Here is a 225780-nt window from a genome sequence, read left to right as displayed (position 1 = left end):
GGGAGGACTTCTTGGTCAGGCGCGAAGGAGCGATTGACGTGGCGACCGTCCCGAGTGTGTCGTACTCCATCACCGTGCGGCTCGAGGTGCCGGCCGGCGGCAAGGCCGTCAGCCAGCTCACCCATGCCGTAGAGTCGGCCGGCGGGGTGGTCACCGCCCTCGACGTCACCAACGCGGGCCACGAGAAGCTCCGCATCGACGTCACGTGCGCGGCGCGCGACACCGACCACGCCCAGGCGATCGTCGACCAGCTCGAAGCGGTCGAGGGCGTCGTCATCCACAAGGTCTCCGACCGCACGTTCCTCATGCACCTCGGCGGCAAGATCGAGATGAAGTCGAAGGTGCCGCTGCGCAACCGCGACGAGCTCTCCATGGCCTACACGCCGGGCGTGGCCCGGGTGTCGATGGCGATCGCCCGCAACAAGGAGGACGCCCGCCGCCTGACCATCAAGCGCAACACGGTCGCCGTCGTCACCGACGGCTCGGCCGTGCTGGGGCTGGGCAACATCGGGCCGGAGGCCGCGCTGCCCGTGATGGAGGGCAAGGCGGCGCTGTTCAAGCGGTTCGCCGGGATCGACGCCTGGCCGATCTGCCTTGACACCCAGGACGTCGACGAGATCGTCCGCGCGGTGCAGCTCATCGCGCCGGGCTTCGGCGGCATCAACCTCGAGGACATCGGCGCGCCGCGCTGCTTCGAGGTGGAGCGGCGGCTGCGCGAGCTGCTCGACATCCCGGTCTTCCACGACGACCAGCACGGCACCGCGATCTGCGTGCTCGCCGCGCTGACCAACGCGCTGCGCGTGGTCGACAAGCGGATCGAGGACGTGCGCATCACGATGGCGGGCGCGGGCGCGGCGGGCAACGCCGTGCTGCGGCTGCTGCTGGCCTCGGGCGCCCGCAACGTGATCGTCTGCGACTATCTCGGCGCCGTCCACCAGGGCCGCGACGACCTCGACGACTCGCTGCGCTGGATCGCCGACCACACCAACGCCGAGGGCTACTCGGGCGACCTGCGCGGGGCGGTCAAGGGCGCCGACGTGTTCGTGGGGGTGTCCGCGCCGGGCATCCTGACCGGTGACGACATCGCCACGATGGCGCCGGGCGCCGTGGTGTTCGCGCTGGCCAACCCGGAGCCGGAGGTCTCTCCCGACGACGCCCGCGAGCACGCCGCGGTGGTGGCCACGGGGCGCTCCGACTACCCCAACCAGATCAACAACGTGCTGGCCTTCCCGGGCGTCTTCCGGGGGCTGCTCGACGCGCAGGCGACCGAGGTGACCTCGGAGATGCTGCTGGCCGCCGCCGGCGCGCTGGCCGCCGTGGTCACGCCCGAGGAGCTGGGCCCCAACTACATCATCCCGAGCGTCTTCCACCCGGACGTGGCGAGCGCCGTGGCCGCCGCCGTCCGCGAGTCCGCCGGCGGCCGTGCCCGGGGCTTCACCGAGGCGTGACCGCAGCGGCGGCCCTCGCCGCCGACGCGTTCTCCCCGGTACGGAGTCCGTACCGGGGAGATGTCGTGACGAGGGCCGGTCGCGGGGTTGGCGGGCCGCGTCGGAAGCGGGGGAGAGCCCGTGATGGGGATGTCAGCGGGCCACGCGGATGAACGCGCCCGCCAGGGCGAGGGCGGCGTTGACCAGCACGGCGACGATCACGCCCTGGAGCACGCTGCCCATGGCGGCGGTGACCACGGCGCTCATGACCGGGATGCCCATGGTGATGCCGACCTGCTGGGTCATGGTGGCGAGGCCGGTGGCCAGGCCCTGCTCGGAGTCGGGCAGTCCGGAGGTGGCGGTGACCATGAAGGCCACGATCGCCACCATGTTGCCGATCCCGCCGGCGAAGGTGGCGGCCAGCAGCAGCCAGATCCAGCCGGGCGCGGTGCCGAGCAGGGCGAGCGACGCGGTGGCCGCGGCCTGGAGGGCGAAGCCGGTGGCCAGCGCCTTGCGGAGCCCGACGCGGGCCAGCACGCGCGGGGCGAGCACGCCGCCGACGACGGTGCCGAGCCCGAGCACGCCGAACGCCAAGCCGGTGGCCAGCGCCGAGTAGCCGAGCACCTTCTGCAGGTAGAGCGTCATGAGGAAGACGAGCGAGGTCTCGGTGGCGAAGGCGAGCAGGCCGGCCAGGTTGCCCCATTTGATGCTGGGGCGGGCCAGGACGGCGACCGGCACGAGGGGCGCGACGGCGCGCTTCTCGGCGAACCAGAAGGCGACGAGCAGCACCGCTCCGGCGGCCAGCCCGGCGAGCGCGACCGGGTCGGCGAAGCCGTGCTCGCCGGCGCGGGTGAGGCCGTAGACGAGGGCGAGCAGGCCGCCGGTCACCGTGACGGCGCCGAGCACGTCCATGCGGGGGCGGCGGTCGGGCCGGCTCTCGGCCAGCACGACGGGCGCGGCCACCAGGACGGCCAGGGCGACGGGCACGTTGACGTAGAACGCCCAGCGCCAGCTCAGCAGCTCGGTCAGCAGGCCGCCGAGGATCGCGCCGGAGGTGAACCCGGCCGACATCAGCGCGCCGTTCAGCCCGAGCGCCCTGGCGCGCAGCGGCCCTTCGGGGAAGGACGTGGTGAGCAGCGACAGCCCGGCGGGCGTGACCACGGCGGTGGCGAGCCCCTGGGCGACGCGGGCGGCGAGCAGCATGCCGGGCGAGGTGGCGAGCCCGCCGGCCAGCGACGACAGGCCGAGCAGCGCCATCCCGGCCAGGAAGAGGCGGCGGCGTCCGAACAGGTCGGCGATCCGCCCGAACAGCAGCGTGAACCCGGCGGCGGCCAGCGCGAACGTGGTGGCCACCCACTGCAGGTCGGCGAGGCCGAACCCGAGTCCGGCGCCGATCACCGGGAGCGCCACGTTCAGAATGGAGAAGTCAACAGCGAGCATGAACTGGGAGCCCAGCAGCAGCACGAGGACCAAGCGCTGCCGGGAGCTCATCCGATCGGTCACCCGCTCATCGAGCACAGTCACGTCATCCCCCTTAACGGGTAATCTGTTCCATTAGGATGGCGTGACCTTAACACATGAGGAGAATTAATGGAACAAGGGTCCCGTTTGGCGGGAACGGTCCGTCCTGGCGGCCGTACGGCGAAGGTGCGCGCGGCAGTGTTGCAGGCAACCCAGGACGAGCTGGTCGAACGCGGCTTCCACGGCCTCAACATGGAGCAGGTGGCCACCAGGGCAGGCATCGGAAAGACCACTATCTACCGCCGCTGGGGCACCACGGCCGGGCTGGTCACGGAGCTCATGACCGAGCTGGCCGCCCAGTCCTCGCCGCCGCCCGACACGGGCAGCATCCAGGGCGATCTGGAGGCCAACGCGATCAGCGTGATGGAGGCCGTCAACGACCCGCGCCTCGGCGCGACCTTCCAGGCCGTGATCGCGGCCGCCACCTGTGACGAGGGCGCCGCCGCGGCGCTGCGCGCCTTCTACGGCCGCCGCATCGCGGAGTGGGCGACGGTGGCCGACCAGGCGATCGCCCGCGGCGACCTGCCGCCCGGCACCGACGGTCAGGAGCTCATCAAGGCCGTCTCCGCGCCGCTCTACTACCGCCTGGTGGTGACGCGCGAGCCGGTCGACCGCGAGGCCGCGGTGCGCGCCGTGACCGTCGCCCTGATCGCGGCCCGGGCCGGCGCCTTCGTCACCGGCCACGCCGCAGCGGGCGTCGCTGCGGATCCGGCCGTGCCCGGCCTCGGTGCGGATCCCGCCGTGCCCGGCGTCAGTACGGGTCCCGCCGCGACCGGGGCCACAGTGACCCGTACCACCAGATGATCCCGCCGGTGAGCACCATGCCGCCGGCGGTGGCGAGCTTGCCCATCAGGTCCACCGGAGGCCCCGTGAAGGGCAGGTGACGCCGGCCGCCGGGGCAGTCGTTGCGCACCCGCGTGGAGTCGATCAGGGTGTCGGGGTGGCTCTCGCTGACCGAGTACGCCTCGATCTCGACGCTGCCGCCGTGCCGGATCCGCACGTGCCGGGTGATCGCCTTGCGCGCGGGGATGGAGCCCGTCGCCACGGTCGCGGAGTCGGCGCGCAGGTCGAACCGGGCGAGCTGGCGGGTCTGGTTGCGCAGCGTCACGCGTACGGTGCCGGCCCGGCAGCCGATGCGGTCGACGCTCATCGTGAAGGGGTCGCCGGTGTCGGGCTTGGGCCAGGCGGGCGCCGCCGCGGGAGGGAAGAGGATGAGACCCAGGAGCAGTCCCAGACCTGCCAGGGCGAGACGGCGCATGTGACCCTCCCGAGTTCGCGAACTTTGGTACCTACCGTGCCCATATGACTACGAAAGGTAACATCGTCGGTCCGGGGGAGCGGGAAGGCCGGTTGACCCCTCATGATGGAGGTATGGCGGAGGCGATCTACGTCGGCGGTTTGTTGGTGGCGACGCCGCTCCTCGACGACCCCAACTTCCGGCGTAGCGTCGTGCTGATCCTCGAACACGACCTCGACGGCGGCACCCTCGGGGTGGTTCTCAACAGGCCGAGCGAGATCTCGGTGACGCAGGTCCTGCCCGTGTGGGACCCGCTGGTGACCGGCCCGCCGGTGCTGTTCGAGGGCGGCCCGGTGCAGACCGACAGCGCGCTGGCGCTCGCGGCGGTGCCGAGCGGGGAGGAGCCGCTGGGCTGGCGCCGCCTCCACGCGGGCACGCCGGCGGTGTCACGGCTGGGCACGGTCGACCTGGACGCGCCGCCGGAGATCCTCCAGGGCGAGATCGCCCAGATGCGGATCTTCGCCGGTTACGCGGGCTGGACGTCGGGGCAGCTCGAGAGCGAGATCGCCGAGGGCGCCTGGTACGTCGTCGACTCCGAGGCGGGCGACACCTTCCACACCGACCCGGGCTCGCTCTGGCGTCATGTGCTGCGGCGGCAGCCGGGCGAGCTGGCCTTCGTCGCCACGTGCCCGGACGACCCGACGATGAACTAGTCCGATGAACTAGTCCGATGAGCTAGGTGTCCCAGCCGGGCCGCAGCGAGCGTTCCACGACCTGGAGGGTCTGTTCGACGCGGCGCACCATGAGCTTGAGGTCGAGCACGTCCGACGCGCAGCCGTAGTCGACACGCATGGGCGACATCGCGAACGCCACGACCAGCGCCGGGAGCGGGCCGGAGTCGAGGGTGACGCCCATCCGGGCGGCGACCGCCTCGGCCAGGCGGAGCTCGCTCTCCATGCCCCGGGCGATCGTGAAGGCGACGAGGTGCGGGTTGTCGTCGAGGACGCGCCGCAGTTTGAGGAACCTCTCGGTGTCGGCGGTCGTCGACTGCTCCATCTCGCGCAGCACCGCGCGCACGGCGTGGGTCATCGCGGCGAACGGCGGCTCGTCGGGCGGCCTGGCGGCCAGCGTCTCCAGCATCGTCTCCTCGCCCTGGTCGTGATACCAGAGCAGCAGGTGGTCCTTGCTGGTGAAGTAGCGGAAGAAGGTGCGGGAGGAGACGTCGACCGCCCCCGCGATCTGCTCCACGGTGGTCGAGTCGTACCCTTGTTCGAGGAACAGGTCCAACGCGGCGTCGAGCAGCGCGAGCCGCGTCTTCTCCTTCTTGCGTTCCCGCAGACCCACCGGCGTCACTCCCTTGAAACCTTCCTGTCACAGTATGACACAAGTCAGGATGCGACGAATAAAACTCATTTGTCATCTGGCAGACTCTGACGTAGATTACCCGGGCTTATGAGACGTACGCCCCGGTGTGGGGCGGGATGTGTTTAGGGGGACTTCATGGCACAGACGAAGGTGGTAGAGGCGCCACCACCGGGGGAGAAGGCCGCCAATCCGTGGCTGGTGCTGCTCGCGGTCAGCCTCGGCGTCATCATGGTGATGCTCGACGGCACCGTGGTCGGCATCGCCAACCCGGTGATCCAGTCCGATCTGGGCGCCTCGCTCGCCGACCTGCAGTGGGTGACGAGCGGCTACCTGCTCGCGCTGGCGGTCTTCCTGATCACCGCGGGCAAGCTGGGTGACCTGTTCGGCCACAAGCGCGTGTTCCTCATCGGCGTCGCCGGCTTCGCGATCACCTCCGTGGGCATCGGCCTCAGCCAGCAGCTCGCCGACATCGTGCCCGGCGTCACCCCGGTCGGCGCGCTCATCGGGCTGCGCGTGCTGCAGGGCCTGTTCGGCGCGCTGCTGCAGCCGGCCGCGCTGGCGCTGCTGCGCAACGCCTTCCCCGGCGAGAAGCTCAACCAGGCGATGGGCGCGTGGGGCGCGATCATCGGCCTGTCCAGCGCCGCCGGCCCGATCGTGGGCGGCCTGCTGGTCCAGGACCAGGGCTGGGAGTCGGTCTTCTTCATCAACGCCCCGGTGGGCGTCATCGCCCTCGTCATGGGCATCTTCCTGATCAAGGAGAGCCCGGTCAAGGTGCTCAACCGCATCGACTGGGGCGGCGTGGTGCTGCTGTCGGGCGCGATGTTCGCGCTCGTGTGGACCATCATCAAGGCGCCCGAGTGGGGCTGGGGCGACTCCACGACGCTGGGCTTCATGGGCGCGTTCGCGGTGCTGATCGCCGCGTTCATCTTCTGGCAGAGCCGGGCCCGGCAGCCGCTGGTGCCGCTGTCGCTGTTCACCAACGCCTCGATCTCCATCGGCACCGTGCTGATGATGATGGTCGCGTTCGCGATGTTCGGCGCGATGTTCTTCCTGGGCTTCTTCTTCCAGGGCGTGCACGGCCTGAGCCCGCTGGACGCCGGCCTGCGCATGCTGCCGATGAGCGCCGGCATGATCGTCGCCTCGCCGCTGGCCGGCATGATGATCGGCAAGCTCGGACCGAAGATCACGATGGCGTCCGGCCTGGTGGTCACCGCCGGCGCGATGTTCCTGATGTCCCGCCTCAGCATGGACGCCTCGTTCCTGGAGAGCGCGATCCCGTTCGTGGTGCTGGCCTTCGGCCTCTCGCCGGTCTTCGTCGGCGCCACCGAGGTCATCGTGGGCAACGCGCCCGTCGAGCTCAGCGGCGTCGCGGGCGGCCTGCAGCAGTCGGCCATGCAGGTCGGCGGCGCGCTCGGCACCGCGATCCTGGGCGCCGTCATGGCCGGTGAGATCTCCGACAAGCTGCCCGGCTACCTCGGCCCGGCCGCCGCGAGCATCCCACCGGACCAACTGGGGCTGCTGGAGAAGGCTGCCGCGTTCGGCGGCCTGCCGGCGGGCACGCCCGAGCAGCTCGTGCAGGTCGTGGGCCCGGCCGTGAACAGCGCGTTCATGGACGGCATGCACCTGGCCTTCCTGGTCAGCACCGGCATCGCGCTGCTCACCGCGGTCCTGGCCCTGTTCGTCAAGGCCGGCCGCAAGACCGAGGGCGCGCCGGTCCACGTCGGCTGACGCTCTCTCCCGTACGGCTCCCTTCCCCCCGGGGACGGGAGCCGTATCGCTGTTCGCGAGCGGGAGCGGTCGGCGGCGGGAATAGACTCGATGGGGTGAGCACGAAGATCCTTCCAGAGCAGGACACCCGTCCGCAGACCTCGCACGGCGACGGCGACCACGAGCGGTTCGCCCACTACGCCGACAAGCACAAGATCACCGAATCCATGGTGACGGGCACGCCGATCCGCGCGCTGTGCGGCAAGATCTGGGTGCCCAGCCGCGATCCCAAGAAATATCCGGTCTGCCCGGAGTGCAAGGAGATCTACGAGGGCCTGCCGTCCGGTGGCGGCGAGGGTGACGACAAGCAGTGAGTGTTGCTGACCGGTGATCGCCCACGGGAGGGCTACGGTTCGTATCCGGACCGCCCCCTACCGTAACGGGAGATCACATGACCCGGCGCGCCGCCGTCCTGATCGTCTGCGTGCTCGCGGCCGGGTTCACGCCGCCGGTCTCGCCGGCGGCGGCGTCGAGCTGCCTGCGCGCGGCCGGTCATCCGCGCTCGCCCGAGCCGCGCGCGCCCAAACCGGGTGACGTGGCGGCGGTCACCGCCGAGCTCGCCCAGCGCCTGCGCGGCGTCAGGACGCCCGCCCGGATCACGGTGCCGACCTGGGTGCACGTCATCACCGACGGCGCCGCCAAGGCCACCACCAAGGCGGTCAAGGCGCAGATCGCCACGCTCAACGACGCCTACGCGGGCCGGCTCGGCGGGGCCGACACCGGCGTCAGCTTCCGCCTCGACGGCATCGCCGTCACCCGCGACGCCGCCTGGTTCACCGCGCCGATCGCGCACGAGCGCGCCATGAAGACGTCGCTGCGCAAGGGCGGGCCCGAGACGCTCAACCTCTACCTCGCCCAGCCCGGCGACCTGGTGCTCGGCTTCTCCTCCTACCCCTACTGGTACGAGTCCCAGCCCCGGCTCGACGGCGTGGTGATCGACTGGCGCGGCCTGCCCGGCGGCACGCTCGACGGCTACGACCAGGGCTACACCGGCGTGCACGAGATCGGCCACTGGCTGGGCCTGTTCCACACCTTCGAGAACGGCTGCGAGGAGCCCGGCGACGGCGTGGCCGACACCCCCGCGCAGGCCGGGCCGACCGAGGGCTGCCCGGTGGAGCAGGACACCTGCGCGGCGCCGGGCCTCGTCGGCGTGCACAACTTCATGGACTACGCGCAGGACCGGTGCATGCGCGAGTTCACCGCGGGCCAGGGCCTGCGTATGCGCCAGATGTGGGCGGCATACCGGGTGCGCCCTACGATGTCCGGGTGACAGCACCAAACGCACTAGATGCCCCTCACGAGATCCCCCGCATCTTCAGCCATCCGTACCGGGTGGCGACCGTGGGCATCCTCCTCGTCGTCACGTTGATCGCCTTCGAGGGCATGTCGGTCGGTGTGGTCATGCCGCAGGTCGCCGCCGACCTCGACGCGCAGGAGATCTACGGGGTCAGCTTCTCGGCCTTCCTCATCGCCAGCCTGTTCGCCAACGTGGTCGCCGGCCTGTGGTCGGACCGGCGGGGCTACGCGCTGCCGTTCGTCGCGGGCGTGGTGCTGTTCGTGGTCGGCATGGGCATGGCCGGGGCCGCCGTGAACGAGATGCTGTTCCTCGTGTCCCGGGCGGTGCAGGGCCTGGGCGCCGGGGCGTCGATCGTGGCCCTCTACGTGATGATCGCCCGGGTCTATCCCGCCGTGATGCGGCCCCGCGTGTTCGCCGCGCTGTCGGCCGCCTGGGTCGTGCCCGCCATGGTCGGCCCCGCCGTCGCCGGCTTCGTGGGCGACACCTGGGGCTGGCGCTGGGTGTTCTACGGCATCATCCCGCTCGTGCTGCCCGCCCTGGTCATGCTCGTCCCGGCGCTCAAGCGGCGTCCCTCCGACGAGGAGACCTCGCCCGGCGAGGGGCCGCGCTCGCGGCCCGTGGCCATGACCGTCGCCGCCTCCGCCTCCGCCCTGGGCGCCGGCGTGCTCCTGTACGGCGTCGACACGGTGCACAAGGCCGCCCTGATCGGCGGCCTCGCGTGCGCCGGCGGGCTGGCCCTGCTGCTGTACGGGCTCGTCAGGCTGCTGCCGCAGGGCGCGCTGCGGTTCGGTCGCGGGCTGCCGACCACGGTGATGATGCGCGGCCTGTTCTCCGCCGCGTTCTTCGGGGTGAACGGCTTCATCCCGCTGGCCCTGCACGACGTGAAGGGGTTCGAGACCGGCGCCGCCGGCCTCGCGCTCACCACCGGCGCACTCGGCTGGTCGGCGGGCTCGTACCTGCAGAGCAGGCGCGCCGCCGAGCCGCACCGGCGGATCAGGTTCGGCGCGGCCTGCGTGACCGTGGGCATCGCGCTGTCGGTCCTGGCGGTGCTGCCCGGCGTCACCGGCTGGATCGCGGTGCCGGCCTGGGTGGTGGCCGGGTTCGGCATGGGGCTTGGGCTGACCACGGTCAACGTCACCGCGCTCAAGCAGTCGCCGGTCAGCGAGCAGGGCGCCAACAGCGCGGCCCTGTCGGTGACCGACATGCTGGGCTCCGCGCTCACGCTGGGCATCGGCGGCGCGCTGGTGAACCTCATCGGGCACGGCCCCGCCGAGCTCGTGTGGGGGTTCGCGGTGATCTGCGGGCTCATGGCGGCCATCGCGGTCGCCGCCCTGCTGCTGTCCTCACGGGTCGCGGCAAGGTGATTCTGCCCCTCCCGCCACAGCGATCACGGAACGCCTGAAGCCTCGCGCCCTGCGGTGATACGACTGCGGCACGAGGAGGTGCCATGGAGCGTGATCACCGCAGGCGGCCCTACGGCGGCGGGCACGGAGGCGGGCACGGAGGCAGGCACGGAGGCAGGCACGGCGGCAGGCGCGGAGGCGAGCCGGAGGAGCTGTGGGACCCGGCCGCCCGCGCCGCCACGCGCGGCCTCGAACCCGAGGAGCCGGTCGGCCAGGCGTGGGACTCCCTGCCGCCCTCCGCCCGCCTCTACGGCGCTCCGGCCGCCCCCGGCGGCCCCCGGGTCCGGCGCAGCGCCCTGCGCCGCGTGTGGGCCCTCCTGCGGGGCCTGGCGGGAGGCCGGTGGGGCCGCGCCGTGCTGGGCGCGGCCGTGGCCGTGGCGGCGGTGGCCGGGCTGACCGCCGTCGTGCTGCGGATCACCGCGCCGGGCGGCGCGGGGGCGCCGCTCACCGACACCATCGCCGGGGTGCGGCTGGCGCTGCCCGCCGGATGGCAGGAGGGCAAGGTGCCGCCCGTCACCGGGTTCACCTCGGTCGCCAGGGCGCCCGGCGGCGGCGCGCTCGTCATGGCCAGACCGCTCACCGGCGCGCCGGCCGACCCCGCCGGAGCGGTCAAGGAGGCCGCCGAGCGCTACTCCGAACTGCTCCTGAAGGGCGACCGGGTGACCGTCGTCGCCGACGAGCCGCTCGCCCTCGGGCACACCAGGGCGCTGCGGGCCGAGTACGACGACGTGGTGAACCGGCCCGCCTACCTACGCGTGACACTCGTCACCGAGAACGGCAGATCGGCGCTGCTCGTCGGCCTGCTCCAGCCCGAGGACGAGACGGGCAGGCAGGTCGTGGACACCGTGCTCGCCAGCGTGCGATATGCCGCGACCCGCCCATACCACTCCTGGGGCGGCTTGGCCAGGATCGACGATGCACGGCACGTCTTGTCGGTGAGCCCGATTACTCTTGGGTCACTGTGAGAGAGCGAAGCACACGAACCCCAGAGGTGATGCGGTGAGCACGTTCGCCGCATCCCACCTGTCGCCTTCCTATCCGGACCGGGCCGCGTGGGGCACCGCCCCCAAGCTCCGGGCCTGGCAGCAGCAGGCGTTCGACCTGTATTTCAGGCGCGAGCCGCGTGACTTCCTCACCGTGGCCACCCCCGGAGCGGGCAAGACCACCTACGCCCTGCGCATCGCCAGCGAGCTGATCGCCAACGGCGTGATCCGGGCGATCACCATCGTCACGCCCACCGAGCACCTCAAGCGCCAGTGGGCCGACGCCGCCGGCAAGGTCGGCATCAGCATCGACCCCGAGTTCAAGAACAGCCAGGGCGCCACCAGCCGCGACTACCTGGGCGTCGCCGTCACCTACGCCCAGGTCGCCATGCACCCGGCGCTGCACCGGGCGCGCACCGAGGCCCGCAAGACCCTCGTCATCTTCGACGAGATCCACCACGCGGGCGACGCCAAGTCGTGGGGCGACGGCGTGCGCGAGGCGTTCGAGCCCGCCACCCGCAGGCTCCAGCTCACCGGCACCCCGTTCCGCAGCGACGACAGCCCGATCCCGTTCGTCACCTACGAGGAGGACGCCGACGGCGCCAAGCGCAGCGTCTCGGACTACTCCTACGGCTACGGCCCGGCGCTCGACGACGGCGTCGTGCGGCCGGTCATCTTCCTGGCCTACTCCGGCGAGATGAAGTGGCGCACCAGGGCCGGCGACGAGCTGGCAGCCACGCTCGGCACCCCGCTCACCAAGGACCAGCTCTCCCAGGCGTGGCGGGCCGCGCTCGACCCCAAGGGCGACTGGATCCGCCAGGTCATGCAGGCCGCCGACCGGCGCCTGACCGAGGTGCGGCGCGGCGTGCCCGACGCCGGCGGGCTGGTCATCGCCACCGACCACGAGGCAGCCCGCGCCTACGCCCGCCACCTGCGCACGATCAGCGGCGAGGGAGCCACGGTCGTGCTCTCCGACGACCCCGGCGCGTCCAAGAAGATCAAGCAGTTCGCCGCGTCCGGCGACCGCTGGCTGGTCGCGGTCCGCATGGTGTCCGAGGGCGTCGACATCCCCCGCCTGTGCGTGGGCGTCTACGCCACCTCGACCTCGACCCCGCTGTTCTTCGCCCAGGCCGTCGGCCGGTTCGTGCGGGCCCGCAAGCGCGGCGAGACGGCCTCGGTGTTCCTGCCGTCGGTGCCGACGCTCATGGGCCTGGCCAACGAGATGGAGGTCGAGCGCGACCACGTGCTCAACCGCAGGCCGCCCGAGGACGGCCTGGACGACAGCCTCCTGGAGGACGCCAACCGCAAGAAGGACAACCCCGACGTCCTGGGCGACGAGCTGCCGTTCGAGACCATGGAGACGTCGGCGACGTTCGACCGGGTCCTGTTCGACGGCGGCGAGTTCGGCACCGGCGCGGAGATCGGCTCCGCCGAGGAGGAGGACTTCATCGGCCTGCCCGGCCTGCTGGAGCCCGACCAGGTCGCCACGCTGCTGCGCAAGCGCCAGTCCGAGCAGCAGGCCGCCAAGCGCGCCCAGCCCGCCGAGCGGGCCCCCGCGCTGGCCCCGCACGAGCAGATCGCCGAGCTCAGGCGCGAGCTCAACGGCCTCGTCGGCGCCTGGAACCATCGCACCGGCCAGCCCCACGGCGTCATCCACTCCGAGCTGCGCCGCGCCTGCGGCGGCCCGGCCATCGCCCAGGCGACGGCCGAGCAGATCCAGGAGCGCATCGACAAGATCCGCCAGTGGGCCACCCAGCGCCGCTGAGCGCCCGCCAGGTCAGTCGACGGTCACCGGCCCCGGCCGGTGACCGTCACGCTGCGCGACTCTGTTCGTTTGGCGACAGAGTCGTGACCTTCCGTTAGAGCGCGTACGGATGAGGCAACACTGACCTTGGCCGCCTTGGGAGATGAGAAGGACGTTGCCGATGTCGTCTGAGGCCACGGGAAAGTCACTGCTGAGCGTCTCTTCCGGCCTCTCGCGCAACGCCGTCATCGTCCGGCTCGACGGCGAGGTCGACGGCGACGCCGTGCTCATCCTGCGCGACCACCTGGAGCGCGTGTGGGAGATCGCGCCCACCCCATACCTCATCATCGACCTGGCCGGGGTCGGATTCTGCGACTCGATCGGGCTCAACGAGCTCGTCGACATCATGCACCGGTGCGAGGCCCGCGGCACCCGTCTGCTGCTCGGCGGCGTGCAGGGCGTCATGGCCCGCGTCCTCTACATCACCGGGCTGCGCAACGCCTTCGAGGTCTTCGACACCTACGAAGAGGCGCTGCGCCACGCGAACTCGTGAGAACCCATCTTCTTCGTCCGGGTGATAGCAGGTGACGACACCCGACGAAAGGGGGCGAGTTTGATCACGGACACTGCACGCGTGTCCACCGACGCCGAGGTGATCCAACGCTCCAGGCAGGAACCGGCGGCCTTCTCCACCCTGTTCGACCGGCACGCTCCGGCCCTGCACCGCTACGTCACCCGGCGTCTGGGCGACTCGCTCGCCGACGACGTCGTCGCCGACACGTTCCTGGCCGCCTTCCGGCGGCGCGACCGCTACGACCTGAGCCACGCCGACGCGCGGCCCTGGCTGTACGGCATCGCCGCCAACCTCGTCGGCAAGCACCGCCGCGCCGAGGTCCGCGCCTACCAGGCGCTCGCCAGGACCGGCGTCGACGAGGTGGCCGAGAGCTACGCCGAGCGCGTCGAGTCACGGGTGTCGGCCTCCGCCGCGCACCGCGACCTCGCCCGCGCGCTCGCCGCCCTCACCCCGGACGAGCGGGACGTGCTGCTCATGATCGCCTGGGCGGACCTCGGCTACGAGGAGGTGGCCGTGGCGCTCGGCATCCCGGTGGGGACCGTGCGGTCCCGGCTGCACCGGGCCAGGAAGAAGACCCGTGCCGCGCTGGGCGGCACGGACCCGACCCAGATCGCCGAGGAGGCAGACCATGGATGACCTGCGGATGCTCCAGGAGATGCGCGCCGACGCCCCCGAGCCCGCCGCCGACCGCCTGACCCGCATGCGGGCCACGGTGATGAACACGGCAATGCACACGGCAATGGACGGCGCCACCGCGCAGCCGTACGAACCGCTGGCGGCCGGCGCCGACGGCTCGGCACGCGCCACGCTGGCCCGGCGCACGCCGCGCCGCCGCCTGCGCAGGGTGGGCGCCGCGCTGGCGGGGGCCGCGGCGGCCGCCGTCGCGGCCGTCACCCTGTACGGGACGACGGCGACACCGGCGTTCGCGGTGGACAAGCAGGCCGACGGGACCGTCGAGGTGTGGATCAACGAGTTCCGCGACCCCGGCGACCTGGAGGCCGAGCTCGCCGCGGCCGGGGTCAAGGCCGTCGTGGACTACCTGCCCGCCGGCCAGACCTGCAAGGAGCCCCGGGGCGCGCACCCCGCGCCGGGCGGCCGGCTGGAGACGAAGATCGGCAGCGAGCGGGGCGGCATCTCCTTCTCGGTCACCGCCGGCCAGATCAAGGACGGGCAGACGCTCGTGCTCGCGGCCGGCGTCGACCGGGACGACCCGGGCAAGCCGCCCACCTCGATGTCGCTGACCGTCGTGGACGGTGCGGTCGCGCCGTGCGAGCCGGTGGCCATGCCGGAGCCCACCGCCCCGGCCCTGCCGAGCGAGCAGGGGGTCCGCTCCGGCACCGGAGGCGAGGACGACGGTCCGAGCCTGAACAGCGTGACCGAGTGACCCCCCGGACCGGCGGCCCCGCGCGGGCCGCCGGTCCGTCGCTAGGCTGGACCCTCGCTGGAGGTGATCCGCATGTCCCCTGTCGACCACCCGTGGGAGCCGATCCCGGTGTCCGAGGTCGCCCGGCTCTTCGCCGGCCTGGACGCGCCCTGGTGGATCGGCGGCGGCCACGCCGTCGAACTCGCCGTCGGACGCGCCTTCCGCGAGCACGGCGACGTGGACGTCGGCGTGCTGCGGCGCGACCACCTCGCCGTGCGGCGGCTCCTGTCCGGCTGGGACTGCTGGGCGGCCGACCCCGCCGGCTCCCTGCGCCCCTGGCCCGTGGACGAGACGCTGCCCGCCCGGGTGCACGACATCTGGGTACGCGAGGCGACCGGCGGGCCGTGGCGGCTCCAGCTCATGCTGGACGAGTCCGACGGCGACGACTGGGTCTACCGGCGCGCCCCCGGCATCCGGCGGCCCCTCGACACCGTCGTCGTCCGCGACGCCGGGCCGCCCCGGCTGGCGCCCGAGATCCAGCTCCTCTACAAGGCCAAGCACCGCCGCCCCAAGGACGACGCCGACTTCGCCCGCCTGGCGCCCCTGCTCACCGGCGAACAGCGGTCCTGGCTGGCGGCGGCCCTCACCGAGGAGTTGGGGAACCATCCCTGGCTGGAGAAACTGCCACCCCGGTAGAACGATCCTCCTCCCGTATCGGGAGCGCCTTTCGCGTATCTGGAAACTCGCCTGACCAGAGCGTTGCCGGATGCGTACTCTTCGTGATCGGTGACGGCACATGGGTGCCGAGCTAACGTAGAAAGGTGCCAGAGGTGAGCTTGTACCTGCCCGAGGACATGAAGCACCGCGTCGCCGAGGCGGCGCGGGCGCACGGCCTGTCCGAGGAGGACTACATGCGCGACGCGATCGCGCGCGTGCTCAGCGACGAGATCGTCGGTGAGCGTCCCCGGCCACGCCTGCCGCTCTTCGACAGCAACGACCCGGGGATGGCCCGCAGCGTCGACGACGTCCTGGCCGAGGGCTTCGGACGGGACGGTATCGGCTGATGCTGATCGTCGACACCAGCGGCCTGTTCGCCGCCATCGACCGCGCCGCCGCCGAGCACGAGGCGGCCAGGAGCGTCCTGCAGACCGAGCGGGGGCCCATCCTGCTCTCGCCGTTCGTGCTGGGGGAGCTCGACTACATGCTCCTCACCAGGATCGGCCCGCGCGCGGAGCTCGACTACCTGCGCGAGGTGGCCGACGGCGTCTACGACCTCATGCCGATGACGCGGCACGAGGTCATGGAGGCGGCCGACCTCATCGGCCGCTACGCCGACATGGAGATCGGCCTGGCCGACGCCTCCATCGCGGTGCTGGGCGCCCGCCACAGGACGACCCGGGTGCTGACGTTGGATCAGCGGCATTTCCGGGCGATGAAGCCGCTGTGGGGTGACTGCTTCACCGTGTTGCCCGCCGACCTGAACTAGGGCCGGCGCGGTTCGCCGCCAGGGCCGCGCCGCCCTCCGGAGGCCTGTCCCCCCGGGTGTCAGCGGACGATCGGGGCGCCGTGGAGCGTGGCGCCGGCGGCGTCGAGCTCGGCGAGCGCCGCCTGGGTGGTCTGGCGGGCGACCCCGGCCGTTAGGTCGAGCAAAACGCGCACGGCGAGGCCGTGCTTGACGGCGTCGAGGGCGGTGGCGCGGACGCAGTGGTCGGTGGCGATGCCGACCACGTCGACGTCGTGGACGCCGTGCTCGGCCAGCCAGTCGGCGAGCGGGACGCCGTCGCCGCTGGTGCCCTCGAAGCCGCTGTAGGCGGCGGCGTGGGCGCCCTTGCTGAAGACCTCCTCGACGGCCGCGACGTCGAAGGCGGGGTGGAAGTCGGCGCCGGGGGTGCCGGCGACGCAGTGGGCGGGCCAGGAGGCGACGAAGTCGGGCGCGGCCGAGAAGTGGTCACCCGGGTCGACGTGGTAGTCGCGGGTGGCCACGACGTGGTCGTAGCCGTGCTCGGCGACGTGGCGGGTGATGGCGGCGGCCACCTCGGAGCCGCCCGCGACGGGCAGGCTGCCTCCCTCGCAGAAGTCGTTCTGCACGTCCACGATGATCAGCGCGGTTCCCATACGGCTCACGATACGTCAGGCGAACTCGGTGGGGATGGCCGCGTACCCCCTGCCCAGGTGGAGGGCGTCCTGCGGCAGGCGGGCGACGGCGTCGGCGTGCCTGGCGCGGGCCTCGTCGAGCGGTTCGCGGCCGACGACCCGGCCGTCGCGCACCAGCTCGTGCATCAGGGGGATGCCGCCCTCGGGGACGAGGCCGGAGGTGGTGACGAGCTCGGTCTCGTAGTGGCCGGTGTCGTCGAGCAGCCGGTAGGCCTCCTTGCGCCCGCCGCGTGACGGCTTGCCGACCGAGCGTTTGGCCACGGGCTCCAGCTTGCCGGTGGCCGTCTCGCGGGCCACGAGCTTGTAGACCAGGGCAGCGGTGGGCACGCCGGAGCCGGTGACCAGGGAGGTGCCGACGCCGTAGCCGTCGACGGGCGCGGCGGCCAGCGCGGCGATGGCGTACTCGTCCAGGTCGGAGGTGACCAGGATGCGGGTGTCGAAGGCGCCGAGGGCGTCGAGCTGCTCGCGGACCTCCTGGGCGGCGGCGGCCAGGTCGCCGGAGTCGATGCGGACGGCGCCGAGCTTGGGCCCGGCCAGCTCGACGGCGGTGCGGACGGCTTCGGCCACGTCGTAGGTGTCGACGAGCAGCGTGGTCTCGGGCCCGAGTGAGGCGATCTGGGTCTCGAACGCCTGCCGTTCGGAGTCGTGCAGCAGGGTGAAGGCGTGCGCGGCCGTGCCCGCGGTCGGCACCCCGTACACGTGCCCGGCCATGAGGTTGGAGGTTGAGGCGAAGCCGGCCAGGTAGGCGGCGCGGGCGGCGGCGACGGCGGCGCGCTCGTGGGTGCGGCGCGAGCCCATCTCGATGAGCGGCCGTTTGCCGGCGGCGACGCTCATGCGGGAGGCGGCCGAGGCGATGGCGCAGTCGTGGTTCAGAACGGACAGGATCACGGTCTCCAGCAGCACGGCCTCGGCGAACGTGCCCTCGACGACCATGATGGGGGAGGCGGGGAAGTACAGGTCGCCCTCGCGGTAGCCGTAGACGTCGCCGGAGAAACGGTAGTCGGCGAGGAAGTCGAGGGTGGGCTGGTCGACCACGTGGTTGTCGCGCAGGAAGGCGAGCTCCTCCTCGCCGAAGCGGAAGCGTTCGAGCTCGTCGAGGACGCGTCCGGTGCCGGCCACGACGCCGTAGCGACGCCCGCCGGGCAGATGGCGGGCGAACACCTCGAAGACCGCCCGCCGGTGCGCGGCGCCGCTCCGCAAGGCCGCCTGGAGCATCGTCAGCTCATAGTGATCCGTCAGCAACGCGGTGCTCATGCTCATCCTCACGAGTCGAAGACTACGGCTCACATAGGGCAGACTGCTGGATGTGGGTAGCACCTCTCCAACCACCGTCGAGCGCCCGGCAACGGACGTCCGGCCCGATCTGCCATGGGTCACGATCGTCTGGAACGACCCGGTCAACCTGATGTCGTACGTGACGTACGTCTTCCAGACCGTGTTCGGTTACCCCAAGGCCAAGGCCGAGAAGCTGATGATGGACGTCCACCAGAAGGGCAAGGCCGTGGTGTCCAGCGGCACCCGCGAGGAGATGGAACGCGACGTGCAGATCCTGCACTCCTATGGCCTGTGGGCCACCGTCCAGCCGGACTCGGCCACGTGAGCTCCGGGTTCTCCGCCGGCCGGGGCGGCAAGGTGGTCGCCACGTTCGAGGCGGGCGAGGTGGCGCTGCTGCGCTCGCTGGTGTCGATGGTGCTGGGCCTGGTGGCGCCGGGCGAGACGAGCGACGACCCGCTGGAGCGGGCGCTGGGCATCGGCGGGGGAGTGGCGCCGTCCGATCCGGTGCTGGCGCGGCTGTTCCCGTCGGCGTACGAGGACGCGCAGGACGCGTCGGAGTTCCGCCGCTACACCGAGGCGACGTTGCGCGACGGCAAGCGGGCCGACGCGCAGACGCTGCTCGACACGGCCGAGCCGGGGCGCGGCGAGCTGACGCCCGAGCAGGCGCAGGCGTGGCTGCGGGCGCTCAACGACGTGCGGCTGACGCTCGGCACCAAGCTGGGCGTGACGGAGGAGATCCACGAGGAGATCGAGAAGATGTCCGAGGACGATCCCCGCTATCCGGCGTTCGTCACCTACGACTGGCTGACCTACCTCCAGGACAGCCTGGTGCGCGCGCTCTGGTAACTTCCGCAGCATGCTGACGATCTCGCAGGAACTGGTTGACAAGATCGTTGCCCACGCCAGGGCCGACCACCCCGACGAGGCGTGCGGCGTGATCGCGGGGCGCAACGGGGTGCCGGAGCGGTTCATCCCGATGGAGAACGCCGAGCGTTCGCCCACCTTCTACCGGTTCGACTCGATGGAGCAGTTCCGCGTGTGGCGGGAGATGGACGACCGCGACGAGGAGCCCGTCGTCATCTACCACTCCCACACCGCGACGGAGGCCTACCCGTCGCGCACCGACGTCTCCTACGCCTCCGAGCCGAACGCCCACTACGTTCTGGTCTCCACGCGGGACGAGGACCAGGTGGAGTTCCGCTCGTACCGGATCCTCGACGGAGAGATTTCCGAGGAAGAGGTAAGGTTCATCCCATGATGGTCAGGCCGGTGCAGAGTTTCCTCTTCGCGCACACCCCTGCCGTTGTCGTCTACGACTGTCGCTGAGCCGGAATTCGCCAGCCAGCATTCGGCGTTGCCGCCGATGGGACGACCCTGATCCGAGGAGACTGACAGCGATGGCCATCGAGGTTCGCATTCCGACCATCCTGCGTAACTACACCGACGGCGCCAAGGCCGTCGACGCCGAGGGCGCCACCCTCGACGACCTGATCACCAACCTGGAATCCCGCCACCCGGGCATCAAGGACCGGCTGGTGGACGAGTCCGGCCTGCGCCGGTTCGTCAACGTCTACCTCAACGACGAGGACGTGCGCTTCCTCGGCGGTCTCGGCACCCCGCTGTCCGACGGCGACACGGTGACCGTGCTGCCGGCCGTCGCCGGCGGGTGACATGCGCTTCGACTCGCTGATCGACTCGGTGGGCCGCACCCCGCTGGTCGGCCTGCCCCGGCTGTCGCCGAGCGCTGACGTGCGGGTGTGGGCCAAGCTGGAGGACCGCAACCCGACCGGTTCGATCAAGGACCGGCCGGCGCTGTGGATGGTGCAGCAGGCGGAGAAGGACGGCCTGCTCACCCCCGGCTGCACGATCCTGGAGCCCACCAGCGGCAACACCGGCATCTCGCTGGCGATGGCCGCCAAGCTCAAGGGCTACAAGCTGATCTGCGTCATGCCGGAGAACACCTCCGAGGAGCGCCGCCAGCTCCTGCGCATGTGGGGTGCGGAGATCATCTCCTCGCCCGCGGCGGGCGGCTCCAACGAGGCGGTGCGGGTGGCCAAGGGCCTGGCGGCGGAGCATCCCGACTGGGTGATGCTCTACCAGTACGGCAACCCGGCCAACTGGCGCTCCCACTACGAGACGACCGGGCCGGAGATCCTGGCGGACCTGCCGTCCGTCACGCACTTCGTGGCCGGGCTCGGTACGACCGGCACCCTCATGGGCGTCGGCCGCTTCCTGCGCGAGCGGGTGCCGGACGTGCGGATCGTGGCCGCCGAGCCGCGCTACGGCGAGCTCGTCTACGGCCTGCGCAACGTGGACGAGGGCTTCATCCCCGAGCTGTACGACGAGTCCGTGCTGACCACGCGCTTCTCGGTGGGGTCGGCCGACGCGCTGCGCCGCACCCGCGAGCTGCTGGCGTCGGAGGGCATCTTCGCCGGCGTGTCCACCGGGGCCGCCCTGCACGCCGCGCTGGGCATGGCGCGCAAGGCCGTCAAGGAGGGCGCGCGGGCCGACATCGTGTTCGTGGTCGCCGACGGCGGCTGGAAGTACCTGTCCACGGGCGCGTACGAAGGCACGCTGGACGAGGCCGAGCAGCGGCTCGAAGGCCAGCTCTGGGCCTGAGACGAAAAGAGGGAGGGGCGGCCCGGCCGGGCCGCCCCTCCCCCTTTGTCGTGTGACGTCAGTTGAACAGGACCCGCAGCGAGAACGACACGTCGGTGTCGGTCTGCTTGCCGCTGAGCCCCACCGCCCGCAGCACCTGCAGGTTGGCCTTCTCCTCGCCCTGAAGGTTGTTCAGGTAGAGCTTCTCGACCTTGTCCAGGTCGACGAACAGGCCGAACGTGGCCTGGTCCGCCTCCGGGATCGCGGTCTGGAAGGTCTCGCTGTCGCCGAGCGCGCCGTCCTCGGCGAGCTTCTTGGCGTAGGCGTCGTCGGTGGCCACCGTGAGGACGCCGTCACCGGCGACCTTGGCGATCTTCACCTGCTGGCCCTGCGCGGTGAGCGCCCCCTGGACCTTGTCCAGGATGGCCTGCGCCTTGGCGGCGTCGGTGGCGACCCGGACACCGGCCTTGTACTGCTGCGACTCCAGGCCCTCGCCGTCGAGCGCGATGGTGAGGTTCTGGCCCAGCACGGTCGCCAGGTCGCCGGGCAGGTCGAGCCCGAACTGCGACTTGGCCTGCTGGACGAACTGCTGGAACTGGGCGCCGCTGGACGTCTTGGCCGCCGACTTCTCGATCTCGCCCCACTTGTTCGTGATGAGGCTGTCGAGGCCGGACATCGAGAACGCGCCCACGGTGCTGTCGGGCAGCGCGGCCAGGGAGGTGCCGGTCAGGTCCTCGCCGTTGGTGAGGTTCTGTCCGCCGCGCACCGCGCCCGCCAGCTCGACGTAGGAGCCGTCGAAGCGCAGCGCGCCCGCGAACCTGGCGGTCTTGATCTGCTCCATCAGCAGCTTCTGGTCGGGCGTCAGCGTGTCCTTCGACAGCTCGGCCAGCTTGCCCAGGTGTCCCCAGAAGGACAGCACGCCCTGCTCGCCGATCGCGTTCAGGTCGTCGCTGAAGTCCGCGTTGTCGGCCAGGCTGCCGGCCTCGGCGCCGTACTTGTCGGCGAGCTGCTGGTTGGCCGTCAGCAGCGCGTAGTCCTCGCGGAAGGCGATGCCGTACTCGGACTTGCCCATCATCTTGGCGATGCCGGCCCTGGCCGCCTCCTCGTCCTTGACCTGGACGGCCACGGCGAAGTCGGGGTCCTCGCCGCCGGAGGGCAGGATGGCGACGCCGACGCGGCTGCCGAGCCACGGGTCGACGTCCTTGGCCCAGTCGACGTCCTTCAGACCCTCGGGGCTGTCCTTCTTCAGCGCGTCGAACAGCGCCTGGCGCGGGTCCTCGCCCTGGAAGGAGTCCTTGGTGACGGTGAACTTCCTGCCGATCTCGAACAGCGCGAGCTTCTGGTTCGCCGCCGGGTCCAGGTCGAGGCGGACGTAGGCGATCGAGGCCGCGGGCAGCACGTCGTGCGGCTGCGTCCCGCCGCCGCCGATCGCGCCCACGGCCCACACGGCGCCGCCGCCGAGCAGGATCACGGCCAGCGCGGCCGCGATGGCGATGAACAGGTTCTTGCGGCCCTTGGCGGGCGGGTCGGCGGGGGCCTGGCCGAGCATCTCGGGGCCCTGGCCGGACCAGCCGCCGCCACCGCCCTGGCCGGGCTGCTGGCCGTACTGGCCGTAACCCTGCTGCTCGTAGCCCTGCTGGCCGTAACCGGGCTGCTGGCCGCCGTAGCCCTGCTGGGCGTACGGGTCCTGCGGCTGGCCGTAGGACGGCTGCTGGCCATAGCCCTGCTGCGGCTGGCCGTAGCCCTGGGACTGGGGCTGCTGGCCGTAGGGCTGCTGCTGCCCATAGCCGGGCTGCTGACCGTGAGTCCCCTGCTGGCCGTAGCCCTGCTGGGCGTACGGGTCCTGCGGCTGGCCGTACTGCGGCTGCTGCGGCTGCTGGTACGGCTGCTGTGGCGGGTATGGCTGGCCGTGTGCCTGAGGAGGCTCAGGCTGCTGCTCGTTCCAGCGGTACGCCGTGGTCCGGTCAGGATCCTGGCCAGGTGGGGGATTATTCGCAGACATCACTCAACTCACAGTGTGGACTTATGACCACGTAGAAGTTAGCTGATGTTGCTATACAGCCGCTTGCAATGTGCTGAAGTAGGCCGTTATGCCCTGTTCAGTTGGCGGCGCAGCGCGTTGATGTGGACCTCGCCGTCGCCGTACTCCTCGACCTGGGACCAGGGCACGAACGTGCAGCCGGCGTAGACCACGCGGCCCACCGCGCGCGAGAGCCAGGAGGCGCGGCCGTGCCGGTCGCGCGTGAGCCGGAGCAGCACCGGGCCCCGGCGGGCCGAGACCATGAGCCCGTAGACCGTGCTCGCCTGCTGCAACTCTCCCCGGTTGCGCACCACACGGATGTCCACGACGTGACCGACCCACACCCCGTTGGCGTCCCAGACGGACTGACCGATGAGTTCGGTGACATTAGCCATGATCGAACTTTCGCAGCCTTGTCGCGTTTTCGCAGGTAGGCGCGCTGATGGACGGATGCCGTAGAGTATGGCCTACTAGAATATAGTTCCATTTTGAGGGCAGGGGCTGATGACCAAGTTCGACGAGGCCACGCAGGCGATCCGCATCGACGAGACCACCTACGACGTCTGCCTCGACCCGGGTTACTCCATCGGCGGGCCGCTCAACGGCGGCTACCTCATGGCCGTGGTGCTGCGCGCCGTGGTGGACGACTCGCCGTTCGAGCACCCGGTGAGCACCACCTCGCAGTTCCACCGGTCCCCGGCGCCGGGGCCCGCGCAGGTCCGCGTCGAACGGCTCAAGGCCGGCCGGACCGCCGCGTTCACCCGGGCCACGCTCGTCCAGGACGGCGTGCCGCAGATCGAGAGCCTGGTCACCACGGCCACGCTCACCGGCGCCGACCCGCTCTACAGTGACAAACCCGGACACGTCATGCCTCCGCTTGAGGAGTGCGTCAAGCTGCCCAACCCCAAGCCCGAGTCCAACATGACGCTCAACGCCCAGGTGGAGCTGAGCTTCGACCCGCCCACCATCGCCTGGCTGAACGGCGGCCCCACCGGCAGGCCCGAGTCGCGCGCCTACTTCCGCATGGCCGAGCCGCAGGACCCCGACCCGTTCGTGCTCGCGCTGGCCGTCGACGCGCTGCCGCCCGTGGTGTTCAGCGCCGGGCTGCGCGGCTGGGCCCCCACCGTGGACCTCACCTGGCACCTGCGCGCGCTGCCCGCGCCCGGCCTGCTCACGCTGATCGGCGGCGGCCGCCTCATCTCCGACGGCTGGTTCGACGAGGAGGTCGAGGTGTGGGACTCGGCCGGCCGCCTGGTCGCCCAGTCACGCCAGCTCGCCCGCGTCGGCCGAGGATGACACACCCGGTGTGAGCATTCTTACGCGGTGAAGACGCCGCAGGTCGCCTACCCTCGAAGCGTGCCGGACGCGAGTATTGGGATCTTCGACAGCGGGGTCGGCGGCCTGACGGTTGCCCGGGCGATCATCGACCAGCTGCCTCACGAGTCCATCACCTACGTGGCCGACACGGCCCGCCAGCCTTATGGGCCCAAGCCGCTCGCCGAGGTGCGCGCGTACGCCCTGGAGGTGATGGACCACCTCGTCGAGCACGACGTCAAGATGCTCGTCATCGCCTGCAACAGCGCCAGCGCCGCGGTCCTGCGCGACGCCCGCGAACGCTACGACGTGCCCGTGGTCGAGGTGATCCAGCCCGCCACCCGCCGCGCCGTCCGCGCCACCCGCACCGGCAGGGTCGGGGTCATCGCCACCCGCGCCACCATCGACTCGATGGCCTACCACGACGCCTTCACCGCGGCGCCCGACGTGCTGCTCACCGGCGTGGCCGCCCCGCGCCTGGTCGAGTACGTCGAGCGCGGCGAGACCATGAGCCAGGAGCTCATCGACGTGGTCCGCGGCTACCTGGAGCCGATCCAGGCCGCCGGGTGCGACACGCTCATCCTCGGCTGCACCCACTACCCGCTCCTCACCGGCGCGATCTCCTACGTGGCCGGCGACGGCGTCACGCTCGTGTCCAGCGCCGACGAGACGGCCAAGGACGTCTACCGCATCCTGCACGACCGCGGCCTGGCGGCCGGGAGCGAGGCCACCCCCCGGCACCGCTTCCGCGCGACCGGTGACTCGCTGCTCTTCGCCCGGCTCGGGCGCCGCTTCCTGGGCCCGGAGATCGACGCGGTCGAAGTCGCACCAGTGGGGGGTACCACCTACGAGGGAGGCCCACATGAAGGTGACCATAGTCGGCTGCTCGGGAAGCTTTCCCGGCCCTGACAGCCCCGCGTCCTGCTATCTCATCGAGGACGAGGGCTTCAGGCTGCTGCTCGACTTCGGCAGCGGGGCGCTGGGCGCGCTGCAGCGCCACATCGGCCTGTACGACGTCGACGCGATCTGCCTGACCCACCTGCACGCCGACCACTGCCTCGACCTGTGCCCGTACCACGTCGTGCGCACCTACGGCCCGGCCGCGCCCTACCCCCGGGTGCCCGTCCACGCGCCGGCCGACGCGCCGCGCCGGCTGGCCGCCGCCTACGGCATGCCCGAGGAGCCCGGCCTGGAGTCCAGCTACGACTTCTCGCCGCTCGCGCCCGGCAGCTTCGAGGTCGGCCCGTTCCGGGTGACCGCCGCCCGCGTCGCCCACCCCGTCGAGGCGTACGGGTTCCGCGTGGAGAGCGGCGGCGGCAGCGTCGCCTACTCCGGCGACACCGGCGAGTGCGACGAGGTCGTCAAGCTGGCCGCCGACGCCGACCTGATGCTCTGCGAGGCGTCCCTGCTCGACGCCCCCGACCTGCCCGAGGGCCTGCACATGTCCGGCCGCCAGGCCGCCGAGCACGCCGCCAGGGCCGGAGCCGGCCGGCTCGTGCTCACCCACCTGGTGCCCTGGAACGACGAGGCCACCGTGCTCGACGACGCCGCCCGCGGCGGCTTCGGCGGGCCCGTCGAGCTGGCCCGCAGCGGAGCCTGCTACGACCTGAGCTGAAGCTCGGAGAAGTCGCGCATCCGCACCAGCGGGGAGAACACCAGCGGCAGGAACGACACCAGCCTGCCCGCCATGAACACCCACAACGCCTCGCGCACGCCGATCTGCTGCGCCACGATGCCGCCCAGCAGCGCGCCGAGCGGCATCGTGCCCCACACGACGAACCTGACCGTCGCGTTGACCCGGCCCAGCAGATGCTCGGGCGCGACGGTCTGGCGGTAGGTCAGCTCGCCCACGTTGTAGAGGATCGCGCCCAGCGACAGCGCGACCGAGGTGATCGCGAAGAACGAGGCCCGCCAGTCGGCCTCCGTCATCGGCAGCAGCAGGCCGAACGGCGAGGTGACGGCCAGGGCCAGCCACGACACCCGGGCCGTCCCGTACCGCCTGAACAGCGGCCCGCCGATCAGCCCGCCGATCAGCCCGCCCACGGCGCCCGACATGAGCAGCGCGCCGACCAGGCCGGGCGGCAGCAGCACCACGTCCGCCAGGAACAGCACCGACAGGCCGAGCACCGCGCTCAGGCACAGGTTCGTCAGCGCGGTGGTCGTCATGAACGTGCGCAGCAGCCGGTCACGCCAGGCGAACGCGAACCCCTCCCGGATGCCGGACAGCATGCCCCGGTCGGCGGTGTTCGCCGGAGGGTGGTCGGGGGTCCTGATCGTGCCCAGGAAGAGCACCGAGGAGAGCGAGGCCGCCGCCGTGGCGAGCAGCGTGAGCGGCGCGCCGAGCAGCTGCACGAGCACGCCGCCGAGGCCGGGACCGGCCAGCGCGCCGCCGGAGCGGACCACTTCGAGCTTGGCGTTGCCGTCGGCCAGCCGGTCCTTCGTCACCAGCTCCGGCAGGTAGCTCAGGTCGGAGACGTCGTTGAACACCCCGGCCACGCTCACCAGCAGCGCCACCACGCACAGCATCGCCATCGACAGCAGGCCCAGCGCGCTCGCCGCCGGGATGCTCGCCAGCAGCAGGCACCTGGCCAGGTCGGCGGCCATCATCACGCGGCGCTTCCGCATCCGGTCGACCCACACCCCCGCGGGCAGGCCGATCAGCAGGAAGGCCGCGCTCTGTAACGCCGACAGGACTCCCAAGGAGAGAGGGGAGGCGTGCAACGTCAGCACGGCTACCAGAGGGAGCGCCACACGCGAGATGTTGGCGCCCATTTCGTTGGCGACGTGCGAGCTCAAGAAGCGGAGAAAGTCAGGGCTACGCAACACCCCCGTTGTCATTGCGTCAGGATCCCTGTGTCGGACACTGTCGGTCAAGAGCGTGGTGGCGCGGAGATAGGGTGATCTGCATGTCTCGACAGGATGGCCGCAATTCTGACCAGCTCCGTTCCATCAACATCACAAGACGGTGGCTTTCTCACGCCGAGGGTTCGGTGCTGGTGGAGTTCGGCGGCACGCGGGTCCTCTGCGCCGCCTCCGTCCAGGACAGCGTGCCCCGGTGGCGGCGGGGCAGCGGGCAGGGCTGGGTGACCGCCGAGTACGCGATGCTGCCGCGCGCCACCAACACCCGCAACGACCGCGAGTCGGTCCGCGGGAAGATCGGCGGGCGCACCCACGAGATCTCCCGGCTCATCGGCCGCTCGCTGCGCGCGTGCGTCGACTACAAGGCGCTCGGCGAGAACTCCATCGTGCTCGACTGCGACGTGCTCCAGGCCGACGGCGGCACCCGCACCGCCGCCATCACCGGCGCGTACGTGGCGCTCGCCGACGCCGTCGCGTGGATGCGCGAGCGCAAGATGTGCCCCGGCGACCCGCTGATCGGCTCCGTCTCCGCGGTCTCCGTCGGCGTGGTCGGCTCGGTGCCGATGCTCGACCTCTGCTACGTCGAGGACGTCGCCGCCGAGACCGACATGAACGTCGTCATGACCGGCGAGGGCAGCTTCGTCGAGGTGCAGGGCACCGCCGAGGGCGCGCCGTTCGACCGGGCCGTGCTCGACCAGCTCCTCGACCTGGCCGTGGCCGGCTGCGAGGAGCTGACCCTGATCCAGCAGGAGGCGCTGAGCTCATGAAGATCGTTCTCGCCACGCGCAACCCGGGGAAGATCGCCGAGCTGCGCCGCATCCTGGCCGGCTTCGACATCGTCGGGCTGGAGGAGTTCCCCTCGATCGGCGACGTCGCCGAGACCGGCGTCACGTTCGAGGAGAACGCCCTGCTCAAAGCGCACGCCGTGGCCCAGGCCGCCGGGCTGCCCGCCGTCGCCGACGACTCCGGCCTCTGCGTCGACGTGCTCAACGGCATGCCCGGCGTGCTGTCCGCCCGCTGGGCCGGCCGCCACGGCGACGACGAGGCCAACCTGCGGCTGCTGCTCGCCCAGGTGTCCGACGTGCCCGCCGACAAGCTGACCGCGCACTTCGCCTGCGTGGCCGCGCTCGCGCTGCCGTCGGGGGAGTGGCGGGTCGCCGAGGGCACGCTGCCCGGCCGCCTCGTCACCACGCCCCGGGGCACCAACGGGTTCGGCTACGACCCGATCCTCGTGCCCGACGGCGACACGCGCACCACCGCCGAGCTGTCACCCGAGGAGAAGGACGCCATCAGCCACCGGGGCCGCGCCTTCCGCGCCCTCGCGCCGATCGTCCGCGAACTGCTCTCGGCGTAACCACCGCGTAAGAACCCTCGGCCGCCGGGCGGCGTAGCGTCGTTCACGTGCAGAGGAATTCGGTCATCCCGGCCTGGGCGGGCGCGCTGGCGGGCATCGTGGCAGGGGGCGTGGCGCTCGGCGCCGCCCAGCTCGTGGCGGGGGTCGTCGGCGGCGACGCCTCCCCGGTGGTCGCGGTGGGCGACGCCGTCGTGGACCTGTCGCCGGCGGCGCTCAAGGAGTTCGCCGTCGCCGCGTTCGGCGTGTACGACAGGGTCGTCCTGCTCGGCGGGGTGCTCGTCGTGCTCGCCCTGGTCGCGGCCGGGCTCGGCGTGCTCGCCCGGGGCGCCGTCGGGCGGGGGCTGGCCGGGGTGGTGGCGTTCGGCGCCGTGGGGCTGGCGGCGGTCCTCACCCGGCCCGGGGCGGGCGCGGTCGACGCGCTGCCGACCGTGGTGGGCGTCGTGGCGGGCATGTGGACGCTGTCCTGGCTGATCGGCCGCGCCGCGCCCTCTGCAGTGTCCTCTGTCGTGCCCTCTGTCGCGCCTGAGCTGCCCGCCGTGATGCGGGCGGGCGGAGGGGAGCCGTACGCGTTCGACCGGCGGCGGCTGCTGACCGGCGCCGCCGGGGGCGTGGTCGCCGCGGGCGCCGGGACGCTGCTCGGGCACGGGCTCGGCAGCCGCCGGGCCGTGGACGCCGCCCGGGTCGCCCTCGCCCTGCCCGCTCCGGCGACCCCCGCGCCGCCGCTGCCGCCGGGGACCGACTTCAAGCTCAAGGGGCTCACCCCCTTCATCACGAAGAATGCTGACTTCTACAGGGTGGACACGGCGCTGATCGTCCCCCAGGTGGACCCCGCCACCTGGACCTTGCGCGTCCACGGGCTCGTCGACCGGCCCGTCGAGATCACGTACGAGGACCTGCTGAGAAGGCCGCTGACCGAGGCCGACATCACCCTCACCTGCGTCTCCAACGAGGTCGGCGGCCCCTACGCCGGCAACGCCCGCTGGCTCGGCGCCCGCATGGCCGACCTGCTGCGCGAAGCCGGCCTCCGCTCCGGCGCCGACATGCTGCTGTCCACCTCCGCCGACGGGTTCACCTGCGGCACCCCGCTCGACGTCGTCATGGACGGCCGCGACGCCCTGTTCGCCGTCGCCATGAACGGCGAACCGCTGCCCGTCGACCACGGCTTCCCCGTACGCCAGGTGGTGCCCGGCCTGTACGGATACGTGTCGGCCACCAAATGGGTGGTCGACCTCAAGGTGACCCGGTTCGACACGGACGAGGCGTACTGGACACCGCGTGGCTGGGCGGCCAAGGGGCCCATCAAGACCCAGTCGCGCATCGACCTCCCCAAGCCGGGCGCCACGCTGCCCGCCGGCCGCACCACGATCGCGGGCGTCGCCTGGGCCCAGCACACCGGCGTCGACGCCGTCGAGGTCCGCGTCGACGGCGGCGCCTGGCAGCAGGCCCGGCTCGCCGCCGTCCCCGGCCCCGACACCTGGCGGCAGTGGGCCCTCGACTGGGACGCCACCCCGGGCGACCACACCATCGAGGTACGCGCCACCGACGCCGCCGGGCGCACCCAGACCGCCGAACGCCGCCCCATCACCCCCGACGGCGCCACCGGCCGGCACACCGTCACCGTCTACATCGCCTGACGACCCGTCCAGATACGTCCGCGTTTGCGCAGGTCAGATGGGTAGTCATGGCCGACAATCTTCCTGACTTTGGCCCCTCATCCGCGGCGACCAGCCCTACGATCGGTCGTCGAGCATGACAGGAGGCAGGACGTGTTCCGCGACCGCAAGTCCGGCGTCCGGTGGGTCCTTCCCGAGGGGCAGTACAACCCCGTGGTCGCTGACGGTGTCCGATGGCTCGAATACGAGCGCGCCGCCGACCCAGGCCCGCCCGACTCCACCCAGCCAGAGCCCAACTCCCCATCCCCCAACGCCACCCAACCACCCCCAACCCACGCCAACGCCCACCCCGACCGCACCCGAGGCGGCGCTGTCCCGAGCGACGACGCTCAGCGGGACCGTGCCCGGAGCTACGCCGCCCCGGGCGACGACGCTTCGGGTGAGCGCGTGCGAGGTGCCACCGCCTGGGGCGGCCGCACATGGGGCGGTGAAGCACGGCGTGACCGCGCCCGAGGCGACGATGCCCAGGGCGGCGATCCCTGGGGCGGGTTGCGCCCCTTCGGCAGCGAAGCCCGGGACAGCCGCGCCCAGGGCGGCGACGTCCGGGGTGGCCACCTCGGAGACGGCCGCGCTGGAGGCGACCGTTCTGGAAGTGACCGCGCTCGGGGTGGCGTCGCTCCGGGGGACGCGGCCCGTACCGAGGCTCCTCGGCAGGAGGTCGCGTGGGCCGACACCATCTGGTCCGACGCCACCTCCACGGGAGCCGGGGGCGGCACCCGGCCGGACCCGGCCCAGTCGCGCCCGAGCGCGCCCTTCGACCTGCGGAAAGGCTCATCTTCACCAGAGGGCGGGGAACGCGTGCCCGGTGGCAAGCCACCCGCGCCCAACGGCACGGGCCCCGCGCCCGGCGGCACCCCGTACGACGGCCGGTGGCTGACCGGGGAGTCCCGCACCCCAGGTTCGTCGGCCCCGGCCTCCCACCCGAACGGCTCCTTCCCGCAGAGCCGGCCGCCGAGCGCCGGCCAGAGCCCGCCGTCCGAAACCCAGAACGCCCCGCCGTCCGGGGCCCACCACGCCCAGCACACCTGGCCCGGCCCGTCGCTCGGCACCGTCATGCCGGGCTCACCGCACGGGCGCTCGAACGGCACGCCGAACGGCACACTGAACGGCACGGCGGCAGGCGGCGGGATGCCCGGTGCGGCGAACGGCGCTGCTGCGACGGGCGCGATGCCGGGCTGCTCGGCATGGCCAGGCACGCCCACCCCACCACATGGCGCCACCCCGCCACACGGGACCACCGCCCCAGCGAACGGCACTGTCCCATCCTCGAACGGCACCGGCGCCTCGTCGAACGGCGCCGCCTCTCCGCAGGCCGGGAGGGCCGCGCCGAACGGCCCCGGGCCGTCGTCGAAGCGACCCCGCTCCCCACAGGAACTGGGCCAACTGCCCGCCTGGCCGGGCCACCTGCCGTCCGAACCGGTCACGCCCCCCAACGAGCCGCCCACGAGGTCGGCCGCTCGACGCGAGGAGCCGCCGGAGTCCCGCCCGACGACCTGGCCCGGAGAAGCGTCCGCTGCCAGGTGGCCGGACAGGTCCCCCTCGCCCACGTGGCCAGGCGAGCCACCCGCCGTCCGCCCGAGCGACCCGCCCGCGCGGCTGAGCGATGCGTCCGGGCGGCCGGGTGAGCGGCCCGAGGGGGCGGCGCACCGGGCTGGGGGAGCGGCGGCTCCTCCTGCCACGTGGCTGAGCGATGCGTCTCCGCGTTCCGCCGCGCGGCAGGGCGAGCGGCCCGAGTGGTCGCCTCATCCGCCCGACGAGGCGTCGGCGCGATCTGCCGTACGGCCGGTACCGGGGTTTGAGGACCCGGCCCGTCGGTCCGGGGAGGCGGCGGCGGGTACCGGCGCGCGGCCGGGTGAGGCGCAGGCGCGCGCCGGCGTATGGTCCGGCGAGACTGTCGCGCGAATCGGCGGGCAGCCGGGCGAGGCGGCCGCGCGGTCGGTCACGCAGGAGGGTGAGGGGGCGGCGCGGTCGGTTACGCAGGCGGGTGCTCGTCACTCCGGGCCGGGGCGGAGCGCCGGTGAGGGCAGGGGGGCTGCGGTTCTCGCGGGGGAGGGGCGGCGGGGGACGGCGGAGTACGACTGGTTCGACTGGCCGCATCGGCCGCCGAAGCTCGTGGACAGCAGGCCGTACGGGGTGCCGGGCGGGCTGGTGCCGCCGGATCCGCAGGTGGAGCGGGATCTGGCGGCGGCGGTCACGATGGGGACGCGGTTCCCGGATCCGCGCGGCACCTGGGTGCGGCTGATCAACGGCGGCGGCCCGGCGGATGATCCGTTCCGCGTGTCGAATGCCGCCGACTGCGCGCTTGCCGTGCTGTCCACGTGGCATGGGGAGCCGGCGGCGTCGGCGCCGAGGATGCCCGAGTACGACCGGGTGGGGCGGCCGTTGCTGACCGGTGAGGCGGGGAGCACGGCGCGGATGGAGCGCTGGGTCGGTCAGCGGTTCCAGCATGCGGGGCAGGGGCGGCACGCGTACCCGATGGTGGCGCGGCGGCTGCTGGAGGCGGGGCACGGCGCGTCGGCGGTGATCGTGGTGCGCTGGCCGGGCGGCGGGACGCACGCGTGGAACGCGGTGAACTCCCACGGTGAGGTGATCTGGATCGACGCGCAGCGGGGGCACATGGCGGTGGAGCCGCCGTACCTGACGGTGACGGGGGTGTTCTGCGTGATTCTCGACAGGCAGGGGCAGCCGCGGTGAACATGGACCAGGCCAGGGCGCTGGCGGAGGAGTACTTCAACGGGGTGCGCCCGGCGGGGGAGGCGCTGTCGGTGGGCATCCACGCGTTCGCCGAGGGGTACGTGGCGTGGGTGCGGGATCTGGAGCCTGACGATCCGGCGCGGCTGCCCGACGGGGTGGGCGGGGGCTGCGTGGTGATCGACCGGGCCACGGGCGAGGTGGTGGCCCGGCCGCTGCTCGATCCGGAGTCGGTGGCGGAGCTGTGGCCGGGGCATCGGCCCCGGTGACGGCCCAGGGCCTCGGCTGACGGCCCAGGACCCAGGGCCCAGGGCGGCGCGGGACGGGTGAGGCCGGGCGCCGCCCCCATGGACGCCCGACCTACAAGTGCCCTATCCGGATTTAGCGGCTTTTATCCATCTCTATCCGCATTTATCCAATTCCCCGGCGTCAGGTGGCGAGCGACCCGACGATCGACGCCCGCGCGGCGCGCCGCGCCGGCACGACCGCCGCCAGCACCCCGGCCAGCCCCGACACGACCACGAACAGCGCGATCTGCCACGGCGACGCCGAGAAGACGGCCCCCGACAGCATCGCCCGCACCGCGGCCCAGCCGAACGACATGCCCAGCACTACGCCCACCAGCGCCCCGATCAGCCCGAGCACCAACGCCTCCACGGAGAGCATCCGCCGCAACTGCGGCCTGGTGAGCCCGAGCGCCCGCAGCAGCGCCGATTCCCTGGTCCGCTCGTGGACCGACAGGGAGAGCGTGTTGGCGATGCCGAGCAGCGAGATGAGGATCGCCAGCCCGAGCAGCCCCGTAATGATCATGAGCACCATGTCGAGCGTCTGGTCGAACTCGCCGCGGATCTCGGTCGAGCTCATCACCTGGACGGTCGGGTGGCCGGCCGCCGCGGCGTCGACCACGGCGCGGGCCCGTTCCGCGGTCACGCCGTCGGCGATGTTGAGCACGACGGTGCTGTCGGGCACCGCCCCGAACACCTCGTCGAACTGCGGCGCGGACATGGTGATCGTGGGCAGCGGCGAGTCGCTGCCCGGGAAGACGGCGACCACCCGCAGGTCGATCGTGCCGGACCGCTTGGTCTTGACGGGGACGGTGTCGCCGACCTTGACGCCCAGGTCGGTAGCGGCGTGGTCGGCGATGGCGGCCGTGCCGGGCCCGAGCGCGCCGATCGAACCGGACGTCACCTCGGGCTTGAGCGGCCCCTGGAAAGCGCCCACCTGGACCTTGATGTCGCCTGACGCGCTCATCGTGTCGCGGATCTGCACCACGCCCGACAGCTCGGGCGCGGCCCGCAGCTCGTCGGCGATGGAGCGCGGGATGATGGACTCGCGCGACTGGGAGGTGAGCTGGTAGTCGACGGGGAACTGGTCGTCGAGCTTGACCGTCACGGTGGCCCGGGTCGACGCGGTGATCACCGAGATGAGCGTCATCAGCGTCACGCCGATGGTCAGCGCCACGGTCGTGGTGGCCGCCCGCTTGGGGTTGCGCCCGGAGTTGTCCACGGCCAGCTTGCCCGGCACCCCGAACAGCCGCGCCGGGAGCCAGCCGACCAGCGCGCTCAGCGGCCTGACCAGCAGCGGCCCGATGATGAGCACGCCCAGGAAGGTCAGCACGCCGCCGCCCATGACGACGAGCAGCGAGATCTGCTCGCCGGGCGTCATCACCAGCGCGCCGACCGCGGCCAGCCCGACGCCGCCCAGCAGGAACAGCGCGGCGAACGCCACGCGCAGCACCCCGGTGCGGAACGTCTGCTCCTCGGTCTGCGTGCGCAGCGCCGCGATCGGCGCGACGCGGGTGGCGGTACGGGCGGGCAGCACCGCGGCGCCGACCGTGACCACCAGGCCGACGGCCAGGCCGATGCCGATCGTGGCCGGGGTGAGCCGCATCGCCGCCTCGGTGGGCAGCGGCGCGTCCACCGCGCGCAGCACGGCCAGCGTGATCGCGCTCAGGCCGTAGCCGGCGGCCAGCCCGAGCACCGACGCGATCAGCCCGACCACCGCCGACTCGACGAGCACCGAGCCGAACACCTGGCCGCGCGTCGCCCCGATGCACCGCAGCAGCGCCATCTCCCGGGTCCGCTGCGCGACGAGGATGTTGAAGGTGTTGTAGATGACCAGCGTCGCCACCAGCATCGCCACGAACCCGAACATCAGCAGCCCGAGGGTGAGCATCTCGATCTGCAGCCCGGCGGACTTGGCCAGGTCGGAGGCCAGCTCGTCGCCGGTCTTGACGACGAGCCCGGCGCCGGCGGCCGAGGCGACGGCCCGCTTCAGCGCGACGGGGTCGGCCCCCGCGACGTCGATCTCGGCGAACTCCCGCTCGCCGGTCATCCGCTGCGCCGTCGCCGTGGTGAACCCGAGCGCCCCGGTGAAGGCCAGCTCCTGGTCCACGCCCGGGTCGAACAGCCCGACGAGCTTGAACGTGTGCTCGCGCTGCTTGGCGTCGAGCACCGTGATCGTGTCGCCGACCTGGAAGCCCTCGGCCTTGGCGGTGTTCTCGTCGAGCACGGCCGCCTGGTCGTCGCTGCCGGGCCCGGTGCCGCTCACGATGGAGGTGCGGGCCAGCACGCCCGGCACGACGGAGATCGCCGTCGTGGGCAGGCTGCCGACGGCCTTGCCGTCCTTGCCGAGCAGCGGCGCGCTGCCGCGGACCAGCCCGTGCGCCTCCTGGACGCCGGGGACGGCGCGCACCCGTTCCAGCGTCTCCGGCGCGATGCCCTTGTCCGGCTTGCCGGGCAGCACGGCCACCGCGACCTTGCCGGCGTCGGCCGTGACGCGCTCCTCGAACCCGGCCTGGACCGTGTCGTTCAGCACGAACGTGCCGGTGATGAACGCGACCCCCAGCATGATCGCGAGCGAGGTGAGCAGCAGCCGCACCTTGTGCGCGCGCAGCCCCGCCCTGGCGGTCTTCAGCACCTCACGCCTCCAGCTTCATCAGCGTGTCGAGCACCGACTGCGGCGTCGGCGAGGTGATCTCGGTGACCAGCGAGCCGTCCCGCAGGAACACCACCCGGTCGGCGTACGAGGCGGCCATCGGGTCGTGCGTGACCATGACGATCGTCTGGCCCAGCTCGCGCACCGACGTGCGCAGGAACGACAGCACCTCGGCGCCGCTGCGCGAGTCGAGGTTGCCGGTCGGCTCGTCGGCGAAGATCACCTGCGGCTTGCTGATGAGCGCCCTGGCCACGGCCACGCGCTGCTGCTGGCCGCCGGACAGCTCGTTGGGCCGGTGGCGCAGCCGGTCCTTCAGCCCGACGGTCTCGATGACCCGGTCGAACAGCACCTGGTCGGCCTGCCGGTCGGCGATCTCCAGCGGCAGCCGGATGTTCTCCTCGGCGGTCAGCGTCGGCAGCAGGTTGAACGCCTGGAAGATGAAGCCGATCCGCTCCCGGCGCAGCAGCGTGAGCTGCTTGTCGCCGAGCCCGGTCAGCTCCACGTCACCGATGTGCACGGTGCCCGCGGTCGCGCTGTCGAGACCGGCCAGGCAGTGCATCAGCGTGGACTTGCCCGATCCGGACGGGCCCATGATCGCGGTGAAGGCGCCGGTGGCGAAGGCCACGTCCACCTCGCGCAGGGCGTGCACCCGGGCGTCGCCCTGGCCGTACACCTTGGACAGCCCCTTGGCCACCACTGCCGGCGGCGCCTGGCGCGGGGTCTCGGTGAGAGTCACGTTCACTCCTCGTCGTGCGAAAACAACGCGACTCACGCTAGGGGCGCGAAACCCGCCGGACCTGGGCCTTGAGGACGGACTTCGTGTAGGACCGTGGATGACCCGGGTCAGCCGTTCGGCCGATGCGAGGGCACCACGAGCCCGGCCTCGTAGGCGTAGACGACCACCTGCGCCCGGTCGCGCAGCCCCAGCTTGGCCAGCACCCGGCCCAGATGCGTCTTGACCGTCGCCTCCGCCACCTCCAGCTCGGCGGCGATCTCCAGGTTGGAGCGGCCGCGCGCCACCATGAGCAGCACCTCGCGCTCGCGCGGCGTCAGCTCCGTCGCCGCCGCGGGCTCCTCCGTCGGCAGGAACGTGGCGAACCGGTCGAGCATCCGCTTCAGCGTCGTCGGCGCCATCACGGCCTCGCCCGCGTGCACCGACCGGATCGCCGTCACCAGCTCCGCCGTCGGCACGTCCTTCAGCAGGAACCCCGACGCGCCCGCCCTGATCGCCGCGAACGCGTACTCGTCGAGGTCGAACGTGGTCAGCACCAGCACCTTCGGGCCGGTGATGTGCTTGATCGCCTCGACGCCGTCCATGCGCGGCATCCGCACGTCCATCAGGACGACGTCCACCTCGACCGTGCGCAGCACCTCGATCGCCTGCTGGCCGTCGCCCGCCTCGGCCACCACCTCGATGCCGGGCTGCGCGCCCAGCACCATGCGGAACCCGGCCCGCAGCAACTGCTGGTCGTCGACCAGCATGACCCGTATCATCCGCCGCTCTCCTAAGCCGCTTTCGACTCGGCCGTGGGCAGCCGCGCCAGCACTTCGAACCCGCCACCCGCGCGCGGCCCGGCCGTGACCGCGCCGCCGTACATCGTGACCCGCTCCCGCATGCCCACCAGCCCGTGGCCGCCCGTCTCGGTGGCCGGGGCGGCCGCGCCGCGGCCGTCGTCCGTCACCCGCACGACCAGCTCGGGGCCGCTGTAGCGCAGCTCGACCTGCGCGCGGACGCCCGGCCCGCCGTGCTTGAGCGCGTTGGTCAGGGCCTCCTGGACGATCCGGTAGACGGCCAGCTGCTTGCCCTCGGTCAGCTCGGTGCGCCGGCCCGTGACCCGCAGCCGCGCGGGCACGCCCGCAGCCCGCACCAGCTCGTCGAGCTGCGCCAGACCGGGCTGCGGCGTGTAGTCGGTGCCGCCGTCGTCCTGCCGCAGCACGCCGACGAGCCGGCGCATCTCGGCCAGCGCCTCCCGGCCGGTCCTGGAGATCGTCCGTACGGCCTGCCGCGCCTGCTCGGGGTCGCTGTCGATGGCGTAGCCCGCGCCGTCGGCCTGCACGACCATGACGCTCACGTTGTGCGCCACCACGTCGTGCAGCTCCCTGGCGATCCTGGCCCGCTCGGCGGCGGCCGCCATCCGGGCCTGCTGGTCGCGCTCGCGCTCGGCGCGTTCGGCGCGCTCCTCCAGCCCCTCCAGGTAGCGGCGGCGCGTGCTCGCGTACAGGCCGGTCAGCCAGAGCGCCATCACGAAGATCGTGCTGGTGGTGAACATGCCCAGCGTCGGCGTGTCCCACTGCACCAGCGCCAGGAACACGCCCAGCTCGGCCACCATCAGCGCCGCCAGCGCCCACCGGAACGCGCACTGGTAGACCACCGACCACAGCGCCACCAGCACCGCCATGTTGGCCGGCAGCACCTCGATCTGGGCCGCCCACTGCGCGAAACTGACCAGCGACACCACGGCGAACACCGCCAGCGGACGCCGCCGCCACAGCAACGGCAGCAGCAGCGCCAGCGTCAGCACCGCGTAGACGGGCGCGTTGAGCGGCGGCAGCGACCCGTCGGGCGCGTAGGTCAGATAAGGCACGACGGGCAGCAGGCACAGCAGCGCGAGAGGAGCCACCCGCAGGGCGTCCATCAGCTTCACATGGCGCCTCGACCACGCCCGTACCCTGCCGAACACAACCATCACGATACGTAAACCCGGGAGTGGGGCGGCTCAGCCTTGAGAGTGAAGTACGCCTACGACCCTGGTCTTACACGGCTCCGGTCTTACGCGGGTCTTACGGCCCGGCAGGCAAAGTAGTCGTCGGGAGCACCCTCTGGGGTGAGTAAAGGGAGAGATCGTGATGGCGATCATGATCGCGAAGCCGGGTCGCGCGGAGACGAGGAAGCTCCGCGCGACCCGATCCGCTTGCGGGCCGCTGGGCTAGAGTCTCCCCCGGCCGAAAGATCCGAGACCGGGGACCCGCATGTCAGCGCACCACAACCGTCCGCAGGACCTCGTCGTCCTGGTGCCCGAAGAGCGCGGCCGCGCGGCCCTGTCCGCCGTCACCGGCCTGCGGCCCCTCCTGTACGACGTCGGGGCCCCGTTGCCGCCGGGAGCCGCCGAGGCCCGCGCGATGGTCGTGCCCTCGCGCCCGGTCGACCGCGTGCTGGCCCTGATCGGCGAGCTGCCCGGGCTGCGCCTCGTCCAGACGCTCAGCGCCGGCACCGACCAGTGGCAGGGCCGCCTGCCCGCCCACGTCGCCCTGTCCAGCGCCCGGGGCGCCCACGGCGCGGCGGTCGCCGAATGGGCCGTCGCCGCCCTCCTGTCCCTCTACAGGGACCTGCCGGGCTTCGCCGCCGACCAGGCCGCCGCCCGCTGGCGTCCCCGCATGGCCGAGTCGCTGGCGGGCAAGCGCGTGCTCGTGCTCGGCGCCGGTGACCTCGGCACGCAGCTCCGCGTCCGGCTGGAGCCGTTCGGCGCCCGCGTCACGATGGTGGCCCGCCGCGCCCGTGACGGCGTGCGTGCCCTGGACGACCTGCCGGGCCTGCTGCCCGCCCACGACGTGGTGGCGCTCATGCTCCCGCACACCCCGGACACCCACCACCTGGCCGACAAGCGGTTCCTCGGCCGCATGCGCGACGGCGCCGTCCTCGTCAACGCCGCCCGCGGCCCCGTCGTCGACACCGACGCGCTGCTCGGCGAGACCCGCTCCGGGCGGCTGCGCGCCGTCCTCGACGTCACCGACCCCGAGCCGCTGCCCGGCGACCACCCGCTGTGGCACACGCCGGGCGTCATCATCACCCCGCACGTCGCGGGCACGGTGCCGCAGGCGGACGAACGCTCGTGGCAGGTCGCGGCCGACCAGCTCGCCCAATTCGCCCGGGGCGAGCGGCCCGCGAATCTGGTCGGCTGACGCCATTTCGTTCGCGTCCGTATTTCGGGGTGCCGCCGTGCCGAATAACCGGCCGGGTTTCGGCGCATCGCATTTCCGGGCGAACACATATCGGCCAATTGCCGGACGGTGTCATTGATGTGCGGGCGGGGGGACTCGAACCCCCACAGTGTCTCCACCAACAGGACCTAAACCTGCCGCGTATGCCTGATTTCGCCACGCCCGCGCAATCCCGCCAAAGGCGGGCCGTGAATAGTTTAGCGCTCCGGCCACGCACCGGTGCCACGTCACCTACCGGCACGGACAAGGCGCGGTGCGTGTCAATTCGCCCCGAGCGGGCTCCCGGATCGGAGCCCGCGGGGAGTGGTCAGGAGAGGCCGAGCTTCTTCTTCAGGCTCGCCACGTGCCCGGTGGCCTTCACGTTGTAGAGGGCCTGCTCGATCTTGCCGTCGGCGTCGATGACGAACGTGGAGCGGATGACGCCCACGACTTCCTTGCCGTAGAGCTTCTTGGTGCCGTACGCGCCGTACGCCTTGTGGATTTCCAGCCCCGGGTCGGACAGGAGCGGGAAGGTCAGCGCGTCGCGTTCGGCGAACTTGGCGAGCTTCTCCGGCTTGTCCTTCGACACGCCGAGGACGACGAAGCCGTCGGCGGTGAGCTGGGCGAGGCTGTCGCGGAAGTCGCACGCCTGCTTCGTGCACCCGGGAGTCATCGCGGCGGGGTAGAAATAGAGGATCACCCGCTTGCCTCTGTAGGCGTCGAGGGAGATCTCGTCGCCGCCGGCGGCGGGCAGCGCGAACTCGGGGGCGGCGTCGCCGGGGGCGAGCCTGGTCTCGGTCATGGGTCCTCCAGGAGTTTCTCCAGGAAAACCTACCTGGCCGCCCGCCGTGCCGTACGGCGTGCGGACCTGACAGACTGATCAGGACATGTGAGGGCACGGGCAGGAGCGCGGCCGAGAGGAGAGTCATGGCTGACACCGATCCCGATGAGCTGGAGCGGCGCATCGCGCGGACGCGGGCGGAGCTGGCGCAGACGGTCGACGCGATCGCCGACCGGGTGAGCCCGAAGCGTGTGGCCGAGCGCACGGTGGCGGATGTGAAGTCCCGGGCGGGGAGCCTCGCGGCTTCGGTGAGCGACGCGCTGGGGATGTCGCCCCGGCCGGTGGAGTTCGGTGACGACCCCGACCGGCTGTGGGACGACGAGGCGCCGAGCCTGGCGCCGGTGCTGATCGGCGTGGGCGCGGCGCTGGTGATCGGCGCGGCGGTGGTCCTGTGGCGCCGGCGTCGCCGCCGCTGACCCGTTCCTGGGGGCTCCGGCGTCGCCGCCGCTGACCCGTCTTTTTGGGGCCTCTAGAGGAAGGTGCGGCCCTCGCCTCTGTAGGTGGGGACGGTCTCGGTGAGCGTGTCGCCCTCGACGAGGTGGAGGGCGTCGAAGCGTTCGCACAGCTCGCCCGACTTCGCGTGCCGGAACCAGACGCGGTCGCCGGTGCGCAGGTCCTCGGCGGGCGCGCCGATGAGCGGGGTCTGCACCTCGCCCGCGCCCTCGTCGGGCGCGTAGCGCAGGCCGGCGGGCAGGTAGGGCTGCGGCAGGCGGCTGGGGCCGGGGGCGCCGGAGGCGAGATAGCCGCCGCCGAGCACGGTGACGACGTCGCGCGCGGGCCGCCGCACGACGGGGAGCGCGAACAGGGCCGCGGGGTGGCCGCTGAAGCGGCTGTAGAAGTCGAACAGCCGGGGATGGAAGAGCCCGGACCCGGCGGCGACCTCGGTGACGGCCTTCTCGCGTACGGTGCGCTCGATGGAGCCGGTGCCGCCGCCGTTGACGAACTCCAGGTCGGCGACCTGGCGCACGGCGTTGACGATGCGGCCGCGGCGCACGACGAGCTCGCGGGCCGACAGGGTCTGCATGGCCTTGACGAGCCGGGCGTACGCGGCGCGGGCCTGGGGGGCGTCGCCGACGCCGGCGATCTGGGCCTCGTACGCGAGCAGCCCGGTCAGGCGGTAGCCGGGGCGTTTGGCGATGGCGGCGGCCAGGTCGGCAGCCTGGTCGGGCTCGCGGATGGGAGAGCGGAGCGCCCCCGCCCGAAATTTCCCACCAAAGGCCACAAATCCGGCGTCGATGTCCATACATATCCGGATCTCGTGGCGCGGGTGGACCCCCGCCACCGCATGGTCCATGAACGCCAGGTGCTCCGCCGAGTCCACCGTCAGCGTGATCGCCGCCGCGGCCTCCGCCGAGCCCGCCAGCGCGGCCAGCGCCCGCCGGTCGGCCGTCGGATAGGCCACCAGGATGTCGCCGAACCCCTGCTCCGCCAGCCACAGCGCCTCGGGCAGCGTGAAGGCCATCAGCCCGCGGAACCCGTCCAGGGCCAGCACCCGCTCCAGCACCGCCCGCGAGCGCACCGACTTGGTGGCGACGCGGATCGGCTTGCCGGCCGCCCGCCGCACCAGGCTGCGGGCGTTGGCGCGCAGCGCCTCCAGGTCGAGGATCGCGAACGGCGGCTCAAGAGCGGCCGTGGCCCGGTCGTAGCGCTGGCGGTCATCCATACCGGCAGCGTAATCCAGGTAAAACGGACACGGCAGGGGTGCGTGCCCCCGGCGGGCAACCACGGCATATCCGCCCATTGATCGCCGGGCCCGTAATGATCCTGCAAACGGGCGGCGGGGGCGCGGTCGAGCCGGTCGGGGACCCGTGTACCTCTGGTCGTTGTGATGACCACGCTCCAGCAGATCCTGCCCGGTGCGGCCGTCGCCGCGCAGGACACCCCGCTCCGCAGGTCCAACCGGGTGCTCAGACCCGCGCGCACGCCCGCCGCGGTGGCCGTGGCCCTGGTGCTGACGGCCGCGCTCGGGCTGACCTGCGCCGAGGTGGTGGCGTCGCTGATGGGCCGGCCGCTCGGCTGGGTGCCGGTCAACGAGGCCGCCGAGCTGGCGTCCGCCTCCTCCTGGAGCGAGCTGGACGCCGTCGCGGTGGCGCTCGCGGGCACGGGCGCGGTGCTGCTGCTGCTCGCGCTGCTGCCCGGCCGCTCCCGGCTGGTCCCGGTGGAGACCACCGACCCGCTGATCGTCATCGGCATCACCCGCTCGGGCCTGCGCCGTACGCTGCGGGCCGTCGCCCAGGAGGTGGACGGCGTGCGCCGGGCCCAGGTACGGCTGCGCAGGCGGCGCATCGAGGTCACCGTCGTGACCGAGGGGGAGAGCTCGGGCACGATGCTCAGGCAGGTCGGGAACGCGGTGGGCGACCGCCTGGCGGGCGTCGGCACGCTGGCCGCGGGCGAGGTCGTGGTGCGGCTGCGCAGGAGGGGGCTGTGATGCGGCAGTACGCGGGCAACCGGATCGGCCTGGCCGTCGTCGGCGCGGTGCTGCTCGTGGCGGGCGGCTACGCCTGGCTGCGCGGCCACGACAAGCTGGCGGGGCTGCCGCCGAAGGCCAAGGTGCTGCCGGAGCGCACCGCGCGGGCGCTGGCCGAGCAGCCGTGGGCGCTGTGGGTGGTGGCGCTGGTGCTGCTGGTGCTCGCCCTGGTCACGCTGCGCTGGCTGCTGCTGAGCCTGGGCTGGGGGCGCTACGGCTCCCGGTCGGGCACCGGGACGGCGATGCTCTGCGTGGGACTCAAGGACGTGGACGGCCTGGCCAGGGCCGGGGTGCGGGTCGTCGGCGAGGGGGCCAGGCTGCGCATCGGCCTGACCTGCCCGGCGGCCACGGACGTCGGCGCGGTCGTGGCCAAGCTGGACCGCGAGATCGTCAGCCGCATCCGCCGCGAGGTGCGCGACGACGACCTCGGCGCCGTCGTCCGCATCCACGTCCGGCGCTGAAGCTGAACGACCGCGCCGGTCACCACGCCGGTCACCGCGCGTTCAGCACTCGATGACGTTGACCGCGAGGCCGCCGCGCGAGGTCTCCTTGTACTTGTCGAGCATGTCGCGCCCGGTGTCGCGCATGGTCTTGATGGCCTTGTCCAGCGACACGTGGTGGCGTCCGTCGCCGCGCAGCGCGATGCGGGCGGCGGTGATGGCCTTGATGGAGGCCACCGCGTTGCGCTCGATGCACGGGATCTGCACCAGCCCGCCGATGGGGTCGCAGGTCAGGCCCAGGTTGTGCTCGATGCCGATCTCGGCCGCGTTCTCCACCTGCTCCGGGGTGCCGCCCAGCACCTCGGTGAGGCCGGCGGAGGCCATCGAGCAGGCCGAGCCCACCTCGCCCTGGCAGCCGACCTCGGCCCCGGAGATGGAGGCGTTCTCCTTGAACAGCACGCCGATCGCGGCGGCCGTGAGCAGGAAGCGGACCACGCCCTCGTCGTCGGCGTTGGGGGTGAAGCGGGAGTAGTAGGTCAGCACGGCGGGGATGATGCCGGCCGCGCCGTTGGTCGGGGCGGTGACGATGCGGCCGCCGGCCGCGTTCTCCTCGTTGACGGCCAGCGCGAACAGGGAGACCCAGTCCATCGCCTGGAGCGGGTCGCGCTCGGCCGACTCGGTCTGCAGCCGCCGGTGCAGGCGGTTGGCCCGGCGCTTGACCTTCAGGCCGCCGGGCAGCACGCCCTCCTGCGAGATGCCCCGCTGGACGCAGTCGGACATGACCTGCCACAGGTGCAGGATCCCGGCGCGGATCTCGGCCTCGGAGCGGCCGAACGCCTTCTCGTTCTCCAGCATGAGCGCGGAGATCGACAGGCCGGTGTTGGAGCAGTGCTTGAGCAGCTCCTCCGCCGTGGTGAACGGGTAGGGGAGCACGGTGTCGTCGGGCTTGATGCGGTCGGCCCCGGTGGCCTTCTCGTCCACGACGAAGCCGCCGCCGACGGAGAAGTAGACCTTCTCCCGCAGCTTGGCGCCCGACTCGTCGAACGCGGTGAAGCGCATGCCGTTCGGGTGCTCGGGCAGCGAGATCTTCCGCTCGAAGACGAGGTCCTGGCCCACGACGAAGGGGATCTCGCGGACCCCGTACAGCGTGACGGTGCCGGAGCCGCGCATGGCGGCCAGCCGCTCGTCGATGCTGTCGACGTCCACCAGCTCGGGCTTCTCGCCCGACAGGCCGAGCAGGACGGCCTTGTCGCTGCCGTGGCCCTTGCCGGTGAGGCCGAGCGAGCCGTACAGGATGGCCTCGACGCGCGCGGTGCGCTCCAGCAGGCCGTCGTCGTTCAGGCCGCGCGCGAACTTGTGCGCGGCCGCCATCGGGCCGCCCGTGTGGGAGCTGGACGGGCCGATGCCGACCTTGAAGAGGTCGAAGACGCTGATCGCCATTGACGCGCCTTTCGGGAGGGCCGGGGCCCGCTACCGGGCCCCGGCGGTGCTGTCAGGAGTCGCCCGAGGTGAGGGCGGTGTATTCCTCGGGCGTCAGCAGGTCCTTCGGGTCGCCGTCCACGCGCACCCGGAACATCCAGCCGTCGCCGTAGGGGTCGCTGTTGGCCAGCGACGGGTCGTCCACCAGGGCCTGGTTGATCTCGACGACCTCGCCGCCGACCGGGCTGTAGATCTCGCTCACGGACTTGGTCGACTCGACCTCGCCGACCGAGTCGCCCGCCTCGATGACCGACCCGGCGTCGGGGAGCTGCACGAAGACGACGTCACCCAGAGCCTCGGCGGCGAACGCCGTGATGCCGATCGTGACGGTGATCCCGTCGTCGATCCCGGCAACCCACTCGTGCTCCTTGGTGTAGCTCAGGTCGTCAGGGATGTTGCTCACTTGTTCCTCCTGTAGAAGGGCAGCTCAACCAGGTCCACGGGTTCTTGGCTGCCCCGGATGTCCACGGCCAGACCTTCACTGACCCCGGTGTCGACGTACGCCAGCGCGATGCACTTGCCCAGGGTCTGGGAAGGCGCCCCGCTGGTGACCTCGCCGACGACGGCACCGTCCTTGGTGACCGGGTACCCGTGACGGGGCACCCGGCGGCCCCGCGCGACCAGGCCGACGAGCCGGCGCGCGGGAGCGGTGTCCTTGACCGCCTCCAGCGCCGACCTGCCGACGAAGTCGCCCGGCTTGTCGAATTTCACCACCCTGCCCAGCCCCGCGTCGAACGGGGTCAGCTCCGCGCTCAACTCGTTGCCGTACAGGGGCATGCCCGCCTCCAGGCGGAGCGTGTCGCGGCTGGACAGACCGGCGGGCTTGATCCCGTACGGCGCCCCGGCCGACGTCAGGGCGTGCCAGAGCGGCACGGCGTCCTCGTTGGCCACGAACAGCTCGAAGCCGTCCTCGCCGGTGTAGCCGGTGCGGGCGATGAGCGCCTGGCGCCCGTCGACGACGCCGGGCAGACCGGCGTAGTACTTGAGCCCGGCCAGGTCGGCGTCGGTGAGCGTGGCGAGGATCTCCTGCGCGCGCGGGCCCTGCACCGCGATCAGCGCGTACTGCTCGGAGCGGTCCTCGACCACCGCGTCGTACGACTTGGCGCGGTTCTTCAGCTCCGCGTCGACCTTCGGGTAGTTGGAGGCGTTGGCCACGACCATGAACTCCTCGTCCCCGAGCCGGTAGACGATGAGGTCGTCGAGCACGCCGCCGCGCTCGTCCACGATCATGGTGTAGCGGGCCCGGCCCGTCGCCAGCGCCGACAGGTGGCCCACGAGCGCGTAGTCCAGCGCCTCGGCGGCCTGCGGGCCGGTCACGAAGATCTCGCCCATGTGGGAGAGGTCGAACAGCCCGGCCGCCTGGCGGACCGCGTTGTGCTCGGCGGACTCGCTGCCGTAGCGCAGCGGCATCAGCCAGCCGGCGAAGTCGGTGAGCGTGGCGCCGAGAGCCTCGTGGACGTCTCGCAGCGGTGTCGGTCGGGACATGGGTCGCACCTCAGGGCAGAGTCGGATGCCAGCATCCTCCCCCTCTGTCATCGATGCCTGAGAGCTTCGCCCGGGTTTTGCCGGACTTTCACCTTCGGCGAGGCCTACCGGCCTGCTTTCCAGAGGTCACCTCGGCCGTGCGGTCCTTTGCCTTGAGAGGTTCGCGGGGAGGGCTTGCTCCTTCAGGGGCCCTGACCGGCTGTCAGGGCGCTCTCCCGCACGGTTTCGTCGGTGATGTCCGCAAGCCTAGTGGGGTGACGGCGGTGTTGTCGCGCCCTGAACCGGGCGGACGCCGTACCCGTCGTAGAGGTATGAGACGGATGACCGCGTTCCTCGCGCTGGCGGTGGGCCTGGCGGCCTGCGGCGCCCAGGGCGGCGCCGCGCCCGCCGGGCCCACCGGCGCCACCGGGCCCACCGGGCCGCCCCCGCGCTACACGGCGACGGTGACCGTGCTGGAGGACGGGACGCACGGCCCGCAGATGTGCCGCGCGCTGCTGGAGTCGATGCCGCCCCAGTGCGGCGGCCCCGACGTGGTGGGCTGGGACTGGAGCGAGGTCCGCCACGAGTCGGCCGCGAGCACCCGCTGGGGCCTGTACGTGGTCACCGGCACCTGGGACGGCGAGCGGCTCACGCTCACCGAGCCGCCGCGCCCGTCCGAAGGAGGAGCGGACCGGCCGGACCGCATCGGGACGCCGTGCCCCGCCCCCGAGGGTGGCTGGAAGCCGGTCGACCCGGCCAGGACGACGATGGACGCCATGAACGAGGCCATCGCCAGGGCCGGATCGGCCAAGGAGTTCGCCGGCGCGTGGATCGACCGGCTCGACCCGGATGCGCCGGAGGAGGGCGAGGACCACGCCCGCGACGTCGTGCTGAACCTGGCCTTCACCGGCGGCCTGTCAGGCCGGGAGGCGTGGATCCGGGAGGTGTGGGGCGGCGCGCTCTGCGTCACCGGCGCGAAGCGGACGCGGGCCGAGCTCTACGGGATCCAGGAGCGGGTCATGGACGAGAAGGGCGTGCTGGAGGCCGCCACCAGCGAGACGCGCAACCGGGTGGAGGTGACCATGTGGCTGGCCACCCCCGAGCAGCGCGAGCGCCTGGCGGCCGCCTACGGGGACGCCGTCGTGGTGGAGGACGTCCTGAAGCCGGTCGGTTAGGTGGTGGCCGCGTGCGGGCCGGTCATGGCAGAGGCGGCCCGCACGCGGTGTCCAGGAGGGATCAGACGCGCGCCCACAGCGCGGGCACGTTGGTCGGCTCCCAGCCCGGCAGGCTGGTGTGCGCCTGCAGGCATCTGTAGCTGGAGCCCTGGTAGGTGACGACGTCCCCGGCCGCGTACGAGGTGTACGCCGCCCAGGTGCCGCCGCCCGTGTCGCCGGCCACGGTGAGCGAGAACGAGGCCGACCGGTCGGCGCTCGCCCCGTCGCCGTTGACGCTGATCGGGTAGGTGCCCGGCGCGGTGCCGGCGGTGGTGGCGATCGTGACCGTGGACGACTGGCCCGCGGTGATCGTCGCCGGGCTGAACGTGACGCTGACGCCGGCGGGCGCGCCGCTCGCCGAGAGCGTGACGCTCTGCGCCTGCCCGGAGCTGACCTGGGTGCTCACGGTCGTGGTGGCCGTGCCGCCCGGGTCGACCGACGCCGACGCCGGGTTCACCGAGATCGTGTAGTCGTCGGCGGGCGGGTTCTCCGAGCCGACCGCGAGCTTCCACAGCGCGTGCGCGATGGCGTCGGTGTTGCGGTCGAGCGCGGTGGTGTTGACGTTGGCCGGGTAGGTGTCGCACGCCCGGTGGTAGCAGCTGTCGAACGGCGCGTTCGCGGTGCCGCCCCACTTGGCCGCCTGGGCCGCCGTCTTGATCGCGCCCGCTCCGGTGGCCAGGCCGCCGACCCGCACCCCGGCGTTCTTGAACGAGGCGTGGTCGCTGCGCCCGTCACCTTCGCGGTCGGGGTCCGGCTGGACGCCGATCGAGGTGAAGTACTCGGTGAACGCCTGCCGCAGCGTGGCGTCGTCGTCGTAGACGAAGTAGCCGGCGTTCCTGGAGGAGATCATGTCGAAGTTCAGGTACGCCTCGACGCCCTGGGCGCCGCCGTTCTGCACGTAGTAGCGGGAGCCGACGAGGCCCTGCTCCTCCGCGCCCCACCAGCCGAAACGCACGTGCTTGGTGAGCGTCGGGTTCCTGGCGGCCAGCGTGAGCGCGACCTCCAGCAGCGCCCCGGAGCCCGAGGCGTTGTCGTTGATGGCCGCTCCGGCGCTGACGCCGTCGAGGTGCGCGCCGAGCATGAGAACCGGGCCGGCCGGACCGCCTCGCCAATCGGCGATCAGATTGCTGCCGCCGCTGAAGCTCTGCACCCGGGTGGTGTACCCGGCCGCGTCGAGCTTGCCCCTGATGTAATTCAGCGAGGCGGTGAAGCCCGGCCGGCCCGAGGCCCGATTGCCTCCGTTGGCGTTGGCGATCTGCTGGAACTGGGCCAGATGCGCCGTCACGTTGGAGATCGGGATGTCCGGGGCGGTCTCCGCGACGGCGTTGGCCGTCTGCGGCTGTAAGAAGGTCAGCGTCAGCGCGAGCGTCGCGACTGCGCCCATGGTGAGTTTCACGGTGTCCCGCCTGTCTGAGAAAAGGGGGGCGGCCACCCCGGCGTGGCCGCCCGGTCTTGAGGGGTCAGATCCGCTGCCAGAGAGCAGGCACCAGGTTCGGCTCCCAGCCGGGGAGGCTGGTGTGCGCCTGGAGGCATCGGTAGCTGGAACCCTGGTGGGTGACGACGTCCCCGGTCGCGTACGGGGTCCACGGAGCCCAGGCGTCGCCGCCCTGGTCACTGCCCACCGTCAGGGTGAACGTGGCCGTGCGGTCGACGCTTGCGCCGTCGGCGTTCAGCGTGATCGGGTACGTGCCCGGCGTGACGCTCGCCGTGGTGGCGACCGTGACCGTGGACGACTGGCCGGAGTTGATCGTCTGCGGGCTGAAGGTCACGGTGACGCCGGCGGGCGCGCCGCTCGCCGTCAGCGCGACGCTCTGCGCGTCGCCCGAGGTGATCTGGGTGGCCAGCGTGGTCGTGGCGGAGCTGCCCGGCTGCACCGACGCCGAGGACGGGGTCACGGTGACGGAGAAGTCGTCGGCGACCTCGCCGAGCTGCAGGTTGTAGGTCGCGGTCCGGTCCACGTCGGCGCCGTCGGCCGTCACGGTGATCGCGTGGGCGCCCTGCGGGCTGTTGGCGGAGGTGGTCAGCGTGAGCGTGGAGCTCTGGCCGGCCTGGATGGTGGGCGGGCTGAAGGAGGCGTTGACACCCGAGGGCAGCCCGCTCGCCCGCAGCGTGATCGCCTGCGCGGAGCCGCTGGTCACGGTCGTGCTGACGGTCGTGGTGGCCGTGCCGCCCGGCTGCGTGCTGCCGGAGGCGGGGTTCAGCGTCATCGAGAACTCGTTGCCCTGGTTGCAGGGCTGCTCTCCGGCCTGCGGGCGGACGTTGATGCCGTCCCACGCGGCCTTGACCACGTTGTACTCGGCGCAGCCGGTGTAGAGCGTCCTGGCGGCGTTCAGCGTGGCGACGCGGGCCTTGGCGTGCGTCCACGGCTGCGTCTTGGCGTTGAGGCCGGTCATGAAGATCTCGCCGGCCTTGCGGATGCCGATGCCGGTGATCGCGCCGCCGCCGTCACAGCGGGTGCTGGCGGGCTTGCCCGCCGGGTTGGTGCCCTCGGCGACCAGGTAGAACCAGTGGTTCTGGGGCCCGGCCGCGGCGTGCACCTCGGTGTTCGGGATCTGGGCGCTGTAGCAGTTGGGGTGGTTGAGCGCCTGCGGGTTGTACATGTTGCGGATCGGGCCGTTGCCGGCCAGGTTGACCTTCTCGCCGACCAGGTAGTCGGCCGGGTCGCTGGCGTTGTTGGCGTACGCCTCGGTCAGGGCGCCGAAGATGTCGCCGGTCGACTCGTTCAGGCCGCCGGCCTCGTTGCCGCTGCCGGCGCCGCCGCCGCCGGAGAACTGGAAGACGCCGTGCCCGAACTCGTGGGCGACCACGTCGATGGAGGTGAGCTGGGAGCTGCCGGCCTGGTTGCGGCCGAAGTTGGCGTAGGAGCCGTACCAGTAGGCGTTGACCGCCGACAGGCCCACGCGCGCCGGGTAGCCGCCGCCCTGGCCGTTGACGCCGTTGCGGCCGAGCCACTCGCGCATCATGTCCCACTGCTTCTGGGCGCCGTAGAGGGCGTCCACGCAGGCGGTCTCCATGTTGGTGCCGCTGCCGTTGCCCCAGGTGTCGGTGGTCTTGGTGAACGGCTGGCCGTTCTGCCCGCCGCACTGCACGCCGGGACGGTTCGGGTCGCGCATCGTGTAGGACGGCGTGGTGTCGATGGAGACGGTGCCGACGTGGTGGCCGTTGCCGGTGCCCGCCCTGACCTCGTCCCAGGAGTCGACGACCTTGCCGGTGCGCGCGTCCACGAACACGTGGAGGATGCTCGGGCGGTCGGCGGCGGTGACGACGACCTCCCAGGTGAGCTTCGGCGTCGCGGTGGCCGCGTGCACGACGAGCTTCGGCGTGGCGACGCTGGCCGCCTCGGTGCCGAGGTGCTTCCTGGCGGCGACGGCCGCGGCGGCCGCGGTGACGCGGGCCTTGACGCTCACGTCGATGGTGGCGCGCTGGCCGGTGGTGACCGTGTTGACGACCGCGCCGGACTCGTCGGTGCCCACGACGACGTCGCCGCCGTAGACGGGCAGGCCCTGGTGGGTCCGGGAGTAGGTGAGGAACTGCAGGCCGCGCACGCCGGTGACGGCGGACGAGAGCGTGAACTCGTCCTCCGCCGCCGCCTTGAGCGCCGCCGGCTCGGCGAGCATGAGGCTGGTCGCGGTGGTGAGCGCGTTGCGGCGTTCGTCCGGACTGGGGGGATCGGCCACCTGCATCGCCTGGGCGCTGGTGGCGCCCGCGAGCGTGCTGGTGATCAGGGCTAACGCGAGCGTGGCGGCAGCCCCCAACCTGAGTCTGGGGTTCACTCTCTGGCTCCTACGGGGGTGTGGAGTGGAAGAGCCCCGGCCGGCTGGGGTCACTCAAACCATGCCACCGCCAGTACGAAAACTGGTACCCAACATTTTCCTATAACGTCACGCTATGGCCATGATCGAGTGGCCCGTGGCGCTTCAACCAGGTCCGATAGGCGGGCGCCCGCACCGACTCCGCCCAGTACGTCTTCCGCACGGCCTGGACCAGGTCGGCCGCGGTCGCGGCGAGCGGGCCGCGGGCCGACCAGCCCAGCAGGTGCCGGAAGCGCAGCGGGGTCCCGGCCAGCGGGCGCAGCGTGACCCGGCCCCGGGGCGGCGCGGTCGCCTGGAAGAGGCCGACGCACCGGTCCTCGGAGATCAGGTCGAGCGCCACGTCGAGGTTGACGCCGTAGGACATGCGGGGCTCGAAGCCGCGTTCGGCGCAGGCGGCCCAGAAGTGCTCGCGCGGGCCCGCCTCGATCAGCGGCGGCAGCGCCCAGTCGGCGTCCGCCAGGTCGGCCAGCTCCACCTCCTCCTGCGCGGCCAGCGGGTGGTCGTGCGCCAGGCCCACGAACAGCGGCTCGGTGGCGACCACCGCGTAGACCGCGCCCTGCGGCGGCGACAGCTCGTGCCCCGGGTAGTCGTCCAGCGTGGCCAGCTCGATCCGCTCGGCGGCCAGCAGGCCGGGCAGCGGGTCCAGCGACTGCTCGGTGCGCAGACTGACGTCGGCGTCGGGGAGCAGCGTGCGCAGGCTCTTGGCCACGTAGATCGCCAGCCGGGTGGGCGCGCAGCCGACCCGGATGCGGGCGTGCCCGGCGGCCTCGGCGCGGCGCAGGGTGTCGCGTTCCAGTTCCTCGAAGGCGGGCAGCAGCGACCGCGACCTGACCAGCAGCCACGCGCCGAGCGGGGTGGGCGTCGCGCCGTCCGGCCCGCGCTCGAACAGCGTGCCGCCGAGGCGCCGTTCGATCCGCTGGAGCTGGGCGGCCAGGGCGGGCTGGGACATCCCCAGGGCGCCGGCGGCGCGGGAAATGCTGCCGGTGTCGGCGATCGCGCACAGCACCCGGAGGTGGCGCACCTCGAGTTCCACGCCTTCGAGCTTAAAAGTAAAGAAGCTTTCCAGTAAGGCCCAATCAGGGACAGGCCGCGACCAGAGCCTCGAACAGCTCGCAGCCCGCGGCCGCCTCCGGATGCCACTGGACCGCCACGGCGAACGGATGGGAGTCCAGCTCGACGGCCTCGACCGTGCCGTCGTCCGCCGTGGCCGTCACCACCAGCCCGGCCGCCAGGCGGTCCACGGCCTGGTGGTGGTAGTGCGGCACGTCCACCGGGCCGTCGCCGATCGCCTTCGCCACCCGGCTGCCCGCCACCGGCCGGACCGGCGACCACCCGAACGCGCCCGGCGCGGGGGAGTGGCCGGTGTGCCCGACGACGTCCGGCAGGTGCTGGTGGAGCGTGCCGCCGAGCGCCACGTTCAGCACCTGGAGCCCCCGGCACACGCCCAGGAACGGCAGCCCGGCATCCAGCGCCGCCCGCAGCAGCGCGAACTCCGCCTCGTCGCGGAACTCCCGTACGTATCCTGTCCGCTCGTCCCGTGGCGCGCCGTAGCGCGCCGGGGCGATGTCGCCGCCGCCTGCCACGATCAGCCCGTCCAGCCGCGTGACCAGCTCGGCGGGCGCGCCGGCGGGCGGCAGCACGACCGGCTGGCCGCCCGCCCGCACGACCTGCTCCACGTACGCGTACGGCAGCAGCGCCGCCGTCGTCTCCCACACCGTGTAGCGCGCGGGCTCGACGTAGCAGGTGACGCCGATGACCGGACGGCTCACAGCGGCGTCACGTACGCGCCGGAGATGCCGCCGTCGACCAGGAACTGCGACGCGGTGATGAACGAGGCGTCGTCGCTGGCCAGGAACGCCACCGCGGCCGCGATCTCCGACGCCTCGGCGAAGCGCCCGATCGGCACGTGCACCAGGCGGCGCTGGGCGCGCTCCGGGTCCTTGGCGAACAGCTCCTGGAGCAGCGGCGTGTTGACCGGCCCCGGGCACAGCGCGTTGACCCGGATGCCCTCGCGGGCGAACTGGACGCCGAGCTCGCGCGACATCGACAGCACCCCGCCCTTGGAGGCGGTGTAGGAGATCTGCGAGGTGGCCGAGCCCATCACCGCGACGAACGAGGCCGTGTTGATGATCGAGCCCTTGCCCTGGCGGCGCATGTACTCCAGGGCGTGCTTGCAGCACAGGTAGACGCTGGTCAGGTTGACCTCCTGGACCCGCCGCCAGGCGTCGAGGCCGGTCTCCAGGATGGAGTCGTCGTCCGGCGGCGAGATGCCCGCGTTGTTGAACGCGACGTCCACGCTGCCGTAGGTCTCGAACGCCGTGCGGAACAGCCGCTCGACGTCCTCCTCACTGGTCACGTCCGCCTTGACGAACAGGCCGCCGACCTCGGCCGCGGCCTTGACGCCCGCCTCCTCGTCGATGTCGGCGCACACCACGCGGGCGCCCTCCTGGGCGAACCGGCGCGCGGTGGCCAGGCCGATGCCGCTGCCCGCCCCGGTGATGACGGCGACGCGGTCCTGCAAACGCTGCATGCGCTACTCCGTGGATATGAAGACGTTCTTGGTCTCGGTGAAGGCCGTCAAGGCGTCGGGGCCCAGCTCACGGCCCAGCCCCGACTGCTTGAAGCCGCCGAACGGGGTCCAGTGGCGTACGGACGAGTTGGAGTTCACCGACAGTGTGCCCGCCTCGACGGCCCTGGCCACGCGCAGCGCCCGGCCGACGTCGCGGGTCCAGATGGAGCCGCTCAGGCCGTAGCGGGTGTCGTTGGCGATCCGCACCGCCTCGGCCTCGTCGGCGAACGGGACGACCGACACCACCGGGCCGAAGATCTCCTCGGTGAACGCCCGGTCCGTCACCGCCGGCGTCAGCACCGTCGGCGGGAACCAGAAGCCCTTGCCCTGCGGGCAGGAGCCCTGAAGGTACGGCTCGGCCTCGACGAAGCCGCTGACCCTGGCCAGGTGCTCGGCGCTGATGAGCGGGCCCATCTCGGTGGCCGGGTCGAGCGGGTCGCCCACGCGCACGGCGAGCACGGCCCGCGACAGGCGCTCCAGGAACTCGTCGTACACCTCGGCCTGGACCAGGACGCGGGAGCGGGCGCAGCAGTCCTGGCCGGAGTTGTCGAAGACGGCGTACGGCGCGGCGGCGGCGGCCTTCTCCACGTCGGCGTCCGCGAAGATGATGTTCGCGGACTTGCCGCCCAGCTCCAGCGTGAGGCGCTTGACGTGGTGCGCCGCCTTGGCGGCGATCTCCTTGCCCACCTCGGTCGAGCCGGTGAACACGATCTTGGCCACGTCCGGGTGCTCGACCAGCCGGGCGCCCGCGACCTCGCCCGCCCCCGGCAGCACCTGGAGCACGCCCTCGGGCAGCCCCGCCGCCAGCGCCAGCTCGGCCAGCCGCAGCGCCGTCAGCGGCGTCCACTCGGCCGGCTTGACGATCACCGTGTTGCCCGCCGCCAGCGCCGGGGCGACGCCCCAGCTCATGATCAGCATCGGGAAGTTCCACGGCACGATCACGCCCACCACGCCCAGCGGCTCCTGGAACGTCACGTCCACGCCGCCCGCCACCGGGATCTGCTTGCCGTGGTTGCGCTCCGGCGCGGCGGCGTAGAAGTGCAGCACGTCGCGGACGGCCCCCGCCTCCCAGCGGGCGTTGCCGATCGGGTGTCCGGAGTTGGCCACCTCCAGCAGCGCCAGCTCCTCGGCGTGCGCGTCCACCACGTCCGCGAACGCGCGCAGCAGCCGCGCCCGGTCTCCCGGCGCGACCTCGCGCCAGGCCGCCTGCGCCTTCCTGGCACGCTCCACGGCCAGGTCCACCTCGGCGGCCCCGGCGAACTCGACCTCGGCGACGACCTCTTCGGTCGCCGGATTGATGATCCGCATGCTCACATCCGCTCGAAACCTCGGAACAGCTCCCAATCGGTCACCGCCGCGTCGAAGGCGGCCAGCTCCACCCGGGCGTTGTTCGCGTAGTGCGCCACCACGTCCTCGCCGAACGCCTCCCTGGCCGGCTTGGACCCCTCGAACAGCGCCAGCGCGTCCCGCAGCGTGGCGGGCACCGTCTGCGCGCCGGAGGCGTACGCGTTGCCCTCGAACGCCGCCTCCAGCTCCAGCCCGCCGTCGATCCCGTGCAGCCCCGCCGCCACCATCGCCGCCACCGCCAGGTACGGGTTCACGTCGCCGCCCGGCACCCGGTTCTCGATCCGCAGCGACGGCCCGTGGCCCACCAGGCGCAGCGCGCAGGTCCGGTTGTCCACGCCCCACTTGACCGCCGTGGGCGCGAAGCTGCCGGGCACGAAGCGCTTGTAGGAGTTGACGTTGGGCGCGTACATGAGGGTGAGCTCGCGCAGGCAGGCGAGCTGACCGGCGACGAACGCGCGGCCGAGCGGCGACAGCCCGTGCGGGCCCTCGCCCGCCATGACCAGCTCGCCGTCGAGGCCGCGCAGCGACAGGTGGATGTGGCAGGAGTTGCCCTCGCGCTGGTTCGGCTTGGCCATGAACGTGATCGCCCTGCCCTCCTGGGCGGCGATCTCCTTGGCGCCGTTCTTGTAGATGGCGTGGTTGTCGCAGGTGACGAGCGCCTCGGCGTAGCGGAAGGCGATCTCGTGCTGGCCCAGGTTGCACTCGCCCTTGGCCGACTCGACGTACAGGCCGGCGCCCTCCATGCCGAGCCTGATGCGGCGCAGCAGCGGCTCCACGCGGGCGGTGCCGAGCAGGGAGTAGTCGACGTTGTAGAGGTTGGCGGGCGTCAGGTCGCGGTAGGCGCGCCGCCACGCGTCCTCGTAGGTGTCGTCGTAGACGACGAACTCCAGCTCGGTGCCCACCTGGGCGCACAGGCCGCGCTCGGCCAGACGGGCGAGCTGCGCGCGCAGGATCTGGCGCGGCGAGGCCGTCACGTCGGCGCCGCCCTCCCAGGCCAGGTCCGCCATCAGCATGGCGGTGCCCTCCTGCCAGGGGACGCGCCTGAGCGTCGACAGGTCGGGCCTCATCACGAAGTCGCCGTAGCCGCGCTCCCAGGACGACATCGCGTAGCCGGCGACGGTGTTCATGTCGACGTCCACGGCGAGCAGGTAGTTGCAGCCCTCGGAGCCGTGATGGAGCACCTCGTCCAGGAAGTAGCGGGCCGACAGCCGCTTGCCCTGGAGCCTGCCCTGCATGTCGGCGACGGCGAGCAGGACCGTGTCGATCCGCCCCGCGGCCACCTCGTCCCGCAGCTCGCCAACGGCGAGGAACCCGGCCCGCTCGTTCACGCCCATCCCGCTTTCCCGTTGATTGGGCTAGTCTCAGACCATTGATGTGTATAGCGGGATCATCTGTCAAGACCTGAGGACATGTTGGACGAGTCGGCGCGTTTGATGACGGTGCTGCGCCCGGTGCGGGCCGGCAACGCCTTCGAGGAGACCGTGGAACGGCTCCTGCAGGCGATCAAACTCGGCGTGGTCGCCCCGGGCGAGAAACTGCCGCCCGAGCGCGAGCTGGCGGTCCGGCTCGGCATCAGCCGCGTCACGCTGCGCGAGGCCATCCGCGCCCTCCAGGAGGCCGGCTACCTCGACGTGCGGCGCGGCCGTTACGGCGGGGCGTTCGTCACCTACGTGCCGCCCCGGCCCGCCGACGGCGACCTGCGCCGCGTCGTCGCCGACATGGGCACCGCCGACCTGACCGACGCGCTCACCTTCCGCATGGCCGTCGAGTGCGGCGCCGCCCAGGTGCTCGCCGGGACCCCGCTCACCGCCGACCGGCGCGCCGTGCTGGAACGCCGGCTGGCCGATCTGAACGCGGCCTCGCTGGAGGACTACCGGCGCCTCGACACCGCCTTCCACCTGTCGATCGCCGAGCTGACCGGCTCCCCGCTGCTGGCCGCCGCCTGCGCCGACGCCCGGCTGCGCGTCTCCGACCTGCTCAACGCCATCCCGATGCTCCAGGTCAACCTCGACCACGCCGCCACGCAGCACCGCGCCATCGTGGCCGCCATCGTCGCCGGGGACCCGGACGCGGCCCGCCGGGCGGTCGCCGAACACCTGGAGGGCACCGCCGCCCTTCTCCGGGCGTTCCTCTCTTGACGGACACTCCACTCGGGGAGAGCTCGTAGAGTCTCTTTCAAGGTCATGGCGAACTGGTTCGAGCACAGCATCATCGCGACAGGACGGCTTCCGCTGTTCTGCTTCTTCGTCGCGCTCATCGTCACGTTCATCGCCACCCGCATCAACGTCCGGCTCATCCGGGCCAAGATCGGCTGGTTCCGCAACGTCAACGTGGGCGAGATGCACATCCACCACGTGGTCTTCGGCGTCATCCTCATGCTGGTGGGCGGCGTCGCCGGGCTGATCGTCTCCGGCGGCTCCCAGACCGGTTACGCCGTCGCGGCGTCCGTCTTCGGCATGGGCTCGGCGCTCGTGCTCGACGAGTTCGCGCTCATCCTGCACCTGCACGACGTCTACTGGGAGGAGGAGGGCCGCACCTCGGTCGACGCGGTCTTCATCGCCATCGCGATCACCGGCCTGCTCCTGACCGGCCTGCGCCCCCTCGTCTGGGACTACGCCCTGCCGATCAGCCCCGTCCCGCTGATCGCCGCCCACCTGGCCATGGTCGTCATCACCCTGCTCAAGGGCAAGATCTGGACCGGGATGGTGGGCATGTTCGTGCCCATCCTGCTCGCGGTCGGCGTCGTCCGGCTGGCCCGGCCCGGCTCGCCGTGGGCGCACTGGTTCTTCGCCAGACGCTCGCCGCGCAAGCTCGCCAAGGCGATCCGGCGCGAGGAGCGCTGGCGGCGTCCCGTCATCCGGGCCAAGATCGCCTTCCAGGAGTTCCTCTCGGGCCGCCACGACCTCCCGTCCACCCGCCGCGCCCGCCGCCTCCCGTGACCCCCGGCGGCGTGGGGGCCCTGGTGCTGGCGCTGCACGACCGCGGGCTCCCCGCGGACCTGGCCGCCGTCGCCGCGCTCGCCGGGCGCTGGAGCTTCCGCGAGCTCGAGGCGCACGCGCGGGCGCACGACGCCGCGTTCGGCCTGGACGAGCTGATCATGCGGCTGGAGTACGCCGAGTTCATCCCCGACGACGAGTACGCGCCGCACGGCGACGGGCCGGCGGTCCGGCGGTTCGCCGCGGCCTGGGTGGAGGACGTCAAGCTGCGGCGCGCCGACGACGGGGACGCCGACCACGACTGGCCCGACACCCCCGACCTCGACTAGGTCACCGGCCCCGGCCCGCCGCGGCCCCCGCCCCTGCCCCCGCCCCCCGTCCTCCGTCCCCGTCTCTCCTCGGTCCCGGGCGCGTGCGTTCCCGTGGGGTGTTCTCCTCCTCAGGGAGGAGGCGTCAATCAAAGTTGACATACTTTGGTCGTCAATTTAAGTTGACCGGTGCGGATTCCGTTCCATCGTTCGTTGGGGTTTTTCGGGATATGTCGCGAGAGGAGATCGCGTGATCAAGGAGTTGCTCGCTTACCTGCGACCGCACAGGGGCATCCTGGTCGTGGGCGGGGTGCTGGGCCTGATCGGCTCGGCTGCGGGCCTCGCGATGCCGCTGCTGGCCAAGTACGTGGTCGACGCGTTCGGCGAGAACGCCTCCATGGCCGGGCCGCTCATCGGGCTGACCGTCGCGGTGCTCGTCGGAGCCGTCGTGTCGGCCGGTGGCAGCTATCTGATGGAGCGCACCGGCGAGGGCATCGTGCTGGGCGCCCGGCGCAGGCTGGTCGACCGGATGCTGCGCCTGCGGGTCGCCGACGTCGACCGGCTCAAGCCCGGCGACCTGCTGTCGCGGGTGACCGGCGACACGACGCTGCTGCGCGCGGTGCTGACCAACGGCGTGGTCGACTCGGTCAGCTCGGTGTTCATGCTGGTCGGCGCCATCGTCATGATGGCCACGATGGACGGCGTGCTGCTGCTCGTCACGCTGCTCGTGATCGTGGTGATCGGCGGGCTGACCGGGCTGGTCATGCCGAAGATCCAGCGGGCCCAGAAGGACGCGCAGGAGGCCGTGGGCGAGATGGGCGCGGTCCTCGACCGGGCGCTGCAGTCCTACCGCACGGTCAAGGCCAGCGGCGCCGAGGAGCGGGAGATCGGCGTCGTCGCCGAGGCCGCCGAGCGCGCCCGCGACCGCGGTCTCCAGGTCGCGGGCTGGACCTCGCTCGCCGGGGTCGCCACCTGGATGGCCGTGCAGATCGCCTTCCTGGCCGTCCTCGCCGTCGGCGGCGCCCGCGTCGCCGCGGGCACGCTGGAGGTCTCCTCGCTGATCGCGTTCCTGCTCTACCTGTTCTACCTGGTGGCGCCGATCGGCCAGCTCGTCGAGGGCGCCGTCCAGCTCCAGCAGGGCCTGGCCGCGATGAAGCGCATCCGCGAGATCGAGGACCTGCCCGGCGAGCCCGTCGGCGCCGTCCCGGCGAGCGACGCGCGCCCGCTCGGCGTCCGCTTCGACGACGTCGTCTTCTCGTACGGCGAGGACCGGCCGGTCGTGCACGACGGCGTCACGTTCGAGGTGCCGCCCGGCGGCCTCACCGCGCTCGTCGGCCCGTCCGGCGCGGGCAAGTCCACCGTGTTCGCCCTGCTCGAACGCTTCTACGAGCACCAGGGCGGGACGATCACGCTGGACGGCCGGGAGATCCGCGACTGGCCGCTGGCCGAGCTGCGGGCCGCGCTCGGCTACGTCGAGCAGGACGCCCCCGTGCTGGCCGGCACGCTGCGCGAGAACCTGATGTTCGCCGCCACCGACGCGACCGAGGAGGAGCTGCACCGCGCCGTCGCCCGCACCCGGCTCGACGACCTGGTGGCCCGGCTGCCCGACGGGCTCGACACCGCCGTCGGCCACCGCGGCGTGCTGCTGTCCGGCGGCGAGCGGCAGCGGGTCGCGATCGCCCGCGCGCTGCTGCGCAAGCCCCGGCTGCTGTTGCTCGACGAGGCCACCTCCCAGCTCGACGCGGTCAACGAGCTGCGGCTGCGCGAGGTCATCGCCGAGGTGGCGACCGAGACGACCGTGCTCGTCATCGCGCACCGGCTGTCCACCGTGACGAACGCCGACCGGATCGTGGTCATGGAGGGTGGCGGCGTCCGCGCGGTCGGCACCCACGACGAGCTGGTCGGACAGGACGGCCTCTACCGGGAGCTCGCGGCCACCCAGTTCCTCGTGACCTGAGCCGTTGTACTCTTCGGGTGACAAAGGTGAATGTGTTCATTCAGGAGGGTCACCATGGGCCGCACCGTCCGCGCGCCGCGAGGCGCCACGCTCACCGCCAAGGGCTGGCCGCAGGAGGCCGCCCTCCGCATGCTCCAGAACAACCTGGACCCCGAGGTCGCCGAGCATCCGGAGGAGCTGGTCGTCTACGGCGGCTCGGGGCGGGCGGCGCGTGACTGGCCCTCGTTCGACGCGCTGGTCAGGACCCTCACCACGCTGGAGGGCGACGAGACGCTGCTCGTGCAGTCCGGCCGCCCGGTCGGCGTCTTCCGCACCCACGAATGGGCGCCCCGCGTCCTCATCGCCAACTCCAACCTGGTGCCCGACTGGGCCAACTGGGAGGAGTTCCGGCGGCTGGAGGCGGCCGGGCTGACCATGTACGGGCAGATGACGGCCGGCTCCTGGATCTACATCGGCACCCAGGGCATCCTCCAGGGCACCTACGAGACGTTCGCGGCCGTCGCGGCCAAGCGGTTCGGCGGCTCGCTGGCCGGCACGATCACGCTGACGGCCGGGCTCGGCGGCATGGGCGGCGCCCAGCCGCTGGCCGTCACCATGAACGGCGGCGTGGCCATCTGCGTCGACTGCGACCCGCGCTCGGTCGAGCGCCGCATCGAGCACCGCTACCTCGACGTCCGCGCCGGCTCCCTCGACGAGGCGCTGGAGCTGGCGTACGAGGCCCGCGACGCGCGCCGCCCGCTGTCGATCGGCGTGGTCGCCAACGCCGCCGACGCCCTGCCCGACCTGCTGGCCCGGGGCGCCGAGATCGACATCGTGACCGACCAGACCTCCGCCCACGACCCGCTGATGTACCTGCCGTCCGGCGTGGCGTTCGAGGACATGGCCGGCGAGCGCGACAAGGACCCGGCGGGCTTCACCGGCCGGGCCCGCGAGTCGATGGCCCGGCACGTCGAGGCCATGGTCGGCTTCCAGGACGCCGGGGCCGAGGTGTTCGACTACGGCAACTCCATCAGGGGCGAGGCCAAGCTGGCCGGCTACGAGCGGGCCTTCGACTTCCCCGGGTTCGTGCCCGCGTACATCAGGCCGCTGTTCTGCGAGGGCAAGGGCCCGTTCCGGTGGGCGGCGCTGAGCGGCGACCCGGCCGACATCGCCGCCACCGACCGCGCCATCCTGGAGCTGTTCCCCGAGAACGAGCCGCTGGCCCGGTGGATCAGGAAGGCGGGGGAGAAGGTCCACTTCCAGGGGCTGCCCGCGCGCATCTGCTGGCTCGGCTACGGCGAGCGCGACCGGGCCGGCGAGCGGTTCAACGACATGGTCGCCTCCGGCGAGCTCAGCGCGCCCGTCGTGATCGGGCGCGACCACCTCGACAGCGGCTCGGTCGCCTCCCCGTACCGCGAGACCGAGGCGATGGCCGACGGCTCCGACGCGATCGCCGACTGGCCGCTGCTCAACGCCATGCTCAACACCGCGTCCGGCGCCTCCTGGGTGTCCATCCACCACGGCGGCGGCGTCGGCATCGGCCGCTCCATCCACGCCGGGCAGGTCACCGTCGCCGACGGCACCGCGCTCGCGCGGGAGAAGCTCAACCGCGTCCTCACCAACGACCCCGGCACCGGCGTCATGCGTCACGTCGACGCCGGTTACGAGGAGGCGGCCGCGGTGGCCGACGAGCGGGGCGTCCGCATCCCCATGCGCGAGCGTCCCGAGGCGGGAAAGTGAGTTTTCCCGTTACGGGATGAGATTGCCGTGGCCGCGGTGTTGGAGGAGGCGTGACGGGCGCATACCACGGCGGGCTGGACGGGCTGCTCGACGGCCGGAGGCTGTCACCGGTGCAGCGCAGGATCGCCCACTACCTGTCGGAGCACCTCGAAGAGGCGATCTTCCTGTCCAGCGTCGAGCTGGCCGAACGGTCGGGCGTGAGCCAGCCGTCGGTGACCAGGTTCGCGATGGTGCTGGGGTTCGCCGGCTATCCGGAGCTGCGGCAGGCGCTGCGCCCGCTGGTGCTCGGCGCCCCCGCCGAACGGCCGCAGGAGAGCCTGATCAAGGGCGCCATCGACCGGGAGATCCGCAACCTGTCGCTGGTCCGCGACCGGCTCGGCAGCCTGCCGCTCAAGGAGCTCGGCGCGTCGCTGGCCGCCGCCGAGCCGCTGCCCGTGCTCGGGCTGCGGGTCTCGGCGGGGCTCGCCACCACGTTCGCCTACTACACCCGGCGCATCCACCCCGACGTCCGGCTGCTCACCCACGGCGGGTCCGAGCTGGCCGACGGGCTGCACGCGGCGCGCCGGGCCGGCGCCGAATGGCTGGTGGCCGTCGTACTGCCGCGCTATCCGGCCGAGGTCATGCAGGCCCTGGAGTACGCCGGGAAGCTCGGCTACCGGGTGGCGGCGATCTGCGACCGGGCCGACTTCCCCGCCGAGGTGGTGCTCGACGCGCCCGTCGGCGACCGGCTCGTGTTCGACTCCCACGCCGCCCCGCTCGCCCTGGCGATGGCCCTGGTGGAGGCCATGGCCGACGCCGCGCCGCTGCGCACCCAGGCGCGGCTGGAGGAGTACGAGCGGATGACGGACGAGACCGGCACGTTCCTAACCGGCGATCCGTCGTAGCGAGCGCACCGACCAGGTGACGGTCAGCGCCGCCAGGCCCAGCATCACGGCGAACGCCAGCGGGATCGACAGGTCCGTCAGGTCACCGGCGAACAGCGCCCGGCCGGCCTCGACCGGATGGTAGAAGGGCGTGAACCAGGCGACCCGCTCCAGCCAGTCGGGGCCCAGCGCCATCGGCAGCAGCGCGCCCGACAGCAGCATCAGCGGCAGCGCGAAGAACTGCATGATCTGCCCCATCGCGTTCTCGTCCTTCAAGCCGAACGCCAGCCCGTACGCCACGCCGGAGGAGAACAGCCCCGTGACGCCGAGCAGCAGCAGCATGAGCAGCAGCCCGGCCACGCCGATGCGCAGGCCCATGAGCACCGCGATGAGGATCACCACGAGCGACTGCGCCATCAGCACGGCCACGTCGCGCAGCATCCGGCCGAGCACGATCGCCGGCCGCCACGTCGGCGTGACCGCGATCCGCTCCAGCACGCCGCTGCGCATCTCGTAGATCGTCCCGTACGCGACGCCCATCGAGCTGAACAGCGCCGTGATGACCAGCATGCCCGGCGCGAACGAGGTCAGCGCCCGGCCGAGGTCGCCCCCGGCCCCCATGCCCGCGTACAGCGGGCCGAACAGCAGCAGGTACATCACCGGCTGCATGATGCCGAACAGCGGCCAGATCGGGTTGCGCAGCGTGCCGCGCATCTCGTGGCCCAGGAAGAGCGCGGTGTCCCTGATCACGCGGCCACCCCCGTGTCACGCAGGGACCGGCCCGTCTTGGCCAGGAAGACGTCGTCGAGCGTCGCCCGGTCGAGCGAGACGGACGTGATGCCCAGCCGCTGCTCCTCCAGCGTGCGCAGCAGCACCGGCAGCGTGTGCTCGCCGTCGTCCACGTACACGCGCAGCACGTCGTCGTCCACGCGGGTGTCCTTGGCCAGCGGCGCCAGCGTGCCGGCCGCCCGCTCCGGCTCGGCCAGCCTGAGCGTCACCACGTCGCCGGACACCTCGCGCTTCAGCTCCGCCGGGGTGCCCTCGGCGACGACCACGCCGTGGTCGACGATCGCCAGCCGGTCGCAGAGCGCGTCGGCCTCCTCCAGGTAATGGGTGCTGAGCAGCACGCTGGTGCCGCCGTCGCGCAGCTCCCTGATGCGGTCCCACAGGTTGGCGCGGTTCTGCGGGTCGAGGCCGGTGGTCGGCTCGTCCAGGAACAGCAGCGGCGGCGTGTGGACCAGGCCGAGGGCGATCGACACGCGCCGCTTCTGGCCTCCCGAGAGGGTACGGCCCGGCCGGTCGGCGATCTCCGCCAGGCCGAACCGCTCCAGCACCGCGGCGGCGGCCTGCTCCGGCTGCGGCACCCCGTACAGCCTGGCCGCGAAGACGATCTGCGTCCGCGCGGTGTTCTGCTCCTCGACGCCGCCGTTCTGGCTCACGTAGCCGAGGTTGCGCCGGACCATCGACGGCTCCCTGAGCAGGTCGTGGCCGGTGATCGTGGCGGTGCCCGCGTCGGGCCTGATCAGCGTGGCGAGCATCCGGATCGTCGTGGTCTTGCCGGCGCCGTTGGGGCCGAGCACGCCGTAGATCTCGCCGGCCTTCACCTCCAGGTCCACGCCCCGGACGGCCTCGACCGTCTGGGGTCCTTTACGGCTCTTGGTGGTGAAGGTCTTCCTTAACCCATGTGCCTGAATGATCATGCTTCTCCCTAGGGAAGCTCGTCGTCTTCCACCTTCCGCATCGCCTGCCGGCACCATTCGAGCTGCGCGCGCAGCGTGCCGATGTTGAGCTTGAGGTTCTCGTCGATGTGGCGGGGGGCGCCGTAACGCTGCTTGGCGCCGAGCGCCCGCTCGGTCGTCGCGATGCCCAGCTTGAGCTGCTCGATCCTGTTCTCCATGGCGGCCAGGATCTGGGACTTCTCGAGCCGGTCGAGATACGTGACCGCCACCTGGAACGGGTCGACGATCGGCTGGAGCTCGTGCCAGGTCTGCATCAGCAGCCGGTGGAACTCGAACCGGCCGTCCTCCGTCAGCTGATAGACCGTGGAACCGCCCTTGCCGCCCTCGACCACCTCCAGCAGGCCCTCGTCGGCCATCTTGCCGAGGCCGTGGTAGATCGAGCCGAACTTGACGTTGGCCCAGGTGTCGGTGCCCCACGTCTCCAGGTGCCTGCGCACCTGATAGCCGTTGAGCGGGCCGTCGAGGAGGGTGCCGAGGATGAGGATGCGGGTCGTGGATGCTGTGGACACATTCAAGTTTGTATTCAAATTTGAGTGCCTGTCAAGCGTGAGAGGCTTCCCGTCATGAGCGAACGACCGACGGCCCTGGTCACCGGGGCCTCACGCGGGGTGGGCGCGGCCGTGGCCCGGGCCTTCGCCCCGACCCACCACGTCATCCTCGGCGGCCGCGACCGCGACGCGCTCTCGGCGCTGGCCGCCGAGCTGCCCGGCGCACGGGCCTGGCCGGTCGAGCTGACCTCCGTCACCGAAGCCGACGTCGCCGGGATCGACCGGCTCGACGTGCTCGTCCACAGCGCCGGCCTCACCCGGCTCGGCCGCATCGGCGACCTGCCCGCCTCCGTGTGGCGCGAGACCATGGAGCTCAACCTGTTCGCGGTCGCCGAGCTCACCCGGCTCCTCCTGCCCGCCCTGCGCCGCGCCCGAGGCCACGTGATCTGCGTCAACTCCGGCGCCGGCCAGCGCGCCAACCCCGGCTGGGCCGCCTACTCGGCCAGCAAGTTCGCGCTGCGCTCGTTCGCCGACGCGCTCCGCCTCGAAGAGCCCGAGCTGCGCGTCACCACCGTCTACCCCGGGCGGATCGACACCGACATGCAGCGCGGCGTACGCGAGCAGGAACGCGGGGCGTACGAGCCCGAGAAGTACCTCACCGCGCAGAGCGTCGCCCGCGCCATCCACGCCGCCTGCACCGCCGGGCCCGACGCGCACCTCACCGAACTCACCCTCCGGCCGAGCGCGGGACCCCTCACCTGACCGCCTGAATGGATCCATTCACTACAGTGGGTCCATGCTTGAAGATCTCGCGCGCGTGGGCCGCGACCCCGCCACCGGAGGCTACGTACGGGACGCCTGGTCGCACGCCGACCAGGAACTGCGCGAATGGTTCGCCGGCGAGGCCACGCGCCGCGGGCTCGACCTGCGCGAAGACCGCAACGGCAACCTGTGGGCCTGGTGGGGCGACCCCGCCCGCGAGCCCGGCGTCGTCACCGGCAGCCACCTCGACTCCGTCCGCCAGGGCGGCGCCTACGACGGGCCGCTCGGCGTCGTGTCCGCCTTCGCCGCCATCGACCTGCTGCGCCGCCGCGGCTTCCAGCCCCGCCGGCCCCTCGGCGTCGTCTGCTTCACCGACGAGGAAGGCGCCCGATTCGGCGTCCCCTGCGTCGGATCCCGGCTCCTCACCGGCGCGCTCACCCCCGAACGGGCGCTCGGGCTCACCGACGACCACGGCGACACCCTCGCCGACGTCCTCACCCGCCTCGGACGCGACCCCCGCGCCCTCGGCCCCGACCCCGAGACCCTGCGCGCCATCGGCGTCTTCGTCGAACTCCACGTCGAACAGGGCAAGGGGCTCGTCGAGCACGGCCGGCCCGTCGGCGTCGCCAGCGGCATCTGGCCCCACGGACGGTGGCGCTTCGACCTGCGCGGCCAGGCCAACCACGCCGGCACCACCCGGCTCGCCGACCGGCACGACCCCATGCTCGCGCTGGCCCGCCTCGTCCTCGCCGCCCGCGAGCACGCCGCCCGCCGCGGCGTCGTCGCCACCGTGGGCAAGGTGCTCGTCTCTCCCAACAACGCCAACGCCGTCCCGGGGCTCGTGTCCGCCTGGCTCGACGCCCGCGGGCCCGCCGAAGCCGACGTCCGCGCCCTCGTGGCCGACCTCCACCACCTCACCGCCCCGCCCGTTCACCCCGCCGCCCCCCAGCCCCCCGAACCCCGCACCCCAGCCGGCTCCCCCAGCCACCAGCCCCCGCCGGGCAACGCAGTCCCGGGGGAGGCCCCGGCCCCGTACGGCGGCGCGGCCTCCCCGGGGGGTGCGGCCTCTCAGGGTGGGGTGGGTCCGGTGGGTGGCTCCTTCTCGGGGGAGGCCCCGGCCCCGTACGGCGGCGCGGGTTCCTCGGGGGGTGCGGCCTCTCAGGGTGGGGTGGGTCCGGTGGGTGGCTCCTCCCCGGAGGGGGCCGCAGCCCCGTACGGCGGTGCGGGGTCTCAGGGGGGTTACGTGGGTTCGGTGAAGCGTCGGGGCTCCGAGGAGGGCGGCTTGGCTCCGGGCTTGCGGGGTGGGGTGGTGGTGCGGGAGGAGTCCTGGACGCCGCTGGTCGGGTTCGATGTGGGGTTGCGGGAGCGGGTGGGGCGGGCAGTGGGGGGTGAGGTGCCGGTGCTGGCGACCGGGGCCGGGCATGACGCGGGGATCCTGGCGGCGGCCGGGGTGCCGAGCGCGATGTTGTTCGTGCGCAACCCCACCGGCGTGTCCCATGCCCCGGAGGAGCATGCCGAGCAGGCAGACTGCGAGGCGGGAGTCGCCGCACTCGCGAACGTGCTGGAGGAGCTGTGCCGCTGACCTACTGGTGTGAGCAGGCCTGGCTGCCCGACGGCGTGGCGGCCGGGGTGCTGGTCGAGGTGGAGGGCGCCCGGATCGTCGGGGTGCGCCGGGGTGAGCCCGGGGATGCGCACCGGCTGCCGGGGTTGACGATCCCGGGCCTGGCCAACGCGCATTCGCACGCCTTCCACCGGGCGTTGCGGGGCGTGACGCAGGGCGGCAAGGGGGATTTCTGGACGTGGCGTGAACAGATGTACGAGGTGGCCGCGCGGCTGGATCCGGACGCGTATCTGGCGCTGGCCCGGGCGGTCTACGCCGAGATGGCGCTGGCGGGGATCACGAGTGTGGGGGAGTTCCACTACCTGCATCACGGCCCGGGCGGCACGCCGTACGTCGATCCGAACACGATGGGGCACGCGCTGGTGCAGGCGGCGCGGGAGGCGGGGCTGCGGATCGCGCTGATCGACGCCTGTTATGTGGCGGGCGGGCCGGGGCGGGCGCTGGCGGGGGCGCAGTTGCGGTTCGGCGACGGTGACGCCGACGGGTGGGCGGTGCGGGCGGAGGAGCTGGCCGCGGCGTACGAGGGCCAGCCGGACGTGGAGATCGGCGCGGCGATCCATTCGGTGCGGGCGGTGCCGCCGGAGCAGATGCCGGTGGTGGTGGAGTTCTCGCACCGGCACGCCGCTCCGCTGCACGCGCACGTGTCGGAGCAGCGGGCGGAGAACGCCGCCTGCGTGGAGACGTACGCGGCGACTCCCGTGCAGGTGCTGCACGAGCAGGGGGCGCTGGGCCCGCGTTCGACGGCGGTGCACGCCACGCATCTGTCGGAGGTGGACGTGGAGCTGCTCGGGCAGTCGGGGACGTACGTGTGCATGTGCCCGACGACGGAGCGGGATCTGGCCGACGGGATCGGGCCGGCGAGGAGGGTGTACGACCGGGGGGCGCCGGTGACGCTGGGGTCCGACAGTCACGCGGTCGTGGACCTGTTCGAGGAGGCGCGGGCGGTCGAGCTGGACGAGAGGCTGGCGACGGAGCGGCGCGGCCATTGGAGCGCCGCCGAGCTGCTGGGCGCGGCGACGGCGGCGGGGCACGCGTCGCTGGGGTTCCCGGAGGCGGGGCTGCTGGTGCCGGGCGCGTGGGCGGATCTGGTGACGGTGGGCCTGGACTCGGTGCGCACGGCGGGTGCGGGCGGGCTGGAGGCGGTGGTGTTCGCGGCGACGGCGGCGGACGTGCGCTCGGTGATCTCCGGGGGCCGCCGGGTGGTGTCCGACGGCCGCCACGAGCTGGGGGACGTCGGCGCGATGCTGGCCGACGCGATCGGCCGCGTGAGATGACCGCGCGGGACGGCGATAACAGCATGACGGTGACGGCGACGAGGGTGGGACGGGTGCGATGACGACGACGGTGATCGACGGGATCGGGTTGCTCTACACGGGGGATCCGGAGCGGGAGGAGGTCGCCGGGGCGGCGCTCGTGCTGGAGGACGGCCTGGTCGCCTGGGCGGGCCCGGCGGGGCGGGCTCCGGCGGCGGACCGGCGGGTGGACGCCGGGGGCAGGGCGGTGATCCCGGGGTTCGTGGACAGTCACGCGCATCTGGTGTTCGCGGGCGACCGCACCGCCGAGTTCCGGGCCCGCATGTCGGGGGAGCGCTACACGGGCGGCGGCATCAGGACGACGGTCGAGGCCACCCGGGCGGCGGGCGACGCGGAGCTGGCCACGCGGGCCGCCGCGCTGGTCGCCGAGATGCGGGCGCAGGGCACCACGACCGTGGAGATCAAGAGCGGTTACGGCCTGTCCGTGGAGGACGAGCGGCGCTCGCTGGAGATCGCCACGTCGCTGACGGACGAGACCACGTTCCTCGGCGCGCACGTGGTGCCGGCGGGCGTGGACGCCGACGACTACGTCCGGCTGGTCACGGGTGACATGCTGGCGGCCTGCGCCCCGTACGCGAAGTGGGTGGACGTCTTCTGCGAGCGCGGCGCCTTCGACGGCGAGCAGTCGGCGGAGATCCTCAAGGCCGGACTGAAGGCCGGGCTGCAGGCCAGGGTGCACGCCAACCAGCTCGGCGAGGGGCCGGGGGTGCGGCTGGCGTGCGAGCTGGGCGCGGCCTCGGCCGACCACTGCACGCACCTGAGCGCCGCCGACGTCGACGCGCTCGCCGCCTCGGAGACGGTGGCGACGCTGCTGCCGGGGGCGGAGTTCTCCACGCGCTCGCCGTACCCGGACGCCAGGCGGCTGATCGACGCGGGGGTGACGGTGGCGCTGGCGACCGACTGCAACCCGGGCTCGTCGTTCACCTCGTCGATGCCGTTCTGCGTGGCGCTGGCGGTGCGGGAGATGGGGATGACGCCGCTGGAGGCGGTGCGGGCCGCGACGGTGGGCGGGGCGCGCGCGCTGCGGCGGACGGACGTAGGCTGGCTGGGTCCCGGCGCGCGTGCCGACCTCGTCATCCTCGACGCGCCCTCCTACGTTCATCTGGCTTACCGGCCCGGCGTTCCCCTTGTTCACCAGGTGTTCCAGGACGGCCTCCTCCTTTAGGAGGACATCCAGAACCGTCCGCTGGTCGTAGTCCTTTAGGGAATCTTTGCCCCTGGCCGGACGTTGGCCGGATATAGAACGCAGCTGCGGAACGAGGTGCCTGGGGATGGCAAGGCCTACGGGGAGTCGCGCGCAGGAGCAGGCGGTCGCCGACCGCGATCTGCTGGGGACCTACCTGGCGGAGATCGGCAGGGTCCCGCTGCTCACGGCGGAGGAAGAGGTGGAGCTCGCCAAGCGGATCGAGGCGGGCCTCTTCGCCGAGGTGCTGCTCGACAGCGGGGGCGCGGAGCCGCGGATCGGGGATGCGGCGGACGAGGAGCTGGAGCGGCTGGCCGTCTCCGGCCAGCGGGCGAAGGACGAGTTCATCCAGGCGAACCTGCGCCTGGTGGTGGCGGTGGCCCGCAAGTATTCGGGGCGCGGGATGCCGCTCATCGACCTGGTCCAGGAGGGCAACCTCGGGCTGGTCAGGGCGGTGGAGAAGTTCGACTACAAGCGGGGTTACAAGTTCTCCACCTATGCCACGTGGTGGATCCGGCAGTCGGTGGGCCGGGCGATCCACGAGCAGGCGCGGCCGGTGCGGCTGCCGACGCACGCCGGTGAGCAGATGACGCGGCTGATGCGGGTGCGGCGCGACATGCTGGCCGAGTTCGACGTGGAGCCGACCGACGAGGATCTCGCGGCAGTGCTGGAGCTGCCCATCGAGCGGGTGCGCGAGCTGCGCCGCTGGGCGTCCGACCCGGTGTCGTTGCAGCTCGGGGTGGGTGACGAGGACGAGACCGAGCTGGGCGACATGATCGCCGACGAGACGTGGGCGGATCCGGAGCAGCAGGCGATCGACATCCTGGAGCGCGAGCGGCTGGACCAGTGGCTGACCGGGCTGGAGGGTGACGCGAGCGAGATGCTGCGGTGGCGTTACGGGCTGGTCGACGGGCGCGAGCACACGCTGACCGAGGTGGGGGAGCGCTACGGCATCGGCCGTGACCGGGCGCGGCGCATCGAGCGTGACGCGCTGGCGCGGCTGCGGCGGATGGCCGACGCCGCCGCCTGAGCTCACCGCACCGGGTGCCTAGGATTCCGGGCATGCAGATAGGTGAGATCGCGTCCCTGTTCCGTTACCCGGTCAAGTCGATGCTGGGCGAGGAGGTCGCGGCCAGCAGCGTGAGCGAGCGCGGGCTGGCCGGTGACCGGGTGAAGGCCGTGCTCGACGTGGCGACCGGGAAGATCGCCAGTGCCAAGAACCCGAGGCTGTGGCGCGGGCTGCTGACGCTGCGCGGCGGCGCGGCGCCCGGGGACGCGGAGCTGTCGGAGCTGCTGGGCCGCGAGGTCCGGCTGGTGGACACGCCGCCCGAGGGCGCCGAGCTGGAGCGGTCGGTGCCGGACGAGGTGCTGGACCGGGGCGTCGACGCGGAGGTGCCGTTCACGGTCGGCGGGCTGGGCGGTGCGGCGCCCGAGGGCACGTTCTTCGACTTCGCGCCCGTCCATCTGATCACCACGTCGGCGCTGGCCAGGATCGGCGAGCTGGGGCCGCGCGGGGTGGTCGAGGCGGCCCGCTACCGGCCGAACCTGGTGATCACGACGCCCGAGCCCGGGTTCCCGGAGAACGCCTGGGTGGGCGCGGAGCTGGCGGTGGGCGACGAGCTGGTGCTCGGCGTCATCGCGCCGACGCCGCGCTGCGCGGTGCCGACGCTGGCCCACGGCGAGCTGGGGCGCGACACCGACGCGCTGCGCACCCCGGCCCGGCACAACCGGGTGGACGTGCTCGGCACCGGCCCCCAGCCGTGCGCGGGCGTGTACGCGCGCGTGCTGCGTCCCGGCACGATCGCGCAGGGCGATCCGGTGCGCCTGGCCCGCTGAAGCCCCTTGCGGGCGGGGCTCATAGGACCGCAACGGGCCGCGTGAACTGTCCGAAACGCGGGTGAAACACCGGCGCGGCGAGATTCACCCATGCGAAACACACCAGGTGGAGGGCCGAAACCGGCGGCGAACACGCTGTGGCGACACGTCACATTTAAGGAGGGTCGCCGTGCAGATCGATACCGGCACCACGGCCTGGATGCTCGCGGCCACCGCGCTGGTGCTGTTGATGACTCCCGGCCTCGCGTTCTTCTACGGTGGTATGACCAGGGCCAAGAGCGTCCTGAACATGATGATGATGTCGTTCGCCGCGATCATCACCGTCACCGTCATCTGGGTGCTGTTCGGCTACTCGCTGGCCTTCACCGAGAACCCGAGCCCCGCGCTCAACAACCTCGTCGGCGGGTTCGACGCGCTCGGCCTGCAGAGCCTGGTCGACACCGCGACCAAGGACGACGGCACGGGCATGCCGAGCCTGCTGTTCGCGGCCTTCCAGCTGACGTTCGCCATCATCACGGTCGCCCTGATCAGCGGCGCGATCGCGGACCGGGCCAAGTTCGGCGCCTGGGTGCTGTTCACCGTGGTGTGGGCGACGATCGTGTACGTCCCGGTCGCGCACTGGGTGTGGGGCACCGGCGGCTGGCTCAACGCGATGGGCATCGAGGACTTCGCGGGCGGCACCGTCGTCCACATCAACGCCGGAGCCGCCGCGCTCGCGCTCGCCCTGGTCATCGGCAAGCGGCAGGGCTGGCGCAAGGAGCCGATGCGGCCGCACAACCTGACGCTGGTGCTGCTCGGCGCGGGCCTGCTGTGGTTCGGCTGGTTCGGCTTCAACGCGGGCTCGGAGCTGGCGGTCGACGGCACGGCCGCGCTGGCGTTCATGAACACGCAGATCGCCACCGCCGTCGCGGCGGGCGCCTGGCTCGTGGTGGAGAAGCTGCGCGACGGCCACGCCACCAGCCTGGGCGTCGCCTCCGGCGCGGTCGCCGGGCTCGTCGCCATCACCCCGGCGTGCGGCTTCGTCGACCCGTGGGCGGCCATGCTCATCGGCCTGCTCGCCGGCGCGGCCTGCGCCTACGCGGTCGGCCTGAAGTACCGGCTCGGCTTCGACGACTCGCTCGACGTGGTCGGCGTGCACCTCGTGGGCGGCGTCGTGGGCGCGGTGGCGCTCGGCTTCGTGGCCGCCTACCCGTTCCTGCAGCAGCAGAGCAAGGGCCTGTTCTACGGCGGCGGCCTCGGCCAGCTCGGGCTGCAGGTGCTCGGCCCGGTCGTGGTCGGCGCCTACTCGTTCGCCGTCACCTGGGTCATCGCCAAGGTCATCGACAAGACGATGGGCTTCCGCGTCAAGCCCGAGGACGAGGTGACCGGCATCGACGTCACCAGCCACGCCGAGACCGGCTACGACCTCGGCACCGTCTACGCCTCGGGCGTGACCTCCCCCAACGGCCCCGTCACCGTCACCCCGGCCCCCAAGAAGCCGGCCCCCAAGAAGGTGGAAGCATGAGGCTCATCACAGCCGTCATCAAGCCCTTCAAGCTCGATGACGTGAAAGCGGCCCTGGAGCAGTTCGGCATCAAGGGCATGACGGTCAGCGAGGCGAGCGGCTACGGCCGCCAGCGCGGCCACACCGAGGTCTACCGGGGCGCCGAGTACCAGGTCGACCTGGTGCCCAAGGTCCGGCTGGAGGTGCTGGCCGAGGAGGACGACGCCGAGGACGTCATCGACGTCATCGTCAAGGCGGCCCAGACCGGCAAGATCGGCGACGGCAAGGTCTGGTCCGTCCCGGTGGACACGGTGGTCCGGGTGCGCACCGGGGAGCGGGGGCCGGAAGCCCTGTGACGAGGGGAGAGGCGCGGTCCTACGCCGCGGCCCGCAAGGAGCGGGCCGCGGACACCGACCGCTGGCTCAGGGATCTCTTCCGCACGGCGAGCGACGGGGAGCGCGTCTCCCTCGTCGCCGTCGGCAGTCTGGGCCGCGGCGAGCTGGCCCCGGGCAGCGACCTCGACCTGGTCCTGCTGCACGACGGCCGGCCGGACGTGGCCAGGATCGCCGACCGGATCTGGTATCCGATCTGGGACTCGGCCGCCGGGCTCGACCACTCGGTGCGCACGGTGGACGAGGCCGTCTCGGTGGCCCGGCAGGACCTCAAGGCCGTGCTGGGCCTCATCCAGGCCCGGCACGTGGCCGGCGACCCGGAGCTGACGCGCCGGGCCAGGGAGGGCGTGCTGGCCGAGTGGCGGGCCGACTCGCGGCGGCGGCTCGCCGAGCTGCGCGAGTCGGCCGACCAGCGGGCCAAGGTCAGCGGCGAGCTGGCCTTCCTCCTCGAACCCGATCTCAAGGACGGCCGGGGCGGGCTGCGCGACGTGCAGGCGATGCAGGCGGTGGCGGCGGCGTGGGTGGCCTCGGCCCCCGGCCCGCGGGCGCGGGAGGCGTACGAGTTCATCCTGGACGTCAGGCACGCGCTGCACGTGGTCACCGCGCGCGGCACGGACCGGCTGGTGTTGCAGGAGCAGGACGCGGTGGCGGGGCTGCTGGGCCTGCTCGACGCGGAGGCGCTCATGCGCAGGCTCGCGGAGGCGGGCCGGACGATCTCGCACGCCTTCGACGGCACCTGGCGTTCCGTTGACAGGCTGCTGTCAGGCCCGGTGCCGCGCGGGCGGCGTCCGCTGGCCGACGGGGTGGTGGAGCACGGCGGGGAGGTGGTGCTCGCCCGGGGGGTGTCGCCGCGCAAGGACCCGGTGCTGGTGCTGCGGGCCGCCGCCGCGGCGGCCGGGGCGGGGCTGCCGCTGGCGCCGGCCACGGTGTCCGTTCTCGCAGCTCAGTCGCCTCCGATGCCGGTGCCGTGGCCGGAGGAGGCGCGTGACGCGCTGGTGTCGATCCTCGGCGCCGGGCGCGCCGCCGTGCCCGTGTGGGAGGAGCTCGACCAGGCGGGCGTCCTTGTCAGACTGCTTCCTGACTGGGAGCGCGTACGGCACCGGCCGCAGCGCCATCCGATCCACCGTTTCACCGTCGACCGGCACCTGATCGAGGCCGCCGCGAACGCGGCCGGCCACACCCGCGAGGTCTCGCGGCCCGACCTGTTGCTGATCTCCGCGCTCTTCCACGACATCGGCAAGGGGTGGCCGGGCGACCACTCGGTCACGGGCGAGGTCGTGGTGCGCGACCTCGGCGCGCGCATCGGCCTGTCCCCGGCCGACGTGGACGTGCTGGCCACCGTGGTGCGCCACCACCTGCTGCTGCCCGAGACGGCCACCCGCCGCGACCTGGACGACCCGGTCACGATCGAGAAGGTCGCCGCCACCGTGGGCTCGCGCGACGTGCTGGACCTGCTGGCCGCGCTGGCCGTCGCCGACGGCGCCGCGACCGGCCCCGCCGCCTGGAACGCCTGGAAGGCCGGGCTCGTCGCCGACCTCGTGCGCCGGGTGCGCTCGGTGCTGGCGGGCTCGCCGCCGCCGCAGCCGCCCACGCTCTCGCCCGAGCAGGCCGCGCTGGCCCGGCACGGCGGCGGCGCGGTGCGCGTCAGCGGCGGGGCGGTCACGGTGGTCGCGCCCGACCGGGCCGGGCTGCTGTGGAGCGCCGCCGGGGTGCTCGCCGCGCACCGCCTCGTCGTGCGGTCGGCCTCGGCCGCGTCGGCGGGTTCCACGGCCGTGATCGAGTTCTCCGTCATCCCCGAGTATGGCACCCCGCCCGACCCCGCCACGCTGGAGGCGGATCTGCGTCTGGTCCTTGCTGGACGCCTTGACATCGAGCAGCGGCTGGCCCGCCGGACCAGGTCGATGCGGCCCGCCCGGGTGCCGGTCGCTCCACCCCGTGTGACGTTGGTGGACGACGCCTCCGCGACGGCCACCGTGGTGGAAGTCAGGGCCCATGACAAGCCAGGACTCCTGTGGCGCATCGGACGGGCATTCGGGGCCTGCGGTCTTGACGTAAGGGCCGCTCGCGTAGAGACTCTCGGCGCGGAGGCGGTGGACGTCTTCTACGTGGTTGACCGCGCCGGACGCCCCCTCAGCGACGAGGCGCAGCGCAACCAGGTCCGCGACGCGGTGCTTGCGGCACTGCGGTAACCAACAGCACACGACACGCGGTCACATTTGTAACGATTGTGTCCGTTTTGCCTGATACGTCAGATGCTGCGGATACCTTGTGGACGGCCTACGGCCCGTGCCGGGAACGGGATGATTGAGGGGTAGCGGGAGCAGTGACAACGGGGAGTGCAGACAGCGGCGCCGCCGCCGGGAAGGGTCGCCTGAAGCGGCCGATGCCCCGGCTGGGGCTGCGCAATTGGCGCGTGAGGTGGCGGCTCACCGCACTCGTCCTGGTCCCCACCATCGCAGGCGTCGTGCTCGGGGGAGCGCGCGTGGTGGGCTCGGTTCAGAGCATCGGTGACTATGATCGCACAACTGTCGCGGCGGAGCAGGCATCCCGCATCCGCGACCTCGTCGAGGCCGTCGGGCTGGAGCGTGACACCGGCGGCTGGAGCAACGCCGCCAGGAGCCTGCGCAAGAAGCTGAGCAAGCCCTACAGCGACCGCAAGGCCGACGTCGACAGGCTGGTCAAGGCCGTGCGGGCCGACCTCGGCGCGATGGACGAGTCCTACGGCGACCGCGTCATGGCCGTCGTCAAGCGGGCCCACATCGACCTCAACGCGCTGCCGCGCATCAGGGAAGAAGCCCAGCGCGACACCACCCGCTACGACACGATGCTCGACACGCTGCTGCGGCTGCACGACGAGCTGAGCCTGCTGAGCGAGGACCCGCAGATCATCGGCCACTTCCGCGCGCTGAGCGCGCTGACCCGGGCCAAGGAGCAGGTCTCCCGCCAGCGCGACCAGCTCCTGCGCGGCTACTACAACTCCGCCAGCGTCGACGCCCAGGAGGTGGAGCGGTTCATCGCCTCCAACTCCGTCCAGCACAGCGAGATCGACAACGTCACCCAGGAGGCCGGCGCCTCCATCGGCATGGAGCTGCAGAAGGCGCTGACCATCCCCGAGTACGTCAACACCGAGCTGACCAAGTCGCGGGCGATCACGCTGGCCAGCGGCAAGCAGCCCGGCGTCCGGCTGCGCCAGAACCTGCTCGCCGCCACCGTGCCGGACAAGTCCGCGCCCGACCAGTGGTTCGACGACAACACCACGATCATCAACGCGCTGTCGTCCATCGAGGACAAGCTCAGCGAGCGCGTCGCGCTGCGCGGCCAGGAGCTGCGTGACGCGGAGATCCGCAACGCGATCATCGCCGGCGCGCTCATCCTCGGCCTGCTGCTGCTCGTGCTGCTGCTGACCGTCGCCATCGCCCGCTCGATGGTCTCGCCGCTGCGCCGCCTGCGCACCGAGGCCCTGGAGATCGCCGGCTTCCGGCTGCCGGACGTGGTGCGCGCGCTGCGCGTGTCCGGCGACAGCGCGCCGCCCGACGTGCGCCCGATCGAGGTCGAGGGCGACGACGAGATCGGCGAGGTCGCCAAGGCCTTCGACCAGGTCCACCGCCAGGCCGTCCGCCTCGCCGGCGAGGAGGCCGAGCTGCGCGGCAACATCAGCGCCATGTTCGTCAACCTCTCCCGCCGCACCCAGACGCTGGTCGAGCGGCAGATCTCGCTCATCGACGGCCTGGAGAAGGGCGAGCAGGACGGCGGCCGGCTGGCGGACCTGTTCAAGCTGGACCACCTGGCCACCCGCATGCGCCGCAACTCCGAGAACCTGCTGGTCCTGGCCGGGCACGAGCCCACCCGCCGCCGCAGCCAGCCCGCCAAGCTCGTCGACGTGGTCCGCGCCGCGCTGTCGGAGGTCGAGGGGTACGAGCGCGTCCAGGTCAAGGTGCACCGGGCCACCTCGGTGCTCGGCAGCGCCGCCAACGACCTCGTCCACCTGGTGGCCGAGCTGGTCGAGAACGCCATCCAGTTCTCGCCCAGCAACTCCCAGGTCATCGTCTCCAGCAGCCTCATCGAGGGCGGCGGCGCGCTGCTGTCGGTGAGCGACACCGGCATCAGCATGACCGACGAGGAGCTGGCCGAGGCCAACCGCAGGCTGGCCGAGCCGCCCGTCGTGGACGTGTCGGTGTCGCGCCGGATGGGCCTGTTCGTGGTCGGCCGGCTGGCCCTGCGCCACGGCATCCGGGTCCAGCTCCGCAAGGGCGAGGGCGAGGGACTCATCGCCATGGTGCTGCTGCCGCCCGCGCTGGTGCAGGACGGCGGCCAGCCGCCGCTGCCGCAGCGCTCGGCCTACAACCAGGGCGCTCCCGCGCAGCCGCCGCTCCAGCAGCGGCCGGTGCCGCCCGCGCGCAACGGCCACGGCTCGTTCGCCAGCTTCGACTCCTTCGACACCGCCGCGGGCCGGGGCGGCCAGCCTGTCGGGCCCTTCACCGCCGACACCGACGGCGGCGCCTTCGGGCAGCGGCCGTTCGACTCCGGGGCGTTCCCGTCCTACCCGAGCCCGGCGCCGACGCCGCCACCTGCGGCTCCCGCGCCGCCGTCGTACCCGTCGTACCCGTCGCAGCCCGGCCCCGAGCGGATCGGGACGTTCCCGTCGTATCCCAGCTCGGACGGGGGATTCCCGTCCGCGCCCGCCTACAGCACGAACGACGTGCGCAGGCCCGAGCCGCCGCCCTCCGTGGACGTCTCGCCGATGGAGCCCGGGCAGGAGGAGTTCCTGCCGATCTTCGCCTCGGTGGAGTCCGCCTGGTTCCGCAGACCGACAGGCGATACAGCACCGGAATCGAACCGGGATGAGCAATCGCCCGCGCAACCCGTACCCTCTGGGGAGGAAGCGTGGCGAACCGCTGCCGACGCCGGTTGGCAGGCGGCGGCCGCCGCGAGCGACCCCAGCCTCGGCGGCACCACCGCCGCCGGGCTTCCCAAGCGCACCCCCAAGGCCAACCTGGTCCCGGGCACGGCCGCCGCATCGGCGGCCCAGCCGCAACAGCGGCAGGCCCCGGCCCAGCCGTTGTCACCGGACCGGATACGCAGCAGGATGGCCAGCTACCAGCAGGGAGTGCGCCGGGGTCGGGCGGAAGTACGTGAACAGGAGGAACGAGAGTGAGTGAGCGTCCTGCTAGGGAGGGCGAGTGACGACCCTCAGCCATGAGGCGCACCGGTTCGACTGGCTGATCACCGACTTCGTGCGTAACACGCCCGGAGTCGCGCACGCGGTCGTCGTCTCGGCGGACGGGCTCTGCCTGGCCGCCTCGGAGGGCTTTCCTCCGGACCGGGCCGACCAGCTGGCCGCGGTCTCCGCGGGCCTGCTGAGCCTCACCGTGGGCGCTTCCCGGGTGTTCGAAGGCGGATCGGTCTCGCAGACCGTCGTCGAGATGCAGCGTGGACTGCTGATCGTCATGGCGATCAGCGACGGCTCGGTGCTGACCGTGCTGGCCGGGCCCGACTGTGACATGGGGCTGGTGGCGTACCAGATGACGCTGCTCGTCGACCGGGCGGGCCAGGCACTGACCCCCGCCCTGCGGGCGGAGCTGCAGGCGGCCAGGACGCGGTGATGCAGATGACGGGAGTGGGTCGTGTACGGCAGTGACGGCGCAGGGGACGACGAGCCCCTGTTCCGTCCCTACGCGGTGACCGGCGGCCGTTCGGAGCCGCGTTACCACCTCGCGATGGAGACGCTGATCTCGTCCATGTCCATCCCGGACGACGAGATGGCCCTGCTCACCCCGGAGCAGGAGGCGATCATGCAGCTCTGCAGGTCGTTCCGGTCGGTCGCAGAGATCTCGGCCCTGCTCCGCGTCCCGCTGGGCGTGGCTCGCGTGCTCGTCGCAGACATGTCGGACGAAGGGCTCGTCCGGCTGCACGCGCCACGCCTCAGCCAGGGACAGCCAGACCTCAATATGCTCGAAAGGGTGCTCAGTGGACTTCGCAGGCTCTAGCCCCGGGCTGACGTCGACGAAAATCGTCGTCGCGGGCGGGTTCGGCGTCGGCAAGACGACGTTCGTGGGGGCGGTGTCCGAGATCCTGCCGCTCACCACGGAGGCGGTGATGACGGACGCGTCCGCGGGCATCGACGACCTCGGCCTGACGCCGACCAAGCGGACGACGACCGTCGCCATGGACTTCGGGCGGCTCTCGCTCGACCGTGACCTGATCCTCTACCTGTTCGGCACGCCCGGACAGCACCGGTTCTGGTTCATGTGGGACGACCTGGTGAAGGGCGCGATCGGCGCGGTCGTGCTGCTCGACACGCGACGGCTGGCCGACAGCTTCCCGGCCATCGACTACTTCGAAGAGGCGAAGCTGCCGTTCGTCATCGGGATCAACGGGTGGGACGGGCAGTTCCTCCACACCGACGACGAGGTGCGCGAGGCGCTGGCGCTGTCGCCGCACGTCCCGATCGTGCGCACGGACGCGCGCAACCGGGAGTCGGTCAAGGCGACGCTGATCTCGCTGGTCGAGCACGTGGTGCGGCTGCGGGCCGCCCCCGTGCGGTGACGGCTGGAATTGTCGGATTTATCGGGCATGATCACACTACGCTGCTAGGTCTTCTTCGGATCCCTGAAAGAGGCACGGAAAAGGCGTGCACAGGAGTGTGAATCGTGTGGATCGCGGTCGTTGTGGCCCTGGCCGTCGCCGGGGTGATCGTCTGGTCGTTCCGGCGCGGGGCCACCGGCGCTGACGAGGCGCCGGACCCGGCCTGGGAGTGGGAGTCCCGGCTGGAGGAGAACGCCCGGGTGGCGTTCATGGAGGGCCTGCGGGCCTGCCACGACCAGGCGGCCGTGAGCGAGGAGCGCGGCGTGCTCCGGCTCTTCGAACCGCCGTGCGCGATCTCGCTGTCCCTGCTGGCCGACCGCTTCGCCGCGCGCGGCCAGGAGGGACTGCACGACCCCGAGGGCGTGGTGCGCGAGCTGGTCGAGAAGTGCGCCGCCGCCGAGCAGCCCGGCGTGCTCCACCTGACCGAGGGCCTGCCGGGCGACGGCGCATCCGACAGCGCATCCGACGCCGCATCCGACGCCGCATCCGAGGACGCCTCCGATGACGCCGGCGGGATGGACCGGGCGGCGTTCGGCGCCGCCGTGCGCGAGCTCGTCCTGCCGGACGGCGCGCCCGGCGGCTCCTGGTATCTCGACGAGGCCGGCGGCTGCCTGGAGGTCGTCGTGCCCGGCGACTACGCCACCACGCTGCTGCTGGACCTGGGCCGGCTGCGCGAGCGCCATCGCGCGGCGCGCGCGGAACGGCCCGGGATGCCCGCCGCCGCCGTGCTGCGCGACGTGGTGTTCGGGCTCATCGCCGAGGGCGGGCCCGGCGTGACCTGGACCAGGCCGCCGTCGGAGCGGCACCGCACCGCCGTGCTGCCCGTCGGCGAGCGCCGCACCGCGAGCTGACTCCTCCTCAGCCCCGGGTACGCCGCTCGACCAGCGCCTCCACCCCGTCGAGCAGCCGTTGCAGGCCGAACTCGAAGGCGTGCCCGGCGCTGTAGGCGGCCCCCATGGCCTCGGCCGCGGCCTGGCCCACCCGGGTGGCCGTGGGGAACCGGCTGGCGTCGGCGATCCGGTTGAAGAACGGCGCGTGCGCCGCCCACCACTGCTCGTCGGTCACCCCGGTGTGGCTCTCGGCCTGCGCCGCCTCCACCGCGCCCCGCGCCGTGCCGTGCACGAACCCGGACACCAGAGTGATCACCGAGTCCATCTCCACGTCCGTCAGGCCGATGCCGTCGACGGCGCGCAGCTCGTGGTCGTACTTGGCGGTGGCGTTGGGGCCCAGCACCGGGCGGCTCGCCGCCACCTGGAGCAGCCACGGGTGGCGCAGGTAGAGGTCCCAGTTGTCGCGCGCGATGCGCTCCAGCCTGTCGCGCCAGCCGCCCTCGGCGTCCTCCAGCGGAACCTCGCCGTAGACGGTGTCGAGCATGACGTCCAGCAGCTCCGGCTTGCCCGGCACGTACGTGTAGAGCGACATCGTGCCCACGCCCAGCCGCTCGGCCACCCGGCGCATGGACAGCGCCTGCAGCCCCTCGGCGTCGGCGACGTCGATCGCGGCGCGGGCGATCCGGTCGACGCTCAGGTCGGGCTTGCCCTTGCGGCTGACGCGCTCGCTGGTCCGCCAGAGCAGCGCGAGGCTGCGGGCGGGGTCGCCCTTGCCGCTGTACTCCACAGTCACCCTCGTACGGTACACCGTACGGTCAATCATGCGCGGTAGAAGGGCACAGGTTCCGGGGGGAGCGGCGTGTTGCCGAGGACGAGATCGGCGGCCTTCTCCGCGATCATCATGACCGGCGCGTAGATGTTGCCGTTGGTCACGTACGGCATGACCGAGGCGTCGACCACGCGCAGCCCGTCGAGGCCGTGCACGCGCATCGTGGCGGGGTCGACGACCGCCATCGGGTCCACGCCCATGCGGCAGGTGCATGACGGGTGCAGCGCCGTCTCGCCGTCCCTGGCCACCCAGGCCAGGATCTCCTCGTCGGTGCGCACCGACGGGCCGGGGCTGAGCTCGCCGCCGTCGAGCCCGGCCCAGGCGGGTTGCGAGAGGATCGCGCGGGCGTGCCGGACGGCCTCCACCCACTCGCGCCGGTCCTGCTCGGTGGACAGGTAGTTGAAGCGCAGCGCCGGCTTGACCCGCGGGTCGGCGGAGGTGATGCGCACCGAGCCGCGCGCGTCGGAGTACATGGGCCCGATGTGCACCTGGTAGCCGTGGCCGCCGGCGGGGGCCGAGCCGTCGTAGCGCACGGCGATCGGCAGGAAGTGGAACATCAGGTTCGGGTACGCCACGTCGTCGTTGGAGCGGATGAAGCCGCCCGCCTCGAAGTGGTTGGTGGCGCCCGGCCCGCCGCGCAGGAACAGCCACTGCGCGCCGATGAGCGGCCTGCGCCACAGCGACAGCGACGGCTGCTGCGACACCGGCCGCGTGCAGGCGTGCTGGACGTACACCTCCAGATGGTCCTGGAGGTTGGCGCCGACGCCGGGCAGGTCGTGCAGCACCTTCACCCCGGCGGACGCCAGCACGGCGGCCGGGCCCACGCCGGAGACCTGGAGGAGCTGCGGCGTGTTGATCGCGCCGCCGCACAGGATCACCTCGCCCGCCGCGATGCGCTCCCCGTCGCACACCACGCCGGTGGCGCGCGTGCCGTCGAACGTGATCCGCTCGACGAACGCGCGCGTCCGCACCGTGAGGTTGCGCCGCCGCCGCACCGGATGCAGGTACGCGCGCGCCGCGCTCAGCCTGCGCCCGCGGTGCAGGGTGCGGTCGAACGCGGCGAAGCCCTCCTGGCGGAACCCGTTCACGTCGTCGGTGAGCCGGTGCCCGGCCTGCTGCACGGCCTCGAAGAACGCCTCGAACAGCGGCCCGCGCGCCGGCCCGCGCTCCAGCTTGAGCGGCCCGTCGCCGCCCCGGAACCGCGACTGCGGGTCGGCCAGGCAGTTCTCCATGCGCTTGAAGTACGGCAGGCAGTGCGCGTAGTCCCAGCTCGCCATGCCGGGATCGGCGGCCCAGCGCTCGTAGTCGAGCGGGTTGCCCCGCTGGAAGATCATGCCGTTGATGCTGCTGGAGCCGCCCAGCACCTTGCCCCTGGCGTGGTAGACGCGGCGGCCGTCCATGAACGGCTCGGGCTCCGACTCGTAGCGCCAGTCGTAGAACCGGTTGCCGATGGGGAACATGAGCGCCGCCGGCATGTGGATGAACACGTCCCACAGGTAGTCGGGCCGCCCGGCCTCCAGCACGAGCACGGACGCCGACGGGTCGGCGCTGAGCCGGTTGGCCAGCGCGCAGCCCGCCGACCCGCCGCCGACGATGACGTAGTCGTAGCCGGCGCTCACCGGGGCATCCAGTCCTTCCACACGATCGCGTTCTCCTCGACCCACCGCCTGGCGGCCTCGTCGGCGGTGATCTTCCGGTTGACCATGTCGGCGGCCACGGCGTTCTGGTCGGCGTTGGTCCAGGTGAAGTTGCGCACCAGCTCGTAGGCCCGGCCGCCGCGCTCGGCGAACCGCTTGCTGACGATCTTGTCGAGCAGGTACGGGGGGTAGTCGCAGGCGACCTCGGCCGGCACGGTGTCGCAGCCGATGGCGTGCGGCGGAAGATTGACCTTGACCAGTTTCACCTTGCTGAAGAGCCATTGCGGTTCGTAGAAATACATCAGCAGGGGCGTCCGATTCTTCGTCGCCGCCTGGGCCGCCTTGATGAGCGCGGCTTCGCTGCCGGAGTAGACGACGCGGTAATTCAGGTCGAGGTTCTTGACGATCGCCTCGTCGTGGGTGACGAACGTCGGATCGCCGTCCAGGACTTGCCCGGCATTTCCGGATCTTGAAGTTTTGAAGAGATTCGCGTACTTGTTCAGGTTCCGCCAGTCGGTGATGTCTGGATATTTCCTGACCATCCACTCCGGGACATACCAGCCGATCACCCCTTTGTTCCCCGTGAGACCGGCGGAGAGCGCCACCTTCCTGCGCTCGACGTACTCCTCCTTCAGCTGGTTGTGACCCCAGTTCTCGACGATCACGTCGACCTCGCCGGACTCGAACCCCGCCCAGGAGTCCTCCTCCTTCATCGGCCGCCGCTCAACCCGGTAGCCCAGCTCGTGCTGGAGCAGGTAGGTCAGCACGGCGGCCTGGGCCTCGTACCCGGCCCACGCGTGGACGTCGATCCTGACCGTGCGGTCCCCGGCGGCGACGGGGGCGGCGGGCCGGGAGCCGGTGCAGGCCGCCAGCAGCAGGACCAGCGCCAGCGGGCCCGCGAGCATCGTCGTGGTCCGCATGGCTACCGGGGGATCCAGGCCTGCCACTTGGCCGGGTTGGCCTCCACCCACTTCCTGGCGGCCTCCTCGCCGGTCATGCCGCCGTTCGTCATGTCGTCGGCCACGGCGTTCTGGTCCTCGTTGGTCCAGCTGAAGTTCTTGACCAGCTCGTACGCCTTGCCGCCGGTCTGCGCGAACTTCGTGCTCACGATCTTGTCGAGGTCCATCTCCGGGTAGTCGCAGGCCACCTTCTTCGGGTCGGCGTCACAGCCCTCGGTCCACTCCGGCAGCTTGACCCGGACCAGCTCCGTCTTGCTGAACAGCCAGTGCGGGTCCCAGAAGTAGAACAGCAGCGGCTTCTTCTGCGCCTGCGCCTGCTGGGCGCCCTTGATCAGCGCCGCCTCGCTGCCCCCTGTGACGATCTTGAAGTCGAGCTTGAGGTTCTTGATCAGCGCCGCCTCGTTCGAGACGTACGACGGGTCGCCGAACAGGAGCTGGCCCTTGCCGCCCGACTCCGACGTCTTGAACAGGCCCGCGTACTTGTTCAGGTTGCGCCAGTCGGTGATGTCCGGATACTCGTCGGCCATCCACTTGGGGATGTACCAGCCGATGACGCCCTTGTTGCCGGTGGACCCGGCCTCGACCGCCGTCTTCTTCTCCTCGATGAACTGCTTCTTCAGGTCCGGGTGGCCCCAGTTCTCGATGATGACGTCCACGTCGCCGGTCTCGAAGCCCTCCCAGGCGAGCTGCTCCTTGATCTCCGGCAGCTCCACCGTGTAGCCGAGCTCGTTGCGCAGCAGGTAGGCGACCACGTTGGCGCTGGCCTCGTAACCCACCCACGGGTTGATCGCGATCTTCACGGTCCCGGCGGGCGCGGGCGCGCTCGCGGAGCCCTCCGCGGCGGTCGCACTGGGCGCGGTCTCCACGGTGGCACCGCCGCAGGCCGTGGCGAGCCCCAGCGCTAGCAGGCCTGCGAGCAGGCGAATCCTCATGTGACTGTCCTTTGGTGGGGGGAGGTGCGCCTGTCGGCGCCCTGCGTGATGCGGTCGAGCATGACGCCGAGCAGCACGGTCGCCACGCCCGCGATGAATCCCATGCCGAAGTCCGTGCGCTGGGAGAAGCCCAGCACCACGTCGTAGCCGAGCGCCCCGGCGCCCACCAGCCCGCCGACCACCACCATGGCCAGGGTCATGACGATGCCCTGGTTGGCGGCCAGCAGGATGGCGCGCCTGGCCATCGGGAGCTGGACCTTCCACAGGAGCTGGCCGGGCGTCGAACCGGCGGAGACGGCCGCCTCGACGACCGGGCCCGGCACGTTCCTGATGCCCTCCTCGACCAGCCGGACGACCGGCGGGACGGCGTAGACGATCGAGGCGAAGATCGCGGTGAACCGGGTGGTGCCGAACAGCGCGAGCGCGGGCAGCAGGTAGACGAACGCGGGCATCGTCTGGGCCGCGTCCAGCACCGGCCGCTGCACCGCCGACCAGCGCGCCGAACGCGCCGCCGCCACGCCCAGCGCCAGGCCCACGACCAGCGTCACGCTCACCGCGACGGCGACCGTGGTCATCGTCCGCATGGCGTGCTCCCAGGTGCCCAGCAGCGCGATCGCGAGCAGGCAGCCGAGCGCCGTGAGCGCGGGACGCACCCCGCTCACCCGCCAGGCGACGAGCAGCACCGCGGCGGCGACCAGCCACCACGGCGCCGACGTGAACAGGCTCTCCAGCGGGTTCAGCAGCAGGTAGGAGGTGGTGTCCTTGACGAACGTGGTGACGCCGTACCAGCTCGTCTCGGCCCACAGGACGGCGTCGTTGATCTCGGCGGCCAGGTCGACCGTCAGCGCCCGCGGCCACTCGCGCGGCAGCGCGAACCCGAGCGCCACCCCCGCCACCGCCAGCGCGCCCGCGCCGGCCAGGCGGGCGCGGCCGATCCGGCTGTGCGGGCCGCGCCTCGCCACCGCGACCGTCATCCGGTCCAGCAGCATCGCCATGACCACGATCGCCACGCCCGCCGGGAGCATGATGCCGACCTGGGCGCGCGACAGCCCGAGGATGATGTCCGAGCCCAGGCCCGGCGCGTTGATCAGGTTGGCGATGACCACCATCGACAGCGCCATCATGATCGTCTGGTTCACCGCCAGCGCCATCGTCGAGCGGGCCAGCGGCAGGTGCACCTTGACCAGCGTCTGCGCCCGGGTCGCGCCGAGGGAGGCCGACGCCTCCACCGCCGCGGGGGAGACCTGCTGGATCGCCAGCGCGGTGATGCGGATCGCGGGCGGGATCGCGTAGATCATCGTCGCGATCGTGCCCGCGGGCGCCCCGATGTGGAAGAACAGCGCCAGCGGCGCCAGATAGGCGAACGTGGGCATGATCTGCATGACGTCCAGCACTGGCGTGACCGTCCGGTGCACGCGCCGCGACAGCCCCGCCCACACGCCGAGCGGCACCCCGATCGCCAGCGACAGCAGCACCGCCGCCGCGACCAGGGCCAGCGTCTCGACGCTCGACTCCCACAGCCCCAGCACGCCGAACGAGCAGAACCCCGCCACCGCCGCTGCCGCGATCCACCGGCCGCCCGCCAGCCACGCCAGCGCCCCCGTCACCCCGATCAGCCCCGGCCAGCCCAGCGCGGTCAGCGCCGCGTGGAACGCGCCGTAGACCCCGCCCACGAACAGCCGGACGTAGTTGAGGAAGTACAGGAACACCGGGTTGTCGTTGCGGTGGTCGTCGATCCACTCGCGCAGCTCGGTGACGGCCGCGAACTGCGGGGCCTCGCTGTCGTGCGGCAGCGTGCCGGTGCCGCGGAAGACCAGGTACGCCGCCGCGAACCCGGCGGCGATCCCGGCGGGCGCCACCCATCGGGGCACCCGCAGGCCCCGGGGCGTGCTGACCGCCGTGCTGCTCATGCCGCCGTCACTCCGGCGCCGCCCGTCTCCTGACCGGACAGGAAGGTGAGCAGGTCGACCCGGTCCACCAGGCCGACCAGCTCGTCGCCGTCGACCACCCGGATCGGGCGGGAGGACTCCGAGGCGGCGGCGACGGCGTCCTTGATCACAGTGGTGGCCGGGAGCGCCGGGCCGTCGAGCGGCTCTCCCGGCTCGGGCGGGCGGGCGATCCAGCGCAGCGACAGGACGTGGCCGCGCGGCACGTCGCTGACGAAGTCGGCCACGTAGTCGTCGGCGGGCGCGCCCACCAGCTCCTCCGGCGTGCCGAGCTGCACGATCGAGCCGGCCCGCATGATCGCGATGCGCTCGCCCAGCTTGAGCGCCTCGGCCAGGTCGTGGGTGATGAACACCATGGTCTTGCCCACCTCGCGGTGCAGGCGCATCACCTCGGCCTGCATGTCGCGGCGGATCAGCGGGTCCAGCGCGCTGAACGGCTCGTCGAACAGCATCACCTGCGGATCGACGGCCAGCGCCCTGGCCAGCCCGACCCGCTGCTGCATGCCGCCGGAGAGCTGGTCGGGGTAGGCGCCGGCGTGCCCGTCGAGGCCGACGAGCGACAGGATCTCCGCCGCCCGCGCGTGCCGCTCGGCCCGGGCCACGCCCTGGACCTCCAGCCCGTACGCCACGTTGTCGATCACCCGGCGGTGCGGCAGCAGGCCGAAGTGCTGGAAGACCATGCTGACGTGGTGGCGGCGCAGCTCGCGCAGCCGGGCCGGGCCGGCCGCGCCCACGTCCTCGCCGCCGATCGTGACCCGGCCCGCGGTCGGCTCGACGAGCCGGGTCAGGCAGCGGACGAGTGTGGACTTGCCGCTGCCCGACAGGCCCATGACGACGAACACCTCGCCGGGCCGTACGTCGAAGCTCACGTCCCGCACGGCGGCCGTGCAGCCGGTTTTCTCCCTGAGTGCGGCGGGGTCCAGAAACCTGTCATCGCACGCCAGCACCTTCGCCGCCTTGGGGCCGAAGATCTTCCACAGTCCCTCGACGCCGATGGCCGCGCTGTCGGGAGAAACCCGCACCTCTCGCCTCCTCGGTTTGAGGGGGCAAACATATGTCGGGATTCACGACAATCTCAATGCTGTGACTCGGGGGAGGCGGTGACGGATGTGCGCTGTTATGAACGTGGAACGCGACAAACGCCCATCAATGGACATTCGCCGATTTGGAGTGGTATTTCGCGCTGAAGGTGCGCTATATGTGGAGCTCCAGCTTCTATGCTCATGAGTCACACTGGTTGACTTATGTCGCGTTATGTTCTCTTGGCCGAGCTGGTCGGCATGTGTTCCAATTACCAGGATTTCCCCGCGAGTCGCATATAGCGCCGATTCGGGCGAGAGGTTGCGTTCGGTGAGTACAGAGTTAGGGCGGCGGCCGCCAGAGGAAGGCAACTGGCGACTGCGCAACTGGCGTGTCCGCGCCCGCCTCGTCGCGCTCATCCTCGTGCCCACCGCCGCCGCCGTGCTCCTCGGCGGCTTCCAGGTGTTCACCTCCACCGGAGCCGCCGCCGACTACGAACGCACCAGCCGCCTCGCCCAGCTCTCCGGACAGGTCGGCGCCCTCACCCACGAGGTCGCCGCCGAACGCGCCCGCATGGCCTGGCACATCGCCCGCGGCCGCCCCCAGTCCCGGCTCGCCGACGTCCACGAGCGGATCGACCGCGCCGACGAAGCCATCCAGCGGGTACGCGGCAGCGCCACCGCCATCCTGCCCGCCGTGTCCGGCCGCACCGCCGACCAGATCGAGAACATGCTCAACCGGCTCGACGACCTGCTCACGCTCCGCCAGCAGGCGCTCAAGGGCGACCTGCTCGCCGCCCCCGCCGTCGACCTCTACACCGTCGTCATCGACGACCTGCTGTCCGTGCACGACGAGCTCATCAAGGGCAGCCAGGACGACGAGCTCATCCGCCAGTCACGCATGCTGCACGCCCTCGCCGGAGCCAAGGAGAGCCTCTCCCTCCAGCAGGCCGTGCTCACCATCGCGCTCACCGACGGCGCCATCAGCCAGGAACAGCTCAAAGGACTGCTCGGCGAGCTGTCACGCGAGGAGAACGAACGCGCCGCCTTCGCCGACGAGGCCGCCGCCGCCGAACGGCGCTTCTTCGACGAGACCGTCAACGGCCGCAGCGCCGACGCCATGCTCTTCCTGCGCGAACTCGTCCTCATCCGGGCCACCGCCGGCCAGCCCCTGCGCGGCCTCGACCAGAACACCGCCGACGACGCCGGACTGTGGTTCAAGGCGTCCACCACCGTCGTCGACTCCCTGCGCACCGTCGAACAGCGCCAGGCCGGCGGCATCCTGGCCCGCTCCCACGCGCTCAGCGCCGACGAGCGGCAGCGCGCGTACGTGATCGCCGGAGCCGTCATCGCGCTGCTCCTCGCCGTCCTGTTGATCACCACCGGAGTCGCCCGCTCCCTCGTCCGCCCCCTGCGCCGCCTGCGCTCCGAAGCCCTGGAGATCGCCGGCCGCCGCCTGCCCGACTTCGTCCAGCACCTGCGCGAATCACGCGACGGCGACATCGACGCCGAAGTGCCGCCCATCCACGTCTTCACCCGCGACGAGGTCGGCGAGGTCGCCCGTGCCTTCGACGAGGTTCACCGCGAGGCCGTACGGCTCGCCGGAGACGAGGCCCGGCTGCGCGCCAACGTCAACGCCATGTTCGTCAACCTGTCCCGCCGCAGCCAGACCCTCGTCGAACGGCAGCTCACGCTCATCGAACGGCTCGAACGCGGCGAACGCGACGACACCCGGCTCGGCGACCTGTTCAAACTCGACCACCTCGCCACCCGCATGCGCCGCAACAGCGAGAACCTCCTCGTCCTCGCCGGCCAGGAAGCCGCCCGCCGCTGGAGCGAACCCGTCGAGCTCATGGACATCGTCCGCGCCTCACTCGGCGAGGTCGAGAACTACGACCGGGTCAGCGTCCAGATCCAGTCCCAGTCCGCCGTCCTCGGCCAGGCAGTCAACGACGTCGTCCACCTGCTCGCCGAACTGATCGAGAACGCCGTGTCGTTCTCCGCGCGCGACACCAAGGTCGTCATCTCCAGCAACCGCATCGACGGCGGCGGCCTCATGGTGTCCGTCTCCGACAGCGGCATCGCCATGACCCCCGACGAACTCGCCCAGGCCAACTGGCGCCTGGCCAACCCGCCGGTCGTCGACGTGTCGGTGTCGCGCCGCATGGGGCTGTTCGTCGTGGGACGGCTGGCGCTGCGCCACAACATCAAGGTCCAGCTCCGCCGTCAGGACACCGGCGGGCTCACCGCCATGGTCGTCCTCCCCGAAGCTCTCCTCACCCCCATCCCCCACCCCCCGGCCCCGGCCCTCGACGCCACCCCACCGCCCCCCGTCCCCCCGCTCCCCACCCCCGAGCCCCCCACCCCGCCGACCCCCGGCCCCTCAGCGTCCGACGCCACCCCCGAACCCTCCTCCTGGTTCACCACCGACCACGCCCCCTCCACCGAACCGCCCGCCCCTCCCCGCCAGGGCGACTTCCTGCCGATCTTCGCCTCGCTCGAGTCCAGCTGGTTCACCAAACCGTCCCCCACCCCCGACCACCGCACCCCCGGCGCCTCCGCGCGGGCCCTTGGGGAGGCGCCGCCCGGCGACGCCCCCGCCTCCACCGGTCCGGGCGCCGCGCCGTCCTCCGAGGGCGCGCCATCCCCCGAGGGCGGGTCGTCCCCAGTGGGCGGGCCATCCGCGGAGGGCGGGGCGTCTCTGGTGGGGGAGGGCTCCGCTGCGCCACGGCTGCCGCGACGCTCCCCCGTAGGCGGCCCGGCTGCGGTTGAGGGAGGGGGCGCCTCCGGCGCTCCTCGCCTCCCGGAGCGGTCACCGGCGGGGCGGCCGGGTGGCGGGCCTGCGGTCGGCTCCCCTGGGCTGTTCGTGCGGGCTGCGGAGGAGGCGCCGGCCGGGGACGCGCCCGCCGCAACCGGGCCGGGCGACGCGACGTCCCCCGAGGGCGGGTCGTCCTCCGAGGGCGGGGGGTCTCCGGTTGGGATGCCGTCCCGGGAGAGTGGGCCGTTTTCGGTGGGGACGCCCCGGGAGGGTGGGCCGTCTGCGGTGGGGGCGCCGGCTGTGGCGGGGGAAGGGGCCGGTGGGCCGCGGCGGGCGCCCGGGGGCGGCTCCGACGCGGCTGAGGGTGGGGGTGCCGGACGGTTGCCGCGGCGGGTGCCCGGCGGCGGGGGTGCCAACGGCTCTGCGGGGGCGTTCGGTGCGGGCGGGGATACGGCCGTCCAGGGGGCGGGGGAGGGCGCGGTGACCCGGGCAGGGCTGCCGCGGCGGACACCGCGGGCGAACCTGGTGGCGGGGTCGGCGCCGCCGTCGTCGTTGCCGCCGCCCGCGCCTCCCGTGTCGCCGGACCGGTTGCGTACCAGGCTCTCCAGCTACCAGCAGGGCGTCCGCAAGGGCCGGGCCGAGCTTGAGGAGGACGGATGAGGAACCTGAGCCAGGGCGCCAGGGACGTGAACTGGCTGGTCAGCGGTTTCGTCGACGAGGTGCCGGGCGTGGCGCACGCGGTGGTGGTGTCGGCGGACGGCCTGCCGATGGCGTTCTCGCGCGGCTTCCCGCAGGACCGGGCGGACCAGCTGGCGGCGATCGCGGCGGGGCTGGTGAGCCTGACGCAGGGGTCGGCGCGGGTGTTCGAGGGCGGGGAGGTCGTCCAGACCCTGGTGGAGATGGATCGCGGCCTGCTGCTGGTGATGGCGATCAGCGATGGCTCGTGCCTGGCGGTGCTGGCGGCGCCGGACTGTGACATGGGCCTGGTGGCCTATCAGATGACGATCCTGGTCGAGCGTGCCGGGCAGGTGCTGACGCCTGATGTGCGCGCGGAGTTGTCGGCCGCGCGCCCCTGGTGATGGGAGTGGACGTTGGCATCGTGGCATGGCGGGGAGCCGGAGCGCAGTTCGCTGGTGCGGATGTACGCGGTGACGGGCGGCCGGACGGCGCCGCGTGGCGGGCTGGCGATGGAGGCGCTGGTGTCGTCGGCGACGTCGGCGCGGCTGGGCCCGGCCTATACGCGCGAGTACCGGCGGATCAGCGAGCTGTGCCGCCAGGTGCGTTCGGTGGCGGAGATCTCGGCGCTGCTGGCGGTGCCGCTGGGGGTGGCGCGCGTGCTGGTGGCGGACATGGAGGCGGAGGGGCTGGTACGGGTCTACCAGCCGCGGCTCGACGCCGGGTTGCCTGAGCGGAGCCTGCTCGAGCGGGTGCTGAGCGGGCTCCGCCGGCTGTGACCTCGGCGAGCTACTGGGCGGCCCACCAGTAGGCGGCGACGAGCTCGGCGACCAGCGTCTCGGTGAGGAGCGCGACGTCGGGGTCGGTGTCGTGGGCGTAGCGGATGACGGCGGCGGTGTCCTTGACGTCGGCGCCGACGGAGATCACGGTGGAGCCGCGCTGCCGGATCCAGTCCATCGCCTGCTCGTCGTAGCGGGAGCCGGGGTAGAGCAGCGCCCGGTAGTCGAGGGTCTTGGTCAGGTAGACGTCCACGTGCGCCCAGTCGCCGGTCTCGCAGGCGTCGGCGGCGCGGCGCGGGCCTTCGCGGACCATGAGCGCCGACTGCTGGGCCGACGACAGCCGTTCGGCGGGGGCCAGGGCGTAGACGCCGTGGGGGCCGTCGAGGAGTTCGAGCGTCAGGGGCAGCCAGTCGTCGCGGCGGTCGAGCAGGTCGGTGGTGGCCTCGGCGGCGCGGCGTACGAGGGCGGCGACGTCGCGGCCGGAGCCGGTGAGGCGGGATTCGAGCGCGAGGAGGAGTGCCAGCGTGTGCTGGAAGGTGCGGCAGGCGACGCCGCCTTCCTCGGGGCCGGCGAGCAGCGGGACGACCAGGTCGGCGCCGGCGGTGAGCGCGGAGCCGGGGGTGTTGGTGAGGGCGGCGACGGGGGAGGCGCCGCCGGTGTAGCGGGCGAGCGCGTCGAGGGTCTCGCGGCTGCCGCCGGTGGCGGAGATGGGCACGACGAGCGTGCGGGGGTCGGGCGGGTAGGAGGCGGCGGCGGAGGCGTACTCGGCGTGGGCGGAGACGCCGGCGGCGCGCAGGCGCAGGGCGGCGACGCCGGCGGCGTAGCGGGAGCTGCCCATGCCGAGGAACAGCACCCGCTCGATGCCGCCGGGCAGCGCCGCGAACGGGTCGGCGGCGTCGAGCGAGTCGGCGAGCGCGGTGAGCGCGGCGGGTTTGGCCTCCAGGTCGGCCAGGTAGAGCTCGGGGTTCATGGGGTCTCCTCGTGGTACCAGGTGCGCAGCACGCCCATGGGGGCGTAGCGCCATCGGGGCAGGTGGCGGGCCGCGTAGATGAGCTCGCGGCACTCCTGCTCGATCTCGAACGGGCGGATCAGGGTCTCGTCCAGCAGGCCGGCGCGGTCGTGGCGAGCCAGGTGGGCGCGGTAGGCGTCGAGCATGGCGGCGCGGGCGCCGGCGGCCCAGCGGGCGGCGTCGGCGGGCGCGGTGCCGCGGCGCTTGATCGCGACCTGGGCGACGTGCTGGAGGCTGGTGGTGAGCTGCGCGACGTCGCGGGCGGCGGGCTGGTACGGGTCGGCGCCGGTGAGCGTGGGGTTGCCGTCGAAGTCGATGACGGCGTAGCCGTCGCGCCACCGGAGGATCTGGCCGACGTGGAGGTCGCCGTGGACGCGGATCAGCGGGCCGGTGACGGGGCTGTCCAGCGGGGCGAGCTCGGCGCGCAGGCGGTGGGCGTGGCGGGCGAGCCAGTCGCCGTCGTCGCCGGTGGTGAGGTCGAGCGCGTCGCGGAGCGCCGTGCCGGCCCGGCCGGACAGGTCGGCGCCGCCGGGCGGGGCGCCGGGCAGGGTCGCCAGGGCGAGGTGGAGCCCGGCGGCGAGTTCGCCGAGCGCGGGGGCGAAGCCGGTGCGCCCGGCGGCGGCCTCGTCGGCGCACCATTCCCACCCGTCGGTGGCTTCCGGCAGGTAGCCGGTCACGAGGGCGAGCAGGAGCTCCCGGTCGCCGTCGGCCCGGGTGAGGGCGGCGTACGGGGGCGCGGTCTGTTTGAAGCCCGCCTCAACGAGGTGGGCGAACACTTCGGGAGTGGGGTGGGGCAGGGGCACGGGCGGGGTGAGCCATTTGACGACGACCTGCTCACCCACGATCACCGAGTAGTTTGTCTGGTCTACGTGTGGTCCGAAGTCGCGTTCGGCTGGGACCCCAGTGTGGAGATCCTCTGGGCTGTGCGAGAAAGTGGGCAGCGGCAGATACCGGCGGACGGCGAAGGGCGGCGGCACGGGGCCGTCCAGCGACGCCAGGAGAGCCGCCGTGAGGCCGCGATCCCGCGCGGTGAGCGGGTTCTCACCGAGAGAGATCAACCGGCTCCATATTGAATCCGAATTCAACAGTTGGACCAAACTTCCAGGTAGCAATGTCCGCCAAAGTCTTGCTCATGTTGATTTCTGCTGCAACACTCCTGCTCTGGTCTGCCGTGTCCAGTTGGTCGCGAGACCCCTCGTACATCGCCATTTCATAAGGAGTAGCGGCCTTGTCCCGTACCCGGTTCACCCGTCGTCTTCCGGCCGCCGTCGCGGTGGCCGGCCTCGCGCTCGCCGCAGCGGCGTGCGGCGGTGAGTCGACCAACAGTGCAGAGACGGCGACCCAGGCGACGGCCGCCGCGCTCAACCCCAACGCCGACCTCACCAAGCAGTCGCTGGCCGTGACCGTGTGGGAGGGCTACACCCCTGAAGAGCTTCAGGCCATGGTGAAGAAGGAGCTCAAGATCAAGGAGCTCACGGTCACCCTGCACGAGACCAACGAAGTGGCGATGACGAAGCTCACCGCCGGCGGCGACCACGGGATCGACGTGGCGTTCGTGTCGGGCCAGTACGCCCAGGCGCTCAACGAGCAGGGCCTGCTGGAGCCGATCCACCCCGAGCTGATCCCGAACCTGGCCAACCTCTACCCCGAGGCGACCCAGCTCTCCTACGACAAGGGCAACAAGTACTCCGTCCCCTACACCTGGGGCACCACCGGCATCTGCTACCGCAGCGACCTGGTGAAGTCGAAGCCGACGAGCTGGAACGATCTACTGAAGCCGCCGGCCTGGGCCGACAAGAAGGTCACGCTCATGACCACCGAGCGCTGGCTGGCCCTGCCCGCGCTCAAGTCGCTCGGCTTCTCGGTCAACACCGACAAGGACGAGGAGATCGCCAAGGTCAAGGAGGTGCTGCTCGCGGCCAAGCCGCACCTGCTCGCCTTCGACGACACGACGTTCGGCGACAAGCTGATCAGCGGCGAGGCCCTCATGGTCGAGGCGTGGGACGGCTGGTGCCCGACCACGCACGAGAAGCAGAACATCAAGTTCGAGGTGCCGAAGGAGGGCAGCGACCTCTGGGTGGACACCATGGTGATCATGAAGTCCTCCAAGAACAAGGAGGCCGCGCACGCCTTCATCAACTACATCCTCAACCCCGAGGTGCACCGCTGGGCCGCCGAGAACATCAACTACAAGGTGCCCAACAAGGCCGCCATGGAGAAGGTGAAGATCGCGCCGGGCTCGCTGCTGGGCATCAAGCCCGCCGAGCTGCTCAACGGCGAGTCGATCATCGACCTCGGCCAGGCGTCGACCAAGTTCACGCGCCTGTCCTCTGAGATCACGGCCAGCTAGTTGCGGTGAAGGCTGATACCGAGGCCCGGCCGGTGTCCCCCTCGCGGGGCCGCCGGCTGGGCGCGTTCGTTTTCCTCTCGCCGGGGCTGACCTACCTGATCGTGCTGCTGCTGGTGCCGCTCGCGATGGTGCTCAGCTACACGGTCTTCCAGCGTGGCCGCTTCGGCGGCGTCGTCTACGAGTTCACCACCGAGAACTTCTCCCGCCTGTTCGACCCGCTCTACCTGAGCGTGGTCGTCGAGTCGCTGAAGCTGGCCGGCCTGGCCACGCTGATCGCGTTGCTGGTCGGCTACCCGACCGCCTACCTGATCACGCGGCTGCCGGGCAGGTGGAAGACGGTGGCGCTGGTGATGATCGTCCTGCCGTTCTGGACGAACTTCATCATCCGCGTCTACGCCTGGATCATCCTGCTCAACGGCGAAGGCCTGATCAACAGCGGGCTGGAGGCCATCGGGCTGGGCCCGTACGAGCTGCTCTACAACCAGGGCGCCATCGTCACCGGGCTGGTCTACTCCTACCTGCCGCTGATGGTGCTGCCGCTGTACGCGACGATCGAGAAGCTCGACCCGCAGCTCCGGGAGGCGTCGGCCAACCTGGGCGCGTCCGGGTTCACCACGTTCCGCAAGGTGACGCTGCCGCTGACGCTCCCCGGCGTGATGACCGGCAGCCTGTTCGTGTTCGTGCCGAGCCTGGGCAACTTCGTGATCCCCGAGATGCTGGGCGGCGGCAAGTCGGCGATGGTGGGCAACCTGATCCGCAAGGAGTTCCTGTCGGCGCGCGACTGGCCGTTCGGCTCGACGCTCGCGCTGGCGCTCATCGCGGCGCTGCTGGTGCTGCTCGTCGTGCAGGCCTGGGTGGCGCGCCGTGCGTAGCTCCCGCCTGCTCCACGTCCCGTTCTGGCTCACGTACGTCTTCCTGTACGCGCCGATCGTCGTGCTCGTCGTCATGTCGTTCAACTCGGGCGAGTCCGCCTACACCTACGAGGGGTTCAGCCTCAAGTGGTACGGCGAGCTGGCCAAGGACGAACGGGTGCTGAAGGGCCTGGTCAACACGCTGATCGTGGCGACCGGCGCGACGCTCATCGCGACCGTGCTGGGCACTCTTCTGGCCGTCGGCCTGGCCCGCTACTCCAGGTCGAAGACGCTGGAGGCGCTCTCGCTGATGCCGGCGGTGCTGCCCGACCTGGTGATCGCGATCGGGCTGCTGCTGTTCTTCGGCATGATCCAGCTCACGCTCGGGCGCTACTCGGTGGTGCTCGCGCACGGCCTGTTCGCGATGGCGTTCGTCGCCGCCGTGGTCCGCACCCGGCTCAGCAGCACCGACACCTCGCTGGAGGAAGCCTCGCGCGACCTCGGCGCCGGGCCGGTCACCACGTTCATGAAGGTGACGCTGCCGCAGCTCGCCCCGGGCATCGTGGCGGGCGCGCTGCTGGCGTTCACGCTGTCGCTGGACGAGTTCGTCATCGCGTTCTTCACGATCGGCAACATGGAGCAGACGCTGCCGATCGTCATCTATTCAATGATCCGTTTCGGGGTGACCCCGGAGATCAATGCGCTGGCCGCGATCCTGCTCCTGGTGAGCTTCACCGCGGTGATCGCGGGGCAGCGCCTGACCAAGATCGGGGAGTCGCGTGCTCAAGATTGACGGGGTCACCCGCAGGTTCGGTGACGTCACCGCGCTCGACGGGGTGTCGCTGGAGATCGGGCAGGGCGAGTTCTTCGCCCTGCTCGGCCCGTCGGGCTGCGGCAAGACGACGCTGCTGCGCATCATCGCCGGCTTCGAGACGCCCGACAGCGGCACCGTGACGCTCGACGGCGAGGACCTGCTGGCCAAGCAGCCCAACCGGCGTCCGATCAGCCTCATGTTCCAGTCCTACGCGCTGTTCCCGCACATGACCGTGGCCAAGAACGTCGCGTACGGGCTGGAGCGGGAGAAGCTGCCCCGCGACGAGATCAAGAAGCGGGTCGGCGAGGTGCTGGAGACGGTGGGCCTGTCGGCGCACGCCGGGCGCAAGCCGCAGCAGCTCTCCGGCGGCCAGCGGCAGCGCGTGGCGCTGGCACGCTCCATCGTCAAGCGGCCCCGGCTGCTGCTGCTGGACGAGCCGCTGTCGGCCCTGGACAAGAAGGTCCGCGCCGACATGCAGCTGGAGCTCAAGCGGCTGCAGAACGAGGTCGGCATCACGTTCGTGGTCGTCACGCACGACCAGGAGGAGGCCATGTCGCTCGCCGACCGCATCGCGGTCTTCGAGAGCGGCAGCGTGCGCCAGGTGGACGCGCCCGTCGCCCTGTACGAGCGGCCGCGCACCAGGTTCGTGGCCGACTTCGTGGGGGCCAACAACCTGTTCGAGGGCACCGTGGGCGGTCCTGAGACGCTGGCGGCGGGGGAGTTCGGCGACCTGCCGGGCACGCCGCTGGGCGAGCTGGAGACCGGCGCCAAGGCGCTGCTCGGCGTCCGGCCGGAGAAGATCAGGCTGGAGGAGAGCGGCGGCCTCAGGGGCGCCGTGCTGGACGTCAGCTTCTACGGCGGCGTCTCGCACATCTCGGTCGACGTGCCGGGGCGGGTCAAGCCGGTGCTGGTCGCCGTGCAGGGCGCCGGCACGGTCCAGCCGGGCGAGGAGGTCTCGCTCAACTGGACGGCCGGCGACGCGGTGATCATCCCGGTGGATCAATGAAGCAGGTCGTTGCCCGTCACCGTGCGCGCGTAGGACAGGATCAGCTCGGCCGCCTCCTCGGGGCCGATGATCGGGTGCCGGGCCGTGATGCGGTAGCCGTAGGCGTCCTCCAGCGCCACCAGGTTGCGCGAGATCGACAGCGCGTCGGCCGTCAGCCTGAACACGCCCAGCGCCTGCCCGGTGTCCAGGATCGACTGGTACATCGACACCTGGCGGTCGTACAGCGACGTGAGCAGCACCCCGTAGACGCGGTTGCGCCCGGCGGCCCCGCCCAGCTCGTTGAGGAGCCGCACGTCCGGGTCCAGCGGCCCGGTGGGCAGCCCGGAGCGGATCGTCAGCACCAGCTTGGCGACCGGGTCGGTGAGCGCGGCGATCTGCCGCAGCCGCTGCTCGTAGAAGCGTTCCATGCCCGCGTGCTGCGCCTCGACGAGCAGTTCGCTCAGGTCGGGGTAGTGGTAGAGCACCGCCCCGGAGGTCAGCCCGGCCTCCTCGGCGACGTGCGAGAGCTGCACCCCGTCGATGCCGAAGCGGATGATGGCCCGCCGCGCCGCCTCGATCAGGTCGATGCGCCGGTCAGTACGGCTCTTGCGCTGGGCCATCTTCACCACCTTGCCCTCATGTTCGTCTGTCGTTCAGTAATCCGTGACAATAGTGCCCTGAAGTTGACCAATGCGCTAGATGCGTATTTGAATTCCTCTTCAAATGGCTAGATCCCCCCGGAGTGTGCCCATGTCTCTCACCATTCTGTTCATGCCGGAAAGCGCCTACGGTCCGACCAACAACAGCATCGGCATCGGCGACATTCTGCGCCGTCGCGGCCACCGTGTCGTCTTCGCCGCCGAGTCGTCGTGGAAGGGCAAGCTGGAGGCGCTGGGCTTCGAGGAGGACCTCGTCGACCTGGCCCCGCCGGCCGAGGAGGAGCAGGACGCGGGCCAGTTCTGGAAGGACTTCATCCGCGACACCGCCCCCGAGTACCGCAAGAGCACCCGCGAGCAGCTCGAGACCGTCACCAAGCCCATCTGGGAAGAGCTCATCGAGGGCGCCAAGTACTGCGAGCCGCAGCTCAAGCGCATCATCGAGCGGGTCCAGCCGGACGTCATCGTCGAGGACAACGTGATCACGTTCCCGGCGCTGCTCACGGCCGGCAAGAAGTTCGTCCGCATCGTCTCCTGCAACCCGCTGGAGATGCGCGGCGAGAACATCGCGCCGGTCTTCTCCGGCCTGCCCGCCGCCGACCGCTCCGAGTGGGACGACTTCCGCGCCGAGTACGACCGCACCCACCGCGAGCTGTGGACCGCGTTCAACGAGTGGTGCGTCGAGCAGGGCACCGAGCCGCTGCCCGACCTCGACTTCATCCACGAGGGTGACCTGAACCTGTACGTCTACCCGGAGATCCTCGACTACGTGGCCGACCGGCCGCTGGGCGACACCTGGCACCGCCTCGACTCGTCGGTCCGCGAGACCGAGGAGGAGTTCGAGCTGCCGTTCGCGCGCAACGAGGGCTCGCTGGTCTACTTCTCGCTCGGCTCGCTCGGCTCGGCCGACGTGGAGCTCATGCAGCGGGTCATCGACGTGCTCGCCACGACGCCGCACCAGTACATCGTCTCCAAGGGCTCGCTGCACGAGGAGATCAAGCTGGCCGACAACATGTGGGGCGCCGAGTTCGTCCCGCAGACGAAGGTCATCCCGCTGTGTGACCTGGTCATCACGCACGGCGGCAACAACACCACCACCGAGGCGATCCACTTCGGCAAGCCGATGATCCTGCTCCCGCTCTTCTGGGACCAGTACGACAACGCGCAGCGGGTGGCCGAGTTGGGCTATGGTGTCAGGCTTTCGACCTACACGTTCACGGACGAGGAGCTGAAGGGCGCGCTGGAGCGCCTGCTCGGTGACGACGACCTCCGCGCGAGGCTCGCCGCCGCCGGTGCGGAGGTCCGCGAGCGTGACGGTCTGCGCAAGGCCGCCGACCTCATCGAGCAGCTCGGCCAGAAGTAGGTACGGCCCCCCGTACCGAGCAGGGAAAGATATCCATGCGTGAATTGATCAACCCGGCCACCGGTCTCGTGTGCGCCGAGGTCCCCGACAGCTCCGTGGAGGCCGTGGCCGCCGCCGTCCGGCGGGCCAGGGACGCCTACGCCGAGTGGGCGCAGACGACGCCCGCCGAGCGCTCGCGGCTGCTGCTGCGGCTCGCGGATCTGGTGGAGGCCGACGCCGAGGAGCTGACGCGGCTGGAGGTCGAGGAGACGGGCAAGCCGGCGGCCGTGTTCAGGGATGGCGAGCTGCCGTTCGCGGCCGACAACCTGCGCTTCTTCGCCGGGGCCGCCCGCTCGCTCGACGGGACCGGCGCCGGGGTGTTCAGCGCCGGTTACACCTCGGTCCTGCTGCGCCGCCCCGTCGGGGTGGTCGGGTCGATCGCGCCGTGGAACTTCCCGTTCATCATGGCCGTGTGGAAGGTAGGCCCGGCCGTCGCGGCGGGCAACGCGGTGGTGATCAAGCCGGCCCCGCAGACGCCGCGCACGACGCTGCGGCTGGCCGAGCTGTTCGCCAAGGCGGGCGCGCCCGACGGGCTCGTCCAGGTCGTCACCGGCGGCGCGGACGTCGGCCAGGCCCTGGTGACCGACCCGGGCGTGGACATGGTGAGCGTGACCGGCTCGACCGAGACCGGCCGGGCCGTCATGACCGGCGCGGCCGGCACGCTCAAGCGAGTGCACCTGGAGCTCGGCGGCAAGGCGCCCGCGCTCGTCTTCGAGGACGCCGACCTGGCCGAGGCGGCGCGCGGCGTGTCGATGGGCGCCACCTACAACACCGGTCAGGACTGTACGGCGGCTACGCGCGTGTACGTCGCCCGCGAGGTCTACGGTGACGCCGTGGAGGCGTTTCGGGCAACTCTTGCCGAAATCTCGGTGGGCGACCCCTGGGACCCGGCCACCGACATCGGCCCGCTCATCTCCGCCGCGCACCGCGACCGGGTGCACGGCTTCGTCTCCCGCTCGGGCGGCCGGGTGCTGCACGGAGGCGCCCCGATCGAGGGTCCCGGCTTCTACTACCCGCCCACGCTTGTGACCGATGTCGCACAGGAGAGCGAGATCGTCCAGGGGGAGCTGTTCGGCCCGGTCCTCGTGGTGCTGCCGTTCGACGGCGAGGACGAGGCGGTCCGGCTGGCCAACGACACGCCCTACGGTCTCGCCTCGTCGGTTTGGTCGCGTGACGTGGCCCGCGCGATGCGGGTGTCGCACCGCCTGGACGTGGGCGTGACCTGGGTGAATGATCATCTCCCGATCGCCAGCGAGGCGCCTCACGGCGGCGTCAAGGGCAGCGGCTTCGGCAAGGACATGAGCCAGGAAGCGGTCCAGGAGTACGCGGTGACCCGTCACCTAATGATCAAGCACGCGGCCCCGGTCGAGCGGGACTCGTTCCGTCCGGCCTGAAAAACGTGGACGGCGATAAGTCCCCCAAACGGCACACCTGGGGGACTTTGATGGGATATGTTCGGTTGGCCGATCTGGTACGGGTTGTGTTCCAATTACCCAGCCCGGCAGAATCCCATGCGCCACACGCGTGTCTGATTTTCTTCGAGCACGTTACGGCGAGAGGTTGCGAGAGTCAGTGAGGACGGAAAACCCCAAGCACACGAGGCCGGGGGAGTACACAGGCGGACGGTTCCGGCTGGCCAACTGGCGCGTGCGCTCGCGGCTGGTCGCCCTGATCCTCATCCCCACGGTCGTCGGCGTGCTGCTCGCCGGCCTTCAGCTGGCCAGCGCCATCGGCACCAGCGCCGAGTACCGCCGCCTCACCCAGGTGGCCGAGCTCGTGCAGCGGGTCGGGGCGCTCTCCCACGAGCTGGGCAAGGAGCGCACGCTCACCGCGTGGTACCTGTCCGACGGCCGCCGCGCCGGCCGCCTGGCCCAGCTCCGCACTCAGCGTGGAACGGTCGATTCCGCGCTGAAGAAGGTCCTCGACGCCTCCGCCGCGATCGACGCCTCCCACTCCGCGCGTGTCCGCAGCCAGGTCGAGGAGATCCGCCGCTGGCTCAACGGCCTCGACGGTCTGCGCAAGTCCATGGTCGGCGAGAGCACCCCGCCGCGCGCCACGATCAGCACGCTGTCGACGCTCATCGAGGTCCTGGGCGCGCTCCAGGACGACCTGAGCGAGGGCGTCACCGACGACGCCCTCCAGGGTGACGTCGCCGCCCTGGCCGCCATCCAGCGCGTCAAGGAAGAGGTCTCCCGCCAGCAGGGCATCCTCATCGTGGCCCTGGAGCAGCGCAGCCTCGACAACGACGACCTCTCCGACTTCCTCGGCTCCTGGAACCGCCAGCAGGACGAGCTGGCCCGGTTCGAGCAGGAAGCCGGCGAGCAGGACCTGCGCGCGTACCGGCAGAACGTGCGCGGCCAGCAGATCGACCGCGCCGACGCCATGCGCCAGCGCGCCCTGGCCCAGCTGCGCGAGTACGACACCATCCGGGACCTGGACAACACCACCCGCCAGGACATCAACGTCTGGTACAACAGCACGCTGCTGACCACCAACGCCATGCGCAAGGTCGAGGACGGCCTGGCGACCCGCGTCGTGACCCAGACCCGTGAGCTCAGCGACAGCGAGCAGCGCAACGCCATCATCTCCGGCGCGACCATCCTGGTCCTGCTCCTCCTCGTCCTGGTGATCACCACCCGGGTGGCCGGTTCGCTCGTCCGCCCGCTGCGCCGGCTGCGCGCCGAGGCCCTCCAGGTCGCCACCACGCGGCTGCCGGAGACGGTCCGCGTGCTGCGCGAGTCCGGCGACAGCGCCGAGGTGCCCGACGTGCCGTCGGTCGGCGTCAACACCCGAGACGAGATCGGGGAAGTGGCCCGGGCCTTCGACGAGGTCCACCGCGAGGCGATCCGGCTGGCCGGCGACGAGGCCAAGCTGCGCGCCAACGTCAACGCCATGTTCGTCAACCTCTCGCGCCGCAGCCAGACGCTGGTCGAACGGCAGCTCCAGCTCATCGAGGGCCTGGAGCAGGGCGAGGAGGACGAGAACCGGCTCGCCAACCTGTTCCGCCTGGACCACCTGGCCACCCGCATGCGCCGCAACAGCGAGAACCTGCTGGTTCTGGCCGGCCAGGAGGCCGCGCGCAAGTGGAGCGAGCCGGTCCCGCTCGTCGACGTCGCCCGCGCCTCGCTGTCGGAGGTCGAGGGCTACGAGCGGGTCCAGATCCAGATCCCGTCCAGCACCCAGGTCGCCGGCCCGGCCGTCACCGACGCCGTCCACCTGCTGGCCGAGCTGATCGAGAACGCCATCTCGTTCTCCCCCCGCGAGAGCAAGGTCCAGGTCACCAGCAACCCCACCGAGGGCGGCGTGCTCGTGACGATCAACGACCTGGGCATCGGCATGAGCCCCGAGGAGCTGGCCGAGGCCAACTGGCGCCTGGCCAACCCGCCGGTCGTGGACGTCGCCGTCTCGCGCCGCATGGGCCTGTTCGTGGTCGGCCGCCTGGCCCTGCGCCACGGCATCCGCGTCCAGCTCAAGATGCGCGAGCGCAACGGCCTGACCGCCCTGGTGCTGCTGCCCGACATGCTGCTCGTCGGCTCCCAGCCCGCCGGCGGCCCGCAGCCGCGCTCCCAGTACGACGCGTTCACCAGCTTCGACCCCGGCATGTTCGAGTCGGGCCAGTTCGACGCCGGCCAGCCGGCCGCGGCGAGCAACGGCACCGGCGTCTACGCCGCGCCGGCCGGCTTCGAGACCACCGACGTGCGCGGCACGCGCGACGTGCCGGTGGACACCGAGTGGCCCGGATCGCTGCCCGCGCCGGGCGGCGGCGAGGCGTGGCCGTCGTTCGGCGAGCCGCCCGCGCAGGAGACCCGGCAGGACCAGCCCTGGCCGTCCTTCGCCGAGCAGCCCCCGCCGGCCCCGGCGCAGGCTCCGCAGGTGCCCGCGCAGCAGCAGGAGGAGCCGCGCTGGCCGTCGTTCGCCACCGAGCCGCCCCCGATGAAGGAGGAGCCGCGCTGGTCCTCGTTCGCCGAGGAGCCGCCGGCGGCGAAGGAGGAGCCGCGCTGGCCGTCCTTCGCCGAGGAGCCGCCGCCCCTCCAGCAGGACGAGCCGCGCTGGCCGTCGTTCGCGACCGAGCCGCCCGCGATGAAGCAGGACCCCCAGCAGGACGAGAGCCGCTGGACGTCCTTCGCCGACCCGCTCCCGCGCCGCGACCCCCTCGGCGACGAGCTGCCCCGCCGCGACTCGTTCGGCGAGGACCTGCCGCGCCGCGAGGAGCTGCCGCGCCGCGACGCCGCCTTCGGGGCCGAGCCCGGCAGGTCCGCGTTCGGGGACGACGACCGGCCCTGGCCGTCGTTCGCCGAGGGCCCCAAACCCGGCGACGCCGGCTACAACCCGTTCGGTCCCGGCGACTACTCCTCCCAGGACCTGACCGGCCCGCTTCCCGTGGTGCGCAGCTCGCCCATGGAGGAGCAGAGCGAGGAGTTCCTGCCGATCTTCTCCTCGGTGGGCTCCGACTGGTTCCGTCGGCCCGACCCCTCGGAGCCGGCCGCGCCCGCCGAGGCGGCCGAGCCGGAGTCCCAGGCGCCCGCGCCCCTGGCCGCCGAGCCCGCCGCGCCGTCGGCGCCGTCCGCGTCCGCTGGAAGGTCGGCGCTGCCGCAGCGCCGGCCGGGCCAGTCGGGCGCCGGCGCCTCATGGTCCTCTCCCGCTGACAGCGGCTGGCAGGCCGCCGAGGCGGCGGCCAAGCCCGCCCAGGCCGGCACCACCGCATCCGGCCTGCCGCGCCGCGTGCCCAAGGCCAACCTGGTGCCGGGCACGGCCAGCCTCGCGGAACCGCCGGTCACCTCACCGGCGCCGCAGATCTCTCCTGAGCGCCTGCGGAGCCGGCTGTCCAGCTTCCAGCAAGGTGTACGGCAAGGCCGCGCGTTCACTCGCGGAGAAGAGAATGAGGAGGAGAAATGAGAGAGCTGAGCCAGGGAGCGCGTGGCATCAACTGGCTGATCACTGATTTCGTCAACAACGTGCCCGGTGTCGCGCACACCGTGGTGGTGTCGTCCGACGGCCTTCCGCTGGCCTTCTCCGAGGGGTTCCCCAAGGACCGGGCCGACCAGCTCGCCGCGGTGGCCTCGGGCGTGATCAGCTTGACCCAGGGCGCGGCGCGCGTGTTCGAGGGCGGGATGGTGACCCAGACCGTCATCGAGATGCAGCGCGGGCTGTTGATGATCATGTCGATCAGCGACGGCTCGTGCCTGGCCGTGCTGGCCGCGCCCGACTGTGACATGGGCCTGGTGGCCTACCAGATGACGCTGCTGGTCGAGCGTGCCGGGCAGGTGCTCACGCCGGCCGTACGCGCAGAACTGCAGGCGGCCCGCCCCCGCTAGACGGGCGGTGACAGGAGATCATGGTGTCAGGTCAGGGTTGGGCTGGTGATAGCACTCCGCCGCATCCGTCGGCTCCCCGTCCGCCGAAATCAAGTTCCCTGGTACGGCCTTACGCCGTGACCGGGGGGCGTACGGCCCCGCGGATGAAGTTCGCCATGGAGGCGCTGGTGTCCTCCGTGACGTCCGAATACCAAGACATTTCCCTACTAAGTCCGGAATATCAGGCGATCATCCAACTGACGCGGAACGTTCGGTCGGTTGCTGAGATCTCCGCCCTTTTACGGCAGCCTCTCGGGGTGGTCCGGGTGCTGATCGCCGACATGGCGTCGGAAGGCCTGATCCGCGTGCACCAGCCTGCTCTGGACGCGGGCAAGCCGGACCTCAACCTGCTCGAAAGGGTGCTCAGTGGACTTCGCAGGCTCTAGCCCCGGCCTAACCTCGACGAAGATCGTCGTGGCCGGCGGCTTCGGCGTGGGCAAGACGACGTTCGTGAAGGCGGTGTCCGAGATCCTGCCGCTCACCACGGAGGCGGTGATGACGGACGCGTCGGCCGGAGTGGACGACGTCTCGCTCACGCCGAACAAGACGACGACGACCGTGGCCATGGACTTCGGCCGGGTGTCGCTGGACAGGGAGCTGATCCTCTACCTGTTCGGCACGCCAGGACAGCACCGGTTCTGGTTCATGTGGGACGACCTCGTGCGCGGCGCCATCGGGGCCGTCGTGCTGGTCGACACCCGCCGGCTGGCCGACAGCTTCCCGGCCATCGACTACTTCGAAGAGGCGAAGCTGCCGTTCATCATCGGGATCAACGGCTGGGACGGGCAGTTCGCGCACGCGGAGGAGGAGGTGCGTGAGGCGCTCTCGCTGGGCGGCCACACGCCCATCGTCCGCCTGGACGCCCGCTCCCGCGACTCGGTCAAGGCCACGCTGATCACGCTGGTCGAGCACGCGCTGGCCCGCCACATGCACGCCCCGGCCTGACCGTCGCAGTCCCGCCCGCCGTGCCGCCAGACCTCAGGTCCGGCGGCACGCGGCGTCAGCGGGCGCTTTCAGGTCGGTACGCCCTCTCAGTGGGTGAGGGAGTGGCCGCGGACCAGGCGGCCGACCTCGGCGCGCAGGTGCACGAAGTCGTGGTGCTCGCGCGTGGAGATCTGGTCGCGGGGCTCGGGCAGCTCGACCTTGAGGTCGCCCACCACGTGCGCGGGTGCCTTGGACAGCACCACCACGCGGTCGCCCACGTAGACGCTCTCGTCGATGTCGTGCGTGATGAGCACGATCGTCATCTGGTGGTGGCTGCGCACCTTCAGCACGAGGTCCTCAAGGTCCTCGCGGGTCTGCGCGTCGACCGACCCGAACGGCTCGTCCATCAGCATCAGCTTCGGCCGGTACGCCAGCGCGCGGGCGATCGCCACCCGCTGCTGCATGCCGCCCGAAAGCTGGAACGGGTATTTGCGTCCGGCCTCGGACAGGCCGACCGACTCCAGCGCCTCCTGCGCGGCCTCGCGGCGCGCCTTCTTGTCCATGCCCTTGCGCCGCAACGGCAGCGCCACATTGTCGGCCACCGACATCCACGGAAACAGCGAACGGCTGTAATCCTGGAAAACCACGGCCAGATTGTCGGGCGTCTGCTTCACCAGCACGCCGTCGACCTTGATCTGCCCGCCGGTGGGGGTGATGAGCCCGGCGATGGACCGCAGCAGCGTGGACTTCCCGCATCCGGACGGCCCGACGATGCACAGCAGCTCGCCCTCGGCCACGCTGAGGTTGAGCCCGTCGATGGCGTGGTGCTCGTTCGGTCCGCCGCCACCGTAGACGTGGGTGAGGTTGTCTATCTCGAGCAAGGGATTTCCTAGGGATGGGTCCAGAGATAACACGGCGACTCTATCGAAGGGGACATTCCTTGCACATGGTAAGGAAGAGGTGCTCTGCCCCATTTCTTCTGTTTATTGCTCTCATCTGTCTGTAGTGTGAAGGACCTGATGGACGGCTTCAGCGAGGCGGAGCTCGCTTACCTGCGCGAACACGACCTGGCGAGGCTGGCGACGGCCACGGCCGCCGGGGCGCCCCACGTCGTACCCGTCCGCATCCACCTCGGCGTCCAGCTCGGAGGCGACCGCGCGGGTGGCAACGGGTCCCCTGACGGCGAACGGCCCCTGGTGATCGGCGTCGGCTCGCTGCGGCTGCCCGGCGGCCCCCGCCACCGCCTTTACCGGCAGCACGTCGAGGAGAACGACCAGCTCGCGCTCGTCGTCGACGACTTCACCCCCGACGGGCCGCGCGGCGTCGCCGTCCACGGCATCGGCCGCGTCCACCCCGACGGCGGCGACCGGCTCGACAACCGCTTCGAGCCGGTCTGGCTCGCGATCGTGCCCACCTGGATCTCCTCCTGGGGGATCGACACGCCGCCCATGGACCCGCCCCACAGCCGCCACGTCAGGTCTCCAGCCGCCGCTCGTGATGGTGCCAGGCCAGCACCCGCCGCTCCACGAGCAGGAACAACTCGTTGAGCAGATAGCCGAGAACGCCGAGCAGCACGATGCCCGCCCACATCGCCGGCAGGTTGAACGAGGAGTAGGCCACGGTGAGCTGGAAGCCGATGCCGTTCGTGGTGCCCGGCAGCAGCTCCGCGAACACGGTCACGATCAGCGACAGCGACAGGGCCAGCCGCAGCCCGGCGAAGATCTTCGGCAGCGCCGACGGCAGCACGATCCGGAACACCCGTTCGGCCCGCGACAGCCGGAACGCCTGCCCGGTGTCCAGATGCAGCGGCTCCACCGAACGCGCCCCGTCGGCCGTGTTGAGCAGCACCGGCCACACGATGCTGAACATGATGAACGCGAGCTGCATCTTCAGCCCGAACCCGAACACCACCAGGAACACCGTCACCAACGCCGGCGGCGGGATCGCCCGCAGGAACTGCAGCACGCCGTCGAGATAGTCGTACACCCGCGCCGACAGGCCCAGCGCCAGCCCGAGCGCCACCCCGGCCGCCGCCCCGCCCGCCAGCCCACCGGCCATCCGGCCCAGGCTCGGCAGCACGTTCTCCACGGCCAGCTCGGTCAGGAACAACCGGTCGGGCGGGCCGGAGAACCACATGGCGTGCATCCGCGTCGCGATCGTCGACGGCGGCGGGAAGAACGCGCTCCCGGCCGCCCGCGTGGCCCACTCCCACACGGCCACCAGCACCACGAGCAGCAACCACCGGGAAGCCACCACCCGCCAAACCCGCCCCGCCATTCCCCGACGACCCCGCCGCCGCCCCTCAGACCGCCCCTGGCCGACCAGATCGCCCCCGGCTCGGTTGCCTCCGCCACCGGGCGGCCCGCCCGCGGGCCCGTCGCCCTCGCGCTGCCCGGCACCGGCCTGGGTGCGGCCATGCCGTCCGCCGGCGGGGTCGCCACCGGCTCCGTTGCGTCCGCCACCGGGCGGCCCGCCCGCGGGCCCGTCGCCCTCGCGCTGCCCGGTACCGGCCTGGGTGCGGCCATGCCGCCCGCCAGCCCGGCCTACGTCGGCTTGACCCCCGTCGGGCCGGCCGCGTCCGCCGTCGGGCGGCCCGCCCGGTGGCCCGTCGCCCTCGCGCTGCCCGGCCTGGGTGCGGCCATGCCGCCCGCCGGGGCGGCCCTCGCCGGTGGGGTCACCGGCGACGGGCGTCCCCCCGCCGTTGCCCCCGCCGCTTGCGGGCTCGGGGCCCTCGCCAGGGCGGGCAGGGGCATGCCGTCCGCCCGCGTTGGGGGACCGGCCCTCGTCGGGCGGGGCGATGTGGGGGCGGCCGGGGGGCTGGGTGGGGGCGGGGTCGGGGGTGGGGAGGGGTGGGGCGGCGTCGGGGGTGCGGGTGGGGTGGGCGGCGTCGGGGAAGCGGCCGCGGGCCGGGGGCGGTGGGGCGGTCATGAGAGGCCTCCGTTCCGGGCGTGGTGCCAGCGGAAGAGCCGGCGCTCGGCGGCCACCAGGAGGGCGTTGACCACGACGCCGAACAGCCCGACCCAGACGACCCCGGCCAGGATGTCGTCCATGCGCGCCGGTACGGCGATGCCCGCGAAGTAGATGAACACGCCGACGCCCTCTCCCCGCCCGGCGACGATCTCGGTGCTCACGGTCAGGATGAGCGCGACGCCGGTGGCCAGTCTGAAGCCCGTCATGATGAACGGCGCCGCCGAGGGCAGCGAGACCCGCCACAGCACCGCCAGCGGGCCGAATCCGTACGACCTGAGGGTCTCCTTGGCGACGGGGTCGACGCCGCGCAGGCCGTACATCGTGTTGTAGAGGATGGGCCACAGCGCCGCGTAGATCACCAGGGTGACGCGGAGCTGCAGGCCGGTGCCGATGACGAGGGCCACCAGCGGGATGAGGGCCACCGACGGGATGGGCCGCATGAACTCGACGACGGCCCGGGTGGCGGAGTCGATCACCGGGACGCTGCCGAGCAGCAGGCCGAGCGGGACGGCGACGAGGGCGGCGATGCCGAGGCCGATGGCCCAGGCGAGCATGCTGGTGGCGGCGTGGGCGCGGAAGGCGGGGTCGAGGAGCAGCCCGCCGGCCCGCTGGAGGATCTCCGAGGCGGGCGGCAGGAAGGCGGCGGAGACGAGCTCGGCCCGGCCGAGCGCTTCGAACAGGGCGGCGAAGACGAGTGCCCCGGCCGCCCGGCGCGTCCACCGTGCGGTGGCCGTGTTCGGGCGGTCGCGGACGAGGGCGGGCGCGCTCACCCTGACGTGGTGGGGGACATCAGCGAGGCGACGTCGATCTCCTTGGTGAGCCACTTGGCTTCGTGCATCCAGTCGGCGACCCGCTGCAGCCGCACCGGGTTGTCGGAGCTGGAGAACAAGGGGAACGTCACGGTCGCGGCTGTGGCCTTGTCGATCTGGGTGAAGTTGGGCAGCACGTCGGCCACCACCTCACGGTTGTTCTCCATGAGCTTGGCGGCGTTGTGGAGGGCGCGCTGGAACGCCGCGGCTGTCTTGGGATATTTGTCGTACCATTCCTGAGTACTGACATAGCCGGAAATGGGGAATTCGGCCGCGGGTCCTGAGGCCGGATCCAGGATCTTTCTGGCGCCCATTGACGAGGTCGCGGCGGTGACCATCGGCTCGCCGAGATAGGCCGCGTCGAGCTGGCCCTTCTGCCAGGCGGGCATGATGTTCTGGAACGTCACCTGAACGTACTTGATCTTCGCCGGATCGATGTTGTTGGCCTTCAGGACCTGCGTGAGCGCGAGCTCCTGGAAATTGTGCAGAACGTTCACGTTGATCGTCTTGCCTTCGAGGTCCTTCGGCGACCTGATCGGCGAATCAGGCAAAGCCATGATGCTCAGGGAGTCCGGGGCCGCGCGGGAGCCTTCGGCCAGGATGCGCAGCTTCAGCGCGCCTTGGTCGTGGGCCTGGAACATCGACACGTAATTGCCGAACATGGCGTCGATCTCACCGTTGAGCAACATCGGAATGGCCTCGGGCGACGCCTGGACGATTTGCGGCGTGACCTTGAGTCCTTCCTTCTCGAAGAGCTTCTGGTCAATGGCCACGTACATGGCCGCGGTGTCGATGGCCGGCAGGCCCGCGACCTTGAGCTCCGTCTTCTCCAGGCCGCCCGCGTCGGCGGCGGTGGAGGACTTCGGAGCGGCGGACTCCGGCTCGGCGGTGCAGGCGGCGATTCCCAGCGCCAGGGCAAACCCGATGACGGCGACTCTGCTGGAACGGGCAAGCCTCATGTCGGGGACTCCTTTCACGAGGGGGGTGTGGAGCCTGGAGGGGTAGGGGGGTGCTGTTACTCACGGGACGTGTGCCGTACGCACAACAAGCACTGACGGTAGCACCACATGGGGCGTCATCATCGCAAAAATAACATCTGTGGTTGCAAGGTCAGTTTGGCGCTATATCGTGGTCAATGACCCCATGAATTTCCAGTCTAGGTGCTTTTGCCTGATTTGGTGTGGTTCGTGAGAGCCGTGCCGTGAGTGAAGGGAGGGGCGGCAGGCGGGGCTGTCTGTGGCGATGGCGAGCGATCTTTTGTTGGGACAAATACCCAATGAATGAGTCAATGCTGAATTCATAGTGTTTGGTGGTGGTAGTCGCCGTATGCTCAAAAGGCCCTCATCTCGATTTCACATAGTGCCCCCCACGGTCATCGAGATCCCCCTCAGGGGCGAGAGGTTGCGAAAGCAGTGAGTACGCAGAGCGCTGGTGCTTCCGTTGACCACGAGCCGCACGGCCATCAGAAGCGCAAGGTGCCCCGGCCGGCCAGATTCGGCCTGGGCAACTGGCATGTCCGATCACGCCTCGTCGCGCTGATCGTGGTCCCGACGGCGGTGGCGGTCGCGCTGGGTGGCCTGAACGTGGTCACCTCGCTCAGCGACGCCAACACCTACCAGACACTCAGAGAGGTCGCCGAGTTCAGCGAGAGCCTCGGCGCCGTCAGCCACGACCTCGCCTCCGAGAGGGACGAGACCGCGCTCTACATCGCCCAGGGGCGACCTCCGGCCAAGGAGCCACAGCTCAGAGGCACCTACGCCGGAGTCGACGACCTCATCGGGGAGGCCAAGCGGAGCGCCCAGGCGATCAACGACTCGCACGGTGACGCCGTACGACCTGTCCTGCGCCGCCTGGAGGAGATCTCCGCGCTGCGCGAGACGGCGGTCAAGGGCAAGATCCAGCCCCTGCCGATGATCGAGAAGTACACCCAGATCATCGCCGCGCTCGTGCAGTTCCACGACCAGGTCGGCCAGGTGGCGGTGGACGAGCAGGTCGCGCACAGCGCCGGCGCGATGGCCGCGATCGCCCGGGCCAAGGCCCAGTCGTCCAAGCAGCGCGGCATCCTGGCCGGAGCCCTGGACAACAAGGCGTTCGACGCGGGCGAACTCGACTCGCTCACCGCCGCCAAGGCGCGCGAGGAGAGCGAGGTGACCCTGTTCGGCACGCTGGCCACTCAGGATCAGCTGGAGCTCTACCGCAACACCGTCGTCGGCCGCGACATCGACCAGACCGACCTGTTCACGCTGCGGGCGATGGCCCAGTCGGCGGAGAACAAGCCGCTCAGCATCGGCAGCCGCGACGTGGCCACCTGGTTCGACGTGAGCACCGGCAAGATCGACGCGTTGCGGAACGTGGAGAAGAGCATGTCCGCCTCCGTCATCCTGCGCGCCCGCGCGCTGGAGGACGCGGCCAACAGGTCGGCGCTCATCTCCGGCGTGCTCATCCTGATCCTGCTGGCCGTGGTGATCGCGATCATCTCGCTCATCGCCCGCTCGCTGATCAGGCCGCTGCGCAAGCTACGGGGCGAGGCGCTGGAGGTGGCGGGCAAGCGGCTGCCCGAGACCGTGCGGACGCTGCGCGAGAGCGGCGACGGCGCGGTCCCGGCGGTGGCGCCGATCGGCGTCACCACGCACGACGAGATCGGCGAGGTGGCGCGGGCGTTCGACGAGGTGCACCGCGAGGCGGTCCGCCTGGCGGGGGAGGAGTCCCGCCTGCGCTCGAACGTCAACGCGATGTTCGTGAATCTTTCACGGCGTTCGCAGACGCTGGTCGAGCGTCAGATCACCCTGATCGACGGGCTGGAGCAGGGCGAGCAGGACGAGCAGCGGCTGGGCAACCTGTTCAAGCTCGACCACCTGGCCACCCGCATGCGCCGCAACAGCGAGAACCTGCTGGTCCTCGCCGGCCAGGACCCGCCGCGCCGCTGGAGCCAGCCGGTCAAGCTGGTGGACGTCGCCCGCGCCTCCCTGTCGGAGGTCGAGAACTACGAGCGGGTCCTGCTCCAGGTCCCCGACGGCATCTCGATCGCCGGCCAGGCCGTCAACGACATCATCCACCTGCTGGCCGAGCTGGTGGAGAACGCCCTGTCGTTCTCGCCCAGGGAGACGCGCGTCTCGCTGTCCGGGAGCAGGATCGACGGCGGCGGCGTCATGCTGTCCATCACCGACTCCGGCATCGGCATGACGCCGGAGGAGCTGGCCCAGGCCAACGACCGGCTGACCGACGCGCCCAGCATGGACGTGTCGGTGTCGCGGCGGATGGGCCTGTTCGTGGTCGCCAGGCTGGCCCACCGGCACGGCATCCGCGTCCAGCTCAGGCCGCACGGCGCGGGCGGGCTCACCGCGATGGTGCTGGTGCCCGAGTCGCTGCTCGCCCAGTCGCCCGCGCTGGCCGGCGCGTCCAGCGGCCCGCAGGAGGAGCCCTACACCGGGCCGCAGCCGGCGCCCATGCCCTACCAGCTCGGCCCCGGCCACCCGTCCTACCCTTCCTATCCGTCCAACCCCGAGGGCCCCGGCTGGCCCGCCCCGCCCTGGCCGCCCGAGCAGCGCGGCCTCACCGGCAGCGGCTGGCCCGCCGACCCGCGCGGCAACAGCGGCAACAACGGCGGCTTCGACTCCGCCGACGTGTGGATGCCCCCGCGCCCGCCCGGCGCCGGCAGCTCCGGCGGCTGGAACGGCTCGTCGGGCTCGCCACCGCTGCCCCGGCGGCCGACGCCCGGCCCGCAGCTCGGCGACTGGACGCAGGCCGAGCGCCCCGACCCGCCGCTGCCGCCGGAACGGCCCAGGTACGACCTCCCCGAGCCGGAGAGCCCGGCCGGCAAGCCCGCCTCCGCCGGTGACGAGTACCTGCCGATCTACGCGGCGGTCGAGTCGGCCTGGTTCGAGCGGGGCGGCAGCGCGAGCTGGAGCTCGTCCAAGGCGGACGAGGGCTGGTCGGCCGCCAAGGCCGTGGTCGAGCCCGTGCGCGACGGCGCGACGGCCGCCGGGCTGCCGAAACGGGTGCCCAAGGCCAACCTGGTGCCCGGCTCGGCCGAGACCGCGACGGCCCCGTCGGGCATCTCGCCGGTGCCGTCCGTGTCGCCGGACCGGGTGCGCTCCCGGCTGTCCAGTTTCCAGCAGGGCTTCCGCGCCGCCCGCGACGACATCAACGGCGGCCGCGCGAACGCCGGACCCGGATTCGGCCCGCCGCCCCGCTCCGCGGACGGCGGGGAAGGCCGCGAGGAGGAATCATGAACGAGCTGAGCCATGCCGCCCGTGGCGTGGACTGGTTGATCACCGATTTCGTGAGCACCGTCCCCGGTGTCGCGCACGCGGTGGTGGTGTCGTCCGACGGGCTGCCGCTGGCGGCCTCGTCGGGGTTCCCGGCGGACCGGGCCGACCAGCTCGCCGCGATCGCCTCCGGGCTCGTGTCGCTCACCGCGGGGGCGGCGCGGGTGTTCGAGGGCGGCGCGGTCAACCAGACGATCGTGGAGATGCAGCGCGGGCTCATGCTGATCATGTCCATCTCGGACGGGTCCTGCCTGGCCGTGCTGGCCGCTCCCGACTGCGACATGGGACTGGTGGCGTACCAGATGACGTTGATGGTCGAGCGCGCCGGACAGGTGCTCACGCCGGCGGTGCGCGCGGAGCTGCGCGCGTCCCAGACCAGGTGATGTGGTGACGGATCCACGATGGAACAGCGGCGGCTGGGAGCCGGAGTCCCAGCCGCGGCTGCAGGCCGACCCGGCCTCGCCGGTGCGGCCGTACGCGGTGACGGGGGGCCGCACGGCCCCCCGGGTCAAGCTGGCGATGGAGGCGCTGGTGTCGTCGGCGACGGCCGAGCACCGGGAGTTCTCGCACATCACGCCGGAATACCAGGCGATCTCCCAGCTCTGCCGGCAGGTGCGCTCGGTGGCCGAGGTCTCCGCCCTGCTGCGGATCCCGCTGGGAGTGGTTCGCGTGCTGATCGCGGATATGGCGGCGGAGGGCCTGGTGCGCGTGCACCAGCCCGCGCTGGACGCCGGTCAGCCGGATGTCGACTTGCTGGAGAGGGTGCTCAGTGGACTACGCAGGCTCTAGTTCGGGCGTGGGTCTGACTTCGACGAAGATCGTGGTGGCCGGTGGGTTCGGCGTGGGGAAGACGACGTTCGTGGGGGCCGTTTCGGAGATCATGCCGTTGACCACCGAGGCCGTGATGACCGACGCCTCGGCGGGCATCGACGACCTCGGCATGACGCCGCTGAAGTCCACCACCACCGTGGCGATGGACTTCGGCCGGGTGTCGCTCGACCGTGACCTCATCCTCTACCTGTTCGGCACGCCGGGGCAGCACCGGTTCTGGTTCATGTGGGACGACCTGGTGCGCGGTGCCATCGGCGCGGTCGTGCTGGTCGACACCCGGCGGCTGGCCGACAGCTTCCCGGCCATCGACTACTTCGAGGAGGCCCAGCTCCCCTTCATCGTCGGCGTCAACGGCTGGGACGGGCAGTACCCGCACAGCGACAGCGAGGTCCGCGACGCGCTCACGCTGGCCCCGCACATCCCGCTGATCCGGCTGGACGCCCGCTCCAAGGACTCGGTCAAGGGCGCGCTCATCCACCTGGTCGAGCACGCACTCAACATCAGGACCGCGGTGCCGGGCTGGAGCGGCTGAAGCCGTTGACGCGCCGCCGCCGGCATGATCACAATGGCGGCGGATCGCCTCCAGTCCGAGGGAGCACGCAGCATGGCCGCAGTCCGGGGCACGGCCCTGTCGTGATCAGGAACCCGCTCACCGGGCGGCCGGACCGGCCGCTCGCGCCCGTCCCGCCGGACCGGCTCGCCGCCACGGCGGCCGAGCTGCGCGCGCTCGCCCCCGCGTGGCGGGCCGCCGGGCGCGGCCCCGTCCTGACCCGGTTCGGGCAGGCGATCGCCGCCGCCGACGACCTGCTCGCGGCGCTGGTGGCCGACACCGGGCGGGTCGCCGAGTCGGTGCTGGAGCGGCAGATCGTGGCCGGTCTCGTCGACCGATGGGTACGGGCCGCGCCCGCGCTGCTGGAACCCCCGGCCGAGTTCCCCGCCTCGCTGCCCGGCGTCTTCGTCGGTGGCGACGCGGTCCCGTACGACCTGGTGGGGGTGATCAGCCCGTGGAACTTCCCGCTGCTGCTCGGCCTCATCGACGCGGTGCCGGCGCTGGCCGCCGGATGCCCGGTGCTGGTCAAGCCGAGCGAGGTGACGCCGCGCTTCATCGAGCCGCTGATGCGGCTGGTGCCTGACGAGCTGCCGCTGCGCGTCGTCGAGGGCGACGGCGAGACGGGCGCCGCGCTGGTCGGGCTGGCCGACGCCGTCGTGTTCACCGGCAGCGTGCCGACCGGGCGGCTGGTGGCCGAGGCCGCCGCCCGCGCGTTCGTGCCCGCCTTCCTGGAGCTGGGCGGCAAGGACCCGGCGATCGTGCTGGCCGGTGCCGACCTGGACCGGGCGGCCTCGGCCGTGCTGTGGGGCGGCACGGCCAACGCCGGGCAGTCCTGCCTGTCGATCGAGCGGATCTACGTCGAGCGGCCGGTGCACGACGAGTTCCTGGACCTGCTGGCCGGCAAGGCCGCCAAGGTGGGGCTGACCTGCGAGGGCGGGCCGATCGGGCCGATCATCGGGCCCGGTCAGGAGGACGTGATCGCCGCTCACCTGGCCGACGCGGTGGCCAAGGGCGCCGTCGTGCACACCGGCGGCACGGCCGAGCGCCACGGCGGCGGCCACTGGTTCCGGCCCGCCGTGCTGTCGCGCGTCGACCACTCGATGCTCGTCATGACCGAAGAGACGTTCGGGCCGGTGCTGCCCGTCATGGCGGCCGACGACGCCGACCACGCGGTGGCGCTGGCCAACGACTCGGTCTACGGCCTGTCGGCGGCCGTCTTCGCCGGCTCGGAGGAGCGCGCGCTGGCCGTCGCCGCCCGGATCAGGGCGGGCGCGATCAGCGTCAACGACGCCGCCCTGACCGCGCTCGTGCACGAGGGCGAGAAGCACTCCTTCCGCCTCTCCGGCCTCGGCGGCTCACGCATGGGCGCCGCCTCCATCGGCCGCTTCCTGCGCCGCCGGGCCTTCCTGGTCAACCGATCCCACGCCGCCGACCCCTGGTGGCACCCGAGCGAGGAGTGAGAGATGGGACTGCGCGCCGAGATGCCGCTGCTGGCACGGCACGAGGGCGAGTGGGACGGCACGTACGTGCACGTCGACGCCGACGGCACGGTCGTCGACCGGCACCGCGCCCAGCTCACCTGCGCCATCGTCGACGACGCCGTCTACCACCAGACCAACCGCTACACCTGGGACGACGGGCGCGCCGAGGTGCACGAGTTCCCCGGGACCTACCTGGGCGGCGGCCGGTGCGGCTTCGACACCGACCGGCTCAAGGGCGAGTTCTGGGAGCTCGACGAGAGCAGCATCTACCTGTCGTGGCAGTTCAAGGCCGAGGGGGAGGACCTGAGGCTGTTCGAGCTGATCGTGCTCAGCGACGACGGCGACACCCGCAGCCGCGTCTGGCAGTGGATCAAGGGCGGCGAGGTCGTCCGGCGCACGCTGATCAACGAGCGCAGGGTCGGATGACGGCGCTGCGCGCGCTGGCGCTCCAGCTGGAGACGCGGGCGGTCAACGACGCCGCCGACCCGCGCGCCGCGATCGGCGCGGCCGTCACCCGGATCGACCGGCAGGTCGGCGCGTCCAAGGCGTGGATCGGGCCGGACCTGCGGCTGGTGGTGCTGCCCGAATACGCGCTGACCGGCTTCCCTCTGCGGGAGAGCCTCGGCGAGTGGCGGGACAAGGCGGCGCTCGCCCCCGGCGGCCCCGAGTATGCGGCGCTGGCCGGCGTCGCCCGGCGGCACGGCGTGTTCCTCTGCGTCAACGCCTACGAGAGCGACGAGCACTTCCCCGAGCTGTACTTCCAGGCGTCGGTGATCTTCTCCCCCGAGGGCGAGCCGGTGCTGCGCTACCGGCGGCTGCACTCGATGTTCACCCCGAGCCCGTACGACGTCTGGGAGCGCTACCTGGAGGTGTACGGGATCGACGGGGTGCTGCCGGTCGCCGAGACGGAGATCGGCGTGCTCGCGGTGGTCGCCTCCGAGGAGATCCTCTACCCCGAGCTGGCCCGCTCGCTGGCGCTGCGCGGCGCGGAGATCATCTGCAACCCGACCTCCGAGGCGTCGTCACCGGAGCTCACCCTCAAGGCGATCGCCCGCCGCGCCCGCGCCGTGGAGAACCTGGCCTACGTGGTCTCCGCCAACAGCGGCGGCCTGAGCGGGATCGCCATCCCCGGCGACTCCACCAACGGCGGCTCGGAGATCGTCGACCCGGAGGGCCGGGTGCTGGCCAGGGCCGGGGCGGGGGAGTCGCTGGTCGCCGCCGCCGAGCTGGACCTGGCCGCGCTGCGCCGGCTGCGCCGCAGGCCCGGCATGGGCAACCTGCCCAGCCGGGTCAAGTCGCGGCTGTGGGCCGAGGAGTACGGCCGCCACGACGTCGAGCGGCCCGGGGCGCTGACCGGCGCCCCGGACCGCGCCTGGTTCGCCGCCCGCCAGCGCGAGGTGATCGAGCGGCTGTACGGCTGACCGCTCAGGCGCGGGCGCCGTGGTGCCAGCGCAGCACCAGCCGCTCGACGGCCAGGAACCCCGCGTTCAGCAGCACGCCCAGCAGGCCGAGCAGCACGATCCCGGCCCACATCGCGGGGATGTCGAACTGGCTCTGCGCCTCCAGCAGGCGGTGGCCGATGCCCTCGGTGCTGCCGTACAGCTCCGAGATCACCATCATGATCAGCGCCAGTGACACGCTGAGCCGCAGCCCGGCGAAGATCTTCGGCGCGGCGGCGGGCAGGATGATCCGCAGCAGCCGGGCGCCCGCGCCCATCCGGAACACCAGGCCGGTCTCGACGTACTGGCGGTCCACGTACCGGCTGCCGTCCATCGAGTTGATCAGCACCGGCCACACCACGCCGTACACGATCGAGGCCACCTGCATCGGCGTGCCGATCTCGAACAGCAGCAGGAACACCGGCAGCAGCGCCGACGGCGGCACCGAGCGGCCGAAGTGCAGCAGCGGCTCGACCAGCGCCGACAGCGTGCGCGAGCGGCCCAGCGCGACGCCGAGCACGACGCCCGCGAGCGCCGCCAGCGCCCACCCGCCGAACAGCCGCGCCAGGCTCGGCAGCAGGTCGGCCACCGCCTCGTCCGTCAGGAACAGCCGCCCGGCCGGCCCGGAGAACCACAGCTCCCGCAGCCGGGGCACGATCACGCTCGGCGGCGGGAAGTAGACGGCCTGCGCCGCGCGGGCGGCGACCTCCCAGGTCAGCGCCGCCACCGGCAGCATCCAGTACCAGCCCAGCCGGGCGATCATGACGTCTCTCCCGTCCTGGCGTGGTGCCAGCGGAACAGCCGCCGCTCCCCGGCCGTGAACAGCAGGTTGGCGGCCAGGCCGAGCACGCCCGCCCACACCGTCGCCGCCAGCACCCGGTCGGTGCGGGCGGCGCTGCCCGCCTGCACCAGGTAGGCGCCGATGCCGCCGTCGCCGCCCGCGATCAGCTCCACGCTCACCGCCACGATCAGCGTCACCCCCACCGCGATGCGCACCCCGGTCGCGATGAACGGCGCCGCGCTCGGCAGCGACACCCGCACCGCCACCGCCACCGGCCCGAACCCGAAGGCCCGCAGCGTGTCCTTGCCCAGCGGGTCCACGTCCGCCAGGCCGTACAGCGTGTTGACGAGCAGCGGCCACGCGCACGTGTAGACGATCAGCGACGTCTTGGCGTCGCCGCTGTCGGGGAACAGGAACATCGCCAGCGGGATCAGCGACACCGACGGGATCGGCCGCAGGAACTCCACCAGCGGGCGCACCGAGCGCTCCACCACCGGCACCGTGCCCAGCAGCAGCCCCGCGGGCACCGCCACCGCCACCGCGATCAGCAGCCCGGCCGCGCACGCCGACAGCGTGATCAGCACGTGCCGCAGGAACTCGCCGTCCGCGGCCAGCTCCGCCGCCGTCACCAGCACCACCGAGACGTACGGGAGCGCGTCGCGGTCGATCAGGCCGATCCGGCCCGCTACCTCAAGCAGGACGAGGAAGCCCAGGACACCGGCGGCGCCCAGGACCCCCCGCCTCATGCGCGCTCCGGTCATCCGCCGACGGCGGCGATCTGCTGCGTCACGTCCGGCTTGGTCTTGAGGTAGCCGTAGCCGGCCAGCAGGTCGGCCAGCTTCTGCAGGCTCGCCTTGTCGACCTCCATCGAGAACACGCCGAGCTTCATCGCGGCCGCCGCCTGCGCGTCGATCTGCGTGTAGGTCGGGATGACCTCGTTGATGGCGGCGCGGTCCTCGCTCGCGATCTTCTGCGCCTTGGCCAGCGCCCGGTGGAAGGCGGCGGCGGTCTTCGGGTTCTGCGCCAGCCACGCCTCCGACACGCCCCAGCCGTCGATCGGGATGCCCGCGGTCACGCCGTCGGTGGTGTCGATCACCTCGGTCGCGCCCATCTTCGTCTTGGCCGCCGTCAGGAACGGCTCCACCAGCCAGGCCGCGTCCACCTGGCCGCCCGACAGCGCGTTGAGCTGGTCGGCGAACGGCACCGCGACGAACTTGACGTCCTCCGGCTTCAGCCCGGCCTCCTGCACGTGCGCGTTCGTGAGCGTCTGGCCGAGCGCCTTCAGCACGTTGACCGCCACCGTCCTGCCCTTGAGGTCGGCCGCCGTCTTGATCGGCGAGCCCTTGGGCACCACCACGCCCGCCACCCCGGGCGCCGCCTCCTGGCTGTGCTGGAGCAGCTTCAGCTTGGCCGCCCCCGAGTCGTTGATCGCCAACAGCGACACGTAGCTCGTCAGGAAGGCATCCATGCTGCCGTTCAAAATCTTCGGCATGACGGCCTGCGGCGCCTGGATCACCTCGGTCTTGACCGTCAGGCCCTCCTCCTTGAAGAAGCCCCGCTTCTCCGCGATGAACAGCGGCGCCGACGACGGCACCGGGACGATGCCCACGGTGAGCTGGGTCTTCTCCAGCCCGGAGCCGCCGGTGGCGGGGGCCGGGCCGTCGTCGCCACAGGCCGCGAGGCCGAGGACCAGCGCGAGCCCGAGGGCGCACGTGCGTGCCAACCGCATGTCACTCCTTACTGAACGCAGGTTCAGCGCACGCTCCACGAGGGTCGCTCGTTGAGCGCGCGCACGTCGGAATCGGTGATCGCATGCTGGGCGTCCGCCAGGGCCGCCAGCTCGTCCTCGGCCAGGACGTCCCGGATGTCGGCGAAGCCGCCGGGAGCCCGCCGCTCCACCAGCAGCACCATCTCGTCGGCCGGCAGCGAGCGGTGGCCCAGCACCAGCTCGGAGGTGACCGGCCGGCGTTCGGCCTCGTAACCGGCCAGCGCCTCGGCCGGGTCGGCCGTGGTCGCCAGGTGGCGGGCCAGCACCCGGGCGTCCAGCACCGCCTGCGACCCGCCGTTGGAGCCGACCGGGTACATCGGGTGCGCGGCGTCGCCGAGCAGCGTCACCCGGCCCGTCCCCCAGAACGGCAGCGGATCGCGGTCCACCATCGGGTATTCGAGGATGCGCGCGGAGGAGGCGATGAACGACGGGATGTCGAAGTGCCGGTACGCCCACCCGGCGTAGTGCGGCGCCACGTCCTCCAGCCGCCCCGGCCGCGACCAGTCGGCCGCGCCCGTCACGCCCGGCTCGGCCACCTTGACCTCGGCGACCCAGTTGACCCGGCGCGGGTGGGCGGGGGAGATGTGGTACGAGACGAACTTGCCCGCCGCGTTGGTGCCGGAGACCAGCACGGTCGAGCCGTCGAGCACCCGGTCGGCGTCGGCCACGCCGCGCCACATGCGGATCCCGTTCCAGCGCAGCGGATCGCCCGACGGGTGGAGCTGGGCGCGCACCGCCGACAGCACGCCGTCGGCGCCGACCAGCACGTCCGCCCGCTCGCGCAGCACCTCGCCCGACGCGGTGTCGCGCAGCGTGACCGTGACCCCCGCGGCGTCCTGCTCGAACTCCTCGAACCGGACGCCCAGCCGTACCGGCCCGACCCGCTCGCGCACCGCGGCGAGCAGGAGCATCTGCAGCTCACCCCGGTGGATGGAGTACTGCGGCCAGCGGTAGCCCGCCAGCCGGCCGCGCGGCAGCGCCAGGATCTCGCCGCCGAACCGGTCGGTGAAGGTCATGTACGTGGTCTCGACGCCGGTCGCGGCCAGCTCGGCGGCCAGGCCCAGCTCGGTGAGCTCGCGCACGGCGTGCGGCTGCAGGTTGATGCCCACGCCGAGCGGCAGCATCCGGGCGGCGCCCTCGACGACGACGCAGCCGATCCCCGCGGCGTGCAGGCTGAGCGCGGCCGTCAGGCCGCCGATCCCCCCGCCGACGATCAACACCCGCATCGGTGTCCCCCTGTCATGAGGCGGGGAGCGCCGCACCGGACGCTCCCCGGGCGATCACTTGGGAACGGCCTCGATGAGGCTCGCCGCCGCGCCCAGCTCGATGACCTCCGTCAGCCGGAGACCGGCCTCATCGAGAAGTGTGGCGTACTGCGCGGCGCTGCGCTCGGTGCCGCCGTCGAAGATGGCCAGCATGCGCATGTCCAGGTCGTTGCCCAGGTGCGGAGCCGGCTCGTCCGGCAGCACCACCTCCAGCACCAGCACCCGGCCGCCGGGGCCCATGGCGGCGCGGACGTTGCGCAGGATCCGCACCGCGTCCTCGTCGTCCCAGTTGTGCAGGACGCTGGACAGCAGGTAGACGTCGGCCCCGGCCGGGACCCCGTCGAAGAAGCTGCCCGCCACGACCTCGGTCCGGTCGGCCAGGCCCTCGGCCGCCAGCGCCTCACGGGCGCTGCCGGTCACGTGGTCGAGGTCGAACAGGATGCCGCGCATGCCGGGGTTGGCGTGCAGCACCGTGGCCAGGATGTGCCCCCGGCCGCCGGCGACGTCCACCATGGAGGCGGCGCCGGCGAAGTCGTAGCGCTTGACCAGGCCGTCGGTGAACGTGATGGCCCGGGTGGTCATGTACTCGTCGAACAGGCGGCTGGCCTCAGGCTGCGCCGCCAGGTGGTCGTACAGGTGGCCGTGGCGCCTGGCGAACGCCGAGCTGCCCTCGCGCACGGTGGACGGCAGGTTGCCCATGGCGTACCAGAAGCTCTCCTCGCCCAGCATGCGGATCGAGCTGCGGATCGAGCCGGGCACGTCGGAGCGCAGCGCGGTGCCCCGGGCGGTCAGGTCGTAGCCGTCGTCCCCGTGCGGCCTGACCACGTCCATGCCGGCCAGCTCGCGCAGCACCCGGCGGAGCGCGGGCGGGTGCGCCCCGCTGCGCCGGGCCAGCTCGCCGGTGTCGAGCGGCCCGTCCGCCAGGTGGTCGGCCAGGCCCAGCTCCGCCATGGTCAGCAGAGCCGCGAATCGCGAAATGTCGGATACGGCCCCCCAGAGGAGGTCTTCAGATGGGGACATGTGCCCTTCCGTAGAGATGAGAGGTCAAACCGTGCGGTTGGCCTGCCGGTGCCACACCAGCACGCGGCGCTCCGCCAGCACGAACAGCCCGTTGACGGCGTACCCGAGCACGCCGAGCAGCGCGATGGCCGCCCAGACGCCGGGCGCGTCGAAGGTGCGCTGCGCGTACAGGAGCTGGTAGCCGATGCCGTCGGTGCCGCCGAACAGCTCTGAGATCACCATGAGGATCAGCGCGAGCGACAGGCTCATCCGCAGTCCGGCGAAGATCTTCGGGGAGGCCGCCGGGATGACGACCACGCGCAGGCGCTCGGCCCTGGACAGGCCGAACACGGTCGCGGTCTCGGTGTAGGTCCGGTCGATGGCCCGGGCCCCGTCGATCGTGTTGAGCAGCACCGGCCAGATCACGCCGAACACGATCACCGCGAGCTGCGTCGCCAGCAGGCCCTGCAGCAGGACCACGAACAGCGGCAGCAGCAGTGGCGGCGGGATGGCGCGGCCGAACTCGATCAGCGCGTCGACGTAGTCGGTGGCCACCCGGGAACGGCCGAGCAGCACGCCCAGCACCACGCCGATCAGCGAGGCGAGGATCCACCCGCTGAACATGCGCCCGAGGCTGGGCAGCACGTTGTCCATCGCGTCGTCGGTCAGGAACAGCCGGGAGGCCGGGCCCGAGAACCACAGCTCGTACATGCGCGCGACGATCGTCGTCGGCGGGGGGAAGTCGAGGTCGCCGGCGGCGCGCGTGACGAGTTCCCACACGACCAGAACCACCGGGACGAACCACAGCTTGTTGAGCGTCTTCACGAGCGTGCCGCCCCCGTCCGCAGCGCGTGCCACCGGAACAGGCGGCGCTCCCCGGCCAGCAGGGCGAGGTTCGCCAGCACGCCGAAGACGCCCGCCCACACGGTCGCCGCCATGATGAGGTCCATCCGGTTGGCGCTGCCGGCCATCACCACGTACACGCCCAGCCCGTCGGAGCCGCCGGCGACCAGCTCGGCGCTCACCGCCAGCACCAGCGCGATGCCGGCGGCGATCCGCACGCCCGTCGCGACGAACGGCGCGGCGTTCGGCAGGCTCACCCGCCTCAGCACGGCCAGCTCCCCGAACCCGAAGGTCCGCAGCGAGTCCTTGGCCAGCGGATCGACGTCGTGCATGCCGTACAGCGTGTTGATCAGGATCGGCCACAACGACGCGAACACGATGACCGAGACCTTCATCCACTGGTCCGACGGGATCAGCAGGATCGCGAGCGGGATGATCGCGACGGACGGGATGGGACGCAGGAACTCCACCAGGGGCCGCACCGCCTGCTCCACCGGCGGCACCGCGCCGAGCAGCACGCCCAGGGGGACGGCCACGGCCACGGCGATCAGCAGGCCGAGCCCCCAGTTGCCGATCGTCGTCAGGCTCCCGGCCAGGAAGTCCGGGTCGGCGGGGAGCCGCACGGCCTCCAGGAAGATGACGGACGGCGGCGGGAACAGCAGATCCTCGCTCATGACGAAGCGGATGAACAGCTCGCCGGCCACAAGGAAGCCCGCGGCGCCGATGACGCCGCGGGTCAGGCGCGCTCTGGTCATCCGCTCGTCGGCGCCGGGACGATGACCGAGGAGACGTCGATGGGGCTGCTCAGGTACTTGTACTCGGCCATGAGGTCGGCGACCTTCTGCAGGCGGTCGCGGTTCAGCTCACTCGGGAAGGTGCCCAGGGTGATGACCGACGCGGTCTTGGCGTCGATCTTCGTGTAGGTCGGGATCATCTTCTCGATCTCCTTGCGGTCGCTGGAGGCGAGCTCCTGCGCCTTGGAGATGGCCCGCTGGAACGCGGCCAGCGTCTTCGGGTACTTCTGCACCCACTCGTCGGTGGCCATCCAGCCCGCGATGGGCAGGTTCTCGGTCTGGCCGGTCATCGTGTCGGCGAGCTTGGTGAAGCCGAACTGGCTCTGGTTGGCGGTGATGAACGGCTCGGTGATCCAGGCCGCGTCCGCCTGGCCGCTGTTGACCGCGTTGCCCATTTCGGGGAACGGCTTCTCGGCGAATTTGACGTCGTCTTTAGTTAGCCCCGCGACCTTCAGCTGAGTCTCGACCGCGAGCTGGGCGACGTTGTTCAGGTTGTTGACCAGGATGGTCTTGCCCTTGAGTTCAGCCACCGTCTTGATGGAAGAATCCTTGGGCACCATGATGTTGAAGGTGTTCGGACCTGCCTGATACATGTCGGCGACGAGCTTGATCTTCTCGCCCTGTGCCACGGCGGCGAACGTCGAGACGTAGTTGGTCTGCGAGATGTCGAGCTCGCGGCTCTTGATTTTCGGGATGGCCGCCGCGCCACCGGTGATGATGACCGGCTCCACGGTGAGGCCTTCCGCCTTGAAGAAGCCCTTCGCGTTGGCGATATAGACGGAAACGGGGTCGGGGATGGGGAGCACCCCGACCTTGATGGTCGTCTTCTCGAGCCCTGAGCCGTTCGCGGACGTCGTGCCGGCCTCCTCGCCGGCACCGCAGCCGGCGAGGGTGAGCGCGAGCGCGGCGCCGACGACGACCGCGCGACCGCGCAAAGTGCGTGTCATGGGAAGGTCTCCTACCAGGGGGGAAGCTTTTAGAGACTGGCAATCGGTTGCCGGGCGTGAGCGTACCGGAGCAGGGGATCATAGCTGAAGCACTATGCCGCGTATATGTTAATTTTTCTGCTTTGAGGTGTAATTATCGCGTTATGCCGCCAGAACCTGCCTTATTGGGTCTTACGGGGTATATGTCCGGATTGGCGGCGGTCGCGCTCCGTGTATGAAACCTCGCGACGTGCACCAAGGCGGGCTTGGAACGGTCTAATACTTGTGAGACGTTGGCTGAACTATGAGGTTTGTGCTCAAATTGGGCCCGAACTTGCCTGCGATCACTCCGTCGGCGTGACAAAGCCGCTCATCCCCCAGCAGGCCATGGCGAGAGGCTCCACAGTGAGGACAACAACGACCGAAGCCGGTCGTCGTAGGGCTCCAGACATGCCGCAAGAGCCCGCGCCGGCTCGGGCGCCGGTGCCGGAGGCGCCCAAACCGGGCAGCGCTTTCGCGCTGCGCAACTGGCGTGTACGCACCCGCCTCATCGCCCTCATCGCCATCCCGACCATCGTCGGCGTCATCCTGGGCGCGCTGCGCATCACGACCTCGTTCAGCAGCGCCCAGGAGTACCAGCGCATCGGCGAGACGAGCGCGCTGGTGGCGCAGGTGGGCGAGCTCTCCCGCGAGCTGGCTCTCGAACGCGACCTCGCCACCCGCTTCGTCGCCCAGAACAAGCGGCAGGCCGACCTCCAGGCGCTCACCTCGCAGTACGAGATCGTGAACGTCAGCGTCAAGCGGACCGAGGAGGCCGCCACCTCGGCCGAGGCGTCGCTGTCCGACCTGGGCCGCAGGCGCCTGGCCAACATCCGCGTCCGGCTGGACCAGATCCCCTCGATGCGCGAGACGGTCACCAAGACCCAGCTGCCGCCGCTGCCGACGATGGAGAAGTACTCCGAGACCATCGCCGAGCTGCTGCAGCTCTACGACGAGGTGGCGCAGGGCTCGACCGACGAGCAGCTCACCGCGACGAGCTCGGCCATGCGCGCCGTCGCCCGCGTCCAGGAGGAGGCCTCCAAGCAGCGCGCCCTGCTGTCCATCGCGCTGATCCGCGGCGAGTTCAGCGAGCCCGGCTTCAACGCCTTCCTGGACGCCCGCGCCCGCCGCGAGAGCGAGCGGACCTCGTTCCGCGCCGTCGCCACCGCCGCCCAGCGCCAGTTCTACGACAACACCGTCACCAGCCAGGAGATCGGCCGCGCCGAGTTCTACGTGGCCAGAGCGGTCTTCCTGCACAACGGCGGCGTGCCGCTCCAGCGGCTCGACACCACCTCCAGGAACGACGTCAGGCTCTGGTTCGACGCCATCAGCGAGACCGTCGACAAGCTGCACGTGGTGCAGAAGTCGCTGTCGCAGCAGATCGCCACCCGAAGCGCCGACCTCCAGAGCGCCGACCGGCAGGCCGCCGCGATCAGCATCGGCGTCGTCGTCGCGCTGCTGCTGCTGGTCCTCGCCGTCACCGCCGTGATGGCCCGCTCGCTCGTGCGCCCGCTGCGCCGCCTGCGCGGCGACGCGCTCAAGGTCGCCGGCAACACGCTGCCCGAGCTCGTCCGCCAGCTCCGCGAGAACGAGGTCCAGCCCGAGCAACTGCACGTGCCGCCCATCGACATCGCCTCCAAGGACGAGATCGGTGAAGTCGCCCGCGCCTTCGACGAGGTCCACCGCGAAGCGGTCCGCCTGGCGGCCGAGGAGTCCCGCCTGCGCTCCAACGTCAACGCGATGTTCGTGAACCTTTCACGGCGTTCGCAGACGCTGGTGGAGCGTCAGATCACCCTGATCGACGGGCTGGAGCAGGGCGAGCAGGACGAGCAGCGGCTGGGCAACCTGTTCAAGCTCGACCACCTGGCCACCCGCATGCGCCGCAACAGCGAGAACCTGCTGGTCCTCGCCGGCCAGGACCCGCCGCGCCGCTGGAGCCAGCCGGTCAAGCTCGTCGACGTCGCCCGCGCCTCCCTGTCGGAGGTCGAGAACTACGAGCGCGTGCTCCTCCAGGTCCCCGACGGCGTCTCCGTCGCCGGCCAGGCCGTCAACGACGTCATCCACCTCATCGCCGAGCTGGTCGAGAACGCCCTGTCGTTCTCCCCGCGCGAGACCCGCGTGACCGTCTCCGGCAGCCGCATCGACGGCGGCGGCGTCATGCTGTCCATCAGCGACTCCGGCATCGGCATGACCCAGGAGGAGCTGGCCCAGGCCAACGACCGCCTGACCGACGCGCCCACCGTCGACGTGTCCGTCTCGCGGCGCATGGGCCTGTTCGTGGTCGCCAGGCTGGCCCACCGCCACGGCATCCGCGTCCAGCTCAGGCCCCAGGGCGGCGGCGGGCTCACCGCCATGGTCCTGGTGCCCGAGTCGCTGCTCGGCGCCCAGACGCCCGCCTTCGACACCCCGGCCGCCGCGGGCGCCGCCCCGGTGGCGCCCGCCCCGGTCGCCGACCGCGGCGGCCGCATGGACGCCTTCACCCCCGCCCAGCCGGCGGCGGCCGCGGCGCCCCCGTGGCAGGGCGGCTCGTTCCAGATGAGCCCCGCCCACCCCTCGTACCCGGGCGCCGACCCCACCGGGTCCTGGCCGTCCGCGCCGCAGTGGCCCTCCCAGGCCGACGGCTGGCCGTCCGACCCGCGCAGCACCAGCGGCGGTTACGACACCGCCGACGTGTGGATCCCCTCCCGCGTCCCCGGCGGCTGGGCCGGCGAAGGCGAGCCGCTGCCCAAGCGGCCCACCGAGCAGCCGGTCCCGCGCGAGTTCGACGACTGGCCCGACACCGGCGCGCAGAAGCGCAACCGCTACGACTTCCCGGAGACCGAGTCCGCCGCCACCGGGCCCATGCCCGTGGTGGGCGGCAACGCCCCCTCCGCCGGCGACGAGTTCCTGCCGATCTTCGCCTCGGTGGAGTCGGCCTGGTTCGAGCAGGGCGGCAGCGGCAGCGCCAACTGGGGCTCGTCCACGGCCGACGCCGGGTGGAGCGCCGCCCAGGCCGCCGCCGAGCCGGTGCGCGACGGGGCGACCGCCTCCGGGCTGCCCAAGCGGGTGCCCAAGGCCAACCTGGTGCCGGGCTCGGCCGACACGGCATCGGCCCCGAAGGGCGTCGTCCCGATGCCCACGGTCTCGCCCGACCGGGTACGCAGCCGCCTGTCCAGCTTCCAGCAGGGCTTCCGGGCGGCACGCGACGACATCAGCGGGGGCAGGGCATTCTCCTCTGACCCGAGGAAAGACGACAACAGGGAGGAGGGCGCGTGAACGACCTGAGTCATTCGGCGCGCGGCGTCGACTGGCTGATCACCGACTTCGTGAGCACCGTCCCCGGCGTCGCGCATGCGGTGGTGGTGTCGTCCGACGGGCTGCCGCTGGCCGCGTCGTCGGGGTTCCCGGCGGACCGGGCCGACCAGCTGGCCGCCATCGCTTCCGGCCTGGTGAGCCTGACACAGGGCGCCGCTCGGGTGTTCGAAGGCGGTGCGGTCAATCAGACCATCGTGGAGATGCAGCGGGGGCTGATGCTGATCATGGCGATCAGCGACGGCTCCTGCCTGGCCGTGCTCGCGGCCCCCGACTGCGACATGGGACTGGTGGCGTACCAGATGACATTGATGGTGGATCGCGCCGGACAGGTGCTTACCCCGGCGGTGCGCGCGGAGCTGCGCGCCAGCCAGACCAGGTGATGTAGGTGACGGACCCCAGATGGAACACCGGCGGCTGGGACCCTCAGCCGCCCCCGCAGCCGGCCTCCGACCCCGCGTCGCCGGTCCGTCCCTACGCGGTGACCGGCGGGCGCACCGCGCCCAAGCTGAAACTGGCGATGGAGGCGCTGGTGTCGTCGGCCACGGCCGAGCACCGGGAGTTCTCCCACATCACGCCGGAGTACCAGGCGATCAGCCAGCTCTGCAGGCAGGTGCGCTCGGTGGCCGAGGTCTCGGCGCTGTTGCGGATGCCGCTGGGCGTGGTCCGGGTGCTGATCGCCGACATGGCCGCCGAAGGCCTGGTCCGCGTCCACCAGCCGCAGCTGGAGGCCGGAAGGCCGGATGTCAACCTGCTTGAAAGGGTGCTCAGTGGACTTCGCAGGCTCTAGCCCCGGCCTAACCTCGACGAAGATCGTCGTGGCCGGGGGATTCGGGGTGGGCAAGACGACGTTCGTGGGGGCCGTGTCGGAGATCATGCCGCTCACGACCGAGGCCGTGATGACCGACGCCTCGGCCGGCATCGACGACCTCGGCATGACCCCGCTCAAGTCGACCACCACCGTCGCGCTCGACTTCGGCCGCGTCTCGCTCGACCGCGACCTGATCCTGTACGTGTTCGGGACGCCCGGGCAGCACCGGTTCTGGTTCATGTGGGACGACCTCGTACGGGGCGCCATCGGGGCCGTCGTGCTGGTCGACACGCGGCGGCTGGCCGACAGCTTCCCCGCGATCGACTACTTCGAGGAGGCCCAGCTCCCGTTCGTGGTCGGGATCAACGGCTGGGAGGGGCAGTACCCGCACACCGACGCGGAGGTGCGTGACGCGCTCACGCTGGCCCCGCACATCCCGCTGGTGCGGCTCGACGCCCGTTCCAAGGACTCGGTCAAGAGCACGCTCATCAACCTGGTCGAGCACGCGCTCTCGGTCCGGATGGCCGTGCCAGGCTGGAACGGCTAGCGAAGCGGATAGGCTGAGACCAGACCCACATTCGCTTTCGAGGACTGGCCAACCACGTGTTCGAGACGCTATCCGACCGGCTGACATCGGTCTTCTCCTCCCTCCGATCCAAGGGGCGACTGTCCGACGCGGACATCGACGCCACCACCCGCGAGATCCGCATCGCGCTGCTCGAGGCCGATGTCGCGCTGCCGGTGGTCAAGGCGTTCGTCGCCCAGGTGAAGGAGCGCGCCCGCGGCGCAGAGGTCTCCCAGGCGCTCAACCCGGCGCAGCAGGTCGTCAAGATCGTCAATGACGAGCTGATCGAGATCCTCGGCGGCGAGACCCGCAGGCTCCGCTACGCCAAGACGCCGCCGACGGTCATCATGCTCGCCGGCCTCCAGGGCGCCGGCAAGACCACGCTGGCCGGCAAGCTGGCCCGCTGGCTGCGCGAGCAGGGCCACGTGCCGCTGCTCGTCGCCGCCGACCTCCAGCGGCCCAACGCCGTCGGGCAGCTCCAGGTCATGGGCGAGCGCGCCCAGGTCGCCGTCTACGCCCCCGAGCCCGGCAACGGCGTCGGCGACCCGATCGCCGTGGCCCGCCAGTCGATCGACGAGGCCCGGCGCCAGCAGCACGACATCGTCATCATCGACACCGCCGGCCGCCTGGGCATCGACCAGGAGATGATGAAGCAGGCCGCCGACATCCGCGACGCGGTGCGGCCCGACGAGGTCCTGTTCGTCGTCGACGCCATGATCGGCCAGGACGCCGTCACCACGGCCCAGGCGTTCATGGAGGGCGTCGGCTTCGACGGCGTCGTGCTGACCAAGCTCGACGGCGACGCCCGAGGCGGCGCGGCCCTGTCGGTCAGGCACATCACCGGCCGGCCGATCATGTTCGCCTCCACCGGCGAGAAGCTGGAAGACTTCGACGCCTTCCACCCCGACCGGATGGCCTCCCGCATCCTCGACATGGGTGACATCCTCACCCTGATCGAGCAGGCGCAGAAGACGTTCGACGAGGAGCAGGCCGCCAAGATGGCGGGCAAGCTCACCTCGGGCGAGAACTTCACGCTCGACGACTTCCTCGAGCAGATGATGATGGTCCAGAAGATGGGCCCGATCAAGAACCTGCTCGGCATGATGCCCGGCATGGGGCAGATGCGGGACCAGCTCAACGCCATCGACGATCGCGACCTCGACCGCATCGCCGCCATCATCCGCTCGATGACGCCCGGCGAGCGACAGGACCCGAAGATCATCAATGGCTCCCGCCGCGCCCGCATCGCCGCCGGCTCCGGCGTGACCGTCAGCGCCGTCAGCAACCTCGTCACCCGCTTCTTCGAGGCCCAGAAGATGATGAAGCGCATGGCGGGCGGCATGGGCATCCCCGGCATGCCGGGCGGCCGGGGCAAGGCGCAGAAGGCTCAGAAGAAGGGCAAGAAGGGGCGCCGCGTGAGCGGTGACCCGCGCAAGGCGGCCCTCGGCAAGCAGGCCCAGGAGGCGCCCGCCGACGAGCCCAAGCCGGGCGGCGTGCTGGGCAACCTCGGCGGCAAGCTGCCTCCGGGCATGGAGCTGCCGCCGGGCTTCGACCCGTCCAAGCTCAGGCTGCCGGGCCAGAAGTAATTTTTGCCGCGCGACGCCGGTGCGGAGTGCGGGGCAGTGGCGCGCGTCTGGCACAATGGCATGTTGGAACACCGTGACCAGGCGGGTGCCCTCTCACCTCCCGCCGGCCGCGTTTGTCCCTGGAGTTGGATTCGCATCGTGCCCCACTCGATGAGGAGCCGCTCACCCGCGCTCTAATGCAGGAGAGACCACACCCGTGGCAGTCAAGATCAAGCTCAAGCGGCTCGGCATGATCCGCAACGCTCAATACCGTATCGTCGTCGCCGACAGCCGCACCAAGCGTGACGGCCGGGCGATCGAGGAGATCGGCCTGTACCACCCGAAGGAGAACCCTTCGCGCATCGAGGTCAACGCCGAGCGCGCCGCTTACTGGCTGGGAGTCGGCGCGCAGCCGACCGAGCCGGTGCTCAAGCTGCTCAAGCTCACCGGTGACTGGCAGAAGTACAAGGGCGAGCCCGCGCCGGCGCCGATGAAGGTCGCCGAGCCCGCGCCCGACCGTCAGGCCCTCTACGAGGCCGCGGCCAAGGAGGCGCTGTCCGGTGGCGACACCGGCACGGCCGCCACCACGCCGAAGAAGGCCAAGAAGAAGGACGAGGCCGAGGCCCCTGCCGAGACCCCGGCCGAGGCGGAGGCCTGACGTGCTCGAGGAGGCCCTCGAGCACCTCGTTAAGGGCATCGTCGAACATCCCGACGATGTCCGGGTCCGCGCACGCCGCATCCGCAGCGGGCGCGTCCTGGAGGTCCGGGTGCACCCCGAGGACCTGGGCAAGGTCATCGGACGCGGTGGGCGCACCGCCAAGGCGCTGCGCACCGTCGTGAACGCCCTGGCCGACGGGAAGTACGTCCGGGTCGACCTGCTCGACCTGCACGAAGCAGTCCGTTAGCGTCAGGAAATTCCCGCGCCCTCATCGGTTGCCGCCGATGGGGGCGCTCCGCGTTGGAAAGAGGTACAGGTGCAGCTGGTCGTCGGCCGGATAGGCCGCCCGCACGGCGTACGCGGCGAGGTGACCGTCGAGGTGCGCACCGACGATCCCGAGGTGCGCTTCGCCGCCGGCACGTCGATCGCCACCGACCCGCCGGGGCGGGGGCCGCTCGTCGTCGAGAGCCGCCGCTGGCACAAGGGCATGCTCCTGGTCGCCTTCGCCGGCGTCGCGGGCCGTGACGCGGCCGAGGAGCTGCGCGGCACCATGCTGGTCATCGACTCCGCCGACGTGGCGCCGACCGGCGACCCCGACGAGTTCCACGACCACCAGCTCATCGGCCTCGCGGTCGTCACCACCGGCGGCGAGCCCGTCGGCGAGGTCACCGACGTGCTCCACCACGGCCAGGACCTGCTCGTCGTACGGCGCGCGGGCGGCGGGGACGACGCGCTCATCCCGTTCGTGAAGGCCCTGGTGCCGGAGGTGGACCCGGAGGGCGGCAGGCTGGTCGTCGACCCGCCGGAGGGCCTGCTGTGACCCGGCTCGACATCATCTCGATCTTCCCCGAGTACTTCGCGCCGCTCGACGTCTCCCTCATCGGCAAGGCGCGGGAGCGCGGCATCCTCGTCGTGCGCACCCACCAGCTCCGCGACTGGGCGCACGACGTGCACAAGACCGTCGACGACACCCCGTACGGGGGCGGTCCCGGCATGGTGATGAAGCCGGAGGTCTGGGGCGAGGCGCTCGACGACGTCATCGGCGACGGAGCCCCGCGCATGATCGTGCCGACGCCGAGCGGCCGCCCTTTCACCCAGGAGCTCGCCCAGGAGCTGGCCGCCGAGCCGTGGCTGCTGTTCGCCTGCGGCCGCTACGAGGGCATCGACTCGCGCGTCATGGCCGAGTACGGCACGCGGCTGCGCGTCGACGAGGTCAGCATCGGCGACTACGTGCTCGCCGGCGGCGAGGTGGCGGTGCTGGTGATGGTGGAGGCCATCGGCCGGCTGCTGCCCGGCGTGCTCGGCAACGCCCACTCGGCCGTCGACGACTCCTTCGCGCCCGGCGCGATGCGCAACCTGCTCGAAGGCCCCGTCTACACCAAGCCGCCGGTGTGGCGCGGGCACGAGGTGCCCGCCGTGCTGCTGTCCGGCCACCACGGCAAGGTCGCCCGCTGGCGCCGTGACGAGGCGCTGCGCCGCACCGTCGCCAACAGGCCCGAGCTGGCGGCGGCCATCGACCCCGCGACGCTCGACAAGCACGACCGGCGGCTGCTCGACGAGCTGTCGTTTCGCCTCCCGCCGGAAGATGTGGCACACTGAAGCGTTGCCAATCGTCAGGTGGTTGGTCAGCCATGCCCGGGAAAGCGTTCCCGGGTCCACCAGATCAGCAAGCGTGTCCGCCACGAGCCCAGGCCGGGTGGACCTCCGCGTGCTCGCGAGACTTGAGGAACAGCTCTCATGCACACGAAGATCCAGGAGCTCGAGAAGGCGACCCTGCGCAGCGACGTGCCGGACTTCCGTCCCGGTGACACGCTCGAGGTTCACGTCCGAGTCGTCGAAGGCAACCGCTCCCGCGTCCAGGTCTTCAAGGGGTTCGTGCTGCGCCGTCAGGGCAGCGGCGCCCGCGAGACCTTCACCGTCCGCAAGGTGAGCTACAGCGTCGGCGTCGAGCGCACCTTCCCGGTGCACAGCCCGGTCATCGAGAAGATCGTCCTCGTGACCCGTGGCGACGTCCGCCGCGCCAAGCTCTACTACATGCGCGACCTGCGCGGCAAGGCCGCCCGCATCCGCGAGAAGCGTGAGAGCACGCCCGCGAAGTAAGCATGCTTTCCCCGAATGGCCCGCACCGAGGTGCGGGCCATTCGGTTTTGCGGGGCCCTTTCCTTTATGTGGAGCGACTCGTGAGCGGTGTAACGTCGGTCGAGGCTTGTCGGGCCGGGACATCATCTAGGCTCGTCAGCAATGACTAGCGAGAGCCAGGAGCACGGCGCGCCGCGCCGCCCTGTCGAGGACGAGGTGGACGTGGTCGCCGAAGACACTCAGAAGCCGGCAAAAGACGGGAAGAAAGAGAAGAAGAAGGGGTCGTTCTGGAAAGAACTTCCCGTTCTGGTCGTCGTGGCGCTGGCGCTGGCGCTGATCATCAAGACCTTCGTCATCCAGGCCTTCTACATCCCGTCCGAGTCGATGGAGAACACGCTCCTCACCAACGACCGGGTGCTGGTCAACAAGCTCGTCTACCACACGCGCGACATCGAGCGCGGCGACGTGGTCGTCTTCTCCGGCGTCGACTCCTGGGACGGCGAGTTCCAGTTCGAGGAGCCGGCCAACCCCGTCGCGGGCTTCTTCCGCTGGGTCGGCACCGCGTTCGGCGTGGTCCCCGGCGAGAAGGACTACATCAAGCGCGTCATCGGCGTCGGCGGCGACCACGTCAAGTGCTGCGACTCCCAGCAGCGCATCACCGTCAACGGCGTGGCGATCGACGAGAGCGCCTACCTCTATCCGGGCAACCTGCCCTCGCGGGAGCCGTTCGACATCACGGTGCCGCCCAACCGCCTGTGGGTGATGGGCGACCACCGCCAGGTCTCGCTGGACTCGCGCTCCCACACGGGCGACCCCGGCGGCGGGTCCATCCCCGAGAGCCAGGTCATCGGCCGCGCCTTCGTGATCGTCTGGCCGTTCTCCCGCGCGACCACGATCCCGATCCCCGACACGTTCGCCCAGCCCGCGCTCCAGGCGCTGAGCGGGTCCGCCCCGCTGGTCGCCGGATTCGCGCTGGCCGTACCCTTGGTCGTGGTCCGTCGGCGCTGGCTGGTGAAGAGGCGATGACGGCCGTCACCGAGAAGGCAGAGGGCGTGGAGAAGAAGAAAAAGGGCGGCATCCGCGAGACGATCTACCTGCTGGTGCTGGGCGTGGGGATCGCGCTGGTGCTCCAGGCGTTCGTGATCGGGTCGTTCTACATCCCCTCCGAGTCGATGGAGAACACCCTCAAGATCAACGACCGGGTGTTCGTCAACAAGCTCGCCGGCGCTCCCGGGCGGGGCGACATCATCGTCTTCAAGGGCTGGAACGGTGAGGACACGATCAAGCGCGTCATCGGCGTGGCCGGCGACCGGGTCGTGTGCTGCGACTCCAAGAAGCGCCTGACGATCAACGGCAAGGCGCTGGACGAGCCCTACCTCTTCCCCGACGACTTCCCCTCCGACGAGAAGTTCGACATCACGGTGCCCAAGGGCAAGCTGTGGCTGATGGGCGACCACCGCAGCGCCTCGGCCGACTCGCGCAGCCACATGGAAGAGCCGGGCAAGGGGTTCATCTCGGTCGACGACGTGATCGGCACCGCCGTGGTGCGCTACTGGCCGCTGTCGAGAGGGACGATCTTCACCACTCCCGACAGCTTCGCGAAGATCGAGTAGCTTCGGTCGCGGTATGCGGCGAATGGGGCGTACGCTTCGTGTGTCATGACAGTTGCGTTCCGCCCTCGACCGAGCGTCGTCCGGCGTGATTCCGGAATCTACGCCTACGAGCGGGCGCTCGCCCGGCGCGGCCTCACCCCCATCGCGGGGGTCGACGAGGCCGGCCGCGGGGCCTGCGCGGGCCCGCTCGTGGTCGCCGCGGTCATCCTGCGCAAGGAGATCAACGGCCTGGGCGACTCCAAGCTGCTCTCGGCGCCCGTACGTGAGCGCCTCTACGAGCGGATCGTCGACACCGCCCACGTGGGCGTCGTCATCATCCCGCCCGGCGAGATCGACGCGCGCGGCCTGCACAAGTGCAATGTGTCGGGCATGCGGCGGGCGGTCGCGCGGCTGTCCTGCGACCCTGGGTACATCCTGACGGACGGATTCCCGGTGCCGGGCCTGCCGGCGCCGTCGCTCGCCGTGTGGAAGGGGGATCAGGTGGCCGCCTGTGTGGCGGCCGCGTCGATCGTGGCCAAAGTGACGAGAGATCGGTTGATGGTCGCGCTGGACGACGACTATCCGCTGTACGGTTTCGCCGAGCACAAGGGGTATGTGACACCACAACACCGCCTCGCACTGGGGGCGCACGGCCCGTGTCCGCACCACCGTTACTCGTTCGTCACGGTGGCCAGGGAGATGGGCGAGAATGAAATGGGGGCCGGCGTTGCCTAGCCGGGCACACCGGGGGACCGGTACGACAGGAGGACCGCGATGAGCGCAGAGGATCTCGAGAAGTACGAAACCGAGATGGAGCTGCAGCTTTACCGCGAATACCGCGATGTCGTCGGGTTGTTTACGTATGTGGTGGAGACGGAGCGGCGCTTCTATCTGACCAACTCGGTCGACCTGGAAGTCCGCACGGCGGAGAACGGTGACGTGTTCTTCGACGTCAAGATGCAGGACGCCTGGGTCTGGGACATGTACCGACCGGCGCGCTTCGTGAAGAATGTCCGGGTGGTGACGTTCAAGGATGTGAACGTCGAGGAATTGGCCAAGGCCGACCTGGAAATGCCGAAGGAGGGCTTCTCGGGCTGACCGTTTCCGAGGCTGACTGCTTCCTGGGCTGACCGTTGCCGGGGCTGGTCGTTTCCTGGGCTGGCGGTTTCCTGGAGCTGATCGTTTCCGGGGACTGGTCGTTTCCGGCGGCTGGTGGCGGCGCGTGCGCGCACGCGTTCGTCCACAGGCCCGGCCCCGGTGCCCCGCACTTATCCCCAGAACCCCGTTCGGCCGCTGCCGGCCCCGCCTCCATGAGCGAAAGTCGCTCCCCGGAGGTGCCACATGGCCGCGAAGAACGACCTGGGCAGGCACGGCGAGCGACTGGCCGCCGACTACCTGCGCTCCCAGGGCATGACCATCATCGACCGCAACTGGCGCTGCCGCCGGGGCGAGATCGACATCATCGCCGAGGACGGCGCCACGCTCGTCGTGGTCGAGGTCAAGACCCGATCGAGCAGATCCCACGGCACGGCGCTCGAGTCCGTCCGCCCCGCGAAGGTGGCCAGGCTGCGCGCCCTGGCCGCCACCTGGCTCGCCGCCCAGCCCCAGCCCTACGCGACCGTGCGGGTCGACGTGATCGCGCTGGAGCGCTTCGCCGGCGACTACTCCCTGCGTCACGTGCGGGGGGTGAGCTAGATGGCGGTCGCGTCCACCCGCAGCGTCGCCCTCGTCGGCGTCACCGGCAGCACCGTCGAGGTGGAGGCCGACGTCGGCAGCGGGCTGGCGGGCATGCACCTCATCGGCCTGCCCGACACCGCGCTGAGCGAGGCCCGCGAGCGCGTCCGGTCGGCCATGGTCAACAGCCACTACGCCTGGCCCGACGCTCGCATCACCGTCAGCCTCTTCCCGGCCAGCCTGCCCAAACGCGGCAGCCAGTTCGATCTGGCCATCGCCGTGGCCATCCTGGGCGCCGCCGGGCTGGTGCCCGCCCAGCGGGTCGCGGACATGTTCTTCCTCGGCGAGCTCGGCCTCGACGGGCGGCTGAGGCCGGTGCGCGGCGTGCTCCCGTCGGTCCTGGGCGCCGCCGGGGACGGGGCCGCCACCGTGGTCGTACCCGCCGCCAACGCGGCCGAGGCGGCCCTGGTGCCGGGCGTGCGGGTGGTCCCGGTCGCCGACCTGCGCCGGCTCGTCGAGTGGCTGCGCCGAGGCGACCCTCCACCCGCCGTCCCGGCCCCCGCCGCAGCCCCCGCTAGGGACCCTGCCGTGGCGCCCGCTCCAGGCTCCGCTGTGGCGTCCGCTTCAAGCCTCGCATCGGGCCTCGCCTCGAGCACGGCTTCGAGCCCCGCTCCAGGCCCGGCTTCGACGTCCGCTTCGGGCGGCGCTTCGGGCCGCGCTTCGGGGTCCGCTTCGGGCGGCGCTTCGGCGTCCGCCGAGGCTTCCGGGCCCGCCGCCCAGGCGGAGGCCAGCGGCCCGGCCCCCGCCGCCCGCCCCGACCTGGACCTGTCGGACGTGGTCGGCCAGCCGATGGCCAGACGCGCCCTGGAGGTCTGCGCCGCGGGCAACCACAACCTCTGGATGCTCGGCCCGCCCGGCACCGGCAAGACCCTGCTGGCCGAACGCCTCCCCACCCTGCTGCCCGACCTGGAGCTCGACCACGCGCTCGAAGTGACGGCCATCCACTCGGTTGCGGGCGTCCTGCCGCCCAACAGCCCCATGGTCAGCCGCCCGCCCTTCGTCAACCCCCACCACACCGCCTCCGCCGCGGCCGTCATCGGCGGCGGCAGCACGGTCGTGCGCCCCGGCGCGATCTCCCTCGCCCACCGGGGCGTGTTGTTCATGGACGAAGCACCGGAGTTCCCGCGCCACGTCCTCGACTCGCTCCGCCAGCCGCTGGAGTCGGGCCAGGTCACGGTGGCGAGATCGGCGGGCTCGGTCACGTTCCCGGCCCGCTTCATCCTGGTGCTGGCCGCCAACCCCTGCCCCTGCGCCCAGCCCCAGGACCAGGGCGAGAGCTGCCACTGCTCGCCCACGGTCCGGCGCCGCTACCTGGGCAGGCTCTCGGGCCCGCTGCTCGACCGCATCGACATGAAGGTCACCGTGGCCCGCTCCAGCAGGCGCGAGCTCTTGGCCGACCGGCAGTTCGTCGAGTCCAGCCGCACGGTCGCCCAACGCGTCCTGCTGGCCCGTGAGCGCGCCGCCAAGCGCTTCGCCGGCACCCCCTGGCGCACCAACGCCGAGATCCCCTCGTCGACCCTGCACGCCGACTACCGTCCGCCGGACGCCGCCATGCGCCCCATCACGAGCTGCCTCGACTCCGGCACCCTCAGCGCGCGCGGCCTCGACCGCGTCGTCCGCGTCGCCTGGACCCTCGCCGACCTGGCCGGCAAGGACCGCCCCGACGAGGACGAGACCTCCGCCGCCCTGGCGCTGTGGCTCGGCCTGACCCCCTGACCCGCCCCTTTCTCGTCCACCTTCCGTCTCCAGGAGACCCACCGTGCACACCCCCGACCACGAGGCCCGTGCCGCCCTCATGCGTGCCGCCGACGCCGGCGACACCGCGATGGGCCGCCTGGTCTCCCACTACGGCGCCGTCCGGACCGCCGAAGCCGTACGCGCCCAGCGCCTCCCCGACCCCGGCGACCCCCTCCCGGCCGACGGAGACCACCTCCGAGACCATTCCGGAGACCGCCCCCGAGACCATTCCGGAGACCGCCCGGGAGACCGCCCCGGGGACCTGAGCCACCGCCTTGCCACCTGGCACACCCGCCTGGCCACCTGGCACGCCCGCTTGACCGCCGCCGACCCCCCGGCGGACCTCGCCGCCGGCCACCAGGCCGGAGCCAGGCTCGTCATCCCCGGCGACCCGGAGTGGCCCACCCAGCTCGACCAGCTCGGCCCCGGCCGCCCGCTCGGCCTGTGGCTCCACGGCAACGCCGACCTCCGCTTCTCCTGCCTCAGATCAGCGGCCGTCGTCGGCGCCCGAGCCGCCACCCCCTACGGCGCCCATGTCGCCGCCCAGTTCGGCATCGGCCTGAGCGAGTCAGGCTGGACCGTCATCTCGGGCGGTGCGATCGGCATCGACGCCGCCGCCCACCGAGGCGCCCTCGCCGCCGACTCCCCGACGGTCGTCGTCCTGGCCTGCGGCGTGGACATCCCCTACCCGGCCGAACACCATCCCCTCTTCGCCGCCGCCCGAGACCAGGGCGTCCTGGTCAGCGAGTGCCCGCCGGGCGTCCACCCCACCCGAGCCCGCTTCCTCATCCGCAACCGCCTGATCGCCGCACTCTCCCGGGGCACGGCCGTCATCGAAGCCGCCCTGCGCAGCGGCGCGCTCAACACCGCGACCCACGCCCTCACCCTCGACCGCCACCTGGCCGTCGTCCCCGGCCCCATCACCTCGGCCCAGTCCGCGGGCTGCCACCGCCTCCTCAGAGAGCAGAAGGCCGTCTGCGTGACCTCCCCCGAAGAGCTCATCGAACTCGTCGGCACGATCGGCGAGGACCTCGCCCCGCCCCAGCGCGCCCCCGCCCTCCCCAGAGACGCCCTGTCACCCCAGACCCGCGCCGTCCTGGACGCCATCCCGTCGCGAGGTGGCGCCGGTCCAGCCACCATCGCCGTGGCCGCCGGCGTCCCCCTCAACACTGCCCTGAGCGCCCTGGGCTCCCTAGCGGCCGCCGGCTACGTCGAACGCGTCCCGAAGGGCTGGCGCATCCGCAAACCCCCCTCGCCCGTCTACCCCAAAGCCACCCCCACCGCCGTAGACCAGCCCACGCCCCCTCCGGAACAGCACGCCGTCCCCTCCGGGCACCACGCTTTCGGGCAGCATGCTTCGGGGCAGCGCGCTGTCTCGCCGAGTCCGCCCGGGGTGCCTCAAGAGCAGGGCGCCGTCTCTAAAGGGCCGTCTGGCGTCCCTTCCGGACAGCACGCTGTCTCACCGGAATCGCCCAGGGTGCATTCCGAGCAGCGCGCCGCCCCACCCAGCGTCCCGTCGGAACGGGACGCTGCGCCATCGGAGCCGCCCGCTGGATCAGCTCAAACACCCGCTCGCCCACCCGGATCGGCCGGATCACCCGTCCCTTCGGACCGCCCACTGCCCGACGCCTCCGCCACACCCGAGCGAACCTCCCCTCCTCGCCCGGCTTCCCCCGAGGGACGGCCCACTCCCATCCCCTCACCCCGCACCGGATCTCCGGCGCTCACGCCCCCGCCCAACGCCAGCTCACAAGAGGACGAGACGCCGCTCCCCTCACCGACGCCCGCGGCGCAGCCCTATAACCCGGAGAATCAGATGATCCCCTCACCCCGCCAGGAGCCGCCATGATCGATCTTCGCGGTACGTCGAGCGCGCCGCGTCCCGTACCCCTGAGCAGGGATAGCTTCGTCAATCGGCGCGTATCGACCTCCGGTGCCGCCGGCTCGTGCTCTTGACGACCCGGGCCACGGAGTTGCCGGACGGCCAGATCTGCAGGAAGTAGCGATCGGGCGCCTGCTCCTCGTAACAATCGCAGTGGCTCTCGTCCAAACCATGAACGTGATACCGCAATCGGTACTGACCAGGACCGGAGGGAAGGGGCGGGAGCGCGTAAATCTCCTCGTCTCCCCACTCATGAAGCGAAACGCTCCCCGTCGCCGAGGTGAAGCCAATCTCCACGATGTCCTCGTACGCGTCCAGGTCCGGATCAGGCTCGGACGGCGCCACTTGAACGTCGAACCGCACCTTGCCGTAGTGCGTGCCAATGGTCAGCAAGGCAGCGCCTTCCATCACGCTGATGATCCCAAGAGGTTGCCCTTCATCGTCATGACCTAAGCGCTCGGGGATGTCCGTCTCGTCATAGTCGTCGAGCAGGTACGCCAGGCCGTAATCGACACCGAGGGCGATGGTCATGGTGTGAGCGCTAGGCAGGGGTTCCGTCATGAGCCGTGATCGTAAAGCTCAACGCAGACATTCTGATTGGCGCTGGGACCGGCCATTTCGACACGGCAACTGAAGGTCCCCGCCCTGTCGCCCGCTCGAAACCCGCCGCCTTCTGTACGGGCCGCCTTCTATGCAGGTTGCCTTCTGTATGGGCCGTTTCCGTGCGGCGCGTTTTCGTGCGGAGCACCCTCCGCGCGGGCCGTTTCCGCGCGGCGCGATTCTGTGCGGGGCGCCATCCGTGCGGGCCGTTTCCGTGCGGCGCGTTTTCGTGCGGGGCGCCATCCATGCGGGCCGCTTCCCGGTGGGGGTTCTCCGTGGGGATCGGCTTCCACACGGATCGGCTTCCGTGTGGATCGGCTTCCGTGTGGACCGTTTTCCGCGCGGGTGTTGCCTAATGTCGGCTTCAGGTGGGCGGCCTTCAGCCGGGAGGGCTGGTGGTAGGGCTGGCCTCCCTGCAAGCCGGGGGTGTGCGGGAATGTGTCCGCATCCGGTGAGGGGGACTCTGGGCGTAGCTCCGGTTGTCCTCCAGGAGGTGCCGTGTCCGCTGTTCTTGGTCCGCTGCTTCGCCGGGTGGCGCGGTGGCATCGGCCGCTGATGCTGATGGTCGCCTCGATGCTGTTGCTGCTGGTCGTCTCGGCGGTTGGGCTCGGGGTCGATGGCCGGGTGCTTTTGGGGGCTCCCGTGTGGCTCAAGCCGTTCAAGTTCGCGGTGTCGATGGCCGTCTACGGGACCACGCTGGCCTGGATGCTGTCTCTGCCTCATCGGGGCAGCAAATGGACCTCTGGGCTGGCCACGGTTTTCGCCGTCACCGGGTTCGTCGACACCGCCATCGTTGCGATCCAGGCTGCTCGCGGCACCTTCAGCCATTTCAACAAGTCCACCGAATCGGCCGAGAGAGTCATGCAGGTCATCTTCGGCAACGGGGTGCTTCTGATCATGCTGGCCAACATCGCGCTCGCGGTCATTCTGGCCGTACAGCGCGTCCATGCCGATCGTGCGATGAGCCGGGCGATTCACGCGGGGCTCACGCTGGCCGTCGTCGGCATGGCCCTGGGCTTTCTCATCCCTATGCAGGGGAAGGCGGAGATCGCGCTGACCACCGGGGGTGAGCGGGTGTTGCTGAGCAGCGGGCACAGCGTGGGCGTGCCCGACGGCGGCCCCGGCCTGCCTTTGACGGAGTGGAGCACCACGGGTGGTGACCTGCGGATTCCTCATTTCGTCGGATTGCATGGGCTTCAGGTCATGTTGATCGGCGCCCTGTTGCTGGCTGCTCTGGCGGCTCGCTACCCGCTCTTACGTGACGACCGGACTCGTGCTCGGCTGATCGGTGTGACCGCCGTTGGCTACACCGGCCTGATCGCTTTGCTCACCTGGCAGGCGTTGCGTGCTCAGCCCTTGATCCGGCCTGACGTCCTGACGTTGGCTGCCGGCGCTCTGCTGGCGGCGCTCACTGCTGTTGCGGCTGCTGTGGTGCTGGTAGCGGCGGGGCGTGCCTCGCATAGCGGGGAAGGGCGTGCCTCGACTGTCGGCTGACTTCTGAGGGGGCTCTGCAACGGCCGCTGGTCCTGTCGCCGCCTCGCCGCGCTCCTGGCCAGTGCGCTCTGCATCACGCCTTCGGCCAATACGCTCCGCGCCTCGCCTCCGGTCACTGCGCCCCGCGTCTTGCCTCTGGCCAGTGCGCTCCGCGTCTCGCCTTCGGCCAGTGGGTCCTGCGTCGCGCCTCCGGCCGGTGCGTCCCGCGTCTCGCCTCCGGCCACCGCGAAGTGCCGCCCCGGCCACCGCTTCCAGTGCTGGCTCTTGGCTACTACGCCCCGTGTCTAGGCCCCGAAGCATCGCAATCCGCGTTGGCATCGGGCCCGCGCAATCCACGCTGGCCCCTAACCACCGCAACCGGCAATCCGCGCTGGCCCCGAACCACCGCAAACCGGTAGTCCGCGGTGGCCGAGGCAACCGTAGCCCGTGCTCGCCGTGGCCAGCGGGCTCGCGAGGCGCCCTTGCTGGTAGCAGCCGAACTGGGGATGCAGGCAGTGGGCGGGCGCCTTGGTGTAGCGGATGTAGGTGCGAGGAAGGGGGAGAGCTTGGCTTCGGGTAGGCGGGTGGAGGTGCGGTGAAGGTTGGGGGCGCGGGGCAGACTGGGAGTGGTGTTCAGGCGTGCGTTCCGTTAGTTGCTAGCAAATGGAGGCGGTTGTGGGGGATGGGCCTGCGGTCGGGGACGTTGTTGCGGAATTTGAGGCTTATTTGCGGTTTGAGAGGGATTTGTCGCCTCATACCGTGAGGGCCTATCTGGGGGATGTGGCCGAGCTGCTGGCTTATGTGGGCGGGGCGGTGGAGGCGCTGGATGTGGTGGCGCTGCGGGGGTGGTTGGCGGCGCAGCATGACGCGGGGAAGGCGCGGGCGACGTTGGCTCGGCGGTCGGCCTGTGTGCGGACGTTCACTGCCTTCTGCCATCGCAGGGGGTGGCTCGGCAGCGATCCCGGGTTGCTGTTGGGGACGGCCAAGGCGCCGCGGCAGTTGCCTGCCGTGCTCGATCAGGAGCAGGCGCGGCGGGTGTTGGACGTGCCGGTGGAGGGGGAGCCCAAGGATCTGCGTGACCAGGCTCTGCTGGAGCTGCTGTATGCCACCGGGATTCGCGTATCCGAGTTGTGCGGGCTGGATGTGGATGACGTGGATCGGGAGCGGCGGGTCGTACGGGTGCTGGGCAAGGGGCGCAAGGAGCGGGCGGTGCCGGTCGGGGGGCCGGCGATGCGGGCGTTGGACGGGTGGTGCGTGTACGGGCGGCCGTTGTGGGTGCGGCCGGGGTCCGGGGCGGCGTTGTTCCTGGGGGTGCGGGGCGGGCGCATCGATGCCGGGACCGTCCGGCGGGTGGTGCATGCGCGGGTGCGGCAGGTGGAAGGGGCGCCCGACATGGGGCCTCATGGGTTGAGGCACAGCGCGGCTACCCATCTCCTGGAGGGTGGGGCGGATCTGCGCAGCGTGCAGGAGTTGCTGGGGCATGCCTCGCTCAGCAGTACGCAGGTGTACACGCATGTGTCGATCGAACGGCTGCGTAGCGCTTATCGGCAGGCGCATCCGAGGGCGTGACGGCGGGACCTCCTGCAGGTGCTCAGCGGGGTGGGCGGCGGCGGGGGCGGCGGGGCTTACGGTGCTGGCCGGTGGGGGTGGGCGGGGGATCGGCGGTGGGCGTTCTTCTCTTGGAGTGTCTGCCTTCTGGTGGGCGGGGGCGGTGGCGGCGGATCAGGAGGAAGAGGAGAAGGGCGGTGCCGACGAGGGCTGCCAGGGCGATGGGCGGGGGTGCCGGGGTTGAGGCTGAGCGGGGGAGGAGCGGTGGGACGGGGGGTTGTTCCGGTCCTGGAGTTGGGGTCGGTGTTCGGGGTTGTTCCGTCTCTGGGCTGAGGGGTGATGCCTGGCTCCGGGCCGGAGGCAGGGATTGCCAGAAGGGGAGGAGGCGGACGGGGGCTTGGGCCAGGAGCAGGAGCGGGTCGAGGTAGGTGGTGTCGCGTTTGAGGCCCCAGTGCAGGCAGGACTCGGGGCAGTGCGGCGGTGGTGAAGGGGCGATGGCGCCCAGGCGGTCTCCGAGCGCTACGGGGTCGCCTCGGCGTACGGCGGGGATGACCGGGAGGTAGGTCGTGCGGAGGCCGTCCGCGTGGTCGACCGTGACCACGCCGCGGCCTGCCACGGGGCCGGCGAAGCCGACCGTGCCCGGGCCTGCGGCGAGGACGGGGGTGGCTGCCGGAGCGGCCAGGTCCACGCCGCGGTGGCCCGCCAGCCAGGGGGCCGGGGGTGGGGCGAAACGGCTCAGGATGCGGGGTGTGCCGTCGAGGGGCCAGCGCCAGGGTGGGTGGTCCGCGGTGGCCGGGGTCGTGGGGATGAGGACGGCGCAGGTCAGGGCGAGGATGATCGCCAGGAGCTTCAGCGTGGTGCGGGGTGAGGGGCGGCGGGGCATGGGGGGAGTCTGCGGCGGGGGCAGGGGGGTGCGGGGGGCCGAGCGGGGTTCTGTGGATAAGGCGTTCTGCGGATAAGGGGAAGGGCTCAGCGGGAGCGGAGCGGGGAGGCCCAGATCCAGGCGGTGCTGAGGGCGATGCCCGCCGCGCAGATGAAGATCACGGGGCGTAGGCCCAGGACCTCGGCGAGGAGGCCGCCTGCGAGGCCGCCGAGGGCCATGACGCCCTGGACGGCGAAGGTCATGGTGGCGTTGACGCGGGCCCGGAGTTCGGTGGGGGAGTCGCGCAGGGTGATGGCGCCCATGCAGGTGGCGAAGGCGACGACGATGCCGCCGGTGAGGACGCCCGTGGTGGCGAGGACGACGAGCTTCCACCAGAGGGCGCCGTCGAGGAGGCCCACCGCGAGGATCTCCAGGGGGAAGAACAGCACCGATCCGAGGAGGATCCGGTTCTCGCCGAAGCGCTTGGCCAGGCGGGTGGTGACCCAGGCGCCCAGCAGTCCGCCGGCGCCGCTGAGGGCGATGAGGACGCCGAGCAGGCCCTGGGGGATGCCCAGGGTGTTCACCATGTAGAGGATGTGGACGGCCGTGTAGGCCATGGCGAAGAAGTTGATCGTGACGCCGGCGCCGAGCAGGGCGCGCAGGGTCGGGATGGTGATGCTCGTGCGCAGGCCCTCGACGATGTCGCGCCACATGCCGCGGGTGGGGGCGGGTTCGGCGTGTTCGGGGGTGCGGATCGAACGCAGGAGCAGCGCCGAGCCCAGGAAGGAGAGCGATTCGGCGAGCACGGCCAGCGGTGCGGTGAGGATCTGCACCAGCAGGCCGGCGAGGCCGGGGCCCGCCACGGACGCCATCGAGTAGGAGGCGTGGAAGCCGGCCAGGGCGCTGGTCCGCTGGTTCTCGGGGACGATCGCGGCCAGGTGGGGGAAGTTCGCCGCGCGGAAGGTGACGCCGGCGGTGCCGATCACGAGGGCGACGACGATCAGCCACGGGACCGTGAGCACGCCCAGCAGCCAGGCCACGGGGACGGTCACGGCGGCCACGGCCGACACGAGCTCGCAGGCGATCATCAGAGGACGGTGGCGGCGGAGGCGGTCCGCGACGGCTCCTGCCTGGAGGCCGAACAGCAGGGCGGGCAGCGAGGCGGCGGCGGTCAGGATGCCCATCTCGGCGGGGCCGGCGGCCAGGAGGGTGACCGCCGTCAGGGGGATCGCCAGCTTGGAGACCTCCGAGCCGGTGATGGAGATCGTACGGGCCGACCAGAGCAGCCGGTAGTCGCGCTGCTTGCGAAGAGGAAGGTCGGACAGCGGAGGGCCTGGCAGCGGGGAATCGGTGTGGGGCGCGCCGGTCATGGGGGACTCCAAGAGGATGCAGAGTTGTGAAGGGAACCCTTCACAACTCTGAAAGTAGTCCTTCAGAGTTGTGAAGGCAACCTTTCACGAATGTCCCGGTACCGTTGGCGCATGGAGCTGGACGATCCGAAGGCGATGCGGGCACTGGCCCATCCAGCCAGGCTGGCCATACTGAACCGGCTCGGCGCCGGAAGGAGCGCGACCGCCACCGAGGTCGCCGAGGACGCCGGGATCACCCCCAGCGCGGCCAGCTACCACCTGCGGATGCTGGCCAAGTACGGCTTCGTGGAGGACGCCCCGCCGCGCGGCGACGGGCGCGAACGGCTGTGGAAGGCCGTCGACAGGTCCCTCGCGATCGGCATCCTGCCCGGCGACCGGCCCGAGGTGCGGGAGGCCAAGGACCTGCTCATCCGGGCGGTGCGCAAGGACGCCGAGAAGGAGCTGGAACGGGCCCTGTCCAACCTGCCGCAGGAGCCCGAAGAATGGCGGGACGCGAGCCGCTTCAGCCGGATCACGCTGCGCCTCGACGCGCAGGAGATGGGACGCCTCTACGCCGACATCGAGAAGCTGCTCGCCCCGTACATCGCCCGTCACCGCAGCCCGGAGGACGCGCCACCCGGGGCGAGGGTGGCGGAGGCGCAGGTGAGCCTGTTCCCGCAAGCCGACCGGCCGGTGCCCGGGCTGCCCAGCGAGGACCACGACGCCGGTGGCTGAGCCGTGCGCGCCGCCGGTTGACCTCGACGGTCAGGCCGGGGTGGCATGGGAGGTAGACTTTTCGATGGCCTGTGACCACAGGCCGACTTCGCATGCCTCACGAAGGACCGCACCATCGGTCCGGGCCTCGGCCCGGCTGGAGCGGTTCCGGGGCATCAGGGCGGTAGCTCGCCGGCTGCCGCGGCACAACCGAGAATCGCGCCCACTCGCGGGGCGCCCTGACTTGGAGGACCAGCACATGGCCCCCGTCGTCACCATGCGACAGCTGCTCGAGAGCGGCGTTCACTTCGGCCACCAGACCCGCCGCTGGAACCCGAAGATGAAGCGCTTCATCTTCACCGAGCGCAACGGCATCTACATCATCGACTTGCAGAAGTCGCTGTCGTACATCGACCGTGCGTACGACTTCGTCAAGGAGACCGTCGCCCACGGCGGCACGATCCTGTTCATCGGCACCAAGAAGCAGGCTCAGGAGGCCATCTCCGAGCAGGCCGCCCGGGTCGGCATGCCGTACGTGAACCAGCGCTGGCTGGGCGGCATGCTCACCAACTTCTCCACCGTGCACAAGAGGCTTCAGCGTCTGAAGGAGCTCGAGGAGCTCGACTTCGACAACGTCGCCGCGTCGGGGCTCACCAAGAAGGAGCTCCTCATGCGCCGCCGCGAGAAGGACAAGCTCGAGCGCACGCTCGGCGGCATCCGTGACATGGGCCGCGTGCCCAGCGCGGTGTGGATCGTGGACACCAAGAAGGAGCACATCGCGATCAGCGAGGCCAAGAAGCTTGGCATCCCGGTCGTCGCGATCCTCGACACCAACTGCGACCCCGACGAGGTCGACTACCCGATCCCGGGCAACGACGACGCCATCCGCGCCGTCGGGCTGCTCACGCGCGTCGTGGCCGACGGTGTCGCCGCCGGTCTGATGGCCCGTTCCGGCGCCGCCCGCGGCGACGAGAAGCCGGCCGCCGCCGAGCCGCTGGCCGAGTGGGAGCGCGAGCTCATCGAGCAGGGTGGTGGCGAGCAGGCCGCCGCGGTCGAGGCGCCCGCCGCTGAGGAGGCCGTCGCCGAGGCTCCGGCCGCTGAGGCCCCGGTCGCCGAGGCCGCTCCCGAGGCTGAGGCGGCTCCCGCCGAGGGCGAGACCGCCGAGACCGAGCAGCAGGCCTGACGCCTTCCCGCCCGGGCCTTCGGGTCCGGACCGGGCCAGGGGTTCCGGGGTCCGGCTGATCGAGAGGTCGGCCGGACGCCCACCGGGACGCCGGGGGCATCGGATCGGCGGGCCAGGCGCTCGGGGTGGTGGTTCGCCACCGTCCTCGGGCCGACGGGTCGCCGCCGGCCGGCTCGGTGGCCGCCGCGAGTGGCCGCCACAGGTGGCACCCGGGGTGAGCCCGCCGCAGCCGACAGGCCGCCGCAAGCGGCGAGCAGCCGGACCGGTGGGCCGCCGCAGGCTCCGGTCGGTGGATGCCACGGGCCGGGATCGGCGGGCCGCCGCAGGTGGCGGGGCGCTTGACCGCACGTTCGGTCGGTCTGCCGACGCAGGTGGGCGCAGGGCCGGGGTCGCAGGCGGCAGTACGGCGGGCCGCGGGGTTCGGGCGGGTGACCGCCAAGGTCCCGAGGCCCAGGGTCCCGAGGCCCCACAAGGCCACGGTCCAGGGCCACGGCTCACGGGCCACGGTCCAAGGCCCACGGCCCACGGCTCACGGGCCACGGCTCAGGGCTCACGATCCAGGGCGGTACGGCTTATGGGTCGGGCTCAGGGGCCGCGGATGAGACGGTGAAGCGGTTCGGGAGCCCCCGGGCGAGGGTCGAAGGGCACGGCCCGGGGCAGAGGGTATGGCTCCCGGGCCCATCGAGAGGCTTCTGTGCGGCACCCGGTGCCGTACCGACAAGCGGGTGGGCGGCCCCCACCCCTTCCACGACGAACAACCCACGACGACATCCCACGAGGAAAACGCAATGGCTTCCGTGAACATGGCCGACGTCAAGCGGCTTCGCGAGATCACCGCTGCAGGCATGATGGACTGCAAGAAGGCTCTTGAGGAGGCTGAGGGCGACTTCGACCGCGCCATCGAGCTGCTCCGTCTCAAGGGCGCCAAGGACGTGGGCAAGCGCGAGGCGCGCACCGCCTCCAACGGCCTGGTCGCGCTCCAGCAGGACGGCGACTCCGCCGCGGCGCTGCTCGAGCTCAACTGCGAGACCGACTTCGTGGCCAAGGGCGAGCGCTTCCAGGAGCTGGCCTCCCAGGTCGTCGCGCACGTGCTGGCCACCAAGCCGGCCGACGTGCCGTCGCTGCTGGAGTCGTCCTTCGACGGCAAGACGGTCAAGGAGCACCTGGACGTGGCCAACGCCGCGCTCGGTGAGAAGATCGAGATCCGCCGCTTCAAGGTGCTGGAGGGCGGCTACATCGGCGCCTACATGCACCGCACCGACCCGGCGCTGCCGCCGGCCGTCGGCGTGCTCGTGCAGCTCGACAAGGCCAACCCCGAGGTGGCCAAGGACATCGCGCAGCACGCTGCCGCGATGGCCCCGCAGTACCTGAACGCGGACGCCGTGCCGGCCGAGGTCATCGAGAAGGAGCGCAAGCTCTTCGAGGAGATGACCCGCGAGGAGGGCAAGCCCGAGGCCGCGATCGGCAAGATCGTCGAGGGCCGGGTCAACGGCTGGTACAAGGACTTCACGCTGCTCCAGCAGGCGTTCGTGAAGGACAACAAGAAGAGCGTGGGCAAGTACGCCGAGGAGAACGGCGCGCAGGTTCTGGCTTTCGTCCGGTTCAAGGTCGGCCAGGCATAGGCTGGAGCGAAGTTCTCCGGCGTCGCACCGGCCCAGGCCGGTTCCGGTGCGACATCACGCGACGTAACGCGTGGAATTCGGTCGGATCGGGGCTGAACGCCCCACCGGCCGGAGCAAGTCCAACAGAACCGCCAATAGAGGGAGGCCGCCGCCGTGCAGGACAGTCAGGAGCCCGCCACGTCGGCGGCTTCTTCGTCCCGGAACCAGAGTCCGCTGCGCTGGAAGCGGGTGATGTTGAAGCTGTCGGGTGAGGCGTTCGCCGGCGGCGAGCCGCTGGGCATCGACCCCGGCGTGGTCGAGCAGCTGGCCGATTCGATCGCCGAGGCCGTGCGCGAGGGCGTGCAGGTCGCGGTCGTGGTGGGCGGCGGCAACATGTTCCGCGGCGCGACCTTGTCGGAGGGGGGCATCGACCGGGCCCGCGCCGATTACATGGGCATGCTCGGCACGGTCATCAACTGCCTCGCGCTGCAGGACTTCCTTGAGCGGCGCGGCGTCGAGACGCGCGTGCAGACCGCCATCACCATGCAGCAGGTCGCCGAGCCGTTCCTGCCGCGCCGGGCGATCAGGCACCTGGAGAAGGGGCGCGTGGTCATCTTCGGCGCCGGGCTCGGCTCGCCGTACTTCTCCACCGACACCGCCGCGTCCCAGCGGGCCCTGGAGATCGGCGCGGAGGCGCTGCTCAAGGGCACCCAGGTGGACGGGATCTACGACTCCGATCCACGGAAGAATCCCGATGCGGTGAGGTTCGACCACCTGGACTACGGCGAGGTGCTGATTCGTGACCTGGCGGTCATGGACGCCACCGCGATCAGCCTGTGCAAGGACAACGACCTGCCGATCGTGGTCTTCGACCTGATGGGCGAGGGCAACATCCTGCGTGCGGTCCGCGGTGAGAAAATCGGCACGCTGGTGAGTCCCGCAGGCAAATGAGGGTGCGAGCCCGACACCGCCAGCTAGAAGACAGGGAGCCGCTGTGATCGACGAAACCCTCCTCGAAGCCGAGGAAAAGATGGACAAGGCCGTTTCGGTCGCGAAGGAAGACTTCGCGGGCATCCGTACGGGCCGTGTCACCCCCTCGATGTTCAACAAGATCAACGCTGAGTACTACGGTTCGCCGACCCCGATCCAGCAGTTGGCCTCGTTCCATGTGCCCGAGGCCCGCATGGTCATCATCCAGCCTTACGACAAGGGCTCGATGGCCGCGATCGAGAAGGCGATCCGCGACTCCGACCTCGGCGTCAACCCCGGCAACGACGGCCAGGTGATCCGCGTGTCGTTCCCCGAGCTGTCGGAGGAGCGCCGCAAGGAGTACATCAAGGTCGCCAGGAACAAGGGTGAGCACGCCAAGGTGTCGGTGCGCAACATCCGCCGCTCCGCCAAGGAGATCCTCGACAAGATGGTCAAGGACGGCGAGGCGGGCGAGGACGAGGTCAGGCGTGCCGAGAAGGAGCTCGACGACCTCACGCAGAAGCACGTCGCCAAGATCGACGAGCTGCTGAAGCACAAGGAAGCCGAGCTGCTCGAAGTCTGAGCGGTTCGCCGCGCGGCCCTCGCCTGATGGCGGGGGCCGTGGCTCATGGAGACTCTGTGGAAGAACGTACGGCCGGGACCAGCCGCACCGGCCGGAACCTGCCTGCCGCGATCGCGGTGGGCGTGGGGCTGGGCGCGCTGGTCATCGTCTCCCTCTACACCATCAAGGAGCTTTTCCTCGTGGTGGTCGCGGGGGCCGTGGGCGTCGGCGTGATGGAGCTGGTGCGGGCGTTCGCGACCCGCGGGATCCAGGTTCCGGCCGTGCCGGTGCTGGCGGGCGTGGTCGCCATGCAGGCGGGCGCCTACTGGGGCGGCGGCGTGTGGCTGCTGGGCACGTTCGTGGTGTTCGCGTTCGCGTTGCTGATCTGGCGGATGGTCAGCGCCGGCACCGAGGGGTACGTACGGGACGCGACGGCGTCGGTCTTCACCCTGTTCTATCCGCCGTTGCTGGCCGGGTTCGTGGCGTTGCTGCTGGCGCCGGACGACGGGGCGCACCGGGTGGTGGTGTTCATCGCGGTGACGGTGGCGAGCGATGTCGGCGGCTATGTGGCGGGGGTGCTGTTCGGCAGGCACCAGCTTTCGCCGATCAGCCCGAAGAAGACGTGGGAGGGGCTGGCCGGGTCGGCGGTGGCGTGCACGGCCGTGGGGGCCTGGCTGGTGACGTGGCTGCTGGACGGCGAGCCGTGGCAGGGCGCGGTGATCGGGGTGCTGGCGGCGCTGCTGGCGACCGTGGGCGACCTCATCGAGTCGATGATCAAGCGTGATCTCGGCATCAAGGACCTGGGCACGATCCTGCCGGGGCACGGCGGGCTGATGGACCGGCTGGACTCGCTGGTGGCCACGCTGGTGCCGGTGTGGCTGCTCCTGGCGCTGTTCGTCTGAGGGCCGGCTGCTCGTGTGAGAGTCAGCTGAGCGCGTCGGCGGTGGCGGGCGTGAGCCAGAGCCAGCGGACGATCTCCCCGCCAAACGCAAATCCCGACATGTCGGGCATATTGGGGGCGTCGGCCTTCATGGTCACCCCCGCGTACCGCGCGCCCATCGGGAACGTCGACGGATCGTGATACCACTTCGCGGTGTGCCCGTTGCCGAGCCAGGTGACCGAGTGCCACGGATACTGAGCCAGCCACACCAGCAGCAGCGCCGCGTCGCGCGGATCCTCGCGGGTGGCGACGGCCAGCTCGATCCTGGCGTACGCGCCGGGCGTGTCGAGCCACTGCTCGACCGTCGGCATCCGCTGGCAGCTCATCCCGACCGTCGACAGCACGGTGAACCCGCGCTCGCCGTGGGGCGGACGCTCGGTGATGCCGACCGTGGGCAGCCGGTCGCCGCTGGCGTCCCAATAGCGGCCCGCCGGGCCGAGCACCCGGTCGAGGTGGCCCAGCACGAACTCCTGGAACGACGGCCACGACCCCTCCGCCTGCCGCCAGCGCCAGTAGGAGTGCGCGTTGGAGATGCGCGGGCGCAGCCCTTCCAGCGCCTCCGACAGCGCCCAGGCGAACGGCGACTCGCCCACCGCGTCACGCGCGTAGCCGGGCATGCCGCGGTGCATGTCGGCCCAACCGGGGATGACGGCGAGCAGGTCGTCCTCCTCGTAGAGCGCCACCCCGTCGCCCTCCTCGAACCACAGCGGCGTGAGCTGCCCCAGCGGCCGGCGCCCGTCCGGGTGGAGGGTGTTGGCGCGGGGCATCAGCGGCGGCAGCCCGGCGTTGACGCGCGACAGGTCGATCACGGCGGGCGCGGGCCGATGGTTGGCCAGCCAGACCGCGCCCCGCACGGCGCCGTCGGGCGCGCACAGGTAAGCGACCGAGGAGTCCTCGTCCCGTTCGACCACGAGCGTCCGGCTACCGTAGGGATTGCCGGCCGTGAGGACGACCTCGGTATGCCCCTCGCCCGACGCAGACCGGAAAATCGCCATACGTGAGAACTGTAGATCCCCGGCCAGGCTCTCCGGAATGACACCGGCGAGGCAGGCGTTCACTACCCTGGTCGGAAACCGTACGAACAAAGGCAGGAACGTGTCCCAGCAGCCAGGCCAGCTCACCTTCGTCGCGCCGCGCCGGGCCAAGCCGGCCAGGCACCTGGCGGACCTGTCCATGGCCGAGCGCAGGGCGGCCGTCGCCGAGCTCGGCGAGAAGGCGTTCCGCGCCGACCAGCTCTCCCGCCACTACTTCGAGCGGCTGACCACCGACGTCGAGGCGATGACCGACCTGCCCGCCGCCGCCCGCGAGAAGCTGTCGGCGCTGCTGCCGCCGCTGCTCACCTCCGTCAGGGAGATGACCACCGACGGCGGCACCACGCGCAAGACGCTGTGGCGGCTGTTCGACGGCGCGCTGGTGGAGTCGGTGCTCATGCGCTATCCCGACCGGGCCACCATGTGCGTCTCGTCGCAGGCCGGCTGCGGCATGAACTGCCCGTTCTGCGCCACCGGCCAGGCGGGGCTGACCCGTAACATGTCCACCGCCGAGATCGTCGAGCAGGTCGTCTCCGGCGCCCGCGCGCTCGCGGCCGGCGAGGTGCCCGGCGGGCCCGGCCGGGTCAACAACGTGGTGTTCATGGGCATGGGCGAGCCGCTGGCCAACTACAAGCAGGTGATCGGGGCGGTGCGCCGTCTGGTGGAGCCCGCGCCGCACGGCCTGGGCATCTCGGCCCGGGGCGTCACCGTCTCCACGGTCGGCCTGGTGCCCGCCATCGGCAAGCTCGCCGACGAGGGCCTGCCGGTGACGCTCGCGCTGTCGCTGCACGCGCCCGACGACGAGCTGCGTGACACGCTGGTGCCGATCAACACCCGGTGGAAGGTGGCCGAAGTCCTCGACGCCGCCTGGGCCTACGCGGCCAGGACCAAGCGGCGGGTCTCCATCGAGTACGCGCTGATCAAGGACATCAACGACCAGGAGTGGCGGGCCGACCTGCTCGGCAAGCTGGTCAAGAACAAGCTGGTGCACGTCAACCTGATCCCGCTCAACCCGACGCCGGGCTCCAAGTGGACCGCCTCGCGGCCGGAGGACGAGCGGGCGTTCGTGCGGCGGCTGCAGTTCCACGGCGTGCCGGTGACGGTCCGCGACACGCGCGGGCGCGAGATCGACGGCGCCTGCGGCCAGCTCGCCGCCGCCGAATAACACCGGCCCGCGGGCGAGCAAGCCCAGGCGAAAAGTTCCGGCCCGCAAGCAACGCCCCGCCTCAGGGGCGGGTACGGCGCAGCCACGCGTACGCGGCCAGGCCGATCAGGCACCAGGCCAGCGAGGCGGCGGCCAGCGCGGGAAGCCGGTCGGCCAGCAGCCCGGAGTTCGCGGCGCGCATCCAGGCGGTGACCGGCACGCTGAGCCAGTGCAGCGGCGACGCGCTCACCATCAGCGTCGCCAGGAAGCCGCCCACCAGCGCCATGATCGAGACGGCCGGTGACGGCAGGATCGCGCGGCTGGTGAGCGCGCCGAGCGCCAGGCCGGTGAGGATCGCCAGGGCGTGCAGGGCCAGGACGGCGGCCAGCTCGGCGCCCTGCGGGGTGGCGCTCACGCCGAGCAGCAGCCCCCACCCCAGGGCCAGCGCGTCGAAGGCGACGCAGGCGGCGAGGGCGGCCAGCAGCCCGGCGGCGAGCTCGCGCCGGCGCCCGCCCGCGAGGGTGGCCGACAGCTCGCGCTGGCGGTCCGGCTCGGTGTCGAGCAGGCTCCTGGCGGCCCAGGCGAGGAACGGGATGATCAGCGCCGCCGAGTCGGTCAGCGCCGCCGCCTCCAGCCCCCGGGGCGCGCGGCTGCCGTGCAGGATCGCGAGCAGCGCCAGGATCGCCAGCAGCGCCTGGTAGACGCGGTGGGAGCGGACGTAGGCGGCGACGCGGAAGGCGGCCAGGGCGATCATCGGGTCTCCTCGCTCAGCTCGCGGGTCGCGTAGCCTTCGGCCCGCATGCGGCCGAGGAACGCGGCGGCCTCCCCGGCCGGCACCGTGACCTCGACCGTGACGGGCGGCGCCTCCAGGACCGGCCCCGCCGGGGCGGCGGGTTCCGTGAGGAGGCCGCCGGTGAGCGACCAGTGGCGCAGCGACGGCAGGCCGCGCAGCCCGCCCTGGTGGTCACTGGCCACGACGACGACGCCGCGCGCGGACAGATGGGCGACGATCGGCGGGAGGGCGTCGCGGGTGTCGGCGTCCAGCCCGGCGAACGGCTCGTCGAGCAGCAGGAGCCCCGGCTCGCCCATCAGCGCCTGGGCCAGCCCCACCTTGTGCGCGCTGCCCTTGGACAGCTCGCCGAGCCGCACGTCCAGCAGGTGTTGCATGGTGAGGCGTTCGGCCCACGGCCGCCAGCGGGCGCCGCCGCGCACCCGGGCCATGTGGTCGAGGTAGCGGGCCACGGTGAACGGCTGCTCGGTGGGGAAGCGGTCGGGGGCCAGGCCGACGACCGCGGGCCGGTCCGCGATGGTCCCGGTTGTGGGGGTGAGCAGCCCGGCCAGCAGGCGCAGGAGCGTGGACTTGCCGGCGCCGTTGACGCCGGTCAGCTCGATCACGTCGCCGGGGGACGCCAGTGCGTTGACATCCCGGATGACGGATTGGTCACGTCTTCTGTAGCGGAAGGACACGTTGGTCAGGCGCATGGTGCTGTAACGGTATAGCCCGGCTCGCATTGTCGTGATAAATGAACTCCACAATGGGAGGCGACCCCGGCAGAACTCAGGAGGAGTGGGCTTGAACCGCTTTCCGCGCGTCATGGGTATGCGTTCAGGCTATGACCCCGTCGAGGTCGACACGCTGATCGGGCGGATCGAGGCGACGCTGGGCAGGGGGCCGCGCGACCTGGAGCGCGTCACCGCCGACGAGGTGCGCACGGCGACGTTCCGGGCGCGGCGCGGCGGCTATCAGGAGACGGCGGTCGACTTCGCGCTGGAGGCGTTCGTGGTGGCGCTGGAGACGATGGCCAAGGCGCCGGTCCGGCTGGCGATGGCCGAGCCGACGGGGGAGATGCTGCGCGAGGAGTGGTTCGAGGGCCAGGCGGCCCGGGTGGAGCGGGTGGCGTTCCGGCCCGGCCGGATGGGCACCGGCTACAACGAGGACGAGGTCGACGCGTTCCTGGACCGGATCGTGGCCACGCTGCGGGGCACGACGGACTACCCGGTGTCGGCGGCCGAGGTCAGGGAGGCGAAGTTCGCCACCGTGATGTTCCGGGCGGGCTACCTGATCGCCGACGTGGACGAGTTCCTGGCGGGCATCGCGGACGTGCTGGAGCAGCGGGCCTGAGGACCCGGGGGCGGCTCAGATCGCCCGGACGAGCCCGCGCAGGTCGGGCTGCGTCTCCTGGGGGATCGCGGGGTCGGCGGGCCGCTCGCCCTGCCGGTTGATCCACACGCGGCGGATGCCGAGCTGGTGCGCCGGGACGAGGTCGTGCACGTAGCTCTGCGCCACGTGCACCCAGTGGGTGGGCCGGTGGGCGCGTTCGAAGGCGGTGAAGTGGGCGTGCGACGGCTTGTAGGCGCCCACCTGCTCGGAGGTCACCACGGCGTCGAAGGGCACCGGCAGCCGGCGCAGCGTCCCGGCGATGAGGTCGCGGTCGCAGTTGGTGAGCAGCGCCAGGTTCCAGCCGGCCTCGCGCACGGCCGACAGCTCGGTGCCGACCTCGGGGAAGACCGGCCAGTAGGGCAGGGTGTCACCGAGCACGAAGGCGTCGTCGGGGCCGAGCGTCACCTTCTCCTGCGCGCAGGCCCGGCGCAGCGCCTCGGCCAGCACCTGCCGGTAGCGCATCGCGGGGTTCTCGGCCTGCACGTCGAGTTCGTGCCTGACGTACGCCTCCAACAGACGCTCGCCGTGACCGGGGGCGATCAGCTCGGCGCCGGAGCGGATGCCGTGCCGCCAGTCGACGAGCGTGCCGAAACAGTCGAACGTGACCCATCGCATAAGGCTCATCATGCGCCTTTGGCGATCTTTACGCGACCCGTCGCGCCGGTCAGGCCCGGGCCGGAGCCGGAGTGCCGGATCCTCTGAGGTGCCCGTGGCTGATCAGGGCCACGATGACCGAGGTCACCGGGGCGGCCAGGAACGCGCCGGTGATGCCGGCGATCACGCTGCCGACGGTGATGGCCACGAGGATGACCGCGCCGGGCAGGTCGAGGGCCTTGCCGTAGATCTGCGGCGCCAGCACGTGGCCCTCGATCTGCTGCACGAGCACGGTCACCGCGACGACGATCAGCGCGATCAGCCAGCCCTTGGCCACGAACGCGACCACCGCCGCCAGCAGCCCGGCCATGAACGCCCCCACGACCGGCAGGAACGCGCCGACGAACGTGAGCACCGCCAGCGGCAGCGCGATCGGCACGCCGAGGATCCACAGCGCGAGCCCGATGAAGAACGCGTCGACGAGCCCGACGAGCGCCACCCCGCGGATGTAGCGGCCGATCACGGAGAACACCAGCTCCCCGGTCTCCATGAGGTGCGGCCGCGCGGAGGCGGGGAACAGCTCGACCAGCCAGTGCCACAGCCGGTCGCCGCCGTGCACGAAGTAGACCGCCAGGATGACGGACAGCACGCCGCCCACCACGATCTCGCCGGCGGTCCGCACGCCGGCGATCGCGCCCGTGGTGATCTGGTGCTCCTGCTTGGCGAAGTAGTCGCGCGCCTGCTGGAGCAGTTGCTGGTCGTCGAGCCCCAGCCAGGCGGTGAAGCGGTGCAGCTCCTCCAGCACCTTGCCGACGCTGGCGTGCATCTCGGCCACGCTGGCGATGGTGGGCGGCACGAGCAGCGCGCCCAGGCCGACGGCCAGCAGCAGGCCGCCGACGAAGACGACGGTGGTGGCGAGCGCCCGGTTGAGCCCGCGCCGCGTCAGCCAGCGGGCGGGCGGGTAGAGCAGGGCGGTGAAGAAGACGCCGATGATCACCGAGAGGACCACGGTGCTCACGATGGAGTAGCAGTAGAGCACCACCGCGATGATCGCGATCCAGCCCAGCGCCCGCCACGGCCTCATCCCCGCCCCCCTTTTCGCTGCTCAGAGGCCTTCCCTCCGCGGCCCGGGGCAACCCCTCCGGGAGGGCTAAGCGGGCGGAGCCAGGTGCGGGCGTTGCTCCAGCTTGTCCTTCTCGTACGCGCCGCGCGCCTCCTCCGCCGCCCGGGTGGTGGACACCTCGGCGACCGGCACGTCCCACCACGCCTCGGACGACGGGGTGTCGACGTGCGGGTCGGTGACCACGTGGATCACCGTGGTCGTGGTGGCGGCGCGGGCCTCGTCCAGGGCCTTGCGCAGCTCGGCCAGCGTGCCGGCGCGCACGACGGCGGCGCCGAGGCTGGCCGCGTTGGCCGCCAGGTCCACCGGCAGCGGCCCGCCGTCGTAGCGTCCGCCGCCCCGGTAGGCGTAGGCGGTGCCGAGCCGTTCGGCGCCGACGCTCTCGGAGAGGCGGCCGATCGAGGCGAAGCCGGAGTTGTCCACCAGGACCACGGTCAGCTTGACCCCTTCGGCGACGGCCGTGACGAGCTCCTGCGCCATCATCAGGTAGGACCCGTCGCCCACCATGACGAACACCTCGCGTGACGGGTCGGCGAGCTTGACGCCGAGCCCGCCGGCGATCTCGTAGCCCATGCACGAGTAGCCGTACTCGACGTGATAGCTGCCCGGCCCGCTGGGCCGCCAGAGCTTGTGCAGGTCGCCGGGCATGGACCCGGCGGCGCAGATCACCACGCCGTCGTCACCGGCCGCGGCGTTGACCGCGCCGATCACCGCGGGCTGCGGCAGCGGCGAGCCGTCGAGCGCGTACGCCTCGTCGACCAGCGCGTCCCAGGCGCGCGACAGCTCGGCGGCGCGGGCGCGGTGGGCGGCGGGGGCGGCCCAGCCGTCGCAGGCGGCGGCCAGGTCGGCCAGGCCCTCGCGGGCGTCGGCGACGAGCTGGAACCCGGACAGCTTGGCCGCGTCGAAGCCGGTCACGTTCAGGTTGACGAACCGGGCGTCCGGCGCGAACAGCGAGCGGGAGGCCGTGGTGAAGTCGCTGTAGCGGGTGCCGATCCCGATGATCACGTCGGCCTCGCGGGCCAGCGCGTTGGCGGCCGTGGTGCCGGTCGCGCCGACGGCGCCCATCGCCATCGGGTGCCCGTACGGCAGCGCGCCCTTGCCCGCCTGCGTCTCGGCGACGGGGACGCCGTAGGTCTCGGCGAAGGCGCGCAGCTCGGCGGACGCCTCGCTGTAGAGGACGCCGCCGCCCGCGACGATCAGCGGGCGCTCGGCCGACCTGATCACCTCGGCGGCGCGGGCCAGGGCGGCGCGTTCGGGCCGGGGCCTGGGGACGTGCCACACGCGCGGGGCGAACAGCTCGGCGGGCCAGTCGGCGGCCTCGGCCTGCACGTCCTGCGGCAGCGCCAGCGTCACCGCGCCGGTCTCGGCCGGGTCGGTGAGCACCCGCATGGCCGCCAGCAGCGACGACGGGAGCTGCTCGGGCCGGTTGATCCGGTCCCAGAACCGGGAGACCGGCTTGAACGCGTCGTTGACGGAGACGTCGTACGAGCGCGTGTCCTCCAGCTCCTGGAGCACCGGGCTGGCCACGCGGGTGGCGAAGATGTCGCCCGGCAGCAGGAGCACCGGCAGCCGGTTGATCGTCGCCCCGGCCGCGCCGGTGATCATGTTGGTCGCGCCGGGCCCGATGGAGCTCGTGCAGGCCAGCGTGGACAGCCGGTTGCTCGCGCGGGCGTAGGCGGCGGCGGTGTGCACCATCGCCTGCTCGTTGCGGCTGAGGTAGTAGGGCAGCTCCGCGCCGGGGGCGGCCAGCGCCTGGCCGAGCCCGGCGACGTTGCCGTGACCGAAGATGCCGAAGCAGCCGCCGAACAGCCGGTGCTCCACGCCGTCGCGCTCGGTGCGCTGGGCGGCGAGGAAGCGCACCACGGCCTGGGCCACGGTAAGCCTCATGAGGTCCTCCCGAAGGGCAGCCTGGGGTCGATCTCCTGGCCGGTCCAGGAGCCGCGGATCCAGGCGTGGCGGGGATCGTCGCAGAACGCCATCGACCGCTCGGCGGCGGGTCCGGCCAGCACGTTCAGGTAGTACAGGTCGTAGCCGGGCGCGGCCATCGACGGCCCGTGGTAGCCGTAGGGCACGAGCACCACGTCGCCGGAGCCGACCTCGGCCAGCGTGTCGAGGTGGCCCCGCTCGGAGCCGTAGACCCGCTGGTAGCCGAGGCCCTGGTCGGCCACCTCGAAGTAGTAGATCTCCTCCAGCACGGCCTCGCCGGGGCCGGCGGTGTCGTGCTTGTGCGGCGGGTAGGACGACCAGTTGCCGCCCGGCGTGAGCACCTCGACGGCCACGAGCTTGTCGCACGCGAACGCCTCGGGGGAGGCGAAGTTGTTGACCTGGCGGCTGGCCTGCCCGGCTCCGCGCAGCTCGACGGAGACCGCCGACGCGGGCACGTACCGGGCCTCCAGGCGGCGGCCGGCCCGCGCGGACGGCAGCGCGATCCGGCCGGCGCCCTCCAGCACGACGTGCTCGCCGATCGGGAGGTAGGCGAAGTCGGACGGGCCGTCGAACACCGACGGCCGCCCGGACAGCTCGAACGTGCCGGAGCCGTGCGTGACCGTGCACGAGCCCGACAGCGGCAGGACCAGCATCTCCTCGCCGCCGGTGTCGAAGGCGACCGGGGCGCCGTCCAGGTCGGCGATCCGCAGCCCGGAGTAGTCCCACCCGGCCAGGCCGGGGGTGATCTCGACGGCCCAGGGAGCCGCGGCGGCCTTGCCGTACGGAATGTAAGTCATGAACCAGCCTCTCGCACCAGGGTCGCGGCGCCGTCCACGGCGGTGGCGACGTCGTCGTCCGGAGGGTAGAGCAGAGCGCGCCCGACCACGAGCCCCCGCACGCCGGGCAGCAGGAGCGCGCGCCCCCAGTCGGCGTAGGCGGCGGCCACGTCGGGCGGGTCGCCGCCGAGCAGCAGCGCGGGCAGCGTGGTGGCGGCCATGACGCGCTCCATCTCGGCGACCGCGGGGATCTTCAGCCAGGTGTAGGCGGAGGTCACGCCGAGGGCCTGGGCGACGCTGATGGCCCGGATGACGGCGTCGGGCGACAGGTCGTTGCGCACGGCCCCGCTCTCCGAGCGCACCGACCAGAACGGCTCGACCATGGCCACGAGCCGGCGCCGGGCCAGGTCGGTGACGGCGCGGGCGCACGACTCCAGGGTGGCCACGCTGGCGTGGTCGCCGGGGTCGATGCGGCAGAGCATCTTGCCGCCGTCGAGGCGCATGTCGCCGATGGAGGCCGCGTCGAAGCCGGTGAAGCGGTCGTCCAGCTCGAACACCGAGCCCTGGAGCCCGCCCCGGTTCATGGAGCCGAAGGCCAGCTTGCCTTCGAGCGCGCCGAGCAGGAGCAGGTCCTCCAGCACGTCGGGGGAGGCCAGGATGCCGTCGACGCCGGGCCTGGCGAGCGCCACCTGGAGCCGGTCGAGCAGGTCGACGCGGCTGGCCATGGCCAGCGGCCGGTCGCGCACGGCCAGCGCGCCGCGCGCCGGATGGTCGGCGGCGATGATGAGCAGGCGTTCGTCCTCGGCGGGCAGGCCGCGCCGCTGCCGGCGGGCGGCGGCGTGGGCGATCTCCTCGGGCCGGGTGGCGCGGATGTGGGTGAGCTGCTCGTAGCCGACGCTTCGGGGCAGCGTGATGTCGCTCAAGGACGGGCTCCCGTCTGGAGCGCGAGCACCTCGTCGGTGGAGGGCATCGCGTCGGCGCAGGCCAGGCTGGCGGCGACGTGCGCGCCGGCCGCGTTGGCGAAGCGGAGGGTACGTTCCAGCGGCCAGCCGCGCACCAGGCCGAGGCAGAGCGCCCCGCCGAACGCGTCGCCGGCGCCGAGCCCGTTGACCACCTCGACGGGCACGGGCTCGACGACGACGTGCTCGTCCTTGGTGCGGGCCAGCACCCCGGCGGGGCCCAGCTTGACCACGGCCACCTCCATGCCGGCGTCGAGCAGCGCCTGCGCCGCCTCTTCGGGGTCGCGGGTGCCGACGGCGATCTCCACCTCGTCGAGGTTGCCGACGGCCACGTTGGCGTGCCCGAGCGCGCGGCGCACCTCGCGGCGGGCGGCCTCGGGCGACTCCCACAGCGTCGGGCGGTGGTCCAGGTCGAACACCGTCCACCCGGACGTGCGGGCCTCCAGCGCGGCGGCGTGCGCGGACCGGCTGGGCTCCTGGCTCAGCCCGGTGCCGGTGAACCAGAAGACCGACGCCTCGCGGATCGCGGCCAGGTCCAGCGACTCGGGTGTCAGCCGCAGGTCAGGCGGATGCTCGCCCCGGTAGAAGTAGATCGGGAAGTGGTCGGGCGGGAAGATCTCGCAGAACGTGACCGGGGTGGGCGGCCCCTCGACCGTGCCCACGAAGGCGTCGTCCACACCGAACCCGCGGATCGCCTGCCGTACCCATTCGCCGAAGGGATCCGCGCCCACGGCGGTCACCACGGCGGAGCGCAGCCCGTGTCGGGCCGCCGCCACCGCGACGTTGGTCGGGCTGCCGCCGAGGAACTTGCCGAAGGTCTCGACGTGGGCCAGGCCCACGCCGGTCTGCAGCGGATAGATGTCGACGCCGCAGCGGCCGATCGTGATCAGGTCGAACAACGCACCTCCAGAGATGGAGCCTTCCGCCCAACACTATGGCATATTGTCATGACATTCGGATGTCCGCTATGTTACTGAATGTGCCCTGGCCGTATCCCCCGATGGGCGGCCCCGCCGGCGCGTCGCATAGTGTCGGGCTGGCGGTCCGTCTCCCAACGGGCAAAGTCGCAGCATGAGGGCACGCTCCTGGATATGGCAAGGTCTTTACGTCATATGGATGTCATGACATATTGGCCCTGACTTCCTCCCTTTTAGGACGTGTCGGAGGGTTTGCATGGTGTTGCGGAAAAGGTCGGTGGTCGCGGTGTTGGCCGCGTCCGCGCTGGGACTCGCCGGGTGCGGCCAGTCGTCCGGCGGTGGCGGAGGTGACGCCATCGAGCTGACGATCAGCCAGAACGCCATCGCCGGCGGCAAGAACGCGGCAGCCGCCGACCACATCGCCAACTGGGTGATCCCCAAGTTCGAGGAGGCCCAGAAGGCCAAGGGCAAGGACGTCACGGTCAAGTTCGTCCCCAGCGGAGTCGACGACGAACAGTACAAGACCAAGCTCTCCCTGGACCTGAAGTCAGGCAAGGGCGCGGACGTGATCGACATCGACGGCATCTGGGCGGGCGAGTTCGCCGAGGCAGGCTACATCAAGCCGCTGGCCGAGCTGGTCGGTCCCGAGGCGGACAGCTGGGACGGCTGGCAGCAGATCCCCGAGGCCGTGCAGGGCCTGGCCACCTTCGAAGGCAAGAAGTACGCGCTGCCCGTCGGCACCGACGGCCGCGTCCTCTACTTCAACAAGACGCTGTTCACCAAGGCCGGGCTGCCCGCCGACTGGCAGCCCACGAGCTGGCAGGAGATCCTCGACGCGGCCGCCAAGCTCAAGTCGTCCGGCGTCCCCGTGCCGATCCAGATCAACGCCGGCACCGCGATGGGCGAGGCCACCACGATGCAGGGCGTGCTGCCGCTGCTCGCGGGCGCGGGCGGCGAGGTGCAGAAGGACGGCAAGTGGACCGGCGCGTCCCAGCCGCTGAAGGACACCCTCGGCCTCTACCAGAAGATCTACGGCGGCGGCCTCGGCGACCCCAAGCTCCAGCAGGAGGCCAAGGGCCGCGACAAGTCGTTCCAGCAGTTCGCCGAGGGCAAGATCGGCATCCTGCTCGAAGGCGACTACTTCTGGCGCGGCGTGGTCAACCCCAAGGACGGCGTCGCCAAGATGGAGGACCGCGACCAGGTCGTCGGCTACGCCAAGATCCCGGCCATCGAGCCCGGCAAGGGCATCCGCGGCCAGGACTTCGTCAGCATGTCCGGCGGCGCGCTGCGCACGGTCAACCCCAACACCAAGCACCCGAAGGAAGCCTTCGAACTGCTCGCCTTCACGCTCTCGGCCGACGCGCTGAAGGAGGAGACCAAGGACGGCAACGTCCGGATCACCCCGCGCAGCGACGTCAACAAGGAGATCCTGGCCGGTGAGCCGCTGCTGACCTACATCTCCGAGCAGGTGCTGCCGCTGACGGCCTACCGGCCGCCGGTCGCGCTCTACCCGCAGGTGTCGGTCGCGCTGCAGGAGGCCACCGCCGCGGTGGCCGGCGGCACCCCGGCCGACCAGGCGGCCGCGGACTACCAGAAGAAGCTCGAAGGGCTCGTCGGTGGCGCAGGTAACATCGCCTCCTGAGCCGGCCGAGGTCGTCAGCCCGGCCCCCGCCCGCCGCTACAGCTCCGACGCGGCGGGCCTGGGCCGGCTGCGGGCGGGCGCCTTCGTGGCGCCCGCTCTGGCGCTGATCGCGGTCTTCCTGGTCTTCCCCGCGCTCTGGGTGATCTACCTGGGGCTGACGAACTACCGGCTGACCGGCGCCGCCGCGGCCGAGCCGCAGTACGTCGGGCTGGACAACTTCGTCAAGGCCGTCACCGACCCGGAGTTCTGGGACTCCACCTGGCTGACCTTCCAGTTCGTGCTGGGCTCGGCCGTCATCGGGCAGGTGGTGCTCGGCTTCACCCTGGCCTGGATGCTGAAGGACCGGCGCGGCACGCTCAAGAGCGTGGTCGAGGGCCTGGTCATCCTGGCCTGGATCCTGCCGAGCGCCGTGGTGTCGTTCCTGTGGGTGGCGCTGCTCGACCGCGACGCCGGCACCCTCAACGCGCTGCTCGGCATCCCCGGCTTCGCCTGGCTGCTCGACCACCCGATGCTGTCGATCATCATCTTCAACACCTGGCGCGGCACCGCGTTCTCGATGATGCTCTACGGCGCGGCGCTCGGGAACGTGCCGCCGTCGCACCTGGAGAGCGCCCGGCTGGCCGGGGCGTCCGGCTGGCAGCAGTTGCGTGACGTGGTGTTCCCGCACATCCGCGGGCACATCCTGACCAACCTGCTGCTGATCAGCCTGTGGACGTTCAACGACTTCAGCCCCTTCCTGCTCACGGCGGGCGGCCCCGACGGCAAGTCCGAGGTGCTGGCCGTGCACGTGTACAAGGTCGCGCTGCAGAACGGCGACCTGGGCTACGGCGCGGCGATCTCCACCGTGATCCTGCTCATCAACCTGGTCGTGGCGGTGTTCTACCTGCGGCTGCTCAGGAGCAAGAAATGACCCGCACCTGGGCCGGCCGGATCGGCTTCTACACGCTGATCGCGGTGCTCCTGGCCTTCTTCACGATCCCGCTGCTGTGGCTGGCGGCGGCGCCGTTCACCTCGGACCCGACGTACGAGGTCCGGATGCCGGACTTCACGTTCGAGAACTTCCAGACGATCATCGAGCACCCGTACGCGCTCGGCTCGCTGGTGAACTCGCTGATCCTGGCGATCGGCACCGCGCTGCTGGTGGTGGTGCTGTCGGCGCTGGCCGCCTACGCGCTCAGCCGGGTGCGCATCCCGGGCCGCGACGCGCTGCTCTACGCGCTGCTGCTGCTCTCGTCGATCATCACCGGGACCGCCGCGATGGTGCCGCTGTTCCAGCTCGCCATCGAGCTCGGCCTGATCGACTCGCACACCGGGCTGATCCTCATCCTGACCGGCGGCCTGCTGCCGGCCGCGATTTTCATGATCAAGGACTTCATGGACGCCACGCCGAAGTCCTACGAGGAGTCGGCGCGGGTGTTCGGCGCCTCGCCGCTCCAGATCGTCCGCCACGTGGTCACCCCCGTGGTGCGGCCCGGCCTGGCGACGATCGCGGTGTGGACGATCGCCAACGTGTGGGGCAACTTCCTGATGCCGTTCCTGCTGCTCAGCGACGTGGAGAAGCAGCCGGCCGCGGTGATCATGTACACCCTCTACACCGAGGGCGGCCAGGCCAACCTCAGGGTGCTGTCGACCTTCGGCCTGCTCTACTCGGTACCGGTCGTGCTCATGTACCTGTTCGTCAGCAAGAAGTACGGCTTCCGCTTCCACGGAGGGATCAAGCGCTAAATGGCCGCTATCGAACTTCGGGGCCTGACCAAGGTCTATCCCGGCGGGGTGAAGGCGCTCGACTCGCTCGACCTGACCGTCCCCGACGGCGAGTTCTTCGCCCTGCTCGGCCCCTCGGGCTGCGGGAAGACCACGCTGCTGCGCACGATCGCCGGGCTGGAGACCGCCACCGGCGGCGCCGTCGTGATCGGCGGGCGGGACGTGACCGGCGTGCAGCCGGGCGGACGCGACATCGCCATGGTCTTCCAGGACTACGCCCTGTTCCCGCACATGGACGTCAGCGACAACATCGCCTACCCGCTGCGCATCAAGAAGGTCCCCAAGGCCGCCCGCCACGCCAAGGCCGCCGAGGTCGGCGCCCGGCTCGGACTGGAGCGGCTCATGGACCGGCGGCCCGGCCAGCTCTCCGGCGGCCAGCAGCAGCGCGTCGCGCTGGCCCGCGTCATGGCCACCCAGGCGCAGGCGTTCCTGTTCGACGAGCCGCTGTCCAACCTGGACGCCCGGCTGCGGCTGGAGGCGCGCACGTTCCTGAAGAAGCTCCAGCGCGAGCTCGGCGTCACCACCGTCTTCGTCACCCACGACCAGGCCGAGGCGCTGGCGATGGCCGACCGCATGGCCGTCATGGAGGCCGGGCACATCCGCCAGATCGGCACCCCCGCCGAGGTGTTCCAGCGGCCCGCCAACACGTTCGTGGCCGCCTTCATCGGCTCCACCCCGATGAACCTGCTGGACGCCGTCGTCAGGGGTGACACGCTGGAGGTGGCCGGGTGCAAGCTGCCCGTCCCCGCCTCCGCGGAAGGACTCCTGACCGAGGGGGAGAAACTGGTGTACGGGGTGCGTCCCGAATACATGACCTACTCGGCGCAGCCGGTCGACGGGTCGCTGACCGGCGGCGTCGTCATCCTGGAGAACCTGGGGGCCTCCCACCTGGTCACCCTGGACGTGTCGGGCGTGCTCGTGCAGGCCGTCGTCCCCGAGGGGCACGAGCCGGCGCTGGGCGAGCAGGGCTACGCGGTGCCCCGGGGCGACCGGGCGCTGGTCTACCGTGACGGCGAGCTGGTGACGGCATGAGCGTGATCCGTGGGCACTGGAGCCTGGACGACCGGCTGGAGCGCATCCTGCGCGAGGTGCCCTTCGAGGTGCCAGAGGGCGCCCCGGCGGTCACCGTACGGCTGTCCTACGACCGGTCGCAGGGCGTGCTCGACCTCGGCTGCGGCGGCCCCGGCGGGTTCCGCGGCTGGTCGGGCGGCGCCCGCGACTCCTACACGATCACCCAGGGCTGGGCCACGCCCGGCTACCTGCCCGGCGAGGTCGAAGCGGGCCAGTGGCGGGTGTGGCTGCGGCTGCACCGCGTCCCGCCGCAGGGCCTCGACTACACGCTGGAGATCGACACCGCGCCCGTGCCCGAGCCGGAGAGCGCCGAGCCGCCGCACGGGGAGCGCCCGCCGCGCCGCGACATCCCGGACGTCGGCGGGCTGCGCTGGTTCGCCGGCGACTTCCACGCCCACACGCTGCACAGCGACGGGGCGCTCACCGTCGCCGAGCTGGCGGAGCTGGCGCTGGGGCGCGGCCTGGACTTCCTCGCCGTCACCGACCACAACACCGTCAGCCACCACCCCGAGCTGGCCAAGGCCGGCCGGGCCATCACGCTGCTGCCCGGCCAGGAGGTCACCACCGACCGGGGGCACGCCAACGTGTTCGGCGACGTCGGCTGGGTCGACTTCCGGCAGCCCGCCGACTCCTGGGTCGAGCACGCCGATCGGGCGGGCGGGCTGATCTCCATCAACCACCCGCTCGGCGGCGACTGCGCCTGGCTCCAGCCGCTCACGGAACGGCCCAGGGTCGCCGAGGTCTGGCACTCCGGCTGGTGGGACCGCCGCTGGGGCGCGCCCCTGGCCTGGGCCGACGCCTGGCACCCCGACCTGGTGGCGATCGGCGCCAGCGACTTCCACCGGCCCGGCTCCGACGGGCTGCCCGGCTCGCCCACCACGTGGGTGCTGGCCGAGGACCCCGGCGCCGCGTTCGACGCCGTAGCGGCGGGCCGTACGGCGATCTCCGCCGGGCCCGGCGCGCCGCTGCTCCTGCGGCTGGGCGACGAACTGCTCGCCCTGGACGCCGACGGGCTCATCCTGGTCCGCCCCGGCGGCGCCCGCCAGGTGATCCGCGGCGACCGCGTGCTGCTGCCCGCCGCCGAAGGGCGGCACCGACTCGAAACCTACGAGAACGAGGTGATGGCTCTATGCGCCTGATCAGTGTCGCCAACGCCCCGGTGAGCTTCGGCGTGTTCGAGCTGAGCGACGCCCCGCCGCCGCTGACCGCCGCCGAGATGGTCGGCGCGATCGCCGGCGCCGGCTACGCGGGCATCGACCTCGGCCCCATCGGCTACCTCGGCACCAAGGACGACCTGGCCGAGCGGCTGGGCGGGCTGCTGCTCGCGGGCGGCTGGGCCGACCTGCGCTACAGCGACGCCGAGGCGTTCAAGCAGGGGCTGGCCGCGCTCGACGCGACGCTCGACGTGTTCGACGCCGCCCCGGCCGCGCCCGCGCACCTGGCGCCCCGGCCCACGCTCGGCTGCTCCGGCTCGCCCGCGCGCTTCGCCCGCCCCGGCGGGAACGCGCCCGGGCTGGAGGCGTCCGAATGGGCCGGTTACGCCTCCCGCGTCCAGGAGGCGGCCCAGCGCTGCCGCGACCGCGGCTACGAGCCCGCCTTCCACCACCATCTCGGCACGTACGTCGAGACGCCCGAGGACGTCGAGCGGCTGCTGGAGCTGACCGACGTGCAGCTCTGCCTCGACACCGGCCACCTGCTGCTGGCCGGCGGCGACCCGGTGACCGCGTTGCGCGACTGGTCGGGCCGCGTCGGCCACGTCCACGTCAAGGACGGCGACCGCGCGATCCTCGCCCAGGCCCTGGCCGACGGCGTGGACCTGCGCGAGCTGATGGGCCGCGGCGGCTTCGCGCCGCTGGGCGAGGGCGAGCTCGACCTGCCCGGCGTGATCAGCACGCTCGGCGAGATCGGCTACCAGGGCTGGGTCATCATCGAGCAGGACACGCTGCCCGGACGCCGGTCAGTTGAGCGGAACATCGCCGATCAAGCTGCCAATCGCGAGAAGCTACGGGAACTCGGACTTTGAGGCCACGCCGGAGGGGCTGGCTGGTTGAGACCATGCTGGAGGAGCGGGTTTGAAGATCGCGCTTGTCGGATGCGGAGCCGTCACGCAAGCGGTGTACGTGCCGTTGCTGTCGCGCCGCCGAGATCTGTTCGAGGTGACGGCCGTCTGCGACCTGTCGCGGACGCTCGCCGACGCCGTGGGTGACCGGCTCGGCGCCCCCGGCCGCCACACCGAACTCGCCCGGATGCTGGAGGCCGGCGGCTTCGACGCCGTGCTCGTGCTCGCCTCCGGTTCCCACGGCGAGACCGTGCGGCAGGCGCTCGCGGCCGGCTACGCCGTGCTGTGCGAGAAGCCGCTGGCGCTGACCCGCGCCGAGGTCGACGCGCTGCCCGAGGGGCGGCTCATGGTCGGCTACATGAAGCAGTACGACCCGGCCGTGCGCCGGGCCGAGGAGTTGCTGGCCGAGCTCGGCGGCCCGGGGCGGATCCGGTCGGTCGAGGTGACGGTGCTGCACCCGAGCGGGGAGTCGCAGCTCGCCTTCGCCAACCTGACCCAGGCCCGCGACGTGTCCCCGGAGCTGCTCGCCTCGCTGCGGGCGGCCGAGGACGGGCTGGTGTCGAAGGCGCTCGGCGAGTCCGCGCCCGCCGCCGTGCGCTCCCTGTACGGGGTGGCGCTCGGGTCGATCTGTCACGACCTGTCGCTGCTGCGCCGCTTCACCGGCTCCCCCCACGAGATCGCGCACGTCGAGACCTGGGGGGAGGCGCCCGGGTCGATCGAGATCTCCGGGCCGCTGCCCGCCGCCGGCCGGTTCGCCATCCGCTGGCACTACCTGGAGGACTACCCGGCCTACCGTGAGAGCGTGGTCATCCACCACGACAGCGGCTCGCTGGAGCTGGTCTTCCCCTCGCCCTACCTGATGAACGCGCCCACCACGCTCACCGTCGTGTCCGGCGGCGAGAGCCGCACCGAGTGGCGTGACGTGACCGAGGCGTTCGAGGTGCAGCTGGCCGCCTTCCACGCGTTCGTCAACGACGGCAAGCCGCCCCTGACCGACGCCGCCGGAGCGCTGGAGGACATCGTCACCGCCCAGCGCATCGCCGCCCGCTACGCCGTCCAGCACGACCTGCCGATCGGAGGCGAAGCCGCATGACCGCGGAGATCGTCGTCGTCCCGCACACCCACTGGGACCGCGAGTGGTACGAGCCCTTCCAGCGTTTCCGGCTGCGGCTGGTGGCGCTGCTGGACGAGGTGCTCGACACGATGGAGAAGGACCCCGACTACCACTTCACGCTCGACGGGCAGCTCGCCTGCGTGGACGACTACCTGGAGGTGCGCCCGGAGAACCGCGACCGGATCGCCGCCCTGGTCGAGTCCGGGCGGCTGGCGGTCGGGCCGTGGCAGATCCTGCTCGACGAGTTCCTGTGCTCCGGCGAGAACATCGTGCGCAACCTGGAGCTCGGCATGGCCAGGGCGGACAAGCTCGGCGGCGCGATGGCCGTCGGCTACCTGCCGGACATGTTCGGGCACACCGCGCAGATGCCGCAGATCCTCAGGCGGGCCGGGCTGCTGCACGCCTGCGTCTACCGGGGCGTGCCCGCGTCCGTCACCACCGACGCCTTCGCCTGGGTCGCGCCCGACGGCACCGCCATCCGGGCTCAGTACCTGCCCGCCGGCGGCTACGGCAACGGCGCCCACCTGTTCGAGGACCCCGCCCAGCTCGACGAGCGCGGCGCCGCGTTCGTCCGCACCATGCGCGGCTGGCACGGTCCCGACGGGCCGCTGCTGGCCATGTACGGCACCGACCACTCGGCCCCGGTGCGCGGCCTGCCCGACATGGTCAAGCAGCTCGGCGCCCGCATGGACACCCTGTCCGGCTACATCGAGGCGCACTCCGCCGACGTGACCGGGCTGCCCCGCGTCACCGGCGAGCTGCGCTCGCACGCCCGGGCCAACATCCTGCCGGGCGTGATCTCCGTACGCGCCCACGTCAAGCAGGCGATGAGCCGCGCCGAGCGGATGGTCGAGCGCTACGCCGAGCCGCTGGCCGCGCTCTGGGGCGGCGAGTGGCCCGGCCGCTTCCTCGACATGGCCTGGTGGCGGCTGGTCGACGCCAGCGGCCACGACTCGGTCACCGGCTGCGGCGTGGACGAGACCGCCCAGCAGGTGGCGGCCCGCATCGCCGAGGCCGAGCACCTGGGCCAGGCCGTGCGCGACATGGTGACGGCCCGGCTGGCCGGCACGGTGCCGTCCGGCGCCGTGCTCGTCGTCAACCCGACGCCCGCCCCGAGACGCGGCGTCGTGGCGATCAACGTGGCCGGCAGCGACCCGCTGCTCGACGCCGACGGGGTCAAGGTCCCGCTCCAGCCGCTGGAGTACGCCCCGACGCTGCTGCTCGACGAGGAGATGGACCCGGCCACTGCGCTGACCTTCATCCACGGCACCGAGCTGTACGGCCAGCACATCACCGGCTGGTCGGTCGACGACGGCGTGCTGACCTTCACCGTCGCCCGCGAGTCGAGCGCGGCCTTCAACGTGGGCCAGGTGCGCGGCGCGCTGGAGGGCGTGACCCGCGTCCGCATCCTCGCCGAGGCCCGCCGCACGCTGGCCGCGTACGTGAGCACGCCGCCGCTCGGCCACGCCGCGGTGCGCACCGCCCCCTACTCGGAGGTGGCCGGGGCCCCGTCCGGAGACCCGTTCGTGCCGGTGCGCGCCGAGGAGCGGATGCTCGACAACGGGCTGCTCAACGTCGAGGTGGCGCGTGACGGCACGCTCACGCTGACCAGCGCCGACGGCGTCACGCTGACCGGGGCGGGGCGGATCGTCGACGGCGGCGACGTGGGCGACAGCTACAACTACGCGCCTCCGGCCCACGACCGCCTCGTGCAGGACCCGGAGTCGGTGCACGTGTCGAAGGTGTGCTCGGGGCCGCTGGTGGCGGCGTTCGACGTGTGGCGCACCTACCAGTGGCCGGCCGCCGGCGACGGGATCGACGGCACCCCGGAGATCCCGGCGCAGTCGCGTACCGAGGTCACCGAGGAGATCGCCGTGCGCACCCGGGTCGAGCTGCGCGCGGGCGAGCCGTTCGCGCGGCTGACCGTGGAGTTCGACAACCGGTGCGCCGACCACCGGGTGCGGCTGCACGTGCCGCTGCCCGAGCGGGCGACGCGGTCGCACGCCGAGGGGCAGTTCGCCGTCGTCACGCGCGGCCTGGACGCCGAGGGCGGCTGCGGCGAGGAGCCGCTGCCGACGTTCCCCGCCTCCTCGTGGGTGGCGGCCGGGGGAGTGGCGGCGCTGCTGGAGCACGTCACCGAGTACGAGCTGGTCGACGACGGGAAGGAGCTGGCGCTCACGCTGCTGCGCTCGATCGGCTTCCTGTCGCGCAACCGTCACGTGCTGCGCCCCGAGCCCGCCGGGCCGCAACTGCCGACCCCGGCGGCGCAGTCGCGCGGGCTGCGCTCGGTGGAGCTGGCGCTGATGCCCTACAGCGGCACCTGGAAGGCGGTGCCCGAGGCGGCCGAGACGTTCCGGCACGACCTGCTGGCCGTGGCGGGCACCGGCGACCCGGCGCTGCCGCTGCCCGCGCCCGCCGCGGGGCTGTCGGTGGCCGGTGACGGCGTCGTCATGACGTCGCTGCGGGTCCGCGACGGCTGGCAGGAGCTGCGCGTGGTCGCGCTCACGGACGAGGCGACCGAGGCGGTCGTCGAGGGCGGGTTCACCCGGGCCCGCCTCGCCGACCTGCGCGGGCGCCCCGGCGCTGAGGTGCCGGTGACCGGCGGGGTGCTCCGGCTGCCGCTGTCGGCCTGGGAGATCGCGACGGTCCAGCTCTCCTAGTCGTGCAGGCCGAGCTGACGGGCCGCCTGGAGGGCCAGCCAGACCTCGGCGAAGGCGGCGCTGGACGACAGGTCGCGGCCCGTCAGGGCGGCGAAGCGGCGCAGCCGGTAGGCGAGCGTGTTGGGGTGGACGTGCAGGGCGGCCGCCGCGTCCTCGGTGCGGCGGTCGCGTTCCATCCAGGTGCGCACCGAGGCGAGCAGCCGTGAGTCGTGCGCCTCGTCGTAGGCGAGGACCTCGCCCAGCACGTCGTCCACCAGCGCGGTGAGCGTGTCGGCGTCGTCGGGCAGCCACCGGCCGGTGGTGTCGTCGCCGTAGTGGACGAGCGGCCGGCCCGACGCGGCGGCCCGGTCGGCGGCCCAGACGGCCTCGCGCCGGGCCACCCGGGTGGAGCCGCCCGCCGCGAACGGCCTGCTCACCCCGGTCCTGGCCCCGGCCAGTGCCGTGAGCGCGTCGCCCAGCCCGGGGGCGCCGAGCACGTAGTGGTCGCTGCCGCGCCGCAGCATCAGGTGCGGATGGTCGGCCAGCGCCCGGCGCAGCGCGTCGTCGGCCGCGCCCCGTACGACCATCAGGACCGTCTCCCCGTCGGCGGCCAGGCCGAGCCGGGCCAGGCGGCGGCGGGCCGTGGCCGGGTCGAGCACGTCCTGCAGCAGCTCGGCCAGCGTCTCGGCGCCCTCGCGGCGCAGCGTCTCGCGCTCGTGCCTGGCCATCGCCACCTGGAGGGCCGCGACCGTGGCGATGTGCTGCACCACGGCCAGCCCGGCGGGCCTGGCGCCCTCCCGCTCGAAGGCCACCAGGAACCCGGCCGGGCCGCCGGGCGCGGGCACCGGCAGCGCGAAGCCGCCCGGGATCGTGGGCGGCGCGTCGGGGGCCGACGGCAGCGCGTCGAGCGACGGCACGGGCACCCCGGGCAGCAGCGGGCGCCCCTGCGGCGTGCACAGGTAGACGTCGTAGCCCGACAGCCGCTCCAGCCGTTTGAACAGCGTGGCCGTGTCCAGGTCCTCGGCCGCCAGCCAGCGCAGCGCGCCGAACACCTGCAACTGCGCGCCCAGCCGGTGCCGGGCGTCCTCCTGCACGGCCGCGGCCACCTCCTGGGCGATCGCGATGAACGGCACCGCCAGCGGCACCTCCAGCACCGGCATCCCGCGCGCCTCGGCCGCCTCGAAGAACGCCTCGTGCAGCGGCGGCACGTGGAGCTGCGCCGACAGCGCCAGCGCCGAGACGCCCGCGTCGTCCAGCCGCTCCAGGTAGGCGCGCTGCCGGGCCGCCGCGCGTGGCACGCCGATGCCCGTCGTCATGATCACCTCGGCGCCGAGCAGCCACGGCGTCGGGTCGTCCAGCTCGCTCACGTGCGCCCACGACACCGACCGCCCCACCCCGGCCTCGCCGGCGAGCAGGCGGAGCTGGAGCGCGGGCGAGCGCAGCAGATCCTCGACCGTCACCTTGTGCTCAGCCACAACCCCCACCGTAGTACTTCGTGAATCGCCCAATTGCCGCAGGTCAGCGGCGTGACGTTGACTGCGTGCATGCACACAGGCCCCGTCGACTCCGCCCGGGTCCCGCGTTTCGCCGGACCCGCCACCTTCGCCCGTCTGCCCCGCCTCGACGAGGTGGGCCGCGCCGACGTGGCCGTGGTCGGAGTGCCGTTCGACAGCGGCGTCTCCTACCGGCCCGGCGCCCGGTTCGGCCCGTCGGCCGTGCGCGAGGCGTCGCGGCTGCTGCGGCCCTACCACCCCGGCCTGGACGTCTCCCCGTTCGAGCGGGTCCAGGTGGCCGACGCCGGCGACATCGCGGCCAACCCGTTCCACATCGGCGAGGCCATCGAGAGCATCGAGGCCGCCGCCGACGCGCTGGACGCCCGGCTGGTGACGATCGGCGGCGACCACACGATCGCGCTGCCGCTGCTGCGCTCGGCCGCCAGGAAGCACGGGCCGGTGGCGCTGCTGCACTTCGACGCCCACCTCGACACGTGGGACACCTACTTCGGCGCCGAGTACACGCACGGCACCCCGTTCCGGCGGGCCGTCGAGGAGGGCATCGTCGACACCGAGGCGCTCAGCCACGTCGGCATCCGCGGCCCCCTCTACGGCAAGAAGGACCTGGAGGAGGACCGGCGGCTCGGCTTCGGCATCCTCACCGCCGCCGACGTGCTGCGGCGCGGCCTCGACGAGGTGATCGACGCGCTGCGGCAGCGGATCGGCGACCGGCCGCTGTACGTGTCGGTCGACATCGACGTGCTCGACCCGGCGCACGCCCCCGGCACCGGCACCCCGGAGGCGGGCGGCCTGACCAGCCGCGAGCTGCTGGAGATCCTGCGCGGCCTGGCCGGGACGAACCTCGTCGGCGCGGACGTGGTCGAGGTGGCCCCCGCCTACGACCACGCCGAGATCACCTCCGTCGCCGCCTCCCACGTCGCCTACGACCTGGTCAGCCTGCTCGCCCTGCGGGAGAAGCCATGAGCACGAGCATCACCGAGATCGAGACGTACGGCGTCGAGCGCATCCCCGACGCCGAGCGCACCGCCCGGCCGGTCGACCTGTTCCGGGTCGCGTTCGGCGGCGCGAACACCTTCGCCACCTGCGTGCTGGGCGCCTTCCCCATCCTGTTCGGGCTGTCGTTCTGGCAGGGGCTGGCCGCGACCGTGCTCGGGCTGGCCGTCGGGGCGCTCATCCTGGCGCCGCTGTCGCTGTTCGGGCCGCTGAACGGGACCAACAACGCGGTGTCGTCCTCGGCGCACCTGGGCGTGCACGGCCGGATCGTCGGCTCGTTCCTGTCGCTGCTGACGGCGATCGCGTTCTTCTCCATCTCCGTGTGGTCCTCCGGCGACGCGCTCGTCGGCGGCGCGCACCGGCTGGTGGGGCTGCCCGACACCGACGTCACCTACGGCGTCGCGTACGCGCTGTTCGCCGGGCTCGTGCTGGTGGTGTGCGTGTACGGGTTCCGCTTCATGCTGTTCGTCAACAAGATCGCGGTGGCGGCGGCGTCGCTGCTGTTCGTGCTGGGCGCGGTCGCGTTCGCCGGCGACTTCGACCCGTCCTACCCGGGGACGCTGGCCGCCGGTGACCCATTGTTCTGGCCGTCGTTCATCGGGGCGGCGCTCATCGTGCTGTCGAACCCCGTGTCGTTCGGCGCGTTCCTGGGCGACTGGTCCCGCTACATCCCGGCCTCGACGCCGCGCTCGAAGGTGATGGCCGCCGCGTTCCTGTCGCAGATCGCCACCATCCTGCCGTTCTTCTTCGGCCTGGCCACCGCGTCGATCATCGCCGCCAAGGCCGCCGAGTACATGGACCCGGCCGCGCCCAACTACGTCGGCGGGCTGCTGGCCATCGCGCCCGCCTGGTACTTCGTGCCCGTCTGCCTCATCGCGCTGATCGGCGGCATGTCCACCGGCACCACGTCCCTCTACGGCACCGGGCTGGACTTCTCGAGCGTCTTCCCGCGCTTCTCGCGGGTGCGGGCGACGGTGTTCATCGGGACGCTGTCGATCGTGTTCATCTTCGTCGGCCGCTTCGCGGCCAACCTCACGCAGAGCATCTCCACGTTCGCCACCCTCATCATCACCTGCACCGCGCCGTGGATGGTGATCATGATGCTGGGGTACGTGACCCGCCGGGGCTGGTACGACCCGGAGGCGTTGCAGGTGTTCAACCGGAGACAGACAGGCGGCCGCTACTGGTTCGCCCACGGCTGGAACGCGCGGGGGCTGGCCGCCTGGCTCGTCTCGGCGGCGCTGGCGCTGGCGTTCGTCAACCTGCCCGGCCAGTTCGTCGGGCCGCTCGGCGGGCTGGCGGGCGGGATCGACATCTCGCTGCCGGTCGGCCTGGGCACGGCGGCGGTGCTCTACCTGGCGCTGCTGGCCGTCTTCCCCGAGCCGCGCGAGGTCTACGGCCCCGACGGGCCGCGCCTGGTGCGCTCGGCCGACACCCCGGTGCCGCCGATCGCCGGGGCCGAGGCGGCGGCGTGAGCGGCGAGCTCGTCGACCTGTCGGTGCCGCTGGCCACCGGGATGCCGGTCTACCCGGGCGACCCCGAGGTGAGCGTCGAGCCCGCGCTGACCACCGGCCGCGACGGCGTCAACGTGCTGCGGCTGCACCTGGGCTCGCAGTCGGGCACGCACGTCGACGCGCCCTATCACGTCGACGACACGCTGCCCCGGCTCGACGCCCTGCCGCTGGACCGGTTCGCCGGGCCCGCCGTGGTGGTGGACGCGCGCGGGCTGGGACCGCGGGCCGCCATCACGCCGGAGCGCCTGGGGGCCGTGCCTGCCGGGGCGCCGATCGTGCTGGTGGCGACCGGCTGGTCGGCCCACTGGGGGAGCGAGGCGTACCAGGCGCACCCGTACCTGACGGAGGAGGCGGCGGAGCTGCTGGTCGCGGCGGGGACGCGGACGGTGGGGATCGACGCGCTGAGCGTCGACCCGACGCCGGCGGCGGACTTCCCGGCGCACCGGGTGCTGTGCGGCGCCCACGCGGTGATCGCCGAGAACCTCACCGGGCTCGACCGGCTGCTGGAGGCGCAGGCGGCGGGCCTGGCCGTCGAGGTGTGGCTGATGCCGATCCGGCTCGACGGCGCCGACGGGGCGCCGGTGCGGGCGGTGGCCCGCCTGGGTCAGCGCGTGCCCCAGGAGTAGGTCTGCTTGCGCAGCTTCAGGTAGACGAACGACTCGGTGGCGCGCACCGCCGGGATGGCGCGGATCTTGCTCAGGATCTCCAGCAGGTGGCTGTCGCCCTCGCACACCACTTCCACGATGACGTCGAAGGAGCCCGCCGTGAGCACCACGTAGTCGATCTCCGCGATCGCCGACAGCTCGTCGGCCACGGCCTCCAGGTCGCCCTCGCAGGTGACGCCGATCATGGCCTGGCGGGGGAAGCCGAGCGTCAGCGGGTCGGTCACCGCGACGATCTGCATGACCCCGGCCTCCTGGAGGCGCTGGACCCGCTGCCGCACGGCCGCCTCGGACAGGCCGACCGCCTTGCCGATCGCGGCGTAGGGTTTGCGGCCGTCCGCCTGGAGCTGCTCGATGATCTGCTTGGCCAGGTCGTCGAGAACGACCGGACCCGGCGAGGCGCCGGAGCCGCGGCGCACCCGAGGCGGCGTCGTCATGGCGAGGAATCCTCCTAGCGGTCCGGCGTTACGGGGGCGTTCCCGCCGGGTTGCCGTCCTGGTGCGACATGTTGTCAGTTCTCGGCGCTCTGTCAAGCGAATTCGTAGCAATTTGATATCTTCACCACGAAATCCCTTGTCCTGATGCAAGTGCTCTGTAAGAGTCGCGGCATCTCAGCCACCCCACCAGGAGGTCATCACCTTGACCACCCGTCTGCAGAACTACGTCAACGGTGAGTTCGTGGACGCCAAGAGCGGCCGTTTCTCCGACGTCGTCGACCCGTGCACCGGGGAGGCCTACCTCCAGGCCCCGATCTCCGGCGCCGAGGACGTCGACGCGGCGTACGCCGCCGCGGCAGCCGCGTTCGAGTCGTGGGGGCGGACGACCCCGGGGGAGCGGGCGAACCTGCTGCTCAAGGTCGCTGACGCGATCGAGGCGCGGGCCGACGAGATCAACGAGGCCGAGTGCCTCAACACCGGCAAGCCGCGCGCCCGCATGGCCGAGGACGAGACCCCGGTCGCCGCCGACCACTTCCGCTTCTTCGCCGGCGCCGCCCGCACCCTGGAGGGCCCGACGGCCGGGGAGTTCCTGGCCGAGCACACCAGCGTCATCAGGCACGAGCCGATCGGCGTCATCGGCCAGGTCACGCCCTGGAACTACCCGATGATGATGGCGGTCTGGAAGATCGCCCCCGCGCTGGCGGCCGGCAACACGATCGTGCTCAAGCCGTCCGACACCACCCCGGCCTCCACGCTGAAGCTGGCCGAGATCCTGGGCAGCGTGCTGCCCGCGGGCGTGTTCAACGTCGTCACCGGCGACCGCGAGACCGGCGCCCTGGTCGTCGGCCACCCGACCGCCGCCATGGTCGCCATCACCGGCTCCGTCGGCGCCGGCATGTCGGTGGCCAGGAGCGCCGCCGACGACCTCAAGCGCGTCCACCTGGAGCTCGGCGGCAAGGCGCCCGTCGTGGTCTTCGACGACGTCAAGGACCTGCGCAAGGCCGCCGCCGACATCGCCGTCGCCGGCCTCTACAACGCCGGCCAGGACTGCACCGCCGCCTGCCGCGTGCTCGTTCAGGAGAGCGTCCACGACGAGTTCGTCGCCGCGCTCGCCGAGGCCGCCGCCGCGACCGTGACCGGCGACCTGTCCAACGAGGACGCGCTGTACGGCCCGCTCAACAACGAGCAGCAGCTCGCCCGCGTGCAGGGCTTCGTCGAGCGCGCCCCCGCGCACGCCAAGGTGGTCACCGGCGGTCACCGCGTGGGCGAGAAGGGCTACTTCTTCGCCCCGACCGTCATCGACGGCCTCAAGCAGGACGACGAGATGGTGCAGAACGAGGTCTTCGGCCCCGTCATCACCGTCCAGACGTTCACCGACGAGGCCGACGCCCTGGCCAAGGCCAACGACGTCCGCTACGGGCTGAGCAGCTCGGTGTGGACCTCCGACCACGGCCGGGCCATGCGGATGTCGAACCGGCTCGACTTCGGCGTCGTGTGGGTCAACACGCACATCCCGTTCGTCTCGGAGATGCCGCACGGCGGCTTCAAGCACTCCGGCTACGGCAAGGACCTCTCGGTGTTCGGCCTGCACGACTACACGAGGGTCAAGCACGTCATGCACTACATCGGCGAATAACGTACAAGGGACGAAACCTGGATATGGCCGAGCAAGGTTTGATCGAGCGGAGTGCGATCGAGCTTGAGGGGGTCGTCAAGGAATACCTCTCACATGGCGAGGTCGTCCAGGCGGTCAAGGGCGTGACGCTGGACATCGCCGAGGGGGAGTTCTTCTCCCTCCTCGGCCCGTCCGGGTGCGGCAAGACCACGACGATGCGCATGATCGCGGGCTTCGAGGAGCCCTCCAAGGGCGTGGTCCGGCTGCACGGCCAGGACGTCACGAACGTCCCGCCGAACCGGCGTGACGTGAACATGGTCTTCCAGTCCTACGCGCTGTTCCCGCACATGAGCGTGTGGGACAACGTGGCCTTCGGGCTGAAGCAGAAGAAGACGGCGCAGGAGGAGGTCCGGCGGCGGGTCGGCGAGATGCTGGAGATCGTCGACCTCGGCGGCCGGGAGAAGCGCCGTCCGCGCGAGCTGTCCGGCGGGCAGCAGCAGCGGGTCGCGCTGGCCCGGGCGCTGGTCAACCGGCCGCGCGCGCTGCTGCTCGACGAGCCGCTCGGCGCGCTCGACCTCAAGCTCCGCCAGGCGATGCAACTGGAGCTCAAGCGCATCCAGCGCGAGGTCGGCATCACGTTCGTGTACGTGACGCACGACCAGAGCGAGGCGCTGACCATGAGCGACCGCATCGCGGTCATGAACGACGGCCGCGTCGAGCAGCTCGCCGGGCCGCGCGAGATCTACGAGCGGCCCGCCAGCACCTTCGTGGCGGGCTTCATCGGCACCTCCAACCTGCTGTCCGGCACCGCGGCCGGCGGCGTGCTGGAGACCGGCGGCGGCCGGGTGCTGGTGCCCGGCCACGACGGCGAGGTGTCGGTGACGATCCGGCCCGAGAAGATCCGCATCTCCGCGGACAAGCCCGACGGCGAGCTGAGCGCGCTGCCGGGCACCGTGGCGGAGGTCGTCTACCTGGGCACCTACACCAGCTATGCCGTGACCCTCGCCGACGGGGCCGAGATCACGGTGTTCCAGCAGAACGCGCAGGACGCGACCACCACCGCGGAGCGGGGCGACTCCGTGTGGCTGTCGTGGCAGGCGCGCCACTCCTACGTGATGGAGAGTCGATAGCACATCATGGACCGCCTGCACACCCCCGCCCTCGTCAGAGGGATGACCCAGCCCCGCACCCGCCGCGACGCGTTCAGGCTGGCCGGCCTGTCCGCCGCCGGGCTCGCGCTGGCCGCCTGCGGCGTTCAGGGCCAGAAGGCCGCGCCCCCCAAGCCCGACGCCGTCAAGGACTTCTGGGCCAAGCAGAAGCAGAACGGCAAGGTCGTCTTCGCCAACTGGCCCGAGTACATGCCCGAGGACCACGGGCCGCTGAAGAAGTTCCAGCAGGAGACCGGGATCTCCTACGAGTACAAAGAGGACATCAACGAGAACGCGGAGTTCTTCGGCAAGGCCGACCCGGTGCTGCGGGCGGGCCAGTCGCTGGGCTACGACATCGTCGTGATGACCAACGGCATCCAGCTCCAGCACATGATCGAGCTCGGCTACGCGGTGGCGCTCGACCAGAGCAGGATGCCGAACTTCCAGGCCAACGCGGGCGCCAAGTACAAGGAGCGCTCCTACGACCCCGGCAACGTCTACACGATGCCCTACGCCTCCGGCGTGACCGGGATCGCGTACAACACCAAGTACGTCAAGGACGAGCTGACCAGTATCGAGGCGCTCTTCGACGCCAAGTACGAGGGCCGGGTCGGCATGATGGCCGACGCCCAGGAGATCGGCAACTTCGGCATGATCGCCCTCGGCGTCGACCCGGAGAAGTCCACCGAGGACGACTGGAAGCGGGCCGGCGAGAAGCTCAAGGCGCAGCGCGAGGCCGGGATCGTGCGCAAGTACTACGACCAGAACTACATCGACGCCGTCTCCAGGGGCGACGTGTGGCTGACCATGGCCTGGTCGGGCGACGTGTTCCAGCGGCAGCTCGCGGGTGAGCCGGTCAAGTTCTACGTGCCCGAGGAGGGCGGCACGATCTGGACCGACAACATGCTCATCCCCAAGAACGCCGCCAACCCCGTCGACGCCATGACGCTGATGGACTACTTCTACAAGCCGGAGATCGCCGCCGAGCTGGATGAGTTCATCCAGTTCGTCACGCCGGTGCCCGCCGTGCAGGACCTGCTGCGCAAGAAGGCTGAGACCGCCTCGGGCGAGGACAAGCAGGCGCTGCTCGACATGGCCGACAGCCCGCTGATGTTCCCCACCGAGGCCGACTACGCCAAGCTGCGCAACTACACCAAGCTGACCACGGCGCAGGAGCAGGTGTTCAACCCGATCTTCCAGTCGATCACCCAGGCCTAGGCCGATGCGACGTCTCACCCCCTACCTGCTCGCGCTGCCGGGCTGGATGTGGCTGGCGATCTTCCTGGTGGTGCCGCTGGCCGCGATGGCGTCGGTGTCGCTGCAGACCGGCAACGTGATCGACGGCTTCGTCATGACGTTCAGCGTCTCCAACTACGGCGACGCCATCGGCGGCTACAGCACCCAGCTCGTCCGCTCCCTCGGGTACGGGGCGTGCGCCACGGTGGCGATGCTGGTCATCGGCTACCCGGTGGCGTACTGGATCGCGTTCAAGGGCGGCAGCCGCAAGTCGGTCTACCTGTTCCTGCTGCTGCTGCCGTTCTTCGTCTCGTTCGTGCTGCGCACGATCTCGTGGGGCTTCCTGCTGGCCGACGACGGCATCCTGCTCGGCACGCTGAAGTCGTGGGGGCTGCTGCCGGCCGGCTTCCACGTGCTCGCCACGGCGTTCGCGGTGGTGGCGGGGCTGACGTACAACTGGCTGCCGTTCATGATCCTGCCCATCTACGTGGCGCTGGAGCGGGTCGACCCGCGCGTGGTGGAGGCGGCCCAGGACCTGTACGCGACGCGCGGGGCGGCCTTCCGCAAGGTGGTGCTGCCGCTGTCGCTGCCGGGCGTGTTCGCCGGGGTGCTGATGACGTTCGTGCCGGCGACGGCCGACCCGGTCAACGCGCAGGTGCTCGGCGGCACCGGCAACACCATGATCGGCAACATCATCCAGACCGAGTACCTGGTCAACAACGACTACCCGACGGCCTCGGCGCTGTCGTTCACGCTGATGGCGGTGCTGCTGGTGGGCATCTTCGCGTACGCCAGGGTGCTGGGCACCGAGAACGTCCTCGAGGCGGCGGCCCGATGAGGGGCGGCAGGCTGGGCGATCGGCTGCTGCACGCCTACACCTGGCTCATCATCGCCTGGCTGTCGGCGCCGATCGCGGTCATGGTGCTGTTCGGCTTCAACGACAAGCAGAGCAAGTCCAACGCGAGCTGGCAGGGCTTCACGCTGCGCTGGTACGAGGAGCTGTTCGCGATCGAGGGCCTGACCGAGGCGCTCGCGAACTCGCTGAAGGTCGCGCTGGCCAGCACCGTCATCACCGTGGTGCTCGGCACGACGCTGGGGCTGGCGCTCGGCAGGCACCGCTTCCGCGGCCGGGGCGCGACGAACTTCCTGGTGTTCGCCGCGATCTCCACGCCCGAGCTGGTCATGGGCGCGTCGCTGCTGTCGCTGTTCGTCTCGGCCGGCGTCTGGCGCGACGGGATCACGATCACGATCGCGCACGTGCTGTTCTCGCTGTCGTTCGTGACCGTGACGGTCCGGGCCAGGGTCGTCACGCTGGACCCGGCGCTGGAGGAGGCGGCCAAGGACCTCGGCGCGTCCGCGTGGGGCACGTTCCGGCAGGTCACGCTGCCGTCGATCATGCCCGGCGTGCTGGCCGGGGCGATGCTGGCGTTCGCGCTGTCCATCGACGACTATGTCGTCACGAGCTTCGTCAACGGCTCCACCCCGACGTTCCCGCTGTGGATCATCGGGTCGGTGAAGACGGGCATTCCCCCGCAGGTGAACGTGATGGGTACGCTGATCTTCGGCATCGGCGTGCTGATCGCGATCGTCAACGCGGTCGCCGCCCGCCGCCGGATGTGACACGTACTTCTCGGCCACGAGCAGTTTCCGACCCAGAACAGGGAGGCGAGATCGGATTCCGGCGGGGGGAACCCGCGCGTGATCACCAATTTGGTCCCGCAATTTCACAAAATAAGACACCGTAAGGGAAGTGGGATTTGTGGATCCGCTGAAGGCGCTGGCTGACGCGGAGCGCAAGCCGTACTGGCTGGACAGCCCGGCCAGACCCGAGCCGCGACCGCGGCTCGACAGCAACACCACCGCCGACCTGGTCGTCGTCGGCGGAGGCTTCTCGGGGCTGTGGACAGCCCTGATGGCCAAGGAACGCGACCCCGGCCAGGACGTCGTCCTGCTGGAGGGCCGCCGCATCGGCTGGGCGGCATCCGGCCGCAACGGCGGGTTCTGCATGGCGACCCTCACCCACGGCCTGTCCAACGGGCTGGAGCGCTGGCCGGACGAGATCGACCGGCTGGAGCGCATGGGCGCCGACAACCTCGACGAGATCGAGCGGACGCTGGAGCGCTACGGCGTCGACTGCTCCTTCGAACGCACCGGAGAGCTCAACGTCGCCACCGAGCCGTGGCAGCTCGACGCTCTCCAGGAGAACCTCGACGTCATCGACCGGCTCGGCCTCGACTACGTGCCCCTCGACCAGGACCAGGTCCGGGCCGAGGTCAACTCGCCCACCTACCTGGGCGGGCTGTGGGAGCGCAGCGGCTGCGCCATGCTCGACCCGGCCCGGCTCGCCTGGGGACTGCGCGACGCGTGCGTGCGCCTCGGCGTGCGGGTGTACGAGCGCAGCCCGGTCCGCTCGATGCACGACGACGGCGTCACGATCGAGCTGCGCACCCCCCGGGGCGCCGTGTCCGGCCGCCGGGTGGCGCTCGGCACCGGCGTCTTCCCGCCGCTGCTGCGCCGGCTCAAGCACTTCGTGGTGCCGGTGTACGACTACGCGCTGATGACCGAGCCGCTCAGCGACGCCCAGCTCGCCGAGATCGGCTGGCGCAACCGGCAGGGCGTCGGCGACTCGGCCAACCAGTTCCACTACTACCGGCTGACCGACGACAACCGCATCCTGTGGGGCGGCTACGACGCCGTCTACTACAACGGCGGCCAGGTCAAGGCCGAGTACGACCAGCGCGACGAGACGTTCGTCAAGCTCGCCGGGCACTTCTACACCACGTTCCCGCAGCTCGACGAGGTGCGCTTCACCCACCGGTGGGGCGGCGTGATCGACACATGCAGCCGGTTCAGCGCCTTCTACGGGCAGGCGCACGGCGGCAGGCTCGCCTACGCCACCGGCTACACCGGCATGGGCGTCGGCGCCACCCGTTTCGGCGCCAACGTCATGCTCGACCTGCTCTCCGGCGAGCGGACCGAGCGGACCGAGCTGCGCATGGTCAAGGAGAAGCCCGTCCCGTTTCCTCCCGAGCCGGTGCGGTCGGGGGTGATCCAGTTCACCCGCTGGTCCATCGCCCAGGCCGACCAGCACCAGGGCAGGCGCAACCTGTGGCTGCGCACCCTGGACCGGATGGGGCTCGGCTTCGACTCCTGATCGCGACGCCCGCGGCCCCGCGCCGCGGGCGTTCCGCGTCACACTGGGAGCATGAGAGTCGAGTTCGCCGTCGACGGCGTCGTGCTGGTGGGAGACCTGCGGGTGCCCGGCGGGCCGGGGCCGCACCCCGCCCTCGTGTTCACCGGCCCCTTCACGGGCGTGCGTGACCAGGTCACCGGGCTCTACGCCGAGCGCCTGACCGCCGAGGGCTTCGTCACGCTCGCCTTCGACCATCGCAACTGGGGCGAGTCGGGCGGCGAGCCGCGCTGCCACGAGGACCCCCAGGGCAAGCTGCACGACCTGCGCGCGGCGGTGTCGTTCCTGCGCGCCCGGCCCGAGGCCGACGCCGGCCGGATCGGGGCCGTGGGCATCTGCCTGGGCGGCGGCTACGCGCTCAAGTTCGCCGCCTTCGACCCCCGGGTCAAGGCGTTCGCGGGCATCGCCGGGGCCTACAACAACCCGTACGCGATGCGGTCGGGCATGGACTACGCGGCGGTGCTGACCTCGTTCGCCGAGGTGCTGGAGCGCCAGGACCAGGGCGGGCCGGTCGCCTACCTGCCCGCGGTGGCCGAGGAGGGCGAGGCCGCCATGCCCGGCGACGAGCCGTACGCCTACTACGGGACCGACCGCTCCGCGTCCCCCCACTGGGAGAACCGGGTCACCCGGGCGAGCGTCCGCGAGCTGGTCACGATGGACAACATGATGGGCGCCGACTTCCTGCCGCCCCGCCCGGCACTGATCGTGCACGGCGTCGTGGACCGGTTATGCTCGCCGGAGGGCGCCGAGGAGGCGTACAAGCGGCTCGACGAGCCCAAGCGGCTCGTCTGGATCGACGCCAAGCAGCACGTCGACCTCTACGACCGCGAGCCGTACGTGACGCAGGCCGTCGAGGCGACGGCCGGGTTCCTGCGCGAGCACCTCTAGGGTTGGCGCGCGCGGCGGCTGGGCAGGAGATCGGCTGACCCCCGGTGAGATCACGGGGGGTTGGGCGTGCGTGCGCGATCATGGGCCGCGGTGGCGGTTCTGCTGCTGGTGACGGGGTGCGAGAGCGAGGCCGCGGCGCCCGTGCGGGGCTCGGCGGGCGTGGCGGCGCGGCTGCCCGCCCCGGCGGCCCGGTGCGTGCTGACGCTGCCCGACGCGAAGGCGGGCCGGACGGCCAAGGCCAGGCTGACACGCCAGGTGGCCCGCTACCTCGACCGCAGGCCGGGGCGCGTCGCCTACAGCGCGCTCGACCTGGTCTCCGGCGTGACGATCGGCCACCGCGCGCACGAACGCGGCATGATCACTGCCAGCGGGTCCAAGGTCGACATCCTCATGGCCCTGCTGGCCCGCCGGAAGCAGCCGCTGCGCGGCAGCGAGCGCGACCTGGCCGCGCGCATGATCAGGGAGAGCGACAACCAGGCCGCCGACACGCTGTGGTGGCGGGCCGGCGGCGGCCCCGGGCTGGCCGCCTTCTACCGCAAGCTCGGCCTGCGCGAGACGACGCCCGGAGCGGGCCGCTACTGGGGCGGCACCACCACCACGCCCGCCGACCGCGTCAAGCTGCTCGAACTGCTCGCCGAAGGCGGCAGGGGACTGCGGGCCGCCGACCGGGAGCACGTGCTCGGGCTGATGGGCCGCGTCCACCGCGACCAGGACTGGGGCGTCAGCGCCGCCGCCAGGCCCGGCGACCGGGTGGCGCTCAAGAACGGCTGGACGCCGCGGCCGTTCGTGCACAACACCTGGGCCGTCACCAGCTACGGCCGCGTCACCGGGCCGGGGCGCGACCTGCTGCTGTCGGTCCAGACCGACCACCAGCCCGGCGAGAGCCACGGCATCGCCACCATCGAGGGCCTGGCCAAGCTCGTCGGCGACCGCCTGGACGCCCTCGCGCCCAGCAGGACCCGGGCCTGCGAGGCCGGGCCGACCGCGTAGGATGACTCCGTCGCGTCTCGCACGCGCCTGATAGACCGCTCGGCGGCCGGCCCTCTGCCGGTATCACCCCGGTCGAAGCCCACCAGACGGTGCGCTCCTCCGGGACGGCTCCGTCTTGACCTGGACGGAGACCCCCTTTGAAGAGCTACCTCCCGGTGCTGGCCACGCCCGGCGCCTGGCGCTTCCTGCTGCCCGCCCTCGTGGCCCGGCTGCCGTTCGCGATGACCCAGCTCGGCGTCCTGCTGCTGGTGGAATGGTCCACCGGCGCCTACGGGCCCGCGGGCGTCGCCGCCGCGGCGGCCGCCGTGTCCCAGGCCCTCGCCGGGCCCCGCTTCGGCCGGCTCGCCGACCGCCACGGCCAGGCCAGGGTCCTCGTCCCGCAGGTCGGCGCGCACGCACTGGCCCTCGGCGGGCTGGTGGCGCTGGCCGCCGCCCACGCCGCCGTCCCGCTGCTGGTCGCCGCCGCCGCGCTGACCGGCGCGAGCGCGCCCCAGGTGGGCGCGATGGTCAGGGCCCGATGGGCGCACCGGCTCAGCGGCCCGGCGCTCAACACCGCCTTCGCCGTCGAGTCCGTCACCGACGAGCTCACCTTCACCCTCGCCCCGGTCGTCCTCGTCGCCCTGTCGACGTCGTACTCGCCGGCGGTGGCGCTGCTCGTGGCGCTCGTCCTCGTCGTCACCGGCACGCTCACGTTCGCCGCCGTGCGCACCGCCGCCCCGCCGGGCTCGGCCCGCTCGGCGGCCTCGCCCGGCCCGGGGCGGGCGGCCGGGGTGCTGCGCCTGCGCGGCGTCGCCCTGCTGGCGACCGCCTTCCTCGCGATGGGGTCGGTGTTCGGCAGCCTCCAGGTCGGCATCACCTCGCTGACCGAGGCCCTGGGCACCGCCGCCTCCGCCGGACCCGTCTACGGCGCGTTCTCCGGCGCGAGCCTGGCCGGCGGGCTGCTGTACGGGGCCGTGCGCTGGCGCGTCCCCGCGACCGTCAGGCTCGGCTGCGGGCTCGTCCTGCTCGCCGCCGCGACCAGCGCCCTCGTCCTCGCCGGCTCCCTGCCCCTGCTGTACGGCGCGGCGGCGCTGGCCGGGCTGGTGATCGCGCCCGTCGTGATCACCGGCTACACCATCATCGACGGACTGGTGCCCGCCGCCGCCCGCACCGAGGCGTTCACCTGGCTCAACGGCGCCATCGGGCTGGGCATCGCCGTCGGCTCGTCGGCGGCCGGGCAGCTCGTGGACCGGTTCGGCCCGTCGCTCGCCTTCGTCGTGCCGCCGCTGATCACCGGCCTGGCGGCGGCCCTCGTCCTGGCCCGCCGCCGCTCCCTGCTGCCCCGCCCGGCCGTCACGAGTGAGCGCGTGCCAGCACTTCCTCGGGGATGACCTTCGGCACGCCGCGCAGCCCGACCAGCGCCAGCAGAGCCACCAGCGCCAGCATGCCGGCCGTGGCGAGCGAGGTGACGTGCACCGCCTCCACGAACGCCGTCCGCGCCGCGAGCACGAGCTGCCCGGCCTGCTCGGCGGGCAGCGTCTCGGCCAGCGCCATCGCCCCGGCGATCGACTCCCTGGCCTGCTCCGCCGGCACCCCGGCGGGCACCCGCACCCCGCTCGTGTAGGTGCTGTTGAGCACGGTGCCGAGAATCGCGATGCCCAGCGCGCCGCCCAGCTCGAACGACGTCTCCGACACCGCCGCGGCCGCCCCCGCCCGCCGCGCCGGCGCCGTGGCCAGCACGTTGTCGTTGTTGACGGTGAACGCCAGGCCGATCCCCATCCCGCCCAGCATCATCACGGCGGCGATGGCCAGGTAGTTCACCTCCATGCCGAGCGTGCTGTAGTAGAGGAACGACAGCGCGTTCATCGCCAGCCCCAGCGCCACCACGCCGTTCCTGCCGATGACGCCGATGAGCTTGCCGGCCAGGACGCCGCCGATGGCGCCGCTCAGGCCGCCCGGCAGCCCCGCGAGCCCCGCCTGCAGCGGCGACCAGCCCAGCACGAGCTGGAAGTACCAGGCGAAGATCAGCGACATCGCCATCATCGTGAAGATGGCCAGCAGGTTCGTGCTGATGGACGCGGTGAACGCGCGCCTGCGGAAGAGCCGCACGTCGATCAGCGGCTCGGCCAGCCGCGTCTGCCGCCACACGAAGACCACCAGGCAGAGCAGGCCCAGCGCGGCGGCGACGAGCACGTCCGCGTCGGGACCCCGGTGCGCCACCTCCTTGACCGCGTAGATGACCGCCACGACCCCGGCGAACGAGAGCACCACGCTCGGCAGGTCGATCCGCCCGGCGTCCGGGTTGCGCGACTCCGGCAGCACCAGGAAGCCCCACACCAGCACCACGGCCATGATCGGCAGGTTGATCAGGAAGACCGAGCCCCACCAGAAGTGGTCGAGCAGCAGCCCGCCCACCACCGGCCCCACCGCGAACCCGGCGGCGCTCATGCCGCTCCAGATCCCGATGGCCGTGGTCCGCTCGGCGGCGTCGGTGAACACGTTGCGGATGATCGACAGCGTGGACGGCATGATCGTGGCCCCGGCCACGCCCAGCAGCGCCCTGGCCACGATCAGCAGCTCGGGGTTGGGCGCGTACGCGGTGACCGCCGAGGCCGCGCTGAACGCCACCGCCCCGATCAGCAGCAGCCGCTTGCGGCCGATCCGGTCACCGAGGTTGCCCATCGTGATGAGCAGGCCGGCCAGCGCGAACCCGTAGATGTCGCCGATCCACAGGAGCTCGGTCGAGCTCGCGCCCAGGTCGCCGACCAGCCGGGGCAGTGCGAGATGCAGGACCGTCATGTCCAGCGAGAGCAGGAGCGTGGCCAGGCAGGCGACAGCCAGACAGGCCCATTTCTTCGTCATGCCGCCACTGTCGCGGCAGGCGCTGACCGCCCGCCTACCGCCGGCTGACGGCCCCGCCGACCCGCGTCAGCAGGGCGGCGACCCGCTCGCGCACGTCGGCCGTGCTGTGCCACTCCTCCGGGCACTCCTGGCTCGCCTGCTCGGCCCACCGCCGCGCCGTGGCGAGATCGCCCGCGGCCAGCGCCAGCTCGCCCAGCCCGCAGTGCGCCCGGGCCAGCGTGTCGGACGCGCCGATCCGCCGCGACAGGCGCGCGGCCTCCCGGTAGTCGGCACGCGCCCCCTCCAGGTCGCCGACCCGCGCCCGGGTGTCGGCCCGGCGGCACAGGTTGTCGCTGGTGTCGGCCAGCGCGCCCAGCTCGCGCGACAGCCGCAGCGCCTCGTCGGCCATCGCCGCCGACGCCGCGTAGTCGCCCTGCATGAACGCCACGTCGCCGAGCCCCGACACCACGAGCATGGCGCCCCACCGCTCGCCCATCGCCCGGAAGATGTCCAGCGACTGCTCGAACTGCGCCTTGGCCTCCTCCAGCCGGCCCTCGAACTGCATGATGAACGCCTCGCCGCTGTGCATGAGCGCCCGCTGCCAGGGCGGCAGCCGGTCGACGAGCTGCCGGGCGACGTCCACCGACCGGTAGTCGGTGGGCGGGCCGGTGAACATCGGCAGCAGCAGCGTCAGGAACTCCAGCCGCCGCAGCAGGTACTCCTCCGGCAGCAGCCCGTGCAGCGCCTCCAGCCGCGCCGCCATCTGGTCGTCGATCGCCCGCCCGGTCCAGGCGGCGACGAGCACGCACATCGCGTACTCCTCGTCCATGCCCTCCGGGACCGTGTCGTCCAGCCGCCCCAGCAGGTCGGCCGCCAGCGTCGCGCTGGTGACCCGGTGCCCGCGCATCCACCAGTAGCAGGCGGAGTAGGCCACCAGGCGCAGCGCCAGCTCGGTCCGGCCCGACTCCGTCGCCCACCGCACCGCCGCGTTCAGGTCGTCGCCGGCGGAGTCCAGCCGGGCCAGCCACTCCAGCTGCTCGCTCCGCCGCAGGTGGGCGTCGGCCGTGCGGACCAGCTCCAGGTGGTAGGCGGCATGCCTGTCGCGCAGCTCGTGGCTCTCGCCCGACTCCTCCAGCCGCTCCGCGCAGAACGCCCGGATCGTCTCCAGCATCCGGTAATGGCCGCCGACGGACTCGACCAGCGACTTCTCCGCCAGCGAGAACAGCACCTCCTCCGGCTCCCCGCACACCCGCTCGGCGGCCTCCGCCGTCGCCCCGCCCACGAACACCGTCAGCCGCCTGGCCAGCCGCTGCTCCGCCTCGTCCAGCAGGTCCCAGCTCCACGCCACCACCGCGCGCAGCGTCTGGTGCCGGGGCAGCGCCGTCCGGCTCCCGCGCGCCAGCAGCCGGAACCTGTCGTCCAGCCGCGCCGCCACCTCCCCCACCGTCAGCGTGCGCAGCCGGGCCGCGGCCAGCTCGATGGCCAGCGGCAGCCCGTCGAGCGCCCGGCAGATGCGCGTCACGTCCGCGGCGTTGCCGTCGCCGACCGTGAACCCCTGCCGCACCGCCGCCGCCCGGTCGGCGAACAGCCGCACCGCCGGATAGCCGAGCGGGTCGGCGGCGTCCGGCGGCGGCAGCCGCAGCGGCGGCACCGGCAGGATGCGCTCGCCGATGATGCCGAGCGCCTCCCTGCTGGTCGCCAGCACGCGCAGCCCCGGGCAGGAGGCCAGCAGCAGGTCGGCCAGGTCCGCCACGGCCTCGACCAGGTGCTCGCAGTTGTCCAGGACGAGCAGCAGCGTGCGGTCGGCGAGCGCGGTGACCAGCCGCTCGGCCGGCTCGACGGCGGGCAGTTCGGCGCCGTGCGTGCGGTCGCGGATGTCCAGCGCGGCCAGCACCGCCGCCGCCACCTCCGCGCCGTCGGACACCGGCGCGAGCTGCACGAAGCACACGTCGCCTTCGGCCCGCCCGGCCACCTCGCCCGCCAGCCGCGTCTTGCCGGAGCCGCCCGGGCCGATCAGCGTGACGAGCCTGGCCTCGGCCAGCTCGGCGCGCACCTGCGCGAGCTCCTCGGCCCGGCCGACGAAGCTGGTGAGCTGGGCGCGCAGCCCCTGCCGGGTCGAGCCCGCCGCCGGCGCGCCCAGCGACGGATCGGCCCGCAGCACCGCCAGGTGGGCGGCGGCCAGCTCCGGGCCCGGCTCGACGCCCAGCTCCTCGTCCAGGATGCGCCGCCCCTCCTCGAACGCGGCCAGCGCCTCCGCCTGCCGGCCGCTGCCGTACAGAGCGCGCATGAGCTGGGCGCGCGGCCGCTCGCGCAGCGGATGGTCGGCGGTCAGCCGTCTCAGCTCGGCGACGACCTCGCGGTGGCCGCCCAGCGCCAGGTCGGCCTGGACGCGGTCCTCGACGGCGGCCAGGCGCAGCTCCGACAGCCGGGCCGCCGCCGCCTCCGCGTGCGGCGCGTCGGCCAGCGCCGTCCCGCGCCACAGCTCCAGCGCCTCGCGCAGCAGCGCCGCCGCCCGGCGGGCGTCACCGGCCGCCAGCGCCTCCCGGCCCTGACCTGCCAGCCGCTCGAACCGGTGCGCGTCGACGTCCAGCGGATCGGCCACCAGCCGGTAGCCCGCCGGATGGAACTCCACCCGGTCCCGCCCCAGCACCCGGCGCAGCCTCGACACCTGCGACTGCAGCGCGTTGGCGACCCCCTCCGGCGGGCGCGACCCGTACAGGCCGTCGACGAGCTGCTCGGCGCCCACCACCCGGCCGGCCTCCAGCGCCAGCAGCGCGAGCAGCGCGCGCACCCGGGGCCCGCCCAGCGGCACCGGGGTGCCGTCGTCGCCCAGCGCGGCGCTGGGTCCCAGGATCTCGAAGCGCATGCCCCGATTATCGTGGCTCGGGCAGCATGGCGGTGATGTCCGCGTAGGAGGGCAGGTCCGGCTCGTCCTGTCCGCGTACGGCCCGCAGCGCCGACAGGGCGCCGCGCAGGCTCGCCCGGTAGAGCAGCGAGCCGGTGCTCACCCGGGCGACGCCCACCCCGGCCAGCTCGGCGAGCGACGGGCCGCCCGGCTGGTAGAGCACGTTCACCGGCAACGGCGTGCTCTCCACCAGCCGGGCGATCTCCCCCAGATCGCTCAGACCGGGCACGAAGATCCCGTCGGCGTGCCCGTACGCGCGCACCCGCTCCAGCGTGTCGCCGGTCCCGAGCCAGCGGGTGTCGGTCCGCGCGTTGACGAACACGCCGTGCCCGCGGGCCGCCTCGATGATCGCCTGGTGGACGCCGATCGGCCGCAGCGTGCCGTCGGCCCGGCCGTCCTCCAGGTTGACCCCGGCCACGCCCAGCCCCGCCAAGGTCGCGATCAGCCCGGCCACCTCGCCGGGGTCGTCGCTGAACCCGCCCTCGACGTCGACACTGACCATCACGTCCAGCGTCCGCAGCGTCGCGGCGAGCGCCACCGTCTCGTCCCTGGTCGCGCCGCCCGCGTCAGGCTTGCCGTGCACGGCCGACACGCCCAGGCTGGTGGTGCCGACGGCCGCGTACCCCTCCCCGGCCAGCGCCGCGGCCGACCCGTAGTCCCACGCGTTGGGCAGCAGCAGCGGCTCGCCCGGCCGGTGCAGCGCCCGGAACCTCTCGCTCATCGTCCCTCCCCGATCTCCACCAGCGCGTCGAGCACCCCGGCGGCCAGCGCCAGCGCGTGCCGTGACGCCGGGCAGGGCCGCAGCCCGGCGCCGAACGTCAGATGCGGCGCCTCCCCGCGGGCCGGGTCGAACCGCTCCGGCGACGCGAACACCTCAGGGTCGCGGTTGGCGGCCACCAGGTCGATCACCACCTCGTCCCCGCTCTCGCGGTCCACCCGCCGCGTCACCTTCAGCGGCGGGTCGTGCCGCAGCGTCTCGTGCAGCAGGTCGTCCACCGCGACGCCGGGCGCCGCGTGGGCCAGCGCGTTGCCGATCAGCCCCTCGACGGAGGCGTGCGCCTGCAGCAGCAGCGTGACCAGGGCGATCCGCTCGTCCTCCGGCCCGGCCGCCCGCTCGGCGAGCTTCACCAGCTCGGCCACCGCCGCGTCGGCCGCGTCGGACTCCTCGCCGGACAGGTAGCCGGGCGCCGCCGCCCGGACGGCCTCGGCCAGGCGGCCGGGCTCCGCGAACCCGAGCGCCTCGCCCAGCACCTCCGTGGGCACGTCCCGCCACTCGCCCCGCCGGGCCGCCGTCAGCGCCCGGGCCGCCTCCCGCAGCGCCGCCGGGCCGAGCCGGGCGAGCGGCGCCGACAGCCTCGCCCGGCGGCGCGCGTGCTCCTCCCCGGAGCTGAACCTGGACACCCGGGCGCGCAGCCAGGCGAGCGTTCCCACCGGCGCGCCCTGCCGCACGGGCGGCGGCACGTACCGGGAGTCGGCGAGCACGGAACAGGCTTCGGAATGACGTGTGACGAGCATGTGATCACGCTAGCCCGGCAACGGTTCGCCGCCCGTCTAACCATGCCGGTCGTCCGCGCTGATCAGGCGACCAGCCGCTCGCTCTCCTGCGGCGGACGCACCGGCTCGGCCGCCGGGGCGGGAACCGGCGTCCGGGCGGCGACGGCGCGCCCGCCCGCGGCCACCGCCATGGCGACGATCAGCGCGATCTCGGCCACCACCAGCGCCCGCTCCAGCAGGCCGTAGTAGCCGGCGCCGCCGATCCACGCCGAGGTGAACGAGGCGGGGTGCGCCGCCAGGTAGACGGCCAGCGCGACCACGGACGTCAGGCTCAGCGCCCGGACCGCGTTCCAGCGCGGCAGCGCCTCCCGGCCCCGCGCCAGCGACCACCCGGCCACCGGCAGCGTGGTGAACACGACGGCGGCGGCCCACCGGTGGATCTCCCCGGTCAGCGTGCCGATCTCCGACCCGCCCGGATCGGTGGGGAAGACCGCGCTCATCATCAGCCCGGCCGCCGCAGCCAGCAGCAGCACCCTGGTCGCCGCCGTGCGCCCCGGCTCCCGTACGGCCAGCCCGTACGCCAGCGTCAGGCACGCCCCCGCGAGCGCCAGCATGCCGGCCAGCACGGGCAGCAGCCCGCCGGGCACCAGCGCGTAGTCGCTCAGCAGCGGCTGCGACGGCAGCGCGAGCTGCGCGTAACCGAGGGCGAGCACGGCGACCAGCGCCCCCGCCACCGTCCCGCCGACGGCGAACCCGATCGCGCCCTGCGGGGCGTCCTGCCTGGATGTCATCGCGTGACCTCGTCATAGATCTGCTCGAACCGGGCGAGCGACGTCTGGTGATCGTGGGTGAGCGCCAGCTCGCGGCTGGCCCTGCCCAGCCGCTCCCGCAGCGCGTCGTCCGAGAGGATGCCGGACAGGTGCCGGGCCAGCGCCATCACGTCGCCCGGCTCGTACAGGTAGCCGTTGCCCGCCACCAGGTGCGGCAGCGCCATCGCGTCGGCCGCCACCACCGGCAGCCCCGACGCCATCGCCTCCAGCGTGGCGATGCTCTGCAGCTCGGCGATGCCCGGCATGGCGAACACGTCGGCCGCGGCGAACGCCTGCGGCATGCTCTCGTCAGGCACGAAGCCGAGGAAGAACGTCCGCTCGCCCACCCCGATGCGTCGGGCCAGCCGCTCCAGCACCTCCCGCTGGTTGCCCTTGCCGACGAACGCCACCTGCGCGTCGGTGTCGTTCAGCACGTACGGGAGCGCGCGGACGATCTCGTCGAGCCGCTTCTCCTCGTCGAGCCGGCCGACGAACAGGACCGTGGGCCGGTCCGGCAGCCCGAACGCCTTGCGCGCCCACGCCTTCGGCTCCGCCCGAGGCTGGAACCGGGCCAGGTCGATGCCGCACGACACCGCCTCCACCTCGCGGGTGAAGCCCTGGTCGCTCAGCAGCTTGGCGGCCAGCGGCGTCGGCGTCGTGATGTGGTCGGCCTTGCCGAAGATCCGGCCGAAGTCGCGCCAGGCCAGCCGCCCGGCCTTGGCCCGCAGCCGCTCCGGGATGTGGCCGAACTGGAAGAGGTTGTCCGGCATGAAGTGGTTGGTCGCCACCACCGGGATGTCGCGGCGGCGGGCCGCGGCGATGGCCGCCCGGCCGACGACGAAGTGGCCCTGCGTGTGCAGCACGTCCGGCTCGATCGCGGCGACGAGCCGGTCCAGCCGCGTCGGGACGGTCACCCGCATGGTCGGGTGGACCAGCACCGGGGCCGAGCGCAGCCGGTGCACGATCACCCCGTCGACCACGTCCGCGCTGGCCGGGCCCAGGTCCGACTGGCACACCACGTGCACCTCGTTGCCGCGCTCGGCCAGGCCGGTGGCCAGCCGGTGGGTGAAGTAGGCGGCGCCGTTCACGTCGGGCGGGTAGGTGTCGGTGGAGATCAGGATGCGGCGCGGGCGGGCGGGGACCGGGACGAGGGCGGCCGAGTCGTCGACCGCGTGCAGGGGCATGGCCATGGTGGTGACTCCGTTGTGTCGAGGTTGGAGGAGCTTCACGTGTGTGGTGCGCGCTGTGGCGGTCATGTCCTGGCCTCCAGCGGAGTGGTGCGGGCCAGGGCGATGGTTCCGGCGGCGGTCAGCGCCGCCGCCGCGATCGGCAGGACCCCCGTCGGCACCGGCTCACCGAGCAGCAGCGCGCCGAACGCGACGGCGGTGAGCGGGTCGGCGATCTGCAGCGAGGCGAAGGACACCCCGAAGTGGCCGACGGCGTAGGCGCGCTGCAGCATCATCAGCGCCAGCAGCGCCGGGACCGGCAGCGCCAGCAGGTACCACCAGTTCCAGCCGCCGTCGACGAGCACCCGCAGGAGCGTGGCGGTGGCGCCGTAGAGGACCCCCGAGGCCGTCGCCAGGAGCGCGGCCCGGCCCGCGTGGGAGGCGGCCTTCGACCCCGCCCACAGCAGCACCGCCGCCACCCCGGCGACGCCGAGCAGCGTGAGCACGCCGGTCGGGTCGAGCCTGGTCGGGCCGTCGGACTCCGGCACCAGCAGCACCAGCCCGATCAGCCCCGCGGCCACCACGCCCGCCGCGGCCAGCTCCCGCCGCTCCGGCCTGCGGCCGTGCAGCGTGGCGGCGATCGGCAGCGCGAACAGCAGGCTCGCCACGCCCATCGGCTGGACGACCGTCAGCGGGCCGAGGCCGAGCGCCACGATGTGCAACCCGCCTCCCACCAGGATCGACGCGCCGCCGATGAGCCAGCGCGGCCGCCGGAGCAGGGCGAGCAGGCCGGGCTTGGCCGTGCCGACCGCTTCGAACTGCTGCAACGCGGCTCCCAGCGCGAAGAACAGCGAACCGATCAGGGCGATCACCGCGGCCAGCACAGTCATGCCCACTCCTTTCAACCTGGATAGTCGCCAAAAAGGGTCAAACGGACGTGTCCGCCGGAAGGCGCTCGGGAGAAGCCTTGATGGCGCGCCGCTTCCTGACCCACCGGACGATCTCCACGACGGCCGTGACCGACAGCGCGATGCCCAGGCCGAGCAGCAGACCCTTGATCGGGTCGTTCTCGAACGCCATCCCGCCGAAGAACCCGATCAGCCCCGAATAGACGCCCCACGAGACCGCCGCGATCGAGTCGAAGAACGTGAACGACCGCAGCGGATAGCGCACCGCGCCCATCGTGAGCGTCGTCGCCGTCCGCCCGCCCGGGATGTACCGGGCCACGACCAGCACCAGCCCGCCACGCTCGGCCAGCGCGCCGCGCGCCCACACGAACGCCTTGCGCTCCCGCAGCCTGCCGCCGCCCTTGTGGCCCAGCAGGTAGGAGATGTGGTCGCCGCAGAACGCGCCGAGCGCCGCCACCACGATGACCAGCGCCAGGTTCGTCTGCCCGGTCGCCGCGAACACCCCGGCCGTGATGACCGAGGTCTCCGCGGGCACGACAGGGAAGAACCCGTCGAGCAGGGCCAGCGCGAACAGGGCGACGTACAGCCACGGTGACGACATCACCTGCTGGAGCCACTCCAGGATGGTGTGGGACATCAGTGTGTTCTCCGATCAGTCAGGAGCGCTCTCAAGCCTGGTGGCGTGAGGGACGACGGGACATCGGGGATGCCCCCGGTCGAACGCGGGCCCTTCCCCGAGCCGGGTCAGGGCCAGCGCACTCCGAAACTAGGAACCCCGCGGGTGCCGGCACATCGGCCGATCGGCATGCACCACCCCCGACTTTCGTCAGGGGCGGCCTGCGACCTGCTTCGATCAAACCGGTTCAGGAAGCCCGGCACAGGAGTGGAGGTATCCGCCTTTGTGGTGGTGCTAGCCCCACCCGAACCGGGGGTCGGCGCACCACCCCTGACTTTCGTCAGGGTCCCGCACCGACCATCGGCGGCACCGGCCGGTCGTGCGCCGCCGGTAGCTTCGGACCCGTGAAACGACTGCGCCGCGCGAACCGTCAACAGGTGATCCGGGACGTGCTCCTCTGGTGCCTGCTGTCAATCGCGGTCTCCATCATGGGCCCCGACCCGCTCGACGGCCTGCCCGCCTTCGCCCTGGTCACCGTGCCCCGCATCGCGCTGATGGGCGTGGTCGTCCTCGTCGGCCGGCCGTGGCCGCTCGCCGCCGTCGCGCTGCTGCTGCCGTTCGGGCCGTGGGACTTCCGCGAAGGCTTCGCCACCAGCGACCTCACCTGGCTCTCGCCGCCGTCCAGCGGGGTCAAGATCCTCCCGCTCCTGCCGGTCTCGCCGTTCGTCATGTGGTACGCGTACCTGACCGGACGGCGGCTGCCCCGCGTCTGGCCCGCCCTCGCCCTGGCCGCCGTCGCCACCGGCATCGGCGTCGTCCTCGTCCTGACCAGAGGCGGCACCCTCGCCCTCTGGGTCACCATGACCTCCGGCCTCGCTGGCACCTACGCCGTGCCGTACCTGCTGGGGCTCCTGCGCCGCCGCCTCCTCCAGCAACGCGCCCAGGCCCGCCACTCCACCGCCGAACAGGCCCGCCTGCGCGAACGCGCCAGGATCGCCCGCGACATGCACGACTCCCTCGGCCACGACCTCGCCCTCATCGCCGTGCGCGCCGCCGGGCTCGAGATGTCGCCCAACCTCGACCCCGCCCAGGTCAAGGCAGCCGGCGAACTCCGCCTCGCCGCCGCCGACGCCACCGAACGGCTCCACCAGATCATCGGCGTGCTCCGCGACGACGCCGACACCGCGCCGCTCGTCCCCGTCCACGAGGACGTCACCGCCCTGGTCGAACGCGCCCGCGCCTCCGGCATGCGCATCACCCTCGACCTCACCGGCCCCGTCCCCGAGCTGGCCCACGCCGTCGTCCAGGAAGGTCTCACCAACGCGGCCAAACACGCCCCGGGCGCCGCCGTCACCGTCGAGATCGGCCCCCACCGCGTCACCGTCCGCAACGGCCCCGCCACCGGCCCCCGCCCCGCCGTCCCGATCGGCGGCGGCCTCGGCCTCGCCGGGCTCCGCGAACGCGTCCGCCTCGCCGACGGTACCCTCACCGCCGGCCCCACCGCCCAAGGCTGGACCCTGACCGCCACCCTCCCCTGACCTTCCTCCGTACGCGACCCCCCACCGCCGAGCGGCACCCCGCCGGCCACCGCCCTGCGGGCCCCTACGGCGGGGGCCGCGTCCGCCGCTGAGGACAGCAGCACCGCGAGCTCAGGTGCTGACCCTGACCCCACCGTCGGGGCCTGCGGGGGCGGGTCCCCCGGAGGGGGGAGGGGGGTCCCCTGGGGGCGGGAGGCGCGAGGGGCGGGGCCGGGGGAGGGTCGGGGCATGACGACTCCGAGGGCCGGAATCGGCCGGATCACCGCGGCGCTCGTGGCGATCGCCGCCATGCTGCCCTACCTCACCATCAAGATCCTCTGGCTGACCGGCAGTTCGCTGGGCGTCACGGACCCGAACCTCATGGGCACCTCCACCATGCTCGGCATGAACGCGCTGACGTTCGGCATGGACGCCGTGGCCCTGGTGCTGGCGCTGGCGTTCACGATGCGGTGGGGGATGCGGTTGCCCGCCTGGCTGGTGCTGCTGCCGCTGTGGGTGGGCACGGGCCTGCTGTCGGTGGTGATGCTGACCGCGCCGCTGGGCCTGGGGCTGGAGGGCGTGGGGGTGTTCGCGAACGGCGGCCCGATCGAGCCGTGGGTCTACCTGACCGTCTACGCCGGTTTCTTCGGCCAGGGCGCGGGCCTGCTGACGGCGTTCGTGCTGTACGCGCGCGACCGCTGGCCCGCCCTCTTCTCCACCCCGATCGGGTACGGTCCCGCGCCGGCGACGAAGCCGTTCCAGCTCGTCGTCGGGTGGGGCGCGCTGCTGGTGGTCGCGCTGCTCGGCGGGACGCGGATCGTCTGGGCGCTGGGCGGCGGGCTGTCGGCGGTGGCGGCCGCGCAGGGCGTGCTGAAGGGCGGGCTGGCGATCGCGGCCGGGGCGGCGCTGCTGGTCGTCGTGCGGGGGAGCGGGCGCAGGCCGTTCTGGCAGCCGCTGGCGGCGGGCTGGCTGGGCTCGGGGGCGATGTTCGGCTGGGGCCTGTACGCGCTGATCGTGATGATCGTGGGCGGCCCGCTCGGCGTCGAGATCGAGGCGGCGGCGGGGCTGGTGGAGCTGTTCACCACGCTGACGGGGCTGGTGATCGGGATGTGCGGAGCGTTCGTGCTGGTGGAGAGGCTAGCCGTGGGCGACGTGCAGCCGCCGCAGCACCCGCTTGAACGCGAAGACCGAGACGGCGATCGCCAGACCGCTCATCACGGCCACCGCTGAGGTGCGCAGCAGCATGAACCCGCCGAGCGATCCCGCCAGCGACTCGTACACGGCCAGCGCGATGCTCACCGTCGAGTTGGCCAGCAGCACGAACGCCCACAGCAGCGTGATCCTGGCGAAGAAGCGGCGGACCCGCTCGTGCCTGAGCACCGCGTTCGGCAGGTGGATGTAGTCGAGGGTGAGCTTCTGCACGAGGGGCCGGTTGAGCCGTACGGAGGCGAGGAAGGCCATGCTGATGCAGATCGTGCCGAGCTCGGGCTGGATGAAGTACCACATCCAGGTGCCGGTCCACAGGCCGACGATCGTCCGCAACGTGATCGCGGCGGCGGCCAGCAGCATCGTCGCCGGCACCGGGATCCGCCTGATCAGCCGCCACGCCACGCCCCCGTACACCCAGGCGCACGTCAGGATGAGCGCCCACTGCAGCCCCAGCACGACCATCGCCAGGTAGAACACCGCCATCGGCGCCACCACGGCTTCGAGCAGCCGGGGCGCCGCCTGGCGGGCGAGGGCGGTGAGACGGGGCAGGGTCACGGGTGGATGATTCAACGCTGACTCCGCTGATAGGCCGATGGCCGGGGCACTACCCGGGCTTGCGGGCTGGCAGGCTTGCCGGATGGGCCGCTCGATGTCACCTGGCGGTCACCCTGACGCCTGAGACGATCGCACCGGCGGGTTGCCGGTCACTTACCGGTGGCTTACCGTACCTGAGGTCCCGGGCCGCGACGGCCTGTTTTGCCGCGTTCCACCGGACGGCCGGCCGTTACCGCATGTCGGGGCCGCCATACTTCTTGGGAAAGAGTCTCAGCCGAGTGACGTCGTGGCCAGCTTGGCCCCGAACCCGACGAACAGCGCCCCCACGCCCGACGTCAGCCCGGCGCTCAGCCGCCTGCGCGAGCGGAACTGCGCCGCCAGGAAGCTCCCGCCGAAGATCAGCGCCGTCAGGTAGAGCAGGCTGAACACCTGGATGATCGCCCCCAGGATGAGGAACGACAGCGCCGGGGTCGCATAACCGGGGTCCACGAACTGCACGAAGAACGAGATGAAGAACAGGATGGCCTTCGGGTTGAGCAGGCTGATGGCGAGCGCCTTGCGGAACGGCCGAGGGTCGCGCACCGGCCGCACCTCCGCCGCGGCCCCGGCGGGCGACGGGTCACGCCAGGCCCGCCACGCCCCGCGCAGCATCTGGAACCCGATCCAGACCAGGTAGCCGGCGCCGGCGTACTTCACGACGGAGAACAGCAGCGGCGACGACTTCAGCAGCGAGGCCGCCCCGACGGCGGCCAGCGCCATGAGCACCGTGTCGCCCACGAACACCCCGGCCGCGGCCCGATAGCCCTCGCGCACCCCCCGCTGCGCGGCCAGCGTCAGCACGAACAGCGAGTTGGGCCCCGGCAGCAGGATGATGACCGCCGAGCTGACCTTCAACGACCGCACGAGCAGCTTCAGCACCGGCCGCGCCTCGACCCCGGCCCGGAGCTGCTGCGCGAACTCGGCGAGGCCGGCACCACGTCCTTGCCGCCTCGGACCGGTCCGTGATCGCCGGGACGTTGTCGGGTGGTGCCAGGTGAAGTGCCTCGCTCAGGGGGTTCCGGGGAATCGGTGGGCGGCGAGGGGGTGGACGCGGTGGGGGACGACGGTGGAGAGGGTGATGACGGTGGTGCTGCGGCGGACGCCCGGGATGGCGAGCATGCTGTCGATGACCTGCTGGACGTGTTCGTTGTCGCGGCCGGCGATGCGGCACCAGACGTCGCCGGGGCCGGTGACGATGTGGGCTTCCAGGAGTTCGGGCATGGCGTGGAGCGCTTCGGAGATGTGCGCGCGGGCGGCCTGCTCGACCTCCAGGGTGGTGAACGCCTGGACGGGGTAGCCGAGGGCGGCGGGGGAGAGGGCGGGGCCGAAGCCGGTGACGACGCCGTCGGCGGTGAGGCGGTCGAGGCGCGCCTGGACGGTGCCGCGGGCGACGCCGAGCAGGCGGGCGATCTCCAGGAGCCCGGCGCGGGGCCGCTCGGCGAGGAGGCGCAGCAGCCGAAGGTCCAGTTCGTCCAGTCCGTGACGCCGTGCTGGCATATTTGCCACCTTAAGCCGAAATTTCGTGTCGAAACGTGCAGCATAGACGGCCCCCTGTTGTCGCAGAAGCGAGGCGTACGGAGACTGCGGGGTCATGGAGCACTCTTTCATCCCTTATGCCCCACCCCGCTACACCCCCGAAGAGATGATCAGGCGCGGCGAGGAGTTCTACGCGTTCGCCGACTCCCGGCGCAGCGTCCGCATGTTCAGCGACGAGCCGGTCCCGTACGAGGCCGTGGAGCTGGCCGTGCGGGCGGCCGGGACGGCGCCGTCGGGCGCGCACCAGCAGCCGTGGACGTTCGTGGTGATCGGCGACCGGGAGACCAGGAAGCGCATCCGCGAGGCCGCCGAGGTGGAGGAGCGCCAGAACTACGAGGGCGGCCGGCTGCCCCCGGAGTGGCGTGAGGCGCTGGCCCCGCTGGAGACGAACTCCGACAAGGGCTACCTGGAGGTGGCGCCCTGGCTGGTGGTGTGCTTCGCGCAGAAGTACGGGGTCCGCCCCGACGGCTCCCGGGTCAAGCACTACTACGTCAACGAGAGCGTGGGCATCGCCTGCGGCCTGTTCATCGCGGCGCTGCACTCCATGGGCCTGTCGACGCTGACGCACACGCCGAACCCGATGGCGTTCCTGACGGAGATCTGCGAGCGCCCGGCCAGCGAGCGGCCCTACATCCTGTTCCCGGTGGGCTACGCGGCCCCCGGCGTGCGGGTGCCCGACCTGGCGCGCAAGCCACTGGAGGAGACACTGGTGCCGTTCCCGCCGGATTTGGGCCTTTCCTAGCCGGGCCGTCGTCTTCACTCTCAGTTCAGGCGCGTGTCAACACCGAGCCCACGCGCCTGGGAGGACGAAGGTGAAACGCCGATTAGTCATCCTGCTCGCCGTCCTGGGTCTGATCTGCCTGACCGGCGCGACCGGGGCGGGAGCGACCGCGGAGCCGCCGGCGAACAAGCAGTACCGGGTGCAGGGCCCGGCGGACGCGCGGGAGCGCAGCGCGGTCGCCGCGACCGGGGCCGCGATCGACGAGGTGACGAAGGACTCGGTCCTGGTCACCGCCACGGAAGCCGAGGTGTCCGCGATCCGGAAGCTCGGCTACCGGGTGACGGAGGCGCCCGGCCCGTTACCCCCGGCCCGGGCGCGGGTGGCTGACTTCCCGCCCGCGGACTCCGGGTACCACACGTACGCGGAGATGATCGCGTTCATCCAGGACCTGGCGGCCGACCATCCCGGGCTGGTCAGCACGTTCACGTACGGGACCTCGTACCAGGGCCGGCAGCTCGTGGGCGTCAAGATCAGCGACAACGTGGCGACGGACGAGGCCGAGCCGGAGGTGCTGTTCACCGCGCACCAGCACGCGCGCGAGCACCTCACCGTCGAGATGGCCCTGTACATGATGGACCTGCTGACCGACGGGTACGGCACGGACTCGCGGATCACGAACCTGGTGAACACGCGGGAGATCTGGATCATGCCGGACCTCAACCCGGACGGCGGCGAGTACGACATCGCCACCGGCAGCTACCGGTCCTGGCGCAAGAACAGGCAGCCGAACAGCGGCTCCTCGGCCGTCGGCACCGACCTGAACCGCAACTGGGCCTACCAGTGGGGCTGCTGCGGCGGCTCGTCCGGCTCGACGTCGAGCGAGACGTACCGGGGCCCGTCGGCCGAGTCGGCGCCCGAGGTGAGCGCGGCGGCGAACTGGGTGCGCGGCCGGGTCGTGGGCGGCGTGCAGCAGATCAAGGCGCACCTCGACTGGCACACCTACAGCGAGCTGGTGCTGTGGCCGTACGGCTACACCTACAACGACACGGCGCCCGGCCTGACGCAGGACGACCGGGACGCGCACGCGACGCTGGGGCGGAGCATGGCCGCCAGCAACGGCTACACGCCCGAGCAGTCCAGTGACCTCTACATCACCGACGGCACGATCAACGACTGGATGTGGGGCGTCTACAAGATCTTCAGCTACACGTTCGAGATGTACCCGAGGGGCGCCAGCCCCGGCTTCTACCCGCCGGACGAGCAGATCGTGCCGCAGACGACGCGCAACCGGGAGGCGGTGCTGCTGTTCCTGGAGAGCGCCGACTGCGTCTACCGGGTGATCGGCAAGGAGGCCCAGTACTGCGGCACCGGCACCCCGCCGGTGACCGTCTACTCCGACACGTTCGAGACGGCCACGGGCTGGACGGCGAATCCGGGCGGCACGGACACGGCGACGGCCGGGCAGTGGGAGCGCGGTGACCCGGAGCAGACGGACTCCTCGGGCGTCAAGCAGCTCGGCACCACGGTCAGCGGCTCGAACGACCTGGTGACGGGCCGGTTGGGCGGCTCGGCCGGGACGTACGACATCGACGGCGGCGTGACGTCGATCCAGTCGCCGCCGATCACGCTGCCGGCCTCGGGCACGCTCGGCCTGTCCCTTTCCTGGTATCTCGCGCACGGCTCGAACGCGTCGAGCGCGGACTACTTCCGGGTCAGGGTGGTGGGCGCCACCACGGCCACGGTGGTGAACCAGGCGGGCGCGGCCACCGACCGTGACGCCGCCTGGAGCGTGGCGACCGCGAACCTGAACGCCTTCGCCGGGCAGACGGTCCGCATCGTCGTCGAAGCGGCCGACGCCGGCACTGCCTCCCTGGTGGAGGCGGCTGTCGACGACGTCCGCATCACCCAGCAGCCGTAATACCGGAAAGGCCAATTAAGGCATTATCGGCGTCCTTAACCTGGGGAACTGCTTTGGGTCTTGTAAGGCATCGGTGTCAAAGCTACGATCACGGCAACTCTTAGGAAACTTTCCTAAAAGAAATCATGACCCGCGTGACACCCCCCAGGAGCCCGCGCCTCGCCGCTGCGGGCTGTGCCGTACGGCTCGCGTTCTCACCCCCCGGCGCGAGCCGTACGGCACATCATCCAGAAGGACGACATGTGAAACCTCGCGTCATCCTCGTAGCCCTCGCGACTCTCGCCGTCAGCCTCATCGCGCTCCCCGCCCAGGCCGCCTCGGCCACCGCCACCTTCGCCAAGGTCTCCGACTGGGGCTCCGGCTTCGAAGGCAAGGTGACCATCACCAACGGCACCACCACCGCCATGAACGGCTGGAACGTCCAGTTCGACGTGCCGGCCGGCTTCACGATCCCGTCCGCCTGGAACGCCAACATGTCCAGGAATGGCCAGCACTACACGTTCACGAACCCGAGCTGGGCAGGCAACCTGGCCGCCGGGGCGAGCGCCAGCTTCGGCTTCAACGGCACGCCCGGCAACTTCCCCGGCATCACCAACTGCACGCTCAACGGCGCGCCGTGCGGCGGCGGCGACAACCAGCCCGGCGCGCCCGGCAAGCCCGGCGCCGTCCAGGCCACCAGCACCGACAACAGCATCGCGCTGACGTGGGGCGCCTCAAGCGGAACCGTCACCGGCTACCGCGTGTACGAGGGCGCCGCTGTCAAGGCCACAGTCAGCTCCACCAGCGCCACGATCAGCGGCCTGGGCACCTGCGAGCCGCACACCTACACGGTCAAGGCGTACAACGACCAGGGTGAGTCGGCGGCCAGCGACCCCGTCACCGCCACCACGACCGGCTGCGACACCGGCAACCCCGGCCCGCTGCCCAAGCACTTCCTCACCGGCTACTGGCACAACTTCGTCAACGCCGCCACCGAGCTGAAGCTCTCCCAGGTGCCGGACGACTACGACCTGATCGCGATCGCGTTCGGCGAGGCCACCTCCACGGCCGGCGAGGTCGTCTTCTCGCTCGACCCGGCCCTGGCCGGCGCCGTCGGCGGCTACACCGACGCCCAGTTCAGGGCCGACGTGCGGGCGCTGCAGCAGCGCGGCAAGAAGGTCATCCTGTCCGTCGGCGGCGAGGCCGGCCGGGTGCAGGTCGCCAGCGCGGCCGCCGCCACCAGGTTCGCCGACTCGGTGTACGGGCTCATGCAGAGCTACGGGTTCGACGGCGTCGACATCGACCTGGAGAACGGCCTCAACGCCACCTACATGGGCCAGGCCCTGCGCTCGCTGCGCGCCAAGGCCGGCGCGGACCTCATCATCACGATGGCCCCCCAGACCATCGACATGCAGTCGACCGGGATGGAGTACTTCAAGCTCGCGCTGAACATCAAGGACATCCTCACCGTCGTCCACACGCAGTTCTACAACTCCGGCTCCATGCTCGGCTGCGACCAGTCGCAGGCGTACTCGCAGGGCTCGGTCAACTTCATGACCGCGCTCGCCTGCATCCAGCTGGAGAACGGCCTGCGCCCCGACCAGGTGGCCCTGGGGCTGCCCGCCGGGCCGGGCGCGGCGGGCGGCGGCATCGTGTCGCCCACGCTCGTCAACCAGGCGCTCGACTGCCTGGCCAAGCTGACCAACTGCGGGACCTTCCGGCCGCCGCGCGCCTACCCGGGCATCCGGGGCGCGATGACCTGGTCCATCAACTGGGACGCCAGCCACAACTGGAACTTCTCCAGGACCGTCAAGCCGCACCTCCGGGGAATGCCATGAGAATCCGTCGCCTGTCCCTCGCCCTGCTCACCTCAGCGGCGCTGACCGCGTCCGGGGTGGCCGCGATCAGCCCGGCCGCCTACGGCGCCACCGGCAGCGCCACGAGCGCCGCCACCGCCGCCTACCCGGCCTGGGCCGCGTGGACGGCCTACACCGCCGGCACCCGCGTCACCCACAACGGCGCCGACTACGAGGCGATCCAGAGCCACACCTCCCTGCCCGGCTGGGAGCCGCCGAACGTGCCCGCGCTGTGGAAGACGGCCACCGGAGGCGGCAACGACACCCAGGCGCCGTCGGTGCCGGCCAACCTGCGCTCGACCGGCACCACCACGACCAGCGTCTCGCTGGCCTGGAACGCCTCCACGGACAACGTGGCCGTCAGCGGCTACGACGTCTACCGGGGCAGCACGCTGGTGTCGACCGCGACGGGCACGTCTTTCACCGACACCGGCCGCACCCCGAACACCTCCTACACCTACACGGTCCGGGCCCGCGACGCCGCCGGGAACGTGTCGGCCGCCAGCAACGCGGTCACCGTCACCACGCCCGACGGCCCCGGCCAGCCGGACCCGACCAGGATGCCCGGCGCGCCCTACCTCTACATGGGCTGGGGCAGCCCGCCCAACCCGGGCACCGTCATGGACGCCACCGGCGTCAAGTCGTTCACCATGGCCTTCATCCTGGCCAGCGGCGGCTGCAACCCGGCGTGGGACGGCAACCGGCCGCTGACCGGCGGCGCCGACGCCCAGGCGATCTCCACGATCAAGTCCAAGGGCGGCAGCGTCCAGGTGTCCTTCGGCGGCTGGTCGGGCAACAAGCTCGGCCCGAACTGCTCCACGCCGCAGGCGTTCGCCGGCGCGGTGCAGCAGGTCATCAACGCCGTCGGGCCCGCCGTGGTGGACTTCGACATCGAGAACACCGACGAGTTCGAGAACTACACCGTCCAGGACCGCATCCTGAACGGCCTCAAGATCGTCAAGCAGAACAACCCGAACGTCAAGATCGTGGTCACCTTCGGCACCACCAGGACCGGCCCCAACGCCCACGGCGTCCGGCTGATCAACCAGGCCAAGGCCCTGGGCGTGCCGATCGACAACTTCACGATCATGCCGTTCGACTTCGGCGGCTCCAACATGTACCAGGACACGGTCAACGCCTCCGAGGGCCTGAAGACCGCGCTCAAGAACGCCTACGGCTGGACCGACGCGCAGGCGTACGCGCACATGGGCATCTCCGGCATGAACGGCCTGTCCGACCAGCGGGAGCTGACCTCGCCGGCGATCTGGACGCAGATCCGCGACTGGGCCCTGTCCAAGGGCCTGACCAGGCTCGCCTACTGGGCCGTCAACCGCGACCGCCCCTGCCCGGGCGGCGGCGTCACCGCTCACTGCAGCGGCATCGCCCAGACGGAGTGGGAGTTCACGAAGACCACCGCCGGCTTCTGACCGGCAGGTGATCGACGGGGGAGGGCGCCACACCTGCCGGCGCCCTCCCTTTCTCATGCCAGACAAGGAAGGATCACCATGAAGTTCCGAGGGTTCGCGGCGGCGGCCGCCCTCGCGCTGGGCCTGACCGCCCTCCACCCCACCTCCGCCCTGGCCGCGAACATCGTGCTGAACCCCGGCTTCGAGTCGGGCCTGTCCGGCTGGACCTGCTCGTCGGCCGAGGCCGTCTCCTCCCCGGTGCACGGCGGCGCCGGCGCCGTCCGCGGCACCCCCGCCGGCGCCGACTTCGCCCGCTGTCAGCAGACGATCACCGTCCAGCCCAGCACTGCCTACCAGCTCTCCGCCTGGGTCCAGGGCGGCTACGTCTTCCTGGGCGCGACCGGCACCGGCGTGAACGCCAGCACCTGGGGCCAGCCCGGCGCCCAGTGGCAGCAGCTGAAGACCTCCTTCACCACCGGCGCGACCACCACCAGCGTCGCCATCCACGTCAACGGCTGGTACGGCACCGGCGCGTACCTGCTCGACGACGTGATCCTCGACGGCCCCGGCGGCCAGCCCGACACCGAGGCGCCGAGCACGCCCGGCAACCTCGCCGTCGGCAACGCCACCAGCACGAGCCTCACCGCCACCTGGAGCGCCTCGACCGACAACTCCGGGAGCGTCGCCCGCTACGAGGTCTCACGCAACGGCGGCGCCCCCGCCGCCACGACCGGCACCACCCACACGGCCACCGGCCTGACCCCCCAGACGGCCTACCGCTTCAAGGTCCGCGCCTGCGACGCCGCCGGCAACTGCTCCCCGTACACCGGCGAGGTGACCGGCACCACCACGGTGGGCGGCGGTGACGGCGGCGACCTGCCCGAACGGGTCATGGTCGGCTACCTGCACGCCTCGTTCGCCAACGGCTCCGGCTACATCCGCATGAGCGACGTCCCCGCCGAATGGGACATCATCAACCTGGCCTTCGGCGAGCCCACCTCGGTGACCTCCGGCGACATCCGCTTCAGCCAGTGCCCGGTGGCCGAGTGCCCCAACGTCGAGCCCGAGGCCGACTTCATCGCCGCCATCGACGCCAAGCAGGCCCAGGGCAAGAAGGTGCTGATCTCCATCGGCGGCCAGAACGGCCAGGTCCAGCTCACCACCACGGCCGCCCGCGACAAGTTCGTCCAGTCGGTCAGCGCCATCATCGACCGCTACGGCCTCGACGGCCTCGACATCGACTTCGAGGGCCACTCCCTCTACCTCAACCAGGGCGACACCAACCTCGCCAACCCCACCACCCCGGTGATCGTCAACCTCATCCAGGCGCTCAAGACCCTCAAGAGCAGGTACGGGCCCGACTTCGTGCTGACGATGGCCCCGGAGACGTTCTTCGTCCAGCTCGGCTACCAGTTCTACGGCCCCGGCCCGAACGGCACGGCCGACCGCAGGAGCGCCTCCTACCTGCCGGTCATCCACGCCATGCGCGACGACCTGACCCTGCTGCACGTGCAGGACTACAACTCCGGGCCGATCACCGGGCTCGACAACCAGTACCACACGATGGGCGGCCACGACTTCCACGTGGCCATGACGGACATGCTGCTGGCCGGCTTCCCCATCATGGGCAACGCGGCCAACCGGTTCCCGGCGCTGCCGCCGGAGAAGGTCGCCATCGGCCTGCCCGCCTCGCCCAACGCCGGCAACGGCTTCACCACGGTCGGGGAGGTGCAGAAGGCGTTCGACTGCCTGTCCAAGGGCACGAACTGCGGGCCGTACAAGCCGCGCGGGGTCTACCCGGGGCTGCGCGGCCTGATGACCTGGTCCATCAACTGGGACAAGTACAACGGTTACGAGTTCTCCCGCAGCCACCGGGCCTACCTGGACCGCCAGTAGGGCTCACCGCACCAGGTGCGTCGGCTTGATCGGCAGGCCGGCGCCCGGCGGGCGGTAGACGGGCAGGGCCTCGCCGTACTCGTGCATCCAGGCGTGGTCGATCAGCAGCCGCATCCGCCGCCCGCCGGGCTCCGGCACGTCCGGCCGCCCGGCGTGCCCCGTGTGACCGGCGTGCCCGGCCGACAGCTTGGCCACCGCGTCGGCGACCAGGCCGGGGTCGGGCGGCGCCAGGTCGCACCGGTCGTCCGGCCCGATCAGCAGGTCCACCTCGGGCGGCAGCGGGTAGATCCACCTCGGCAGGCAGAGCACGCGGGGCGGCGGCGCCATCGGCAGCCCGTCGCCCACCGCCTCCAGCAGCATCGACCGCGCCGTCCGCCGCTCGAACAGCCCGTCGCCGAACGCCCAGCTCAGCGCCCCCACGTCCGCCCGGTCCTCGCCGCAGGCGTGCAGGCACAGGTACGGCACCAGCGGGATGTCCGTCCCGCCCGCCGGCTGCGCCCACCCCTCGCGGCACCCGGTCAGCACCAGCAGCGCCAGCATCGCCCGGTAGGCCGTGTCGGCGTGCGGCGTCTCCAGCCGGCCGGGCACCACCATGCACCGCCCGCCCGTCTTCTCCGCCGTCACCCCCAGCTCGCGCGCGATCTTCAGCGCCCGCGACGCGGCCACGCCCGTGCACGCCTCCTGCCAGCCCGGCGTGTACGGCTCGTCCCGGTCGTCGTACCCCGACGGCCACCGGCCCGGCAGCCCCGGCCTGACCACCCCGTACACCGCCAGCAGCAGGTCGAACACCGTCGTCACCAGCTGCCCGCCCTCGGACGTCGCCGGCACCCCGCGCCGCAGCACGTCCGGGCCCGCGTCGAACCGGGGCAGCAGCACCTCGACGCCGTCCGCCCCCTCCTCGCCGTACAGGCTCAGCCGCCCCGCCGAGCCCCCGTGCAGCCCGCCCGGCACCAGCGCGCCGCCGCGCTCGCGCAGCCGCACCAGCAGCGGCAGGTCGGTGCCCGCCAGCGCCTGCGCGGCGAACGCGGGCCGGTCCAGGTAGAACTCCTTGAGCAGCACGTGCCCGACCGCCATGGCCAGCGCCCCGTCGGCGCCCGGCCGCACCACCACCGTCTCGTCCGACAGGCGCGTCGGGTGCGGGCCGATCGCCACCACCTTCTGCCCCTTGTAGCGCCCGGCGATCACCCACGGCGTGTCGGGGGAGCGTACGGTCCGGTTGTTCTCACCCCACAGCAGCACGTACGACGCGCGCGCCCAGTCCTCCGGGCGCGGCCCGCGATAGCCCGACCCGAGCATCTGCGCGGGCGCGTTCGACTGCTCGGTCAGCACCGCGCCGCCGAGCCCCGCCACCAGCCCGGCCAGCGGCGCGGTCGCCAGCGCCGCCACCTGGTCCGCGCCGTGCTCGGACGCGGTGTGCACGATCGCGGCGGCGGCCAGCTCGGCGGCCGTGCCGTCGTCCAGCGGCACCCGCCGCCCGCCGCGCGCCCGGCGGTAAACCTCCGAGTTGGCTGTGAGTTCCGCCCAGGCGGCCACCGGGTCCCCCGGCCCCTCCCGTGCCTCGAAATAGAGCCTGACCAGCGCCTGGTTGACCTGCGATCCCCCCATGGAAAAAGTTCAGCACAGACAGTCATGTTCTGACGCCGTACGACCCGGCATGTCGGGGATAAGAATGTGGCAGCATGCGGGCGCGTACGGCACTCTAGATTCCGCCATGGAACACGCAGTCCTCACGGGGGTCGTCCTCGTCACCGGTGTCGTCCTCGCCCTGATCGCCCAGTGGCGAGACTGGCGGCCGTCCCTGCTCGTCGCGATCCTCGTCGGGATCGCCGTGCGGGTCCTGCTGCTCTTCACCGCGGCGACCGACACCCAGTGGCAGCCGGTCGACTACGTCAACAGCTTCCGCCCGGCCGGCGAGGCCGTGCTGCGCGGCGAGGATCCGGTGCTGGCCAGCAACGGCGGCTGGCACTTCCTGCCCACGATCCCCTACGTCTACGGCATCCTGCTCTGGCTCGGCATCCCGTGGGACTACGCCGGCCGCCTGGTCACCGTGGTCGCCGACATCGTGCTGATCCCGCTCGTGGCCAAGCTCGCCGGCGGCCCGAAGGCGTCGCTGCGCGCCTTCCAGTACGCGCTCAACCCGCTGGCCCTGCTGGTCGCCTCCATCCACGGGCAGGTCGAGCCGGTGGCGCTGGTGTTCGGCGTGGCCGCGTTCGTCGTCGCGCGCGGCCCCGGCTCGCCGCACCGGGTGGGCGTCACCGACGCCGCCGTCGGCCGGGTGCGCCAGGCCGTCTCCGAAGGCGGGCTGCGGGTCCTGCCGCGCATGGTGCTCCAGGCGCTGCGGCCCGGCCCCACGGACCGGGCCGACCTCAAGCGGGCCGCGCTGGCCGGCGTCCTCATGGGGCTCGCCCTGTGCGCCAAGAGCTGGCCCATCTGGCTGATCCCGGGCTTCCTGCTGCTGCTGCCCCACCTGCGCTCCCGGATCGTGGCGCTGTTCACGACCGGCGCGGTGCCGCTGTTCTTCCTGGTGACGCTGCCGGTGTTCGCCGGCACCGCGTTCGACCAGATCCCCGAGGTCATCCGCACCATCCAGTCGATCCGTCCGATCGTCGGCGAGTGGGGCTGGACCCCGCACTTCACCGGCGGCCACTGGGACCTGCGGCCCGACCTGGCGACGTTCGGCACCTACCTGATCTACGCGTGCGTGGTGGCCGCGATCCTGGTCTGGCGGCGCGCCGACCCGATCGACATGACGATCGCGATCCTGCTCATCTTCATGGTCGTCACGCCCCGGCTCGGCGCCCAGTACCTGCTGTGGTTCATGCCGTTCCTGGTCGCCAGGCCGACCCGGTTCGCCTGGCCGGCCATCCTCGGCGTCTCGCTCTGGTCGGCCTACGGCTACATCTACATGACGCAGTACAGGGGCGAGGCGTGGGGCGTGCTGCACGCCGACTGGTCGCGGGCCTCGATCGTGCTGCTGCCGGTGCTGCTGCTGGCCATGCCGTGGGGCCGGCGCAAGCCGCAGGCGCCCGGCCTGACCGGGCCCGCCACCCCGGCGGGCCCGGGCGGCCTCACCTCAGCCGGTCGTACAGGGTGATCCACTGGTCGGGTCGCACGTACCCGACCACGGTGTCGCGGGCCACGCCCGCGGCGGCGAGCGCCGCGTCCACGCCCTCGTAGCGCGTCCGCAGCGAGGCGCGCAGCGACCCGCCGACCCCGCTGAAGCCCAGCTCGACCAGCGCCTGATAGTCGCGGCGCGAGCCGGCCAGCGGCTCCGGCCTGCGCTCGACGCGCAGGATCGCCGAGTCGACCGACGGGACCGGCCGGAAGCTCTCCCGGCCGACCCGCTCGCCCAGCCGCCAGTCGAACCACGGCCACGACTCGACCGTGACCAGGCTCCAGCGGCCGTAGTCGCCCGTGCGCTTACGGGCGTACTCCCGCTGGGTGAGCAGGGTAGCCGAGGTCAGCCCCGGCGCCCGCAGGCACCAGTCGACGATCCTCGACGTGACCGCGTAGGGGATGTTGCCCACGACCGCGAACGGCTCGCGGGGCGCGCGGGCCGCCGTGAAGTCGCCCCGGACCACGTCGATCCGCGGATCGTCGCGCGTCCGGGAGGCCAGCCTGCCGGCCAGCCGGGGGTCGATCTCGTAGGCCGTGACCTGGGCCCCGGCCTCGGCCAGCGCCAGCGTGAGCGCGCCCTCGCCCGCCCCGGGCTCCAGCACGGGCCCGGCCGGTGCGGCGGCCTTGACCACCAGCTCCAGGGCATGCCTGTCGACCAGGAAGTTCTGCGACAGCTCGCGCCGCGCCCGATCCCGGGGCGTGCGGCCACCGCCGGAGCTCCTGGCCTTCTTCTGGGTGTGTGAATAGTTTCCGTGCGCGAAGTTCTGCGCCACAGCTTTCGCCCTCTCGGGTCTTCGAGTCGATGGGAAGCTCGAAGGGCCCCGGGCGCGCCGCGGACGCGCTCAGTCGTCCGCTAGCGGGCCAGAGGCCGGCTGCGGCGCATGCGCATGTAGACGGTGCCGAACATGCGGCTGATGCTAGGAAGAGCCGCCCCGGGGCGGCAACTGATTAAATCCGCTTTGAGCTGGCATTGAAGTCCCTGAGGTATTCCTTGGCTTATGGACCGTCCGGCCAGGGTGCTCGTCGTCGACGACGAACCCAACATCCGCGCCCTGCTCTCGCAAACGCTGCGCCTGGTCTCCTTCGAGGTCAGGACCGCCGAGACCGGCGCCGAGGCGGTGGCTGCCGCCCGCGAGTTCGACCCCGACCTGGTGGTGCTCGACGTCATGCTGGCGGACATCGACGGGTTCGAGGTCGCCGGGCGGCTCGGCGAGCGCGTCCCGGTGCTGTTCCTGACCGCCCGCGACGCCGTCGAGGACCGGGTGCGCGGGCTGACGCTCGGCGCCGACGACTACGTGACCAAGCCGTTCAGCCTGGAGGAGGTCGTGCTGCGGATCCGCGCCATCCTGCGCCGCAGCCGCACCCCGGCCCCGCCGGACGACGTCCTGCGCTACGCCGACCTGGAGCTCGACGCTGCCGCCCACGAGGTGCGGCGCGGCGGCGTCCCGGTCGAGCTGTCGCCCACCGAGTTCAACCTGCTGCAGTATCTGATGGCCAACGCCGGCCGCGTCGTCAGCAAGGCGCAGATCCTCGACAGCGTCTGGCGCTACGACTTCGACGGCGACTCCAGCATCGTCGAGTCGTACGTCTACTACCTGCGCAAGAAGATCGACCGGTGGGAGCCGCAGCTCATCCACACCGTGCGCGGCTTCGGCTACACGCTCAGGACACCCCGGTGAGACCCGCCACCTGGACGCTGCGCACCCGCCTGGTCATGGCCGTCCTCGCCCTCACCGCGGTCGCGCTCGTGCTGGCCAACGTGTTCGGCATCACGCTGCTGCACAACACCATGGTCGGCCGGGTGGACAAGGAGCTCACCGGCCTCAGCAAGATCAGCGGGGAGCGGGTCCAGCCGTCGGGGGCGGTCGTGAAGAGCGGTGTGCTGGCCAAACGGTTCGCCAGCCAGCTCCGCATCCTCGTCTTCGCCGCCGACGGCAGCATCATCGCCCAGACGCCCGGCGCGGGCAGCCCCGGCCCCGCGATCGAGACGTTGCGGGTGGGCGCCCCGTACACCGTGCCCGGCACGACCGGCGCGTCCTGGCGGGTGCTCGTCACCCCGTCGCCCGACGGCACCGTGTGGGTGGTCGCCCAGTCGCTCGCCGAGGCCGAGCAGGTCAGGACCTCCAGCATCGCCATCGCCACCGCCGTCAGCGCGCTCGTGCTGCTCCTGCTCGGACTCGCCGGCGACGCCCTGGTACGCCTCGGCCTGCGCCCCCTGACCCGCATGGAGCGCACGGCCGGCCACATCACCCGGGGCGACTTCGCCAGCCGCGTGCCCGCCCCCGACCCGCACACCGAGGCCGGCCGCCTCGGCGCCGCCATGAACGTCATGCTCGACCGCGTCGAGTCGGAGATCGCCGCCCGCACCGCCTCCGAGGCCCGCATGCGCCGCTTCCTCGCCGACGCCTCCCACGAGCTGCGCACCCCCCTCACCTCCGTACGCGGCTTCGCCGAGCTCTACCGCCGGGGAGGCGGCGACACCGGCGAGATGATGGGCCGCATCGAGGACGAGGCCGCCAGGATGAGCGTCCTGGTCAACGACCTGCTCACGCTCGCCCAGCTCGACGAGGAACGGCCGCTGGACCGGAAGCCGGTCGACCTGCTGGCGGTGGCGGCCGACTCCATCCGCGACGCCCGCGCCCGCGTCCCCGACCGGCAGGTCAGGCTGGCCGGCCTGGGCGGCGCGCTGGCCCCCGTCTCCGCCCTGGGCGACGAGGCCCGGCTGCGGCAGGTCGCGGCCAACCTCATCGGCAACGCCCTCACCCACACCCCGCCCGAGGCAGCCGTCACCGTCCGCGTCGGCAGCCGGGCCGGGCGGGCCGTGCTGGAGGTCGCCGACACCGGCCCCGGCATCGCGCCCGAGCACGTCCCGCACCTGTTCGACCGCCTCTACCGGATCAGCCAGGGCCGATCCAGGTCCGACGGCGGCAACGGCCTGGGCCTGGCCATCGTCGCCGCCATCGTGCGCGCTCACGGCGGCAGCGTGGACGTCGACACCGCGCCGGGCCGGGGCGCCACGTTCTCGGTGCTCCTACCTGGTTCCCAGGCGGCTCCCAGCCTGCTCTGATCCGCGCCCGCCACCGTCGGGGGCATGAGACGAACACTTCTCACCGTGGCCCTGCTCGCGCTGGCCGCGGGATGCGGGACGCAGCAGCCCGCCACCGGCGTCGCCTCGGTGTCGAGCGCCTCGGCCGCGCCGACGGCCTCCGCCTCCCCGGCCGCCACGGCGGACCCGGAGGAGCAGGGCAGGAAGTTCGCCGCGTGCATGCGCGAGCACGGCGTCGACATGCCCGACCCCGAGCCGGGCGGGAACGTGCGCGTGATCGGCAAGGCCCAGGCGGGCAAGGCGGAGTTCGAGAGGGCCATGGCCGCCTGCCGCTCGCTGGCCCCGTTCAAGGACCGCGGCGAGCTCACCCCCGAGGACGAGGAGCGGATGCGCGCCTTCGCCAAGTGCATGCGCGACAACGGCGTGGACATGCCGGACCCGGAGCCCGGCAGCGGCCTCAGGCTCAAGGCCGACGGCCGGATCGACCCGGAGGACCCCGCGTTCCGGAAGGCGATGGACACGTGCCAGGACCGGCTGCCCCGCAACGGGAAGCGGAAGTGACCAGGATGGCCCGCACACCGGAACCCCTGTCGCGGCCCCGGCGGTCGCTGGTGCGCCCGGTCGCCTGGACCGCCGGCGCCGCCCTGCTCGCCGCCGCCGTCACGGCCGCCGCGCTCGGCTTCGGCGGCGACGCCACCGGCCCGGCCGCCGCCGTCCGCACCCCGCCCGCCACCGCCACCGTCAGCAGGACGACCCTCACCGAGACCAAGACCGTCGACGGCGCCCTCGGCCACGGCCCCGCCACGACCGTCACCGCCAAGGCGCAGGGCACGATCACCTGGCTGCCCGCCGAGGGCGCCACCATCACCCGGGGCCGCGCCGTCTACAGCGTCGACGCCGACCGCCGCCCCCTCCTCTACGGCGCCATGCCCCTCTACCGCACCCTCCAGGACGGAGTCGAGGGCGCCGACGTCAAGCTCCTGGAACGCAACCTGGCCAAGCTCGGCTACACCGGGTTCGACGTCGACGACGCCTACACCTGGGCCACCCGCGAGGCCGTCGAGGACTGGCAGGAGGACCTCGGCCTCGACGTCACCGGCCGCGTCGAGCCCGGCGACGTCGTCGTGGCCGGCGGCCCCCTGCGCGTCGCCGAGCTCAAGAAGGCGCTCGGCGACAGCGCGGCCGGCCCCGTGCTCACCGCCACGGGCACTGCCCGCCGGGTGCTCGTCGACCTCGACGTGGCCGACAGCCACCTGGTGCGCAAGGGCATGCCCGCCACCGTCGAGCTGCCCGACGGCACCGAGGTCGACGGCAAGGTCACCGCCGTCGGCCGCGTCGCGGAGCAGAGCGGCGACGCAGATGACACCGCGACCACGGTCGAGGTCGAGGTGTCGGTGCCCGGGCTGAAGAAGACCTACGACAGCGCCCCCGTCGAGGTCACGATCGTCGCCCGGCAGCGCGAGAACGTCCTGGCCGTCCCCGTCGGCGCCCTGGTCGCCCTCGCCGAGGGCGGCTACGGCGTCCAGGTCGTCGAGGGCCCCGCCACCCGCTACGCCGCCGTGGAGACCGGCATGTTCGCCGACGGCCAGGTCGAGGTCACCGGCATCGCCGAGGGCGTCACCGTGGCGGTGCCCACGTGATCGCCGAGCTGACCGACGTGCGCAAGGAGTACGGCGACGTCGCCGCCCTGCGCGGCGTCACCATGAGCATCGGGCACGGCGAGCTCGTCGGCATCGTCGGGCCGTCCGGATCCGGCAAGTCGACCATGCTCAACATGCTCGGCACCCTGGACCGGCCCTCCGCCGGCACCGTCCGCATCGCCGGGCACGACGTCGGCACGCTCGGCGACAGGCAGCTGTCGGCCCTGCGCGCCAACGTCATCGGCTTCGTCTTCCAGCAGTTCCACCTGGCCGCCGGGGTCCCGGCACTGGACAACGTCGCCGACGGCCTGCTCTACAACGGGCCCGCGCTGCGCGAGCGCCGCGACCGGGCCGCCGAGGCGCTGGAGCGCGTCGGGCTCGGCCACCGGCTCGGCCACCGCCCGCACGAGCTGTCCGGCGGCGAACGGCAGCGGGTCGCCATCGCCCGCGCCGTCGTCGGCGACCCGGACCTGCTGCTGGCCGACGAGCCCACCGGCAACCTCGACTCCCGCTCCGGCGCCGGCGTCATGGACCTGCTGCGCGAGCTCAACGCCACGGGCACCACCGTCGTCGTCATCACCCACGACCGCGACATCGCCGCCTCGCTGCCCCGCCAGGTGGAGATGCTCGACGGCCGGATGCTCGACGGGGCACGCCGGTGAACGTCCTGGAAAGCCCCCGCATGCGCCCCCGCGACGTGATCAGGACGGGCGGCTCCGGCCTGCGCGCCAGACCGCTGCGCGTGTTCCTGTCGGCGCTCGGCATCGCCATCGGCATCGCCGCCATGCTCGGCGTCGTCGGCATCTCCGCCTCCAGCCGGGAGGACCTGAACCGGCAGCTCGCCGAGCTCGGCACCAACCTGCTCACCGTCGCCCCCGGCCAGACGCTCTTCGGCGCCGACGCCCACCTGCCCGCCGAGGCCGAAGGCATGATCGGCCAGATAGGCCCGGTCACCTCGGTCACCGCCACCGGCCGCACCCCGGCCAAGGTCTACCGCAACGAGCACATCCCGGAGAGCGAGTCGGGCAGCATCTCCGTCCTGGCCGCCCGCCTCGACCTGCCCGCGGACGTGAACGCCACTCTCACCACCGGCGTCTGGCTGAACGAGGCCACCCACCGCTACCCGGCCGTCGTGCTCGGCGCCAAGGCCGCCGACCGGCTCGGCGTCGTCCAGGCCGGCCCCGACCAGCGGGTCCGGCTCGGCGGGCAGTGGTTCACGGTCGTCGGCGTGCTCGCCCACGTCCCGCTCGCCCCCGAGCTCGACACCGCGGCCCTGGTCGGCTGGCCCGTCGCCGAGGAGCGGCTGGACTTCGACGGCTACCCGACCACGATCTACGCCAGGGCCGGCGAGCCGTCGGTGACCGCGGTGCGCGACGTGCTCGCCGCCACCGCCAACCCGCGGGCGCCGAACGAGGTCGAGGTGTCCAGGCCGTCGGACGTGCTCGCCGCCAAGCAGGCCACCGACGCCACGCTCAACGCCCTCCTGCTCGGCCTCGGCGGCGTCGCCCTCCTGGTCGGCGGCGTCGGCGTGGCCAACACGATGGTCATCTCGGTGCTCGAACGCCGCGCGGAGATCGGCCTGCGCCGCTCGCTCGGCGCCACCCGGGGCCAGATCAGGCTGCAGTTCCTCGCCGAGTCGCTGCTGCTGTCGGCCATCGGCGGCGTCGGCGGCGTGGCGCTCGGCATCCTCGTCACCGCCGCCTACGCGAGCCTCCAGGGCTGGCCCGCGACCGTGCCCGCGTGGGCGATGGCCGGGGGAGTGCTGGCCACGCTCGTCATCGGCGGCGTGGCCGGCTTCTACCCGGCGGTCCGCGCCGCCCGCATGTCCCCCACGGAAGCGCTGGCCGCTCCCTGACGAGGGCCGATTCGTACAAGAGAACCAGGCGGCCGGTGGCGTACCGTCGGCCGCATGGACGTTCTCGACCGTGCGGCCGGCTACCTGCGGCTGCACGCCAGACTCATCGACAGGCTCAGGTTCGAGGCGCTGTTCGCCGGCGGCTCGCGCGAGCGGGTGGCCGGCGCGCTGCGCGCCTACCAGAACCCCGACGGCGGCTTCGGCCACGCGCTGGAGCCCGACCTGCGGGGCGCGGGCAGCCAGCCGCAGCCCGTCGAGGTCGCCTTCCGGCTGCTGGACGAGCTCGACGCGTTCGGCGACCCGATGGTGGCCGCCGCCTGCGACTACCTCGCCGCCGTCAGCACCCCCGAGGGCGGTGTCCCGTTCATGCTGCCCACGGGTGAGCCGCGCGCTCCCTGGTGGCAGACGCCCGACGACCCGCCCGCCGACCTCAACCCCACCGCCCCGCTCGCGGGCCTGCTCCACAAGCACGGCGTCACCCACCCGTGGCTCGGCCCCGCCACCGACTTCTGCTGGTCGCGGATCGCCCGGATCACCGACAAGACCGAGCAGTACGAGGCCCGCGCCGTGCTCACCTTCCTCGAACACGTACCCGACAGGGAGCGGGCGCTCGCCGAGTTCGCCCGGCTCAAGCCCGCGCTGCTGGCGGCGGTCTCCCTCGAACCCGACCAGCCCGGCCACGTGCACTACCCGCTCGACTTCGCGCCGGAGCCGCTCACGCTGCCCCTGTTCGAGGCCGCCGTGCTGGAGCGCCACCTGGACGTGATGCTGCGCGACCAGGACGACGAGGGCGGCTGGGCGCCCAACTGGGAGATGTGGACGCCGCTGGTGCGGCACGAGTGGGGCGGCTACATCACGGTGGCCAACCTCAACACCCTGCGGGCGTACGGGCGCCTCTGAAGTTCTGTCGGTGCCCGTGCGTAGCCTGGGGGCATGTACGCGGAACGGGGTCCGGAGCCGGCGCTGGCCGATCGCGTGGCCTGCCTGTGGCGGCAGGTCAGCGACGACGACCGGGCACAGCTGGTGGTGCCCGACGGCTGCGTCGACCTGATCTGGGGCCCCCGGGGGCCGTTCGTGGCCGGGCCCGACACCCGGCCCGCCCCGGTCGCGATGCGGGCCGGCGACCGGTTCGCCGGCGTCCGCTTCAAGCCGGGCGCCGCCGGCGACGTGTTCGGCGTGCCGCTGTCGGAGCTGCGCGACCAGCGCGTCCCGGCCGCCGCGCTCGACGCCCTCGCCGGGCTGCCCGCCGACCCGCCGGACGACCCCCTGCGGGCGCTGCTCGCGGTGGTGCAGACGCGGCTGCGCCGCACCGCCGCCCCCGACCCGTCCGTCCCCGCCATCGCCGCCCGCCTGCGCACCGGCCGCACGGTCGCCGAGACGGCGTGGGACCTCGGGCTCAGCGTCCGCCAGCTCCACCGCCGCTCCCTGACCGGCTTCGGCTACGCGCCCAAGACCCTCCAACGCGTCGTACGGTTCCAGCGCGCGCTCAGGCTCACCCGGGCCGGGGTCCCGCTCGCCGACGTCGCCGCCCGCGCCGGCTACGCCGACCAGGCCCACCTGGCCAACGACGTCAAGCGGCTGAGCGGCGTCACGCTGCGCCGCCTGGTGCCCACCGGCTGACCCTGCTACCGGGCTACCGGGCTACCGGGGGAGGCTCGCGGGCTTGCTGGAGATGAGCGCCCCCGCCCACTCGGCCCGCGGGTCGCTGTCGATCAGCAGCGCCCTGACCAGCAGGCTCAGCGGGATCGCGAGGATCGCGCCCAGCGGCCCCAGCACGAACGTCCACAGGATCAGCGACAGGAACGTCATCGTCGTCGACAGCCCCACCGCGTCGCCGAGGAACTTGGGCAGGATGAACGACTGCGTCACCACGTTGATGGCCCCGTAGGCGGCGACGACCAGCAGCATCTCCTTCACCCCGCCGTGCAGCAGCGCCAGCAGCGCGGGCGGGATCAGGCTCAGCACGAAGCCGATGTTGGGGATGTACATGCCGATCATCGCCAGCACCCCCCACAGGAGCGGCAGCGGCACCCCGATGAGCGTGAGCGCGATGACGTCCAGCACGGCGTTGAGCAGCCCGAACACCGTCGAGACGATCAGATAGCGGCGCGTCTTGTGGGTGAACCCGGCCAGCGCGATCACCAGCCCCCGCCGGCGCCCCTCGCCCGCCGCGAGGATGCGCGAGGTGATCGGCGCGTCCAGGCACATCGCCAGCAGCAGCACCACGATGAGGAACAGGCTCGACAGCACCCCGATCACGCCGCCCAGCAGGCTCTGCGCGATGCCGAGCAGCCGCTCGGGGTCGAAGCTGTCGAAGGCGCGGTCGATCTGCGCGTCGCTGATGCCGTGCGAGGCCGCGAACCGTTCGGCGTCGCCCAGCAACTCGCTGAACTTCCCCGCGTACGAGCTGATCAGGGTGGTGAGCTGCACCGCCGACACCGTCAGCACCGCGGCCATGCTGAGCAGCACCAGCACGAGGATGAGGAACGGCACCGCCACCTGGATCCAGACGGGCGCGCCGTGCCTGGCGAGCCACCCGCGCAGCGGCGACACCGCGATGACGAGAACCAGGGCCAGGATGACCGGCCCGGCGATGGAGGACACTTCGCGGATCCCGAACAGTGCGATCACCGCGCCGGCGATCCCCATCAGGACGATGAGCGCTCTGGGCACCGGCTGATCATTCACGCGGGGTTCCTACCCCTGCCCTCGGGAACACACCGCCGCGCGCCGCCGATTTGACGGTTGCGGGAGCCGTACATAGAGTTCACCAGTCCCGCGAGGACGGTGTGATCACCGGACTCGCCCAGGGCACCTCCTCCAACCACCTCCGGTCCGTGGATGCTTCACGTCCACGGGGCGCCGATTCGACAAGAGTCGGAGTTCGGAGTAAGTTAGAAGGGTTGCTCCGGAGACGGGGCGGTCGAAATTCCCGCAGGTCGAGCAAGTCCGGTCAATTTGACAGAGACTTGAACGGCTGAAAGAATTAAGACACAACGAAATGAGCGCCTCTCGCAGGACTGGGGAGCAAGCGTCCGTTTCTTGAGAACTCAACAGTGTGTCAAAAGCCAGTGCATGAAGTTTTTCATGCAACACCTCGTCAAATATGACGGAGATAATGTTGCCTGGTATCAAACCTTTTTTGGAGAGTTTGATCCTGGCTCAGGACGAACGCTGGCGGCGTGCTTA

The 225780-nt window shown here is 72.0% G+C and carries 213 protein-coding genes, 1 tRNA gene and 2 riboswitches; of the genes, 137 read left to right on the top strand and 77 right to left on the bottom strand.

What is annotated here, in order from left to right:
• The first annotated feature begins 38 nt into the window (after positions 1–38).
• Positions 39–1448 carry an NAD-dependent malic enzyme gene (locus tag ACWDXC_RS01070; RefSeq protein WP_219505787.1) on the top strand — a complete coding sequence of 470 codons (1410 nt, stop codon included), beginning with the start codon at positions 39–41 and terminating at the stop codon, positions 1446–1448.
• Positions 1449–1580: 132 nt separating this feature from the next.
• Here ACWDXC_RS01070 and ACWDXC_RS01065 read toward each other — a convergent pair whose 3' ends face one another.
• Complete coding sequence (locus ACWDXC_RS01065; RefSeq protein WP_357591278.1) at positions 1581–2951, bottom strand: MFS transporter; 1371 nt, start codon at positions 2949–2951, stop codon at positions 1581–1583.
• A gap of 135 nt (positions 2952–3086) precedes the next feature.
• Here ACWDXC_RS01065 and ACWDXC_RS01060 point away from each other — a divergent pair, with 135 nt between their 5' ends.
• The gene (locus ACWDXC_RS01060; protein WP_449976680.1) at positions 3087–3752 is read left to right on the top strand and encodes a TetR/AcrR family transcriptional regulator; all 666 of its coding nucleotides are present in this window, start codon (positions 3087–3089) and stop codon (positions 3750–3752) included.
• Here ACWDXC_RS01060 and ACWDXC_RS01055 read toward each other — a convergent pair.
• The gene (locus tag ACWDXC_RS01055; RefSeq protein ID WP_364179255.1) at positions 3700–4206 is read right to left on the bottom strand and encodes a hypothetical protein; all 507 of its coding nucleotides are present in this window, start codon (positions 4204–4206) and stop codon (positions 3700–3702) included. The two genes, ACWDXC_RS01060 and ACWDXC_RS01055, sit on opposite strands and share 53 nt — an antisense overlap.
• A gap of 113 nt (positions 4207–4319) precedes the next feature.
• Between ACWDXC_RS01055 and ACWDXC_RS01050 the strand changes: the two genes are divergently transcribed.
• A complete protein-coding gene (locus ACWDXC_RS01050) occupies positions 4320–4898 on the top strand; it encodes a YqgE/AlgH family protein (RefSeq protein WP_219505781.1) in 579 nt (192 codons plus the stop codon).
• Between the two features lie 22 nt (positions 4899–4920).
• Here ACWDXC_RS01050 and ACWDXC_RS01045 read toward each other — a convergent pair whose 3' ends face one another.
• Entirely contained in the window at positions 4921–5529 is a 609-nt protein-coding gene (locus tag ACWDXC_RS01045) for a TetR family transcriptional regulator (protein ID WP_449976676.1), read from the bottom strand.
• Between the two features lie 156 nt (positions 5530–5685).
• Here ACWDXC_RS01045 and ACWDXC_RS01040 point away from each other — a divergent pair, with 156 nt between their 5' ends.
• The 12 genes from ACWDXC_RS01040 (at position 5686) to ACWDXC_RS00985 (ending at position 16167) form a co-directional block, all read left to right on the top strand.
• A complete protein-coding gene (locus tag ACWDXC_RS01040) occupies positions 5686–7278 on the top strand; it encodes a DHA2 family efflux MFS transporter permease subunit (protein WP_219505770.1) in 1593 nt (530 codons plus the stop codon).
• Between the two features lie 95 nt (positions 7279–7373).
• Positions 7374–7631: a DUF3039 domain-containing protein gene (locus tag ACWDXC_RS01035; RefSeq protein WP_219505768.1), complete on the top strand. Its 258-nt coding sequence runs from the start codon at positions 7374–7376 to the stop codon at positions 7629–7631.
• 77 nt (positions 7632–7708) lie between these two features.
• Positions 7709–8587 (top strand): zinc metalloprotease, encoded by an 879-nt coding sequence (locus tag ACWDXC_RS01030; protein WP_449976672.1) that lies wholly within the window; start codon positions 7709–7711, stop codon positions 8585–8587.
• The gene (locus tag ACWDXC_RS01025) at positions 8584–9978 is read left to right on the top strand and encodes an MFS transporter (RefSeq protein WP_449976669.1); all 1395 of its coding nucleotides are present in this window, start codon (positions 8584–8586) and stop codon (positions 9976–9978) included. The genes ACWDXC_RS01030 and ACWDXC_RS01025 overlap by 4 nt, the downstream gene beginning before the upstream one ends.
• Before the next feature lie 83 nt (positions 9979–10061).
• A complete protein-coding gene (locus tag ACWDXC_RS01020) occupies positions 10062–10982 on the top strand; it encodes a hypothetical protein (RefSeq protein WP_449976667.1) in 921 nt (306 codons plus the stop codon).
• A 34-nt stretch (positions 10983–11016) separates the two neighbouring features.
• A complete protein-coding gene (locus tag ACWDXC_RS01015) occupies positions 11017–12765 on the top strand; it encodes a DEAD/DEAH box helicase (protein WP_449976664.1) in 1749 nt (582 codons plus the stop codon).
• Between the two features lie 160 nt (positions 12766–12925).
• Positions 12926–13297, top strand: coding sequence for an anti-sigma factor antagonist (locus tag ACWDXC_RS01010; RefSeq protein WP_219505759.1), 372 nt, complete (start codon positions 12926–12928; stop codon positions 13295–13297).
• Between the two features lie 81 nt (positions 13298–13378).
• Entirely contained in the window at positions 13379–13954 is a 576-nt protein-coding gene (locus tag ACWDXC_RS01005; RefSeq protein WP_308125783.1) for an RNA polymerase sigma factor, read from the top strand.
• Positions 13947–14702, top strand: a complete 756-nt coding sequence (locus ACWDXC_RS01000) for a hypothetical protein (protein ID WP_449976660.1) — start codon at positions 13947–13949, stop codon at positions 14700–14702. Before ACWDXC_RS01005 ends, ACWDXC_RS01000 begins: the two co-directional genes overlap by 8 nt.
• Positions 14703–14774: 72 nt before the next feature.
• Positions 14775–15377, top strand: a complete 603-nt coding sequence (locus ACWDXC_RS00995) for a nucleotidyltransferase domain-containing protein (RefSeq protein ID WP_449976657.1) — start codon at positions 14775–14777, stop codon at positions 15375–15377.
• A 134-nt stretch (positions 15378–15511) separates the two neighbouring features.
• Positions 15512–15745 (top strand): ribbon-helix-helix protein, CopG family, encoded by a 234-nt coding sequence (locus tag ACWDXC_RS00990; protein ID WP_375074327.1) that lies wholly within the window; start codon positions 15512–15514, stop codon positions 15743–15745.
• Positions 15745–16167: a PIN domain-containing protein gene (locus ACWDXC_RS00985; protein WP_375074326.1), complete on the top strand. Its 423-nt coding sequence runs from the start codon at positions 15745–15747 to the stop codon at positions 16165–16167. The genes ACWDXC_RS00990 and ACWDXC_RS00985 overlap by 1 nt, the downstream gene beginning before the upstream one ends.
• A gap of 59 nt (positions 16168–16226) precedes the next feature.
• Here ACWDXC_RS00985 and ACWDXC_RS00980 read toward each other — a convergent pair whose 3' ends face one another.
• The gene (locus ACWDXC_RS00980) at positions 16227–16796 is read right to left on the bottom strand and encodes an isochorismatase family protein (RefSeq protein WP_219510373.1); all 570 of its coding nucleotides are present in this window, start codon (positions 16794–16796) and stop codon (positions 16227–16229) included.
• 15 nt (positions 16797–16811) lie between these two features.
• Positions 16812–18095 carry a nicotinate phosphoribosyltransferase gene (locus tag ACWDXC_RS00975; RefSeq protein ID WP_219510374.1) on the bottom strand — a complete coding sequence of 428 codons (1284 nt, stop codon included), beginning with the start codon at positions 18093–18095 and terminating at the stop codon, positions 16812–16814.
• Between the two features lie 46 nt (positions 18096–18141).
• Between ACWDXC_RS00975 and clpS the strand changes: the two genes are divergently transcribed.
• The 5 genes from clpS to ACWDXC_RS00950 all read left to right on the top strand — a co-directional run bounded on the left by clpS (position 18142) and on the right by ACWDXC_RS00950 (position 20729).
• Positions 18142–18435 (top strand): ATP-dependent Clp protease adapter ClpS, encoded by a 294-nt coding sequence (clpS, locus tag ACWDXC_RS00970; RefSeq protein ID WP_219510375.1) that lies wholly within the window; start codon positions 18142–18144, stop codon positions 18433–18435.
• Positions 18432–18956, top strand: coding sequence for a DUF2017 domain-containing protein (locus ACWDXC_RS00965; RefSeq protein ID WP_357591269.1), 525 nt, complete (start codon positions 18432–18434; stop codon positions 18954–18956). The genes clpS and ACWDXC_RS00965 overlap by 4 nt, the downstream gene beginning before the upstream one ends.
• A gap of 10 nt (positions 18957–18966) precedes the next feature.
• Positions 18967–19368 (top strand): Mov34/MPN/PAD-1 family protein, encoded by a 402-nt coding sequence (locus tag ACWDXC_RS00960; RefSeq protein ID WP_219510377.1) that lies wholly within the window; start codon positions 18967–18969, stop codon positions 19366–19368.
• Between the two features lie 139 nt (positions 19369–19507).
• On the top strand, positions 19508–19780 hold the full coding sequence (locus ACWDXC_RS00955) for a MoaD/ThiS family protein (RefSeq protein WP_219510378.1): 273 nt from the start codon (positions 19508–19510) through the stop codon (positions 19778–19780).
• Position 19781: 1 nt separating this feature from the next.
• On the top strand, positions 19782–20729 hold the full coding sequence (locus ACWDXC_RS00950) for a PLP-dependent cysteine synthase family protein (protein ID WP_219510380.1): 948 nt from the start codon (positions 19782–19784) through the stop codon (positions 20727–20729).
• Between the two features lie 58 nt (positions 20730–20787).
• Here the strand turns inward: ACWDXC_RS00950 and ACWDXC_RS00945 are convergent, their stop codons facing one another.
• Both ACWDXC_RS00945 and ACWDXC_RS00940 read right to left on the bottom strand, forming a co-directional pair.
• The gene (locus ACWDXC_RS00945; RefSeq protein WP_449978139.1) at positions 20788–22710 is read right to left on the bottom strand and encodes a DUF3352 domain-containing protein; all 1923 of its coding nucleotides are present in this window, start codon (positions 22708–22710) and stop codon (positions 20788–20790) included.
• Positions 22711–22796: 86 nt separating this feature from the next.
• Positions 22797–23123, bottom strand: coding sequence for a hypothetical protein (locus tag ACWDXC_RS00940; protein ID WP_219510383.1), 327 nt, complete (start codon positions 23121–23123; stop codon positions 22797–22799).
• A gap of 109 nt (positions 23124–23232) precedes the next feature.
• On the opposite strand from ACWDXC_RS00940, the gene ACWDXC_RS00935 reads away from it, so the two are divergent.
• Genes ACWDXC_RS00935 through ACWDXC_RS00925 form a run of 3 tightly spaced genes read left to right on the top strand, consistent with a single transcriptional unit; the run spans position 23233 to position 25657 of the window.
• Positions 23233–24024, top strand: a complete 792-nt coding sequence (locus ACWDXC_RS00935; protein ID WP_357591267.1) for a thioesterase family protein — start codon at positions 23233–23235, stop codon at positions 24022–24024.
• 27 nt (positions 24025–24051) lie between these two features.
• A complete protein-coding gene (gene murI, locus ACWDXC_RS00930; RefSeq protein ID WP_372455404.1) occupies positions 24052–24951 on the top strand; it encodes a glutamate racemase in 900 nt (299 codons plus the stop codon).
• Complete coding sequence (locus ACWDXC_RS00925) at positions 24905–25657, top strand: MBL fold metallo-hydrolase (protein WP_219510385.1); 753 nt, start codon at positions 24905–24907, stop codon at positions 25655–25657. The genes murI and ACWDXC_RS00925 overlap by 47 nt, the downstream gene beginning before the upstream one ends.
• Here the strand turns inward: ACWDXC_RS00925 and ACWDXC_RS00920 are convergent.
• Positions 25642–26880, bottom strand: coding sequence for an MFS transporter (locus tag ACWDXC_RS00920; protein WP_449976647.1), 1239 nt, complete (start codon positions 26878–26880; stop codon positions 25642–25644). The genes ACWDXC_RS00925 and ACWDXC_RS00920 overlap by 16 nt on opposite strands.
• A 68-nt stretch (positions 26881–26948) precedes the next feature.
• Between ACWDXC_RS00920 and rph the strand changes: the two genes are divergently transcribed.
• The 5 genes from rph to ACWDXC_RS00895 all read left to right on the top strand — a co-directional run bounded on the left by rph (position 26949) and on the right by ACWDXC_RS00895 (position 32888).
• Positions 26949–27668 (top strand): ribonuclease PH, encoded by a 720-nt coding sequence (rph, locus tag ACWDXC_RS00915; protein ID WP_219510387.1) that lies wholly within the window; start codon positions 26949–26951, stop codon positions 27666–27668.
• Positions 27665–28255, top strand: coding sequence for an RdgB/HAM1 family non-canonical purine NTP pyrophosphatase (gene rdgB / locus ACWDXC_RS00910; RefSeq protein ID WP_219510388.1), 591 nt, complete (start codon positions 27665–27667; stop codon positions 28253–28255). Before rph ends, rdgB begins: the two co-directional genes overlap by 4 nt.
• 47 nt (positions 28256–28302) lie before the next feature.
• Entirely contained in the window at positions 28303–29889 is a 1587-nt protein-coding gene (locus tag ACWDXC_RS00905) for a molybdopterin-dependent oxidoreductase (protein WP_449976642.1), read from the top strand.
• A 2151-nt stretch (positions 29890–32040) separates the two neighbouring features.
• Positions 32041–32622: a toxin glutamine deamidase domain-containing protein gene (locus ACWDXC_RS00900; protein ID WP_219510390.1), complete on the top strand. Its 582-nt coding sequence runs from the start codon at positions 32041–32043 to the stop codon at positions 32620–32622.
• Between the two features lie 2 nt (positions 32623–32624).
• On the top strand, positions 32625–32888 hold the full coding sequence (locus ACWDXC_RS00895; protein ID WP_449978137.1) for a hypothetical protein: 264 nt from the start codon (positions 32625–32627) through the stop codon (positions 32886–32888).
• Positions 32889–33048: 160 nt separating this feature from the next.
• Here the strand turns inward: ACWDXC_RS00895 and ACWDXC_RS00890 are convergent, their stop codons facing one another.
• From ACWDXC_RS00890 to ACWDXC_RS00875, 4 genes are all read right to left on the bottom strand, one after another.
• Complete coding sequence (locus ACWDXC_RS00890; protein ID WP_449976638.1) at positions 33049–35538, bottom strand: ABC transporter permease; 2490 nt, start codon at positions 35536–35538, stop codon at positions 33049–33051.
• Position 35539: 1 nt separating this feature from the next.
• Positions 35540–36292, bottom strand: coding sequence for an ABC transporter ATP-binding protein (locus ACWDXC_RS00885; RefSeq protein ID WP_308126017.1), 753 nt, complete (start codon positions 36290–36292; stop codon positions 35540–35542).
• A gap of 107 nt (positions 36293–36399) precedes the next feature.
• Complete coding sequence (locus ACWDXC_RS00880) at positions 36400–37050, bottom strand: response regulator transcription factor (RefSeq protein WP_364180474.1); 651 nt, start codon at positions 37048–37050, stop codon at positions 36400–36402.
• An 11-nt stretch (positions 37051–37061) separates the two neighbouring features.
• Positions 37062–38243: a sensor histidine kinase gene (locus ACWDXC_RS00875; RefSeq protein ID WP_443681636.1), complete on the bottom strand. Its 1182-nt coding sequence runs from the start codon at positions 38241–38243 to the stop codon at positions 37062–37064.
• A gap of 283 nt (positions 38244–38526) precedes the next feature.
• On the opposite strand from ACWDXC_RS00875, the gene ACWDXC_RS00870 reads away from it, so the two are divergent.
• Positions 38527–39456: a 2-hydroxyacid dehydrogenase gene (locus tag ACWDXC_RS00870; protein ID WP_449976634.1), complete on the top strand. Its 930-nt coding sequence runs from the start codon at positions 38527–38529 to the stop codon at positions 39454–39456.
• Between the two features lie 120 nt (positions 39457–39576).
• Here the strand turns inward: ACWDXC_RS00870 and ACWDXC_RS00865 are convergent.
• Together ACWDXC_RS00865 and bcp are read right to left on the bottom strand one after the other, a co-directional pair.
• A tRNA-Leu gene (locus ACWDXC_RS00865) sits at positions 39577–39661 on the bottom strand.
• Between the two features lie 141 nt (positions 39662–39802).
• A complete protein-coding gene (gene bcp, locus ACWDXC_RS00860) occupies positions 39803–40276 on the bottom strand; it encodes a thioredoxin-dependent thiol peroxidase (protein ID WP_219510397.1) in 474 nt (157 codons plus the stop codon).
• A gap of 125 nt (positions 40277–40401) precedes the next feature.
• Here bcp and ACWDXC_RS00855 point away from each other — a divergent pair, with 125 nt between their 5' ends.
• Entirely contained in the window at positions 40402–40731 is a 330-nt protein-coding gene (locus ACWDXC_RS00855; protein WP_364180470.1) for a DUF3618 domain-containing protein, read from the top strand.
• 53 nt (positions 40732–40784) lie between these two features.
• On the opposite strand, the gene ACWDXC_RS00850 is transcribed toward ACWDXC_RS00855, so the two are convergent.
• Positions 40785–41978, bottom strand: coding sequence for an amino acid deaminase/aldolase (locus ACWDXC_RS00850; protein ID WP_219510399.1), 1194 nt, complete (start codon positions 41976–41978; stop codon positions 40785–40787).
• Between the two features lie 165 nt (positions 41979–42143).
• On the opposite strand from ACWDXC_RS00850, the gene ACWDXC_RS00845 reads away from it, so the two are divergent.
• Positions 42144–42743, top strand: coding sequence for a DUF6286 domain-containing protein (locus ACWDXC_RS00845; protein WP_219510400.1), 600 nt, complete (start codon positions 42144–42146; stop codon positions 42741–42743).
• A complete protein-coding gene (locus ACWDXC_RS00840; RefSeq protein ID WP_219510401.1) occupies positions 42740–43243 on the top strand; it encodes a hypothetical protein in 504 nt (167 codons plus the stop codon). The genes ACWDXC_RS00845 and ACWDXC_RS00840 overlap by 4 nt, the downstream gene beginning before the upstream one ends.
• A gap of 42 nt (positions 43244–43285) precedes the next feature.
• Here ACWDXC_RS00840 and ACWDXC_RS00835 read toward each other — a convergent pair whose 3' ends face one another.
• From ACWDXC_RS00835 to gcvT, 3 genes are read right to left on the bottom strand one after another with little or no spacing between them, the layout of a single operon-like run.
• Complete coding sequence (locus ACWDXC_RS00835) at positions 43286–44662, bottom strand: L-serine ammonia-lyase (RefSeq protein ID WP_449976628.1); 1377 nt, start codon at positions 44660–44662, stop codon at positions 43286–43288.
• 52 nt (positions 44663–44714) lie between these two features.
• A complete protein-coding gene (gene gcvH / locus ACWDXC_RS00830) occupies positions 44715–45104 on the bottom strand; it encodes a glycine cleavage system protein GcvH (protein WP_219510403.1) in 390 nt (129 codons plus the stop codon).
• Positions 45101–46186 (bottom strand): glycine cleavage system aminomethyltransferase GcvT, encoded by a 1086-nt coding sequence (gene gcvT / locus ACWDXC_RS00825; protein ID WP_449976625.1) that lies wholly within the window; start codon positions 46184–46186, stop codon positions 45101–45103. Before gcvT ends, gcvH begins: the two co-directional genes overlap by 4 nt.
• Before the next feature lie 34 nt (positions 46187–46220).
• Positions 46221–46316: riboswitch (glycine riboswitch) on the bottom strand.
• A riboswitch (glycine riboswitch) is annotated at positions 46317–46414 on the bottom strand.
• Between the two features lie 92 nt (positions 46415–46506).
• On the opposite strand from gcvT, the gene ACWDXC_RS00820 reads away from it, so the two are divergent.
• Entirely contained in the window at positions 46507–47340 is an 834-nt protein-coding gene (locus ACWDXC_RS00820) for a hypothetical protein (protein WP_449976623.1), read from the top strand.
• Positions 47341–47401: 61 nt separating this feature from the next.
• Here ACWDXC_RS00820 and ACWDXC_RS00815 read toward each other — a convergent pair whose 3' ends face one another.
• The 7 genes from ACWDXC_RS00815 to ACWDXC_RS00785 all read right to left on the bottom strand — a co-directional run bounded on the left by ACWDXC_RS00815 (position 47402) and on the right by ACWDXC_RS00785 (position 56441).
• Positions 47402–48763, bottom strand: a complete 1362-nt coding sequence (locus ACWDXC_RS00815) for a M28 family peptidase (RefSeq protein ID WP_449976621.1) — start codon at positions 48761–48763, stop codon at positions 47402–47404.
• Positions 48764–48839: 76 nt separating this feature from the next.
• The gene (locus ACWDXC_RS00810) at positions 48840–51152 is read right to left on the bottom strand and encodes a M4 family metallopeptidase (protein ID WP_449976618.1); all 2313 of its coding nucleotides are present in this window, start codon (positions 51150–51152) and stop codon (positions 48840–48842) included.
• 100 nt (positions 51153–51252) lie between these two features.
• Complete coding sequence (locus tag ACWDXC_RS00805) at positions 51253–52224, bottom strand: LysR family transcriptional regulator (RefSeq protein ID WP_449976615.1); 972 nt, start codon at positions 52222–52224, stop codon at positions 51253–51255.
• Positions 52225–52267: 43 nt separating this feature from the next.
• Positions 52268–52960: a gamma-glutamyl-gamma-aminobutyrate hydrolase family protein gene (locus ACWDXC_RS00800; protein ID WP_449976612.1), complete on the bottom strand. Its 693-nt coding sequence runs from the start codon at positions 52958–52960 to the stop codon at positions 52268–52270.
• On the bottom strand, positions 52957–53721 hold the full coding sequence (locus ACWDXC_RS00795; RefSeq protein WP_219510409.1) for a 3-oxoacyl-ACP reductase: 765 nt from the start codon (positions 53719–53721) through the stop codon (positions 52957–52959). Before ACWDXC_RS00795 ends, ACWDXC_RS00800 begins: the two co-directional genes overlap by 4 nt.
• Before the next feature lie 3 nt (positions 53722–53724).
• A complete protein-coding gene (locus ACWDXC_RS00790) occupies positions 53725–55068 on the bottom strand; it encodes an aldehyde dehydrogenase family protein (protein ID WP_449976610.1) in 1344 nt (447 codons plus the stop codon).
• Between the two features lie 2 nt (positions 55069–55070).
• Positions 55071–56441: a glutamine synthetase family protein gene (locus ACWDXC_RS00785; protein ID WP_449976608.1), complete on the bottom strand. Its 1371-nt coding sequence runs from the start codon at positions 56439–56441 to the stop codon at positions 55071–55073.
• A 75-nt stretch (positions 56442–56516) separates the two neighbouring features.
• On the opposite strand from ACWDXC_RS00785, the gene ACWDXC_RS00780 reads away from it, so the two are divergent.
• The 6 genes from ACWDXC_RS00780 to ACWDXC_RS00755 all read left to right on the top strand — a co-directional run bounded on the left by ACWDXC_RS00780 (position 56517) and on the right by ACWDXC_RS00755 (position 62911).
• Positions 56517–57245: a FadR/GntR family transcriptional regulator gene (locus tag ACWDXC_RS00780; protein ID WP_449976605.1), complete on the top strand. Its 729-nt coding sequence runs from the start codon at positions 56517–56519 to the stop codon at positions 57243–57245.
• Between the two features lie 45 nt (positions 57246–57290).
• Complete coding sequence (locus ACWDXC_RS00775; protein WP_449976603.1) at positions 57291–58046, top strand: hypothetical protein; 756 nt, start codon at positions 57291–57293, stop codon at positions 58044–58046.
• A gap of 11 nt (positions 58047–58057) precedes the next feature.
• A complete protein-coding gene (locus ACWDXC_RS00770) occupies positions 58058–58372 on the top strand; it encodes a hypothetical protein (RefSeq protein ID WP_449976601.1) in 315 nt (104 codons plus the stop codon).
• Positions 58373–58601: 229 nt separating this feature from the next.
• Positions 58602–60308 carry an ABC transporter ATP-binding protein gene (locus ACWDXC_RS00765; RefSeq protein ID WP_449976599.1) on the top strand — a complete coding sequence of 569 codons (1707 nt, stop codon included), beginning with the start codon at positions 58602–58604 and terminating at the stop codon, positions 60306–60308.
• A 54-nt stretch (positions 60309–60362) separates the two neighbouring features.
• The gene (gene hutU / locus ACWDXC_RS00760; RefSeq protein WP_375074311.1) at positions 60363–62027 is read left to right on the top strand and encodes a urocanate hydratase; all 1665 of its coding nucleotides are present in this window, start codon (positions 60363–60365) and stop codon (positions 62025–62027) included.
• 50 nt (positions 62028–62077) lie between these two features.
• Positions 62078–62911: a MurR/RpiR family transcriptional regulator gene (locus ACWDXC_RS00755; RefSeq protein ID WP_219510415.1), complete on the top strand. Its 834-nt coding sequence runs from the start codon at positions 62078–62080 to the stop codon at positions 62909–62911.
• On the opposite strand, the gene ACWDXC_RS00750 is transcribed toward ACWDXC_RS00755, so the two are convergent.
• The 3 genes from ACWDXC_RS00750 to ACWDXC_RS00740 are packed head-to-tail and all read right to left on the bottom strand — an operon-like array spanning position 62891 to position 65138.
• The gene (locus ACWDXC_RS00750; RefSeq protein WP_449976595.1) at positions 62891–63640 is read right to left on the bottom strand and encodes an ABC transporter permease; all 750 of its coding nucleotides are present in this window, start codon (positions 63638–63640) and stop codon (positions 62891–62893) included. The two genes, ACWDXC_RS00755 and ACWDXC_RS00750, sit on opposite strands and share 21 nt — an antisense overlap.
• Positions 63637–64590 (bottom strand): ATP-binding cassette domain-containing protein, encoded by a 954-nt coding sequence (locus ACWDXC_RS00745; protein ID WP_449976592.1) that lies wholly within the window; start codon positions 64588–64590, stop codon positions 63637–63639. The genes ACWDXC_RS00750 and ACWDXC_RS00745 overlap by 4 nt, the downstream gene beginning before the upstream one ends.
• Positions 64591–64598: 8 nt before the next feature.
• Positions 64599–65138, bottom strand: coding sequence for a PadR family transcriptional regulator (locus tag ACWDXC_RS00740; RefSeq protein WP_449976590.1), 540 nt, complete (start codon positions 65136–65138; stop codon positions 64599–64601).
• 54 nt (positions 65139–65192) lie between these two features.
• Between ACWDXC_RS00740 and ACWDXC_RS00735 the strand changes: the two genes are divergently transcribed.
• From ACWDXC_RS00735 to ACWDXC_RS00670, 14 genes are all read left to right on the top strand, one after another.
• Complete coding sequence (locus ACWDXC_RS00735; RefSeq protein WP_219510419.1) at positions 65193–65879, top strand: SDR family oxidoreductase; 687 nt, start codon at positions 65193–65195, stop codon at positions 65877–65879.
• Between the two features lie 34 nt (positions 65880–65913).
• On the top strand, positions 65914–67461 hold the full coding sequence (locus ACWDXC_RS00730) for an allantoate amidohydrolase (protein ID WP_449976586.1): 1548 nt from the start codon (positions 65914–65916) through the stop codon (positions 67459–67461).
• Positions 67452–68774: a formimidoylglutamate deiminase gene (locus ACWDXC_RS00725; protein ID WP_449976583.1), complete on the top strand. Its 1323-nt coding sequence runs from the start codon at positions 67452–67454 to the stop codon at positions 68772–68774. The genes ACWDXC_RS00730 and ACWDXC_RS00725 overlap by 10 nt, the downstream gene beginning before the upstream one ends.
• Positions 68775–68832: 58 nt before the next feature.
• Entirely contained in the window at positions 68833–69978 is a 1146-nt protein-coding gene (hutI, locus tag ACWDXC_RS00720) for an imidazolonepropionase (protein WP_449976581.1), read from the top strand.
• Between the two features lie 106 nt (positions 69979–70084).
• Positions 70085–71026 carry a sigma-70 family RNA polymerase sigma factor gene (locus ACWDXC_RS00715; RefSeq protein WP_449976578.1) on the top strand — a complete coding sequence of 314 codons (942 nt, stop codon included), beginning with the start codon at positions 70085–70087 and terminating at the stop codon, positions 71024–71026.
• A 32-nt stretch (positions 71027–71058) separates the two neighbouring features.
• A complete protein-coding gene (locus ACWDXC_RS00710) occupies positions 71059–71832 on the top strand; it encodes an MOSC domain-containing protein (RefSeq protein ID WP_449976576.1) in 774 nt (257 codons plus the stop codon).
• A gap of 169 nt (positions 71833–72001) precedes the next feature.
• A complete protein-coding gene (locus ACWDXC_RS00705; RefSeq protein WP_449976573.1) occupies positions 72002–73336 on the top strand; it encodes an ammonium transporter in 1335 nt (444 codons plus the stop codon).
• Positions 73333–73671: a P-II family nitrogen regulator gene (locus ACWDXC_RS00700; protein WP_093259464.1), complete on the top strand. Its 339-nt coding sequence runs from the start codon at positions 73333–73335 to the stop codon at positions 73669–73671. The genes ACWDXC_RS00705 and ACWDXC_RS00700 overlap by 4 nt, the downstream gene beginning before the upstream one ends.
• The gene (locus ACWDXC_RS00695) at positions 73668–75896 is read left to right on the top strand and encodes a [protein-PII] uridylyltransferase (RefSeq protein WP_449976570.1); all 2229 of its coding nucleotides are present in this window, start codon (positions 73668–73670) and stop codon (positions 75894–75896) included. The genes ACWDXC_RS00700 and ACWDXC_RS00695 overlap by 4 nt, the downstream gene beginning before the upstream one ends.
• Before the next feature lie 224 nt (positions 75897–76120).
• Positions 76121–78862 (top strand): sensor histidine kinase, encoded by a 2742-nt coding sequence (locus tag ACWDXC_RS00690; protein ID WP_449976567.1) that lies wholly within the window; start codon positions 76121–76123, stop codon positions 78860–78862.
• 25 nt (positions 78863–78887) lie between these two features.
• Positions 78888–79310 carry a roadblock/LC7 domain-containing protein gene (locus ACWDXC_RS00685; protein ID WP_049575902.1) on the top strand — a complete coding sequence of 141 codons (423 nt, stop codon included), beginning with the start codon at positions 78888–78890 and terminating at the stop codon, positions 79308–79310.
• Between the two features lie 21 nt (positions 79311–79331).
• Complete coding sequence (locus tag ACWDXC_RS00680; RefSeq protein ID WP_049575903.1) at positions 79332–79694, top strand: DUF742 domain-containing protein; 363 nt, start codon at positions 79332–79334, stop codon at positions 79692–79694.
• 7 nt (positions 79695–79701) lie between these two features.
• Complete coding sequence (locus tag ACWDXC_RS00675) at positions 79702–80253, top strand: GTP-binding protein (RefSeq protein ID WP_219518277.1); 552 nt, start codon at positions 79702–79704, stop codon at positions 80251–80253.
• A gap of 104 nt (positions 80254–80357) precedes the next feature.
• The gene (locus ACWDXC_RS00670) at positions 80358–81143 is read left to right on the top strand and encodes a hypothetical protein (RefSeq protein WP_449976564.1); all 786 of its coding nucleotides are present in this window, start codon (positions 80358–80360) and stop codon (positions 81141–81143) included.
• A 7-nt stretch (positions 81144–81150) separates the two neighbouring features.
• On the opposite strand, the gene ACWDXC_RS00665 is transcribed toward ACWDXC_RS00670, so the two are convergent.
• Genes ACWDXC_RS00665 through ACWDXC_RS00640 form a run of 6 tightly spaced genes read right to left on the bottom strand, consistent with a single transcriptional unit; the run spans position 81151 to position 88447 of the window.
• The gene (locus ACWDXC_RS00665) at positions 81151–81915 is read right to left on the bottom strand and encodes a TetR/AcrR family transcriptional regulator (protein WP_357590499.1); all 765 of its coding nucleotides are present in this window, start codon (positions 81913–81915) and stop codon (positions 81151–81153) included.
• 26 nt (positions 81916–81941) lie between these two features.
• On the bottom strand, positions 81942–83591 hold the full coding sequence (betA, locus tag ACWDXC_RS00660; RefSeq protein WP_449976561.1) for a choline dehydrogenase: 1650 nt from the start codon (positions 83589–83591) through the stop codon (positions 81942–81944).
• Positions 83567–84508: an ABC transporter substrate-binding protein gene (locus ACWDXC_RS00655; protein ID WP_449976559.1), complete on the bottom strand. Its 942-nt coding sequence runs from the start codon at positions 84506–84508 to the stop codon at positions 83567–83569. The genes betA and ACWDXC_RS00655 overlap by 25 nt, the downstream gene beginning before the upstream one ends.
• Positions 84509–84510: 2 nt before the next feature.
• Positions 84511–85479, bottom strand: coding sequence for an ABC transporter substrate-binding protein (locus ACWDXC_RS00650; RefSeq protein WP_449976557.1), 969 nt, complete (start codon positions 85477–85479; stop codon positions 84511–84513).
• On the bottom strand, positions 85476–87389 hold the full coding sequence (locus tag ACWDXC_RS00645) for an ABC transporter permease (protein ID WP_449976555.1): 1914 nt from the start codon (positions 87387–87389) through the stop codon (positions 85476–85478). Before ACWDXC_RS00645 ends, ACWDXC_RS00650 begins: the two co-directional genes overlap by 4 nt.
• Positions 87386–88447, bottom strand: coding sequence for a quaternary amine ABC transporter ATP-binding protein (locus ACWDXC_RS00640; RefSeq protein WP_219518265.1), 1062 nt, complete (start codon positions 88445–88447; stop codon positions 87386–87388). The genes ACWDXC_RS00645 and ACWDXC_RS00640 overlap by 4 nt, the downstream gene beginning before the upstream one ends.
• A gap of 328 nt (positions 88448–88775) precedes the next feature.
• Between ACWDXC_RS00640 and ACWDXC_RS00635 the strand changes: the two genes are divergently transcribed.
• Genes ACWDXC_RS00635 through ACWDXC_RS00625 form a run of 3 tightly spaced genes read left to right on the top strand, consistent with a single transcriptional unit; the run spans position 88776 to position 92656 of the window.
• Positions 88776–91862, top strand: a complete 3087-nt coding sequence (locus ACWDXC_RS00635) for a nitrate- and nitrite sensing domain-containing protein (protein ID WP_449976551.1) — start codon at positions 88776–88778, stop codon at positions 91860–91862.
• Entirely contained in the window at positions 91859–92281 is a 423-nt protein-coding gene (locus ACWDXC_RS00630; protein ID WP_219518102.1) for a roadblock/LC7 domain-containing protein, read from the top strand. The genes ACWDXC_RS00635 and ACWDXC_RS00630 overlap by 4 nt, the downstream gene beginning before the upstream one ends.
• A gap of 12 nt (positions 92282–92293) precedes the next feature.
• Positions 92294–92656 (top strand): DUF742 domain-containing protein, encoded by a 363-nt coding sequence (locus ACWDXC_RS00625; RefSeq protein ID WP_449976548.1) that lies wholly within the window; start codon positions 92294–92296, stop codon positions 92654–92656.
• 10 nt (positions 92657–92666) lie between these two features.
• Here ACWDXC_RS00625 and ACWDXC_RS00620 read toward each other — a convergent pair whose 3' ends face one another.
• Together ACWDXC_RS00620 and ACWDXC_RS00615 are read right to left on the bottom strand one after the other, a co-directional pair.
• Entirely contained in the window at positions 92667–93626 is a 960-nt protein-coding gene (locus ACWDXC_RS00620) for an SIS domain-containing protein (protein ID WP_449976545.1), read from the bottom strand.
• A complete protein-coding gene (locus ACWDXC_RS00615) occupies positions 93623–94513 on the bottom strand; it encodes a hypothetical protein (RefSeq protein WP_449976543.1) in 891 nt (296 codons plus the stop codon). The genes ACWDXC_RS00620 and ACWDXC_RS00615 overlap by 4 nt, the downstream gene beginning before the upstream one ends.
• A 380-nt stretch (positions 94514–94893) precedes the next feature.
• Here ACWDXC_RS00615 and ACWDXC_RS00610 point away from each other — a divergent pair, with 380 nt between their 5' ends.
• Genes ACWDXC_RS00610 through ACWDXC_RS00595 form a run of 4 tightly spaced genes read left to right on the top strand, consistent with a single transcriptional unit; the run spans position 94894 to position 98686 of the window.
• Positions 94894–96015, top strand: coding sequence for a polyamine ABC transporter substrate-binding protein (locus ACWDXC_RS00610; protein WP_364180392.1), 1122 nt, complete (start codon positions 94894–94896; stop codon positions 96013–96015).
• Between the two features lie 5 nt (positions 96016–96020).
• The gene (locus ACWDXC_RS00605; RefSeq protein WP_357590483.1) at positions 96021–96887 is read left to right on the top strand and encodes an ABC transporter permease; all 867 of its coding nucleotides are present in this window, start codon (positions 96021–96023) and stop codon (positions 96885–96887) included.
• Entirely contained in the window at positions 96880–97659 is a 780-nt protein-coding gene (locus ACWDXC_RS00600) for an ABC transporter permease (RefSeq protein ID WP_449976539.1), read from the top strand. Before ACWDXC_RS00605 ends, ACWDXC_RS00600 begins: the two co-directional genes overlap by 8 nt.
• Entirely contained in the window at positions 97646–98686 is a 1041-nt protein-coding gene (locus tag ACWDXC_RS00595; RefSeq protein ID WP_219518114.1) for an ABC transporter ATP-binding protein, read from the top strand. The genes ACWDXC_RS00600 and ACWDXC_RS00595 overlap by 14 nt, the downstream gene beginning before the upstream one ends.
• On the opposite strand, the gene ACWDXC_RS00590 is transcribed toward ACWDXC_RS00595, so the two are convergent.
• Positions 98680–99285: a TetR/AcrR family transcriptional regulator gene (locus ACWDXC_RS00590; RefSeq protein ID WP_219518116.1), complete on the bottom strand. Its 606-nt coding sequence runs from the start codon at positions 99283–99285 to the stop codon at positions 98680–98682. The two genes, ACWDXC_RS00595 and ACWDXC_RS00590, sit on opposite strands and share 7 nt — an antisense overlap.
• A 130-nt stretch (positions 99286–99415) precedes the next feature.
• Between ACWDXC_RS00590 and ACWDXC_RS00585 the strand changes: the two genes are divergently transcribed.
• The 6 genes from ACWDXC_RS00585 (at position 99416) to ACWDXC_RS00560 (ending at position 107022) form a co-directional block, all read left to right on the top strand.
• Positions 99416–100684 carry a glycosyltransferase gene (locus ACWDXC_RS00585; RefSeq protein WP_364180386.1) on the top strand — a complete coding sequence of 423 codons (1269 nt, stop codon included), beginning with the start codon at positions 99416–99418 and terminating at the stop codon, positions 100682–100684.
• Positions 100685–100713: 29 nt separating this feature from the next.
• Positions 100714–102117 carry an aminobutyraldehyde dehydrogenase gene (locus tag ACWDXC_RS00580; protein WP_364180502.1) on the top strand — a complete coding sequence of 468 codons (1404 nt, stop codon included), beginning with the start codon at positions 100714–100716 and terminating at the stop codon, positions 102115–102117.
• Positions 102118–102295: 178 nt separating this feature from the next.
• Positions 102296–105619, top strand: coding sequence for a nitrate- and nitrite sensing domain-containing protein (locus ACWDXC_RS00575; RefSeq protein ID WP_449976534.1), 3324 nt, complete (start codon positions 102296–102298; stop codon positions 105617–105619).
• Positions 105616–106038 carry a roadblock/LC7 domain-containing protein gene (locus ACWDXC_RS00570; RefSeq protein WP_049565005.1) on the top strand — a complete coding sequence of 141 codons (423 nt, stop codon included), beginning with the start codon at positions 105616–105618 and terminating at the stop codon, positions 106036–106038. Before ACWDXC_RS00575 ends, ACWDXC_RS00570 begins: the two co-directional genes overlap by 4 nt.
• 20 nt (positions 106039–106058) lie before the next feature.
• A complete protein-coding gene (locus ACWDXC_RS00565) occupies positions 106059–106463 on the top strand; it encodes a DUF742 domain-containing protein (RefSeq protein ID WP_231618831.1) in 405 nt (134 codons plus the stop codon).
• A 28-nt stretch (positions 106464–106491) separates the two neighbouring features.
• Positions 106492–107022, top strand: a complete 531-nt coding sequence (locus ACWDXC_RS00560) for a GTP-binding protein (protein ID WP_449976530.1) — start codon at positions 106492–106494, stop codon at positions 107020–107022.
• Between the two features lie 86 nt (positions 107023–107108).
• Here the strand turns inward: ACWDXC_RS00560 and ACWDXC_RS00555 are convergent, their stop codons facing one another.
• On the bottom strand, positions 107109–107882 hold the full coding sequence (locus ACWDXC_RS00555; protein ID WP_219518122.1) for an ABC transporter ATP-binding protein: 774 nt from the start codon (positions 107880–107882) through the stop codon (positions 107109–107111).
• Between the two features lie 138 nt (positions 107883–108020).
• Between ACWDXC_RS00555 and ACWDXC_RS00550 the strand changes: the two genes are divergently transcribed.
• Positions 108021–108548: a PNPOx family protein gene (locus ACWDXC_RS00550; protein WP_219518123.1), complete on the top strand. Its 528-nt coding sequence runs from the start codon at positions 108021–108023 to the stop codon at positions 108546–108548.
• Here the strand turns inward: ACWDXC_RS00550 and ACWDXC_RS00545 are convergent.
• From ACWDXC_RS00545 to ACWDXC_RS00535, 3 genes are read right to left on the bottom strand one after another with little or no spacing between them, the layout of a single operon-like run.
• Positions 108475–109929 (bottom strand): ABC transporter permease, encoded by a 1455-nt coding sequence (locus ACWDXC_RS00545; RefSeq protein ID WP_449976526.1) that lies wholly within the window; start codon positions 109927–109929, stop codon positions 108475–108477. The genes ACWDXC_RS00550 and ACWDXC_RS00545 overlap by 74 nt on opposite strands.
• A complete protein-coding gene (locus tag ACWDXC_RS00540) occupies positions 109926–110741 on the bottom strand; it encodes an ABC transporter permease (protein WP_449976523.1) in 816 nt (271 codons plus the stop codon). Before ACWDXC_RS00540 ends, ACWDXC_RS00545 begins: the two co-directional genes overlap by 4 nt.
• Positions 110738–111739: an ABC transporter substrate-binding protein gene (locus ACWDXC_RS00535; protein WP_219512136.1), complete on the bottom strand. Its 1002-nt coding sequence runs from the start codon at positions 111737–111739 to the stop codon at positions 110738–110740. The genes ACWDXC_RS00540 and ACWDXC_RS00535 overlap by 4 nt, the downstream gene beginning before the upstream one ends.
• A 453-nt stretch (positions 111740–112192) precedes the next feature.
• Between ACWDXC_RS00535 and ACWDXC_RS00530 the strand changes: the two genes are divergently transcribed.
• The 7 genes from ACWDXC_RS00530 to ACWDXC_RS00500 all read left to right on the top strand — a co-directional run bounded on the left by ACWDXC_RS00530 (position 112193) and on the right by ACWDXC_RS00500 (position 119331).
• On the top strand, positions 112193–115012 hold the full coding sequence (locus ACWDXC_RS00530; protein ID WP_449976520.1) for a nitrate- and nitrite sensing domain-containing protein: 2820 nt from the start codon (positions 112193–112195) through the stop codon (positions 115010–115012).
• Entirely contained in the window at positions 115009–115431 is a 423-nt protein-coding gene (locus ACWDXC_RS00525; protein ID WP_219512126.1) for a roadblock/LC7 domain-containing protein, read from the top strand. Before ACWDXC_RS00530 ends, ACWDXC_RS00525 begins: the two co-directional genes overlap by 4 nt.
• A 58-nt stretch (positions 115432–115489) precedes the next feature.
• Positions 115490–115837: a DUF742 domain-containing protein gene (locus tag ACWDXC_RS00520; protein WP_049565051.1), complete on the top strand. Its 348-nt coding sequence runs from the start codon at positions 115490–115492 to the stop codon at positions 115835–115837.
• Between the two features lie 13 nt (positions 115838–115850).
• Complete coding sequence (locus tag ACWDXC_RS00515; protein ID WP_219512166.1) at positions 115851–116411, top strand: GTP-binding protein; 561 nt, start codon at positions 115851–115853, stop codon at positions 116409–116411.
• A gap of 101 nt (positions 116412–116512) precedes the next feature.
• A complete protein-coding gene (locus ACWDXC_RS00510) occupies positions 116513–117889 on the top strand; it encodes an aldehyde dehydrogenase family protein (RefSeq protein ID WP_449976517.1) in 1377 nt (458 codons plus the stop codon).
• A gap of 3 nt (positions 117890–117892) precedes the next feature.
• The gene (locus tag ACWDXC_RS00505) at positions 117893–118336 is read left to right on the top strand and encodes a DUF3598 family protein (RefSeq protein ID WP_449976514.1); all 444 of its coding nucleotides are present in this window, start codon (positions 117893–117895) and stop codon (positions 118334–118336) included.
• Positions 118333–119331: a nitrilase-related carbon-nitrogen hydrolase gene (locus ACWDXC_RS00500; RefSeq protein ID WP_449976513.1), complete on the top strand. Its 999-nt coding sequence runs from the start codon at positions 118333–118335 to the stop codon at positions 119329–119331. Before ACWDXC_RS00505 ends, ACWDXC_RS00500 begins: the two co-directional genes overlap by 4 nt.
• Before the next feature lie 4 nt (positions 119332–119335).
• On the opposite strand, the gene ACWDXC_RS00495 is transcribed toward ACWDXC_RS00500, so the two are convergent.
• From ACWDXC_RS00495 to ACWDXC_RS00460, 8 genes are read right to left on the bottom strand one after another with little or no spacing between them, the layout of a single operon-like run.
• Complete coding sequence (locus ACWDXC_RS00495; RefSeq protein ID WP_449976510.1) at positions 119336–120112, bottom strand: ABC transporter permease; 777 nt, start codon at positions 120110–120112, stop codon at positions 119336–119338.
• Positions 120109–120876, bottom strand: a complete 768-nt coding sequence (locus ACWDXC_RS00490) for an ABC transporter permease (protein ID WP_449976507.1) — start codon at positions 120874–120876, stop codon at positions 120109–120111. Before ACWDXC_RS00490 ends, ACWDXC_RS00495 begins: the two co-directional genes overlap by 4 nt.
• Before the next feature lie 11 nt (positions 120877–120887).
• Positions 120888–121859, bottom strand: a complete 972-nt coding sequence (locus ACWDXC_RS00485) for an ABC transporter substrate-binding protein (RefSeq protein ID WP_364180363.1) — start codon at positions 121857–121859, stop codon at positions 120888–120890.
• Positions 121860–121882: 23 nt separating this feature from the next.
• Entirely contained in the window at positions 121883–123124 is a 1242-nt protein-coding gene (locus tag ACWDXC_RS00480) for a flavin-dependent oxidoreductase (RefSeq protein ID WP_364180361.1), read from the bottom strand.
• A gap of 54 nt (positions 123125–123178) precedes the next feature.
• Complete coding sequence (locus ACWDXC_RS00475) at positions 123179–124183, bottom strand: methyltransferase (protein ID WP_449976502.1); 1005 nt, start codon at positions 124181–124183, stop codon at positions 123179–123181.
• Positions 124184–124207: 24 nt separating this feature from the next.
• Positions 124208–125020 (bottom strand): ABC transporter permease, encoded by an 813-nt coding sequence (locus tag ACWDXC_RS00470; protein WP_308126088.1) that lies wholly within the window; start codon positions 125018–125020, stop codon positions 124208–124210.
• Positions 124984–125760, bottom strand: coding sequence for an ABC transporter permease (locus ACWDXC_RS00465; RefSeq protein WP_449976500.1), 777 nt, complete (start codon positions 125758–125760; stop codon positions 124984–124986). The genes ACWDXC_RS00470 and ACWDXC_RS00465 overlap by 37 nt, the downstream gene beginning before the upstream one ends.
• Positions 125757–126746: an ABC transporter substrate-binding protein gene (locus ACWDXC_RS00460; RefSeq protein ID WP_449976498.1), complete on the bottom strand. Its 990-nt coding sequence runs from the start codon at positions 126744–126746 to the stop codon at positions 125757–125759. The genes ACWDXC_RS00465 and ACWDXC_RS00460 overlap by 4 nt, the downstream gene beginning before the upstream one ends.
• A gap of 429 nt (positions 126747–127175) precedes the next feature.
• On the opposite strand from ACWDXC_RS00460, the gene ACWDXC_RS00455 reads away from it, so the two are divergent.
• From ACWDXC_RS00455 to dprA, 17 genes are all read left to right on the top strand, one after another.
• Positions 127176–130019 (top strand): sensor histidine kinase, encoded by a 2844-nt coding sequence (locus ACWDXC_RS00455; protein WP_219512042.1) that lies wholly within the window; start codon positions 127176–127178, stop codon positions 130017–130019.
• Positions 130016–130438: a roadblock/LC7 domain-containing protein gene (locus ACWDXC_RS00450; protein WP_219512032.1), complete on the top strand. Its 423-nt coding sequence runs from the start codon at positions 130016–130018 to the stop codon at positions 130436–130438. Before ACWDXC_RS00455 ends, ACWDXC_RS00450 begins: the two co-directional genes overlap by 4 nt.
• A 5-nt stretch (positions 130439–130443) precedes the next feature.
• A complete protein-coding gene (locus ACWDXC_RS00445; RefSeq protein ID WP_219512024.1) occupies positions 130444–130845 on the top strand; it encodes a DUF742 domain-containing protein in 402 nt (133 codons plus the stop codon).
• A complete protein-coding gene (locus ACWDXC_RS00440; RefSeq protein ID WP_219512022.1) occupies positions 130799–131413 on the top strand; it encodes a GTP-binding protein in 615 nt (204 codons plus the stop codon). The genes ACWDXC_RS00445 and ACWDXC_RS00440 overlap by 47 nt, the downstream gene beginning before the upstream one ends.
• 56 nt (positions 131414–131469) lie before the next feature.
• Entirely contained in the window at positions 131470–133017 is a 1548-nt protein-coding gene (gene ffh / locus ACWDXC_RS00435) for a signal recognition particle protein (RefSeq protein WP_219512020.1), read from the top strand.
• Between the two features lie 196 nt (positions 133018–133213).
• Positions 133214–133654, top strand: coding sequence for a 30S ribosomal protein S16 (gene rpsP / locus ACWDXC_RS00430; protein ID WP_364180351.1), 441 nt, complete (start codon positions 133214–133216; stop codon positions 133652–133654).
• Position 133655: 1 nt separating this feature from the next.
• A complete protein-coding gene (locus ACWDXC_RS00425) occupies positions 133656–133901 on the top strand; it encodes an RNA-binding protein (RefSeq protein WP_043634919.1) in 246 nt (81 codons plus the stop codon).
• Positions 133902–133970: 69 nt separating this feature from the next.
• The gene (gene rimM, locus ACWDXC_RS00420; protein ID WP_449976491.1) at positions 133971–134474 is read left to right on the top strand and encodes a ribosome maturation factor RimM; all 504 of its coding nucleotides are present in this window, start codon (positions 133971–133973) and stop codon (positions 134472–134474) included.
• Positions 134471–135253 carry a tRNA (guanosine(37)-N1)-methyltransferase TrmD gene (trmD, locus tag ACWDXC_RS00415; protein ID WP_449976489.1) on the top strand — a complete coding sequence of 261 codons (783 nt, stop codon included), beginning with the start codon at positions 134471–134473 and terminating at the stop codon, positions 135251–135253. Before rimM ends, trmD begins: the two co-directional genes overlap by 4 nt.
• A gap of 138 nt (positions 135254–135391) precedes the next feature.
• Positions 135392–135754 (top strand): 50S ribosomal protein L19, encoded by a 363-nt coding sequence (rplS, locus tag ACWDXC_RS00410; protein WP_219511985.1) that lies wholly within the window; start codon positions 135392–135394, stop codon positions 135752–135754.
• Positions 135755–135895: 141 nt separating this feature from the next.
• Entirely contained in the window at positions 135896–136759 is an 864-nt protein-coding gene (gene lepB, locus ACWDXC_RS00405) for a signal peptidase I (protein ID WP_219511964.1), read from the top strand.
• Positions 136756–137346 (top strand): signal peptidase I, encoded by a 591-nt coding sequence (gene lepB / locus ACWDXC_RS00400; RefSeq protein ID WP_449976485.1) that lies wholly within the window; start codon positions 136756–136758, stop codon positions 137344–137346. The genes lepB (ACWDXC_RS00405) and lepB (ACWDXC_RS00400) overlap by 4 nt, the downstream gene beginning before the upstream one ends.
• A 45-nt stretch (positions 137347–137391) precedes the next feature.
• Complete coding sequence (locus ACWDXC_RS00395) at positions 137392–138060, top strand: ribonuclease HII (RefSeq protein WP_219511925.1); 669 nt, start codon at positions 137392–137394, stop codon at positions 138058–138060.
• A 39-nt stretch (positions 138061–138099) separates the two neighbouring features.
• Positions 138100–138423, top strand: coding sequence for a DUF2469 domain-containing protein (locus ACWDXC_RS00390; protein ID WP_219511909.1), 324 nt, complete (start codon positions 138100–138102; stop codon positions 138421–138423).
• A 243-nt stretch (positions 138424–138666) separates the two neighbouring features.
• Entirely contained in the window at positions 138667–139020 is a 354-nt protein-coding gene (locus ACWDXC_RS00385; protein WP_219511891.1) for a YraN family protein, read from the top strand.
• Positions 139021–140775 carry a YifB family Mg chelatase-like AAA ATPase gene (locus ACWDXC_RS00380; protein WP_449976480.1) on the top strand — a complete coding sequence of 585 codons (1755 nt, stop codon included), beginning with the start codon at positions 139021–139023 and terminating at the stop codon, positions 140773–140775. It begins immediately after the preceding gene.
• Between the two features lie 43 nt (positions 140776–140818).
• Positions 140819–142645, top strand: a complete 1827-nt coding sequence (gene dprA / locus ACWDXC_RS00375; protein WP_449976477.1) for a DNA-processing protein DprA — start codon at positions 140819–140821, stop codon at positions 142643–142645.
• A 60-nt stretch (positions 142646–142705) separates the two neighbouring features.
• Here dprA and ACWDXC_RS00370 read toward each other — a convergent pair whose 3' ends face one another.
• Positions 142706–143209, bottom strand: coding sequence for a hypothetical protein (locus tag ACWDXC_RS00370; protein ID WP_449976474.1), 504 nt, complete (start codon positions 143207–143209; stop codon positions 142706–142708).
• A gap of 567 nt (positions 143210–143776) precedes the next feature.
• Between ACWDXC_RS00370 and ACWDXC_RS00365 the strand changes: the two genes are divergently transcribed.
• Positions 143777–144772, top strand: a complete 996-nt coding sequence (locus tag ACWDXC_RS00365) for a hypothetical protein (RefSeq protein ID WP_449976472.1) — start codon at positions 143777–143779, stop codon at positions 144770–144772.
• A 642-nt stretch (positions 144773–145414) separates the two neighbouring features.
• On the top strand, positions 145415–146320 hold the full coding sequence (locus tag ACWDXC_RS00360) for a tyrosine recombinase XerC (RefSeq protein ID WP_449976470.1): 906 nt from the start codon (positions 145415–145417) through the stop codon (positions 146318–146320).
• 22 nt (positions 146321–146342) lie between these two features.
• Here the strand turns inward: ACWDXC_RS00360 and ACWDXC_RS00355 are convergent, their stop codons facing one another.
• Both ACWDXC_RS00355 and ACWDXC_RS00350 read right to left on the bottom strand, forming a co-directional pair.
• The gene (locus tag ACWDXC_RS00355; RefSeq protein WP_449976468.1) at positions 146343–147182 is read right to left on the bottom strand and encodes a M23 family metallopeptidase; all 840 of its coding nucleotides are present in this window, start codon (positions 147180–147182) and stop codon (positions 146343–146345) included.
• Between the two features lie 86 nt (positions 147183–147268).
• Entirely contained in the window at positions 147269–148531 is a 1263-nt protein-coding gene (locus ACWDXC_RS00350) for an MFS transporter (protein ID WP_449976465.1), read from the bottom strand.
• 111 nt (positions 148532–148642) lie between these two features.
• Here ACWDXC_RS00350 and ACWDXC_RS00345 point away from each other — a divergent pair, with 111 nt between their 5' ends.
• The 6 genes from ACWDXC_RS00345 (at position 148643) to ACWDXC_RS00320 (ending at position 154441) form a co-directional block, all read left to right on the top strand.
• Positions 148643–149245: an ArsR/SmtB family transcription factor gene (locus ACWDXC_RS00345; RefSeq protein ID WP_219510003.1), complete on the top strand. Its 603-nt coding sequence runs from the start codon at positions 148643–148645 to the stop codon at positions 149243–149245.
• Positions 149246–149483: 238 nt separating this feature from the next.
• Positions 149484–150407, top strand: a complete 924-nt coding sequence (rpsB, locus tag ACWDXC_RS00340) for a 30S ribosomal protein S2 (protein ID WP_449976463.1) — start codon at positions 149484–149486, stop codon at positions 150405–150407.
• A gap of 788 nt (positions 150408–151195) precedes the next feature.
• Complete coding sequence (tsf, locus tag ACWDXC_RS00335; RefSeq protein WP_449976460.1) at positions 151196–152029, top strand: translation elongation factor Ts; 834 nt, start codon at positions 151196–151198, stop codon at positions 152027–152029.
• A 231-nt stretch (positions 152030–152260) separates the two neighbouring features.
• Positions 152261–152959, top strand: coding sequence for a UMP kinase (gene pyrH / locus ACWDXC_RS00330; RefSeq protein WP_246646054.1), 699 nt, complete (start codon positions 152261–152263; stop codon positions 152957–152959).
• Positions 152960–153002: 43 nt separating this feature from the next.
• Entirely contained in the window at positions 153003–153560 is a 558-nt protein-coding gene (gene frr, locus ACWDXC_RS00325; protein ID WP_219509999.1) for a ribosome recycling factor, read from the top strand.
• A 56-nt stretch (positions 153561–153616) separates the two neighbouring features.
• Positions 153617–154441 carry a phosphatidate cytidylyltransferase gene (locus ACWDXC_RS00320; protein WP_308125995.1) on the top strand — a complete coding sequence of 275 codons (825 nt, stop codon included), beginning with the start codon at positions 153617–153619 and terminating at the stop codon, positions 154439–154441.
• A gap of 22 nt (positions 154442–154463) precedes the next feature.
• Here the strand turns inward: ACWDXC_RS00320 and ACWDXC_RS00315 are convergent, their stop codons facing one another.
• Positions 154464–155390 carry a suppressor of fused domain protein gene (locus ACWDXC_RS00315; protein ID WP_449976454.1) on the bottom strand — a complete coding sequence of 309 codons (927 nt, stop codon included), beginning with the start codon at positions 155388–155390 and terminating at the stop codon, positions 154464–154466.
• A gap of 184 nt (positions 155391–155574) precedes the next feature.
• Here ACWDXC_RS00315 and rlmN point away from each other — a divergent pair, with 184 nt between their 5' ends.
• Positions 155575–156675, top strand: coding sequence for a 23S rRNA (adenine(2503)-C(2))-methyltransferase RlmN (gene rlmN / locus ACWDXC_RS00310; protein ID WP_219509996.1), 1101 nt, complete (start codon positions 155575–155577; stop codon positions 156673–156675).
• A gap of 61 nt (positions 156676–156736) precedes the next feature.
• Here rlmN and ACWDXC_RS00305 read toward each other — a convergent pair whose 3' ends face one another.
• Positions 156737–157408, bottom strand: coding sequence for a hypothetical protein (locus ACWDXC_RS00305; RefSeq protein ID WP_449976450.1), 672 nt, complete (start codon positions 157406–157408; stop codon positions 156737–156739).
• On the bottom strand, positions 157405–158136 hold the full coding sequence (locus ACWDXC_RS00300) for an ATP-binding cassette domain-containing protein (protein ID WP_449976448.1): 732 nt from the start codon (positions 158134–158136) through the stop codon (positions 157405–157407). The genes ACWDXC_RS00305 and ACWDXC_RS00300 overlap by 4 nt, the downstream gene beginning before the upstream one ends.
• Before the next feature lie 118 nt (positions 158137–158254).
• Between ACWDXC_RS00300 and ACWDXC_RS00295 the strand changes: the two genes are divergently transcribed.
• Complete coding sequence (locus ACWDXC_RS00295; protein WP_219509993.1) at positions 158255–158776, top strand: DivIVA domain-containing protein; 522 nt, start codon at positions 158255–158257, stop codon at positions 158774–158776.
• Between the two features lie 15 nt (positions 158777–158791).
• Here the strand turns inward: ACWDXC_RS00295 and ACWDXC_RS00290 are convergent, their stop codons facing one another.
• From ACWDXC_RS00290 to iolC, 6 genes are all read right to left on the bottom strand, one after another.
• On the bottom strand, positions 158792–159430 hold the full coding sequence (locus ACWDXC_RS00290; RefSeq protein ID WP_364180316.1) for an HAD-IA family hydrolase: 639 nt from the start codon (positions 159428–159430) through the stop codon (positions 158792–158794).
• A gap of 49 nt (positions 159431–159479) precedes the next feature.
• Positions 159480–160493, bottom strand: coding sequence for an AI-2E family transporter (locus tag ACWDXC_RS00285; RefSeq protein WP_449976445.1), 1014 nt, complete (start codon positions 160491–160493; stop codon positions 159480–159482).
• 66 nt (positions 160494–160559) lie between these two features.
• Positions 160560–162416: a 3D-(3,5/4)-trihydroxycyclohexane-1,2-dione acylhydrolase (decyclizing) gene (gene iolD, locus ACWDXC_RS00280; protein WP_449976443.1), complete on the bottom strand. Its 1857-nt coding sequence runs from the start codon at positions 162414–162416 to the stop codon at positions 160560–160562.
• The gene (gene iolB, locus ACWDXC_RS00275; protein WP_449976440.1) at positions 162413–163252 is read right to left on the bottom strand and encodes a 5-deoxy-glucuronate isomerase; all 840 of its coding nucleotides are present in this window, start codon (positions 163250–163252) and stop codon (positions 162413–162415) included. The genes iolD and iolB overlap by 4 nt, the downstream gene beginning before the upstream one ends.
• The gene (locus ACWDXC_RS00270) at positions 163249–164154 is read right to left on the bottom strand and encodes a Cgl0159 family (beta/alpha)8-fold protein (protein ID WP_449976437.1); all 906 of its coding nucleotides are present in this window, start codon (positions 164152–164154) and stop codon (positions 163249–163251) included. The genes iolB and ACWDXC_RS00270 overlap by 4 nt, the downstream gene beginning before the upstream one ends.
• A complete protein-coding gene (gene iolC / locus ACWDXC_RS00265) occupies positions 164151–165089 on the bottom strand; it encodes a 5-dehydro-2-deoxygluconokinase (RefSeq protein ID WP_449976435.1) in 939 nt (312 codons plus the stop codon). The genes ACWDXC_RS00270 and iolC overlap by 4 nt, the downstream gene beginning before the upstream one ends.
• A gap of 274 nt (positions 165090–165363) precedes the next feature.
• Between iolC and ACWDXC_RS00260 the strand changes: the two genes are divergently transcribed.
• From ACWDXC_RS00260 to ACWDXC_RS00225, 8 genes are read left to right on the top strand one after another with little or no spacing between them, the layout of a single operon-like run.
• Complete coding sequence (locus tag ACWDXC_RS00260; RefSeq protein ID WP_449976433.1) at positions 165364–166749, top strand: extracellular solute-binding protein; 1386 nt, start codon at positions 165364–165366, stop codon at positions 166747–166749.
• On the top strand, positions 166724–167659 hold the full coding sequence (locus tag ACWDXC_RS00255; RefSeq protein WP_449976431.1) for a carbohydrate ABC transporter permease: 936 nt from the start codon (positions 166724–166726) through the stop codon (positions 167657–167659). Before ACWDXC_RS00260 ends, ACWDXC_RS00255 begins: the two co-directional genes overlap by 26 nt.
• Entirely contained in the window at positions 167656–168474 is an 819-nt protein-coding gene (locus ACWDXC_RS00250) for a carbohydrate ABC transporter permease (RefSeq protein WP_219509985.1), read from the top strand. The genes ACWDXC_RS00255 and ACWDXC_RS00250 overlap by 4 nt, the downstream gene beginning before the upstream one ends.
• Entirely contained in the window at positions 168475–169545 is a 1071-nt protein-coding gene (locus ACWDXC_RS00245) for an ABC transporter ATP-binding protein (protein WP_449976428.1), read from the top strand.
• On the top strand, positions 169542–170723 hold the full coding sequence (locus ACWDXC_RS00240; RefSeq protein WP_449976426.1) for a CehA/McbA family metallohydrolase: 1182 nt from the start codon (positions 169542–169544) through the stop codon (positions 170721–170723). Before ACWDXC_RS00245 ends, ACWDXC_RS00240 begins: the two co-directional genes overlap by 4 nt.
• Entirely contained in the window at positions 170714–171607 is an 894-nt protein-coding gene (locus ACWDXC_RS00235; protein ID WP_364180299.1) for a TIM barrel protein, read from the top strand. The genes ACWDXC_RS00240 and ACWDXC_RS00235 overlap by 10 nt, the downstream gene beginning before the upstream one ends.
• A 49-nt stretch (positions 171608–171656) precedes the next feature.
• Entirely contained in the window at positions 171657–172736 is a 1080-nt protein-coding gene (locus ACWDXC_RS00230) for a Gfo/Idh/MocA family protein (RefSeq protein ID WP_449976422.1), read from the top strand.
• Positions 172733–175417, top strand: coding sequence for a glycoside hydrolase family 38 N-terminal domain-containing protein (locus ACWDXC_RS00225; RefSeq protein ID WP_449976420.1), 2685 nt, complete (start codon positions 172733–172735; stop codon positions 175415–175417). The genes ACWDXC_RS00230 and ACWDXC_RS00225 overlap by 4 nt, the downstream gene beginning before the upstream one ends.
• Here the strand turns inward: ACWDXC_RS00225 and ACWDXC_RS00220 are convergent.
• Positions 175414–176871 carry a PucR family transcriptional regulator gene (locus ACWDXC_RS00220; protein ID WP_449976418.1) on the bottom strand — a complete coding sequence of 486 codons (1458 nt, stop codon included), beginning with the start codon at positions 176869–176871 and terminating at the stop codon, positions 175414–175416. The genes ACWDXC_RS00225 and ACWDXC_RS00220 overlap by 4 nt on opposite strands.
• 69 nt (positions 176872–176940) lie before the next feature.
• Here ACWDXC_RS00220 and speB point away from each other — a divergent pair, with 69 nt between their 5' ends.
• The 3 genes from speB to ACWDXC_RS00205 are packed head-to-tail and all read left to right on the top strand — an operon-like array spanning position 176941 to position 180043.
• A complete protein-coding gene (gene speB / locus ACWDXC_RS00215) occupies positions 176941–177873 on the top strand; it encodes an agmatinase (RefSeq protein WP_357590396.1) in 933 nt (310 codons plus the stop codon).
• Positions 177870–179378, top strand: a complete 1509-nt coding sequence (locus tag ACWDXC_RS00210) for a purine-cytosine permease family protein (protein ID WP_357590394.1) — start codon at positions 177870–177872, stop codon at positions 179376–179378. The genes speB and ACWDXC_RS00210 overlap by 4 nt, the downstream gene beginning before the upstream one ends.
• A complete protein-coding gene (locus ACWDXC_RS00205) occupies positions 179375–180043 on the top strand; it encodes a cyclase family protein (RefSeq protein ID WP_364180289.1) in 669 nt (222 codons plus the stop codon). Before ACWDXC_RS00210 ends, ACWDXC_RS00205 begins: the two co-directional genes overlap by 4 nt.
• Here ACWDXC_RS00205 and ACWDXC_RS00200 read toward each other — a convergent pair.
• Positions 180022–180516 (bottom strand): Lrp/AsnC family transcriptional regulator, encoded by a 495-nt coding sequence (locus ACWDXC_RS00200; protein WP_449976413.1) that lies wholly within the window; start codon positions 180514–180516, stop codon positions 180022–180024. The genes ACWDXC_RS00205 and ACWDXC_RS00200 overlap by 22 nt on opposite strands.
• A 202-nt stretch (positions 180517–180718) precedes the next feature.
• Here ACWDXC_RS00200 and ACWDXC_RS00195 point away from each other — a divergent pair, with 202 nt between their 5' ends.
• The 9 genes from ACWDXC_RS00195 to ACWDXC_RS00155 all read left to right on the top strand — a co-directional run bounded on the left by ACWDXC_RS00195 (position 180719) and on the right by ACWDXC_RS00155 (position 190953).
• Entirely contained in the window at positions 180719–182152 is a 1434-nt protein-coding gene (locus ACWDXC_RS00195) for a gamma-aminobutyraldehyde dehydrogenase (protein WP_449976411.1), read from the top strand.
• Positions 182153–182190: 38 nt separating this feature from the next.
• Complete coding sequence (locus ACWDXC_RS00190) at positions 182191–183261, top strand: ABC transporter ATP-binding protein (protein ID WP_449976409.1); 1071 nt, start codon at positions 182191–182193, stop codon at positions 183259–183261.
• Between the two features lie 6 nt (positions 183262–183267).
• A complete protein-coding gene (locus ACWDXC_RS00185) occupies positions 183268–184497 on the top strand; it encodes an ABC transporter substrate-binding protein (RefSeq protein ID WP_449976407.1) in 1230 nt (409 codons plus the stop codon).
• A gap of 4 nt (positions 184498–184501) precedes the next feature.
• Positions 184502–185353 carry an ABC transporter permease gene (locus tag ACWDXC_RS00180; protein WP_449976405.1) on the top strand — a complete coding sequence of 284 codons (852 nt, stop codon included), beginning with the start codon at positions 184502–184504 and terminating at the stop codon, positions 185351–185353.
• Positions 185350–186135 (top strand): ABC transporter permease, encoded by a 786-nt coding sequence (locus tag ACWDXC_RS00175; RefSeq protein WP_449976403.1) that lies wholly within the window; start codon positions 185350–185352, stop codon positions 186133–186135. The genes ACWDXC_RS00180 and ACWDXC_RS00175 overlap by 4 nt, the downstream gene beginning before the upstream one ends.
• A gap of 139 nt (positions 186136–186274) precedes the next feature.
• On the top strand, positions 186275–187669 hold the full coding sequence (locus ACWDXC_RS00170; RefSeq protein WP_364180494.1) for an NAD(P)/FAD-dependent oxidoreductase: 1395 nt from the start codon (positions 186275–186277) through the stop codon (positions 187667–187669).
• Between the two features lie 51 nt (positions 187670–187720).
• Positions 187721–188593, top strand: a complete 873-nt coding sequence (locus ACWDXC_RS00165) for an alpha/beta hydrolase (protein ID WP_449976401.1) — start codon at positions 187721–187723, stop codon at positions 188591–188593.
• A 90-nt stretch (positions 188594–188683) separates the two neighbouring features.
• A complete protein-coding gene (locus ACWDXC_RS00160; RefSeq protein WP_449976399.1) occupies positions 188684–189583 on the top strand; it encodes a serine hydrolase in 900 nt (299 codons plus the stop codon).
• A 137-nt stretch (positions 189584–189720) separates the two neighbouring features.
• Entirely contained in the window at positions 189721–190953 is a 1233-nt protein-coding gene (locus ACWDXC_RS00155) for an MFS transporter (RefSeq protein WP_449976397.1), read from the top strand.
• On the opposite strand, the gene ACWDXC_RS00150 is transcribed toward ACWDXC_RS00155, so the two are convergent.
• The 8 genes from ACWDXC_RS00150 to ACWDXC_RS00115 all read right to left on the bottom strand — a co-directional run bounded on the left by ACWDXC_RS00150 (position 190916) and on the right by ACWDXC_RS00115 (position 200322).
• Positions 190916–192424, bottom strand: coding sequence for a DHA2 family efflux MFS transporter permease subunit (locus ACWDXC_RS00150; protein ID WP_449976395.1), 1509 nt, complete (start codon positions 192422–192424; stop codon positions 190916–190918). The two genes, ACWDXC_RS00155 and ACWDXC_RS00150, sit on opposite strands and share 38 nt — an antisense overlap.
• A 34-nt stretch (positions 192425–192458) precedes the next feature.
• On the bottom strand, positions 192459–195269 hold the full coding sequence (locus ACWDXC_RS00145) for a BTAD domain-containing putative transcriptional regulator (RefSeq protein WP_449976393.1): 2811 nt from the start codon (positions 195267–195269) through the stop codon (positions 192459–192461).
• 7 nt (positions 195270–195276) lie between these two features.
• The gene (locus tag ACWDXC_RS00140) at positions 195277–196029 is read right to left on the bottom strand and encodes an isocitrate lyase/PEP mutase family protein (RefSeq protein ID WP_449976391.1); all 753 of its coding nucleotides are present in this window, start codon (positions 196027–196029) and stop codon (positions 195277–195279) included.
• Positions 196026–196823: a cytochrome P450 gene (locus ACWDXC_RS00135; protein ID WP_449976388.1), complete on the bottom strand. Its 798-nt coding sequence runs from the start codon at positions 196821–196823 to the stop codon at positions 196026–196028. Before ACWDXC_RS00135 ends, ACWDXC_RS00140 begins: the two co-directional genes overlap by 4 nt.
• A gap of 62 nt (positions 196824–196885) precedes the next feature.
• Positions 196886–197593 carry a DUF998 domain-containing protein gene (locus tag ACWDXC_RS00130; protein ID WP_449976386.1) on the bottom strand — a complete coding sequence of 236 codons (708 nt, stop codon included), beginning with the start codon at positions 197591–197593 and terminating at the stop codon, positions 196886–196888.
• Complete coding sequence (locus ACWDXC_RS00125; RefSeq protein ID WP_449978130.1) at positions 197590–198795, bottom strand: glycosyltransferase; 1206 nt, start codon at positions 198793–198795, stop codon at positions 197590–197592. The genes ACWDXC_RS00130 and ACWDXC_RS00125 overlap by 4 nt, the downstream gene beginning before the upstream one ends.
• Before the next feature lie 68 nt (positions 198796–198863).
• The gene (locus ACWDXC_RS00120; RefSeq protein ID WP_449976383.1) at positions 198864–199667 is read right to left on the bottom strand and encodes a DMT family transporter; all 804 of its coding nucleotides are present in this window, start codon (positions 199665–199667) and stop codon (positions 198864–198866) included.
• A gap of 37 nt (positions 199668–199704) precedes the next feature.
• Positions 199705–200322: a DedA family protein gene (locus ACWDXC_RS00115; protein WP_449976381.1), complete on the bottom strand. Its 618-nt coding sequence runs from the start codon at positions 200320–200322 to the stop codon at positions 199705–199707.
• A gap of 383 nt (positions 200323–200705) precedes the next feature.
• Here ACWDXC_RS00115 and ACWDXC_RS00110 point away from each other — a divergent pair, with 383 nt between their 5' ends.
• Positions 200706–201839, top strand: coding sequence for a sensor histidine kinase (locus tag ACWDXC_RS00110; protein WP_449976379.1), 1134 nt, complete (start codon positions 200706–200708; stop codon positions 201837–201839).
• A 228-nt stretch (positions 201840–202067) separates the two neighbouring features.
• The gene (locus tag ACWDXC_RS00105; RefSeq protein ID WP_449976376.1) at positions 202068–203048 is read left to right on the top strand and encodes a hypothetical protein; all 981 of its coding nucleotides are present in this window, start codon (positions 202068–202070) and stop codon (positions 203046–203048) included.
• On the opposite strand, the gene ACWDXC_RS00100 is transcribed toward ACWDXC_RS00105, so the two are convergent.
• From ACWDXC_RS00100 to ACWDXC_RS00090, 3 genes are all read right to left on the bottom strand, one after another.
• Positions 202956–203582: a VC0807 family protein gene (locus ACWDXC_RS00100; protein ID WP_449976373.1), complete on the bottom strand. Its 627-nt coding sequence runs from the start codon at positions 203580–203582 to the stop codon at positions 202956–202958. The genes ACWDXC_RS00105 and ACWDXC_RS00100 overlap by 93 nt on opposite strands.
• A gap of 270 nt (positions 203583–203852) precedes the next feature.
• Complete coding sequence (gene leuE, locus ACWDXC_RS00095) at positions 203853–204500, bottom strand: leucine efflux protein LeuE (RefSeq protein ID WP_449976371.1); 648 nt, start codon at positions 204498–204500, stop codon at positions 203853–203855.
• A gap of 129 nt (positions 204501–204629) precedes the next feature.
• Positions 204630–205118, bottom strand: a complete 489-nt coding sequence (locus tag ACWDXC_RS00090; RefSeq protein WP_449976369.1) for an Lrp/AsnC family transcriptional regulator — start codon at positions 205116–205118, stop codon at positions 204630–204632.
• A 94-nt stretch (positions 205119–205212) separates the two neighbouring features.
• Here ACWDXC_RS00090 and ACWDXC_RS00085 point away from each other — a divergent pair, with 94 nt between their 5' ends.
• The 5 genes from ACWDXC_RS00085 to ACWDXC_RS00065 all read left to right on the top strand — a co-directional run bounded on the left by ACWDXC_RS00085 (position 205213) and on the right by ACWDXC_RS00065 (position 212933).
• A complete protein-coding gene (locus tag ACWDXC_RS00085; protein WP_449976367.1) occupies positions 205213–205899 on the top strand; it encodes a nitroreductase family protein in 687 nt (228 codons plus the stop codon).
• A gap of 70 nt (positions 205900–205969) precedes the next feature.
• Positions 205970–207796: a M14 family zinc carboxypeptidase gene (locus ACWDXC_RS00080; protein WP_449976365.1), complete on the top strand. Its 1827-nt coding sequence runs from the start codon at positions 205970–205972 to the stop codon at positions 207794–207796.
• 242 nt (positions 207797–208038) lie between these two features.
• Positions 208039–209613 carry a chitinase gene (locus ACWDXC_RS00075; RefSeq protein ID WP_449976363.1) on the top strand — a complete coding sequence of 525 codons (1575 nt, stop codon included), beginning with the start codon at positions 208039–208041 and terminating at the stop codon, positions 209611–209613.
• Positions 209610–211058, top strand: coding sequence for a carbohydrate-binding protein (locus ACWDXC_RS00070; protein ID WP_449976361.1), 1449 nt, complete (start codon positions 209610–209612; stop codon positions 211056–211058). The genes ACWDXC_RS00075 and ACWDXC_RS00070 overlap by 4 nt, the downstream gene beginning before the upstream one ends.
• A gap of 78 nt (positions 211059–211136) precedes the next feature.
• Positions 211137–212933 (top strand): chitinase, encoded by a 1797-nt coding sequence (locus ACWDXC_RS00065; RefSeq protein WP_449976358.1) that lies wholly within the window; start codon positions 211137–211139, stop codon positions 212931–212933.
• 3 nt (positions 212934–212936) lie between these two features.
• On the opposite strand, the gene ACWDXC_RS00060 is transcribed toward ACWDXC_RS00065, so the two are convergent.
• Positions 212937–214538: a molybdopterin-dependent oxidoreductase gene (locus ACWDXC_RS00060; RefSeq protein ID WP_449976356.1), complete on the bottom strand. Its 1602-nt coding sequence runs from the start codon at positions 214536–214538 to the stop codon at positions 212937–212939.
• Between the two features lie 106 nt (positions 214539–214644).
• On the opposite strand from ACWDXC_RS00060, the gene ACWDXC_RS00055 reads away from it, so the two are divergent.
• Positions 214645–216027 carry a hypothetical protein gene (locus ACWDXC_RS00055; protein WP_375074853.1) on the top strand — a complete coding sequence of 461 codons (1383 nt, stop codon included), beginning with the start codon at positions 214645–214647 and terminating at the stop codon, positions 216025–216027.
• Here ACWDXC_RS00055 and erm read toward each other — a convergent pair.
• Positions 216002–216724, bottom strand: a complete 723-nt coding sequence (gene erm / locus ACWDXC_RS00050) for an ErmE/ErmH/ErmO/ErmR family 23S rRNA (adenine(2058)-N(6))-methyltransferase (RefSeq protein ID WP_449978127.1) — start codon at positions 216722–216724, stop codon at positions 216002–216004. The genes ACWDXC_RS00055 and erm overlap by 26 nt on opposite strands.
• A gap of 324 nt (positions 216725–217048) precedes the next feature.
• Here erm and ACWDXC_RS00045 point away from each other — a divergent pair, with 324 nt between their 5' ends.
• From ACWDXC_RS00045 to ACWDXC_RS00010, 8 genes are read left to right on the top strand one after another with little or no spacing between them, the layout of a single operon-like run.
• Positions 217049–217729 (top strand): response regulator transcription factor, encoded by a 681-nt coding sequence (locus ACWDXC_RS00045; RefSeq protein ID WP_219517227.1) that lies wholly within the window; start codon positions 217049–217051, stop codon positions 217727–217729.
• On the top strand, positions 217726–219117 hold the full coding sequence (locus tag ACWDXC_RS00040) for a sensor histidine kinase (RefSeq protein WP_449976351.1): 1392 nt from the start codon (positions 217726–217728) through the stop codon (positions 219115–219117). The genes ACWDXC_RS00045 and ACWDXC_RS00040 overlap by 4 nt, the downstream gene beginning before the upstream one ends.
• 24 nt (positions 219118–219141) lie before the next feature.
• Entirely contained in the window at positions 219142–219657 is a 516-nt protein-coding gene (locus tag ACWDXC_RS00035) for a hypothetical protein (RefSeq protein ID WP_449976349.1), read from the top strand.
• 5 nt (positions 219658–219662) lie between these two features.
• Positions 219663–220736 (top strand): peptidoglycan-binding protein, encoded by a 1074-nt coding sequence (locus tag ACWDXC_RS00030; RefSeq protein WP_449976347.1) that lies wholly within the window; start codon positions 219663–219665, stop codon positions 220734–220736.
• Entirely contained in the window at positions 220736–221398 is a 663-nt protein-coding gene (locus tag ACWDXC_RS00025; protein ID WP_449978125.1) for an ABC transporter ATP-binding protein, read from the top strand. The genes ACWDXC_RS00030 and ACWDXC_RS00025 overlap by 1 nt, the downstream gene beginning before the upstream one ends.
• 20 nt (positions 221399–221418) lie before the next feature.
• Positions 221419–222591 carry an ABC transporter permease gene (locus ACWDXC_RS00020; RefSeq protein ID WP_449978122.1) on the top strand — a complete coding sequence of 391 codons (1173 nt, stop codon included), beginning with the start codon at positions 221419–221421 and terminating at the stop codon, positions 222589–222591.
• 54 nt (positions 222592–222645) lie between these two features.
• Positions 222646–223491: a hypothetical protein gene (locus ACWDXC_RS00015; protein WP_449976344.1), complete on the top strand. Its 846-nt coding sequence runs from the start codon at positions 222646–222648 to the stop codon at positions 223489–223491.
• A 33-nt stretch (positions 223492–223524) separates the two neighbouring features.
• Positions 223525–224211 carry a DUF6597 domain-containing transcriptional factor gene (locus tag ACWDXC_RS00010; RefSeq protein ID WP_449976341.1) on the top strand — a complete coding sequence of 229 codons (687 nt, stop codon included), beginning with the start codon at positions 223525–223527 and terminating at the stop codon, positions 224209–224211.
• 21 nt (positions 224212–224232) lie between these two features.
• On the opposite strand, the gene ACWDXC_RS00005 is transcribed toward ACWDXC_RS00010, so the two are convergent.
• Positions 224233–225279 carry an AI-2E family transporter gene (locus ACWDXC_RS00005; RefSeq protein WP_449976339.1) on the bottom strand — a complete coding sequence of 349 codons (1047 nt, stop codon included), beginning with the start codon at positions 225277–225279 and terminating at the stop codon, positions 224233–224235.
• Between the last annotated feature and the right edge of the window lie 501 nt (positions 225280–225780).

Source organism: Nonomuraea sp. NPDC003214 (assembly GCF_053590035.1).
The sequence above is the reverse complement of the archived record's forward strand: the minus strand, read 5'-3'. Positions and strand labels throughout refer to the sequence as shown.

Excerpts from the sequence above, each read along its gene's own strand:
- ACWDXC_RS01055 (WP_364179255.1), bottom strand. The coding sequence starts at position 4,206 with ATGCGCCGTCTCGCCCTGGCAGGTCTGGGACTGCTCCTGGGTCTCATC.
- ACWDXC_RS01050 (WP_219505781.1), top strand. The coding sequence starts at position 4,320 with ATGGCGGAGGCGATCTACGTCGGCGGTTTGTTGGTGGCGACGCCGCTC.
- ACWDXC_RS01040 (WP_219505770.1), top strand. The coding sequence starts at position 5,686 with ATGGCACAGACGAAGGTGGTAGAGGCGCCACCACCGGGGGAGAAGGCC.
- ACWDXC_RS01030 (WP_449976672.1), top strand. The coding sequence starts at position 7,709 with ATGACCCGGCGCGCCGCCGTCCTGATCGTCTGCGTGCTCGCGGCCGGG.
- ACWDXC_RS01020 (WP_449976667.1), top strand. The coding sequence starts at position 10,062 with ATGGAGCGTGATCACCGCAGGCGGCCCTACGGCGGCGGGCACGGAGGC.
- ACWDXC_RS01010 (WP_219505759.1), top strand. The coding sequence starts at position 12,926 with ATGTCGTCTGAGGCCACGGGAAAGTCACTGCTGAGCGTCTCTTCCGGC.
- ACWDXC_RS01000 (WP_449976660.1), top strand. The coding sequence starts at position 13,947 with ATGGATGACCTGCGGATGCTCCAGGAGATGCGCGCCGACGCCCCCGAG.
- ACWDXC_RS00995 (WP_449976657.1), top strand. The coding sequence starts at position 14,775 with ATGTCCCCTGTCGACCACCCGTGGGAGCCGATCCCGGTGTCCGAGGTC.
- ACWDXC_RS00985 (WP_375074326.1), top strand. The coding sequence starts at position 15,745 with ATGCTGATCGTCGACACCAGCGGCCTGTTCGCCGCCATCGACCGCGCC.
- ACWDXC_RS00980 (WP_219510373.1), bottom strand. The coding sequence starts at position 16,796 with ATGGGAACCGCGCTGATCATCGTGGACGTGCAGAACGACTTCTGCGAG.
- ACWDXC_RS00975 (WP_219510374.1), bottom strand. The coding sequence starts at position 18,095 with ATGAGCATGAGCACCGCGTTGCTGACGGATCACTATGAGCTGACGATG.
- ACWDXC_RS00960 (WP_219510377.1), top strand. The coding sequence starts at position 18,967 with ATGCTGACGATCTCGCAGGAACTGGTTGACAAGATCGTTGCCCACGCC.
- ACWDXC_RS00955 (WP_219510378.1), top strand. The coding sequence starts at position 19,508 with ATGGCCATCGAGGTTCGCATTCCGACCATCCTGCGTAACTACACCGAC.
- ACWDXC_RS00950 (WP_219510380.1), top strand. The coding sequence starts at position 19,782 with ATGCGCTTCGACTCGCTGATCGACTCGGTGGGCCGCACCCCGCTGGTC.
- ACWDXC_RS00945 (WP_449978139.1), bottom strand. The coding sequence starts at position 22,710 with ATGTCTGCGAATAATCCCCCACCTGGCCAGGATCCTGACCGGACCACG.
- ACWDXC_RS00940 (WP_219510383.1), bottom strand. The coding sequence starts at position 23,123 with ATGGCTAATGTCACCGAACTCATCGGTCAGTCCGTCTGGGACGCCAAC.
- ACWDXC_RS00935 (WP_357591267.1), top strand. The coding sequence starts at position 23,233 with ATGACCAAGTTCGACGAGGCCACGCAGGCGATCCGCATCGACGAGACC.
- ACWDXC_RS00925 (WP_219510385.1), top strand. The coding sequence starts at position 24,905 with ATGAAGGTGACCATAGTCGGCTGCTCGGGAAGCTTTCCCGGCCCTGAC.
- ACWDXC_RS00920 (WP_449976647.1), bottom strand. The coding sequence starts at position 26,880 with ATGACAACGGGGGTGTTGCGTAGCCCTGACTTTCTCCGCTTCTTGAGC.
- rph (WP_219510387.1), top strand. The coding sequence starts at position 26,949 with ATGTCTCGACAGGATGGCCGCAATTCTGACCAGCTCCGTTCCATCAAC.
- rdgB (WP_219510388.1), top strand. The coding sequence starts at position 27,665 with ATGAAGATCGTTCTCGCCACGCGCAACCCGGGGAAGATCGCCGAGCTG.
- ACWDXC_RS00895 (WP_449978137.1), top strand. The coding sequence starts at position 32,625 with ATGGACCAGGCCAGGGCGCTGGCGGAGGAGTACTTCAACGGGGTGCGC.
- ACWDXC_RS00880 (WP_364180474.1), bottom strand. The coding sequence starts at position 37,050 with ATGATACGGGTCATGCTGGTCGACGACCAGCAGTTGCTGCGGGCCGGG.
- ACWDXC_RS00875 (WP_443681636.1), bottom strand. The coding sequence starts at position 38,243 with ATGGTTGTGTTCGGCAGGGTACGGGCGTGGTCGAGGCGCCATGTGAAG.
- ACWDXC_RS00870 (WP_449976634.1), top strand. The coding sequence starts at position 38,527 with ATGTCAGCGCACCACAACCGTCCGCAGGACCTCGTCGTCCTGGTGCCC.
- bcp (WP_219510397.1), bottom strand. The coding sequence starts at position 40,276 with ATGACCGAGACCAGGCTCGCCCCCGGCGACGCCGCCCCCGAGTTCGCG.
- ACWDXC_RS00855 (WP_364180470.1), top strand. The coding sequence starts at position 40,402 with ATGGCTGACACCGATCCCGATGAGCTGGAGCGGCGCATCGCGCGGACG.
- ACWDXC_RS00850 (WP_219510399.1), bottom strand. The coding sequence starts at position 41,978 with ATGGATGACCGCCAGCGCTACGACCGGGCCACGGCCGCTCTTGAGCCG.
- ACWDXC_RS00845 (WP_219510400.1), top strand. The coding sequence starts at position 42,144 with ATGACCACGCTCCAGCAGATCCTGCCCGGTGCGGCCGTCGCCGCGCAG.
- ACWDXC_RS00835 (WP_449976628.1), bottom strand. The coding sequence starts at position 44,662 with ATGGCGATCAGCGTCTTCGACCTCTTCAAGGTCGGCATCGGCCCGTCC.
- gcvT (WP_449976625.1), bottom strand. The coding sequence starts at position 46,186 with ATGTCCCGACCGACACCGCTGCGAGACGTCCACGAGGCTCTCGGCGCC.
- ACWDXC_RS00820 (WP_449976623.1), top strand. The coding sequence starts at position 46,507 with ATGACCGCGTTCCTCGCGCTGGCGGTGGGCCTGGCGGCCTGCGGCGCC.
- ACWDXC_RS00815 (WP_449976621.1), bottom strand. The coding sequence starts at position 48,763 with ATGGGCGCAGTCGCGACGCTCGCGCTGACGCTGACCTTCTTACAGCCG.
- ACWDXC_RS00795 (WP_219510409.1), bottom strand. The coding sequence starts at position 53,721 with ATGCAGCGTTTGCAGGACCGCGTCGCCGTCATCACCGGGGCGGGCAGC.
- ACWDXC_RS00790 (WP_449976610.1), bottom strand. The coding sequence starts at position 55,068 with ATGCGGATCATCAATCCGGCGACCGAAGAGGTCGTCGCCGAGGTCGAG.
- ACWDXC_RS00785 (WP_449976608.1), bottom strand. The coding sequence starts at position 56,441 with ATGGGCGTGAACGAGCGGGCCGGGTTCCTCGCCGTTGGCGAGCTGCGG.
- ACWDXC_RS00780 (WP_449976605.1), top strand. The coding sequence starts at position 56,517 with ATGTTGGACGAGTCGGCGCGTTTGATGACGGTGCTGCGCCCGGTGCGG.
- ACWDXC_RS00775 (WP_449976603.1), top strand. The coding sequence starts at position 57,291 with ATGGCGAACTGGTTCGAGCACAGCATCATCGCGACAGGACGGCTTCCG.
- hutU (WP_375074311.1), top strand. The coding sequence starts at position 60,363 with ATGGGCCGCACCGTCCGCGCGCCGCGAGGCGCCACGCTCACCGCCAAG.
- ACWDXC_RS00745 (WP_449976592.1), bottom strand. The coding sequence starts at position 64,590 with ATGATCATTCAGGCACATGGGTTAAGGAAGACCTTCACCACCAAGAGC.
- ACWDXC_RS00735 (WP_219510419.1), top strand. The coding sequence starts at position 65,193 with ATGAGCGAACGACCGACGGCCCTGGTCACCGGGGCCTCACGCGGGGTG.
- ACWDXC_RS00730 (WP_449976586.1), top strand. The coding sequence starts at position 65,914 with ATGCTTGAAGATCTCGCGCGCGTGGGCCGCGACCCCGCCACCGGAGGC.
- hutI (WP_449976581.1), top strand. The coding sequence starts at position 68,833 with ATGACGACGACGGTGATCGACGGGATCGGGTTGCTCTACACGGGGGAT.
- ACWDXC_RS00715 (WP_449976578.1), top strand. The coding sequence starts at position 70,085 with ATGGCAAGGCCTACGGGGAGTCGCGCGCAGGAGCAGGCGGTCGCCGAC.
- ACWDXC_RS00710 (WP_449976576.1), top strand. The coding sequence starts at position 71,059 with ATGCAGATAGGTGAGATCGCGTCCCTGTTCCGTTACCCGGTCAAGTCG.
- ACWDXC_RS00700 (WP_093259464.1), top strand. The coding sequence starts at position 73,333 with ATGAGGCTCATCACAGCCGTCATCAAGCCCTTCAAGCTCGATGACGTG.
- ACWDXC_RS00655 (WP_449976559.1), bottom strand. The coding sequence starts at position 84,508 with ATGCGGACCACGACGATGCTCGCGGGCCCGCTGGCGCTGGTCCTGCTG.
- ACWDXC_RS00650 (WP_449976557.1), bottom strand. The coding sequence starts at position 85,479 with ATGAGGATTCGCCTGCTCGCAGGCCTGCTAGCGCTGGGGCTCGCCACG.
- ACWDXC_RS00645 (WP_449976555.1), bottom strand. The coding sequence starts at position 87,389 with ATGAGCAGCACGGCGGTCAGCACGCCCCGGGGCCTGCGGGTGCCCCGA.
- ACWDXC_RS00630 (WP_219518102.1), top strand. The coding sequence starts at position 91,859 with ATGAGGAACCTGAGCCAGGGCGCCAGGGACGTGAACTGGCTGGTCAGC.
- ACWDXC_RS00620 (WP_449976545.1), bottom strand. The coding sequence starts at position 93,626 with ATGAACCCCGAGCTCTACCTGGCCGACCTGGAGGCCAAACCCGCCGCG.
- ACWDXC_RS00590 (WP_219518116.1), bottom strand. The coding sequence starts at position 99,285 with ATGGCCCAGCGCAAGAGCCGTACTGACCGGCGCATCGACCTGATCGAG.
- ACWDXC_RS00585 (WP_364180386.1), top strand. The coding sequence starts at position 99,416 with ATGTCTCTCACCATTCTGTTCATGCCGGAAAGCGCCTACGGTCCGACC.
- ACWDXC_RS00570 (WP_049565005.1), top strand. The coding sequence starts at position 105,616 with ATGAGAGAGCTGAGCCAGGGAGCGCGTGGCATCAACTGGCTGATCACT.
- ACWDXC_RS00565 (WP_231618831.1), top strand. The coding sequence starts at position 106,059 with ATGGTGTCAGGTCAGGGTTGGGCTGGTGATAGCACTCCGCCGCATCCG.
- ACWDXC_RS00550 (WP_219518123.1), top strand. The coding sequence starts at position 108,021 with ATGGACGGCTTCAGCGAGGCGGAGCTCGCTTACCTGCGCGAACACGAC.
- ACWDXC_RS00545 (WP_449976526.1), bottom strand. The coding sequence starts at position 109,929 with ATGACCGCCCCACCGCCCCCGGCCCGCGGCCGCTTCCCCGACGCCGCC.
- ACWDXC_RS00535 (WP_219512136.1), bottom strand. The coding sequence starts at position 111,739 with ATGAGGCTTGCCCGTTCCAGCAGAGTCGCCGTCATCGGGTTTGCCCTG.
- ACWDXC_RS00525 (WP_219512126.1), top strand. The coding sequence starts at position 115,009 with ATGAACGAGCTGAGCCATGCCGCCCGTGGCGTGGACTGGTTGATCACC.
- ACWDXC_RS00505 (WP_449976514.1), top strand. The coding sequence starts at position 117,893 with ATGGGACTGCGCGCCGAGATGCCGCTGCTGGCACGGCACGAGGGCGAG.
- ACWDXC_RS00500 (WP_449976513.1), top strand. The coding sequence starts at position 118,333 with ATGACGGCGCTGCGCGCGCTGGCGCTCCAGCTGGAGACGCGGGCGGTC.
- ACWDXC_RS00495 (WP_449976510.1), bottom strand. The coding sequence starts at position 120,112 with ATGATCGCCCGGCTGGGCTGGTACTGGATGCTGCCGGTGGCGGCGCTG.
- ACWDXC_RS00490 (WP_449976507.1), bottom strand. The coding sequence starts at position 120,876 with ATGAGGCGGGGGGTCCTGGGCGCCGCCGGTGTCCTGGGCTTCCTCGTC.
- ACWDXC_RS00485 (WP_364180363.1), bottom strand. The coding sequence starts at position 121,859 with ATGCGGTTGGCACGCACGTGCGCCCTCGGGCTCGCGCTGGTCCTCGGC.
- ACWDXC_RS00480 (WP_364180361.1), bottom strand. The coding sequence starts at position 123,124 with ATGCGGGTGTTGATCGTCGGCGGGGGGATCGGCGGCCTGACGGCCGCG.
- ACWDXC_RS00475 (WP_449976502.1), bottom strand. The coding sequence starts at position 124,183 with ATGTCCCCATCTGAAGACCTCCTCTGGGGGGCCGTATCCGACATTTCG.
- ACWDXC_RS00465 (WP_449976500.1), bottom strand. The coding sequence starts at position 125,760 with ATGACCAGAGCGCGCCTGACCCGCGGCGTCATCGGCGCCGCGGGCTTC.
- ACWDXC_RS00460 (WP_449976498.1), bottom strand. The coding sequence starts at position 126,746 with ATGACACGCACTTTGCGCGGTCGCGCGGTCGTCGTCGGCGCCGCGCTC.
- ACWDXC_RS00455 (WP_219512042.1), top strand. The coding sequence starts at position 127,176 with ATGCCGCAAGAGCCCGCGCCGGCTCGGGCGCCGGTGCCGGAGGCGCCC.
- ACWDXC_RS00440 (WP_219512022.1), top strand. The coding sequence starts at position 130,799 with ATGTCAACCTGCTTGAAAGGGTGCTCAGTGGACTTCGCAGGCTCTAGC.
- rplS (WP_219511985.1), top strand. The coding sequence starts at position 135,392 with ATGCACACGAAGATCCAGGAGCTCGAGAAGGCGACCCTGCGCAGCGAC.
- lepB (WP_219511964.1), top strand. The coding sequence starts at position 135,896 with ATGACTAGCGAGAGCCAGGAGCACGGCGCGCCGCGCCGCCCTGTCGAG.
- lepB (WP_449976485.1), top strand. The coding sequence starts at position 136,756 with ATGACGGCCGTCACCGAGAAGGCAGAGGGCGTGGAGAAGAAGAAAAAG.
- ACWDXC_RS00395 (WP_219511925.1), top strand. The coding sequence starts at position 137,392 with ATGACAGTTGCGTTCCGCCCTCGACCGAGCGTCGTCCGGCGTGATTCC.
- ACWDXC_RS00390 (WP_219511909.1), top strand. The coding sequence starts at position 138,100 with ATGAGCGCAGAGGATCTCGAGAAGTACGAAACCGAGATGGAGCTGCAG.
- ACWDXC_RS00385 (WP_219511891.1), top strand. The coding sequence starts at position 138,667 with ATGGCCGCGAAGAACGACCTGGGCAGGCACGGCGAGCGACTGGCCGCC.
- ACWDXC_RS00380 (WP_449976480.1), top strand. The coding sequence starts at position 139,021 with ATGGCGGTCGCGTCCACCCGCAGCGTCGCCCTCGTCGGCGTCACCGGC.
- ACWDXC_RS00370 (WP_449976474.1), bottom strand. The coding sequence starts at position 143,209 with ATGACCATCGCCCTCGGTGTCGATTACGGCCTGGCGTACCTGCTCGAC.
- ACWDXC_RS00360 (WP_449976470.1), top strand. The coding sequence starts at position 145,415 with ATGGAGGCGGTTGTGGGGGATGGGCCTGCGGTCGGGGACGTTGTTGCG.
- ACWDXC_RS00355 (WP_449976468.1), bottom strand. The coding sequence starts at position 147,182 with ATGCCCCGCCGCCCCTCACCCCGCACCACGCTGAAGCTCCTGGCGATC.
- ACWDXC_RS00350 (WP_449976465.1), bottom strand. The coding sequence starts at position 148,531 with ATGACCGGCGCGCCCCACACCGATTCCCCGCTGCCAGGCCCTCCGCTG.
- ACWDXC_RS00345 (WP_219510003.1), top strand. The coding sequence starts at position 148,643 with ATGGAGCTGGACGATCCGAAGGCGATGCGGGCACTGGCCCATCCAGCC.
- rpsB (WP_449976463.1), top strand. The coding sequence starts at position 149,484 with ATGGCCCCCGTCGTCACCATGCGACAGCTGCTCGAGAGCGGCGTTCAC.
- tsf (WP_449976460.1), top strand. The coding sequence starts at position 151,196 with ATGGCTTCCGTGAACATGGCCGACGTCAAGCGGCTTCGCGAGATCACC.
- pyrH (WP_246646054.1), top strand. The coding sequence starts at position 152,261 with ATGTTGAAGCTGTCGGGTGAGGCGTTCGCCGGCGGCGAGCCGCTGGGC.
- ACWDXC_RS00305 (WP_449976450.1), bottom strand. The coding sequence starts at position 157,408 with ATGATCGCCCTGGCCGCCTTCCGCGTCGCCGCCTACGTCCGCTCCCAC.
- ACWDXC_RS00300 (WP_449976448.1), bottom strand. The coding sequence starts at position 158,136 with ATGCGCCTGACCAACGTGTCCTTCCGCTACAGAAGACGTGACCAATCC.
- ACWDXC_RS00295 (WP_219509993.1), top strand. The coding sequence starts at position 158,255 with ATGCGTTCAGGCTATGACCCCGTCGAGGTCGACACGCTGATCGGGCGG.
- ACWDXC_RS00290 (WP_364180316.1), bottom strand. The coding sequence starts at position 159,430 with ATGCGATGGGTCACGTTCGACTGTTTCGGCACGCTCGTCGACTGGCGG.
- ACWDXC_RS00285 (WP_449976445.1), bottom strand. The coding sequence starts at position 160,493 with ATGAGGCCGTGGCGGGCGCTGGGCTGGATCGCGATCATCGCGGTGGTG.
- iolD (WP_449976443.1), bottom strand. The coding sequence starts at position 162,416 with ATGAGGCTTACCGTGGCCCAGGCCGTGGTGCGCTTCCTCGCCGCCCAG.
- iolB (WP_449976440.1), bottom strand. The coding sequence starts at position 163,252 with ATGACTTACATTCCGTACGGCAAGGCCGCCGCGGCTCCCTGGGCCGTC.
- ACWDXC_RS00260 (WP_449976433.1), top strand. The coding sequence starts at position 165,364 with ATGGTGTTGCGGAAAAGGTCGGTGGTCGCGGTGTTGGCCGCGTCCGCG.
- ACWDXC_RS00250 (WP_219509985.1), top strand. The coding sequence starts at position 167,656 with ATGACCCGCACCTGGGCCGGCCGGATCGGCTTCTACACGCTGATCGCG.
- ACWDXC_RS00245 (WP_449976428.1), top strand. The coding sequence starts at position 168,475 with ATGGCCGCTATCGAACTTCGGGGCCTGACCAAGGTCTATCCCGGCGGG.
- ACWDXC_RS00240 (WP_449976426.1), top strand. The coding sequence starts at position 169,542 with ATGAGCGTGATCCGTGGGCACTGGAGCCTGGACGACCGGCTGGAGCGC.
- ACWDXC_RS00235 (WP_364180299.1), top strand. The coding sequence starts at position 170,714 with ATGCGCCTGATCAGTGTCGCCAACGCCCCGGTGAGCTTCGGCGTGTTC.
- ACWDXC_RS00225 (WP_449976420.1), top strand. The coding sequence starts at position 172,733 with ATGACCGCGGAGATCGTCGTCGTCCCGCACACCCACTGGGACCGCGAG.
- speB (WP_357590396.1), top strand. The coding sequence starts at position 176,941 with ATGCACACAGGCCCCGTCGACTCCGCCCGGGTCCCGCGTTTCGCCGGA.
- ACWDXC_RS00210 (WP_357590394.1), top strand. The coding sequence starts at position 177,870 with ATGAGCACGAGCATCACCGAGATCGAGACGTACGGCGTCGAGCGCATC.
- ACWDXC_RS00200 (WP_449976413.1), bottom strand. The coding sequence starts at position 180,516 with ATGACGACGCCGCCTCGGGTGCGCCGCGGCTCCGGCGCCTCGCCGGGT.
- ACWDXC_RS00185 (WP_449976407.1), top strand. The coding sequence starts at position 183,268 with ATGGACCGCCTGCACACCCCCGCCCTCGTCAGAGGGATGACCCAGCCC.
- ACWDXC_RS00180 (WP_449976405.1), top strand. The coding sequence starts at position 184,502 with ATGCGACGTCTCACCCCCTACCTGCTCGCGCTGCCGGGCTGGATGTGG.
- ACWDXC_RS00175 (WP_449976403.1), top strand. The coding sequence starts at position 185,350 with ATGAGGGGCGGCAGGCTGGGCGATCGGCTGCTGCACGCCTACACCTGG.
- ACWDXC_RS00165 (WP_449976401.1), top strand. The coding sequence starts at position 187,721 with ATGAGAGTCGAGTTCGCCGTCGACGGCGTCGTGCTGGTGGGAGACCTG.
- ACWDXC_RS00150 (WP_449976395.1), bottom strand. The coding sequence starts at position 192,424 with ATGACGAAGAAATGGGCCTGTCTGGCTGTCGCCTGCCTGGCCACGCTC.
- ACWDXC_RS00145 (WP_449976393.1), bottom strand. The coding sequence starts at position 195,269 with ATGCGCTTCGAGATCCTGGGACCCAGCGCCGCGCTGGGCGACGACGGC.
- ACWDXC_RS00140 (WP_449976391.1), bottom strand. The coding sequence starts at position 196,029 with ATGAGCGAGAGGTTCCGGGCGCTGCACCGGCCGGGCGAGCCGCTGCTG.
- ACWDXC_RS00135 (WP_449976388.1), bottom strand. The coding sequence starts at position 196,823 with ATGCTCGTCACACGTCATTCCGAAGCCTGTTCCGTGCTCGCCGACTCC.
- ACWDXC_RS00130 (WP_449976386.1), bottom strand. The coding sequence starts at position 197,593 with ATGACATCCAGGCAGGACGCCCCGCAGGGCGCGATCGGGTTCGCCGTC.
- ACWDXC_RS00125 (WP_449978130.1), bottom strand. The coding sequence starts at position 198,795 with ATGCCCCTGCACGCGGTCGACGACTCGGCCGCCCTCGTCCCGGTCCCC.
- ACWDXC_RS00120 (WP_449976383.1), bottom strand. The coding sequence starts at position 199,667 with ATGACTGTGCTGGCCGCGGTGATCGCCCTGATCGGTTCGCTGTTCTTC.
- ACWDXC_RS00115 (WP_449976381.1), bottom strand. The coding sequence starts at position 200,322 with ATGTCCCACACCATCCTGGAGTGGCTCCAGCAGGTGATGTCGTCACCG.
- ACWDXC_RS00105 (WP_449976376.1), top strand. The coding sequence starts at position 202,068 with ATGACGACTCCGAGGGCCGGAATCGGCCGGATCACCGCGGCGCTCGTG.
- ACWDXC_RS00090 (WP_449976369.1), bottom strand. The coding sequence starts at position 205,118 with ATGCCAGCACGGCGTCACGGACTGGACGAACTGGACCTTCGGCTGCTG.
- ACWDXC_RS00085 (WP_449976367.1), top strand. The coding sequence starts at position 205,213 with ATGGAGCACTCTTTCATCCCTTATGCCCCACCCCGCTACACCCCCGAA.
- ACWDXC_RS00070 (WP_449976361.1), top strand. The coding sequence starts at position 209,610 with ATGAGAATCCGTCGCCTGTCCCTCGCCCTGCTCACCTCAGCGGCGCTG.
- ACWDXC_RS00065 (WP_449976358.1), top strand. The coding sequence starts at position 211,137 with ATGAAGTTCCGAGGGTTCGCGGCGGCGGCCGCCCTCGCGCTGGGCCTG.
- ACWDXC_RS00060 (WP_449976356.1), bottom strand. The coding sequence starts at position 214,538 with ATGGGGGGATCGCAGGTCAACCAGGCGCTGGTCAGGCTCTATTTCGAG.
- ACWDXC_RS00055 (WP_375074853.1), top strand. The coding sequence starts at position 214,645 with ATGGAACACGCAGTCCTCACGGGGGTCGTCCTCGTCACCGGTGTCGTC.
- ACWDXC_RS00045 (WP_219517227.1), top strand. The coding sequence starts at position 217,049 with ATGGACCGTCCGGCCAGGGTGCTCGTCGTCGACGACGAACCCAACATC.
- ACWDXC_RS00035 (WP_449976349.1), top strand. The coding sequence starts at position 219,142 with ATGAGACGAACACTTCTCACCGTGGCCCTGCTCGCGCTGGCCGCGGGA.
- ACWDXC_RS00030 (WP_449976347.1), top strand. The coding sequence starts at position 219,663 with ATGGCCCGCACACCGGAACCCCTGTCGCGGCCCCGGCGGTCGCTGGTG.
- ACWDXC_RS00020 (WP_449978122.1), top strand. The coding sequence starts at position 221,419 with ATGCGCCCCCGCGACGTGATCAGGACGGGCGGCTCCGGCCTGCGCGCC.
- ACWDXC_RS00015 (WP_449976344.1), top strand. The coding sequence starts at position 222,646 with ATGGACGTTCTCGACCGTGCGGCCGGCTACCTGCGGCTGCACGCCAGA.
- ACWDXC_RS00010 (WP_449976341.1), top strand. The coding sequence starts at position 223,525 with ATGTACGCGGAACGGGGTCCGGAGCCGGCGCTGGCCGATCGCGTGGCC.